The sequence below is a fragment of the Streptomyces melanogenes genome, assembly GCF_014649795.1.
Lineage (GTDB): Bacteria > Actinomycetota > Actinomycetes > Streptomycetales > Streptomycetaceae > Streptomyces > Streptomyces noboritoensis.
Map to the genome: position 1 here is coordinate 229,252 of NZ_BMTS01000005.1, position 226,656 is coordinate 455,907.

Genomic DNA, 226,656 nt, shown 5'->3' on the forward strand with positions numbered 1-226,656 from the left:
GCCGCCACGTTGATCCAGCCGAGCGCGGCGGGGCCGTCGAGGCCGAAGCGGAACAGGTCGACGTAGAGCACGACGGCCAGCGGCCACAGCGGGTGCACCCGGGCGAGGAGCGGCGTCGCCGCCGTCAGCGCGGTGAAGACCAGCAGGAACCAGAGCGGCGACAGGACCAGCTTGAGCAGCGCGTGCACGGTGTCGTAGCCGGCCCCGGCGGCGAACAGCGCGACCGCGGCCGCCGTCCACGCCACGAGGACGGCCGCGACCGGCCGGAAGAGGCGGGCCAGGCGGGTGCGCAGCCACTGCCCGTACGTGGTGCCCCGGGCGCGGGCCGAGGCGTAGCCGCTCGCCGCCACCTGCCCGCCGACGAAGAAGAACACGGCCAGGGTCTGGAACGTCCAGGAGACCGGCGCCAGTTCGGGCATCTGCTGCAACGGGCTGACGGCGCGCAGGGTGCCGCTGTCGGCGACCAGTGCGGTGACCAGCCAGTGGCCGAGCACCACACCGAGGATGGCGAAGGCCCGCAGGGCGTCCACGGCCCGGTCGCGGTCGGGCGGGGTGGCGGCGTCGACGCGCCGGACGAGCTCACGCATGGCGGCGCTCCTCGGTCGGGGTGTGTCCGGAGGCGATCAGGGCGATGGCGCGCAGGGAGCGCGAGCCGGGTGTGAGGTAGTCGCTGTGGCCGCCGGTACCCGCGTCGAAGACCCGCGCCCCGAACGCCGTCGACACCGGGTCCGTGCCGAACCCGACGGTGGTGACCAGGAGCGGAAGCCGCAGATGGGGGACGTCGGCGATCCAGTCGCCCGAGGCCCGGCCCGCCCAGACGGCGGCCCGGGTGTGCAGTTGCCCCACGTCGTGGACGCCGGTGCCGGGGCTGCCGTACAGGACCAGGGTGTCGGCGCGCAGCTCGGGAGCGGCCCGGGCGCAGACGACGGAACCGTAGGAGTGGCAGAGCACGGCTATGCGGGCGCCAGGCTTGGCGGAGCTCAACTCTCGTACAAACGTGTCGAGTTGAGGTGCCGCACGGTCGGCCCGGCCCGTCGTCAGGGACCCGGTGCTGCCGGTGGCCGGGGTCGGGTAGCCGAGCCAGGCGACCACGGCGGACCGGGGGCCCATCTCCCGCTGGAGGGCCTCGGCACCGGCGCGGAAGCGCCCGTACTTGTCGAGGCTGGTGTCCGAGCCCGGCACCAGGACCGCGATCCGGTCGGCGTGCGCGAGGTCGCCGACGACCTCGGCGGTGCGCCCGCCGTCGCGGCCGTCGAAGGAGAGGAAGTGCCGCCCGGCCCCGGCCATCGTGCGCAGCGCGGCGGCCCGTCGGCGGTCGCCGTGCCCGTCGGCCATCCGCTCGGCGGCTCTGATGCCGTCGCGGGCGGCGCGGTAGCGCGCGTCGAGCGCGGCCGGGGTCGCGGACCTCAGCGGCGCGAGGGCGGCCGGGGCGGGGGCCGGTACGGCCGCGGGGCGCACCGCGCCCGCCAGCGGCAGCGCCACCGAGGTGACGACGAGCGCGGCGAGCAGGGTGCGCAGCGCGCGGGGGCGAGGGGCCATGGGTGGGGTCCTTCCGTACCGGCCGGTGCGCGTCGACTCGGCTCACTGCCTGCGCGCTTGCGGTACCGAAGTTATGGATCAAGGCCCGTCGCCCGCGTCCGACCGGGGAGTGCACCTTGCGCGTAGCTCCGAAGTACTACGAGTACGGGCCGGGTCGCCGAACTGCCCGCCCCCGGCGGTGAGATCCTTCACCACGAGGACGAGGAGGAGCTCCCGTGGGTGAGAACAAGCGGCTCATGCTGGCCGGTGAGTGGTACCTGCCCGACGACCCCGAGCTGGGCGCCGACACCGAGCGCCGGATCGCTCGGTGCGCCGCCTACAACGCGGCGGGCGGCGCCCCGCCCGCCGAACGGCACAAGCTGCTGGCTCAGTTGCTGGGCGAGGTCGACGAGAGCGTCCGGGTGCGGCCGCCGTTCCACTGCGACTTCGGCTACAACATCAGCATCGGCGCCGGTACGTTCGTGAACTTCGGCGCGGTGTTCCTGGACACCGGCCGGATCACCGTCGGCAGGGACGTCCAGATCGGGCCGAACGTCCAACTCCTCACACCCACCCATGAGTTGGATGCCGAGCGGCGGCGCCAGGGGTGGGAGAAAGCCGAGCCGGTGACGATCGGGGACAACGTGTGGCTCGGCGGCGGGGTGATCGTCTGCCCCGGGGTGAGCATCGGCGCCGACACGGTGGTCGGCGCCGGATCGGTGGTCACCAAGGACCTGCCCGCGGGGGTGCTGGCGGTGGGCAACCCGGCGAGGGTGATCCGCGAGCTCGGGTGAGGCCGTCCGCCGCTACCCCGCCAGGCTCATCAGACTCAGGTGCCAGCGATGGGCGCCGCCGGTCAGCGTTACCGTCGACAGCGGCCGGACGTCGACGTTCCAGTACGCCGACGGCGGCGCCTTCAGGGCGTACACCAGCGCCGCCCGGACGACCGCGGGTTCGGCCACCGCGACCATCGCGCCGTCCTCGGCGGGGCGGGTGTCCAGCCAGCCCCCTATCCGGGCGATGAAGCCGAGCAGCGGCTCGCCGCCGTGCGGGGCCGCGCGCGGGTCCGCGAGCCAGGCGTCGACGGCCTCGGGCTCGCGGGCCGCGACCTCGGCCAGCGTGTACCCGCGCCAGCGGCCCATGTCGCAGTCGCGCAGCGCGGGCTGGGCCATCGGCGCGTACCCGAGGGCCTCGCCGGTGGCGCGGCTGCGCGCGGTCGGCGAGCAGTAGCGCAGCTCGGCCGCGCCCAGCGGCGCCAGGGCGTGCGCGGCGAGCGCGACCTCGTGCCAGCCCGCCCCGTCGAGCGGGCGGTCGTCGTCGAAACGTTCCGCCAGCAGCGCCGAGCAGCGCGCCGCCGCGACCAGCGTCAGCCGGACAGTCATGGCCGAGATCGTGCGACCGAACGCCCGGCTGGTCAAGGGCCCGGGGCCGCGAGCGGTCCCCGTCAGGCCGCTCCCCGGGCTCCCACCTCGTCATATGCCGTACGCAACCGTCGTACGCCCTCCTCGATCTCGGCCCGGCCCGCCACTCCCGCGAAGCACAGCCGGAGGTGGGCGGCGGGGGGCTCGGCGCTGAAGTAGGGGCGGCCGGGGGCGACGGCGACGCCGAAGCGCAGGGCCGCGGCGGCGACCGCGTCCTCGGGCGTGCCGTCCGGCAGCCGCAGCCAGAGGTGGTAGCCGCCCAGGGGCAGGTGCGGCACCTCCAGGTCGGGGAGGTGGCGGGCCAGGGCGGTCGCCATGGCCTGCCGGCGGTCCCCCAGCTCCTGGGACACCGACCGCAGATGGCGGGGCCAGGCCGGGGAGCCGACCAGCTCCAGGGCCGCCTCCTGGAGCGGGCGGGGTACGAAGAAGCTGTCGACGACCTGGATCGCGCGCAGCCGCTCCAGGACCGGACCGCGGGCGGCGAGCGCGCCGACGCGCAGGCTGGGCGAGGTCACCTTGGTGAGCGAGCGGACGTGCACGACCACGCCGTCCGGGTCGTCGGCGGCGAGCGGCGCGGGCAGCGGACCCGCGTCCGCGTGGCCGAGCAGGCGCGCGAAGTCGTCCTCGATGACGAACGCCCCGAACTCCCTCGCCACCGCGCGCACTTCGGCCCGCCGGGCCGGGGAGAGCACCGCGCCCGTCGGGTTCTGGAAGAGCGGCTGGCTGACCAGGACCCGGGCGCCGGTGGCCCGGAAGGCGGCCGCGAGCAGGTCGGGGCGCACCCCGTCGGTGTCGGCCGGGACCGGCACCGGCCGCAGCCCCGAGGAGCGGGCCACCGCGAGCATGCCGGGGTAGGTGGGCGACTCCACCAGGACCGGCGCGCCCGGCGCCGCGAGCGCCCGCAGCGCCGTGGTGAGCGCGGACTGGCCACCGGCGCAGATCAGCACCTCGGCGGCGGTGACCGTGCCGCCGATCTCACGGGCGAACCAGTCGCGCAGCTCAGCGAGACCGTCGGTGGGCGGCCGCCCCCAGGCGCCGGGGCGGCGGCCGGCCCGGGCGAGGGCGGCGGCCATCGCGCGCTCGGGCTGGAGGGCGGGGGCGAGGTAGCCGCCGTTGAACTCGATCACCCCGGGCGGGGGCGCGGCGAGGGTGGCCAGGACCCCGGAGGCGTCGACCGCGCGCGGTATCGCGTCGGTGGCGCCGTCGGCGCTGAGCGACACCTCCTGCCAGGAGGTGTCACCGGGGCGGGAGGCGGGGGTGCGGGGCTCGGCGCGGAAGACCCCGGCGCCGGGCCGGGTGACGACCAGGCCCTCGGCGGCGAGCTTGGCCAGCGCCCGCGAGACGGTCACCGGCGAGACCCGGTAGCGCTCGACCAGCGCCCTGCTCGACGGCAGCTTTCCACCTACGGAATAGCGGTCGAGGTCTCCTTTAAGGATGTTCGCCAGTTCGGCCACACTGCTACGCTCTTGCATGACAGCACAGGATAGCGCTACCGCCCGGACCTCGATAGCGGTCGACGAGCCCCGGACCACCTCCGCGGCCCCGGACCCGGCCACCGCCTCGCGCCAGGGCGCGCTCCTCGCCGGGCTCGGCGTCATCGCCTTCTCCCTGACCTTCCCGGCCACCGCCTGGGGCCTGGAGAGCTTCGGCCCGTGGTCGCTCGTCGCTGTCCGCAGCCTGCTCGCCGGGCTGATCGCGGGTGCGTTCCTGCTCGTGGGCCGGGTACCGCTGCCCGAGCGGCGGCACTGGGCCGGGCTCGCGGTGGTCGCGGCCGGGACCGTGGTCGGCTTCCCCCTCCTGACCACGCTCGCCCTCCAGACGTCGACGACCTCGCACGCGGCGGTCGTCGTGGGCCTGCTGCCGCTGACCACGGCCGCGCTCTCGGCGCTGCGGACCGGCCGCCGCCCCTCCCGCGCCTTCTGGGCCGCCGCGCTGGCCGGGGCCGGGGTAGTGGTCGCCTTCACCGTCCAGCAGAGCGGCGGCGCCCTCTCCACCGGCGACCTCTACCTCTTCGGAGCACTGCTGATCTGCGCCGCCGGATACACCGAGGGCGGACGCCTCGCCCGGGTGATGCCGGGCTGGCAGGTGATCGGCTGGGCGCTGATCCTCACCCTGCCGCTCGCCGTCCTCGGCTCGGCGGTCGCACTCGCCGCCGAACCGGTCCACCTGAACGCGCACGGCGTCCTCGGGGTGCTGTGGGTGGCCGCCGGGTCGCAGTTCTTCGGGCTGTACGTCTGGTACCGGGGCATGGCCGCCATCGGCGTGCCCCGGGCCAGTCAGCTCCAGCTGGCGCAGCCGCTGCTCACGCTGGTGTGGGCGGTCCTGCTGCTCGGCGAGCACCTCTCCCCGGCCGCTCCGCTGGCCGCGGCGGGGGTGCTGGTCTGCATCGCCGTGACCCAGCGCGCGGCGGCCTGAAACCGCCCGGGCGGCGCCACTCGTGGCCCGTCCGCACGGGCTCAACTCGGCGGTGGCGCCCTAGAATGAGCACATGCGAGCGAGCGTGGGCGACCGGCTGCTGGTCCACGGCAGAACCGTCGGACAGCACGACCGGAACGCGGAAGTCATCGAGGTACTGGGCCCCGACGGGTCCCCGCCCTACCGGGTGCGTTTCGACGACGGGCACGAGACCCTGATGTCCCCGGGGCCCGACACCGTCGTCCAGCACCCGGCCGAGGAGTAGGCGGCCCGGTCACGGCCGCACCCGTCCCGGGTAGTGGTCCGCGACCACCCGCGCCATGGCGCCGATCGGGTCCAGGGCCACGTCCTTCGCCGAGAAGAAGCAGTGGCCCCGCACGGAGGCGTACTTCCGCGTGAACGTGAGGTGCCGGGACAGCTCCGCCGGGTCCTGCCAGGCGGGCGGCTGGGCCGGGTTCCCCGCCTTGTACAGCGCCTCCCCGATGATCAGCTGGGTGCCGCTGCCCCGCGCCACCGCGTCCCACCAGGGCACGAGCTTGGCGTAGTCGGCGGCCTGGAAGCCGATGTTCCAGTACACCTGCGGGCAGATGTAGTCGATCCAGTGCTCGCGCACCCACTTGCGGGTGTCGGCGTACAGGTCGTCGTAGGTCTGCACCCCGGCCGTGGTCGGTGAGCCCAGCGGGTCGGTCGCCGCGTTGCGCCAGACCGCGAACGGGCTGATCCCGAACTTCACGCGCCGGCGGATCTGCTTGATCCGGGCGGCCGTCTCCCCTACCAGCCGGTCGATGTTGTCGCGCCGCCAGGCGGCCCGGTCCGGGAAGCCGCCGCCGTACCGGGCATAGGCCTCGTCGTCGTCGAACGTCTGCCCGGCCACCGGGTACGGATAGAAGTAGTCGTCCCAGTGGACCGCGTCCACGTCGTAGCGCGCGACCGCGTCCAGCATCGCGTCCTGCACGAACCGGCGGACCTCGGGCAGCCCCGGGTTGTAGTAGAGCTTTCCGCCGTACGCCACGACCCAGTCGGGGTGCACGCGCGCGGGGTGGGTGGGCACGAGCCTGGACGGGTCGGTGTGGTTGGCCACCCGGTACGGGTTGAACCAGGCGTGCAGCTCCAGGCGGCGCCGGTGGGCCTCGCGGACGGCCGTGCCCAGCGGGTCCCAGCCGGGGTCCTGGCCCTGCGTGCCGCTGAGGTACTGGCTCCACGGCTCGTACGGCGAGGGCCACAGGGCGTCGGCGGTGGGGCGGACCTGGAGCGCCACCACGTTGAGTCTTCGGGCCTCGGCCCGGTCGAGGTGGGCGAGGAGCTCGGCCTCCTGCTGGGCCGGCGGCAGACCCGGTTGTGAGGGCCAGTCGAGGTTGGACACCGTGGCCAGCCACATGCCGCGGAACTCCAGGGGCCGCGGCGGGTGCCAGGGGCGGGCCGGGCCGGGGGTCGCCAGGACCCCGGGCGCACCCTCCGCGGCACTGGCCGCACCCGCTGTGACCAGGCCGTTCATCGCGCCCGCCGTTCCGGCCGCGAGGGTCCCCGCCAGGAGTCCCCGCCGAGTGATCCGTCCCACTTCACGACCCCCTCGTCGCTACGAATGTCCGGTGTTGCGCACAGCATGCCCGCCCCACCCCGTGATCCACACGCAGGCGCGGAGTAACGTCGTGGGGTCGGGACGGGCGCCGGAATCACACGGGGGACCCGCCGGGACTTTTTCTGTCAGAAGCGAAAGGCACGATGTGACCGACATCGAACGCGTCGGAGTGGTGGGCTGCGGCCAGATGGGGGCCGGCATCGCGGAGGTCTGCGCCCGCAGCGGCCTGGACGTGAAGGTCGCCGAGACCACCGGCGAAGCCCTGGAGATCGGCCGTACCCGGCTGCACAACTCCCTTTCGAAGGCCGCCGAGCGCGGCAAGATCACCGTGGAGGAGCGCGACGCGACGCTCGCCCGGCTGAGCTTCACCACCGACCTCGGCGAGTTCGCCGACCGGGATCTCGTCATCGAGGCCGTGGTCGAGAACGAGCAGGTCAAGACCGAGATCTTCCAGGTCCTCGACCAGGTGGTGACCCGCCCGGACGCGATCCTGGCCTCCAACACCTCCTCCATCCCGCTGGTGAAACTCGCGGTCGCGACCTCGCGGCCCGACCAGGTCATCGGCATCCACTTCTTCAACCCGGCCCCGGTGCAGAAGCTCGTCGAGCTGATCCCGGCGCTCACCACCTCCGAGGGCACCCTCAGCCGGGCCCAGGCCATGGTGGAGAAGGTCCTCGGCAAGCACGCGATCCGCGCCCAGGACCGCTCGGGCTTCGTGGTCAACGCCCTCCTCATCCCGTATCTGCTCTCCGCGATCCGGATGTTCGAGTCGGGCATCGCCAGCCGCGAGGACATCGACAACGGCATGGAGCTCGGATGCGCCCACCCGATGGGCCCGCTCAAGCTGTCCGACCTCATCGGTCTGGACACCGTGGCCTCCGTGGCGGACTCGATGTACGACGAGTTCAAGGAGCCGCTGTACGCGGCGCCGCCGCTGCTGCAGCGCATGGTGGACGCGGGACGCCTGGGCCGCAAGACCGGGTCCGGGTTCTACACGTACGCCTGAGCACGTCCGAGGCATCTGTCGCCGGGCCCGGCTCCTCTGTGTGAGGGCCGGGTCCCGCCGCGTTCACACCCGGTGTGCGGCGCGAGCCCGCATATGCTCTTCGCACACTCTCCCGCCCCTGGAACAGGGCGAGTTGACTCCTTGGCGAAAAGTCAATGGCGATCCGCCACAACGACGAAGGAGCCTCGCCGTGCCGAGCGACCCCGGCCTACCGATGGCCGTCGATGAACTGTTCGAGTTACGCCGTTCCCTGGAAGTGGGCCTGGCCCGCATCGACGGACAGCTGACGCTGCTCACCCACCGCGACGACCAGAGCGAACGCGAACTGACCGAGCTGGGCGTGCGGGTGGCGTCCCTGGAACACACGAGGTGGCCGCTGCCCGCGCTCACGGTGCTCACCGCCCTCGGCGCGCTGACCGTGGCGGTGTGGCAGGCGCTGGGGCGGTGAGCGGATGACGGCCGATCAGCCGTCGCCGAGCCGCATGTGGTGCAGGAGCAGGAGTCCGGCCGCCATGTTGGCGGCCGGGACCTCGCCGCGGGCGATCATGTCGGGTACCAGCTTGAGCGGTATCCACTCGCGCCGCGACGACTCGAAGTCGTCCTCGGGGTGGCCGATGTACTCGGCCGACTCCGACCAGTAGAGGTGGTGCCGGGCGTCGATGAGCCCGTTGGCGGGCTCGACGGTGAGGAGATGGCGCAGCGGGCCCGGCCGCCACCCGGTCTCCTCCTCCATCTCGCGGGCGGCCGCGGCCGCGATGTCCTCGCCGTCCTCGACGACGCCGGCGGCCAGCTCCCAGCCCCAGCTGTCGGTGATGAACCGGTGCCGCCACAGCAGCAGCACCTCGTTGGCCTCGTTGACGGCGGTCGCCACGGCGACCGGGCGGAGCCGGATCAGGAAGTGGTCCAGGTGCCGCCCGTCCGGGAGGGCGACGTCGGCGAGATTGACCCGGAACCAGCGGTTCTCATACACAGTTTGTTCACTCAGGTTCGTCCACTGCACGTTTTTGCCACCTTCCGACAAGTAGATGGCAATATCGCAGCAGGCACGCGCTCACAGGGGAACGCGCAATGCCCCGTCGATCAGCTCGGCGGCTTCGTCGGCGCCGGCGCAACCGCTCTCGACCAGGTGCTCGCGTACGACGCGCAACCGGTCGCGCAACCGCTGCGACTCCATCCCCCGGGCCCGCTCGGCCATCTCGACCGCCGTCGCGACGGCCCGGTCCACCTCGCCCTGCCGGAGCTCGATCTGCGCCAGCATCGCCAGGCGGTGCACCCTGCCCCGGTCGTGCGAGGGGGCGTGCGCCGCCAGTCCCGCCTGCTCGCGCGCGGCCGGCAGATCGCCGAGCCGCAGCAGGGCCTCCGCCACCTGGACGTTGACCAGGCCCGGCTGGACGTAGCCGGTCTCGGCGGGTTCGTTCTTCGGCCGGATCCGCTCGGCCGCCCGCTCGGCGCCCCGGATCGCCCCGAGCGCGCTGCTCCCGTCGCCGAGGTGCGCGTACGCCTTCGCCTGCATCGCGTGCAGATCGGCGGCCAGCGCCGGGGTGAGCTGGTGGCCCGCGGCCCGCAGCGCCGCCTCCGCGAAGGCGACCGCCTGGCGGTAGTCGCGCATGAACAGCGACTGGTTGACGAGCAGGGCGATCACATACGCGCCGAGACCCCGGTCCCCGCTCGCCTTCGCGAGGCGCAGCGCCTGGTGGAAGTAACGCTGCGCCAGGCCCTGGGCGTTGGAGTCGTACGCGCAGATCCCGGCGATCGCGACAAGCCCGCCGGTCGCCCGGTGCAGCTGGCGGCCGGTCGCGTCGGTGTAGCAGCCGCGCAGCAGCGGCGCGGTCTCGGAGTTGAGGAAGCCCACGATGCGCGAACGGGTGGCGATGCCCCCGGCCTTGCGGTACATCAGCTCGTAGTGCGCGCGGGCCGCCCGCAGCATCTCGATGTCACCCTCGCTCACCGCGGTCTGGCCGTGCCGCGACACATCGGTGTCCTCCGGCGGGTTCTCCCACTCCCACACCGGCATCACGGCCGGGGTGCCGGTGACCGCGGGCGCGCCCAGTATGTGCGGGCGCTGCTGCTCGTCGGAGCGCCACAGGGCGGTGGCGCGCTCCACGAACCCGGCCAGCGGCGAGCCCACTTGCGCGGCCGGCTCGCCCGGCACGCCGAGCCCGATGTCGTCGAGGGTGACCGGCCGGTGCAGCCGGGCCGCGAGCACCTCGCAGATCAGGTCGGGCACCTGGCCGCGCGGCCGCTGGCCCTTCAACCACCGGGCCACCGCGGTGTGTTCGTACTTCAGTGCCAGGCCTCTGGCACGGCCGGCCTGGTTCACATGGGCCGCGAGCCCGGCGTTCGAGATGCCGGCCTCGTCGACCAGCGCGTCGAGCAGGGTATTGGGCTGCATCAGGCCCTCCGTTGGCTCGGTGGACCCAGCGTAAACGAGGCGCGTTCACACGGGGTGTGAAGGGAGTACTCGCATTTATGCGCCGCGCACTCTGCCGCGGCGGGGCGGCGGCCGATTGACTGAACTGCCTCTCCACAGAGGCGTGCCGGGCCGCCGGCTCCCCCTCGTACAGTGCGGCGGCCCGCTCCCGGCGCCGCCGGTCCTGCCGAACTGCCCGTCACTCCGCGGCAGGGCCGACGGCGCACGCCAGAGCCTGACCGGGGCCGCCTCAGCGCTGCGCCTGCGCGGTCCGCACGGCTCCGGGCTGCGCGGGCACGCGCACCCGGTCGTTGCGCAGCACCATCAGCGCCACGTCGTCGGCCAGCCGTCCGCCGGTGTGCCGCAGCAGCTCCCGCTGTACGCAGTGGACCACCGCGGCGGGTGACAGCGGGGTGTCCAGGGCCGCCCGGGCGAGTACTTCCTGCAGCCGGAAGAACCGCCCGGCGCGGTCCCGGGCGTCCTCGGCGCCGTCCGTGTGCAGACACAGGGCCTCCCCGGGCAGCAGCCGGGTGCAGCGGTGCAGCGGCAGTTCGGCGGGGAGCGGGAAGGAGCCGAGCGGGGGCAGCGGGTCGCCGGGCAGCAGCGGCTCGGCGCCGCCGCACAGCCGATAGGGCCACGGATGGCCGCAGTTGAGGGCGAGCACCAGGCCGTCGGAGCGGATCTCCAGGAGCAGTACGGTCACGAACTCCTCGGCGAGCGGGCTGTCCGGCGCGCCCGCGCAGCTCGCCGGGTGCTCGGCGCGGGCCCGCTCGCGCAAATGCCGTTGCAGCGCCCGCTCCAGGCGCCGCAGCACGCCCGCCAGGTCCGGCTCGTCGTGCGCGGCCTCCCGGAAGCTGCCGAGCACCGCCGCGACCGCCGCCAGCGAGCCGAGCCCGTGGCCGCGCACGTCGCCCATGACGACCCGCACCCCGTACGGCGTGGCCATCGCCTCATACAGATCGCCGCCGACGACCGCGCCCCGGCCCGCGCAGAGCTGTCCGGCGGCGACCGTGAGCCCGTCGAGGCGGGGCGGCGGGGGCCGCAGTAGCACGCGCTGGGCGGCGTCGGCGACCTCTTGGACGAGCCGCAACTCCCGTGCCGCGCCCAGCCGTACGCCGTGCACCAGGCAGACCACCGCGATCAGGAAGGCCGCGCAGGTGGCGATCCGCAGGCCCATGGACTCGTCGGTGGCCAGCGGGCAGGTCAGCTGCCAGACGACGACCAGGACCAGCCACAGGACGGGCAGCGACAGGGCGAGCCCCCGGCCCGTACCGAGGGCGCTCGCGCAGGCCGCCGTCCAACTCCTGGTACGGATCATGCCGTCGGCCCCCCTGGCCTCTGCACCGTTCATCCCTGTACCGGCCATCACCGGTCGCCCCGGCCTTCACGACCGGATTGATTCTGTCGACGGTGCGCCCCCTTTTGCGTACATCGCTCCCTCTTCTCACCCGAACGAGTGAGAAGGCATGAGGGCATGCGCGAAGGGCGCATCCGGTGGTCCGGATGCGCCCTTCGAGGGTCCTGCCTGGGGTGTTACGCCCCGCGGAGCACCGCGCCCGTGCGCTCGGCGGCCAGGGCCACCGCAGCGTCGCGGGCGGCCGAGGCCTCCTCGACGGTCAGCGTGCGGTCGGCGGCGCGGAAGCGCAGCGCGTACGCCAGCGACTTCTTGCCCTCGCCGATCTGCTCACCGGTGTAGACGTCGAACAGCCGGATGGACTCCAGGAGTTCACCGGCGCCGCCGCGCAGGAAGTACTCGACGACGGCGGAGGGGACCTCCGTGTCGACGACCAGCGCCACGTCCTGGGTGGCCACCGGGAAGGTGGAGATGCGCGGCGCCTGGAGGGCGCCCTCTCCGGCCTTCGCCAGCAGGTCCAGGTCGAGCTCCATGGCGCAGGTGCGCTCGGGCAGGCTCAGCGCCTTGACCACACGCGGGTGCAGCTCGCCCGCGTGGCCGATCACCACGATCTCGCTGTCGACGACGACGGCGAGCTCGGCGCACCGGCCCGGGTGCCACGGCCCGTACTGGCCCTGCTGGACGATGAGTTCGGCACCGGCCTCGGCGGCCAGGGTCCGGGCGGCCTCGACCGCGTCGGCCCAGTCCGCCGGGCGGCCCTTGCCCCACCAGCCGGCCTGCTCGCGCGCACCGGCGAGGACGACGGCCGCGTGCCGGGGCTGCGCGGGCAGCACGGCGTCGAGCGCGGCGATCTCCTCGTCGGTGGGGCGGCGGTCGACGGGCAGCTGGACGGCGACGCCCTGCTGCTTGCCCGGCTGGAAGACCAGGCCGGTCTCGAAGAGCGCCAGGTCGTGGCTGCCGCGGCCGTCGTTGCGGCGCAGCGCGGTGAGCAGCCCCGGCAGCAGCGTGGTGCGCAGCGCCGGCTCCTCGTCGTTGAGCGGGTTGACCAGCTTCACGACGCGGCGGGCCGGGTCGCCGGCCTCCAGGCCCAGCTGGTCGAAGACCTGCTCGGAGACGAACGGGTAGTTCAGCGCCTCGACGTAACCGGCGCCCGCGAGCGCGCGGCCCGCGCGGCGGTGCAGCCGCTGCCGCTCGGTCAGCCCGCGCCCGGCCGGGGGCCTGGGCAGCGTGGAGGGCAGGTTCTCGTACCCCTCGAGCCGGATGACCTCTTCGGCGAGGTCGTTCTGCTCGGTGAGGTCGGGGCGCCACGAGGGCACGGTGACGACGAGCTCGTCCTGCCCGTAGACGTCGCAGCCGATCTCCTGGAGGCGGCGCACGACGGTCTCGCGGCCGTAGTCGACGCCCGCCACCTTGTCCGGGTGGTCGGCGGCGACGGAGATGGTGCGCGGCGCAGAGGGCGCGATGACCTCGGTGACACCGGCCTCGGCGGTGCCGCCCGCGAGCAGCACCAGCAGGTCGACGGTCCGCTGGGCGGCCGCGGAGGCGGCCTGCGGGTCGACGCCGCGCTCGAAGCGCTTGGACGCCTCGGAGGACAGCTTGTGGCGGCGCGCGGTGCGGGCGATGGCGACCGGGTCGAAGTGCGCGGCTTCGATGACCACCTCGGTGGTGCCGGTGACCTGTCCGGTCTCCGGGTCGGTGACCGAGTCGGCGATCTCCGTGTTGGCGCCGCCCATCACACCGGCCAGGCCGATCGGGCCCCGGTTGTCGGTGATGACCAGGTCGGCGGCGTCCAGCTTGCGCTTGGCGCCGTCGAGGGTGGTGAGCACCTCGCCGGGCTCGGCGCGGCGGACCCCGATGGGGCCGTCGACGCGCGTGCGGTCGTAGGCGTGCAGCGGCTGGCCGAGCTCGATCATCACGTAGTTGGTGACGTCGACGGCGAGCGAGATCGGCCGCATGCCGGCCTTCTGGAGGCGGCGCTGGAGCCAGATCGGCGAGCGGGCCTCGGGGTCGAGGCCGCCCACGGTGCGCGCGGTGAAGCGGTCGCAGCCGATCGGGTCGGCGATCTTCACCGGGTAGCCGTACGAGTTGGGCGCGGGCACGTCGAGCAGCGCCGGGTCGCGCAGCGGCAGGCCGTACGCGATGGCGGTCTCGCGGGCCACGCCGCGCATGGAGAGGCAGTCGCCGCGGTTGGCGGTGACGGCGATGTCCAGGACCTCGTCGACGAGCTCCAGGAGCTCGATGGCGTCGGTGCCGGCCTCGTGCTCGGGCGGCAGGACGATGATGCCGCCGCTGCCGTCGTCGCCCATGCCCAGCTCGTCGCCGGAGCAGATCATGCCGTGCGAGGTCTTGCCGTACGTCTGGCGGGCCGCGATGGCGAAGTCGCCGGGCAGCACGGCGCCGGGGAGCACCACGACGACCTTGTCGCCGACCTGGAAGTTGCGCGCGCCGCAGACGATCTCCTGCGGCTCGCCGGTGCCGTTGGCCGTGCCGACGTCGACCGTGCAGAAGCGGATGGGCTTCTTGAAGCCCTCCAGCTCCTCGATGGTCAGCACCTGGCCGACGACGAGGGGGCCCTTGAGGCCGGCGCCGAGCTGCTCGACGGTCTCGACCTCGAGGCCGGCGGAAACGAGCTTGGCCTGGACGTCACGGCCGGTCTCCGTCGCCGGCAGGTCGACGTACTCCCGCAGCCAAGAAAGCGGGACCCGCATCAGATCTCCATCCCGAACGGCCGGGTGAACCGGACGTCACCCTCGACCATGTCTCGCATGTCTTCGACGTTGTGGCGGAACATCAGCAGGCGTTCGATGCCGAAGCCGAAGGCGAATCCGCTGTACTTCTCGGGGTCGACGCCGCAGGCGACGAGCACCTTGGGGTTGACCATGCCGCAGCCGCCGAGCTCGATCCAGCCCTCGCTGGAGCAGGTGCGGCAGGGGCGGTCGGGGTTGCCGACGGACTCGCCGCGGCACACGTAGCAGACCATGTCCATCTCGGCGGACGGCTCGGTGAACGGGAAGAAGTTCGGCCGCAGCCGGGTCTTCATGTCCTGGCCGAAGAGCGACTGGACCATGTGGTCCAGGGTGCCCTTGAGGTCCGCCATGGTCAGGCCCTCGTCCACGGCGAGCAGCTCGACCTGGTTGAAGACCGGGGTGTGCGTGGCGTCCAGCTCGTCCGTGCGGTAGACCCGGCCGGGGCAGATCACGTAGACCGGCGGCTCGCGGTCGAGCAGCGAGCGGATCTGCACCGGGGAGGTGTGCGTGCGCAGCACCGTGCCCGAGTTCGCGCTGCCGTCGGCGGCCTGGACGAAGAAGGTGTCCGCCTCGCCGCGGGCCGGGTGGTCCGGGCCGATGTTGAGCGCGTCGAAGTTGAACCACTCGGCCTCGACCTGCGGGCCCTCGGCGACCTCGTAGCCCATGGCCACGAAGATGTCCTCGATGCGCTCGGAGAGCGTGGTCAGCGGGTGGCGGGCGCCGGCCGGTACGCGGTCGTACGGCAGCGAGACGTCCACCGCCTCCTCGACCAGGACGCGCGCGTCGCGCTCGGCCTCCAGCTCGGCCTGGCGGGCGGCCAGTCCCTTGTTCACGGCGCCGCGGGCCATGCCCACGAGCTTGCCCGCCGCGGCCTTGGCCTGCGGCGGCAGGGCGCCGATCTCGCGGTTGGCGAGCGACAGGGGCGAGGTGCCGCCGGCGTGCGCTGTCTTCGCGTGTGCGAGCGCTTCGAGGTCACCGGCCGCGGCGAAGGCGGCGAGCGCCTCGTCCCGCATGCGCTCGATCTCTTCCGGTTTCAGTGCCTCGACCTCAACAGGGTCGTACGACTTATTGGGTGCCGACATCTCTTCCCGTACTTCCGATTGGCTTGGCTGGGGGTCCCGCCACCGCGACAGCGACTCGACCGCGCGAGCGCGACGACACGGACACAAACGCGCCAAAGGTCGAGTCTAACGGGGTGCGGGTACGCACATGCGCCCGTGGGCTGCCCGGCGGTCCTTACTGGAGGTAGGCCGGGGCGCCGACGGGCAGGATAAATCGGAACTCGGCGCCGCCGCCGGAGCCGCGGCCCACGGTGATGGTGCCGCCGTGCGCCTCGACGATGCCCTTGACGATGTAGAGGCCGAGGCCGGTGCCGCCGCGTTTGCTGCCCCGCCAGAAGCGGGTGAAGACACGGCCCATCGACTCCTCGGGGATGCCGGGGCCTTCGTCGCTCACGGTGACGGCCGTTCCCTTCTCGTCGTGCTCGTCGATGCGGACGGGCGCGGGTGCCACCTCGATGGTGACGGTTCCCGCGCCGTGGCGCACCGCGTTTTCCAGCAGGTTGCCCAGGACCTGGTCGATCTTGTCCGGATCCGCCCACAGATCGGGCAGCGGGCGCTGGATGCGGACGAGGAAGCGGTCGGGGGCCTGCCCGGAGGCGACATGGGCCTGGATGTGGCGGCCGACGGCGGCCGCTATGTCCACCGGCTGGCGGCGCACCTCCAGACGGCCGGAGTCGATCCGGGAGATGTCGAGCAGCTCGGCGATGAGCCGGGTGACGCGGTTGGCGTCGGCGTCGACGGTCTCCAGCATCAGCCGCTTCTGGTCGTCCGTGAACCGCTCCCACTTGGCGAGCAGCGTGGCGGTGAACCCCTTGACCGAGGTCAGCGGCGAGCGCAGTTCGTGGGCGACGGTGGCGATCAGCTCGGCGTGGCTGCGCTCGGTGCGCCGCCGGGCCTCGGTCGAGCGCAGGCTCACCACGACCCGGCGCACCGGGCCCGTGGGGTGCTCGCGCACGTACCGCGCGGAGACCAGCACCTCGCGCCCGCCCGGCAGCAGCAGATTGCGCTCGGGCTGGCCGACGCGGATGGCGAGGCCGCCGTACGGGTCGGTCAGCTGCCACCAGCGGCGGCCCTTGAGGTCTTCGAGGGGCAGGGCGCGCTCCAGCTCCACGCCGAGCGCGTCGTGCTGGGAGACGGCGGTGATGCGGGCGGCGGCCGCGTTGAAGCAGATGACCCGGCCCTTCTCGTCGGCGACGACGAGACCGTCGGGCAGGTCCTCGGGGTCTATCCCCAGGGCGTCCGGTCCACCGGCAGGGCGCACCAGGGCATTGTCACCGATGGTCCTCACGCCGACAGCCATCCCCGTATCCCACCTCTCCGAAGCACACAGTGGGCCCCCGAGCCCGTCACACTACTAGCTGGAGGTGACGGTGCGGACCCCCTCAGCGAGGAGTACGGGTGCGCTGGGCCCGCGCCGAGGCGTACAGGCACACCGCGGCGGCGGTCGCCAGGTTGAGGCTCTCGGCCTTGCCGTGGATCGGGACGCGCACCACGGCGTCCGCGAGCGCCCGGGTCTCCTCCGGCAGGCCCCAGGCCTCGTTGCCGAAGATCCAGGCGGTGGGGCCGCCCATGGTGCCCGCGTCGAGCTCGTCGTCGAGGTCGTCCTCGCCCGCGCCGTCGGCGGCGAGGATGCGCACCCCGGCGTCCCGCAGCCCTTGCACAGCCTGCTCGACGGGTACGCCGACGGCCACCGGCAGATGGAAGAGCGAACCGACCGAGGCGCGCACGGACTTGGGGTTGTACAGGTCGACGGAGGCGTCGGTCAGGACGACCGCGTCGGCGCCGGCGGCGTCCGCGCAGCGCAGTACGGTACCGGCGTTGCCGGGGTCGCGGACGTGCGCGAGCACGGCGACGAGTTTGGGTCGCGCCTTGAGGATCTCCTCGAACGGCGAGTCCAGGAAGCGGCAGACCCCGACGAGCCCCTGGGGGGTCACGGTCTGCGAGACCTCGGCGAGCACCTCGTCGTTCGCGTAGTGCACCCGGGCCCCGGCGTCGCGGGCGGCGGCCACGATGTCCGCGTACCGCTCCGCGGCCTCGACGGTGGTGAACAGCTCGACGAGCGTCGCCTCCCCGCCGACCCGGTGCTCCACGGCCTCCCGCACGGCCTGCGGCCCCTCGGCGATGAACCGCCGCTCCTTCCCCCGGAAGTTACGCCGCGCGAGCCGCCTGGCGGCGGCGACGCGGGGGGAGCGGGGGGAGATCAGCTCGGGCGTGGGCATGGGGTTCTCTCTACGAGGGGGCGGGGGCCCTGAAGAAGCGGATGCCGCGCAGCGGCATTTGAGGGGCGCGGGGAACTGCGCGAGCAACCCACCACAGCCCGCGGACGAACGGGGCCGGGGCCACCGGAACGCACGGACCCGCAGGCCGATGGCCTGCGGGTCCGGTCCGGCTCAACAAGCCGTCAGGCGCTTACGCGGCCTTCGGGGCGTTGACGTCGCTCGGCAGCGCCTTCTGGGCCACCTCGACGAGCGCGGCGAACGCGTTGGCGTCGTTGACCGCGAGCTCGGCCAGGATCTTGCGGTCCACCTCGATGTTGGCGGCCTTCAGACCCTGGATGAGGCGGTTGTACGTCATGCCGTTCTGGCGGGCAGCGGCGTTGATGCGCTGGATCCACAGCTGACGGAAGTCGCCCTTGCGCTTCTTGCGGTCGTTGTAGTTGTAGACCAGCGAGTGGGTGACCTGCTCCTTGGCCTTGCGGTACAGGCGCGAACGCTGACCGCGGTAGCCGGAGGCCGCCTCGAGGATCGCCCGGCGCTTCTTGTGGGCGTTGACTGCCCGCTTGACGCGTGCCACTTGTTAACTCCTTGTAGCGGGGCCGTGGTGCGTATTCACACGGCCCGAATTCGAATAGGTCCCGGTCTCGACGTCCCGCCTCCGGTCACCGGAGGCGGAGGAACGTCACTTGCCGAGAAGCTTCTTGATCTTCTTGGCGTCGCCCGGGGCCATCTCGGCGTTGCCGGTGAGGCGACGCGTCAGCTTGGACGACTTGTGCTCGAGCAGGTGGCGCTTGCCGGCACGCTCACGGAGCACCTTGCCGGAGCCGGTGATCTTGAAGCGCTTGCTGGCACCGCTGTGCGACTTGTTCTTCGGCATAGCGCCGTTATCTCCTCGTCAGTGGCGCCCCCAGCCGGTCCGGGGACCGGCGCGCGGGAGCGTCATATGTATCGGTTGTCCTGGGCTGGCTGCCCGGGAATCAGGCCTCGGCAGGTTCCTCGGCCGACGCCTCGACGACGGGCTCCTCGACGGAGCCGTCCTCGGCGGCGGGCTGACCCTGACGCTCCGCCTTGCGGGCGGCCTGCGCCTCGCGGGCTTCGGCCATCGCCTCGGTCTTCTTCTTGTGCGGACCGAGGACCATGATCATGTTCCGGCCGTCCTGCTTCGGGTTCGACTCGACGAAACCGAGGTCCTGGACGTCCTCCGCGAGACGCTGCAGCAGTCGGTAGCCGAGCTCCGGCCGGGACTGCTCGCGACCACGGAACATGATCGTGATCTTGACCTTGTCGCCCTGCTTGAGGAACCGGACGACGTGACCCTTCTTGGTGTCATAGTCGTGCGGGTCGATCTTCGGCCGGAGCTTCATCTCCTTGATGACCGTGTGCGCCTGGTTCTTGCGCGCCTCACGGGCCTTCATGGCCGACTCGTACTTGAACTTCCCGTAGTCCATGAGCTTGCACACGGGCGGACGGGCGTTCGCCGCGACCTCGACCAGGTCCAGGTCGTACTCCTGTGCGAGCTCCAGGGCCTTGGCAAGCGGAACAATCCCGACCTGCTCGCCGCTGGGACCGACAAGTCGCACTTCGGGAACGCGAATCCGGTCGTTGATGCGGGGCTCGGCGCTGATGGATCCTCCTCGGTAGCACCACACGCCTGTCCGGCAGACAGCCGCGTATGTCTTCACTCGGACCAACCGCCGTGGCACATGAAAAATGCCCCGTCGGGACACAGGCGGGGCTCCATGGACAACCGGAGCACCGCCGCGGTCAACCGCGGGGCGCACATCGGACGGCTCCATCGTCCGTACGGAACGATGGCGGCCGTCTGACCGGATGACCCGCCGCCCCGGAGGGCAGTCAGGTGGGAGATCGGAGCCTCCACTTGTGGGCCGGGCACATGGGAGTGCCTGGCCGGTCGTTACACAAGGTTAGCAGCACCCGGGCACGGGGGCCAATCGTGTGCACAACACCGCAGCGCCTATCGTGTGGGGCATGAGTGAGACCTCCCCCCAGTCCTCCGGGACCACCGACTTCGACACCATGACCCGCGACATCGCGGAGGTCCCGGCCGTCGAGGTGATCGTCACGGTCGCCGTGAACCTGATGAGCGCCGCCGCGGTCAAGCTCGGACTGACGGAGGAGGGCGACGAGCACAAGGACCTGGACGAGGCCCGCAAGCTCGTGCACGCGCTGGCCGGTCTGCTCGACGCCAGCACCACCGAGATCAGCTCGTTCCACGCCGCCCCGCTGCGCGACGGCCTCAAGTCCCTCCAGCTCGCCTTCCGCGAGGCGTCGGTCGTCCCGGACGAGCCGGGCCAGGGCCCGGGCGAGAAGTACACGGGCCCGGTGTACGGCTAGTCGCCGCTCCTCCACCCGTACGAAGCGAAGCGCCTCCGGACGAACCGGGGGCGCTTCTTCATGCCTGGCCCGTACACGCTCAGCGCGTGAACAGGGGCTCGTTGGGCTGCGGGGCCGCGGCCGGGAGCAGGGCCAGGTCGAGGCCCTGGACGAGCCGGGCGCGCAGCACCTCGTCGGCGGCGAGCAGCTCGACGACCCGGCGGGCGGCGTCGGCCGGCACCGCGCCCTCGGCGAGGACCAGGGCGAGCGTGCCGTCGGCGCTGCCGGGGCCGAGGTGGGCGCGCAGGACGGCCGGTTCGGCGGCGACCGCCGTGCGCACGGCCTCGATGACCGCCGGGTCGTCGAGCGGGTCCGCGCTGGTGCGCCCCTCGGCGAGGGCGAGCAGCGCGCCGCCCTTCAGTTCGTACGCGACGGGCCCCGCCAGATCGAGGACGACCGTGTCGGCCCGCTCGTGCGCGGCGGCCTGGAGCGCCTGGTGCAGCGGTACGGCGACGGGCCGGGCCTCCGGGTCCCACAGCGCGAGCGAGGCGAGCGAGGTGAAGGCGGGCAGCGCCTTGCGGTCGCCCGCGGTGAGGGTGGGGACGGCCATGTCGCTGGTCTTCTCGCGGCGAAGCCCGTTCTCGTCGGTCTCCACCTCGCCGAGCACGGCGACGACGGGGACGAGCAGGCGGGCGCCCTTGAGCGCGGCGAGGACGCGCGACTGGGCCGCGCCGCTGCCCCGGTCCTCGGCCCAGGCGGCGAGCGCCGCCGTGAGTTCGGGGTCGGCGGTGCCGTCGTCGTCGGAGAAACCGGGGTCCGGGATGTTCTTGAGCGCCACGCCCCGAGCCTATCCGGGGTCGGCCCCGGCCCCCGCACCAGGGGAATCACGTAGTGGGCGTGGCTTCGTCTGCGGACCGTAGGTGGCTGGTCGCGCAGTTCCCCGCGCCCCTTAAATGCCGCTGCGCGGCATCCCCTGGGGCGCCCCGAAGGGGCGCATTTAGGGGCGCGGGGAACTGCGCGAGCAACCCACCACGGTCCGCAGACGAACGGGGCCCAGCCACTCACGCTCCCGCGTGTTCCGTGCGGCTGCCGCGCCACAGGGTCAGGGACGCGGTGAGGAGGAGGGCGCCCGCGGCCGCGGCGAGGGCGGCGAGCCAGTCGCCGCGGTGGTCGTCGCCCTTCTCCTTGTCGGGGCCCGCGCCGAAGTACGTGCGGGCGCGACCGGTCGCCGTGTTCGTCCGGACCTCGGGCTTGAGGCGGGCGCCCTCGGCGAGGGCGGCGGCCGGGTCGACGCTGCCGTAGCCGCGGGCGTCGTCGCGGCCGCCCTTGGGCGCGTTGCGGGCGGTGTCCGCGAGCAGGGTCTTGATCTGGGCCGGGGAGAGGCCGGGGTGGGCCGCGCGGACCAGGGCGACGGCGCCGGAGACGAAGGCGGAGGCCGCGCTGGTGCCCCAGCCCTCGTAGTACTTGCGGTCCGGGTCCGCTATCACCACGTCCACGCCGGGCGCGGAGACGGTGGCGTACCACCGGCGGGTGGAGAAGGCGGCGTGCGTGCCGTAGCGGTCGACGGCGGCGACGGCGATGACGCCCGGGTAGGCGGCGGGGTAGGAGACGTGGTCGCCCTGTTCGCCGCCGTTGCCCGCGGAGGCGACGACGACGGCGCCCCGGGAGAGGGCGTACTGGATGGCGGCGTCCTCGGAGGGCTCGGGGTGCGCGGAGGCGCTGTCGTCGCCGAGCGAGAGGTTGATGACGTCGGCGCCGTGGTCGGCGGCCCAGCGGATGCCCTCGGCGAGTGCGCCGCCGCGTGACTCGCGGGCCTTCTTGCGCGCCGGGTCGGTGGATTCGAGGATCACCCGGACCGGCAGGATCCTGGCCTCGGGGGCGATGCCGAGGACGCCATCTCCTCTGCCCGGCCCGTGTCCGTGGCCCGCGATGATCCCGGCCATGGCGGTACCGTGCCGGGCCCAGTCGCGGCTGCCGCGACCGGCCCCGAAGCCGACGAGGTCCTTGCCGGTGAGGACCTGTCCGGCGAGGTCGGGGTGGGTGGCGTCGACCCCGGTGTCGAGTACGGCGACGGTGATGCCCTTGCCCTTGGTCGTCCGCCACGCCTGCTCGGTGTGCATGGCGGCGAGCTCCCACTGGCGGTCCCGGATGGCGTCCGCGTGCGCGGGCGCGGCGGGCAGGAGCAGCGCGAGCGAGGCCGCGGCGGCGAGGGCGGCGGCACGCCGGGGCGTACGGCGGGGCGTGGTCATGACGGCTTCTTCGTTCCGGTGGCGGCGGTCTTGCGCAGGGCCCGTTCCACCCGGTCCGCGATGCCCTTGGCGTCGTAGGTGAGCCCCGCCTCGACGGGTGCCTCCGTCGCGCCCTCGTCGAGGGCGCGGTCGGCGGGCTGGGGGGCGGTGACGGTACGGGCGTCGGCGAAGCCGGTGACGGAGTAGACGACGACGGGGGCGTCGGTGAGGACGCGTACGGTCCAGCTCGCCCGCTGCTTGTCGCCGAACCGGGCGGCGGGGGTGCCCGCGACGGCGTACGGGCGCGGCATCAGGTCGTCGCGGTCGCCGAGCGACTCGTCGCTGAACCGGGTGCGCAGCGCGCCCATCGCGTCGGCGTCGGCCTCGGTGAAGACCAGCCCGACGGTGGTGACGGCGGAGGAGCTGGCGTCGGTGTACGTGGCGCGCAACAGCCGTACGCAGCCGACGGGTTGGAGCGCCTTGAGCAGCAGCGGGTCGAGCGCCCCGGCGCACCCGGCGTCGGGCGCGACCCCGATGCGGGTCCACACGCGGTCGGCGCCGCCCGGCCCGGCGCCGCTGCCGTTGAGGGTCGGCGGGAAGAGGGTGTCCACGGGGGTGTTGTGCCACATCTCGCGGGCGGCGGTGTACCCCCCGTGCGCGTCCGCTCCCCCGGACCCCCCGCTCAGCCAGCTCCCGGCGGCGGCGCCCCCGAGCAGCCCGATCCCCAGCACGAGGCAGACGGCGGCCGCGACGACCCGGCCCCGGCGCCGGACCGAGGGCGCGGCGACGGGTATGGGCGGCACGGGGTGCGGGACCGTTCCGGGGAACGGCGGGGCGGCGGGCGGGGCCATGACGGGCGTGGGCCCGGCGGGCGGGGGTGGCGTCGGCGGGGCCGGGGGCCGGGTCGGGGCGGGGTGCGGCGGGAGGGGCGGGCGCGCGGGCTGCGGGGAGGTGCGCGTCGGCGCGGCCGGGCGCACGGCCGCCGGAGCCGTCGGGGGCTTCGCGGGTATGCGCGGCCGGGGCGCCAGGGCCGCGTCCAGGAGGTCGATGGCCGAACGCGGCGACGCGTCGGCGCGGCGGGGCGCGGAGGTGGTCGGTGGTCGGCCGGGTGCTTCGTCTGCGGGCCGGTGCGGGCTGGGCGCGCAGTTCCCCGCGCCCCTTGGGAGGACCGGGCGCGCGGGGGCGGAGGGCTCGTCCGAGGCCGGGAACGGCGCGGTGTCGCGGGCCGGGTCGGTCTCCTCGGGGTGGCGCGTCGCGGCCGGGGGGCGTTGTGCGTCCGTGGTCAATGGCCCCCCTCGTGCCCCTCGTGCGTGCGCTGCGGATCGGCTTGGCCGGCAGGGCCGTTCGTCGCCGCGTGGGCGCTACTTTACGGGCTGGGGCGGGGTGGCAGGGCGGTGGTCCGTGGTCGGGGCATCTGCACCGACTCGTCCCCCTACCCCCGGGTAAGCCGTTCTGGCAGGCTCTGCGCATGACTCCCCGCGCCGCAGACCGGGCCCGGTACGACCGGGCCACCGCCCTACTCGACGCCCCGCTCGCGCTCGTGGATCTGGAGGCGTTCGACGCCAACGCCGACGGCCTGGTCCGGCGCGCCCAGGGCAAGCCGATCCGGGTCGCCAGCAAGTCCGTGCGCTGCCGGGCGCTGCTCGAACGGGTGCTGGCCAGGGACGGGTTCGCCGGGATCATGTCGTTCACGCTGGCGGAGTCGATCTGGCTGGCCCGGGCCGGGTTCGAGGACGTTCTCCTCGCGTATCCGTCCGCCGACCGGGACCGCTTCGCGGAGCTCGCCGCCGACCCCAAGCTGGCGGCCGCGATCACCGTCATGGTCGACGACCCCGCCCAGCTCGACCTCATCGACCGGGCCCGGGACCGCGCCGACCTGCCCGTACGGATCTGTCTGGAACTGGACACCTCGCTCCAACTGCTCGGCGGGCGCGTACGGGTCGGCGCCCGCCGGTCCCCGCTGCGCGAGCCCGCGCAGCTCGCCGAGCTCGCCCGTGCGGTCGTCCGCCGTCCGGGCTTCCGGCTGGTCGGGCTGATGGCGTACGAGGGGCATGTCGCCGGGGTCGGGGACGACATCGCGGGGCGGCCGGTGCGGTCGCGGGCGATCCGGCTGATGCAGACCGCCGCGCGCAAGGAGCTCGCGGCCCGCCGGGCCGAGGTGGTGCGGGCGGTCCGGGCAGTCGCACCCGACCTGGAGTTCGTCAACGGCGGCGGGACGGGGAGCGTGCAGCACACCGCCGCCGAGGACGCCGTCACGGAGATCGCCGCCGGGTCGGGGCTGTACGTGCCGCGGCTCTTCGACAACTACACGTCGTTCACCGGGCGCCCCGCCGCGCTCTTCGCCCTGCCCGTGGTGCGCCGCCCGGGCGTGGGCGTCGTCACCGTGCTCGGCGGCGGCTACCCCGCGTCCGGGGCGGCGGGCGTGGACCGGCTGCCCGTCCCGTACCTCCCCGAGGGGCTGCGCTACGACCCGCAGGAGGGTGCCGGGGAGGTGCAGACGCCGCTGCTCGGCACCGCCGCCGACGATCTGCTGATCGGGGACAAGGTGTGGTTCCGGCACGCCAAGGCCGGTGAACTGTGCGAGCGGTTCGACGAGTTGCACCTGGTGGAGGGCGACCGCGTCACCGCGACCGTGCCCACGTACCGGGGCGAGGGGCGCACCTTCCTCTGAGGCCCCGGGGCCGGGTCACAGACCCGGTGGCGCCACGCTGCTGCCGACCCCGCCGTTCTCCTGGCCGCCGAGGACCCGGATCCCCGAGGTGATCTTGTCGAGGACGGCGAGCGGCGGGGCGCCCTTCCCCGCGTCGAAGGCGAACCGGATGACGATCATCGATTCGCTGCCGACGCTCGACGGGAAGGCCAGCGACTGCACATGGCCGCCGGGCCCCGCGCCCGTCTTCACGCTCCAGCGCACCAGGTACCCGGTGCGCCCGGCGACGACGACGGACCCGGACCTCACCTCGCGGTGCGAGACGATCCCGCCGTATCGCTGACGGCCGACGGCGTCCTCCTTGAAGGCTGCGTCGGCCGCGTCAGCGATGTCGTGCTTGGCGAGCGCCTCGGCGGTCCTGAGGTCGGTACGGGTCGGCGTACGGGTGTTGACCCAGGCGTGGTGGCAGAACGCGCCCGCGTCGCCCGGGCAGTCGAAGGTGTCCTTGGTCTGCATCGTGGGCAGGCCGTCGATCCTGGACTCGGCCTTCTCCCAGCCCGGCAGGACCGGCAGGGTGATGCCGTTGAGCTGGTCGACCAGGAGGTTCGGGTCGTCGCTGGGCGAGGGCTGCGGCGCGGGGGCCGTGCTCTGCGTCGGTGCGACTGTCGACTTGGTCGTCGCGCCGCCGGGTGCGGCGTCGGCCTTCGGCTCCCCGTCGTCCCCGTTCAGGACGATCACCCCGGCCACCAGCGCCGTGACGAGCACCGCGGCGGCCACGGCCGCGGCGACCACCGGGCCCCGGCCGCGCGGCCGGGGCTGCGGCGCGACGGGCCCCAGCGGAACGGTCGGCGGCGCGGGCGGCACCGCCTGACCTGCGGCCCTGGTGTGCCCGGTCCAGGCGGTCCCGTCCCACCAGCGCTCCAGCACGGGGGTGCCCGGATCCGGGTACCAACCAGGCGGTGTCGTCATGCTCATCGGGCCACCCTAGAACGGCGGTTCAGCCGCCGTACACCGTGTCCTTCTGGTCCGGTACGACCGTGCCGTCGGCCCGGCGGACCGGGGCGGGGGTGCCGTCGTGGTCGGTGTACGCGGTGGTCGCGCACGGGTAGGCGGCGCTCTTGCGGCCCTTGGGCTGGATGAACATCGGGTTCACGAGCCAGCGGCCGTCGCCGTTGTCGTACGCCCGGCACATCAGCTCGTTCTTGTTGCGGTTCAGGACGAGCCGCAGGCCGGTCGCGTCGCGCAGGAAGGAGACGTCCGTGTCGGAGTCGCCCGCCGCGAAGACCTGGCGCCGCGCGGCGGGCTGCACCCGCTCGGCGGCGGGCCCGCGCACCCCGAACACCTCCTGGTTGATCCAGCACCGCTTTCCGTCGATGTACGTGATCATCGCGTCCTCGCCGTCCGCGACCGAGCCGCAGCCCTTGAGGTGCGGGGTGATCCGCCCGTGCGAGGTGACCGGGCGGATGCCGATGGCGTGGTCCGGCGCGATACCGACGCCGCCCGCCCACACGTCGACCACCGGCTCGGGCGACGCCGAGGTGATCCAGACGTCGAACCCGGCCTTCTGGAGGGTGCGGACCAGATCGCGCTGCTGGTCGTAGTAGCGCACCCAGCCCGTCACCTTCGCCGTGCCGACCTGCTGCTCGGCGCCGATCGGCGCGGCCAGGTTCTCGGCGCGGGCGGCCCGGGCGAAGGAGCGGACGTCGGCGGTGTGCCAGCCGCTCATCAGCTGGGCGAGCCAGGCGTACTGCGGCTCGATCGTGCGCCGGTCCCAGCCCGCGAAGGCGGTGGCACCCCCGGTCGTCTTCCCGTCCCCGTAGACCGTGCGTATCTCGTCGGCGCAGCGGGTGTCGGTGGCGGTGGGCAGGGTGGTGGCGCCCGACGGGCAGGCGGCGGCGAGTGCGGTGGCCGCCGGATCGGTGAGGTAGCGGCTGGTGGTGTGCCAGTCGCCGTGCAGCGGGCGGCGGATCTTGGAGTGGCGCAGCATCCAGTACATCGTGGCGTCACCGACGTCGTTCTTGACGACGGTGTTGTCCCAGTCGAAGACCGCGACGGACTTGTGGCCCTTGGCCCGGGCCGCGCCGCCGCCGCACCTGCCGTAGGTGTCGACGAGCTCCTGGAGGCGGGCCTTGTTCTGCCCGTACCAGCCCTGCGTCACGGTGAGTTCGGGGCACGCGCCGGTCCGCGCCTGGGCGGTGGGGGCGGCGGCGAAGGCGCTGCCCGCGATCGCCAGGGCGGCGGCCGCGGCCTGCCAACGACGTGCACTCTGCATGAACGCTCCTGTGACGAAGGGAAGATCAACGGGGACGGTAGACAGAACAGCCGGGCGTCGTGCGACGCCCGGCTGTCGGGGTGGTGGAGTACAGGTGAACGCCTAGAGCGGGGTCACGTAAGCGCCGGAGATTCCGCCGTCCACCAGGAAGTCGGTCGCGTTGACGAACGAGGAGTCGTCGCTGGCCAGGAAGGCCACGGCGGCGGCGATCTCGTCGGCCTCGGCGAACCGGCCCAGCGGGATGTGCACCAGCCGCCGCGCGGCCCGCTCCGGGTCCTTGGCGAACAGTTCCTGGAGCAGCGGGGTGTTGACCGGCCCCGGGCAGAGCGCGTTGACGCGGATGCCCTCGCGGGCGAACTGCACGCCCAGCTCGCGCGACATGGCGAGGACGCCGCCCTTGGACGCGGTGTAGGAGATCTGCGAGGTCGCCGCGCCCATCCGGGCCACGAAGGAGGCGGTGTTGATGATCGAGCCCCGGCGCTGCTCGCGCATGTACGGGATGGCCGCCTTGCAGCACAGGTACACCGAGGTCAGATTGACCTCCTGGACCCGCTTCCAGGCCTCCAGGCCCGTCTCCAGGATGGAGTCGTCGTCGGGGGGCGAGATGCCCGCGTTGTTGAAGGCGATGTCGACGCTGCCGTAGGTGTCGTACGCGGCCTTGAAGAGCGCGTCGACCTGCTCGGCGTCGGTGACGTCGACGCGCACGGCGAGCCCGCCGACCTCGTCCGCGGCCTTCTTGGCGGCCGCCTCGTCGATGTCGCCGCAGACCACGTGGGCGCCCTCGGAGGCGAGCCGGCGCGCGGCCGCCAGACCGATGCCGCTGCCGGCTCCGGTGATGACGGCGGTACGGCCGACCAGGCGGCGGCAGACGTTGTTCGCTTTGGTCATGGGTGCTCAGGCCTCCGTGCTGATGAAGACGTTCTTGGTCTCGGTGAAGGCGGCCAGCGCGTCCGGGCCGAGCTCACGGCCGAGTCCGGACTGCTTGTAGCCGCCGAAGGGGGTCCAGTAGCGCACGCTGGAGTGCGAGTTGACGGAGAGGTTGCCCGCCGCGACGGCGCCGGACACGCGCAGCGCGCGCCCCACGTCACGGGTCCAGATCGAACCGGACAGGCCGTACTCGGTCGCGTTGGCCAGCCGTACGGCGTCGGCCTCGTCGTCGAAGGGCAGGACGACCGCGACCGGCCCGAAGACCTCCTCGACCGCCACGGGGGCGTCGGGCGCGGCGCCGGTGACGACGGTGGGCGCGAACCAGAAGCCGGGGCCCTCGGGGGCGGTGCCCCGGATGCCCGGCAGGTCGCCGGGGACGTACGCGCGCACCCGCTCCAGCTGGGTCCGCGAGATCAGCGGGCCCATCTGGGTCTTCTCGTCGGCCGGGTCGCCGACCACCACGGACTCGATGCCGGGGGCGAGGAGCTCCAGGAAGCGGTCGTAGACCGGGCGCTGGACGAGGATGCGGGTGCGGGCGCAGCAGTCCTGGCCGCTGTTGTCGAGGAAGGACATCGGGGCGGCCGCGGCGGCGGCCTCGACGTCGGCGTCCGCGAAGACGAGGTTGGCGCTCTTGCCGCCGAGTTCGAGGGTGACCCGCTTCACCCGCTGGGCGCACTTGGCCATGATCTGCTTGCCGACGCGGGTGGAGCCGGTGAACACGATCTTGGCGACGCCGGGGTGCTCGACCAGCGCGTCGCCCGCGACGGCGCCGGCGCCCGGCAGCACCTGGAAGAGGTGCTCGGGCAGGCCCGCCGCCAGGGCGAGTTCGGCGAGGCGCAGGGCGGTGAGCGGGGTGGTCTCGGCGGGCTTGAGGATCACCGCGTTGCCGGCCGCGAGCGCGGGGGCGGTGCCCCAGGCGGCGATCGGCATCGGGAAGTTCCAGGGCGCGATGACGCCGACGACGCCGAGCGGCTCCAGGATCGTGATGTCCAGACCGCCCGCGACCGGGATCTGACGCCCGGTCAGGCGCTCCACTCCCCCGGCCGCGTAGTCGAGCAGGTCGCGGACGTTGCCCGCCTCCCAGCGGGCGTTGCCGACGGTGTGCCCGGCCTCGCGGACCTCCAACTGGGCCAGCTCTTCGAGGTGGTCGTCGACGGCGGCGGCGAAGCGGCGCAGCAGCCGGGCGCGGTCGGCGGGGGCGAGCGCCGCCCACTTCGCCTGCGCCCGCGCGGCCCGCGCGACCGCCGCGTCCACGTCGGCGGCGGTGGCGGCGGGGACGGTCGCGATGACCTCCTCCGTCGCCGGGTTGAGCACCTGGTGCTCGGTCAGGTCGTACGCATCGGACAACGGGGGCCTCACAGGCGTTCGAAGGAGCGGCGGAGCTCCCAGTCGGTCACCGCGGCGTCGAAGGCGTCCAGCTCGACGCGCGCCATGTTGCGGTAGTGCGCGACCACCTCGTCCCCGAAGGCGGCCTTGGCGATGGGGCTGTTCTCCCACAGCTCGGCGGCCTCGCGCAGGGTGGTCGGGACGTGCTCGTAGTCGCCGGCATAGGCGTTGCCGGTACAGGCGTCCGGCAGCTCAAGCCGTTGCTCGACGCCGTACAGGCCCGCCGCGACGAGTCCGGCGACCGCGAGGTGCGGGTTGACGTCGCCGCCGGGCAGCCGGTTCTCGAACCGCAGCGAGCGGCCGTGGCCGACGACCCGCAGCGCGCAGGTGCGGTTGTCGTAGCCCCAGGCGACGGCGGTGGGCGCGAAGGAGCCGGGCTGGAAGCGCTTGTAGGAGTTGATGTTCGGCGCGTACAGCAGCGAGAAGTCCCGCAGCGCGGCCAGCTGGCCCGCGAGGAAGTGGCGCATCAGGTCCGACATGCCCTCGGGCCCGTCGCCCTGCATGACGTTGCGGCCCTCCTCGTCGGTGAGCGAGAGGTGGATGTGGCAGGAGTTGCCCTCGCGCTCGTTGTACTTCGCCATGAAGGTGAGCGAGACGCCCTCCTGGGAGGCGATCTCCTTGGCGCCGGTCTTGTAGACGGCGTGCTGGTCGCAGGTGACCAGGGCCTCGTCGTAGCGGAACACGATCTCGTGCTGGCCCGGGTTGCACTCGCCCTTGGCGGACTCGACGGTCAGGCCCGCGGCCGCCATCTCGTTGCGGATGCGGCGCAGCAGCGGCTCGATCCGGCCGGTGCCGAGCACCGAGTAGTCGATGTTGTACTGGTTGGCCGGGGTCAGGCCCCGGTAGTCCGCGTCCCAGGCCTGCTCGTAGCTGTCCCGGAAGACGATGAACTCCAGCTCGGTGCCGACCTGGGCGGTCAGGCCGAGCTCGGCGAGCCGGTCGAGCTGGCGGCGCAGGATCTGGCGCGGGGCGGCGACGACGGGCGAGCCGTCGTTCCAGCCGAGGTCCGCGATCAGCAGCGCGGTGCCCTCGTTCCAGGGGACGCGGCGCAGGGTCGCGAGGTCGGGGTGCATGGCGAAGTCGCCGTACCCCCGCTCCCAGGACGACATGGCGTACCCGTCGACGGTGTTCATCTCGGTGTCCACGGCGAGCAGGTAGTTGCAGCCCTCGGTGCCGTGGGCCGCGACCTCGTCGAGGAAGAATCGTGCGGCGAACCGCTTGCCCTGGAGCCGCCCTTGCATATCGGGGAACGCCAGGACCACAGTGTCGATCTCGCCGCTCTCTACGAGGGCGCGCAGCGCCTCGATGTCGAGCGGGGGTGTGCGGTCTGCCACGGGAAAAGCCTCCTTCGGTCAGCCGAGAGCCCATAAGGTATTGCCGAGAACCATTGCTTGGGAAGGGGGTGCGGCCAGATGTCGCAACCGGATTCCTCGGACCGGCTCGCGCCGGTACTGCGGACCGTACGGGCCGGCAACGGCTTCGAGGAGGCGCTGGAGCAGATCCTCCAGGTCGTACGCCTGGGCCTGGTGCCCGGTGGCGAACGGCTGCCGTCGGAGCGGGAGTTGGCCGAGCGGCTCGGCATCAGCCGGGTGACGCTGCGCGAGGTCCTCAAGGTGCTGACCGACCAGGGCCTGGTGGAGGCGCGGCGCGGCCGCTACGGCGGTACGTTCGTGCTGCCCAGGGCCGAATCGCCCGGGGAGGACGAGCTGCGGCGCCGGGTGGCCGGGGTCGACGTGGAGGACGTGCTGCGCTTCCGCGAGGTCCTGGAGGTGGGCGCGGCCGGGCTGTGCGCGGCGCACGGCCTCACCGACGAGCAGGCCGACCGGCTGCGGGACGCGCTGGCCCGCACGCACGACGCGCCGCTGACCGACTACCGACGCCTGGACACCCTGCTGCACCTGACCCTCGCCGAGCTCTCCGGCTCACCGACGCTGACCGCGCAGTACGCCGCCGTGCGGGCGACCGTGAACGATCTGCTGGACGGCATCCCGCTGCTGGTCAGGAACTTGGAGCACTCCCAGCGGCAGCACACCGCGTTGGTCGAGGCGGTGCTCGACGGGGACGCGGACGGGGCGCGGGAGATGATGCGGGAGCATTGCGCCGGTACGGCGGCGCTGTTGCGGGGGTTCTTGACGTAGCCGTGCGGCTGCGGACCGTGCGTGGTTGCTCGCGCCCACGCGGCGGAGCCGCAAAGTGTCACAGCCCCGCTCCCCTGATGGGGCGCCCCCGTTTACCTCGACGTAACGCAAGGGGCTTGATTTCCGGTCGACTTCCCCGCAAAGGTATGCCCCCAGTCCATTGACCCCCGCTGCCGGGAGCCGCGTCATGACCATCGAGTCCACGGAATCCGCCAAGCCCCCCGCCGCCGAACCGGCGGACGACTACCTGGAGCGCCGTACGCTCCGCCGCGGCAGCGCCGGCTGGCTGCTGCTGACCGGGCTCGGCGTGGCGTACGTCGTCTCCGGCGACTACTCCGGCTGGAACTTCGGCCTCGCCGAGGGCGGCTTCGGCGGCCTCGCGATCGCCATGGCCCTGATGGGCCTGATGTACGTCTGCATGGTCTTCTCGCTCGCCGAGCTCTCCTCCGTCCTGCCCACGGCGGGCGGCGGCTACGGCTTCGCCCGGCGCGCGCTCGGCCCCTGGGGCGGCTTCCTGACCGGTACGGCCATCCTCATCGAGTACGTGCTCGCCCCCGCCGCGATCTCCATCTTCATCGGCGACTACGTGGAGTCCCTGGGCCTGTTCGGCCTCACCTCCGGCTGGCCGGTCTACCTCGCCTGCTTCGTCGTCTTCATCGGCATCCACCTGTGGGGCGTCGGCGAGGCGCTGCGGTTCAGCTTCGTCGTCACGGGTGTCGCGGTGGCGGCCCTGCTGGTCTTCGCGGTCGGCGCGTTCCTCGACTTCGACGCCTCCAAGCTCGACGACATCGCCGTCCACAAGGACGCGTTCGGCGCGAGCTCCTGGCTGCCGATGGGCGTGATGGGCATCTGGGCGGCGTTCCCGTTCGGCATGTGGTTCTTCCTCGGCGTGGAGGGCGTGCCGCTGGCCGCCGAGGAGACCCGCGACCCCGCCCGTACGCTCCCCAAGGCGATCCGCTGGTCCATGGGCATCCTGGTGGTGCTCGCCCTGCTCACCTTCTTCGCCTCGGCGGGCGCGCGCGGCTCGGCCGCGATCCAGGAGGCGGGCAACCCGCTGGTGGAGGCGCTCCAGCCGGACGGCAAGGCCACGGCGCTGAGCCGGATCGTCAACTACGCGGGCCTGGCGGGCCTGGTGGCGTCGTTCTTCTCGCTGATCTACGCGGGCTCGCGCCAGCTCTTCGCCCTGTCCCGGGCGGGCTATCTGCCCCGCTTCCTGTCCCTGACCAGCCGCCGCAAGGCGCCCTACCTGGGCCTGCTCGTGCCCGGCGCGATCGCCTTCTCGCTGGCGGCCGCGACCGGCGACGGGGCGCGGATGCTGAACGCCGCGGTGTTCGGCGCGACCGTGTCGTACGCACTGATGTCGCTCTCCCACATCGTGCTGCGCCGCCGCGAGCCGGACCTGGAGCGGCCGTACCGTACGCCGGGAGGAGCGCTGACCTCCTCGGTCGCGCTGGTCCTCGCGTGCACGGCGCTGGTGGCCACGTTCCTGGTGGACGTGGTGGCGGCGCTGATCGCGCTCGGGGTGTACGCGGTCGCCGTCGGGTACTTCGGCCTCTACAGCCGCAAGCACCTGGTCGCCCGGGCCCCCGAGGAGGAGTTCGCGGCGCTCGCGGCGGCGGAGGCCGAGCTGGAGCGCGAGTGAGGGTCCGACTGCCGAAGGAGAGGGAGAACACGTGGGACGGCCACTGATCGGTGTCAGTACGTATTGGGAGAGCTCGGTGCGCTGGGGGGTGTGGGACTGGCCCGCCGCCCTGCTGCCCGCGTACTACCCGCGCCTGGTCAAGGCCGCGGGCGGGCTCACCGCGATGCTGCCGCCGGACGACCCGGAGACGGCCGCGGAGGTGGTGGCCCGGCTCGACGGCGTGGTCATCGCGGGCGGCCCGGATGTGGAGCCGGTACGGTACGGGGCCGACCGCGACGCCAGGACCGGGCCGCCCGCACCGGAGCGGGACGCCTGGGAAACCGCCCTGATCGAGGCCGCGTTGGCGTCCGGGACGCCGCTGCTCGGCATCTGCCGGGGGATGCAGCTCCTGAACGTGGCGCTCGGCGGCACGCTGGTGCAGCACCTGGACGGGCACACCGGCGGCCACGGCGTCGTCGGCCGTCACACCGTGCGCCCGGTGCCCGGCACGCGCTACGCGGGCATCGAGCCGTACGAGGCGTCCGTGCCGACCTACCACCACCAGGCGGTGGACCGCCTCGCGGAGGGCCTGGTGGTGTCGGCCCGCGCCGAGGACGGGACCGTCGAGGCGGTCGAACTGCCGGGCGAGGCCTGGGTGCTGGGCGTCCAGTGGCACCCGGAGATGGGTGAGGACACCAAGGTGATGCGGGCGCTGGTGGAGGCGGCGCGGGCCCGGACTCCGGTGTCGGTGTCCTGAGCCGCGCGGCCGCCACCGATGGCGGCCTCAGCCCGTCCCCGGCCCCGACCGCGTCAGCGACAGCAGGTCGCGGGCCGGGCCCGTGGGGCGATGGGCCGTGCGCCACACCGCGCGCAGGTCGCGGCGCAGCCGCAGGCCCTCCTCCAGCGGGATGCGGACCAGGCGGCGGCCCGCCAGCTCCTCCCCCAGGGCGAGTTCGCTCAGGACCGAGGGGCCCGCGCCGCTCACCACCGCCGCCTTCACGGCCGTGGTGGAGGCGAGCTCCAGGAGCGGCCGGGCCACCCCGCCCTCGGCCGCCAGCGCCGCGTCCAGGACCTGCCGGGTGCCCGAGCCCTCCTCTCGCAGGATCAGCGGGGTCGCGGCCAGTTCGGCCGCGCCGATCGGGGCGCGGCGCCGGGCCCACGGGTGGGAGGGCGCGGTGACCACCACGAGCCGGTCGTGGCCGATCACGGCCCCGTCGAGCCCGGACGGTACGGCCAGGCCCTCCACGAACCCGAGGTCCGCCTCGTCGGAGAGCAGCCGCTCGGCCACGAACGCCGAGTTCCCGGCGAGCAACGAGACGGCGGTGCCCGGGCGTTCGCCGCGCAGCGCGATCAGCCAGCCGGGCAGCAGGTACTCGGCGATGGTCATGCTCGCCGCCACCCGCAGCCGCGAGTCCCGCTGCCCGCGCAGCGCCTGCACGCCCACGTCGAACGCCTCGGCCGCCTCCACCACCCGCCGCGCCCAGTCCGTCACCAGCGCACCCTCGGCGGTCAGCTTGGAGCCGCGCGGCGAGCGGTCGACGAGGGCGACGCCGAGGTGGCGCTCCATCGAGCGGATGCGGCTGCTCGCGGCAGGCTGGGTGATGCCCAGGTCGCGCGCGGCGCGCCCGAGGCTGCCGTGCCGGGCGACCCCGATCAGCAGCTCCATCGCGCTCAGATCGGGCACCCGCCTCGACAGCGGACCGGTGTCCTCCGCACTGCTCATGCTCATAAGCCCAGCTTATGTCCTCATAGGAAGGTTCGGTCTGGCGACCCCCTCGTACCGGCGCGAAGGTGGATACATGGTCACCGTCACCCACCCCCGCGCCCACGCGCTCGCCGCGCGCTTCGAACCCCTGCGGCACCTCGGTCCCAACTGGTACGCCACGGTCATGGGCACCGCGATCGTCGCCAACGCGGGCGCCGGACTGCCGTTCCGGGTGCCGGGACTGCAGGCGGTGTGGGCCCTGTCGCTGGCCATGCTCACCGTCCTCGTCGCCGCCCGCGCCGCCCACTGGCGCCACCACCGCGACCAGGCCCGCGCCCACCTCATGGACCCGGGCGTGGCCCCCTTCTACGGCTGTATGTCGATGGCGTTCCTGGCCGTCGGCATCGGCACCCTCACCGTCGGCAAGGACGTCATCGGCGAGGGCGCGGCGGTCCCGCTGGCCTGGGTGCTGTACGGCATAGGCACCGCGACCGGCCTGGTCGTCGCCGTGGGCATCCCCTACCTGATGGTGGTCCGCCACCAGGTCGCCCCCGGCACCGCCTCCCCCGTCTGGCTGCTGCCCGTGGTGGCCCCCATGGTCTCCGCGACCCTCGGCGCGCTCCTGGTCCCCCACCTCCCCGCCGGCCAGCCCCGTGAGGCGATGCTGCTCGCCTCGTACGCGATGTTCGGCATGAGCCTGCTCGCCGTCATGGTGCTGCTGCCCCTGGTCTTCGCCCGGCTCGTCCACCAGGGCCCCCTGCCCCTGGCCCTGACCCCCGCCCTGTTCCTGGTGCTCGGCCCCCTCGGCCAGTCCACCACCGCCGTGAACAAGCTCGCCGACGTGGCCCCCGGCTCGATCGACACCACCTACGCGGGCGGGCTGAGCGCCTTCGCCGTCATCTACGGCGTGCCCGTGATGGGCTTCGCCCTGATGTGGCTGGCCCTGGCCACCGCCATGGTGGTGCGCGCGGTCCGCTCCGGGATGCCCTTCGCGATGACCTGGTGGGCGTTCACCTTCCCTGTCGGCACCTGTGTCACCGGCGCCGAGGGCCTGGCCCACCACACCGGCCTGGACGCCTTCACCTGGCTCGCCTACGGCCTGTACGCGCTGCTCGCCGCCGCCTGGCTGGTGGCGGGCGCCCACACCGTACGCGGCCTGGTCAGCGGCAAGCTGCTCGCAGCGCCCCGCTGAGCGCGGCCGGGGCCGCCGCCAGCGACGGCCCGTACCAGGTGAGCATGCGCCCATCGACGAGCGCGGCCCGGAGGTGCGGAAACGCCTCCGGGCCGTCGTCGGCGGTGAAGCGGTAGGGCTCGTCGGGGAGGACCACCAGGTCCGCCCCGGCGGCCCTCAGCTCGTCCAGGGGGACGCGCGGATAGCGCTCGGCGTGCTCCGCGTACACATTGCGCACCCCGAGCCGGGCCAGCAGGTCGCCCGCGAAGGTGTCGCGGCCGAGCACCATCCAGGGGCGGCGCCACACGGGCACCACGGCGGCGACCGGCTCGGGCGGTGCCACCACGTTCTCCCAGGCCTCGCGCGCCTCGTCGAGCCATCGGGGCCGGAGCAGTCCGCAGGCGTCCACCAGGACCCGGTCCAGCTCGGCGAACGCCTGGTCCAGGTCGCGGACCTCGGTGACCAGGACCTCCAGACCCGCCGCGCGCAGGGCGGCCAGGTCCGGCTCCCGGTTCTCCTCCTCGTTGGCGATCACCAGATCGGGGCGCAGCGCGGCGATCGCGTCCGTGTCGGGGTTCTTGGTGCCCCCGATCCGTACCGCCGCGAGGTCCGGCGGGTGGGTGCACCAGTCGGTGGCGCCGACGACCAGCCCGGGGGCCGTGGCCGCCACCGCCTCGGTGAGCGAGGGCACCAGCGAGACCACCCGGGGACCGGTCGCGGGCGACACCATCAGTGGCGGGTCTCCTCGATCGCCTCGATGTGGTCGGCGACCGCGACGAGCAGGATCCGGGTGCCGGGCACGGCCGCGCGCCAGCGGTGGCGCACCCCGCCGGACAGGCACAGCGTGTCGCCGCGTTCGAGCCGGTAGGCCCGGCCCTCCGCCTCGACCTCGGCGGCGCCGTCGGCCACGTACATCAACTCGTCGTTGCGGTGCTGGAACTCGCGCGCGGTGTCGTGCTCGCCGGTGAACTCCATCGCGTGCAGCTGGTGGTGGCCGCGCAGCAGCTGGCGCACCCCGCCGCCGTCGCTGTCGTCGGCGCGGGCGACCTCGACCGTACGCGCGGTGTCGGCGGCGTCGTACAGCTCGGGGACGGTGGTGCCCAGGGCGTCGGCCACGCGCGCGAGGGAGCGGGCGCTGGGGCGGGCCCGTTCGTTCTCGATCTGGCTCAGGAACGGCACCGAGAGGCCGCTGCGCTGCGCGACCGCGGCGAGCGTCAGCCCCAGCTCGCGGCGGAGCCGCCGCACCGCGACTCCCACCCGAAGAGTTTCCTTGTCGTCCATCTCTCCGGCTCCCTCCCCGTCACCTGGACCCCTGCGGCCGCCGCACTGCCTGCACCCTACGCAGCTTCGGCGCCCCGGGGCACCATCGCGTGGAAGAAGAGTGCCCGCACGGCCCCCTGGGCATACCTGCACGGATGGGGCCCCGCCGGTGTCCGGCGGGGCCCCATCCGTGTGCGGGCGGCTGAAATCAATCGCCCGTTGTGCCTAGGCGGCTACTTGCCGACGGGCGTCCACTTGTCCGCGAGGCCCGGGTTGTCGTCCAGCCAGGCGCGGACCGCCTGCTGCTCCTTGCCCTTGCCGGTCGACTGGATCTTCGCTTCGAGACCGGTGAGCTGCTGCTCGGTCATCTTGAAGTTCTTCAGCCACTCGCCCACCTTGGGGTTGTCGCCGGAGAAGCCCTTCCGGGCAAGCGTGTGCACGCCGTCGCCCTTGCCCCAGGTGCCCTTGGGGTCCTTGAGCTTCTTCAGGTCGTACGTGCTGTACGCCCAGTGCGGCGACCAGAGCGTGACCGCGATCGGCTCCTTCTTGGCGTACGCGCGCTTGAGCTCGGCCAGCATGGACGGCGTCGAGCCGTCGACGACCTTGTACTCGCCGTCCAGGCCGTACTCCTTCAAGACCTTGTCCTTGAGCAGGCCCATCATTCCGGCGCTCGGCTCGATGCCGATGATCCGGCCCTTGAACTGGCCGGACTTGCCCTTGAGGTCCTCCAGCGAGTCGATGCCCTTCATGTACGAGGGCACGCTCAGCTCCAGCGAGGTCGGGCCGTACCAGGAGCCCAGGTCCTCCAGCTTGTCGTGGTACTTCTGCCAGTACGTGGCGTGGGTGACCGGGAGCCAGGAGTCCGTCTCGAAGTCGATCTGGCCGCCCGCCATACCGGTGTAGAGCGCGCCCGCCTCGTACTGCTTGGTGTCGACCTTGTAGCCGCGCCGCTCCAGCAGTTCCTTCCAGAGGAAGGTGGAGGCGATGCCCTCGTCCCAGGGGATGTAGCCCACGGAGACCTTCTTGCCCTTGCCGACGTTGTCGGCGCCGGAGGCGGTGGCCGTCGACGAGGAGCCGAACATACCCATGCCGCCGGCCACGAGCGCGAGGACGACCACGCCGACGACCGCGACGGCGGGCTGCGGGCGGTGGTTCCAGAGCTTGGCGCCGGAGGTCCTGGCGCGGGCCAGCGCCCGTCGGCCGACCGGCGAGACCTGGCGGCCCAGCGCGCCGGTCATCCGGTCGAGGTACATGGCGAGGATGACGATGGAGACGCCGGCCTCGAAGCCCAGGCCGATGTCGACGTTGCCGATGGCCCGGTAGACCGCGCCACCGAGGCCGCCGCCGCCGACCATGCCCGCGATGACGACCATGGACAGGCCCAGCATGATGACCTGGTTGACGCCCGCCATGATGGTGGGCAGCGCCAGCGGGAGCTGGACCCGGAGCAGCGTGTTGCGCGGGGTGGTGCCGAACGCCTCGGCCGCCTCGACCAGTTCGGGGTCGACCTGGCGGATGCCGAGCTCCGTCATGCGCACGCCCGGGGGCAGCGAGAAGACGATGGTGGCGATGATGCCGGGGACCACGCCGACGCCGAAGAAGATGATGCCGGGGATCAGATAGACCATGGCGGGCATGGTCTGCATGAAGTCCAGGACCGGGCGGCTGATCGCGCTCACGGTCTTGGACCGGGACGACCAGATGCCCAGCGGCACCGCGAGGACCAGCGTGACGACGGTCGCCACGAGGACCAGCGACAGCGTCGACATCGCCTCGTCCCACAGCTCGATCGAGTCGATCAGCGCGAACCCGCCGAAGGCGAGCACCCCGGCGACCAGGCCGCGCAGCCACCAGGCGACGACGGCGAGGATGCCCGCGAAGAGCAGCGGGTGGGGTGCGGAAAGGACGGCGTCGATGCCGTCGTACATGCCGTTGACGACCTTGGTGATGGCGTCGAACAGCCAGGAGAGGTGGTTCTGGAGGAAGGTGACGGCGCTGTCCACCCACTCGCCGAGGGGGAGCCTAGGCACGGGCCACCTCCTGCATCGAGCAGGCGACCGGCCCGCGCTGGTCGTCCCCGAGGAAGGCGATCAGCCGCTCCTGCGGGACGACGCCGAGCAGCGAGCCGTCGCTGTCCTTGACGGCCACGGGGTGCGGCACGCGCGCGGCGACGGCACACAGGTCCGCGACGCTGGTGTCGGCGCTCACGCTCTCGCAGTCGCAGCTCCCGGCGTCGGGGCGGTGCGGCTCGGTCATTACGGACAGGGCGGTGAGCACGCGGGAGCGGTCGACGTCCTGGATGAACGAGGCGACGTAGTCGTTGGCGGGCGTCAGGAGGATGTCCTCGGCGCTGCCGAGCTGGACGATCCGCCCGTCGCGCATCACGGCGATGGAGTCGCCGAGCCGCATGGCCTCGTTGAGGTCGTGGGTGATGAACACGATGGTCTTCTTCAGGCGCTTCTGGAGTTCGAGGAGCTGGTCCTGCATGTCGCGCCGGATCAGCGGGTCGAGCGCGCTGAACGACTCGTCCATGAGGAGCAGGTCGGCGTCGGTGGCGAGCGCCCGGGCCAGGCCCACGCGCTGCTGCATGCCGCCGGAGAGCTCGTCCGGCCAGGAGTCGCCCCAGCCCGCGAGCCCGGTGAGCTCCAGGGCCTCGGCGGCGCGCTTCTCGCGCTCGGCGCGCGGCACGCCCTGGACCTCCAGGCCGTACGCGGCGTTCTCCAGGACGCTGCGGTGCGGGAAGAGCGCGAAGTGCTGGAACACCATGCTGATCTTGGTGGAGCGGACGGCACGCAGCTCGCGCGGGCTCAGGCCGGTCAGGTCCTGGCCGTCGTAGAGCACCCGTCCGGAGGTGGGCTCCAGGAGCCCGTTGAGCATCCGCAGCAGCGTGGACTTTCCGGACCCGGACAGACCCATGACGACGAAGATCTCGCCGGGCTCGACCGTGAACGACGCGTCGATCACCGCCGCGGTCGTCCCGTCGGCCCGCAGCTCGTCGCGGTCGGCGCCGCCTTCGAGCCTGCGCACCGCGTCGTCGGGTCGTCTGCCGAACACCTTGTAGAGCTGCTCGGCTTGCAGCGTGGACACATAAACCTCACGGATAGAGCTGAGAACGGCCCGCATCCCCCGCGGGCGGGCCGTGGAGCGGCGCGGATTCGGTCCGTCGCCCTGTGTATGCGGTGCCGTAGTCGTTGAAACCGATACGAGGGTCCGCTCCGGCGCCGCGCCTGCCCGGCTTTACCAGGAGCAAACGCGAAGGTGACCCAGTTCACTGCCACGCACAGTGACCGGGGCGGCCGACGGCTGTCGCCGCGCGGTGGCTGTCAGTGGGGTGCGGCATCATCGGGGTGTGACGCGACGCCTGATGCTCCTCGACACCGCTTCCCTGTACTTCCGGGCCTATTTCGGGGTCCCCGACACGGTCCGGGCCCCGGACGGCACCCCGGTCAACGCCGTGCGCGGCCTGCTGGACTTCATCACCCGCCTGGTCCAGGACCACCACCCGGACGACCTGGTGGCCTGCATGGACGCGGACTGGCGCCCGCACTGGCGCGTCGAGCTGATCCCGTCGTACAAGGCGCACCGGGTCGCGGTGGAGACGGCCGACGGCGTCCCGGACGAGGAGGAGGTCCCGGACACGCTGGCCCCGCAGGTCCCGGTGATCGAGGCGGTCCTGGACGCGCTGGGCATCGCCCGGGTGGGGGTGGCGGGGTACGAGGCGGACGACGTGATCGGCACCCTGGCCGCCGCGGCCCCGGGCCCGGTGGACATCGTCACGGGCGACCGCGACCTGTTCCAGCTGGTCGACGACGGGCGCGGCGTGCGGGTCCTCTACCCGCGCAAGGGCGTCGGCGACTGCGACGCGATCGACGAGGACCTGATCCGTACGAAGTACGGGGTCCGGGCCGATCAGTACGCGGACTTCGCGGCCCTGCGCGGCGACGCCAGCGACGGCCTGCCGGGCGTGAAGGGCATCGGCGAGAAGACGGCCGCGCAGCTGATCACGGAGTACGGCGATCTGGCCGGGGTGCGCACGGCGGCCGGGGACCGCACCTCCCGCCTCACCCCGGCCAAGCGCCGGGGCATCATCGAGGCCGCCGAGTATCTCGACGTGGCCCCGAAGGTGGTCCGGGTGGCGCTCGACGTGCCGCTGCCCGCGTTCGACCCGGCGCTCCCGGCCGAGGCGCTGCACCCGGAGACGGTGGACGAACTGGCGCAGCGGTGGGGCCTGGGAAGCTCGCTGACCCGGCTCCTTGGCACCCTGGGGCGCTAGGGCCCCAGGGCCGGTGAAGGGGTGAGCCCAAAGGGCCGGGATGCTAACTTAGGCAAACCTAAGAAGAGCAGACGGTTCAGCGCGCCGGGCGGACGGTCCGGCACACATCAGGGGAGAAACGCTGTGGCAGAACGACCGGCCCGCAAGGGCCCCCGGGCCCACGAGACACGCGTGGTGCGTACGGAGTGGATCACTGAGCACATGGTCCGGCTGGTCCTGGGGGGCGCGGCGGCGAGCGGCTTCGCCGTCGGCGAGTACACCGACCACTATGTGAAGCTGCTCTTCCCGGCGCCCGGGGTGACCTACCCCGAGCCGTTCGACCTGGAGCGGGTGCGCACCGAGTTCCCGCGCGACCAGTGGCCGAGCAACCGGACGTACACGGTCCGGGCCTGGGACGCCGAGCGGGACGAGCTGACCATCGACTTCGTGGTCCACGGCGACGAGGGCCTGGCCGGACCGTGGGCCGCCCGCGCCCAGGTCGGCGACGTCATCCGGCTCTCCGGCCCCGGCGGCGGGTACGCTCCGGACCCGGCCGCCGACTGGCACCTCCTGGTGGGCGACGAGAGCGCCCTCCCGGCGATCGCGGCCGCCCTTGAGCAGCTGCCCGAGGGCGCGGTGGTCCACGCGTTCGTGGAGGTCCCCGGCCCGGAGGAGGAGCAGAAGATCCTCGCTCCCGACGGCGTCGAGGTGACCTGGCTGCACCGCGGCGACGCCCCGGTCGGCGACCAACTGATCGCGGCGGTGCGGGAGCTCACGTTCCCCGAGGGCGACGTCCACGCCTTCGTCCACGGCGAGGCGGCCTTCGTCAAGGACCTCCGCCGCCATCTGCGCCTGGACCGCGAGATCCCCCGCGACCGCCTCTCCATCTCCGGCTACTGGCGCCTGGGCCAGACCGACGAGGCCTGGCGCGCGGTCAAGCGCGAGTGGAACGAGCAGGTGGAACGGGAGCAGGAGGCGGCGTAGCGGGACGCCGCGGCAGAGTGCGAGGCCCCCGCCGGTAGCAACCGGCGGGGGCCTCCCGCATCCGTACGCGCCCGTCGCGTCAGCCCACCGAGCTGTAAGCCACGACACCCCGCAGCAGCGCGTCCACCGCCTTGCGGGCGTTCTTGGCGACCGTGCTGCCCGCCGAGGAGCCGGGGGCCGCCGCGGCGATCTGGCCGAGGACGTCGATGACCTGCTTGCACCAGCGGACGAAGTCGCCCGCGGGCATGTCCGCCTCGCGCAGCACCTCGTCCAGGCCCTGGCCCGAGGCCCACTGGAAGGCCGCCCAGGCGAAGCCGAGGTCGGGCTCGCGCTGGCCGACGCCCTCCGCCTGGTTGATCTTGTGGTCCTCCTCCAGCGCGTCGAGCCGGCCCCAGATGCGGACCATCTCGCCGAGCGCCGCCTTGGCCGCGCCCGAGGGCGTCTTCGACGCCACGGCGTCGTCGGACTGGCGCGCCTCGTACACCAACGCCGAGACGCACGCGGCCAGTTCGGCCGGGCTCAGGCCCTCCCAGACGCCCGCGCGCAGGCACTCGCTGGCCAGCAGGTCCAGCTCGCCGTAGAGCCGGGCCAGGCGGCGGCCGTGCTCGGTGACCTCGTCGTCGCGCAGATAGTCCAGCTCGGTCAGGAGCGCCACGATCCGGTCGAAGGTGCGGGCGATCGTGTTGGTCCGCCCCTCGATGCGGCGCTCCAGCTGCTGGGTGTCGCGCTTGAGCCGGTAGTACCGCTCGGCCCAGCGCGCGTGGTCCTCGCGCTCGTCGCAGCCGTGGCACGGGTGGGCGCGCAGCTCGGCGCGGAGCCGGGCGATCTCGCGGTCGTCGGCGGCCTCGGCGCGGCCCCTGCGGTGCCGGTCGGGCACGATGTGGCCCGCCTTGGTGCGCAACGCGGAGGCGAGGTCGCGACGGGACTGGGGCGAGCGCGCGTTGAAGGACTTGGGGATCCTCATCCGCTCGATCGCCTCCACCGGCACCGGGAAGTCGATCGAGGCGAGCCGCTTGACCTGCCGCTCGGCGGTCAGCACCAGCGGGCGCGGCCCGTCGTGCTGGTCGAAGCCGCGGTGGCCGTTGGAGCGCCCGGCCGGGATGCCCGGGTCCAGCACGAGCGCGAGCCCGGCGAACTTCCCGGTCGGCACGTGGATCACGTCGCCCGGCTTGAGCCTCTCCAGGGACGCGGCCGCGGCGGCCCGCCGCTGGCTGGCGCCCTGCTTGGCGAGCTCCGTCTCGCGGTCCTTGAGGTCGCGGCGCAGTCGCGCGTACTCCTCGAAGTCCCCCAAGTGGCAGCTCATGCCCTCCTGGTAGCCCTCCAGGCCCTCCTCGTTACGCTGCACCTGGCGGGAGATGCCGACGACGGACTTGTCCGCCTGGAACTGCGCGAAGGAGGTTTCCAGGAGCTCGCGCGAGCGGTGCCGGCCGAACTGCTCGACCAGGTTCACCGCCATGTTGTACGACGGCTTGAAGCTGGAGCGCAGCGGATACGTACGCGTGCCGGCGAGGCCCGCCAGCGCGCCCGGGTCCATGCCGCGCTGCCAGAGCACCACGGCGTGGCCCTCGACGTCGATGCCGCGGCGCCCGGCGCGGCCGGTCAGCTGGGTGTACTCACCGGGGGTGATGTCGGCGTGCTGTTCGCCGTTCCACTTCACCAGCTTCTCCAGGATCACCGTCCTGGCGGGCATGTTGATGCCCAGGGCGAGCGTCTCGGTGGCGAAGACCGCCTTCACCAGGCCGCGGACGAACAGCTCCTCCACGACCTCCTTGAAGGTCGGCAGCATGCCCGCGTGGTGGGCCGCGATGCCCCGCTCCAGGCCCTCCAGCCACTCGTAGTACCCGAGGACGTGCAGGTCCTCGCCGGGGATGGAGGCGGTGCGCTCCTCGACGATCTCGCGCACCTTGTGGCGCGCCTCCTCGTCGTTGAGGCGCAGGCCCGCGTACATGCACTGCTGGACGGCGGCCTCGCAGGCGGCCCGGCTGAAGATGAACGTGATGGCGGGCAACAGGCCCTCGGCGTCCAGCCGTTCGATGACCTCGGGGCGGCCCGGCGTCCAGATCCGGGAGCGCTGGCGGCGCTCGCGCTCGCGGTCGGCCTCGCGCACCATCTTGCCGCGCCTGCGGTCGCGCGGGTTGTACGTCTTCTGGTTCTCCATCCGGGCCATGCGCAGCAGGTCCGGGTTGACCTCGCGGCGCGCGCCGCCGCGGCCGCCGTGGTCGGTGGACTCCTCGAAGAGGTCGTACATCCGCCGGCCGGCCAGCACGTGCTGCCAGAGCGGGACCGGGCGGTCCTCGGAGACGATCACTTCGGTGTCGCCGCGCACGGTGTCCAGCCAGTCGCCGAACTCCTCCGCGTTGGAGACGGTCGCCGACAGCGACACCAGCGTCACCGACTCGGGCAGGTGGATGATCACCTCTTCCCAGACGGCGCCCCGGAAGCGGTCGGAGAGGTAGTGCACCTCGTCCATGACCACGTAGCCGAGGCCGAGGAGCGACTGGGAGCCCGCGTAGAGCATGTTGCGGAGCACCTCGGTGGTCATCACGACCACCGGCGCCTCGGAGTTGACGCTGTTGTCCCCGGTGAGCAGGCCGACCTTGTCCGCGCCGTAGCGTCTGACCAGGTCGGCGTACTTCTGGTTGGAGAGCGCCTTGATCGGCGTGGTGTAGAAGCACTTGCGGCCCTGCTCCAGGGCCAGGTGCACGGCGAACTCGCCGACGATCGTCTTGCCGGAGCCGGTCGGGGCGGCCACGAGCACACCCTTGCCGGCTTCGAGTGCCTGGCACGCCTCGATCTGGAAGGGGTCCAGAGCGAAGTCGTACAGGTCGCGGAAGGGTGCGAGCGCGGTGGCCTGCTCGGCGGCGCGGAGCCGGGCAGCTGCGTACGCTTCGGCTGGTGAGAGGTCCTCTGTCATCTTGTCTTCGAGCCTACCCGCCGCCTCTGACAGAGGTCGCGATCTTTATCGGGACGGGGGCCTGGACGGAGTGCGGGGCGGCCGGGAACGCGGAAGCGGCCGGGTGCGCGCCGTGCGCGCCCCGGCCGCTTCAACGGCGTGGGATCAGGTGACGTCGTCGTAGCCGTTGACCCGGCTGCCGGAGCGGCCGCCGTCGGCCTGCTCGGGCAGGGACGGCGCGGTGACCGGCTCGATCTCGCCGATGTCCGCGGGCGTCAGGTCGAGGTCGGAGGCCTCGTCGTCGGCGGGGCCCGCCTCGCGGGCCGCGCGGCGCCGCTTGTCGTTGAGCATCGCGATACCGACGGCGATGAAGTAGAGCACCACGATCGGGGCGGCGAGCAGCAGCATCGACATGGGGTCGACGGTCGGCGTCGCGAAGGCCGCGAAGACCGTGACGCCCATGATCATGCCGCGCCACCAGCCCAGCATCCGGCGGCCGGTGATCACTCCGCCGAAGTTGAGCATGATCAGGAAGAGCGGCAGCTCGAAGGAGAGGCCGAAGACCACGATCATCCGCAGCACGAGGTCGATGAGCTCGTTCAGCGGGAGCAGGTTGAGCGCGCCGTCGGGGGTGAACTCCAGGAGCACCTTCGCCGCAGCGGGCAGGACGTGGTACGAGAACCAGCCGCCGGCCACGAAGAGCGGGACGCCCGCCGCGACGAAGCCCAGCGAGTACTTCTTCTCGTTGCGGTGCAGGCCCGGGGCGACGAACGCCCAGAGCTGGTAGAGCCAGATCGGGCTGGCCCCGACGACGCCCGCCACCAGGGACGTCTTGATCATCAACGTGAACGGCGACATGAGGCCGGACATGGTGACGTTGCCGCAGTGGTCCTTGCTGTCCTTCTGGGACAGCGTGTCGAAGGCTTCCTTGCAGCCGACGGACTCCCTGACCGGCTTGATGATCAGGTCGACGATGTCCTTGTAGTAGAACGCCGCCACCACGGCGCAGACAAGGATCGCGAGGACCGCCTTCGCGAGCCGGTTGCGCAGCTCACGGAGGTGGTCCGAGAGGGGCATCCGCCCCTCCGGGTCCCTCTGCTGTTTGCGGGCAGACTTCAGCAACCCACGTCCTCATCTCGTGCGGCAGGGCACCTTGGTGATCAGCGCCTGCTTCGGCCCAGGTGTCAGCGGGTGGAGTCGGTCGGCTCGGTGACGGGACGCGAGCTGCTGACGTCGCCGGGGGCCGACTGGATGGTGCGCTGCGCCGGGGGCTGCTCGCCCGGGTGCGGCGGGTCGGCGGGGGCGGTCTGCTGCCCCTCGGCCTTCATCGCCTTCGCCTCGCTCTTCAGGATGCGCGCGGACTTGCCGAGCGAGCGCGCCATGTCCGGAAGCTTCTTCGCGCCGAACAGCAGGACGATGACGACGAGGATGAGAATGATCTCGGGGGCGCCGAGCCTTCCGAACATAAGCTTTTACCTTCTCACCGAGGCGACGTGGGTGGGGCTGCGTGGTCCCGGTTGGACTGGTGTCCGACCGGTTGCGTGCAGCGATCGTAACGCGCAGGGGTGAACACCGGGCAATCCCCGTGCGTACTCCCCGGCACGGCCCACCGCCTCGCTTCGTGGTCCGCGCATTGAAGCGTACCTAAAGGGACGGACACACAGGAGTCCCCACCGTCACCGCAAGGTCTCGCCGGTGGCCGAGAGTTCGACGGCGGCCCGTTCGAGCTCCTCGGCAGCGCTGTTGATCTTCCTTGTGGTGTCGGCCACTTGGCGGCCGAGCCGCTGCGCCTCGACGAACACCTTGATCGCGAGGACACCGAGGACGGAGATCGAGAGGAACCCGAGGGCGATGGCGGTCATCGGCCAGAACATGAGCGGACCCTAGACGCTGGAGTGGAGGCGGAGGGTGCGGACCCCTCCGCCGGTGAGGAGTTCGACGATGCGCTCACCGGCCGGCTTGCGCACGGCGGAGCCGCACTCGGGGCAGGTGAAGGAGTAGAAGGTGGTACGGCGGCTGGCGCCGATGGCCAGGCGCAGCGCCCCCGCGGCCAGTTCGAAGCGGGCCCGGCAGTCCGGGCAGGCGGCCTTGAAGAGCACCGACTGGACCGCGGCCACCTGACGGGAAATACCGGGCATCACCGACATGTTCCGCATATCTCCTCAGCTCTGTCCGTCCTGCGCGCTCGGCTCTTCGTACGCCGCCAGCGCCGCCAGGGCCGCGCTGCGGGCACTTTCGGCCAGTTCGTCGGGGGCCACGATCCGGCCGTCGCGGCCGAGACGCAGCGCGAGACGGCGCAGCGAGGCGGGCTCCGGGGTGCGCAGGGTGATCCGCAGGCCCCCGTCCGCCAGCTCCTCGGCGCTGTCGTGGGGGTAGTACTCAGCGACCCAGCGCCCGCCGGGCCCCACCTCGACGACCACTTCCGGGTCCTCGGCGGCGGGCTGCACCAGCCCCTCGGAGAGATCCCGCAGCTCCAGCTCCGGCGGCGCGGCCGGCTCGTCGAGCAGTCGGATCTCGGCCACCCGGTCGAGCCGGAAGGTGCGCCGCGCCTCCGAGAGCCGGCACCACGCCTCCATATAGGTGTGGCCGACGGCGAAGAGCCGGATCGGGTCGACCTCGCGCTCGGTGAGCTCGTCTCGCGCGGGCGAGTAGTAGCGCACCCACAGCCGGCGCCGCTCCGAGATCGCCCGGTCGACGTCCGCGAAGACCCCGCCCTCCGACTCGAAGGTCACCGAGAGCCGGGAGCTGGCGCCCGCGGCCTCCCCGGCCGCCGCCTCCAGCTTGGCGGTGGCGCGCAGCAGCGCCTGGCGGTCGCCCTCGCGCAGGCCCGGCAGCGTCGCCACCGCGCGGGCCGCGACGAGCAGCGCGGTCGCCTCGTCGGCGGCGATCCGCAGCGGCTCGGCCGCCTCGGCGCCCAGGGCGCCGGGATTGCGCCACCAGATGCGGTCACCGTCGGTGTCGATGTCGAGCAGGTCGCCGCCGCGGAAGCTGGTCCCGCACATGGGCAGCACGTCGAGGTCCGAGATCAGCTCGTCCTCGGTGATCCCGAAGGCGCGGGCCACGTCGGCGACGTGCGCCCCGGGCCGCTCGCGCAGATAGGTGACGAGGGAGAGCATCCGCCGCGTCTGGTCGATGGCGTTGGCAGCCATGTCGTCCGGTCCCCCTCAGCCCTTGGCCACGGCGCGCAGCCGGTCCACCACGTCGGCCCGCAGGTCCGCGGGCTCCAGCACGACCACGTCGGGGCCGAACTCCACGAGCCAGGCGTCCAGCCCGTGCCCGTACGGAATCTCCAACTCGTCCCACCCGTCGCCGAGTTCCCGCGTCGAGGTGGCCCGCGAGCGCAGCGGATAGCCGGACCCGGCGCGCAGCCTGATCCGCGCGGAGCGGGTGGCGGTCTCCCCCGCCCAGCTCTCCACGGTCTCGCGCACGGTGACCACGTCGGGCACCGGCGCGGTGAACGCCCCGGCCCGCGAGCGCACCTTGCCGGTGATCCGGGAGAGCCGGAAGACCCGCTCGGCGCCCCGGTCGCGGTCCCAGCCCGCCAGGTACCAGTGGCCGCGCCAGCACTCCAGGGTCCACGGCTCGACGTGGCGGGTGCCGGGGCGGGCGGCGGTGGCCTTGCGGTACTCGAAGACGACCGGGCGGCGGTCGCGGCACGCCAGCATCAATGGCTCGAAAGCGGCCTCGTGGACCGGGATGCGTGGCTCGATCGCGCTGTGCTCGTACGGGTTGTCGGCTTCCGGCATTCCGGCGGCGCGCAGCTTCTGCAGTGCGCCGCTGGCCGCGCCCGCGAGCCGGGCCTGCTGCCAGACCCGGGCGGCGAGCCCGAGGGCCGCGGCCTCCTCGGCATCCAGCTGGACCGGCGGCAGCCGGTTGGAGTCGCGGCGGGCCAGATAGCCCGTCTCGCCGTCCAGGTTCTCCACCGTCTCGATGACCAGGCCGAGTTCGCGCAGATCGTCCTTGTCGCGCTCGAACATCCGGTTGAAGGCGTCGTCGGACCCCGCCTCCAGATAGGCCTCGATGGAACCCCGCAGCTCGCGCTTGCTGAGCGGACGGCGCGTCCCCAGCAGACACAGCGCCAGGTTCATCAACCGCTCGGCCTTGGCAATCGCCATCGACGCCCTTCGCCTCTCCTCGTCCGGGGGGGAGCGGCTCCGCTGCTCCCGACCGTTGACCGTACCGTCCCCGGGTCGCGCGGCAAAAGCCGAGGGCCCGTGCCGGACGGCACGGGCCCTCGGTGTGATCGGGTGTGATCAGACAGCGACCAGGTCGCAGACGAAGATAAGCGTCTCACCCGGCGCGATCCGGCCACCGGCGCCGCGGTCGCCGTAGGCGAGGTGCGCGGGGATGACCAGCTGGCGGCGGCCGCCGACCTTCATGCCCTGGATGCCCTTGTCCCAGCCCTGGATGACCTGACCGGCACCGAGCTGGAACTCCAGCGGGTTGCCGCGGTTCCAGGACGCGTCGAACTCCTCGCCGGTGGAGAAGGCCACGCCCACGTAGTGGACCTTGACGTAGTCGCCGGCCTTGGCGACGGCGCCGTCGCCCTCCCAGATCTCCTTGATCTCAAGGTCCGCCGGCGGCTCGCCACCGGGGAAGTCGATCTCGGGCTTGTCGATGCTCACTGAACTGCTCCTCTTGAATACGTGCAGGGCAACCCGGACAGTCTTACATCTCCACCGTCACATCTTGGCCAGGATGTCGATCGAGAAGACCATGGTCGAGTTGGCCGGGATGCCCGACTGCTCCTTGTCGCCCAGGCCCTGGTCCGGCGGGATGACGACGAGGATGCGGCTGCCGACCTTCTTGCCGACCAGACCGGCCTTGAGGCCCTTGAGGGTCAGGTTCGGCAGCGCGAAGGTCTGCGTCTTGCCCTGGTCGTAGGTGCTGTCGAACTTCTTGCTGTCCTTCCACAGGAAGCCCTCGTACGCCAGGACCACGCTGTCGGTGTCCTTCACCACGTCGCCGTCGCCCTCCAGCACGTAGTCGGAGACCAGCTTCTTGGGCGCGTCGGTCTTGGGGATCGTCAGCGTCGGCGCCTTGCCGTCGGTGTTGGTGCCCACCTTCGGCAGGTCCTTGTCGTCCTGCGCGACCTCCTTGCCCTTGGCGGAGGCCGGGATGGTGGTCGCCTTCACGATGTCCACGACGAAGACCAGCGTGGCGTTGGGCTTGATGCTGTCGCCCTGGCCCTGCGCCCCGTAACCCAGCTCCGGCGGGATGCCCAGCTCGACGCGGCTGCCGACCTTCTGGCCCTCCAGGCCCTGGTCCCAGCCCTTGATGACCTGGCCGGCGCCGAGGGTCAGCGTGAACGGCTCCTTGCGGTCGAAGCTGTTGTCGAACGGCTTGTCCGAGTCCCAGGCCTGGCCGAGGTAGTTCACGGACACGGCGTCGTTCTTCTTGAGCGCCGCGCCCTTGCCCTCACTGATGACGTTCACCTTGAGGGCCTTGGGCGGATTGCCATCGCCCTTGGCGAGGGTCGGCTTCTCCCCGAACTTGGCGCCCGCGGTGATGGCGGGCAGGCCGTTCTTCATCGAGGCGGAGTCGGAGGTGGAGTCGGAGCCCTTGTCGTCGCTTCCGCAGGCGGCTGTGGCAATCAGCAGCAGCGGGACGGCGAGCAGGCCGGCAAGTCGGCGCACGTGTTCCTCAGATCTCAGACGGCACGGTAGTTTGCCCGCCACTCTAAGGCGTACTACGGGCCCCGTACGAGGAACGTACGGGGCCCGTGTTCGAGTCGCCGGTCGGCGCTCACATACCGGCGATCAGTTTCTCCACCCGGTCGTCCACCGAACGGAACGGGTCCTTGCACAGCACGGTGCGCTGCGCCTGGTCGTTGAGCTTGAGGTGGACCCAGTCGACGGTGAAGTCCCGCCGCTGCTCCTGCGCCCGGCGGATGAAGTCGCCGCGCAACCGCGCCCGAGTGGTCTGCGGGGGCACCGACTTGCCCTCGAAGATCTTCAGGTCGTTGCAGATCCGGGCCGCCTGGCCCTTGCGCTCCAGCAGGTAGTACAGCCCCCGCTGGCGGTGGATGTCGTGGTACGCCAGGTCTATCTGGGCGACCCGCGGGTGCGACATGGTCATGTTGTTCTTCGCCCGGTACCGCTCGATCAGCTGGTACTTCATGACCCAGTCGATCTCGGTGCCGATCCGGTCCAGGTCCTCGGCCTCGATCGCGTCGAGCGTGCGGCCCCACAGCTCCAGGACCTGGTCGACGGTGCCGGTGCGGATGCCCCGGCGCTCCACGAAGTCGACGGCCTTCTCGTAGTACTCGCGCTGGACCTCCAGGGCGGAGGCCTCGCGCCCGCTGGCCAGGCGCACCTTGCGCTGGCCCGTGATGTCGTGCGAGACCTCGCGGATGGCCCGGATCGGGTTCTCCAGGGTCAGGTCGCGCATCACCGTGCCCGCCTCGATCATGCGCAGCACCAGGTCGGTGGCGCCGACCTTGAGCAGCATGGTCGTCTCGGACATGTTGGAGTCGCCCACGATCACGTGCAGGCGCCGGTAGCGCTCGGCGTCCGCGTGCGGCTCGTCCCTGGTGTTGATGATCGGGCGCGAGCGGGTCGTCGCGGAGCTGACGCCCTCCCAGATGTGCTCGGCGCGCTGGCTGACGCAGTAGACCGCGCCGCGCGGGGTCTGGAGGACCTTGCCCGCCCCGCACAGGAGCTGACGGGTGACCAGGAACGGGATGAGGATGTCCGCGAGGCGGGAGAACTCGCCGTGCCGGGCGACGAGATAGTTCTCGTGGCACCCGTAGGAGTTTCCCGCGGAATCGGTGTTGTTCTTGAAGAGATAGACGTCGCCCGCGATTCCCTCCTCGTGCAGGCGGCGCTCGGCGTCGACGAGCAGGCCTTCGAGAATGCGCTCGCCCGCCTTGTCGTGGGTGACCAGTTCGGTCACGTTGTCGCATTCGGGAGTTGCGTATTCCGGATGCGAACCCACGTCGAGGTAGAGGCGGGCGCCGTTCCGCAGGAAGACATTGCTGCTGCGGCCCCATGACACAACACGGCGGAAGAGGTAGCGCGCCACTTCGTCAGGTGACAGTCGGCGCTGTCCCCTGAACGTGCACGTGACGCCGTACTCGTTCTCCAGCCCGAAAATGCGGCGGTCCATGACTGAACATTACGCCCGATGCCCTCAGCTGAAACCGGGTTCGGCAGCACGGGTTGGATCATTTTGGTCAACTCCCATGACACTTTCCGTACGCCCGGGAGCTGCGAGGACCCGTCGGGTGGCGAGCAGCACCAGGAGCGCGGCCGCCCCGCCGCCGCCCGCGACGGCGAAGCTCGCCGCGCTGCCGCCGAGTTCGACGGCGGGCCCGGCGACGGCCGTGCCGAGCGCGGTGCCGACCCCGAACGCGGTCACCAGCCAGGAGAAGGCCTCGGTCACGGTGCCGCGCGGGGCGTGCCGGTCGACCACGATGAACGCGCAGGCGATGCACGGCGCGAGGAAGAGCCCGGAGACCACGGCGAGGCCCACCATGGGGACGACACCGGGGACGAGCATCAGCGGCAGGTAGCCGACGGCGAGCAGCGCGACGAGCGAAATCAGCCGTTTTTCGGGAGCTCCGGCCCACTGGCGCGCCCCGTACACCAGACCGCCGAGCAGCGCCCCGAGGCCGTTGGCGGCCATCAGCCAGCCGTAGATCGCGTCCCGCCCGTGGTCGTCGGCGTAGGCCGACGCGGCCACGATGATCGCGCCCAGCGCGAGGCCGACGAAGAAGAAGGCGCTCAGCAGCGCGAGCAGGCCCGTGGAGCGCAGTGCGCCCAGCCAGTGCGCCTCGCGCGGGGCGGAGCGCCAGGCGCGCGAGGGCTCCGAGAGGACCACCGAGAGCGCGCCGAGCACCCCGAGCGCGTTGATCACGACCAGGGCGGTGGCGGGCGACCACAGGGCGATGCCGAGGGTGACCAGGAGCGGGCCGACCGTGAACATCACCTCCTGGGCTATCGCGTCCATCGCGTACGCGGTGTGCACCTGGTCCTGGCGGGTCAGAACGCTGGGCCACAGCGCCCGCAGGCCGCCCTCCAGCGGCGGTGTGCAGAACCCGGCGACGACCATCGCCGCGTACGCCACCGCGACCGGCTCGATGCCGCTGTACGCGAGGACGGCCATGCCCAGGGCGCTGGCCACCGACGCCGGGAGCATCACCCGGGGCTGCCCGTACAGGTCCACGGCCCGGCCGAGCAGCGGCTGACCGGCCGCGGTCGCCAGGCCGTACACCGCGGTGAGCGCGCCCGCCAGCGAGTAGCTGCCGCCCTCCGCGCGGACGAACAGGACCACCGCGATGGCCGCCGTGGCGTTGGGCAGCCGCCCGGTCAGCGTGCCCGCCAGCAGTCGTGCGGCGTGCCGCGTCCGGAGGATCTCCAGATATCCCGCCGCCATGTCGCCCCTCGGTCGCACTAGTTTTACGTATAACGTTCGACGTCATACGTACCATGTCGACAACCCCCGGGTCCACCCCGGAGCAAGGACAGCCAGCCCCCCACACCCCGCCGGAGGACCCCGTGAAGACCCAGCCGACCAGCCGGGACGTCGCCCGCGCGGCCGGGGTCTCCCAGGCCACCGTCTCCCTCGTCCTCGGCGACAAGTGGCGCGGCCGCGTCTCCGAGAAAACGGCCGCCCTGGTCCGCGACACCGCCCGCGAGCTCGGCTACCGGCCCAACCTCGCCGCCCGCAGCCTGCGCCTGGGCCGCACCCGCACCGCGCTGCTCGTCGTCCCCGCCCTCACCAACGAGTTCTTCGCCCGCGTCTACACCGGCGCCGCCCGCGTCGCCGCCGAGCACGGCTTCGGCGTCGTGCTCTACCCCTCCCCCGAGGGCGTCGGCCCCGCCCGCGACCCCTTCGACTCGGCCAGCGCCGCCCTCGACGGCGTCATCGCCTCCTCCATGGCCGCCGACGCCCTCGCCGGGATCCGGGGCACCGACCTGCCGCTGGTGATGCTCGACAGCGACCCCGCCGAGACCGGCCCCGCCGCCCGCGTCAACCTCGACATCGCCGACGGCATACGGCAGGTGACGGAGCATCTGCTCGGCCTCGGCCACCGCAGGTTCGCCCACCTCGCCTCGGCCGTGGACTCCTGGACCTTCCAGGTGCGCGGCCGGGCCGTGGCAGAAGCCCTGCGCCGGGTGCCCGACGCCGAGGTCCTGACCGTGCCCGCCGCGCTCACCGTCGACGCCGCCCGCCGGGCCGCCGAGCACGCCCTCACCCGCCCCGGCCCCCGGCCCACCGCCCTCATCTGCGACGACGACATCCTGGCGGCGGGAGCGTGCAAGGCCGCCCGGCGGCTCGGCCTGCGCATCCCCGACGACGTCTCGGTGGCCGGGTTCGACGACCTCGCCCTCGCCACCGCCCTCGAACCCGAACTCACCACCGTCCAACTGCCCGCCGAGCAGGTGGGCGAGCGCGGTATGGCCGCGCTGCTCGCCGTCCTGGACGGCCGCGAGCCCGAGGCGGGCGACCTGCCCGTCGCCCTGGTCGTGCGCGGCTCCACGGCCCCGCCCGCGGCCTGACCCGGCCCGGAACACGGTCCGTACGCGGAAAGGCCCGTGCCCCGCCGTGAGGAACGGCGGGGCACGGGCCTGTCGCGTGGACTGGGCCGACGTCTACTCGTCGTCGTTGTCCGACGGCACCTCGGTCGGCTCGGCGCTCGCCTCTTCCGTCTGCAGGAGACGGGAGAGCTGACGGCCGACGATCCGCTTGAACTTGCGCTGCTGCGGCCGCGTCCGGTCGAGCACCGCGACCTCCAGACGCTCCGCGGGAATCTCCCGCTCGGCGCCGTTGGTCTGGTTCGACAGGGCCTGCACGGCCAGCTTCAGCGCCTCCGCCAGGGACATGCCGTCCTGGTGGCGCTGGTCGAGGAAGGTGCTGATCTGCTCCGCGTTGCCGCCGACCGCGACCGAGCCGTGCTCGTCCACGATCGAGCCGTCGTGCGGCAGCCGGTAGATCTGGTCCTCCTCCGGCGTCGCCCCGACCTCGGCGACCACCAGCTCCACCTCGTACGGCTTCTCGCCGACGCTGGAGAAGATGGTGCCCAGCGTCTGCGCGTACACGTTCGCCAGGCCGCGGGCCGTGACGTCGTCACGGTCGTAGGTGTATCCCCGCAGGTCCGCATAGCGCACACCGCCGATGCGGAGGTTCTCGTACTCGTTGTACTTGCCGGCGGCCGCGAAGCCGATCCGGTCGTAGATCTCGCTGAACTTGTGCAGCGCGCGGGACGGGTTCTCGCCGACGAAGACGATGCCGTCGGCGTACTGCAGCACGACGAGGCTGCGGCCGCGCGCGATGCCCTTGCGGGCGTACTCGGCGCGGTCGGCCATGGCCTGCTGGGGTGAGACATAGAACGGCGTCGACACCGGCTATCCGTCCCTTTCTGTCAGTGGCGGGGTCATCTCTGCGGCCTCTCCCCGGCCTCAGAGCAGCGCGGCACGCGGGCCGTCGGGCTGTTCCAGACGCCGCTCCAGGATCGAGCGGGCGATCTCGGAGGACTCCGCCTCGGTCAGCCGCCGGAAGCCCTCGTCGCTGATGACGGTGACGATCGGATAGATGCGGCGGGCGACGTCGGGACCGCCGGTCGCCGAGTCGTCGTCCGCCGCGTCGTAGAGCGCCTGGACGACCAGGGTGGTGGCCTGCTGCTCGGTCAGGTCCTCGCGGTACAGCTTCTTCATCGAGCCGCGGGCGAAGATCGAACCGGAGCCGGTGGCCGCGTAGCCGTGCTCCTCGGAGCGGCCGCCGGTGACGTCGTACGAGAAGATGCGGCCCTTCTCGCGGTCCACGTCGTACCCCGCGAAGAGCGGGACCACGGCCAGGCCCTGCATGGCCATGCCGAGGTTGCCGCGGATCATGGTGGAGAGCCGGTTGGCCTTGCCCTCCAGGGAGAGGGTGGCGCCCTCGACCTTCTCGAAGTGCTCCAGCTCCAGTTGGAAGAGCTTGACCATCTCCACGGCGAGGCCCGCGGTACCGGCGATGCCCACCGCCGAGTACTCGTCCGCCGGGAAGACCTTCTCGATGTCGCGCTGGGCGATCATGTTGCCCATCGTCGCCCGCCGGTCACCGGCGAGCACCACGCCGCCGGGGAAGGTGGCCGCCACGATGGTCGTGCCGTGCGGCGCCTCCACGTGCCCCTGCACGGGCGGCAGGACCCGCTTGCCCGGCAGCATCTCGGGCGAGTGCTCGGACAGGAAGTCCATGAACGAGGACGAGCCCGGCGTCAGGAAGGCAGCTGGTAGACGCCCTGTGCCACGAGTGTTGGCTTCCACGAGGTTCCCTCCAGGTAGGCGGCAGCCCGACGAACTGTGTCGGGATCGTCTCCCAACTTGCCGATGGCCGAATCGCAGTTGAAGCACCGTACGCCACGGACCTTACCCGTCTCGTGGCGGTGATCCACATGAACGGCGAGGGCGGAAGGGCGGGTTGGGCACGCCGCGCGCCGCCCCGCCGCAGGGAGCCGTCGCTCCCTCACAGACACCCCCCGCCGTTCACATCCGTGAACTACTGTCCACCCTTCTGAACGAAGGAGCGCACGAAGTCCTCCGCGTTCTCTTCGAGGACATCGTCGATCTCGTCCAGCACCGAGTCGACGTCGTCCGAGAGCTTCTCGTGGCGCTCCTTGAGGTCCTCCGAAGCCTGCGCGTCCTGGGCCTGCTCCTCGACCTCCTCGGTGGAACGCGTGGCCTTCTGCTGTCCGCCGCCGGTGTCCTTGGTCGCCATCTACCTCACCCCGCTCGGTTCGATGTCCTTGATCAGACCCTACAAGCAGGGCCTGACATCGGCCCCGCACTTGGTGGAACGTGCGGGGCCTACCTCTGTGTTTCCCACGCCGCCGACTTTTCAGCCCCGGGTCAGCCGCCCGAGAGCACCCGGACCAGATCCTCGGCCGTCCGGCAGCGGTCGAGCAGCTCCTTCACGTGATTACGCGTTCCGCGAAGCGGTTCCAGGGTTGGCACCCGCTGGAGCGAGTCGCGGCCCGGCAGATCGAAGATCACCGAGTCCCAGGAGGCCGCGGCGACGTCGTCCGCGTACTGCTCGAGGCAGCGGCCGCGGAAGTACGCCCTGGTGTCCTCCGGGGGCTTCGTGCGGGCCTGGGCGACCGCCGGCTCATCCAGCAGCCGCTTCATCTTGCCGCGGGCCGCCAGACGGTTGTAGAGGCCCTTCTCGGCCCGTACGTCGGCGTACTGGAGGTCCACCAGGTGCAGCCGGGCCGCGTCCCAGCCGAGGCCGTCGCGCCGCCGGTAGCCCTCCATGAGCTCCCGCTTGGCGATCCAGTCGAGCTCCCCGGACAGGCTCATCGGGTCGTTCTCCAGCCGGTTGAGCACGTCCTCCCAGCGCCCGAGGACGTCCTTGGTCTGGTCGTCCGCGTCGACGCCGAACCGCTCCTCCACGTACTTGCGCGCGAGCTCGAAGTACTCCATCTGGAGTTGTACGGCGGTGAGGGTGCGGCCGCTGCGCAGGGTGACCAGGTGGCGCAGGTCCGGGTCGTGGGAGACCTGGTGGAGGGTGCGGACGGGCTGGTCGACGGCGAGGTCGACGTTGATGAAACCGTCCTCGATCATGGAGAGGACGAGGGCCGTCATACCGAGCTTGAGGTACGTGGAGATCTCGGAGAGGTTGGCGTCGCCGATGATGACGTGCAGCCGCCGGTACTTCTCCGCGTCCGCGTGCGGCTCGTCGCGCGTGTTGATGATGGGGCGCTTGAGGGTGGTCTCCAGACCGACCTCGACCTCGAAGTAGTCGGCGCGCTGGCTGATCTGGAAGCCGTGCTCGTGGCCGTCCTGGCCGATGCCGACGCGGCCCGCTCCCGTGATGACCTGGCGGGAGACGAAGAACGGGGTGAGGTGGCGCACGATGTCGCTGAACGAGGTCTCCCGCTTCATCAGGTAGTTCTCGTGCGTGCCGTAGGAGGCGCCCTTGTTGTCGGTGTTGTTCTTGTAGAGGTGGATGGGCTGGGCGCCGGGGAGCTGCGCCGCGCGCTCGGCCGCCTCGGCCATGATGCGCTCGCCCGCCTTGTCCCAGAGCACCGCGTCGCGCGGGTTGGTGACCTCGGGCGAGCTGTACTCGGGGTGGGCGTGGTCGACGTAGAGCCGCGCCCCGTTGGTGAGGATGACGTTGGCGAGGCCGATGTCCTCGTCGGTGAGCTGGCTGGAGTCGGCGGCCTCGCGGGCGAGGTCGAAGCCGCGGGCGTCCCGCAGCGGGTTCTCCTCCTCGAAGTCCCAGCGGGCGCGGCGCGCCCGGTGCATCGCCGCGGCGTACGCGTTGACGATCTGGGACGAGGTGAGCATGGCATTGGCATTGGGGTGGCCGGGGACGGAGATGCCGTACTCCGTCTCGATGCCCATTACTCGCCGTACGGTCATGCGGCCCTCCTTGCCCGGCGGCGCTCCCCTCCGGGAGCGGCGCTCAAGTACCGCTGTTTCTCCGGTGCGTGTGCGGTGCCCGTCCCCGCACTGCGCGACTCGGCGGTACGGAAGAGCCTAGAACGCCTTTGCGCTGGTGGGGAGATCAATTCCGTCATTGCTCTTGGTCTGTCTGTGGCCTGTTTTTGGCCGGAAAAGCAGTCGGCTGCGGATGCCCCGGCCGGGCACCCGCAGCCGCCCTGTGTGCTACAGGTACTGACCGGTGTTGGCCACGGTGTCGATGGAGCGTCCGGTGTCCGCGCCCTGCTTTCCGGTGACGAGGGTACGGATGAACACGATCCGTTCGCCCTTCTTTCCGGAGATGCGGGCCCAGTCGTCGGGGTTGGTGGTGTTGGGCAGGTCCTCGTTCTCCTTGAACTCGTCCACGCAGGCCTGGAGGAGGTGGGAGACGCGGATGCCCTTCTGGTTGTGGTCGAGGAAGGCCTTGATGGCCATCTTCTTGGCCCGGTCCACGATGTTCTGGATCATGGCGCCGGAGTTGAAGTCCTTGAAGTACAGGACTTCCTTGTCGCCGTTGGCGTACGTGACTTCCAGGAAGCGGTTCTCCTCGGATTCCGCGTACATCTGCTCGACGACGGACTGGATCATCGCGTGTGCCGCGGCGTCCTTGGAACCGCTGTGTTCGGACAGGTCGTCCGCGTGCAGCGGCAGGGACGCCGTGAGGTACTTGGCGAAGATGTCCTTGGCCGCCTCGGCGTCGGGCCGCTCGATCTTGATCTTCACGTCCAGGCGCCCGGGGCGCAGGATGGCCGGGTCGATCATGTCCTCGCGGTTGGAGGCGCCGATGACGATGACGTTCTCCAGGCCTTCCACGCCGTCGATCTCGGCGAGCAGCTGGGGGACGATGGTGTTCTCCACGTCCGAGCTGACGCCGGATCCGCGGGTGCGGAAGAGGGACTCCATCTCGTCGAAGAAGACGATGACGGGAGTGCCCTCGCTGGCCTTCTCACGGGCTCGCTGGAAGACGAGGCGGATGTGCCGCTCGGTCTCTCCCACGTACTTGTTGAGGAGTTCGGGGCCCTTGATGTTGAGGAAGTAGCTCTTCCCCGCGGGCTGACCGGTGACCTCGGCGACCTTCTTGGCGAGCGAGTTGGCGACGGCCTTGGCGATGAGCGTCTTGCCGCAGCCGGGCGGGCCGTAGAGCAGGATGCCCTTGGGCGGCCGCAGTTCGTGCTCCTTGAAGAGGTCCGGGTAGAGGTACGGGAGCTCGACCGCGTCGCGGATCATCTCGATCTGGCCGCCGAGTCCGCCGATCTTGTCGTAGTCGACGTCCGGGACCTCTTCGAGGACCAGTTCCTCGACCTCGCTCTTGGGGACCACTTCGTACACGTAGCCGGAGCGGGGCTCGAGCAGCAGGGCGTCGCCGGGGCGGATGGTGATGTCCAGGAGCGGCTCGGCGAGCCTCACCACCCTTTCCTCGTCGGTGTGCCCGACCACCAGGGCGCGCTCGCCGTCCTCCAGGATCTCCTTGAGGGTGACGATGTCCCCGGCGCGCTCGAACTCCATGGCCTCGACCACGTTGAGCGCTTCGTTGAGCATGACTTCCTGGCCGCGCCGGAGCTCGTCGAGCTCGACGCTGGGGCTGACGTTCACCCGGAGCTTGCGGCCCCCGGTGAAGATGTCGGCGGTGCCGTCCTCGTTGGACTGCAGGAAGACACCGAAGCCGGCCGGCGGCTGTGCGAGCCGGTCGACCTCCTCCTTGAGGGCCACGATCTGGTCCCGGGCCTCGCGGAGCGTATTGGCGAGCCGCTCGTTCTGCGCGGACACGCCCGCCAGGTTGGTCTGCAGCTCGACGATCCGCTCTTCGAGAATCCTCGTATGACGCGGAGAGTCGGCGAGCTTGCGTCGCAGGACGGCGATTTCCTGCTCTAGATAGGCAACCTGGCCGGCTGGGTCCTCAGACCCCCGCCCGGGCCGGATGCCGCGGTTGATGTCGTCGTCGTGGGCTGCCACGGTCCTCACCTCCTCCAAGGGGAGCTGGACGCTTCCTGACCCTACCTGGGCGGGTGGTGATTGAAACCCCTAGATCACAAAGACTCCGGGGTGTGTCCGATCTTCACCCTTGCGCTCTCCCTCACGCCAGGGGAATACCCACCCATCAACATCGGAAAGCGGGCGGTTGTATCGTCGAGTCGGTCAACACCCGTCAGGACTGGTACCGATTGCTCGGCCACCCTGGCTGGTAGGGCACCCCGTACGAACACAGCACCGCGCACGAACGGCAGGCGACATGAACGACGCTCTTGAAGTCTGGATCGACCAGGAGCTCTGCACCGGCGACGGCATCTGTGTCCAGTACGCGCCCGAGGTCTTCGAGCTGGACATCGACGGTCTGGCCTATGTGAAGAGCGCCGAGGACGAGCTGCTGCAGTCGCCGGGCGCCGTGACGCCCGTCCCGCTGCCGCTGCTCCAGGACGTCGTCGACTCGGTGAAGGACTGCCCGGGCGACTGCATTCACGTACGACGGGTTTCGGACAGCGTCGAGGTCTACGGACCGGACGCCGACTGAGACGGTAAGTGACGAAGTCCGTACGCTGGGTGACGGATCACATACCCAGCGCCTGGGCCCGGGTGCTCCGGACGAACTTCCCGCCCTGCCAGCGCCACTTGGTGTCGCGCTCCTCGTCGGGGCAGCAGCGCGGCACGTCCGGTGAGGAGTAGCCGAGCAGGGTGGCCGTGACGGCTCCCTCGCGGACCGCGAGGTTCGAGACGCCGAGCCTCTCCCTCGGGTCGGCCAGCGTCGCCACCAGGCGCGGCGGGGCGCCCTTCACGGCGGGCCGGGTCAGCACGTAGATCCCGCTCGGCGGGGTGCCCGAGCCGGCCCGGCAGTGGACGACGGCCACGGTCTCGGGGCTGCCGTCGCCGTCGAGGTCGCCCTCGGCGCGGGCCGCGACCTCGGTGCCCACCGTGCCGCACTGGAGCGGGTACGTGACGGCCGCCGCGTCGGGGGCCGGGGCCGCCGCCACGACCGCCCCCGGGGCGCCTTGGGAGGCCTTGGCGGTGTCGGGCTGCAGCCAGCCGGCCAGCGCCACGACACCGGCCATCGCGGCGGCCGTGGCCAGCCAGTGCACCGGGCGGGCGTGGGTGTGCGCGAGCTCGGGGACGGCGGCGGTCTGCACGCGGGAGGTCTCCTGTGAGGGGCGGTGCGGGTGGTGGGAGTGGCCAGCATCGTGCCACACGTCACAGTCGGGCGGAACAGCGGGGTCCGGACGTTGTGCGCCCCCTTGGCGCCCCCGTGCCCCAAGACGTCCGCCGGTATCCGCCCGTACCTCCAACGGAAAAGCGCCGCCGCCGAGTTCCCGGGGATGTCCGGGAACTCGGCGGCGGCGCCGGTGCGTTGAGCTGACGGGCTCGTCAGTCCTTGTTGGGGCCCTCGTAGTCGTCGCCGTACGCGCCCTTGGCGGGGCGGCGGCGGCGCAGCGGGGGCTCGACGCCGTCCGCGAGGCGGCGGGCGGTGACGAGAAAGCCGGTGTGGCCGATCATCCGGTGGTCGGGGCGGACGGCGAGGCCCTCCACGTGCCAGTTGCGGATCATCGACTCCCACGGCTGCGGCTCGGCGAAGCAGCCGATCTCGCGGATCGCCTCGACGGTGCGCGAGAGCTGGGTGGTGGTGGCCACGTAGCAGCAGAGGATGCCGCCGGGCACCAGCGCCTTGGAGACGGCGTCCAGGCACTCCCAGGGGGCGAGCATGTCGAGGATGACGCGGTCGACGTCGGTGTCCGACAGGTTGTCCTGGAGGTCGCCGACGGTGAGCTGCCAGGCGGGGTGCGGCTCGCCGAAGTAGCGCTCCACGTTCTGCTGGGCGATCTCGGCGAAGTCCGCGCGGCGCTCGTAGGAGTGCAGCATGCCGTGGTCGCCGATGGCGCGCAGCAGGAAGGCGCTGAGCGAGCCGGAGCCCACGCCCGCCTCGACGACGCGCGCGCCGGCGAAGATGTCGGCGAAGGCCAGGATCTGCCCCGCGTCCTTGGGGTAGACCACGGCGGCGCCGCGGGGCATGGACAGGACGTAGTCGGGGAGCAGCGGGCGCAGCGCGAGGTACGCGACGTTCCCGGTGGTACGGACAACACTGCCCTCGGGAGCGCCGATCAGCTCGTCGTGCGGGAAGGAACCCTTGTGGGTGTGGAAGTTCTTCCCGGCTTCGAGCGTGAACGTGTAGTGGCGTCCCTTGGGGTCGGTGAGCTGGACCTGGTCCCCGACCTTGAAGGGCCCGCGACGGCGGGCGGCACCGGTCGGTTCGGACATACGAACAGGGTACCGGCCCTGTTGACCCCGGAACGCCACGGCCTGCGCGCTTGGGGCCCCGGACGGGGCTACGCGGTGGGCCGGGCCATCGCCGCCACGAAGGCCTTCTCGACGTCGGCCGCCGAGAGCACTCCGTAGATCTCGCCGGTCTCCTCGACCACCAGGTACTCGGTGGCGGGGGTGGCCCGGAGCTTGTCCAGGAGCGGCTCGCCGGCCAGCTCGGCCGGGACGCGCATGCCGTCGGTGAGGTCCTGGGCGAGCCCGCTGACCGCGACCCACGGGCGGCGGTGCTCCGGCACGCCGACGATGGCGGCCTCCCGGACCAGGCCGGTCGGGTCGCCGTGGCCGTCGACGACGACCAGGGCGCGCGCCCCGGCCTCGTTGGCCCGGCGCAGCGCCTCGGAGAGCGGGGTGGCCGACTCGACGGGGACGGCCCGGCGGGTGAGGTTGCGGGCGCGCAGCTCCGGCAGGTGCTCGCGCAGCCGGGCCATCCGCAGGCTGTTGCCCGCGCCGGTCCAGATGATCGCGGCGAGGATCGCGGCGAGCAGCGCGTCGGTGACGGTGTCCATGCCGTCGACCTCTTCGGGCGCGTTGCCGAGCGCCCCGGTCTGCGTGAGCAGCGGGAGGCCGATGAGGACGGTGACGGCGAGGGCGCGGCCGACCCAGGCGGCGGCGACGGTGCCGCTCATGGGCCTGCCGGTGATCTTCCACACCACGGCGCGGAGCATCCGGCCGCCGTCCAGCGGCAGCCCGGGCAGCAGGTTGAAGCCCGCCACGATCAGGTTGGAGATCATCAGCCCGGCGAGCAGGACGCCGGGGACGGTGCCGGGCTCGACGGCCTGCATCCCGACGTAGAACAGCCCGGACAGGACCAGCGAGAGCAGCGGGCCGACGAAGGCGAGCACGAACTCGCGGCCCGGGGTCTCGGTCTCCTTCTCGATCTCGGAGACCCCGCCGAAGAACTGGAGCTGGATGCGGCGCACGGGGAGCTTGAAGCGCAGCGCGGCGACCGTGTGGGCCAGCTCGTGGACCAGCACCGAGGCGTAGAAGGCGACCGCGAAGAAGAGCGAGACGAGGTAGCGGGCGGCCCCGAGCTCGGGCAGCACGCGGTCGAGCTGGCCGCCGAAGACCCAGGTGATCAGGGCGGCGACCAGGAACCAGCTGGGTGCGACGTAGACCGGCACGCCGAACGGGCGCCCCATGAGGATTCCGCCGCCCGGCTCACGTCCACGGGGCGACTTTCCGTTGTCGGGCGCGGCGCCGGGATCTTCGTCCCCCGCGCCGGACTGCGGCCTTTTGCTGTCGCCGCTCTCGTCCACGGTGTCCCTTCGTCGGTGCTTCTGTCTCGATCATGCAGTGTGAGGGGGCTCGTCGTCGATGGTATTCCGCTCGCTGTCAGTGGCGGGTCGTAGGGTCTGTGTCATGGATACGAGCACCGGAGGGGCCGCGGCGGCCCAGCGCCCCGTGTCGTTGTCGCCGTCGCGGGCGAACGACTTCATGCAGTGCCCCTTGCTGTACCGGTTCCGGGTGATCGACAAGCTCCCCGAGAAGCCGAGCGAGGCGGCGACGCGCGGCACGCTGGTGCACGCGGTCCTGGAGCGCCTCTTCGACGACCCGGCGGCGGAGCGGACCGCGCCGCGCGCGAAGGCGATGATTCCCGGCCAGTGGGACCGGCTGTTCGCATCGAAGCCGGAGCTCACCGAGCTGTTCGCCGAGGACGCCGACGGGGAGCGGCTGGCCAAGTGGCTGGGCGAGGCCGAGCGGCTGGTGGAGCGGTGGTTCTCGCTGGAGGACCCGACGCGTCTTGAGCCGGTGGAGCGGGAGTTCTTCGTCGAGACGGAGCTGGAGTCGGGGCTGCGGCTGCGCGGAGTGATCGACCGGGTCGACGTGGCACCGACCGGCGAGGTCCGGATCGTCGACTACAAGACGGGCAAGGCCCCGCGTCCGGAGTACGCGGAGGGCGCCCTGTTCCAGATGAAGTTCTACGCGCTGGTGGTGTGGCGGCTGAAGAACGTGCTGCCCCGCCGCCTCCAGCTGGTGTACCTGGGCAGCGGCGACGTGCTGACGTACGACCCGGTGGAGGCGGACCTGCACCAGGTGGAGCGGAAGCTGCACGCCCTGTGGGAGGCGATCCGGCTGGCCACCGAGACGGGCGACTGGCGGCCGCGGCCGACCAAGCTGTGCGGCTGGTGCGACCACCAGGCGGTCTGTCCGGAATTCGGTGGGACTCCCCCGGTCTATCCGTTGCAGGTGCTCCCAGCCGGGGTGACGCAGGATGAGCAGGGCAGAATGGACCCGGTCCAGCAATCCTGATGAGGAGTTCCCGTGGCTATCCGCGTCCTACTGGTCGACGACCAGCCGCTGCTGCGCACCGGTTTCCGGATGATCCTGGAGGCCGAGCAGGACATCGCGGTGGTGGGCGAGGCCGGCGACGGTCTCCAGGCCCTCGACCAGGTGCGGGCGCTCCAGCCCGATGTGGTGCTCATGGACATCCGGATGCCCCGGATGGACGGTGTGGAGGCGACCCGGCAGATCAGCGGCCCGGGCAAGGACGGCCCGGCGAAGGTCCTGGTGCTGACCACGTTCGACCTCGACGAGTACGTGGTGGAGGCGCTCAAGGCGGGGGCCAGCGGCTTCCTGCTGAAGGACGCGCCCGCCAATGAGCTGGTCCAGGCGATCCGGGTGGTCGCGGCGGGCGAGGCGATGCTCGCCCCGTCCATCACCCGCCGTCTGCTCGACAAGTACGCAGACCATCTGCCCTCGGGCGAGGAGCCGGTCCCGGACACCCTGCACACGCTCACCGACCGCGAGGTCGAGGTCCTGAAGCTGGTGGCGCGCGGCCTCTCCAACGCGGAGATCGCCGCGGACCTGTTCGTCAGCGAGACGACGGTGAAGACGCACGTCGGCCATGTGCTGACGAAGCTGGGGCTGCGCGACCGCGTCCAGGCGGCGGTGTACGCGTACGAGAGCGGACTCGTCCGGCCGGGAGCGCAGTAAGCGCGGAAAAGGGTGGTGCCGGGGCCGAGCCCCGGCACCACCCTTTTCCGCAAGGGCCGCGCCCCCGCTAGTTCTTGCTGATCTCCCAGAACCGGAAGACCGTCGACGGGTCGAGGGTCCACTCGAGGCCCACCACGCCCTCGCGGGCGACCGCGTACTGCTTGCCCTGCCACAGCGGCAGGATCGGCAGGTCGTTGGCGACGATGTCCTGGAGGCGGGAGAACTCGGCCTCGGTGGCCGCGCGGTCCTCCGTGGCGGCCGTCGACGGGATGATCTCGCCCGTGATCGTCTTGTTGTCGTAGTGGTTGGACAGCACGTTGTCCTTGCCGAAGAACGGCGAGGTGAAGTTGTCGGGATCCGGGTAGTCGGGGATCCAGCCCTTCACGTACACGCCGTACTTGCCGGCCTCGACGTCCTTCTCGTACTGCTTGAACTCGACGGACTTCACCTCGGCCTCGAACAGCCCGCTCGCGTTGAGCTGCTTGGCGATGGCCTTCATCTCGTCGTCGGTGCCCGGCCCGTAGCGGATCGGCGTGGACCACAGGGTGAGCTTCACCTTGCCGGTGAGGCCGGCCTTGTGCAAGACCTGCTTGGCCTTCGCGGGCTGCGGGCTGCCGCCGTACATGTCGAACAGCGAGGTGCTGTGCGCGGTGATGCCGGACGGGACGATCGAGTACAGCGGCGTCGCGGTCGACTTGTAGACGTCGCGCACCAGCGCCTCGCGGTCCACGAGGTAGGCGATGGCCTTGCGGACGGCGGGCTTGCCGGCGACCGGGTCGTTCATGTTGAAGACCAGGTGCTGGACCTCCGCGCCGGTGCCCTCGACGACCTTGATGCCCTTCTTGTCCGCCACGCTGGCGGCCTGCAGGTCGGCGATGTCCTTGGCGGTGAGACCGCGGTAGGCGAGGTCGACGTCGCCGTTCTTCAGCGCGTCCGCCAGGTCCTTCTGGCGGCCGTGGAACAGCTTCATGGTCATGCCGGAGTTCTTGACCTTGGCCGTGCCCTTGTAGCTGGAGTTGACCGAGAAGCTCGCCTGCTTGTCGCCGAACGAGTCGAGCTTGTAGACGCCCGAGCCGACCGCCTTGTCGTCGGTGCGCAGCTTGTCGGCCGGGTACACCTCATGGTCGACGATCGAGCCGGCACCGGAGGCGATCTTGTTGGGGAAGGTGGCGTCCGGCACCTTGAGGTGGAAGACGACCGTCTGCGCGTCCGGGGTGTCGATCTTGCCCAGGGTGGAGAGCAGCGGCGCGGGCCCGTTGGCGTCGTTGATCTTCAGCACCCGCTGGAACGAGAACTTGACGTCCTCGGAGGTCAGCGCGTGGCCGTTGCTGAACTTCAGACCGGAGCGCAGGGTGCAGCGGAAGACCTGGGAGCCGCCCTTGTCGAACGAGCAGCGCTCGGCCGCCTCGGGCTGCGGGGTGGTGCTTCCCTTGGGGAAGCTGAGCAGCGACTGGAAGACGTTGTTGAACAGCAGCCAGGAGCCCGGGTCGTAGCCGGAGGCCGGGTCGGTGGCCAGGATGTCGTCCGACATCCCCATGACCACGGACTCGCCGTTACCGGACGAGGATCCGTCCTCCGAGCCGCAGCCGCTGAGGAGACCGGCCGCCAGTCCCGCGGCGAGCGGGGCCGTCAGCCATCGGTTCCGTATCTTCACGTGCAAGTGCCTCACAGTCGTTGCTCGGCCGCGGGCCCGGGGGGTGTCCCGGGCCGCGCCGCCTCACTGAAATTGCTTGCCGGCACGTGGTGAACGCGGCCGGGTCCTGCGTTACTTCACGCCGCGGCCCAGCTCCCAGAGCTGGAGGTCGGCCGAGGAGTTGAGCGCCCACTCGGTGCCCGTGATCTCGCTGCGAGCGGCGACGTACTGCTTGCCCTGCCACAGCGGGAGTACGGGGACGTCGTTGGCGACGATGTCCTGGATCTTCTCGAACGGCTTGGAGGCCTGGTTGCGGTCGGCCGCCACCCGCGATTCGGGGATCAGGGTGTTGCGCACCTCGACGTTGGAGTACGGCGAGTTGAGGAAGTTGTCGCGGCCGAGGAAGGGCGCGACGTAGTTGTCCGGGTCCGGGAAGTCGGGGAACCAGCCGAGACCGTAGACGGCGTACTCGCCGGCCTTCTGGGCCGGGCGGTACTTGGGCCAGTCGGTCGCCTTGAGCGTGGTGGCGAACAGACCGGTGGAGTTCAGCTGGTCCCGCAGGATCGAGAACTCCTTGGCGGTACCCGGGCCGTAGTGGTCGCCCGTGTAGTTCAGCGTCAGCTTGACCGGGGTGGAGACACCGGCGGCGCGCAGGATGCCCGCGGCCTTCTGCTTGCTCGGCTCGCCGTACTTGTTGAAGAACGAGTTGGTGTGCCCGGCGATCGAGGTCGGGATGAGCGAGTAGAGCGGCTCGGCGGTCGCCCCGTACACCTTGGAGGCCAGTGCGCCGCGGTCGACGACGGCGGCCATCGCCTGGCGGACGGCCTTGTTCTTCACCGACGGGTCGTTGGTGTTGAAGCCCAGGTAGCGGATTTCCAGGCCGGGCATCTCGACCAGGTTCACGTTCTTGGGCGGGGTGACCGAGTACTTCTGGATCTGCTCCGGCGACATGGAGCGGGTCATCATGTCGATCTTGCCGGACTCCAGCTCGGCGCCCATCGAGTCGGCGTCGGCGAACGAGCGCAGCTCGACCTTGCTGTTGTTGACCTTCAAGTCCCCCTTGTAGTTGGGGTTCTTGCTGAAGACGGCCTTGACGACCTTGTCGCCGCTGTACTCGGCCTTGAGGGTGTACGGGCCGGAGCCGTCCACCTCGAAGCCGCCGCGCAGCTTCTTCGCCGGGTACTTGTCCTTCTGCACGATCGCGGCGGCGGGCGTCGCGAGCTTGTACGGGAAGGTGGCGTCCGGGGTCTTCAGATGGAAGACGATCTCGTCGTCGCCCTTGGTCTCCATCGTGTCGATGTTCTCCAGGAGGGCGATCGGGCCGTTGCCGTCCTTGATGTTCAGGACGCGCTGGATCGAGTAGTGGACGTCGGCGGCGGTCAGCTTGGAGCCGTCGGCGAACTTCAGGCCGCTGCGCAGCTTGCAGCGGTAGCTCTCGTTCTCCTTGTCGGTGAACGAGCAACTGGAGGCCGCGTCCGGGACGGGCACGCCGCCGCCGCGCGGGACGTGGACCAGCATCTGCACGGTCTGGCGCAGCACGTTCCAGGCGCCGGTGTCGTACGCGTAGGCCGGGTCGAAGGGAGCGGGTGCGTCCTTGGTGACCACGAACTGGTCCGTGGTGCCCACGACGATGGCCTTGCCGCCGTCACCCCCACTTCCTGCCCCGCCACACGCGGCGAGTACGGGGGCGAGCAGGCCCACTACGGCCGGCAGCACCAAAGTCTTGCGGTTCATCCTGGACGTTCTCCCTATGTGTCCGGCACTGGGGTACAGCGATGTACGCGTCACTCCGCCGCGGCCGCCCGGTCGGGGCGGGGAGGCGATCGGGCCGGTACGTACGATCGGACCTGCGCGCCCGGCGGCTTGGTGGGTGCCGGGGCAGTTGAGGGTGCGGCGAAGTTCTCGCGACGAGATTAGTGGGCGGGCCGGGAAAGCCCGTACTGGGCCTGCTCCATTCACACGCCACGCAGTGGCCGGAAATAGCGGCCCGCCGATATCGAGGCGACGGAATCTTTCGTACAGGAGATCACCAAACAGGACACAAGGGCACCTCCGGAGTGCCCGAAGGTGCCCTGGACGCGGTTCCCTGATGGCAGATCAGGTGACGAACGTCACCCACTTGACACGCATTGACCCGTCGTGAATTCAACCGTTGTGATGTTGTCGTGACGCCCTTGCAAGGTCACGGAAAATGCACGGCCGGATGCGATGAGTTTGCGCCGCATTCAGGGGGCACGCTGTGTGAACGGATCAGTTCATCCGCGTGATCAGGGTGCGCAGAAAAGCCAGGTCGACCTGTTCGAGCGAATCGACGACGACCCGGCCCGAGGCGGGCTCGATGGGCGCGACGGACGGCACCGCCACCACCCGGCAGCCGGCCGCCTCGGCGGCCGCCACACCGGTCGCGGTGTCCTCGACGACCGCGCATCTGGTGGGGTCCGCGCCGAGCCCGGCGGCGGCGAACAGATACGGCTCGGGGTGCGGCTTGGTGCGCCCGACCTCGTCCCCGGCGACGGTGAGCGCGAAGTGGCGCGGGCCGAGCGAGTGCAGGATCCGGTCGATGATGCGCCGGTGCGAGGCCGAGACCAGGGCGGTCGGCACCGAGTGCTCGGCGAGCTCGCCGAGCAGCCGGGCGGCTCCCGGCATCAGCGGGACCCCGCGGCTGATGCGCGCCTCGAAGCGGTCGTTGAGCAGCACGGTCAGCTCGGGGACGGTGATGTCGGCGCCGGTGGCCTCGATGAGGAACCCGGCGCTGCGGGTCATGGGCCCGCCCACCACGACGTCACGCCAGCTCTCCTGGAGCGGATGGCCGAGCGCGGCGAAGACCTCCACCTCGGCGTCCCACCAGAAGCCCTCGGTGTCGACGAGCGTGCCGTCCATGTCCAGGAAGACGGCCTGGAGCGCCGAGCCGTCGGCCGTACGCGTTTCGGGCGCGGGAACCGTGGTGGTCATCCGGGCACACCTCCTGGAGGGACGAGAAGGCCGGTTCCCAGGGTGGGAACCGGCCTGCACTGGACCGACAAGTGTACGTCCCGGCGGTCGGAAACGCTCGGGATAATCCTGGCGGCGACCAGCGCCTGCCCGTGGCGCCTACCGTGCGTTGAAGTACTTCGCCTCGGGGTGGTGGATCACGATCGCGTCCGTGGACTGCTCCGGGTGGAGCTGGAACTCCTCGGAGAGGTGCACGCCGATCCGCTCGGGCTGCAACAGCTCGGCGATCTTGGCGCGGTCCTCCAGGTCGGGGCAGGCCCCGTAACCCAGCGAGAAGCGCGCGCCGCGGTACTTGAGCGCGAACATGTCCTCCACCTCGGACGGGTCCTCGCCCGCGAAGCCGAGCTCACTGCGCACGCGCGCGTGCCAGTACTCGGCCAGCGCCTCCGCCAACTGGACGGACAGGCCGTGCAGTTCGAGGTAGTCGCGGTAGGAGTTCGCCTCGAACAGCTCGGCCGTGGCCTCGCCGATCTTCGAGCCGACCGTGACCACCTGGAGCCCGACCACGTCGGTCTCGCCGGACTCCTCCGGGCGGAAGAAGTCCGCCAGGCACAGCCGGCGGCCGCGGCGCTGGCGCGGGAAGGTGAAGCGGGTGCGCTCCGAGCCGTCCTCGTTCAGGATGATCAGGTCGTCGCCCTTGGAGACGCACGGGAAGTAGCCGTGGACGACGGCCGCCTCCAGCAGGTTCCTGGTGTGCAGCTGCTCCAGCCAGCCGCGCAGCCGCGGCCGGCCCTCGGTCTCCACCAGCTCCTCGTAGCTCGGCCCGTCGCCTGCCCGGTTCTGCTTGAGGCCCCACTGGCCCTTGAAGAGCGCGCCCTCGTCGAGCCAGGACGCGTACTCCTTGAGGCCGATGCCCTTGATCACCCGGGTGCCCCAGAACGGCGGCTCGGGGATGCGGTTGTCGACGGCCACGTCCGAGCGGACCGAGCCCTCGGGCTCCTCCGCCTCGGCCACGGCCGTCGCGCGCTTGGGCACCCGGCGCTGCTTGAGCTCGGGCAGGGTCGCGCCGGGCACGCCGCGCTTCACCGCGACCAGGGCGTCCATCAGGCGCAGGCCCTCGAACGCGTCGCGGGCGTAGCGGACTTCGCCCTCGTAGATCTCGTGCAGGTCCTGCTCGACGTACGCGCGCGTGAGGGCCGCGCCGCCGAGGATCACCGGGTAGTCGGCGGCCATCTTGCGCTGGTTGAGCTCCTCCAGGTTCTCCTTCATGATCACGGTCGACTTGACCAGGAGGCCGGACATGCCGATGACGTCCGCCCGGTGCTCCTCGGCGGCCTCCAGGATCGCGGAGACGGGCTGCTTGATGCCGAGGTTGACGACGTTGTAGCCGTTGTTGGAGAGGATGATGTCGACGAGGTTCTTGCCGATGTCGTGGACGTCGCCGCGCACGGTGGCCAGCACGATGGTGCCCTTGCCCTCCGCGTCGGACTTCTCCATGTGCGGCTCCAGATGGGCCACGGCCGTCTTCATGACCTCGGCGGACTGGAGGACGAACGGCAGCTGCATCTGGCCGGAGCCGAAGAGCTCGCCGACGACCTTCATGCCCTCCAGGAGGGTGTCGTTGACGATGTCGAGGGCGGGACGGGTGAGCAGCGCCTCGTCGAGGTCGGCGTCCAGGCCGTTCTTCTCGCCGTCGATGATCCGGCGCTGGAGGCGCTCGTCCAGCGGCAGCGCGAGGAGCTCCTCGGCCTTGCCCGCCTTCATGGACTTGGTGCTGACGCCCTCGAAGAGCTCCATGAGCCGCTGGAGCGGGTCGTACGCCGGTTCGTCCCCCTGCTGGGGGCGTCGGCGGTCGTAGATCAGGTCGAGCGCGACCTTGACCTGCTCCTCCTCCAGGCGCGCGATCGGCAGGATCTTGGAGGCGTGCACGATGGCGGAGTCGAGACCCGCCTTGACGCACTCGTCCAGGAACACGGAGTTCAGCACGACACGGGCGGCCGGGTTGAGGCCGAAGGAGATGTTGGACAGGCCCAGCGTGGTCTGCACGTCCGGGCGGCGGCGCTTGAGCTCGCGGATCGCCTCGATGGTGGCGATGCCGTCCTTGCGGGACTCCTCCTGGCCGGTGCAGATGGTGAAGGTCAGCGCGTCGATGAGGATGTCGGACTCGCGCACGCCCCAGTTGCCGGTGAGGTCGTCGATGAGCCGCTCGGCGATGGCGACCTTGTTCTCGACGGTACGGGCCTGGCCCTCCTCGTCGATGGTCAGCGCGATCAGCGCCGCGCCGTGCTCCACGGCCAGCTCGGTGACCTTGGCGAACCGCGACTCGGGCCCGTCGCCGTCCTCGTAGTTGACGGAGTTGATGACCGCGCGCCCGCCGAGCTTCTCCAGACCGGCCTGGAGGACGTTGACCTCGGTGGAGTCGAGGACGATCGGCAGGGTGGAGGCGGTGGCGAAGCGGCCGGCCAGCTCCTCCATGTCGGCGACGCCGTCGCGGCCCACGTAGTCGACGCAGAGGTCGAGCATGTGGGCGCCCTCGCGGATCTGGTCCCGGGCCATCTCCACGCAGTCGTCCCAGCGGCCCTCCAGCATGGCCTCGCGGAACTTCTTGGACCCGTTGGCGTTGGTGCGCTCGCCGATCGCCATGTACGAGGTGTCCTGGCGGAACGGCACGCTCTGGTAGAGCGAGGCGGCGCCGGGCTCGGGGCGCGGGTGGCGCTCGGTGGGGGCCAGGCCCCGGACCCGCTCGACGACCTGGCGCAGGTGCTCGGGCGTGGTGCCGCAGCAGCCGCCGACCAGCGAGAGGCCGTACTCACGGACGAACGTCTCCTGGGCGTCGGCGAGTTCCGGCGCGGAGAGCGGGTAGTGCGCGCCGTCCTTGCCGAGGACGGGCAGTCCGGCGTTGGGCATGCAGGACAGCGGCACCCGGGAGTTGCGGGCGAGGTAGCGCAGGTGCTCGCTCATCTCGGCCGGGCCCGTCGCGCAGTTGAGGCCGATCATGTCGATGCCCAGCGGCTCCAGGGCGGTGAGCGCGGCGCCGATCTCGGAGCCCAGCAGCATGGTGCCGGTGGTCTCGACGGTGACCGAGCAGATGATCGGGACCCGGTAGCCCGCCGCGTCGAGGGCGCGCTGGGCGCCGAGGATGGCGGCCTTGGTCTGGAGCAGGTCCTGGGTGGTCTCCACCAGGAGCGCGTCGGCGCCGCCCGCGAGCATGCCCTCGGCGTTGCGCTGATAGGCGTCGCGCAGCGTGGTGTACGGGGCGTGGCCGAGGGTGGGCAGCTTGGTGCCGGGGCCCATGGAGCCGAGCACCCAGCGCTGCTGCCCGGTCGAGGCGGTGAACTCGTCGGCCACCTCGCGGGCGATCCGGGCGCCCGCCTCGGACAGCTCGTAGACGCGCTCGGGGATGTCGTACTCACCGAGGGCGGAGAAGTTCGCGCCGAAGGTGTTGGTCTCGACGCAGTCGACGCCGACCGCGAAGTACTCCTGGTGCACCGAGCGCACGATGTCGGGCCGGGTGATGTTGAGGATCTCGTTGCAGCCCTCGAGGTCCTGGAAGTCCTCCAGGGTGGGGTCCTGGGCCTGGAGCATGGTGCCCATGGCTCCGTCGGCCACCACCACACGGGTGGCGAGTGCTTCGCGGAGCGCGTCGGCGCGGGTCCGGCTGTCAGCGGAAGGGGTAGGCAACGAGGCCATGGATGTGCTCCCTGGAGTGCGACGGCTGTCGGCTTTGCGGCGCCCTCGGGGAGGCCGCACCCGGTCAGGGTAACCGGGTGCGGGCCGGGTGGGCACAGGTGTCCCACGGGGCGGACTGCGCGGGGGGCCGCCCGGGTGACCGCCGGATGGCCGCGGTGCGGCTTTCATCTGAACTGGCCGGATGGCGGCGGGGGCCGTCCATCACGGTGACATGAGGTCGACAACGGCCGATACTGTTCAGCATTGTCGAACTCAACGTTCCGAAGTGGGAGGAAGCGCGATGGCGCGGAACATCCAGTCGCTCGAACGGGCGGCCGCCATGCTGCGGCTACTCGCGGGCGGCGAGCGGCGGCTCGGCCTGTCCGAGGTGGCCTCCGCGCTCGGCCTGGCCAAGGGCACCGCGCACGGCATCCTGCGCACCCTCCAGGCGGAGGGGTTCGTCGAGCAGGACCCGGCGTCCGGCCGCTACCAGCTCGGCGCGGAGCTGCTGCGCCTGGGCAACAGCTATCTGGACGTCCACGAGCTGCGGGCCCGCGCCCTCGTATGGACGGACGACCTGGCGCGCTCCAGCGGCGAGAGCGTGTACGTGGGCGTCCTGCACCAGCAGGGCGTGCTGATCATGCACCACGTCTTCCGGCCCGACGACAGCCGCCAAGTGCTGGAGGTCGGGGCGATGCAGCCGCTGCACTCCACCGCGCTCGGCAAGGTGCTGTCCGCGTTCGACCCGGTGGCGCACACCGAGGCGGTGGATGGCGAGCGCACCGCGTTCACGCCCCGCACGGTGACCACCGCCGCGGGCTTCGAGGAGCTGCTCGACCTCGCGCGGGCGCGCGGCTGGGCCAGCGACATGGAGGAGACCTGGGACGGGGTGGCCTCGGTGGCCGCGCCCATCTTCGACCGGCGCCGGATGCCGGTGGGCGCGGTGGGGGTGACCGGGGCCGTGGAGCGCGTGTGCAAGGACGGCGAGGTCCGCTCCGAGCTGGTGGCGGCGGTGCGCGACTGCGCCCGCTCGGTCTCGCGCGATCTGGGCGCCGGCCGCTTCTGACCGGTCGCGGGCCCGTTCGCGGCCCGCCCGTCGTCCCGTCACACAGCCCCTGCACGGGCCTGACCAGCCACTTCCGCGCCCGCTCTGATCGTTTCTGATCCTGGCCGGAAGTTTTCGATCAATGTGGCCGGAACATACCTGCTGGTAACGATCGGGATACCGGCCACAGAACCCTTGACGTCGACTTAACCCCGGAGCAACACTGCCGTTCATCGGTCGGCATTGTCGAACACCTAACGGCAATACGAGTTAGAGTGTGACAACGCCAAGGGCCGCCAAGCCCTCGATGTGAGGGCGCGGACCACCGGAGGGACCCGGGGTTCGCCTTCCCCTGGACGAAGGACAAAGGAGTCGCGGGTGTCCAGCTCCGACATCTTCACCGGCGAGATCATCGGTACCGCCGTTCTCATCCTGCTCGGCGGTGGCGTGTGCGCCGCCGTCACGCTGAAGAGCTCCAAGGCACGCAACGCGGGCTGGCTCGCCATCACCTTCGGGTGGGGCTTCGCGGTGCTCACCGGCGCTTACATCTCCGCCCCGCTCTCGGGTGCGCACCTCAATCCGGCGGTGACGCTCGGCCTCGCCATCGAGGGCGGCACCGAGTGGAGCGACGTGCCCACCTACCTGGCGGGGCAGCTGCTCGGCGCGATGATCGGCGCCACGCTGGTCTGGCTGGCCTACTACGGGCAGTTCCAGGCGCACCTGACCGATCCGGAGATCGTCGGCGATCCTGCCGACAAGCCGGTCGAGGGTCCGCACAACGGCGCGGCCAACGCGGGCCCGGTGCTCGGGATCTTCTCGACCGGCCCCGAGATCCGCAACGCCATACAGAACCTCACCACCGAGATCATCGGTACGGCCGTGCTGGTCCTCGCGATCCTGACGCAGGGCCTGAACGGCGACGGCAAGGGCCTCGGCGTCATCGGCGTGCTGATCACCTCCCTGGTCGTGGTCGGCCTCGGCCTCTCGCTCGGCGGCCCCACGGGCTACGCCATCAACCCGTTCCGCGACCTGGGTCCGCGCATCGTGCACTCGCTGCTGCCGCTGCCCAACAAGGGCGGTTCGGACTGGGCCTACGCCTGGGTGCCGGTCGTCGGCCCGCTGGCCGGGGCCGCCCTCGCGGGCGGCCTGTACAACCTCGCCTTCGCCTGAGCCGTTGAGCCGTAGAGACCTTCAGACCTCCAGGAGAAACCCGTGAGCGACACCCACACCACCGCCTCGCACGGCCACGGCCCGTTCATCGCGGCCATCGACCAGGGCACCACTTCCAGCCGCTGCATCGTCTTCGACAAGGACGGCCGGATCGTCTCGGTCGACCAGAAGGAGCACGAGCAGATCTTCCCGAAGCCGGGCTGGGTCGAGCACGACGCCGCCGAGATCTGGACCAACGTCCAGGAAGTCGTGGCGGGCGCCATCGACAAGGCGGGCATCACCGCCGCCGATGTCAAGGCGATCGGCATCACCAACCAGCGCGAGACCACGCTGCTGTGGGACAAGAACACCGGCGAGCCCGTGCACAACGCGCTCGTCTGGCAGGACACCCGCACCGACGCGCTCTGCAAGGAGCTCGGCCGCAACGTGGGCCAGGACCGCTTCCGCCGCGAGACGGGCCTGCCGCTCGCCTCGTACTTCGCCGGCCCCAAGGTCCGCTGGCTGCTCGACAACGTCGAGGGCCTGCGCGAGCGCGCCGAGCGCGGCGAGATCCTCTTCGGCACCATGGACTCCTGGGTCATCTGGAACCTGACCGGCGGTGTCGACGGCGGTGTGCACGTCACGGACGTCACCAACGCCTCGCGCACGCTGCTCATGAACCTCCACGAGATGGCGTGGGACGAGAAGATCCTCGCCTCCATGGAGATCCCGGCGGCCGTGCTGCCCGAGATCCGCTCCTCCGCCGAGGTGTACGGCCACGCCAAGGGCGGCGTCCTGGACGGCATCCCGGTCGCCTCCGCGCTCGGCGACCAGCAGGCGGCCCTGTTCGGCCAGACCTGCTTCTCGGAGGGCGAGGCCAAGTCCACGTACGGCACCGGCACCTTCATGCTGATGAACACCGGTGACAAGCCCGTCAACTCGTACAACGGCCTGCTGACCACCGTCGGCTACCAGATCGGCGAGCAGAAGCCGGTCTACGCCCTCGAGGGCTCGATCGCCGTCACCGGCTCGCTCGTCCAGTGGATGCGCGACCAGATGGGCATGATCAAGACCGCGGCCGAGATCGAGACCCTGGCCTCCTCCGTCGAGGACAACGGCGGCGCCTACTTCGTGCCGGCCTTCTCCGGTCTGTTCGCCCCGTACTGGCGCTCCGACGCCCGCGGTGTGATCGCCGGTCTGACCCGGTACGTCACCAAGGCGCACATCGCCCGTGCCGTCCTGGAGGCCACCGCCTGGCAGACCCGCGAGATCACCGACGCCATGACGAAGGACTCCGGCGTCGAGCTGACCGCGCTCAAGGTCGACGGCGGCATGACCTCCAACAACCTGCTGATGCAGACCCTCTCGGACTTCCTGGACGCGCCCGTGGTGCGTCCGATGGTCGCCGAGACCACCTGCCTCGGCGCCGCCTACGCCGCCGGTCTGGCCGTCGGCTTCTGGCCGGACACCGACGCGCTGCGCGCCAACTGGCGCCGGGCGGCGGAATGGACCCCTCGCATGGACGCCGACAAGCGTGACAGCGAGTACAAGAACTGGCTCAAGGCCGTCGAGCGGACCATGGGCTGGATCGAGGACGAGGAGTAATCGAAATGACCACCCTGCAGAGCGTCCCTGCCCTTGGGACGCACCCGGCCTCCGGCTCCCTTCCGAGCCGCGCCGAAACTCGGGAGCAGCTTTCCAAGGCGACGTACGACCTCCTGGTGATCGGCGGCGGCATCCTGGGCATCTCCACCGCCTGGCACGCCGCGCAGTCCGGGCTGCGGGTGGCCCTGGTGGACGCCGGCGACTTCGCCGGCGCCACCTCCTCGGCCTCCTCCAAGCTCCTCCACGGCGGGCTGCGCTACCTGCAGACCGGCGCGGTGAAGCTGGTGGCCGAGAACCACTTCGAGCGGCGTGCGGTGTCGCGTCAGGTGGCACCGCACCTCGCCAACCCGCTCACCTTCTACCTGCCTGTCTACAAGGGCGGCCCGCACGGCGCGGCCAAGCTCGGCGCGGGCGTCTTCGCCTACTCCGCGCTCTCCGCGTTCGGTGACGGCGTCGGCCACCTGCTGTCGCCCTCCAAGGCCGCGCAGGACGTGCCGGAGCTGCGCACGGACAACCTGAAGGCCGTGGCCGTGTACGGCGACGACCAGATGAACGACGCGCGCATGGCCCTGATGACGGTCCGCGCCGCCGTGGACGCGGGCGCGGCCGTGCTCAACCACGCCGAGGTCACCGGCCTTCGCTTCACCAAGGGCCGGGTCACCGGTGCCGATCTGCGCGACCGCCTCTCCGGCGACGAGTTCGGCGTCAACGCCCGTCTGGTGCTCAACGCGACCGGCCCCTGGGTCGACCACCTGCGCAAGATGGAGGACCCGGACGCGGCCCCCTCCATCCGCCTGTCCAAGGGCGCGCACCTGGTCCTCAAGCGCACCTCCCCCTGGAAGGCCGCGCTCGCGACCCCCATCGACAAGTACCGCATCACCTTCGCCCTGCCGTGGGAGGACATGCTCCTGCTCGGCACCACGGACGAGGAGTTCGAGGGCGACCCGGCGGACGTCGCGGTCACCGAGAAGGACACCGCCCAGATCCTGGACGAGGCCGCGTTCTCGATCCGCGACCAGCAGCTGTCGCGCGATCTGATCACGTACTCCTTCGCCGGTCTGCGCGTGCTGCCCGGTGGTCCGGGCGACACCTCCAAGGCCAAGCGCGAGACGGTCGTCACCGAGGGCCGCGGCGGCATGCTGTCGGTCGCCGGCGGCAAGTGGACGACCTTCCGCCACATCGGCCGTACGGTGATGCAGAAGCTGGAGCAGCTGCCGGGCCGTCCGCTCGGCGACGACTTCGAGCCGATCTCCTCGCTGCCCGGCAAGCTGCCGCTGCCCGGCATAGCCAACCCGCGCGCCGTCGCCCACCGCCTGATGGTGGACGGCCCGGCGCCCGGCCCGCGCATGGCGGCCGACACCGCCAAGCACCTCGCCACGCACTACGGCTCGCTCTCGTTCGACATCGCGCGCCTGGCCAACGAGGACGCGGCACTGGCCGAGCGGATCCACCCGGACGCGCCGGAGATCTGGGCGCAGGTCGTCTACGCGCGCGACCACGAGTGGGCCGAGACCGCCGACGACGTGCTGCGCCGCCGCACCACGCTGACGATCCGGGGCCTGGCCACGGACGAGATCCGCGGCAAGGTCGACGACCTGCTCGGCAAGAAGAACTGACGTATAGTTAGTCCGGCCAGTCAGCCGGAAGGGGCGGTTCCCACGGGGGGAGCCGCCCCTTCCGCATGCCCGGGCCCGTCCCGGCGGGGCTGCCACACCGCGTACACGCGCGTGCAACAACCCGCGCGGACAGTGGATACATGAGATTCCAGGTGCTCTCCATAGTCGGTCACGCCCCGCACCCGCTGACCGGTGAACTCTCCTCCGCAGCCGACCGGTTGGAGGAGGTGCTGAGCGTCGGCGAGGCCGCCGAGCGGCTCGGTTTCGACGCGTACGCGGTCGGCGAGCGGCACGCCGGCGCCTTCCTCTCGTCCAGCCCGACCGTCCTGCTCGCCGCGCTCGCGGCCCGTACCACCCGGATCAGGCTGCTCACCGGTGTCACGGTCGTCGCGATCCTGGACCCGGTCCGGGTCGCGGAGGACTTCGCCACCCTCGACCAGATCTCCCGGGGCCGTATCGAGCTGGTCGTCGGCAAGGGCGCCGAGGCCGGCCACTTCGACCTCTTCGGCCTCGACGAGGCCCGCCAGTGGGACCTCCAGAAGGAGAAGTACGAGCTGCTGCGGCGGCTGTGGAGCGAGGAGGGCGTGGACTGGGAGGGCGAGTTCCGCCCGCCGCTGCGCGGGGTGACGACCGTGCCGCGGCCGTACGCCGGGGTGCCGCGCATCTGGCACGGCTCGGCGACCAGCCTCAACTCCCCCGAGCTCGCCGCCAAGCACGGCGACCCGCTGTTCACCGCCAACGCCATCCAGCCGCGCGAGGCGTACGCGAAGCTGATCGCGCACTACCGGGAGAAGTTCGAGGAGTACGGGCACGACCCGGCGCAGGCGTATGTGGCGGCGGGCTCGGGCGGGCTGCTGATCGCGGACACCGACGCGGAGGCGGTCGCGCGGTACCGGGACGTGTACGAGGCGCGGGTGCGGCAGACCTTCAAGCCGCATCTGGAGGGCAAGCCGGGCTACAACACGCCGTTCAAGACGATCGAGGACGCGATCGAGAACGGACCGCAGCTCATCGGCTCGCCCCAGCGGATCATCGACAAGATCCTCGGCTACCACGAGGTGTACCGCCACGATCTGCAGTCGGTGAGCGTGGACGGCTTCGGTCTGTCGACGGCCGAACAGGTCGACACGCTCCAGCGGTTCGCGGAGGAGATCGCCCCCGTCGTACGGAAGGAGGCGCCGACGCGGCTCTGGGACGCATAATGGGGGCCGATTCATCGGATGTATGCCCCTGTATGGAGGTCGCCCCATGGCAGTCACCGACGAGGCCATCGAGAAGATCAAGGAAATGATCGTCTCCGGTGCGCTGCGCCCGGGCGACCGGCTGCCCAAGGAGAGCGAACTCGCCGCCGAGCTCGGCCTGTCCCGGAACTCGCTGCGCGAGGCGGTCCGCGCGCTCTCCCTGATCCGCATCCTCGATGTCCGCCAGGGCGACGGTACGTACGTCACCAGCCTCGATCCCCAGCTCCTCCTGGAGGCGATGAGCTTCGTCGTGGACTTCCACCGGGACGACACGGTCCTGGAGTTCCTGGCGGTGCGGCGGATCCTGGAGCCCGCGGCGACCGCGATGGCGGCGGGCCTGATCGAGGACGCGCAACTGGACGCGCTGGCGGCCCAGTTGGACGCGCTGGGCCCGGACCCGTCGGTGGAGGAGCTGGTCGCCTGCGACCTGGAGTTCCACCGGGGGATCGTGCAGAGCGCCGGGAACTCGGTGCTCTGCTCCCTCCTGGACGGCCTCTCGGGCCCCACCACCCGGGCCCGGGTGTGGCGGGGCCTGACCCAGGAGGACGCGGTGGCCCGCACGCTCCACGAACACCGAGCGATCCTGGCGGCCCTGCGGGACCGCGACGCGGAGGCGGCGCGTTCTTGGGCGACGGTGCATATCGCGAGCGTGGAGCAGTGGCTCAGGTCCACCCTGTAGGCAACGTTCTGGACGCGCCGGACCACGGCGCGGGGAACTGCGCGACCAGCCACGGACGGCCCGCAGACGAACCTCAGTCCTGTTTCTCCCCGCTCGCGAACCGCGAGATCACCAGCGCGACGATGATGATCGCCCCGTTCAGGAACTGGTTCCACAGGGCCGGGACCCCGCCCAGGGTCATGACGTTGACCACCAGCTGCAGCGTCAGCACACCCGTGAGCGCCCCGAACAGCGTGCCCCGGCCCCCCTTCAGGCTGATCCCGCCGATCACCGCCGCCGCGAACACCTGGAAGATCCAGCCGTTGCCCTGCGTCGCCGCGACCGAGCCGTAGTGGCCGGTGTAGAGGATCCCCGCGAACGCGGCGAGCAGGCCGCCGATCGCCAGGACCGCCCAGGTGATCCGGTCCACCCGGATCCCGGCCGCCCGCGCCGCCTCCGGGTTGCCCCCGATCGCGTACAGCGCCCGCCCGTGGCGCAGCCAGGCGAGCGCGGCGCCGCCGACGGCGAAGAGGGTGAGGCAGATCCACACGGCGGCCGGGGCGCCCAGCCAGTCGGTCTTGCCGAGGTAGCGGAACGACTCCGGCACCTCGGTGATCGACTTGCCCTCGGTGATGCCGACGTGGAGGCCCCGCAGCATCGTCAGCATCCCGAGCGTGGCGATGAACCCGTTGACGTTCAGCTTCAGCATCAGGAAGCCGTTGACCGCACCGATCGCCACGCCCACCAGCAGGCAGAGCGGGATCGCCGTCCAGGTCGGCAGCAGGCCGAGCCCCGCGAACCGGCCGCCCTCCGACGGCAGCACCAGCCACATCGCGATCACCGGCGCGATGCCGATCGTGGACTCCAGGGAGAGGTCCATCCGGCCGCAGATGAGGATCAGCGCCTGGCCGAGCACCAGCAGGCTCAGCTCGGAGGACTGCTGGATCACGCTGATCAGGTTGTCCGAGGTGAGGAAGACCGGCGACACGATGAAGCCGATCACCATCAGCACCAGGATCACCGGGACCAGCGAGAAGTCGCTCCAGCGCACATGCGCGAGCCGCCGCCGCGCGCCCGCGTCCGCCACCCCGGCGGGCGCCGTGGTCACCGTCTCGGTCATGGCCGCTCCCCCACACCTTCCATGGCGGCGACCAGTTCCCGGTCGCTCCACCCGCTGTCGTATGCGGCGACGACCCGCCCGTGGAACAGCGCGAGCACCCGGTCGCACACGCGCAGGTCGTCCAGCTCGTCGGAGACGATCACGGCGGCGTTCCCCTCGTCGGCGACCCGCCGCACCACCGCGAGCAGCGCCTCCTTGGACTTCACGTCGACCCCGGCCGTGGGGCGCACCGCGACCAGCGCCACCGGCCTCCTGGCCAGCGCCCGCGCCACCACGACCTTCTGCTGGTTGCCGCCGGAGAGCCCGGACACGAGCTGCCCCGGCCCCCGGGTCTTGATGTCCAGCGAGGCGATCATCGACCGCGCGAACTCCCTGGTACGGGAGGGCAGTACGGTCCCCCACGGCCCGAGCTGGTCGGTGACGGTGAGCGTGGCGTTCTCCGCGACCGAGCGCTGGGGCACCAGGCCCTGGCGGTGCCGGTCCTCGGGGATGTAGCCGATGCCCGCGTCGAGCGCGTGCGGCACGCTGCCCGGCCGCACCGTCCGCCCGCGCACCGCGATCCGGCCCGCGCTCGCCCGGCGCATCCCGGCCAGGGTCTCGCCGAGCGCGGTGTTGCCGCTGGCGGCGGCCCCCGCGAGGCCCAGCACCTCGCCGGGGCGCACGGCGAGGTCGACCGGCTCGAACTCACCGTCCAGAGCGAGCCCTTCGACCGTCAGGACCGGGGCCGCGTCCTCGCGCACCGCACGGGCGCCCGCGTGCCAGGAGGCTCCCGCGCCCGCCTCACCCGTCATCGCCGCCACCAGGTCGTCCTTGGCCAGCTCGGCCACCGGCGCGGTCACCACATGGCGGGCGTCGCGGTAGACGGTGACGGCGGTGCACAGCTCGTACACCTCCTGGAGGTGGTGCGAGATGAACAGGAACGCCACCCCCTGGGCCTGGAGCTCGCGCAGCTTGGTGAACAGGCGCTCGATGCCGCGCGCGTCCAGCTGGGCGGTCGGCTCGTCCAGGACGATCAGCCGGGCGCCGAACGAGAGGGCGCGGGCGATCTCCACGAACTGCCGCTGCTCCACGGTCAGTTCGCGGGCCCGTACGTCCGGGTCGACGTTCACCCCGTACTCCGCGAGCAGGTCCGCCGCGCGCCGCCGCAGCCGTCCCCAGCGGATCGGGCCGCCCTCGAAGCGGTTCAGGAAGAGGTTCTCGGCGACGGTGAGGTCCGGGACGACCATGGACTGCTGGTAGACGCACGCCACCTTGGCCTGCCAGGCCGCCCGGTCGCCGAAGGCGGGCGCGGGCGCCCCGCCGAAGGCCACCGTGCCGGCGTCCTGCCGGTGCAGTCCGGTGACCACGCCGACCAGCGTGGACTTGCCCGCGCCGTTGCGGCCGACGAGCGCGTGGGACTCGCCGGGCCGCACGGTCAGCGCGACCGAGTCGAGCGCCAGGGTCGGCCCGAAGCGCTTGACGATCCCCCGGGCGTCCAGGGCGGGCGCGGCGCTCACGGTCAGCCCTTCTTCTGGAGCTGGTTGGCCCACAGCGCCGGGTCGTCGGCATTGGCCTTGGTCACCAGCGGCGCCGGGAGCTGGTCCTCGTACCCGCCGGGGATCTTGACGATGGTGGAGCCGTGGTCGGTCGGGCCCTCCTTGAAGGTCTTCCCGTCCAGGGCCGCCTTGGCGTAGTACAGCGCGTACTTGGCGTACAGGTCGGCCGGTTGCGACACCGTGGCGTCGATCTTCCCGGCCTTGAGGGCGTCGAGCTCCTCGGGGATGCCGTCGTTGGAGACGATGGTGATGTGGCCGGACGCGCCCGGCGGCTTCAGGAGGTGCTTCTGCTCCAGGAGGGCGAGGGTGGGCTGCAGGAAGACGCCGCCCGCCTGCATGTAGATGCCGTTCAGGTCGGGGTGGGCGGCGAGCGTCGACTGGAGCTTGGCGGAGGCGACGTCGCCCTTCCAGTCGGTGGCCAGCTCGAAGACCTGGATGCCGGGGAAGTCCTTGGCCATGCACGCCTTGAACGCCTGGGAGCGGTCGCGGCCGTTGATGGAGGACAGATCGCCCTGGAACTCGGCGACCTTGCCCTTCCCCTTCAGCTGCTCGCCCAGGAACTTGCAGGCCTTCTCGCCGTACGCCTTGTTGTCGGCCCGTACGACCATGTAGACGTCGCCTTTGTCGGGGCGCGTGTCGACGCTGACGACCGGGATCTTCCTGCTGTGCAGGGTCTCCAGGGTCGAGGCGACCGCGCCGGTGTCCTGCGGGGCCATGATCACGGCCTTGGCGCCCCGGTCCATGAAGGCGGTGACGTTGGCGACGAGCTTGCCGATGTCGTTCTGCGAGTTGGTGAGCGGCAGCGCGGAGACCTCGCCCGCCCTCGTGCCCTGCTGGATGTACTGCTGGTAGGAGTTCCAGAAGTCGCTGTCGCTGCGCGGCAGGTCGATGCCGACCTTCTTGTCCCCGGTGCCGCCGCCGGAGTCGCGGTTGCAGCCCGCCAGTGCCCCGACGGCCAGCAGTACGCAGCAGGCGGCGGCAGTTGTCGTACGCACTCTCATGGTGGTTGTCCTTCGCGGCTCAGGGGGTGGGGCGCGGGCGCAGGCCCTGCATGCCGCCGTCGACGGCCAGGGCGGTACCGGTGACGCTGGAGGCGGCCGGGCTGGCCAGATACGCGATGGCGGCGGCCACCTCGTCGGCGGTGACCAGACGGCCCATCGGCTGGCGGGCCCGCAGCGCCGCCCGCTCGGCCTCCGGGTCCTCGGCCCCGTCGAGCAGCCGGGCGACCCACGGGGTGTCCGCCGTGCCCGGGTTGACGCAGTTCACCCGGATCCCCTCGGCCACGTGGTCGGCGGCCATGGCGAGGGTGAGGGAGAGCACGGCGCCCTTGGCGGCGCTGTACAGGGCGCGCTGCGGCAGGCCCGCGGTGGCGGCGATCGAGCAGGTGTGGGTGACGGAGACGTGGCCGGGCCGCTCCCGGGCCGCGCGGCGCAGGTGCGGCAGCGCGTGGCGGGCGGTCCGGACCATGCCGAGGACGTTGACGTCCAGGACGCGGTGCCACTCGGCGTCGTCGTTGTCCTCGACGGTGCCGGTGGCGCCGATCCCGGCGTTGGAGACGAGCGTGTGCAGCGCGCCGAACTCCCGCGCGGCCCGGTCCACCGCCTCCCGTACGGCCGCGTCGTCGGTGACGTCCGCCGCCAAGGCGAGGGTGCCGTGCGGGGCGCCCTCGACGTCCCGGTCGAGTACGGCGACCCGGGCGCCCCGGGCCACAAGGAGCCCGGCGGTGGCCGCGCCGATCCCGGAGGCCCCACCCGTGACCAGTGCGGCCAGACCGGTGAAGTCGCGGGGTGCGCCGTCGGACGGGGTGAACTCCCGCAGGGTGCTCATGAGATGACCTCCTGGGCCGGGCGGCGGGCCAGCCACGCCGGTCCGTCCGGGTAGCGGTAGGCGGCGATCGACTCGGGGCGCATCCGGGCCGAGAAGCCCGGGGCGCGCGGTGCGCGGTAGCGGCCGCCCTCGATGACGGCCGGGTCGGTGAAGTGCTCGTGGAGGTGGTCGACGTACTCGATGACCCGGTCCTCGCGGGTGCCGGAGACGGCCACGTAGTCGAACATCGCCAGGTGCTGGACGAGTTCGCACAGGCCCACGCCGCCCGCGTGCGGACAGACGGGGACGCCGTACTTGGCGGCGAGCAGCAGGATCGCCAGGTTCTCGTTGACGCCGGAGACCCGGGCCGCGTCGATCTGCACGAAGTCGACCGCGCCGGCCTGGAGGAGCTGCTTGAACACGACCCGGTTGGCGACGTGTTCGCCGGTGGCCACCTTCACGGGCTGCCCGGCCCGTACGGCCGCGTGGCCCAGGATGTCGTCGGGGCTGGTGGGCTCCTCGATCCAGTGCGGGGCGTACGGGGCGAGCGCGGCCATCCAGCGCAGCGCGTCCGGCACGTCCCAGCGCTGGTTGGCGTCGACGGCGATGCGGATGCCGGGCCCGACGGCCGCGCGGGCCAGCCGCAGCCGCCGTACGTCGTCGTCGAGGTCGGCGCCGACCTTCAGCTTGATCTGCGCGAAGCCGTCCGCGACCGCCTCCTTGGCGAGCCGGACCAGCTTGGCGTCGTCGTAGCCGAGCCAGCCCGGCGAGGTGGTGTAGGCGGGATAGCCCTCGGCGCGCAGCAGCCGGGCCCGTTCGGCGCGGCCCGGTTCGGCGGCGCGCAGCAGGTCCAGCGCCTCCTGCCGGGTCAGTACGTCCGTGAGGTAGCGGAAGTCCACGAGGGAGACCAGCTCCTCGGGGGTCATCGCGGCCAGGAACTCCCAGACGGGCAGCCCGGCGGTCTTCGCGGCCAGGTCCCAGGCGGCGTTGACGACCGCGCCGGCCGCCATGTGCGTCACCCCCTTCTCCGGGCCGAGCCAGCGCAACTGCGAGTCATGGGTGAGGTCGTGGTGGAGCGCCGCGAGATCGGCGGCGCTCCTCGGCGCCGGGCGGCCCACCACGTACGGCCGCAGCGCCTCGATGGCGGCGGCGGTGACGTCGTTGCCCCGGCCGATGGTGAAGACGAAGCCGTGGCCCTCGGGGCGGGCCGGGCCGTCGGTGCGCAGCACCACATAGGCGGCCGAGTAGTCCGGGTCGGGGTTCATCGCGTCCGAGCCGTCGAGCTGCTCCGAGGTGGGGAAGCGGATGTCGTATACGTCGAACCCGGTGACACTCGGCCTCATGCACGCCCCCTGTGGCTGAGTCCTGTCTGAAGAACTCTTGCGACGAACTCCTGCTCGAACATCCGACCTCTCACGGTCATCCGATGTATTCCGGATGTATAGCGCCGGTCGAGCGCCACAGTCCAGGGTCGGGACAGAAACAGGTGAGAAATTTCTGGGCACAGCTCGGATGAATCATCGGGGAGATCGCGCTCTGCCCCGGCTGCTGCCCGTTCATGCGGGGATCACTCCGGCGGGGAGCGTGCCGTGCACGGGGGCTGCGGCGGGGTAGTGCTGAAGCCGTAAGGTTGGGGCGTACGCATGAGGACTTCGGAGGGAGGCACTGGGTGATCGAGCTGGAGGGAGTTCCCGAGCTGGTCGACCCGGTCATGATCGCCGCGTTCGAGGGCTGGAACGACGCGGGCGACTCCGCCTCCTCAGCCGTCGCTCACCTGGAGCGCGAGTGGAAGGGCGAGGTGTTCGCCGCCCTCGACGCGGAGGACTACTACGACTTCCAGGTCAACCGGCCCACGGTGTTCCTGGAGGGCGGCGTCCGCCGGATCACCTGGCCCACCACCCGGCTCTCGGTCGTCCGGGTCGGCGGCGACAAGCCGCGCGACCTGGTCCTGGTGCGCGGGATCGAACCGTCGATGCGCTGGCGCTCGTTCTGCAACGAGATCCTCGGCTTCGCGCACGAGCTGGGCGTGGAGATGGTGGTGATCCTGGGCGCGCTGCTCGGGGACACCCCGCACACCCGCCCGGTGCCGGTCAGCGGGGTCACCTCCGACCCGGACCTGGCCCGCACGATGGACCTGGAGGAGACCCGGTACGAGGGCCCGACCGGCATCGTCGGCATCCTCCAGGAGGCGTGCACCCACGCGGGCGTCCCGGCGGTCAGCCTCTGGGCGGCGGTGCCGCACTACGTGTCGCAGCCGCCGAACCCCAAGGCCACGCTGGCCCTGCTCAACCGCCTCGAAGACCTCATCGACCTGCGCATCCCGCTGGGCGAACTGGCCGAGGACGCCCGGGCCTGGCAGCTCGGCGTGGACCAGCTGGCGGCCGAGGACAGCGAAGTGGCGGAGTACGTCCAGACGCTGGAGGAGGCGCGGGACACGGCGGACCTGCCGGAGGCGTCGGGCGAGGCGATCGCCCGCGAGTTCGAGCGGTATCTGCGGCGGCGCGATGGGGGGCCGGGGCCCGGCCATGCGACGGACGGGGGCGAGTCCACGTCGTATCTGCGGGATACGAGTAGTGGGCGGACTCGGCCTCCGAAGCCGGCGCGCGACGAGCGCGATGAGCCGGAGGAGCCTGGCGACGGCTCGGAGTCGTCGGACGACTAGCGCTCCGCGCCGGATGTGGTGAGTTCGGCTGCGGACCGTGGGTGGCTGGTCGCGCCCACGCGGCGGAGCCGCATATGTCACAGCCCCGCACCCCTGGTGGTGCGGGCGAATTGCACACGTTTCCCAACCCGCCATTATTTAAAACCCAACTGCCCTTACGGGGTGGACGCATCGGCCTCCTGGTAGCAGGGTGTGCCGGGTAGGGACGTGCGCGAACCCGATCCGTAAGCCATCAGATGGGAGCGGGAGCGGCCATGACCGATCAGGCACTCCCGGGCCAGGGCCCCGGAACGGCGGGCCCCGGACCCGATGGAGCTGGATTCACCTACCAAGGCGCCGAGCCGGAGCTGATCGTCGTCGCCCGTCCGGATTCCGCGGCGGACACCACGGCGCTCACCCTGTTCCTCGGCGACCAACAGCTCGCCCTGGAGCCGCTCTTCGGCCGGGGCGCGCAGCCCGAACTGGCGCTCTTCCACCGCGTACGCGGCGCGGCGGACCGGGCCGAGGAGATCGCCGCCCGGCTGGCCGCGCTGCCCGGGATCGAGACCGCCTATGTGAAGCCGGGCGCGGTTCCGGCGGAGTACACGGGCTTCGACGACGAGGTGGTGCGGCGGCTCAAGGAGGGCGCGCCGGTCACCCCCGACTTCACCGGCCGCCAGGGCTACTTGCGGGCCGCGCCCGAGGGGGTCGACGCGTACTGGGCCTGGCAGCGGCCCGGTGGCTCCGGCCGGGGCGTCACCGTCGTCGACGTCGAGGGCGCCTGGCAGTTGGGCCACGAGGACCTGGCGGAGAGGCTCGCCGGGATCGTCGTCGGCACCCCGGTCCAGGACCTGGCGTGGCGCAACCACGGCACCGCGGTCCTCGGCGTGCTCGGCGGCGACCGCGACGACAAGGGCATCACCGGGATCGCCCCGGAGTCGGTCACGGCGGCGGCCTCGTGCGCCTCCCTCGGCACGGCCGCGGCGATCCACGCCGCCGCCGAACGGCTGGCGCCCGGCGACGTCGTGCTGGTCGCACTGCACCGGCCGGGACCCCGGTTCGCATACGAACACCGCGACGACCAGGCCGGATTCCTGCCCCTTGAGTGGTGGCCGGACGACTTCGCGGCGATCCGGCGGGCGACCTCCAGGGGCGTCCTGGTGGTGGCGGCCGCCGGGAACGGCGGGGAGAGCCTGGACGACGCGCTGTACGAGCGGCGGCCCGAGCGGTTCCCCCGGACCTGGCGCAACCCCCTCAACCCCGCCAACCCGTCCTCCGGCGCGGTCCTGGTCGGCGCGGGCGCCCCGCCGCCCGGCACCCACGGCCGCGACCACGGCCCGGACCGCTCGCGGCTCGCGTTCTCCAACTACGGGTCACGCGTCGACGCCCAGGGCTGGGGCCGGGAGACCACGACGACCGGCGGGTTCTGGGACCGGGCGGGCGAACTCCAGGGCGGCGCCGAGGAGATCGCCTGGTACACCGACGCGTTCTCCGGCACCTCCGCCGCCGCGCCCGTGGTGACCGGCGCCCTCGTCTGCCTCCAGGGCATCCTGAAGGCGGCGGACCTGGCGCCGATGACCCCCGAGCGGGCCCGCGAGATCCTGCGGACCACCGGCTCGCCGCAGCAGGACGCGCCGGGGCGGCCCGCCTCCCAGCGCATCGGCAGCCGCCCCGACATCAAAGCGGCGGTGACCCGGCTGATGCCCTCCACGGTCGGCACCGGCCAGGCCGAGCGGTACTGGGACGAGCTCCTCCCGTACCCCCCTGAACTCCCCCCGAGGCTCCGGCTGTTCGTCGCCGGGGCGTGGCGCAACCTCAACGAACCGGCGCCGGAGCTGCGCAGGGCGGTGCACGCCGCCTTCGCCCAGGGACGGCCGGACGTACGCGTCTGGTTCTCGGACGACGAGGTCGTCGGTCTCGTCGTCGCGGGCTGACCGCCCCACGCGTCGGCCCCCGAATCCTCCCCTCCGCACATCGACGCACGACCACCTCACGGCCGATCCATGACCGAACCCACGCATCGACACAGGGAAGGTGACACCCGTATGAGCACCACCCCGCAGATGAGTCAGCAGCAGTACGGTCAGCCGCAGTACGGCCAGCAACAGGGCTTCCCGCAGCAGCAGGGCGGCTTCCCGCAGGGCCAGCAGGGCTTCCCGCAGGGCCAGTCCGGCCAGCAGCAGGGGCCGAACACCTCGCCGCCGCAGATCCAGCAGCAGCTCCAGCAGCTCGGCCAGCAGCAGCCCTTCCAGCAGCTGCTCCAGCAGATGGGGCAGCACATGGGGGGCATGCAGCAGACCGAGCAGCCGCTCGTGCTGCCGAGCGCGATCGAGGCGGCCTCGGTGACCAGCGGCATCGCCACCAAATTCTGGGACGTGGTGACCCCGCTGCCCGGCCAGCCGTCGATCCTGTACCTCTTCATCGCCAACAACTGGCACCCGCTGGCGAACCCGAGCCAGACCACGCATGACGCGGTCCGGCAGGCGTTCGCCTTCGGCCAGCAGGTCATCGGGTTCTTCGACACCAAGACGGGCGCGATCCAGGCCGTCGTGGTGAACCGGCAGTAGCACCGGCACGTACGCGAAAAGGCGCCGGGTGGGCAGTGCCCACCCGGCGCCGTGCTCTGAAGAACTCTCTTAGAGGGCCACGCCGAGCAGCGCGTCGACGGCGCGCGAGACCACGCCGGGCGCGCCCTCGTCCGTACCGCCCTCGGACTCCTGGAGGGCGGCCCAGCGGTCCACGGCCAGGAGCGCCGTCGGGGCGTCCAGGTCGTGGGAGAGGGCGTCGCGGATCTCCTCGACCAGGGCGTCCGCGGACGGCCCGTCGGGGCGGGAGACGGCCGCGCGCCAGCGGGCGAGCCGCTCCACGGCGTCCTGGAGGACCTGGTCGGTCCACTCCCAGTCGGCCCGGTAGTGGTGCGAGAGCAGCGCGAGGCGGATCGCCGCCGGGTCGACGCCGTCGCGGCGCAGCTTGGAGACGAAGACCAGGTTGCCCCGGGACTTCGACATCTTCTCGCCGTGCAGCGCGACCATCCCGGCGTGGACGTACGCCTTGGCCATCGGGAACTCGCCGGTGAGCACCTGGGCGTGCGAGGCGCCCATCTCGTGGTGCGGGAAGGCGAGGTCGGAGCCGCCGCCCTGCACGTCGAAGCCCATGCCGAGGTGGTCGAGGGCGATGGCGACGCACTCGATGTGCCAGCCCGGCCGGCCGCGGCCCAGGCTGGCGCCGTCCCAGCTCGGCTCGCCCTCGCGGGCGGCCATCCAGAGCATCGGGTCGAGCGGGTTCTTCTTGCCGGGGCGCTCGGGGTCGCCGCCGCGCTCGGCGGAGAGCCGCCGCATGGCCTCGGCGTCGAGGTGGGAGACCTGTCCGAAGTGGGCGTCGCTCTCCACGGAGAAGTAGACGTCCCCGTCGAGTTCGTAGGCGGCGCCCGCGTCCCGCAGCCGCTCGACGAGCGGCACGATGCCGGGTATCGCCTCGACGGCTCCGATGTAGTGCTTCGGGGGAAGCATCCGCAGGGCGGTCATGTCCTCGCGGAAGAGCGCGGTCTCGCGCTCGGCGAGCGCGGTCCAGTCGTGTCCGTCGCGGATGGCGCGCTCCAGGAGCGGGTCGTCGACGTCGGTGACGTTCTGGACGTAGTGGACCTGCCGCTTGGTGTCGAGCCACACGCGCTGAACGAGGTCGAACGCGTTGTAGGTCGCCGCGTGACCCATGTGGGTCGCGTCGTACGGAGTGATGCCGCAGACGTAGATACGGGCGACGGGACCGGGGTCGAGGGTGACAAGACCACCGGTCGCGGTGTCGTGGATCCGGAGGTCGCGGCCCTTGCCGGGCAGGGCGGGGACCTCAGAAGCGGGCCAGGCATGCATGTCATGAGCGTAACCGGATGCACGCTCCATATTCGAACCGGATGTGCGCTCTTGGCCGAATACGCGGTCTTGCGCACACCCGGCCCGCCGTGCATGGACCCCGCTTGTCCCGTTACGTCACCGGGGCCGCCGCTACACCGGTGGCCAGGGAATCGGCGGCCACTCGCCCGACGGGCTGCGGTGCACCCCGTCCGACAGGAGGCCCGCCACCCGGCCCCGGAGCGCGTCGAGCTCGGCCGCGGTGATCAGCTCCGCCAGTCGGGTGGCCAGCGGCTCGCCCGGGGCCAGCGCGGCCGCGAGACGGGTCAGCGCGGCCACCGCCTCCTCGGTCAGCGGCTCGCCCGCCCAGCCCCACAGGAGCGTGCGCAGCTTGTCGTCGACGTTGAAGGTGACCCCGTGGTCGATGCCGTAGAGGCGGCCGTCCTCGGTGGACAGCAGATGGCCGCCCTTGCGGTCGCCGTTGTTGATCACGGCGTCGAGCACCGCGAGCCGCCGCAGCCGCTCGTCGTCGGCGTGCACCAGGAGCGCCGTGCGGCCCTCCCCCACGTCCGCGAGCCCGACCGCCTTCCAGCCCTCGCCCGGCTCCTCGCCGTCGACGAGCGCGAGCAGCCCGCCCTCTTCGGGGTCGCCCTCCGGCTGTTCGATCCACAGCTGGACCATGCCCTCGCCGTACGGCCCGTCGCGCAGCACGGTCGGTGGCACCAGGTCCCAGCCGAGAGCCGCGCCGACCTCGTACGCGGCGACCTCGCGCTGGGCGAGCGTGCCGTCCGGGAAGTCCCACAGCGGGCGCTCCCCGGCCACCGGCTTGTAGACGCAGTGGGCGCTGGCGCCCTCGTACGCGACGGTGCAGTACAGCACCGCGTTGGACGCCTCGCGGATCCGGCCGCGCACGGTGAGCTCACCCTTGGTGAGCAGTTCCACCGCCGTCAGGCTCCCCGTCGGTATCCGTTCTGGCGCGGGCATACGTGTCCTTCCGGGTCGAGCGGCAGGCTGCACAGCGGGCACGGCGGGCGGCCCGCGTTGACCACGTCCAGGGCGCGCTTGGCGAAGGCGCGGGCCTGGGCGCCGGTGAGGCGCACCCGCAGCATCGGCGGGCCGTTCTCGTCGTCCTGGAGCAGCCGCTCCTCGGCCTCCGCGAGGTCCTCCTCGGAGTCGGCGTCGAGCTCGACCAGGGCCTGCGCCTCGATGACCATGCGCTGCTCCTCGCCGTCCCAGGCGAGCGCCATGGTGCCGACGCGGAACTCCTCCTCCACGGGGGAGTCGAGCGGCGCGGTGTCGGTGACGTCGGCGGGGGCGACGGCCGGGACGGGCGCGTTGCCGCCGGTGCGCCGCACGACCTCGTCCAGGAGCTCGTCGATCCGCTCGGCGAGGGCCGCGACCTGGGTCTTCTCCAGGGCGACGCTGGTGGTACGGCTGCCCGCGGACGCCTGGAGGAAGAACGTACGGCGTCCGGGCAGCCCGACCGTACCGGCCACGAAGCGGTCCGGTGGGTCGTAGAAGAACACCTGACGGGACACGTCCTGGTCTCCCTATGTCGGATTGAGCGGTGGGTGCGGGCCCGCCGGGGCGGAGCGCGGTGTTTTCGGCCCGTCCACCCTACTGCGCCCGGCGATCACGGTGCTCCCGCGCCACCCCCGACGACGGCCCGGCCGCCGTCGGCCCCGCTCTCCTTGGCCGGCCGCGGCGCCAGCGAGCCGAAGTCACCGGTCTCGCCCAGGCGCATCAGGAACGGGCGCAGCCGGGTGTAGCGGATCGCGGTCAGGGAACACGGTTCCACCGAGATCCGCTGAAAGAGGTCCAGATGCATTCCGAGGGCGTCGGCGACGACCGACTTGATGATGTCCCCGTGCGAGCACATGACGAACACGGCGTCCGGGCCGTGTTCGGCCTCCACGCGCGCGTTCCACTCGCGCACCGCCTCGACCGCGCGCCGCTGCATGGCCGGCATCGACTCGCCGCCCGGGAAGGCCGCGGCCGACGGGTGCTGCTGCACCACCTCCATCAGCGGGTCCTCGGTGAGCTCGGCGAGCTTGCGGCCCGACCAGTCGCCGTAGTCGCACTCGCTGATGCGCTCGTCGGTGTGGAGCGCGAGTCCGGGCCGCGCGTCGAGCAGCGGCCGCAGGGTCTCCCGGCAGCGCTCCAGCGGGCTGGAGACGGCGGCGGCGATCGGCAGCCCGGCGAGCCGGGCGGGCAGCTCGGCGGCCTGGGCGGCGCCCCGCTCGTCGAGCAGCACACCGGGCGTGCGCCCGGCCAGCACGCCCGAGGTGTTGGCGGTGGAGCGTCCGTGACGTACGAGGATCAGCGTGGCCATGTCCGCCAGCGTAGGCCGACCGGCCCGAGCGGGTGCGGCCGGTACGGGTTCGCGGAAGAATGCGCGCCGTGATCGTCGACTGCGCCATCTACCGGGACGGCCGCCGCACCGAGGGCCCGCCGGACTACTCGGACGCCCTCGAGGAGGCCCGGGCGGCCGGGGACGCGTTCGTGTGGCTGGGCATGTACGAGCCCACCGAGGACGAGTTCGACCTGGTCAGCAGCGAGTTCGGGCTGCACGCGCTGGCGGTCGAGGACGCCCTGACAGCCCATCAGCGACCCAAGCTGGAGGTGTACGACGACTCGCTGTTCGTGGTGCTCAAGCCCGTGGCGTACGAGCCGGAGAGCGACACCGTGAGCACCGGCGAGCTGATGCTGTTCATCGGCGACTCGTTCGTGGTGACGGTCCGGCACGGCGAGGGCTCGCCGCTGCACGACGTGCGCATGCGACTGGAGGCCGAGCCGGAGCTGCTGCGGCACGGCCCGACGACCGTGCTGTACGCGGTGAGCGACGCCGTCGTCGACCACTACACGGAGGTGGCCGCGGAGCTCCAGACGGACCTGGAGGAGCTGGAGGCGGAGGTCTTCGCGCCGGTCGGCCGCGAGGGCAAGGGCCGCGCCCCGGGCAACGGGGGCACGGTCGCGTCCCGGATCTACACCTTCAAGCGGCAGGTGCTCGAGTTCCGCCGGGCGAGCGGCCCGCTGGCGGAGCCGATGCAGCGGCTCTCCGGGGCCGGGGTGCCGTTCGTGCACGACAAGGCGCAGCCGTTCTTCCGCGACGTGAGCGACCACCTGATCCGTGCCAACGAGGGCGTGGAGGGCCTGGACCGGCTGCTCTCCGACATCCTCTCCGCCCATCTCGCGCAGATGGGCGTGCGGCAGAACGACGACATGCGCAAGATCTCCGCGTGGGCGGCGATGGCCGCGGTGCCGACGATGGTGGCGGGGATCTACGGCATGAACTTCGCGCACATGCCGGAGCTGAAGTACGTCTGGGCGTATCCGGCGGTGCTGGCGCTGATGGCGGCGCTCGAAGTGGTGCTGTACCGCACGTTCAAGCGCCGCGGCTGGCTCTAGGGAGCCTGCGGGTTACGCGAACTCGGGTGCGGGGGCCGTCGGTCCGCCCAGGGCGTCTCGGTGCTCGGGCATCGCGAGGCTGACCATCCGCCGCCAGCCGCCGGCCCGCTCGTAGGCGTACATGCCGTGGATCCCGGCCGTCAGCGCCGCCGACTTGGCCTTCGGCCAGCCGAGGATGCGGCCCATGTGCGCCATCACGGCCAGGCTGACGTCCCGGTAGACGCGGATCTCGGCGAGCGCGCACTCGCGCAGCACGCGCTGGATGGTGCGGCCGTGCCCGGCGTACGCCAGGCGCAGCAGCTCCTCGTGGCAGTAGGCGAGGTGGTTGTCCTCGTCGTTGCTGATCATCCGGATCGCCCGGCCGACCTCGGGGTGGTCGCCGAAGTACCGGACCAGCATCACCATCTGGTCGGCGGCCCGCTGCTCGGTGACCCGGCTGTGCGAGAGGTAGGTGACGATGTCCTGCTCGGTGAGCGGGCGCTCCGCGCGCAGCCGTTCGTGGGCGAGGCCGATGCCGTGCCGCTCCAGGAGCATCGTGTAGTCGGTCCCGGCCGGCACCGGGACCGGGGTGAGGCCGCGCTTCTTGAGCAGCGCGTTGAAGATCCGCCCGTGCTTGTCCTCGTCGGCGCCGTGCCGGGCGATCTTGGGGGCGAGCTCGTGCTGCTCGGGCGGGACGAGTGCGGAGATACGGCCGTTCTCCCAGCCGCCCTGGGTCTCGCCGCTGGCCGCGATCGAGCAGAAGAGCCGGAACGACTCGTCGTTGTCGAGGATCTCCTGGAACAGGCTCTTGGCCGAAAGCATCGCCGTACCTCCGCATGACTCCCGTACAGACATCTGCAAAGAGCAAGTCAAGTGCGAAGGACAGAACGGGGCAACAGGGGTGCCTCTCCACTGGGCCGAACGAAGGAACGCACGGGGGTGTGTCCGCCCGTAACCCACCCGGCGCACAGCGCGTTGTTCGGGGTGACGGCCGTGGCGGGGAAGACCCCCCGAGCCCCCACCACGGCCGCAGACCTCCCGTCGCGTTTACGCCAGACCGGCGTGCTCCAGCGCCTCGGTGCCCGCCCGCAGCGCCGCCACCCGCTCGTCGAGCGTGAAGCCGGCCGGGGCGAGGGTGAGGGTGGTGACCCCGGCGGCGGCGTAGGCCCGCATCCGGTCGGCGATGCGCTCCACCGAGCCGAGCAGCGTGGTGGAGTCGATGAGCTGGTGCGGGATGGCGGCGGCCGCGCCCGCCTTGTCGCCGGAGAGGTACTTCTGCTGGATCTCGGCGGCCTCCTTCTCGTACCCCATGCGCTGGGCGAGCTGGTTGTAGAAGTTCTGCTTGAAGCTGCCCATGCCGCCGACGTAGAGCGCGGTGTACGGGCGGAACATGTCGGCCAGCGCGTTGACGTCCTTGTCCGCACCGAGCGCCAGCGGCAGCGTCGGGCAGACGTCGAAGCCCTCAAGGGTCTTGCCCGCCTTCTCGCGGCCCGCCCGGAGGTGGCGGATCGCGGTGTCCTCCAGGTGGTCGGCGGAGGGGAAGATCAGCAGGGCGCCGTCGGCGATCTCGCCGGTCTGCTCCAGGTTCTTGGGGCCGATCGCGGCGATGTAGAGCGGGATGTGCTCGCGCTCGGGGTGGACGGTGAGCTTGAGCGCCTTGCCGGGGCCGTCGGGCAGCGGCAGCGTCCAGTGCTCGCCCTCGTAACTGAGGCGCTCGCGGGTCATCGCCCGGCGGACGATCTCGACGTACTCGCGGGTGCGGGCCAGCGGCTTGTCGAACTTGACGCCGTACCAGCCCTCGGAGACCTGTGGGCCCGAGACGCCGAGACCGAGGCGGAAGCGGCCGCCGGAGAGCGAGTCGAGGGTGGCGGCGGTCATCGCCGTCATCGCGGGCTGGCGGGCCGGGATCTGGAGGATCGCGGAGCCGACGTCGATGCGCTCGGTCTGGGCGGCGACCCAGGCCAGGACGGTGGGCGCGTCCGAGCCGTAGGCCTCGGCGGCCCAGCAGACGTCGTAGCCGAGCCGGTCGGCCTCCTGGGCGACGGCGAGGTTGTCGCCGTCCATTCCGGCGCCCCAGTAGCCGAGGTTGATCCCGAGCCGCATGACGGTCCCCTTACTGATCAGTAACGTCCCTGTTCCGGGGGACTCTAGCGCGCGGGCGGGCGGGGCGGCAGGGCTCCCTGAGCCGAGTTGTCCACAGGCCCTCACCGCGTCGCGCCCTGGCCAGTAATCTCAGCGCCCATGGAGCAGAGGCACCTGGGCCGTACGGGCCTGCGCGTATCCCGGATCGGGCTCGGCACCCTCACCTGGGGCCGGGACACCGACGAGCACGACGCCGCCGATCTGTTGAAGGCGTTCTGGGAGGCCGGCGGCACGCTGGTCGACACGGCGGACGTGTACGGGGGCGGCGACGCCGAATACCTGCTCGGACAGCTGGTGGAGCGGCTGGTGCCGCGCCGCGACCTGGTCATCGCGACCAAGGCGGGCAGCGTGCCCGACCCGGACCGGCGCTTCGACGGCTCGCGCGGCCATCTGCTCGCCGCGCTCGACGAGTCGCTGGAACGTCTCGGCACGGACTACGTGGACATCTGGCAGGTCCACGCCTTCGATCCGCAGACGCCGCTGGACGAGACGCTCCAGGCCCTGGACATCGCGGTGAGCAGCGGCCGCGTGCGGTACGCGGGCGTGTCCAACTTCTGCGGCTGGCAGCTCGCCAAGGCGGCGACCTGGCAGCTGGGCGCGCCGGGCGTGCGGACCCGCCTGGCGAGCACGCAGATGGAGTACTCGCTGCTCCAGCGCGGGGTGGAGCGGGAGGTGCTGCCGGCCGCGCTCGACCTCGGGATCGGGCTGCTGCCGTCCTCGCCGCTGGGGCGCGGGGTGCTGACGGGGAAGTACCGCAACGGCACCCCGGCGGACTCGCGCGGGGCGTCCGAGTCGCTGGCGCCGTTCGTCGCGCCGTATCTGGACGAGGCGGCGAGCCGGATCGTCGACGCGGTGGCGATAGCCGCGGACGGCCTCGCGGCGACGCCGCTGCAGGTCGCGCTCGCGTGGGTGCGGGACCGGCCCGGAGTGGCCGCGCCGATCGTCGGCGCGCGCAACGCGCAGCAGCTCGCGGCGGCATTGTCAGTGGAGGCGCTTAGTCTTCCCCAGGAGATCTGCCGGGCGCTGGACGATGTGTCGGCGCCCGTGCACCGCTATCCCGACCAGGACTGGAGCACCTTGTGACCGCGCTTCCCCCGGGGACGGCCCCCGGAACCCCGGCCGAAGGCGTCGCCGACGCCGAAGAGGCCGGTGTGCCCGAAGTGGCCGCGTCAGCTGACACGCCCGAGGGCGCGGGGGGCGCCGAAGGCGCCGAGGACGGGGACGGTGACTTGGCCGAGGTCGAAGGCTCAGCCGAGGGCGGCGGGGCTCGCGGGGGCGCGGACGAGGCGAGGCCCTCGGCCGAGGGCGCAGGCAGCCCTGCTCCCGGCACCGAAGGCGCCGAGGGTGAGGCCGGGGACGACGGCGCCGCCGCGACCGGTGACGGCTCCGCCGACTTGTCCGAGGCGCAGGCCGAGCTCGCCGCCCAGCGGGAGCTGCGGGCCCGGATCGAGGCGCGCAAGGCCGAGAAGGAGGGGCCGGTCGCGGCCGGGACCAAGCTCAGCGGGCAGGCCGCCGACCTGCTCGCGGCCGTCCGGGCGGTCGAGAGCGGCGAGAAGCCGGGGGCGTCGTTCTTCGCCTCCGCCCCGGCCCCCCGCCGCCCCGCCCCGCTCCCGGCCGCCCCCGCGCCGGTACGGACGCAGGCGCCGCAGCCCGCGCGCGTGGCCGCCGGGCCGGAGGCGCTGGCCGCGGTGCGGGCCGTGCTGGGTGAGGGCGGTGCGCCGGACTCGCTGGCCCCGCAGGTCGCCGACGCCCTGGGCGAGCAGGCGGCCGACGTGCTGCGCACCGACCCCTGGCAGCTGCTCGCGGTGCCCGGGGTCCGCCCCGAGCAGGCCGACGGCTTCGCCCGGGCGCTGCTCGGCGCGGAGTGCGGCCCGGACGACCCGCGCCGGACGGCCGCGCTGGTCGCCTGGACCCTGGAGCGCGCGTCGGTCCAGGGCCACACCGCGCTGCCGATCGCGGCGGTGAAGGCGGCTCTCGCCGAGCGCTCGGTGCCCGACGTGGACGAGGCCGTGCGGCACGCGGTCGACGAGGGCGTGGTGCTGGTCTTCGAGAACGGGGTGGCCGCGCTGGACACCGAGCCGGACGACGGCGAGGAGGACACCCCGGAGGAGGAGGCCGCCCCCGTCGAGGTGCTGCTCGGCCTCGACCGGTACGCGCTGGCGGAGGAGAGCCTCGCCGACGGCCTGGCCCGGCTCGCCAACGCCCCGGTGAAGGACGACGGTTCGGACTGGGAACAGGCCGCCGCGGCCGCCCCCTCGCCGTCCGCCGCCGAGCTGATCAGGGCGGTGGCGGGCCACGGCCTGGTCACCCACTCCGGCGGCGAGGCTGCCCGCGCCGAGTCCGCCGCGGTGGTGACCGCCGCCCACGGCCTCGGCCTGCGCGCGGCCGCCGCCGCGCACACCCGGGACGGCCGCCGCCGACTCGCCGGGGCGGTGGGAACCGAGCGCGCCTTCACCGTGGCCGCGCTGCTCTCCGGGGCCGAGGGCCCCGGCCGGGACGAGGACGGGGCACTCGCCCTGGACGTGCTGGTCGTGCCGGACGCCCCGCAGCTCGACGTGGAGGGCGCGGCGATGCTCGTCGAGTCCCTGCCGGACGGCTGCCGGCTGGTGCTCGGCGGGGACCCGGAGGTGCTGGGTTCGGCGGGCGCGGGCCGGGTGTTCGCCGATGTGCTGGCGGCCCGGGCGGTCCCGCACGTGGCATCGCGCACCCCGGACCCCGGCCCGCTCGGCGAGCTGGTCTCGGGGATCGGCGCCGGTGAGCTCGGCCAGGTCGAGGCGCCCGGCAAGGAGGTCGTGATCGTCCCGGTGCGGGACGCGGGCGAGGCGGTGCACCGCTGCGTCCAGCTGGTCGCGGACTCGGTGCCGCGCGCGATCGGGGTGCCGGCCGAGCAGACCCAGGTGATCACGGTCGGCCACGGCGGCTCGGCGGGGACCCGGGCGCTCAACGCGGCCCTGAAGCAGCGACTCAACCCGGGACCCGGTCGGTTCGCGGGCTTCGACCCGGGCGACCGCGTGGCGTACGCGGAGGCGCCCGGGCGCACCTCGGTGGGCGTGGTCGGCTCGGCGGGCCCGGACGGGCTGCACCTCGACTGCGGCGGTGAGCCGCTCGTCGTACCGAAGGAGCGGGTCGAGTCGGCGCTGCGGCACGGCTGGGCGCTGACCGCCCACCAGGCGGCCGGGATGCGCTGGCCCGCGGTCGTGGCGGTGCTGCCGGGGGACGCGGCGCAGGGGCTCAGCCGGTCGTGGGTCTACACGGCGTTCGGCCGCGCCGAGCGCCATCTGTCCGTGGTCCACGGGGTGGACCAGGCGCTCCCGCGCGCGGTGGCCGAGGTGCCCGCCCCGGCGCGTACGACACGGCTCACGCCCCTTCTGGCGTCCCTGCTGCGGACGCCCGAGGCGGAGTAGCCCCGGGCCCGCCCGCCGCGACACACGACAGCCTCCGTGCCCTGTACGGGGCACGGAGGCTGTCGGCCGGGCGCGGAGCACCGCGGGGGTCAGCGCCCCGGAGGGGTCACGACGCTCCCGGCAGGTCGTCCTCGTCCTCCAGCTCGTCCTCGTCGAAGACCGCGCTGACGTCGAACCGGCACACCACCCGCTGCGGATCCGCGTGGTCGAACGGCGTGCTCAGCCACTCCCCCGGCTCCGGCAGCTCGTCCGCCGCCGACACCCACAGCGTGGAGTCGCCCTCCTCCAGGCCGAACTCCTTGTGCCGGGAGGCGATCTCGTCCGGTTCGTACTCCCCGAAGAGCACCCCGAGCGCCGCGTGCACGCTCGTGCCGACCACGGCGGCGGCCCGGTCGTCCTCGGCCGAGTCGTCGGCCTCCGGGTCCAGGTCCGCGATCCGCTGGGCCTGGGCGAGCAGCCGCTGGGGTTCCACCACCGCGTAGTCGCGGCGGATCAGCACGCTCAGCGCGTTCGGCTCCTCCGGGCCCGTGTAGGGCGGCAGGGAGTCGTCGGCGCCCGGGATCTCGAAGGGGGTGACCTCGTCGTACCGGTCGTAGAGCCGCTCGTCGTACGCCTCGGCAGCGGCCGCCAGGGCGTTGAACGCGTCGTACACGGCCGGATCGTCGTCCCCGGTGCGGCGTTCCACCGCCTCCAGGTGGCGGTCCAGCGCGGCTTTGACCGCGTCGGCGGCGGCACGTACCTCGGCAGCGGAGGGCTGCGCAGCATCAGACATAGTGCAGACGCTATCCGTACCGGGGCTCTGCCCGCACAATAGATGCGATGCCGGAATACGAATTTGTCGACGTGTACGTGCCGCGCGGGGTTTCCCGCAAGGACACCACACGCCTGCTGACCGACCACGCCGAGTACGGACACTGGGAGTTGGAGCGACTGAGCCTGCTGCGTGACGGCAGCCGCAGGGTGCGGCTGCGCAGACGGATCATCCGCCAGCTGCGCGCCACGTGGTGACGGACATCGGGTGACGAAAACGGATCGGGCCCCGCGACCGCGGGGCCCGATCCGTTCTGTCTGGTTACCGCCGCCGTGGTGCGCGGCTCCGCGTCACGCGCCGGAGCGGGCGCGGCGGTAGAGCGTGGCTCCGGCGAGCAGCAGACCCGCGCCGGCCGGGAGGGCGATGCCCACCGCGTCCGACCCGGTGTGCGCCAGCGTGCCGGCGGCCTGCGGGCCCGTCACGCCCGAGGTGCCCGAGGTGCCCGGGCCGTGCGGGGCGGCCGGGGTGCCCGGGGTGTGCGGGTGCTGGCCGGGCTTGGTCCGGTGGATCGGCTTGACCGAGTCACCGGGCTTGCCCGGGTGGTGCGGGGTGCCGGGGTGGTGGGTGCCCGGGTGCTCGCCCTCGCACGGCTCACCGGGCTTGCCGGGGTGGCCCGGCTTCCCCGGGTGGCCAGGGTGCCCGGGCTTGCCGGGGTGGTGCGGGGTGCCGGGGTGGTGGTCGTCGCCGGACACGTTGGCGCAGTCGTTGCCGAAGACCGGGTTGAGGGCTCCGATCACGGTGACGCCGTTGCCGCAGGCGTTGACCGGGACGTCGACGGGCGCCTGGACGCTGTTGCCGGAGCCGACGCCGGGCGAGTCGCTCGCGTGGCCGCGGGCCGTGGCCCCGCCGCCGCCGTGGTGCGAACCGCCCTTGTTGACACAGGTGTTGCCGATCGCCGGGTTGAGCAGCCCGACGATGTTGACGGTGTTGCCGCACGCGTTGACCGGCACGTGGATCGGCGCCTGGACCGCGTTGCCGGACAGGACGCCCGGGGAGTCCGTCGCGGCGCCGTTCGCCTTCGAGTCGGCGTGTGCGTAGCCGCTGCCCATGGCGATGACGCCGGTGGCGGCGGCCATGGTGATCAGGCCTTTTCTGGTGACCTGTCGCATAGGTTGTTCCCTGCCTTCTACCTACCGGATGCTCCCGGAACCGGTGCGCCCGGGAGTGGGTGCCTGGCGGCCCCGGAGTGCGTGGCGCGCACTCCGGGGCCGCCAGGCTCAGACCCTCACGGGTTCAGGCTCGACGTCACTTGTTGACGCAGACGTTGCCGAAGGCGGGGTTCAGCAGCCCGATCACCGAGATCGTGTTGCCGCAGACGTTCACGGGGATGTGAATGGGCGCCTGGATGACGTTGCCCGACGCGACACCCGGGGAGTGCACGGCGGCACCCTGGGCACCGGCGTCGGCGACGGCGAGGCCCGCACCCGCGAGAACCAGGCCACCAGTGGCAGCCGCAGCGGCGACGACCTTCTTGATCATTACTTCCTCCTTGTTGGCAAAGGTGCGATCCCAGCCGCGGACCGCACACCCTGTAACGAGGCGGAAGTTATGGGGCTACGAGCTTATGAACGCATTCACTCTTTTCAGTCAACTACGCACGCCTGGGCGATTGTTGGGTTTGTCGTTTCGGCAAAACGGGCGCCCTGCGGTCCACGGGGGCCGGGCGAGCCCGGCCCCCGTGAAGTCCCAGGTCAGGACGCGTCGATGAACCGGTCGAGGACCCGCACGCCGAACTTCAGACCGTCGACCGGCACCCGCTCGTCCACGCCGTGGAACATCCCGGCGAAGTCCAGCTCCGGCGGCAGCTTCAGCGGCGCGAAGCCGAAGCAGCGGATCCCGAGGTCCGCGAACGACTTGGCGTCGGTGCCCGCCGAGAGCATGTACGGCACGGCGCGCGCGATCGGGTCCTCGGCCACCAGGGCCGTCTGCATGGCGTCGACGAGCGCCCCGTCGAAGGTGGTCTCCAGCGCCTTGTCCGCGTGCACGTCCTCGCGCCTGACCCGGGGCCCCAGGATCCGGTCGAGGTCGGCGAGGAACTCCTCCTCGTACCCCGGCAGGAAGCGGCCGTCGACGTGCGCGGTCGCCTGTCCGGGAATCACGTTGACCTTGTAGCCGGCGCCCAGCTGGGTCGGGTTGGCGGTGTTCTGGAGGGAGGCGCCGATGAGCTTGGCGATGCCGCCGAGCTTGGCCAGCGTCTCGTCCATGTTCTCCGGGTCGAGCTCGGTGCCCAGCGCGTCGCCGAGCTCGTCGAGGAAGTGCCGCAGCGTCTTGGTGACGCGCACCGGGAACTTGTGCCGCCCGAGCCGTCCGACCGCCTCGGAGAGCTCGGTGATGGCGTTGTCCTTGTGGATCATCGAACCGTGCCCGGCGCTGCCGTCCACGGTCAGCTTCATCCAGTGCATGCCCTTCTGGGCGGTCTCCACGAGGTAGAGCCGCAGGTTCTCGTTGACGGTGAACGAGAAGCCGCCGACCTCGCTGATCGCCTCCGTGACGCCGTCGAACAGGTCGGGGTGCTTGTCGACGAGGTAGCGGGCCCCGTAGGTGCCGCCCGCCTCCTCGTCGGCGAGGAAGGCCAGCACGATGTCGCGCGGGGGCTTGCGGCCGCTGCGCAGCCGGTCCCGTACGACCGCGAGGGTCATCGCGTCCATGTCCTTCATGTCGACCGCGCCGCGCCCCCACACGCAGCCGTCCGCGATCTCGCCGGAGAACGGGTGGTGCGTCCAGTCGTCGGCGTTGGCCGGGACCACGTCGGTGTGGCCGTGGATGAGCAGCGCGGGCCGCGACGGGTCCTCGCCCTGGATCCGGGCCACGGTGGAGGCCCGTCCGGTGTGCGACTCGAAGATCTTCGGTTCGAGCCCCACCTCCGCGAGCTTCTCGGCCACGTACTCGGCCGCCGCCCGTTCGCCCGGACCGGAGTGGTCCCCGTAGTTGCTGGTGTCCATCCGGATCAGATCGCGACAGAGGTCGACGACCTCGTCCTCGCCGGTCACGCCCCGCGCCGCCTTCGACTCGCTCACGCTGCTTCCTCCCGCTGCCGCTGCCGCATCTTCAGAGTCCCCCTCATCCTCCCCCCGCGCCCCCCGCCCGCCCAAGGGCGGCTTCCCGTCGACATACGACGTTCACGCAGGCCACGGGGGTGATCGAGCACCCCCAGATGTTTGCTATTGTTTTCCACGTCGGAACGGGCACGGCCCGCGAGACAGACACCTTGTCCGGGTGGCGGAATGGCAGACGCGCTAGCTTGAGGTGCTAGTGCCCTTTATCGGGCGTGGGGGTTCAAGTCCCCCCTCGGACACCACTTGAAAACCCCAGCTGAGCTGGGGTTTTCTTGTTTTGTGAGACGTAGATCCAAGCTCCCGGCCGCCCCGCTCCCCCAGCGCGACGGCATCGACCCGGTGCGGGTGCGGCTGCCCGCCGACCCGGACGGGGTCTGGGGGACGGTCCGGGAGCACCTGGTCGAGCGGTTCGGCGGGGCGATCGGGGCCGGGCGCGTCGAGGCGATGGTGCGCGGCGGGCGGTTCGTGACCGCCGACGGGCCCGTGGACGAGCACCTGGCGTACCGGCCGGGGATGTACGTGTGGTTCCACCGGGACTTCGCCCCCGAGGTGCCCGTGCCGTTCGAGGTCGGGATCGTCCACCGCGACGAGCGGATCGTGATCGCGGACAAGCCGCACTTCCTGGCCACCACGCCCCGGGGGCGGCACATCACCGAGACCGCCGTCGCCCGGCTGCGGCGCGACCTGGACCTGCCCGGGCTCCAGCCCGCGCACCGCCTCGACCGGCTGACCGCGGGGCTCGCCCTGTTCGTCGTGCGCCCCGAGGACCGGGGCGCGTACCAGAACCTGTTCGCCGAGCGGCGGGTGCGCAAGGAGTACGAGGCGGTCGCTCCGTACGACGCGGGTGTGGCGCTGCCAATGACCGTGCGCAGCCGGATCGTGAAGGAGCGCGGGGTGATCGCCGCGCGCGAGGAGGCGGGCGAGCCGAACGCCGAGAGCCGGATCGAGCTGGTCGGGCACCGGGCCGGGCTCGGTCGCTACCGGCTGCTTCCGGCGACAGGGCGCACCCATCAGCTGCGGGTCCACATGAACGGCCTGGGGCTGCCGATCCTGAACGACCCGGTGTACCCGGTGGTGACCGAGGAGCCCGACCCGGACGACTTCACGCACCCGCTGCAACTGCTCGCGAAGGTGCTGGAGTTCACGGATCCGGTGGACGGGCGGGAGCGGCGGTTCGAGAGCGGGCTGCGGCTGGCCGCCTGGCCGCGAGCCGGTGCCGAAGGCGATTCATCGGACCAATAGCGGCTTCCGCAGCGGAAATTGGGGTCCCAGGGGTGCCTGGAGCCCCTATACATCTGATAAATATGCGGCATGCGCCTCACCGAGTTGGGCGGCAGCGGCTGCCTCGTCAGCGCGCTGTCCTTCGGGGCGGCGGGGCTCGGCAACCTCCTGGGCGAGGTCGACGACGCCACCGCGCGGGACGCCGTGGACGCCGCCTGGGACGCGGGCGTCCGCTACTTCGACACCGCGCCGCACTACGGCCTCGGCCTCTCCGAGCGCCGCATCGGCGCGGCGCTGCGCGGCCGCCCCCGGGACGCGTACACCGTGTCCACCAAGGTCGGCCGCGTCCTGGAGCCGCTGGCCGAGCCGGCCGGTGACGACCGCGCCGAGGGGTTCGCGGTGCCCGCCACCCACCGCCGCCGCTGGGACTTCAGCGCGGACGGGGTGCGGCGGAGCATCGAGGACAGCCTCGGGCGGCTCGGCCTGGACCGGATCGACGTCGTCCTCCTGCACGACCCCGACGACCACGCCGAACAGGCCCTGGACGAGGCCTATCCGGCCCTGGAGCGGCTGCGCGCGGAAGGTGTCGTACGGGCCATAGGGGCCGGGATGAACCACGCGGGGCCGCTGGCCCGGTTCGTGCGGGAGACGGACGTGGACGCGGTGCTGTGCGCCGGGCGGTACTCGCTGCTCGACCAGCGGGCGGCCGACGAGCTGCTGCCGGAGGCGGCCGCGCGCGGCAAGAGCGTGGTCGTCGGCGGGGTCTTCAACTCGGGGCTGCTCGCCGACCCCCGGCCGGGCGCCCCCTACGACTACGCGGCCGCGCCCCCGGCCCTCCTGGAGCGGGCGCTGCGGATCAAGGCGGTCTGCGAGCGCCACGGCGTGCCCCTGCGGGCCGCCGCGCTGGCCTTCCCGCTGCGGCACCCGGCGGTGGCCAGCGTGCTGGTGGGGGCGCGTTCGGCGGCCGAGGTCCGGGACGCGGCCGAGCAGTTCGGGCGGCCGGTGCCGCAGGCGCTGTGGGAGGAGCTGGGCGTATGAGGGTCGCACTGCACACCAGGGTCCGGGGCGACCGGATCGAGGCGTACGAGGCCGCGCACCGGGAGGTCCCGGCGGAGCTGACGGCGGCGATCCGGGCCGCCGGGGTCACCGGGTGGACGATCTGGCGCAGCGGCGCCGAGCTGTTCCATGTGATCGAGTGCGCCGACTACCGGCGGCTGCTCGCCGAGTTGGAGCGGCTGCCGGTCAACATCGCCTGGCAGGCGCGTATGGCCGAGCTGCTCGACGTCGTCCACGACTACTCAGGGGCGGGCGCGGACGCCGGGCTGCCGGTGGTGTGGGAGCTGTGAGGGTCGTCGACTCCCACCACCACGTGTGGGACCTCTCCGTCCGCGACCAGGAGTGGCTCGCCGGGCCCGGACTCGCCCCGCTGCGGCGCACCTTCGCCCTCGACGAGCTGCGGGCGCAGGCCTCCGGGGTCGCCGCCACCGTGCTCGTGCAGACCGTGACCGTGGCCGAGGAGACCCCGGAGTTCCTGGCGCTCGCCGAGGACGACCCTCTCGTACGCGGTGTCGTCGGCTGGACCGATCTGACCGCGCCCGGGGTCGCCGACGAGCTGGCCCGGCTGCGGGAACTGCCGGGCGGGGAGCGGCTGGTGGGGATCCGCCACCAGGTGCAGGGCGAGCGCGACCCCGAGTGGCTGCTGCGGCCGGACGTGGCCCGGGGGCTCGCGGCGGTCGCGGACGCGGGGCTGGCGTACGACCTGGTGGTCCTCCCCCACCAGCTGCCCGCCTGTGTGCGGGCCGCCGAGCTGCACCCCGGCCTGGTTCTCGTCCTCGACCACCTGGGCAAGCCGCCGATCGCCTCGGGCGGGACCGAGCCCTGGGGTTCGGCGGTCCGCGCGCTCGCCGCGCTGCCGAACACCGTCTGCAAGCTCTCCGGCCTGGTCACCGAGGCGGGCCCGGGTTGGAGCACGGCGACTCTGCGGCCGTACGCGGACACGGTTCTGGAGGCGTTCGGGCCCGGGCGGCTGATGTACGGCTCGGACTGGCCGGTGTGTCTGCTCGCCGCCTCGTACGGCGAAGTCCTGGACGTGGCACGGGCGCTCACCGAGGACCTGGGCCCGCGGGAACGGGCCCAGGTCCTCGGCGGCACGGCGGACCGCGTCTACGGGCTCAGTGGCCGCGCTTGACCCACTCGTCCAGCTGGGATGCCTCGGCGCCGATCGTGGTGGAGTCGCCGTGGCCGGTGCGTACCACCGTCTCGGGCGGCAGGGTCAGCAGCCGCTCACGGATCGAGTCGAGGATCGTCGGGAAGTGCGAGAACGACCTGCCGGTGGCGCCCGGGCCGCCGGCGAACAGGGTGTCGCCGGTGAAGACCGTGCCCAGCTCGGGGGCGTACAGGCACACCGCGCCCGGGGCGTGGCCCGGGGTGTGCAGGACGGTCAGCTCGGTGCCCGCGACCGTGAGGGTCTGCCCGTCGGCCAGTTCGCCGTCGGGGGTGCGGTCGGGGTGGGTGAGCTTCCACAGCGGCAGGTCGTCGGGGTGCAGGAGCACCGGCGCCCCGGTGGCCTCGGCGAGCTCCGGGGCCGCGTCGATGTGGTCGTTGTGGGCGTGGGTGCAGACGATCGCGCGCAGGGTGCGGCCGCCGAGCGCGGCCAGGATCGCCTGGGCGTCGTGGGCGGCGTCGACGACCACCGCCTCCTCGTCGTCGCCGACGATCCACACGTTGTTGTCGACGTCCCAGACGCCGCCGTCCAGCGCGAAGGTGCCGGAGGTGACGAGGTGCTCGATGCGGGCGGCCATCAGAACGCCACCACCGAGCGCAGCACGTCGCCCTCGTGCATGCGCGCGAAGGCCTTCTCGACCTCGTCGAGCGCGATGGTCTCGGTGACGAACGCGGCCAGGTCGATCCGGCCCTGCTGGTGCAGGTCGATCAGTACGGGGAAGTCCCGGGAGGGCAGGCAGTCGCCGTACCAGGACGACTTGAGCGCGCCACCGCGGCCGAAGACGTCGATCAGCGGCAGCTCCAGCTTCATGTCCGGAGTGGGCACGCCGACCAGGACGACGGTTCCGGCCAGGTCGCGGGCGTAGAACGCCTGCTTGTAGGTCTCGGGGCGGCCGACCGCCTCGATGACCACGTCGGCGCCGAAGCCGCCGGTAAGCGCGCGGACGGCCTCGACGGCGTCCTCGGTGCGGGAGTTGACGGTGTGGGTGGCGCCCATGGTCTTGGCGGTGGCCAGCTTGCGGTCGTCGATGTCCACGGCGACGATCTTCGCCGCGCCCGCGAGCCGGGCGCCCACGATCGCCGCGTCGCCGACCCCGCCGCAGCCGATGACGGCGACCGCGTCGCCCCGGCCGACGTTGCCGGTGTTGAGGGCGGCGCCGATGCCCGCCATGACACCGCAGCCCAGCAGCCCCGCGACGGCCGGGGAGACCGACGGGTCGACCTTGGTGCACTGCCCGGCGGCGACCAGCGTCTTCTCGGCGAAGGCGCCGATGCCGAGCGCCGGAGAGAGCTCGGTGCCGTCCAGCAGCGTCATCTTCTGCTTGGCGTTGTGGGTGTTGAAGCAGTACTGGGGGCGGCCGCGCAGACAGGAGCGGCACTGGCCGCACACCGCGCGCCAGTTGAGGATCACGAAGTCGCCGGGCGCCACGTCGGTGACCCCGGCGCCGACCGACTCGACCACACCGGCGGCCTCGTGGCCGAGCAGGAAGGGGAAGTCGTCGTTGATCCCGCCCTGCTTGTAGTGCAGATCGGTGTGGCAGACGCCGCACGCCTGGACCTTCACCACGGCCTCGCCGGGCCCCGGGTCCGGCACCACGATCGTCTCCACCCGTACGGGCTCGTCCTTCCCCGGCGCGATGACCCCTCGGACCTGCTGCGGCATGCGTGAACTTCCTTTCTGGCACCACCGGCACGCGCGGACGCGTACGGGCGGAAATGTGTACGGGCCCGACCTCCGCACGTTACCTGCCGCACGCGGAAGGGCGGCACCCCGCCGCCGGGATGCCGCCCTTCTCGTACGTACGCGGTGCTACTTGGCCGCGATCTCCGCGACGCGCTTGCGGACCAGGTACCAGCCGCCGACCAGCATGCCCAGGATCACGGGCAGGCAGTAGACGGTGGTGCGGCCGACGCCGCCGCCGTACCACATCAGGTACAGCACGGTGGCGAGGAAGACCAGCGTCACGATCTGGGTGTAGGGGGCCCAGGGCAGCTGGTAGGAGGGGCGGGTGAGCTTGCCCTCCTGGGCGCGGCGCCAGAACAGCAGCGAGCAGATCATGATCATCGCCCAGGTGCCGAGGATGCCGATGGAGGCGAAGTTCAGCACGATCTCGAAGGCGTCGTCGGGCATCAGCTTGTTCAGGGCGACACCGGCGGCGCCGAACGCGGCGGTCAGCAGCACACCGCCGTAGGGCACCTGGCCCTTGTTCATCCGGGCGGTGAACTTGGGCGCGGAGCCCGCGACGGCCATCGAGCGCAGGATGCGGCCGGTGGAGTACAGACCCGAGTTGAGGCTGGAGAGCGCGGCGGTCAGGACCACCAGGTTCATCACGCCGGCCGCGCCCGGCACGCCGAGCTTGTCGAGGACGGTGACGAAGGGGCTCTCGTCGCCCGAGTACGCGGTGTACGGGAGGATCAGCGCGAGGAGGACGACCGAGCCGACGTAGAAGATGCCGACGCGCCACATGATCGAGTTGATCGCCTTGGGCAGGATCTTCTGCGGGTTCTCGGTCTCGCCGGCCGCGACACCGCAGAGCTCGACCGAGGCGTACGCGAAGACGACGCCCTGGACGACCAGGAGCATCGGCAGCATGCCCATCGGGAAGATGCCGCCGTGGTCGGTGATGTTGGCCAGGCCCGGGGTGTTGCCGTCCACGCTGTGCTGGGTGGCGACGAGGTAGATGCCCACCGCCATGAAGGCGACCAGGGCGGCGACCTTGACGATCGCGAACCAGAACTCCATCTCGCCGAAGTACTTCACCGAGATCAGGTTGGCGGTGAGGACCACGGCCAGGGCGATCAGGGCGAGCACCCACTGCGGGATGTCGCTGAACATGGCCCAGAAATGGGCGTAGGTGGCGGCGGCCGTGATGTCGGCCACGGCGGTGGTCGACCAGTTCAGGAAGTACAGCCAGCCCGCCGTGTAGGCGCCCTTCTCGCCCATGAACTCACGGGCGTAGGAGACGAAGGCGCCGGAGGAGGGCCGGTAGAGCACGAGCTCGCCGAGGGCCCGGACGACGAAGAACGCGAAGACGCCGCAGACCGCGTAGGCGATCGCGAGCGAGGGGCCCGCGCCCGCCATGCGGCCGCCGGCGCCGAGGAACAGGCCGGTGCCTATCGCGCCGCCGATGGCGATCATGTTGATGTGGCGGGACTTGAGGTCCTTGCTGTAACCGGCGTCACCGGCGTCGATGTGGGGGGTGCCCTGCGCCGGCGCGGACGCCGACGTCTCGGCCGCAGGCATGGTGCGGTCACTCATGTAGCTGTATCGCCTTCGTGAGGGGTCATGCGGTCGTGCGATACCGGGCTGTGCCGGTGCCGTCCCGGTGGTGGCCGGTGATGCGGGTGAGCTCGTGGCGTCACCGCGGCGTGGCTGATTCGGGACATGGTCGCGGCTCGACGGGGCATTTGGCAGTGGCCAATGTCACGTACGGGCAGATCTGTGATGAATCTGAGGTAAATCTGAGCTTACGGAGCGAGTACGTCCAATTCCTTCAGGGCGCCGAGGGCGATCTCGCGGGTGAGTCTCTCCGCCCGTTCCGCGTCCCGCTCCCGGACCGCCTCGGCCACCTGCACGTGCAGGGTGACGGCCGCGGGGTCGGGGTCCTCGAACATCACCTGGTGGTGGGTTCTGCCGGTCAGGACCTCCGCGACGACATCGCCGAGTCTGGCGAACATCTCGTTGCCGGAGGCGTTCAGGACGATCCGGTGGAAGGCGACGTCGTGGACGAGGTAGCCCTCCAGCTGGCGGCCGCGCGAGGTGGCCACCATGCCGAGCGCCTGCTCGGTGAGGGCGGCGCACTGCTCGGGGGTGGCGTGGTGGGCGGCGAGCCCGGCGGCGACCGGCTCCACGGCCGAGCGCAGCACGGTCAGGGAGCGCAGCTGGCGCGGCCGGTCGGATCCGGCCAGCCGCCAGCGGATGACCTGCGGGTCGTACACGTTCCACTGCTCGGTGGCCCGGACCGTCACCCCGACCCGGCGCCGGGACTCGACCAGCTGCATGGACTCCAGGACCCGGATCGCCTCGCGGATCACGGTGCGCGAGACGTCGAAGCGCTGGGCGAGCTCGTCGCCGCGCAGCACGCTGCCGGGCGGATATGCGCCTGCGGTGATCGCGCGGCCGAGGGTGTCGAGCACCTGCGCGTGCAGTCCCTGGGCCTGTGTGGTCATGGGCAAAGCGTACGGGGCGGTGCGCACCGGGCCGGACGGGCGCGCGGGGCCGCCACTCGGAAAAGTATTACTTATTCATCACAGGGTCTTGAATACGTCGCACCTTTTGGGTTTCAGTAGCGCGACGGACGGATGGCCGGAAACGACCGCCGCCCGGAACACATCGATGTCGACGAAGACAGCGAGGCACCGCTATGAGCACCCCCCACGTCGTCGTGGTGATGGGCGTGGCCGGCACCGGCAAGACCACGATCGGCCCCCTGGTCGCGGCGGCGCTCGGCGTTCCGTATGCCGAGGGCGACGACTTCCACCCGGCGGCCAACGTCGCCAAGATGTCGGCCGGCGTCCCGCTGGACGACGCCGACCGCTGGCCCTGGCTCGACGCGATCGGGCGGTGGGCGCACGGCCGGGCGGGCCTCGGCGGGGTGGTGAGCAGCTCCGCGCTCAAGCGGGTCTACCGCGACCGGCTTCGGGCGGCCGCCCCCGGCCTCGTCTTCCTGCACCTCACCGGCGACCGGGAGCTCATCGAGCACCGGATGGCCGAGCGCAAGGGCCACTTCATGCCCACCGCGCTGCTCGACTCGCAGTTCGCCACGCTCCAGCCGCTGGAGGCGGACGAGGCCGGCGTGGCCGTCGACGTCGCCGGCACCCCCGAGGACATCACCGACCGGGCCGTCGCCGCGCTGCGCCGACTCGCCCCCTGATCCGCCAACCGAGGACCACCACCGTGACCAGTCTCAGCGTCGAGATCCTGGCAGCGGGCGCGGCCGAGCCGATCACCTCGGCGGGCAACGCCCGACTGGGGATCGCCGTACTCGCCGGCATCGCCGTCATCGTCCTGCTCATCACCAAGTTCAAACTGCACGCGTTCCTCGCCCTGACCATCGGCTCGCTGGCGCTCGGCGCCTTCGCGGGAGCGCCGCTGGACAAGGCCATCACCAGCTTCACCACGGGCCTGGGCAACACCGTCGCCGGTGTCGGGGTGCTCATCGCGCTCGGCGCGATCCTCGGCAAGCTGCTCGCCGACTCGGGCGGCGCGGACCAGATCGTCGACACGATCCTGGAGAAAGCCGGGAAGTCCGGCGGGCGCGCGATGCCGTGGGCGATGGTGGTCATCGCCTCGATCATCGGCCTGCCGCTGTTCTTCGAGGTCGGGATCGTGCTGCTGATCCCGGTGGTGCTGCTGGTCGCCAAGCGCGGCAACTACTCGCTGATGCGGATCGGCATCCCGGCGCTCGCCGGTCTCTCGGTGATGCACGGGCTGATCCCGCCGCACCCGGGCCCGCTGGTCGCCATCGACGCGGTCGGCGCCAACCTGGGCGTCACGCTCGCCCTGGGCGTCCTGGTGGCCATCCCGACAGTGATCATCGCCGGGCCGGTCTTCTCCAAGTACGCGGCGCGCTGGGTGGACATCCCGGCGCCGGACCGCATGATCCCCACACGCCCTTCCGAGGACCTGGAGAAGCGCCCGAACTTCGTCGCGACCGTGTCGACCGTGCTGCTTCCGGTCGTGCTGATGCTGGTGAAGGCCCTGGTCGACATCGTGGTCGACGACCCGAAGAACCACCTCCAGCGGGTCACCGACGTGATCGGCTCGCCGCTGATCGCGCTGCTCGCGGCCGTGCTCGTGGCGATCTTCACGCTGGGCCGGGCCGCCGGGTTCAGCAAGGAGCGGATCTCCACGACGGTCGAGAAGTCGCTCGCCCCGATCGCGGGCATCCTGCTGATCGTCGGCGCGGGCGGCGGCTTCAAGCAGACGCTCATCGACGTGGGCGTCGGCCAGATGATCCTGGACGTCTCCAAGGACTGGTCCATCCCCGCGCTGCTGCTGGCCTGGCTGATCGCGGTCGCGATCCGGCTGGCGACCGGCTCGGCCACGGTGGCGACGATCTCCGCCGCCGGTCTGGTGGCCCCGCTGGCCGCCGACATGTCGACCGGGCACACGGCCCTGCTGGTCCTCGCCGTCGGCGCGGGCTCGCTCTTCTTCAGCCATGTCAACGACGCCGGGTTCTGGCTGGTGAAGGAGTACTTCGGGATGGACGTCGGCCAGACGGTCAAGACGTGGTCGGTGATGGAGACGATCATCTCGGTGGTGGCGCTGGGGTTCGTGCTGCTGCTGTCACTGGTGATCTAGGGGACCACCGCGCCCCTTCTCCCCCTCCACCTCCTCCAGCCACAGCCCGTGCTCCCGCCGGGCCCACGAGCGCCCCACCGACCCGGTGCGCATGCCACGGCGTGCCTCCGGGTCGAGGAGCGCCATGGTCACATGGCCGCAGAGCACGATCCCGACGGCCAGCGCCAGCCAGTCGTGCACGAAGGTCGACCCGATCCGTACCGCCAGCGGCGCCAGGTGGGTGAACCACATGAACAGACCGGTGCCGAGCAGGACGAGCGCGGCTCCGGTGATCCAGCCCGCGTAGACCTTCTGCCCCGCGTTGAACTTGCCCGCCGTACGCGGGTGTTCGTCCCGGGTGAGCGCCGAGCGCAGCCAGCGCCGGTCGTGCGGCCCGAACCGGTTGAGGCGGCGCAGATCGGCGCGGAACGCCCGGGAGGCGAGCCCCACGAGGACCGGTACGGGCAGCAGCACGCCGGAGATCTCGTGCACCCGCACCACCAGCTCCCGGCGGCCCACGGCCTCGGCGAGCTGCGGCAGGTAGAGCACGGCGGCCGACAGCACGCACACGCCGAACACCAGCGCGTTGGTCCGGTGCACCCAGCGCTCGGCCCGGGTGAACCGCCGTACGCGCGCGGCGGGTTCAGCCGGTGGGGTGGTCGTCGCGCCCGTTGGACCGGCCGACCCAGGCATCCGTGTCATAGCCCCGCTCCTCCCAGAACCCCCGCCGCACCTTGCTCGTCACGGTGATCCCGGAGAGCCACTTCGCCGACTTGTAGAAGTACATGGGCGCCACATAGAGGCGGACCGGGCCGCCGTGCGCGTGCGACACGGGCTTGTCCCGCATGCTCAGGGCGACCAGCACGTCGTCGCGGCGGGCCTGTTCGAGCGTGAGGCTCTCGGTGTACGTGCCGTCGAAGCAGGTGAAGCGGACCGCCCCGGCTCCTGGGCGCACCCCTGCGGCGTCGAGGAGCCGGGACAGCCGCACCCCCGCGAACGGGGTGCCCGGCACCCGCCAGCCCGTCACGCACTGCACGTCCCGGACCAGCCGGGTCTGCGGCAGCGCCCGCAGCGCGTCCAGGGTGTAGGTGGCGGGGCGGTCGACGAGGCCGTCGACGGTGAGCCGGTAGTCGGCGGCGCCCTTGTGCGGTACGGAGGCGGCGACCGAGTAGTAGCGGAAGCCGCCGCCGTTGGGCAGCAGGCCGGTCAGACCGGTGGGGTCCTTCCCGGCGGCGGCGCCGAGGAACGACTCCAGGCCGCGCTGGAGGACCGGGGCGGCGGCGACCCCGGCGGCGCCGAGGCCGAGCATGCCGAGCACGATCCGACGGCCGACCGGGGCGCTCTCGGCGGGCGGTGGTTCAGGGTTCACCCCCTGATTCGAGCACCGGCGGCCCCCGGACACCAGGGGCCCCGGCACACCGTCACCGTTTGGTCAGATCCTGGCCTACGCCCTGGCGGCGCCCGCCGCCCGCTCCAGCTTCTCCAGCTGGAAGGCCTCGTTGCCCTGGCCGATCCGGGCGTGCGCCTCGGGCCGTACCGCCCGTACGACCAGGCCGTACGCCACACCCGCCGCCAGGGCGAGCGCGATGATCGAGGGGAGGACCCAGCTGAGCGAGGAGTCCGGTCCGGCGCCGACGAGGACGTCGAAGTCCTTGACCGTGTAGACCGCGATGACGAGGAGCGCGACCCCGGCGATGCCGGAGGCGAGCAGCCGCCACAGCTGGGCCGCGGCCGCTCCCCGGCGGACGAAGAAGGCGATGACCGCGAAGGAGGCGGCGGCCATCAGCACGATCACGCCGAGCGCGCCCACGTTGCCCATCCAGGTGAACAGGTGCAGCACGGCGGCGGTCGGGTCGCCGGTGGGCTTGTCGTCGGCGACGGCGAAGGCGACGACCACGACGGCCGAGATCGCGGTCTGAAGCAGCGAGCCGCTGCCGGGGGCGCCGCTGGCGTGGTTGGTACGGCCGAAGGCGGCGGGCAGCAGGCCTTCGCGGCCCATGGCGAAGACGTACCGGGCGACGACGTTGTGGAAGCTGAGCAGCGCGGCGAACATGCCGGTGACGAAGAGGACGTGCAGGACGTCGGTGAAGGTGGTTCCGAGCCGGTCCTCGGTGAGCCCGAAGAGCAGCCCGGGCCCGTTCTTGCGCGAGGCGTCGACGATTGCGGCGGGGCCGGTGGCGACCGTGAGCGCCCAGGAGCTGAGCGCGAAGAACACGGCGGTGAAGCCGACGGCCAGGAACATCACGCGCGAGACGACCAGATGCGGGCGGCTGGTCTCCTCCGCGTACACCGGCGCCTGCTCGAAGCCGGTGAACGCGGCGATGCAGAAGCACAGGGCGGTGCCGATGCCCGCGCCGGAGAGCGTGGACGGGTCGAAGGCGTGCAGCGACAGGCCCTCCTTGGCGGGGTCGGCGACGGCGGCGAAGTCGAAGACGACGACCAGGGCGACCTCGATGACCAGCAGCACGCCCAGCACCTTGGCGTTGAGGTCGATCTTCAGCCAGGCGAGTACGCCGACCAGCGCGACGGCCGCCAGCGCCGGGATCCACCAGGCGATCTCGGTGTCGAGGTAGGTGGCGCAGAGGCTGGAGACCTCGAAGCCGAACATGCCGTAGATGCCGACCTGGAGGGCGCTGTAGGCGACGAGCGCCACGAAGGCGGCGCCCGATCCGGCGGTGGGGCCGAGGCCCCTGGCTATGTACGCGTAGAACGCCCCGGCGTTGTGGACGTGGCGGCTCATCTCGGCGTACCCGAAGCTGAACAGGACCAGGACGGCGCCGAGGATGAGGAAGAGCAGCGGCTGGCCGACGATGCCCATCACGCCGTACGTGGTGGGCATGACACCCGCGACCACCATCAGCGGGGCGCTCGCGGCGAGCACCGACAGGAGCAGGCCCGGAGTGCCGAGCCGGTCGGCGCGCAGGGCTCTCTCCTGGCCCTTGTACGTACGGATCTCATCGGTGTCGCTCGACATGGCGGGGGTGCCCTTTCGGTGGGACGCGGGGGTGGTGCCGAGGGGTGGAGCCGTGCGGGTGGTGCCGTGCTGGGGCTAGGCGGTGCCGAGTGCGGCGCTGCGGGCGGCCTGGAAGGCGCGGTACGGGTCCCGGTCCGGGTACGACCAGGGCGCGGGCGTGAAGTGCTTGCCGATGCGGTGGAAGAGGGCGGCGGCCTCGGCGGGGCGGCCCTCGCAGTGCTTGGCGTGGGCCAGGAAGTTGAGGTCTACGCCGGCCCGGGGGTGGTCCTCGCGCTCCCACTCCAGCCACCAGTCGAACGCGGACTTGATCACCTGGCGGGCGCGGCGGCCGGTCCAGTGCTCCGAGTCGACCGGGTCGCCGGGTGCGGCGCCCCGGGCCGCGAGGACCCGGTACCGCTCGGCGTGGGCGACCAGCGGGAGCAGGGCGAGCGGGGAGTCGGCGGGGGCGCGGGCGACGGAGGCGGCGGCGAAGGCGTACACCTCGTGCAGCGGGTCGGCGCCGTCGCCCGGGCGGCGCTCGGCGAGCCGGGCGGCCATCAGGTGGTGGGCGTGGTGGTGGTCCGGGTGCCGGGAGCACACCTCGGCGAATATCTGCTCGGTCTCGTTGTCCGAGCCGAGGCTGCGGGAGAGGGCGAGCAGGGCGAGCCAGGGGGTGGGGTCGGCGGGGGCGAGCCGGGCGGCCTCCAGGCAGGCGTCGCGGGCCGCGTCCTTGTCCCCCTTGCCGCCCAGGCAGCGGGAGACCAGGGCGCAGGCGTGGAGCGCGGCGGCGTCGGCGCTGTCCGGCTCGGCGAGCAGCCACTCGCGGGCCCAGGCGGCGGAGGTGGCGGGCTCGCCCAGGACGGTGAGGCGGTGGCCTCGCCGGTCCCAGTCGTCGCCGGTCGCGACCAGCAGCGAGCGGACCCTGGTCCACCGACCCTGCGCCAACTGGGCGCGGACGGCGACGAGTTCGGCGTCGTCGAGCGCCGGGTCGAAGGCGCGGCCACCGCGTTTGCGGGGGCGGCCTAGCGGGGGCGGGGGCATCCGCGTACTTCCCGGGGGGTGGGTGTGGTGTGTGGGTGGTGTGGTGGGTGGGGCGGTTGGTCCGGGTGACAGGGTGATCGCGGACAGCAAAGCGGTACCCAATGCTCCACGTCAAGGTTCGGCGGGTGTGCGACGGGATTCAACTGGGTGGTGCCTCGGGTTGGTTGACCCCCACCCCGGGCGGCCGGGTTCTTCGTCTGCGGGCCGTTCCCAACTGGTCGCGCAGTTCCCCGCGCCCCTAGAGATGCCGCTCCGCGGCAATCCCCTGGGCGCCCCGCAGGGGCGCATTTAGGGGCTGGGCCAAAAAGGGGGCTGGGTCGCGTCCAGTGGGTGCTCGGGAGGCGTCGGGGCCCCCGGGGCGCTATCGTCGAGCAAGTTCACAACCCCCGGCCGCACTTGAAGGATCCCACGTGTCGGTTCTCGTCCTCGCTCTCGCCGTGGGCGCGGCCTGCTGTCTGGGCTTCGGGTTCGTGCTCCAGCAGAACGCCGCCCAGCACGCCCCGCTGAGCGACTTCCTGTCGCCGCGGCTGCTGCTCGACCTCGTCCGGGTGCCCCGCTGGCTCGCCGGGATGGGGCTGATGGTCGCGGGCATGGTGCTCGGCGCGCTGGCGCTGGGCCAGGGCGAGGTCTCCCAGGTGGAGCCGCTGCTCGCCACCAACCTCTTCTTCGCCATGGCCCTGTCCCGCTGGCAGACCAAGCAGTCCCTGGGCCGCCAGGGCTGGGCGGGGCTCACCCTCCTCGCGGGCGGGGTGACCGCCTTCATGGTGGCGGGCCAGCCGCGCGGCGGCAACGACGTCGCCGGACCCCTGCGGCACTGGCTGATCGTCGGGATCGTCGTCGGGATCGCGCTCGTCCTCACCGTGTACGCCAAGCGGTCCCGCCTCAGCGCAGGACCCACCCTCCTCGCCGTCGCCGCCGGTTTCCTCTACGGCCTCCAGGACGCCCTCACCCGCGTCAGCGGCGAACGGTTCCGGGCCGACGGCTTCGCCCACCTCATGACGGGCTGGCAGCCGTACGGCGTGCTGGCGCTCGGCGTGACCGGCCTGATCCTCGTCCAGAGCGCCTTCGAGACCGCCCCGCTGCGGATGTCGCTGCCCGCGCTCACCGCCGCCCAGCCGCTCGCCGGGATCGCCTGCGGCGTCGGCTTCCTGGGCGATCAGCTCCGTACCGACGCGGCGGCGCTCGCCTGGGAGGTCTGCGGACTCGCCGCCATCGTCACCGGCATCGTCCTGCTCGGACTCCATCCGGCGATGCCGTCGGGGACGGGACCGAAGGAACGGGTCCACGACCTCCAGCCGCACTAGAACAGTGCGGTGATTGGATGAGTCCCATGAGCTCATCCGCACCCTCCCCCTCCGACGAGATCCTCGACATCGTCGACGAGCACGACCGTGTCGTCGGCCAGGCCCCGCGCGGCGAGGCGTACGCCCGGGGGCTGCGCCACCGCTGCGTCTTCGTCCTCGCCCGGGACGCCGAGGACCGGATCTTCGTCCACCGGCGCACCCCCACCAAGCTGGTCTTCCCGTCGCTGTACGACATGTTCGTCGGCGGTGTCGTCGGCGCGGGCGAGAGCTACTACGACGCCGCGCTGCGCGAGGCCGAGGAGGAGCTCGGGGTGTCCGGGCTGCCCCGGCCCGTACCGGTGTTCAAGTTCCTCTACGAGGGCGGCGCGGACGGGCGGCAGACGTGGTGGTCGGCCGTGTACGAGGTGCGCTGCACACTGCCGGTGCGGCCGCAGGTCGAGGAGGTCGCCTGGCACGACTTCCTGCCCGAGGCCGAGGTGGAGCGGCGGCTCGGCACCTGGGAGTGGGTGCCGGACGGGCTCGACGCCTACCGCAGGCTGCGCGCGCACCGGGCCGGGTGATCGCCTGCGGGTAGTGTGCAAATGTGATCAGCATCGCGCAGACCCTGCGGCTGTGGTTCGCACCCGAGCGCATCGGCGAGGAGGGCGAGACGCCGGACTACCGGTTCTCGCTGGCCAACGAGCGGACGTTCCTGGCCTGGATCCGGACGTCGCTCGCCCTGGTCGGCGGCGGTTTCGCGGTCGACCAGTTCCTGCCGGACCTGCGCTGGGGCGTACGGGTCGGGCTCGCCCTCGCGCTGCTGGCGGCCGGGGTGCTGTGCGCGCTGCGGGCCGTGAACCACTGGGTGCGGTGCGAGCGGGCGATGCGGCGCGGCGAGGACCTGCCCGTGTCGCGCTTCCCCACCCTGCTGAGCGTGGTGGTGGCGGGGGTCGCCGTCGTCATGGTGGTGGTCGTCGTCTTCGGCTGGGCCGGGTGACGGGCGCGCCCGACCGGGACCCCGGCCTCCAGCCCGAGCGGACCCGGCTCGCCTGGCGCCGTACGACGCTGTCCTGCACGGTGGCCGCGGTCCTCGCGGCCAAGCAGGCCCTGCACGGCGGCCGGACGCCCGTCGCCCTGGTCGCCGTGGCCCTGAGCGGTCTGGTCTGGCTGGGCTTCCTGGCCGTGGCTCACCGCCGCATCCAGTCCCTGACCCGCTCGGCCCGCCCCGGCGTGCTGCGGCCCCGCGAGGCGGTCGCGGCGCTGGCCTGCGTGGCGGCGCTGGCGCTGTTCGCGGTGGCGATGCTGCTCTGAAGGGCCCGGCGCCGGCAGCGGAAGCGGAGCCGCGCCCGGCGCACTAGCCTGAGACGTGGGGGCGCGATCTCGAGGGGTGAACGCCATGACCGTACGCCACGAGGAACACCCCACCACGCACGAGCACGTGCACGGCCCCACCTGCGGGCACCGGGCCGTGCCGCACGGCGACCACACGGACTACGCCCACGACGGGCACATGCACCGCGAGCACTCCGGCCACTGGGACGAGTGCGAGCCCGCCGGGCACGTCGCCCACGACGGGCACGCGCACGAGCACGGCGTCGGCTGCGGCCACCAGTCCGTGGAGCACGGCGACCACCTCGACTATGTCCACGACGGGCACCGGCACGCCGAGCACGAGGGCCACTGGGACGACCACTGACGGCTTGATCCGCACGGCGGCCCGCATCCGGGCGGGGCAGCGTCTGGACGACATACCGACTGGTCGGTAGCGTGTCTGTGACACGATCGCCGTTCCCGGAGGTAGCCCGTCATGAGCACAGTCCCGCCAGGTCTCGATCCGGAGCGGCTGCGCGCCCATCTCGACCGCGAGCGGCCGGGGCTCGTGGGCGGTCCGCTCACCGCCCGGATCGTCGAGGGCGGCCGGTCCAACCTCACGTACATCGTGACCGACGGGACGGGCCAGTGGGTGGTCCGACGGCCGCCGCTGGGTCATGTCCTGGCCACCGCGCACGACATGAAGCGCGAGCACCGGGTGATCAGCGCCCTGCACCCGACGTCGGTCCCGGTGCCGGAGCCGCTGCTGCTGTGCGAGGACGAGTCGGTCATCGGCGCGCCGTTCTACGTGATGGAGTACGTGGCCGGAACCCCGTACCGCACGGCGGAGCAGCTGGCTCCGCTGGGCCCGGAGCGCACCCGGGCCGCGCTGCTCGGCCTGGTGGACACGCTGGTCGAGCTGCACGCGGTGGACCCCGAGGCGGTCGGCCTCGGGGACTTCGGGCGCCCGGAGGGCTTCCTCGACCGCCAGCTGCGGCGCTGGGGCAAGCAGCTCGACGCCTCCCGCAACCGTGAGCTGCCCGGGATCGACGAACTGCACGCGGCGCTCGGCCGCGAGCTGCCCGTCTCCCCCGCCGCCACGGTCATCCACGGCGACTACCGGCTCGACAACGTCCTCGTCGGGGACGACGACGAGATCAAGGCCGTCCTCGACTGGGAGATGTCGACCCTCGGCGACCCGCTGACCGACCTCGGGCTGCTCGTGATGTACAGCGCCGAGCTGAAGGTGAAGGACTCCCCGGTCTCCACCACCGCCGGGGCCGCCGGGCACCCCACCCCCGCCGAGCTGATCGAGCGGTACGCCACCCGCTCGGGCCGGGACACCTCGGCCATCTCCTGGTACACGGCGTTCGCCTGGTTCAAGCTCGCCGTGATCCTGGAGGGCATCCACTACCGCTACACCCTGGGCCAGACCGTCGGCGCGGGCTTCGACCGCATCGGGGACCTGGTGCCCGTCTTCATCGACCACGGCCTCACCACCCTCCAGTCCACGCAGTCACCGCAGGAAGGCTGAACTCCCGCCATGGACTTCGCATTCGACGCACGGACCCAAGAGCTGCGCGCCAAGCTGCTCACCTTCATGGAGCAGTACGTCTACCCGGCCGAGACCACCGCGCACGAGCAGCGGCTGCGGCTGAAGTCGCCGTGGGACACGCCCGCCGTGGTGGAGGAGCTGAAGGCCGAGGCCCGCAGCCAGGGCCTGTGGAACCTCTTCCTGCCGGACGCCGAGCACGGCGCCGGGCTCAGCAACCTCCAGTACGCGCCGCTCGCCGAGATCACCGGCCGCTCCCCGCACCTGGCGCCCACCGCCCTCAACTGCGCGGCGCCGGACACCGGGAACATGGAGGTGCTCGCCCAGTTCGGCTCGGACGAGCAGCAGAAGCGGTGGCTGGAGCCGCTGCTGGCCGGGGAGATCCGCTCCGCCTTCGCGATGACCGAGCCGGAGGTGGCCTCCTCGGACGCCACCAACATCGAGACCCGGATCGCCAAGGAGGGTGACGAGTACGTCATCACCGGGCGCAAGTGGTACATCTCCGGCGCGATGAACCCGGACTGCAAGATCTTCATCGTGATGGGCAAGACCGACCCGGACAACGCGGACGTCCGCCGCCAGCAGTCGATGGTGCTGGTGCCGCGCGACACCCCGGGCGTCGAGGTCCGCCGCGCGATGCAGGTGTACGGATACGAGGACCACTCCCACGGCGGCCACGCCGAGGTCGTCTTCCACGGGGCGCGGGTGCCCGTGGAGAACCTGGTGGGCGAGGAGGGCGGCGGCTTCGCCATCGCCCAGGCCCGCCTCGGGCCCGGCCGGATCCACCACTGCATGCGGCTGATCGGCATGGCCGAGCGGGCCATCGAGCTGATGTGCCGGCGGGCGGTGGCGCGTACCGCGTTCGGCAAGCCGATCGCCCAGCAGGGCGTGGTGCAGGAGTGGATCGCGGACGCGCGCGTGGCGGTGGAGCAGTTGCGGCTGCTCGTCCTGAAGACCGCCTGGCTGATGGACACCGTGGGCAACCGCGGCGCCCACACCGAGATCCAGGCCATCAAGATCGCCACGCCCCGCACGGTCCTCGACATCATCGACAAGGCCGTCCAGGTCCACGGCGCGGGCGGGGTGAGCCAGGACTTCCCGCTCGCCGAACTGTGGGCGGCGGCCCGCACCCTGCGCATCGCCGACGGCCCGGACGAGGTGCACCAGCGCTCGCTGGCCCGCCGGGAGCTGAAGAAGTACCTGTAGCCCTACGGACGCAGTGCCCGCAGCAGCAGGTCGGCGAGGTGGTCGGCGACCTGCTGCGGGGTGAGCGGGCCGTCCGGCCGGTACCAGGTGGACAGGTGGTGGACCGACCCGAAGTGGTAGTCCACCACCAGGTCCGCCGGGGTGGCCGTGGAGAACACCCCGGCCGCCTGGCCCTCCTCGATCAGGGCCCGGAACCGCTCGTGGTAGCGCCGCCGCTCGACCCGCACCTGCTTGTTCTTCTCGGGGCTGAGGTGGTGCATCGAGCGGAAGAAGATCGACGCGTCGTCGAGGTTCTCGATGGTGGTGACCACCACGTCGGCCGCCGCGTCGCGCAGCCGCCGCTCGACCGGCGCGTCCGCGTCCGCGAAGGCGTCGAGCCGCTCCTGCTGGAGGCGCAGCACGCGCGCGTACACCTCCTGGAGCAGGTCCTCCTTGGAGCCGAAGTAGTGGTAGAGCGCCCCCTTGGTGACGCCCGCCGCCTCGACGATCTCCTGGACGGAGGTCCTGTCGTACCCGTTCTCGGCGAAGAGGCGGGTGGCGGCGGCCAGCAGCCTCTGGGGGACGGGGGTGCCGCTCCCGTCCGTCGTCCTGGCCATGCCGTCGCCGCCTCTCCTGGTCCACCCGTTGTTTTTGCGCCGTTCTAGTGGCGAGAACGCAGTTCCCGCCTGAGGATCTTCCCACTCGCCGTCTTGGGAAGCTCCGCGAGTACCTCGACCTGCCGGGGATATTTGTACGCCGCCAGCCGCTCCTCGCAGTACGCGGAGAGCTCGCCGGGGGTGGCCTCGGCGCCGGGGCGCAGGCTCACGTACGCCTTCACGTTCTCGCCCCGGTACGGGTCGGGGACGCCGACGACGGCCGCCTCGCGCACCGCCGGGTGGCCGTAGAGCACGTCCTCGACCTCGCGCGGCCATACCTTGAAGCCGGACGCGTTGATCATGTCCTTCTTGCGGTCGACGACGTAGAGCCAGCCGTCCCGGTCCATGAACCCGATGTCGCCGGTGCGCAGTTCGCCGTCCGGGAAGGTCTCGGCGGTGGCCTCGGGGCGGCGCCAGTAGCCGGGCACGACCTGCGGGCCGCGCACCACGATCTCGCCCTGCTCGCCCAGCGCCACCTCCTCGCCCTCCTCGTCGACGATCCGTACGACCGTCTCGGGGCCGGGCAGGCCGACCGAGAGGGTGCCCGAGACCGGGTCGACCGGGGCCTCCCGCTCCGGCGGCACCGAGGCGCAGGGGGCGGTGCACTCGGTGAGCCCGTAGCCGTTGCGCAGATACGGGCCGAACGCCGCCCGGAACTTCTCCACCAGCGCGGGCGGCACCGGTGCGCCGCCCGAGGAGATCACCCGGAAGGAGTCGAAGTGGTCGCGGGTGACGCCGGGCGCGGCCGCCAGCGCCATGAAGGCGGTGGAGGGGCCCACGGTGTAGGCGGGCCGGTGCTCGGCGAAGGCGTCGAGGACCACGCCGGGGTGGAAGCGGTAGGCGAGGATCAGCGTGCCCGCGTTGGCGACGCACGCGGCGAGCTGGCAGACCATGCCGGTGATGTGGAAGAGCGGGGCCAGCGCGAAGTAGCCCGCGCCCTCGGCTATCGGGTGGCCGGTGCGCTGGCGCTCGGCGTTGTAGGTGATGCCCGCGTGGGTGTTCATGGCGCCCTTGGGGGTGCCGCTGGTCCCCGAGGTGTAGCTGATCAGCGCCGTGGCGTCGGGGGCCGGTTCGCGTCCGCCCGGGGCGGGCAGGCCGTGGCGGGCGACGGCCAGCAGGTCGTCGGTGTCGGCGGGGCGGGGCAGCCGCTCGAAGGCGAGCACCCGCGCGTCGTCGCGGCTCTGCAGGTCGAGCTCGCACGCGGTGAGCGCGATCCGGACGGGCGAGGCGGCCGCGGTGTCCCGCAGATACGCCTCCCACGCCCGGTCGGAGCAGATCAGCGCGGCGGCCTCGGAGTCGCCGAGCACATGCCCGACCTCGGCCGACTTGTACATCGGGTTGAGCGGGACGACGGTGGCGCCCGCCTTCCAGGCGCCGAGCAGCGCGATCACGAAGTGCGGGGTGTTCTGGAGCATGACGGCGACCCGGTCGCCGGGCTGGATGCCCCGGGCGGCGAGGTGCCCGGCCACCGAGTCGGAGAGCGCGTCGGTCTCGCGGTAGCTGAGCCGCCCGTCGAAGTAGGCGAGCGCGGTGCGGTCGGGGGCGCGCAGGACGGCGGCCCGGAAGGCGTGCACCACGCTGGCGGGCGGGCTGACGGGTGCCCGCTGGGCCTCGGTGAGCTGCCCGAGCCAGGGTTTTGACGCGTACGGAGAGGTCATGCGCCGCCCGCCTCCCACTTCTGCTGGAGGTGGTTCATGGAGGTGAGCCAGCGGTCCGGATCCCCGGCCCGCGCCCCGTAGTAGCCCGCCACCTCCGGGTGTGGCAGCACCAGGAACCGCTCCTCGGCGATCGCCGCGAACAGCGCGTCGGCGACGGCCGCCGGCTCGATCGCGGTCGGCGCGAGCACCAGGTCCCCGGCCGAGCCGGTGGCGGCCAGCATGTCGGTGCGCACGCCCTGCGGGCAGATCGCGTGGACCTTGACGCCCCGGTGGCGGTAGGTGAGCGAGAGCCACTCCGCGAAGGCGAGGGCGCCGTGCTTGGTGACGCTGTACGGGGCCGCGCCGATCATGGTGAGCAGCCCGGCCGCCGACACGGTCGACACGAACCGGCCGCCGCCGCGCTCCAGCCACTCGGGCAGCAGCTCGCGGGCGGCGCGGACGTGGGCCATCACGTTGACGTCCCAGGCGGCCTCCCAGACGTCCTCGGGCGCGGCCTCCGAACCGCCCGATCCCAGGCCCGCGTTGGCGCAGTACACGTCAATCGCCCCGCCCAGCGCCTCGCGGGCGAGCGGGACGACGCCGGAGGCGTCCCCGGGGACGGCGATCGCGCCGATCTCCTCGGCGGTCTTACGGGCCTTGGCCTCGTCGAGGTCGTTGACGACCACCCGGGCGCCCTCCGCCGCGAATCTGCGCGCGAGCGCGGCGCCGATGCCGCCGCCCGCCCCGGTGACCACCACTGCCGCGCCCTGGACGCCCTGGACCGAACCCATCGAGAATCCGCCTCTCCACATGCCGACTGGTGTGCAGACTAACCAGTCGGTATGTACGGACGGAAGGGGCCGTCGCGAACCGTCCCGTGCGGCTCGTTCCCCGTCGCGCGCCCGCGCGCTAGCGTGCGTGGCCATGACACCGCGAGCGGCCGTGGAGGTACGCCGATGAGCCTGTCCAGACGGGGCCTGCTGGCCGGAACGGGCACAGCGGCAGCGGGCGCGGTGGTCGCGGGGGCGGCCCCCGCCCACGCCCACCACCGCCCCGGGCCCGTGCGGACCGGCTTCGACCGGCTGGCCGCCGACGGCTACCGGGCGCTGGCGGGCCGCAAGGTGGGCGTGGTCACCAACCCGACCGGGGTGACCGCGGACGTCCGGCACATCGTGGACGTCATGCACGCCGACCCGCGCGTGGACCTGGTCGCGGTGTTCGGGCCCGAGCACGGCTTCCGGGGCACCGCGCAGGCGGGCGGCTCCGAGGGGCGCTACGACGACCCGGCGACCGGGCTTCCGGTCTACGACACGTACGGCGTGAGCGGGCAGGCGCTCGCCGCCGTGTTCACCGCGTCCGGTGTGGACACGGTCGTCTTCGACATCCAGGACGTGGGCGCACGCTTCTACACGTACATCTGGACGCTCTACGACTGCATGGAGGCCGCCGCGCTCGCCGGGAAGCGGTTCGTGGTCCTGGACCGGCCGAACCCGGTGACCGGGCGGACGGCGAGCGGGCCCGTGCTCGACAAGGCGTTCGCGACCTTCGTCGGGCGCGAGCCGATCGCGCAGGCGCACGGGATGACGGTGGGCGAGCTGGCGGGGCTCTTCGACGCCGAGTTCCTGGGCGGGCGCGTACGGGTGGAGACCGTACGGATGACCGGCTGGCGGCGGGACGGCTTCTTCGACTCCGCGGGGCTGCCCTGGGTCCCGCCGAGCCCCAACATGCCGACCCCCGACACCGCGCTCGTCTACGCGGGCACCTGCATGTTCGAGGGCACCAACCTCTCCGAGGGGCGCGGCACCACCCGGCCCTTCGAACTGCTCGGCGCCGAGGGGATCGACGGGCGCTGGGCAGCCGCCGTGAACGCCCTGGGGCTGCCGGGGGTCCGCTTCCGCGAGGCGTACTTCACGCCCACCTTCTCCAAGTTCCAGGGCAGGACGGTCGGCGGCGTCCAACTCCACGTCCACGACCGCGAGGCGTACGACCCGGTGCGCACCGGCGTCGCGCTCCTGGTGACGGCGAAGAAGGCGTGGAGCGGCTTCGCCTGGCGGCCGGACCACTGGATCGACAAGCTCACCGGGTCGGCGGCGGTCCGCACCCTGATCGACGCGGGCGCGGGCACCGACGAGGTGGTGGGCGCCTGGCAGACCGGGCTCACCGCGTTCCGCGCGACCCGGGCGCGGCATCTGCTGTACCGGTGAGGGGCCGGGGGAAAACCCCCGGGGCGGACGGTGGCTGGCGGGATGGGCCCGGCGCCCACCCGGCCGACAGGCTGGGGCCATGCATCTGTTCCACGACACCCACCATCGTCTGCGCCAGGCCTTACTCCTGCTGCTCGGCCTGACGCTCGGCGTGTTCACGGCGGCCGCCCCGGCGGCCCGGGCAGCCGAACCTCCCACTCCAGAACGCCAGTTGGCGCGGTCGGCCCAGCCCCTGGACGACCTGCGGCCGCTCGGCCGCATGGTCGGCTCGGCGGACATCGTGGGCCTGGGCGAGGCGACGCACAACTCGCACGAGTTCTTCGCGACCAAGCAGCGCGTGTTCCAGTACCTCGTCGAGAAGAAGGGCTTCACCACCTTCGCCCTGGAGACGGCCTGGTCCTCCGGAATGCGCGTCAACGCCTATGTGCTGCGCGGCGAGGGCGACCCCGAGCGGATCGTGCGCGAGGAGTTCCAGAGCTCGTACGCGATGTGGCAGACCCGGGAGTACCTGGACCTGATCCGCTGGATGCGCGCCTACAACCTGCACCACGACCGCAAGGTCCAGTTCATGGGCGACGACGTGGGCTACGCGGGCCCGCAGCTCTTCGACCGGGTGAGCGCGTACACCGCGAAGCGCTACCCCGCGCTGCTGCCCCGGCTGACCGCCCTCTACAAGGACTCGCGGCCCACGGCGGGCGTCGGCGACACCATGAACGACAGGCTCAAGCGCCCGCTCGCCGAGCGCAAGCGGCAGGCCGACGAGGTGCGCCGGGCCTACGAGCTGCTCGCGGCCCAGCGGCCCGGCCCCGACCGGGCCGAGCACGCCTGGATGCTCCAGTACGCGCGCACCGTCGCGCAGACCGGCGCCATGTGGGCGTTCGACTTCTTCGACGACGGCCAGCTGCGCGAGTCACGGCTCTACCGGGACCGGATCATGGCCGAGAACACCGTGTGGTGGCAGCGCCAGACCGGGCACAGGATGCTGCTCTCCGCGCACAACGGCCATGTCGGGTACGCCCCGACGCTCAGCGGCGAGTACCCGAAGGTGCAGGGCGCCTTCATCCGGGAGGCGGTCGGCTCCGCGTACATGAACATCGGGTTCACCTTCGGGCAGGGCTCGTTCAACGCCCTGGACCTGAACGACCCGGCCGAGCCGATCCGCGAGTTCACCGTCGGGCCGCCCGAGTCGGGCAGCAACGAGGAGGTCCTCGAACGGGTCTCGCCGCGCGACTACTACCTCGATCTGCGCAAGGTGGCGAACCCGGCCAAGGACTGGCTGGGCGCTTTCCGGCCGACGCGGTCCATCGGCAACTCCTGGCCGCAGGACGCCGAGCAGATGCAACTCGGTCCCTCGTTCGACGTACTGGTGCACCTCCACCGGGTGACGGCCGCGCACCGGCTCTGACCTCCTCGATCTCACCCCTTTCTCCCCTGTCCAGCGTATGGTCAGCCCTCCGGTCCGGCGGGACGATGTGAGGCCTCAGCCTCGCCCCATCGTCAGCGAACGGACCGGAGGGCCACCCCATGCCGGACATCGGAGTCGAGCCATATCGGGAGATCACCTTCGACGCGGACGGCGACGCCTCTCCGGCGGAGCGCGCGGCCCTCGCGGATCCGGACGTCACCGATCTGGTGATGTTCTCGCACGGCTGGAACAACACCCCGTCGGTCGCGACGGGCCTGTACCGCCACTTCTTCGCGCCCTTCCCCGGCCTGCTGGCCGAGGCGGGCCCGGCCGGGGCCGGGGTGCGCCTCGGGTACGCGGGCATCGTCTGGCCCTCCATCCGCTTCGCCGACGAGCAGATCCCGAACTTCCCGCACACCGCCCTGGCCGTGGAGCCGGGCGCGGGCCTGGACACGGCGACCGTGGACGCGCTCAAGCGGGCGTTCCCCGAGCACGGGGTGACCGTCGACGCACTGGCCCGGCTGCTCGACGAGCAGCCGGACTCGGAGGAGGCATTCCGCCAATTCGGGCTCCTCACACGCGAGTTGGTGTCGGATGACGAGGAATCGTCTGGCTTCGCCGACGACACCGTGGGCGACGGCGCGGGCGCGGCGGCGCTCCTCACGGACGAGATGCTCGGGCTGTGCCGGGAGTTCACGCTCGCCCTGTCCGACACCGGCATGCGGGTCGAACCGGGCCCGCCCGGCCCCTCGTTCTCGCTCGGCAACTCGCTCAAGCACCTGTGGAACGGCGCCAAGGAGGTGCTGCGGCAGACCACGTACTACGAGATGAAGCGCAGATCGGGCAAGGTCGGCCAGCTCGGGCTCGGGCCGCTGCTCGGCGAGCTCGCCCGGACCAGACCCGCGATGCGGATCCATCTGGTCGGGCACAGCCAGGGCGGGCGGCTGGTCGCGTTCGCGCTGAAGGGGCTGCCGGAGGGGGCCCGCAACGTCAAGTCGGTGACCCTGCTCGAAGGGGCCTTCTCGCACTACGCGTTCGCCGAGCGGCTGCCGTCGGGGCTCTCCGGGTCGGGCGCGCTGGCGGCCCTGCACCGGCGGGTCGACGGCCCGGTGGTCTCCTGCTACTCGCGCTTCGACACCGCGCTCGGGGTGATCTACCCGCTGGCGTCGAAGCTCGCCGGGGACTACCAGGGCCTGCTGCAGCTCGACCGCCGCTGGTGGGCGATCGGCCACGACGGCATCCAGTCGGTGGCCCCCTGCACCGAACTCACCCTGGCGGAGGTCCTACGGGACGGCGTCCCCGACTCCGGCTGCGTGAGCGTGAACGCGGAATCGGTGGTCCGCTCGGGCGGGCCCCCGTCGGGGGCCCACAGCGACATCTGCCATCCGGAGCTGGCGAGGGTGGTGCTGGCCGCGGGCCGGATTGGCTGCACCTGACAGCCCCCACCGGCCTGCGGCCAACGAACTCACCTGTGCGAGGCGAACTCCACCACCTGCTGATACGTCGGCCGGTTCTGCCAGTTGATCGAGTTCTGGCTGATCCCGCCCAACGGCCGCTGCACGACGGAATCGGCACACCACTGGTTGCCCGCCGCGCACCCACCGTCACCGGGATACACCTGCGCGGGCGTCTTCGCGGCAGCCTGCCCGAGCGTGTTGAGCAGCACGTCACGGCAGGCGGACAGCTGTCCCCCGCCGCAGTACGCCCGCCCCAGCGGACCCGCGACCGGCTCCCCCAGCACCGTCCGCAGATCCTTGTCCGCGTAACTCCACCACCCGTACTGGAAGGCGGATCCGGCGTGCGCCCCGGTCGGACCGTGCCCGGCTGACGGGGCCTCGTCGGTGGACAGGTTCGACGTGAGCGCCGAGTACAGCCCGTCCCCGAGCCCCGGCCGGAACTCGGCCTCGATCAGCAGCGGCCACCACGCGTCCATCAGCCGCACGGCGTCCGGGTGGGTGTAGGTGTGCGAGCCCTGCGCGGTCTCCCGGCGCTGGGACCCGTCGGCCTTCCACGACTCCAACTGCCCGACTGCCGTGGCCAGTTGCGGATCCGTGACGGGCGCGCTGCGGATGACCTTCAGGAGCTCGGGCAGCACGTCCTCGCCCCGCAGATCGGTGACGGCGGCCTGCGCCATCGCCCGGGTGAGCGCGGCCCGGGTCACCCCGCCCTGCGCGACCAGCGCCTTGACCCGGTCGTCGAGGAGGTTGCCCCGGTGCACCGAGCCGTTGCCGAACCCGGCGGACGTGTAGTCCTTGGCCTGCTTGTTGTTCCAGGAGATGTAGTAGTCCTGCCCCACGGACTGCGGGTGCTGGGCGGGCGGGGTGTAGTCGGCGGTGTTGTACGCCGGGTCGAAGCCCTGCCACTCGTAGGCGCGGTCGGCCGCGATCGGCAGCGACGGGTCGACGTCGGGGTTGCGGACCGGGTTCTTGCCGCTGTTGTAGTACGCGGCGGTGCGGGAGTCCGCGTAGAACCAGTTGAAGGCGTAGTCGACGTGCTGGGCGGCCTGCTGGAAGGTGGCCGCGTCCTTGACGTACGTCGGGTCGTTGAACATCTGGAAGCCGATGATCGAGTCGGCCTCGTGGCGGTAGGTCGAGCGCAGCGAGGTGTACGCGACCTGCTTGCCGCCGACCGTCGCGCGGGCGGAGACGATGCCGTAGTTGGTGCGCCAGACCTGCATCCGGTAGGAACCGGCGGCCGTGTTGTCGGCGGTGGTCGGCTTCCAGGCGTTGGTCTTCTCCAGCTTCTCCATCGGGGTGCACACGCCCCGGTAGAGGTAGTGGGCCTGGTCCTGGCAGAGTTCGACGGTGTAGGTGTCGGTGATGTCCTGCCCGGCGGAGGTGGCCGACCAGGCGTAGTCCTGGCCCCGGCCGAGCTGCACGTACATGCCGACGCCTGCGAAGGAGGCGCCCCGGGCGCTGATGCCCGGGCCCTGGATCTCCTGGAGCATCAGCAGCTGCGGCGCGAAGTAGCCGGTCTGCGGCCCGAAGACGGCGACCGGGTTGCCGCTGGCGGTGCGGCTGCCGGAGACGAGCAGCGCGTTGGACATCCCGCGCGGCTTGCCGATGTCGAAGCCGGGCAGCGCGCCGTTGTTGAAGATGCCCTTCAGGGGCTTGAGCCGCTCGGGGACGCGTACATCGGCTTTGGCCTTGGTGACCGCCGAGCCGGTGCGGTCGTAGACGAGCTGCTCGGGCACGACCGTGCCGGGGTCGGGCAGCGCGGTGCCGCGCGCGTTGGCGGGCTTGGTGGCGTACGGGAAGCTGGTGCCGTCGTGGATCGTGAGCGCGGCCTCGGGGTCGTTGCGCTCGCGGAAGGACTCCCAGACCTTGGTGCCCTCGGCGACGCCGTACTTGGCCTGCGCGGCCTGGAGCGAGAGCGCGGCCTGCACCTCGCCGCCACCGCCCCCGCCGAACAACCCGCCGACGACGGAGGCGAGCGCGATCAGGTCGGTGACCTTGAACGGCTGGATCTCCCCCACGTTGGTGATGGCGTCGATCTTGCCGGTGAGGACGTACTCGCCGGGGAAGTACCGGCCGTCCTTGGACTGCTTGGCGTAGGCGTTGATGCCGTCCACGTACGCCTGCGCGTCGGCCATCGCCTGCTCGCCGCGCGGGCCGTTGGTGGTACGGATCCGGTCGACCTGGGCCTGGAGGTCGGCCTCGGTGTACGGGGCCTGCGGCCAGAACTCCTGCTCCAGGCCCTGGTTGGCGAGCGCGCCGCCCGCGAACGAGGTGAGCTCGCCGCGCCCGATGTGCCGGAACAGGTCCATCAGCCACAGCCGGTCCTGGCCGGCCGCGTACCCGGCGCCGTACTCGGTTCCGTACCGGGTGGTGCCCTTGATGTGCGGGACGCCGGTGGCCTTGTCGCGGGTGATGGTGACGTCGGGGCGCGGGGAGCTGGTGGAGGCCACCTGGCCGCCGGGCACCCCGAAGGAGGCGTCGTTGAAGAAGGAGTTGAGCTTGTCGTCGGTGAGCGTGGACTGGCCGGCGACGAGCGCGTCGTACTTGCCGAGCTGGTCGTCGCTGTGCGCGGGATGGGTGCCGAAGGCCTTGTTGCCGAGGATCTCGACGAGGGTGGCGTTGCCGTTCTCGCCGGGCGGCAGGATGTCGCCGCAGCGCCCCAGGCAGTAGTCGCTGTTGGGCGGTTCGGCGGCGCCGGCCTGGCCGAGGGGGGCGAGCAGGGCGGCCGCGAGGGCGATCACGGTGGCGGCGGTGGCGGTTCTGAGCCGTGCGGTGGGTCGTCGCATGCGTGCTCCTAGTGAGGACCGATGCGGCGGAGGTTACTGAGGGGTACCGCAGGAGGGAAGATGAACACGCGTCACCTTTCCCGAACGTGCGTGACCTTCCCGGAATCACCACAGGGCGACCGGGTGGGGCGCCCGGAGCATACGGGGGGCGTGCGACGGATTCCGGTCAGCGCCGCCTGATGGGGCCCATCGGATTTTCGATGGAGCCGGATCGGGTAGCCGTACGTCCATTCCTCGACGCCGAGCATTCGCCGAAGTGATGAGCGACGGAGGTGGCAGGGCCATGGCTGGTTTCCGCAGCCTTGCGAGACAGGTGCGCGACCCAGGGAACGATCTCGCACTGCGCCGGTATTCGCTGCGCAAGTGCCTTGAGCGCTTCGCCCCTTATGGACACCGGGCGACCTGGGACCACCTGTGTGTGCGGCACGGCATCGGGCCCGAGGACCGGGCGCCCGATCCGGCGCGGCTGGTGGCCGCGCTCGACGAGCTGGAGGCGGCGCGGGCCGTCTGGCTCGGATACGAAGCGGAGTTCGCGGCCCGCAGGAAGCGTGAGAAGCACGCCGGCCTGCGGATCCCCGGCTCCTTCGACGACTGGCACCGGCGCACCTGGGGCGGTTTCGGGGTGGCCTGGTGCGACGACCCGTCGGTGCATCCGGAGCAGGCGCTGGCCGAGGTGCTCGGCCGGATCATCGCGGCGCTGCGGACGGTGCCGGGCGCGGGCTGCCCGGTGTGCGGCGGGCGGGCGCTGGTGTGGCAGCGGGACCTGGCCCACGACCCGTGGTGCGGCCCGGTCTGCACGGGCTGCGGAATCCTGGTGCCGCAGCCGGTGCTCACCGCCGAGGCGCTGGTGCGCGCCAAGTCGGTACGGCGCGGGGCGCTGGCATCGGTGGCATGAGACACGTGGGGGCGGATGCGGCCTAGGGCCTGTCGTCGAATTCCCGTCGTCGCCCGAAGGGCGGCCCGGCGGTGTCTGGTGCGTGCTCTCGGCGTGCCGGGTGGGAGCCCTCGTACTGGACGTACGAGGGCTTTCGCCCGGTGCGGCGAGTGGGGGTCCCCCCTGCTCGAAGAGCTTGGGGGAGCGTGCCAGGCGTCGCCGGGCAGACGGGAATTCGACGACAGGCCCTAGGGCCGTGGGGGCCGCCCCCGCGATGTTGGGGCGAGCGCTTCCCGTACGCCTAACAGGTCTCGCAGGACGGGGCCTCGGCCGCGACGGCCCGCTTCTTCTTGCGCTCGGGCAGCAGCCGCGAGCCGGTGAGGTGGTCGCCGGAGATGTCGTCCGGGTTGGACAGGACACAGGTCTCCAGGGACAGGCACCCGCAGCCGATGCAGTCGGTGAGGTGGTTGCGCAGCCGGTTCAACTGCTTGATGCGCTCGTCGAGTTCGGAGCGCCAGGTCTCGGAGAGCCGCGCCCAGTCCTCGCGGGTCGGGGTGCGCTCCTCGGGGAGTTCGGCGAGGGCGTCCCGGATCGTGGCGAGCGGGATGCCCACGCGCTGGGCGGCCCGCACGAAGGCGACGCGGCGCAGCACGTCACGGCTGTAGCGGCGCTGGTTGCCCGAGGTGCGGCGGCTGCTGATCAGACCCTTGGACTCGTAGAAGTGCAGGGCGGACACGGCGGCCCCGCTGCGGGCGGACAGCTGACCGACCGTGAGCTCATGGACCTTCTCTGGAATCTGCGGCACTCCTCGAACCCTACTGCGCGGGTGCGATCACCGTTGACAGCGGGCACCGCCCCCAGCATGCTGAGCAAGCGCTTGGACAGTGGAGGCGCAAAGGCAGTCGAAGCATGCGAGAGAGGCAGGAACCGGGCATGGCAGAGCCGAGGATCTTCACCTCCGCCGACGAGCTGAAGGCCGGAGTGGGCGAGCCGCTCGGGTACAGCGACTGGTTGGAGATCGACCAGCACCGCATCGACCTCTTCGCCGACGCCACCGGCGACCACCAGTGGATCCACGTCGACCCGGCGCGCGCCGCGGCGGGCCCGTTCGGGACGACGATCGCGCACGGCTATCTGACGCTCTCGCTCCTGCCCGCCCTGGTGCCGCAGGTGCTGCGCGTCGAGGGCATGAAGATGGGCATCAACTACGGCACGGAGAAGGTCCGCTTCCCCGCCCCGGTCCCGGTCGGCTCCCGGCTGCGCGCCACGGCCGTCCTGACGAACGTCGAGGAGGCGGGCGGCGGCGTCCAGGTGACCGCGAAGGTCACGGTGGAGCGGGAGGGCGGCGAGAAGCCGGTGTGCGTGGCGGAGTCGGTGTCGCGGTACTTCTTCTGAGCGGCCCCGCCAGCCGTTACTTGGGCTGCGCCCCCACCATCCGCAGCACCAGGTCCGCGTAGAGCGCGCCGACCTCGTCCGGGGTGCGGCGGCCCTGGGTGTTGAACCAGCGGGCCACGTCGATGCAGAGCGACAGGACCGCGAGCGTGGTGCCGGGGACGTCCGGGACGTCGAACTCGCCCGCCGCCACGCCGTCGTTGAGGATGCGCCGCACGGCGGCGTCGCTGCGGCGGCGCAGGCCCACGATCTCGGTGCGATGCTCGGCGCCGAGCGCGTCGAGCTCGTACTGGACCACGCGGGCGGTCATGTGGTGCCCGGCGTGCCACCGCACGAAGGAGCGGACGGCGCCGTCGAGCCGCTCGGCGGCGGTGCCGGGGGCGGACGCCGCCGTCTCCAGGATCTCCAGGGCCTTGTCGTGGCCGATCCGGCTGATCCGGTGGAGCAGCTCTTCCTTGGTCTTGTAGTGGATGTAGAGCGCGGCCGGGCTCATCCCGGCGCGGCCCGCGATGTCACGGGTCGTCGTGGCGTGGTAGCCGCGCTCCGCGAAGGCCTCCACGGCGGCGACCAGCAGCCTCCGGGCGGCCTCGGGCGTGACCTCGCCCCACGGCTTGTCCTCGCCGCCCACCGTCTGCTCCGCCGCGTCCATCGCTGCCCCTTCCTTCGGACGAACACCATACCCCGACGGTGAGCAAGCGCTTAGATCGTGCGGCTACAGCTTCTGGAAGGGGTCGTGCTCGGCCAGCAGCTTCTCCAGGCGGGCCTGGTCGACCCGGCTGACGATCTGCCCGGCCTCCTGGCGGTCGCGGACCACCTTGGCGAGCGTGAAGGCGGAGGTGACGAGGTAGAGGACGGCGATCCCGAGGAACGCGCGCACCCAGGCGTCGGCCTGGAGCCGGGCGATGCCGATGGCGGTGGCGCTGATGGCGACGGCGAAGGACGCGACGGCCTGTCCGTAGTACGCGGCCGTGTTCTGCTGCTTGACCGGTGTCTCACTCATGGGCACAGGATGCGGCGGATGTGGCCGGGGCCACATCCGCTCGCGTACTCAGGACGTACTCAGAACACCGGGGCTCAGAACGCCGAGACGCCCGTCTCCGCCCGGCCGATGATCAGCTTCTGGATCTGGCTGGTGCCCTCGTACAGCGTCATCACGCGCGCGTCGCGCGCCAGCTTGCCGACCGGGTACTCGTCGATGTAGCCGTAACCGCCGTACACCTGAAGGGCGTTGTTGGCCGCGCGCACCGCCGCCTCGGAGGCGAACAGCTTCGCCTTGGAGGCGGCCGTGGCGAACTCCTCGCCCCGGTCGATGAGATCGGCGACCCGCCAGGTCAGCAGCCGGGCCGCGTCCACGTCCACGGAGATGTCGCTGATCAGCTCCTGGACCAGCTGGTAGTGCGCGATGGACCGGCCGAACTGCTCGCGCTGCCCCGCGTAGCCGACCGCCGCGTCCAGGGCCGCCCGGGCGATGCCGACGCAGCCCGCCGCCACCGACATCCGCCCCTTGGCCAGCGCCGACATGGCGATCGAGAAGCCCTTGCCCTCGGGCCCGAGCAGCGCGCTCGCGGGGACGCGCACGTCCTGGAGGACCACCTCCGCGGTCGCCTGGCCGCGCAGGCCGAGCTTGCCGTGGATGGGGCGGCGGCTGAGGCCGGGGGCGTCGGCCGGCACCAGGAAGGCGGAGACGCCCCGGTGGCCGGGGGTGTCGTTGGTGCGGGCGAACAGCAGCACCAGATCGGCCCAGGTGCCGTTGGTGATGAACATCTTGGAGCCGTTGATGACGTAGTCCCCGCCGTCGCGGACCGCGCGGGTGGCCAGGTTCCCGGCGTCCGAGCCGGTGCCGGGCTCGGTCAGGCCGAAGCAGCCGAGCGCCTCGCCCGAGGTCAGCCGCGGCAGCCAGGCCCGCTTCTGCTCCTCGCTGCCCCAGTGCGCGACCGTCTTGGCGACCAGGCCGAGCGATACGGAGACGATGCCGCGCACCGACGAGTCGCCGCGCCCCAGCTCCTCGGTCACCAGGCAGTACGCGAGGTGGTCGCCGCCGCTGCCGCCGTACTCCTCGGGGACGGTGAGCCCGAGGAACCCGAGCGCGCCCAGCTTCTTCACGATCGACCGGTCGACACTCTCGGCCCGGTCCCAGGCGGCGGCGTACGGAGTGACCTCGCGGGCGACGAAGTCCTCGGCGAGCCGCCGCACCGCGGCCTGCTCCTCGCTCAGCTCCAGGTTCATGTCGCTCGCACCCCAGGTGGTCCGGTCGTTCGGCGGTCCGGCGCATCGGCTCGGCCGCCGTTTAATTAGCGCTGCTAGTTTTCCGTGCGCAGGCCTACTATGTGCCGCATGGCCCGACCGCGCAAGCCCCTCCTCAGCCACGACCGCATCGTCGCGGCGGCGAGCGCGCTCGTGGACGCCGAAGGGCTCGCGGCCGTCTCGACCCGCCGCCTCGCCGCCGAGCTGGGCGTGAGCGGGCCCTCCCTCTACAACCACTTCCGGACGAAGGACGAGATCCTGGAGGCGGTCGCGGACGCGACCTCCGCTCAGGTCGACCTGTCGATGTTCGAGGCGGGCGATCCCCGGGGCTGGCGCACCGCGCTGCACGACTGGGCCGTCGCCTACCGCGCGGTCCTCACCCGCCACCCCAACATCGTCCCGGTGCTCGCCCAGGGTCCCGGCCGCCGCCCGGCGGGCCTGCGGCTGGCCGACGCGGTGTTCGGCGCGATGGTCGCGGCGGGCTGGCCGCCCGCGCAGGCCACCCGGATCGGCGCGCTGATGCGCTACTTCGTCATGGGCTCGGCCCTCGGCTCCTTCGCCCGGGGCTTCGTGGACGACGAGACGGCGTACGACCCGGCCGACTACCCCCACCTCGGCCAGGCGCATCTGCTGGCCGAGCGGCAGGAGGAGATCGACGAGGGCGCGTTCGACACCGGCCTGCGGGCGCTCCTGGACGGGCTCCAGACGCAGTACGACGCGCTGCCCCGGCGGACCGCCGCCCACGGTTCGGCCCCCGCCAAAGGGTGACGGCGGCATCCTGGAGGTATGACAACCACAGCGGGATCGGGACTCGCCGCGTTCGCCTCGCTGCTCGCCGACGAGACCCGGGCGGCCTTCTGCCTGGCGCTGCTCGACGGGCGGGCCTGGACGGCCGGGGAGCTGGCGCGGTACGCGAAGGTCGCCCCCTCCACGGCCAGTGAGCACCTGGGCAAACTGGTGGCGGGCGGGCTGCTCTCCGAGGAGCGGCAGGGGCGCCACCGGTACGTCCGCCTGGCCGACGCCGGGGTCGCCCACCTCGTCGAGGAGCTGGCGGCCCGTACGGCGCCCGCGCCGCCGCGGAACCTGCGGGCCGCGTCGGCGGGCAGCGCGATGGCCCGCGGGCGCACCTGCTACGACCACCTCGCCGGCCGCCTCGGCATCGCCGTCACGGACGCGATGACGGTACGGGGGCTGCTCACCCAGGACGCCGGGTTCTCGCTGACGCGCGAAGGGGTGCGCTGGTACGGGGAGTTGGGGCTCCCCCTCGACCGCAAGGGCAAGCGCCCGCTGGTGCGCTCGTGCCTGGACTGGACCGAGCGCCGCCCCCATCTGGCCGGGGTGGCCGGGGCCGTGCTGTGCGCGCACGCGCTGGACGCCGGCTGGTGCGTACGGATCGGCTCGGAGCGGGCGGTTTGGGTGACGCCGGAGGGCGAGGAGGCCCTGGGCGAGCTGCTCGGGATCGAGAAGGCGAGCCTGCGGTGACGGTCGGCCGGGCGGCCGGGGGCGGCGGCGAATAATTCGGTGAGCGCCGAACGGTTCCGGCCGTACCGTTCGACGCATGACGAACTCCTCGCACACCGGGCGCCGCTCGGAGCGGCTCGCCCTCGCCGCCGCCGGGGTCTCCGTGGTGCTGTGGGCCTCGGCCTTCGTGTCGATCCGCAGCGCCGGTGACGCCTACTCCCCCGGGGCGCTCGCCCTGGGCCGACTGCTCGCGGGCACCGCCGTGCTCGGCGTGCTCCTCGCCGTCCGGCGCGAAGGGCTTCCGCCCCGGGCCGCCTGGCGCGGCATAGCCATATCCGGCTGTCTGTGGTTCGGCCTCTACATGGTGGTGCTCAACTGGGGCGAGCAGCAGGTCGACGCGGGGACGGCCGCGATGGTCGTCAACATCGGGCCGATCCTGATCGCGCTGCTCGGCGCCCGGTTCCTCGGGGAGCGGCTGCCGCCCCGGCTGGTGGCGGGCATGGGTGTCTCGTTCGCGGGCGCGGTGGCCGTCGGCCTGTCGATGTCCGGCGACGGCGGCGCCAATGTGCTCGGGGTGGCGCTGTGCCTGCTCGCGGCGGTGACGTACGCGGCCGGTGTGGTGGCGCAGAAGCCCGCGCTCGCCCACGGCAGCGCGCTCCAAGTCACCTTCTTCGGCTGTCTGGTGGGGGCCGTGGTCTGTCTGCCGTTCAGCGGGCAGCTGGTGTCGGACGCCGCCGACGCGCCGCTCCCGGCGACGCTGAACATGGTCTATCTGGGGGTCTTCCCGACCGCGCTCGCCTTCACGACCTGGGCGTACGCCCTGGCCCGTACGACGGCGGGCAAGCTGGGCGCGACCACCTATGTGGTGCCCGCGCTGGTGGTGCTGATGTCCTGGCTGCTCCTCGACGAGGTCCCGGCGTGGCTCACCCTGGTCGGCGGCGCGCTCTGCCTCGCGGGGGTGGCGGTGTCGCGCTCCCGTCCCCGGCGCGGTGTCGACCGTACGGAACACACCGAACCGGAGAGCGGGAGCGCCGCCGTGGCCGCCGTGGCGGACGCGGGCTAGAACACCACCAGCGCCCGGCCGCCCTTGCCCGCCAGCATGTTGTCGAACGCGGCCGGGATCCCGTCCAGGCCGATCCGCTCCGAGACCATCGCGCCCAGGTCCAGGCGCCCGGCCCGGACGTGCTCGGCGAGGACCGGCAGGTCGCGTGCCGGGTCGCTGTTGCCGTAGACGCAGCCCGAGAGCGTACGGCCCCAGTGGAAGATCTCCAGGGCGTTGAAGGAGACCTGCTGGTCCTTGCCGCCGATGCCGACGACCGTGGTGCGCCCGCCGCGCCGGGTGGACTCCCAGGCGGTACGGATGGTCACCGCGCGGCCGACGCACTCCACGGCCACGTCCACCCCGTGGCCGCCGGTCAGCTTGCGGATGTCCTTGGCGGTCGTCTCCGAGGCGAGGACGAAGTCGGTGGCGCCCGCCCGCCGCGCCAGCTCCTCCTTGGCCGGGGAGACGTCCACCGCCACGATCTGCGCGGCGCCCGCGATCCGGGCCGACTGGAGGGTGGCCAGGCCCACGCCACCGGCGCCGAACACCGCGACCGTCTCGCCCTCGCGCACCTTCGCCGAGTGGTGGATGGCGCCGTAGCCGGTGAGGACCGCGCAGCCGAGCAGGGCGGCCTCGGTGAGCGGGATGCCCTCGGGCAGCGGCAGCAGGCAGTTCTCCGCCACCACCGTCTCCTCGGCGAACGCGGCGACGTTGAGGCCGGGGTGCAGCTCGGTCCCGGCGGCGGTGCGCGCGTACACCGCGCCCGCGCCCGTCAGCGCGTTCACGCAGAGCCAGACCTCGCCGAGCGAGCAGGGGTGGCAACTTCCGCACGAGGGCGCCCAGTTGAGGACCACGCGGTCGCCCGGCGCCACCGAGGTGACCCCCTCGCCGACGGAGACGACCGTGCCCGCGCCCTCGTGGCCGAGGACGGCGGGGACCGGCACGCGCATCGTGCCGTTGGAGAGCGACAGGTCGGAGTGGCAGACCCCGGCGGCGGCGAGGCGGACCCGCACCTGGCCGGGGCCGGGCTCGGGGAGTTCTATCTCGGTGACCTCCAGCGGGGAGCCGACGGAGGGTAGGACTGCGGCGCGGACCACGATGCTGCTCCCGGGAATGAGTGGTGCGGAACGACGGGGTGTCAGAACTGGAGGGACTTGGTCTGGAGGTACTCGCTCAGGCCGTGCGGGCCGAGCTCGCGGCCGACGCCCGACTGCTTGTACCCGCCGAACGGGGCCAGCGGGTTGAACCGGCCGCCGTTGATGTCGACCTGCCCGGTGTCCATCCGCCGGGCGAAGGCGACCGCCTCGGCCTCGTCACCGGCCCAGACCGCGCCCGCGAGCCCGTACACCGTCCCGTTGGCGATCCGCAGCGCGTCGTCCTCGTCCTCGTACCGGATGAGCGAGACGACCGGGCCGAAGATCTCCTCCTGGGCGATGGTCATACCGGGTTCGACGTCGGCGAAGACGGTCGGCGCCACGTAGTACCCCTGCTCCAGCGGGGCCTCGGCGCCGCCCGCGACGAGCCGGGCGCCCTCCTCGACGCCCTTGGCGATGTAGCCGCGCACCCGCTCCCGCTGCTTGGCGCTGACCAGCGGGCCGACCCGGTCGCCCGCCGGGTACTTGGCGACGGCGGCCCTGGCGAGCTCGACCGCCTCCTCGTACCGGTCGGCGTGGACCAGCATCCGGGTCCAGGCGCTGCACGTCTGGCCGGAGTTGTTCATGACGTTGGCGATGCCGACGGCGACCGCCTTGGCGAGGTCGGCGGAGGGCAGGATGACGTTGGCGGACTTGCCGCCGAGCTCCAGGGCGACACGCTTGACGGCCGCGCCCGCCGTGGCGCCGATCTGCCGCCCGACGGCCGTCGAGCCGGTGAAGGAGACGAGGTCGACCCCCTCGTGCGCGGCGAGCGCCTGGCCCGCGACCGGGCCGAGGCCGGTGACCAGGTTGAACACCCCGGCGGGCAGCCCGGCTTCGTGCACCGCCTCGGCGAAGAGCCGTGCGGTGAGCGGGGTGTCCTCGGCGGGCTTGAGCACGACCGTGCAGCCCGCCGCGAGGGCGGGGGCCACCTTGGCGACGATCTGGTGCAGCGGGTAGTTCCACGGCGTGATCGCGCCGACCACGCCGACCGGCTCGTGGAAGACCGTGGAGTTGCCGATCCGCTCCTCGAAGCCGTACGCGGCGGCGAGTTCGGCGTACGAACCGGCGACCGCGATCGGCAGGCCCACGTGCACCTGCTGGGCGAACTGCTCGGGCGCGCCGAGCTCGGCGGTGACGGTCGCCGCGATCTCGTCCTTGCGGGCGGCGAGCCGGTCCCGCAGGGCGGCGATCAGGGCGGCGCGCCCGGCGGGCGGGGTCGCGGCCCAGCCGGGCAGCGCCGCGCGGGCCGCGCGCACCGCCGCGTCGACGTCCTCGGCGGTGCCCGCCGGGACGTGCGCGATGACCTGCTCGTCCGCCGGGTTCACCACGGCGATGGTGTCGCCGCCCGAGGCGGGCGTCCACCGGCCGTCTATGTACATCCCGTCGTGGGCGTTCATCGCACTCCTCCTGAGCCTGGGGGGCCTGGGCCTGAGGGCCCGGGCCCGGGTCCGGGGACCCAAACTAGCGCCGGTAGTTTTCCGGCACCAGGGGCCGCCCGGCCAGTGCCCGGGCGTCAGGAGGAGGCTATGCGGTCCCGCCCGGGCCCCGGACGGCGGTCACCGGACGGCGGTCAGGTGGGCGAAGACGACGACGTTGCTCTCGTAGCCCTTCTTGCGGTCGAACTTGCCGCCGCAGGTGATCAGCCGCAGCTCCGGCCGGTTCCGCGGGCCGTACACCTCCTCGTTGGGAAAGTGCGCCTTGTCGTACTTGCGCACCGCGTCCACCGTGTACACGGCGACGCGGCCGTCGGCGCGCCGGGCCTCGACGATCCTGCCGGGCCGCAGCATGGCGATGTTGGCGAAGACGGCGGCCCCGGTGCGGGTGTCGCGGTGGCCGACGGCAAGGGCGGTGCCGGCCTCGCCCGGGGTGGGCCCGCCCTGGTACCAGCCGACCAGTTTGGGGTCGTCGACCGGCGGGGTGGCCAGGTGGCGCCCCGGGTCGAGCCCGAGACCGACGACCGGCGCCTTCAGGCTCAGATACGGGATGGCGAGGCCGGTCGCCCTGGACGGCGGCAGCGGCCGGGGCGGACGGGCGGGCGCCCCGGGCCCGGTGAACCTGCCGCGCCCGGCCGGCGCGGGCGGTTTGGCGCCCGGCACGGCCGGGGCCTGGGGCGCCCCCGGGGCCTGCTCGTCCCCGTCAGCCCTCGCGGGGGCCGAGGGCGTCGCCGCGCCCCCGGCCCCCGCGGCGCCCATGGCGACCGGTGCGACCGACCCGTCGTCCTGGGCCCACCAGACGCCGCCGACGACCAGGGTCGCGGCCAGCGCCGCCGTCCGCGTCAGCCGGTAGGCGCGGGTGCGGTGGAAGGGCCTGGGGGAACCGCTACGCGGCGCCATGGGGGCGGCGGCGCAGCCGTCGGACGAAGAGCACCCCGGAGGCCCCGACCAGGCCGAGGGCCGCGATGCCCGCGGCCGGCGAGACGCCGTCGGTGAACCCGTCGGTCCCGGCCAGACCGCCGCCGCCCGCGTTCGGGCCGCCGTTGGGGCCGCCGTTGCCGCCGCCGGTCGAGCCGCCGGTGCTCCCGCCGGGCGGGTTGGCGATGGGGAGGCAGTCGACCTTGAAGACCTTGTGCTTGCCCGCGCCCTTGCCGCCGGTGATGTTCCAGGTGAGCTTGTACTGCCCGTCCGGGAGGGAGAGCGGCAGGGTGCGGCCGACGCCGGTGGCGAGGGTGATGGCACCGCTGAGGGTGGCGCCGCCCGCCCTGAGCGGCTGCGTCTGGATGGACCAGGTGATGCCCTGCGCGACGTCGAAGTTGAACGCGTCGAGGTAGAACCCGCAGACCTTGGGCTCGTTGCGCTGGTCGGTGAACGGGGTGCCCAGGTTGTGGATCTTCACGTCGCCGTTGTCGCCGGGGGCGGCGTGTGCGGCGGGCGCCCCGGCCAGGGCGGCTCCCGCTAGCCCCAGGGCGAGGGCGGTGGCGGCCGGGCGGCGGACGGTGGGGCGCGGGGGTGAGAAGGCAGGCATGCGCTTTCCTTTGAGTCAGATTGTCATATAAATCGACCTTTCGTCTGACTCTCTTTCACACCCGTACGGCGAAACGGCGGAGCAGCGCCGGACGGGCCGCCCGATATCGCCCGTCCGGCGCAGCGCGCCGCCGTTCGCACGGTCCCGGCTCAGAGAGGCCCCACTCGGGCGATCCCGACGGCGACACGGAACGTGTGTGCCCATATTCGCTGGTGGGGGTGATTGCGGCAGAAGTTGGGTGCGGGTGTGTGAATCTCGCTCGTATGGTCGCTTGAGGCCAGGGGTAGGAGACGGGAGCGGAGGTATCGGTGTGGCGGGAGCAGCGGGGACTGGTGGCGTGGGTCATGCCCGGTACACCTACCGACTGCGCGTGTCGCCCGCCGCCCGCAGTGCCCTGTCGACGGAGTGGGACCGGTGCCGGTGGGTGTGGAACGAGTGCGTCGCCAAGTCCAAGGCCGTACACCGGCACAACAAGGCCACCGGACAGCAGGCCACGTGCGGCCCGGCGCAGCTCGACAAGATGCTGACCGAGGCCCGTGCTCGTACACCGTGGTTGCGTGAAGGCTCGTCGGTTCCCCAGCAGCAGATCATCCGCGACTTCGGCCGCTCCCGCGCCAAGGCGCACAAGGACATCCGCGAGCGATTACCGATGGCACGCCGGGCCGGGATGCCCAGGCACAAGAAGAAGCGTGAGGCGTCGGCGAGCCTCAACTACACCCGGTGCGGCTTCCGGCTGAAGCACGGCAGGCTGCACCTGGCGGGCGGCATCGTCCTGACGGTGGTGTGGTCGCGGGAACTGCCCGCCGCACCGCCGAGCGTGCGCGTATACCGGGACAGCCTCGGCCACTGGTACTGCTCGTTCGTCGTCCCGGCTCAGGCGCAGCCGCTGGCGGAGACCGGGCGTGTGGTCGGCGTGGACTGGGGCGTGAAGGAAACCGCCACCACCACCTCCGACGACCACGACCTGCCGCACGCCGGGCATGGCAGAAAAGCCCAGGCCAAGCTGACCCGGTACGACCGGATGATGGCCCGCCGCAGACCGAAGAGGGGTCGACCGGCCTCGAAGGGCTACCGCGAGGCGAGGCAACTGCGGGCGGTGGCGTACAAGAAGGCCGCCCGGCAGCGACAGGACACCGGCCGTAAGTGGGCCAAGAAGGTTGTCCGCGACCACGACGCTGTCGCCGTCGAGGACTTCAAGCCGAAGTTCCTCGCCAGGACCACCATGGCCCGTAAGGCCGCTGACGCCGCCATCGGCGCCACCAAGCAGGCCCTGATCGAGATGGGCCGCAAGCACGGGCGGGACATCCGCCTCGTACACCCCGCGTACACCACGATGGACTGCGCGCAGTGCGGAACGAGAGCCAAGCACGCCCTGCCGCTCAGTGAACGCACCTACACCTGCACGGCCTGCGGAGCCGTGTCCCCCAGGGACAAGAACTCCGCACGCGTGATGCTCGTCCGGGCTGGTCTCGACCCGGCTGGTGCCGAGGGCACAAGACCTTCTGGGGCACCGCCCCAGAAGGCGGCCTGAGCCAGGAATCCCCTCCCTTCCCAGGGAGAGGAGGTTTCAAAAGATGTTGACGTGTGAGCAATACGAGCAAAACCCCAGGTCAACGAAGCGCGACCAGCTCGACGGGGAAACCGTTGAGCACCGCCGTCCCCGACAGCGGGTCCAGGCGCGAGCCGTCGAGCAGCTGGTTGACGTTGACGCCGGGCAGCCCTTCGGCGACCCCGAGCCGGGTCCCGGGGCGGTGGTGCCCCCACCCGTGCGGGAGGCTGACCACGCCCGTACGGACCGAGTCGGTGATCTCCACGGGCGCCGCCACCTCGCCGCCGTCCGCCTTGACGCGTACGGGATCGCCGTCGCGCAGCCCGAGCCGCGCCGCGTCCTCGGGGTGGACGTGGAGGGTGCAGCGGTTGGAACCGCCGTTCAGGGACGGGATGTTGTGCAGCCAGCTGTTGTTGGAGCGCAGATGGCGCCGGCCGACCAGGACGAGCCCGTCCGGGCGGGCGCCGAGGGCCGCGCGCAGCCGGGGCAGATCGTCGGCGATCGGCGCGGGCAGCAGCTCGATCCGCCCGCTGCGGGTCCGCAGCACCTGCGGGAGGCGGGGTTCGAGGGGGCCGAGGTCGATGCCGTGCGGGTGGGCGAGGACCCGCTCCAGGGTGAGGCCGTCGGGGGCGGCGCCGAAGCCGTCGCCGTAGGGGCCGAGCCGCAGCATCAGATCGAGCCGCCGCTCGGGGCCACTCTCGCCAGTCAGCGATGCGGCGAGCTCCTTGGGATCGCGTCCGTATACGGCCGAGTGCGGGTCGGCCACGGCCTTGCCCAGCGTACGGTCGACGACCATCGCGTCCACGGCGTCCGCCGGGGCACCGTGCATGCCGATCGCCGCGAGGACGAGCCGGGCGTGGATCTCGCACTCGTCGAGCCTGCCCTCGGCGAGCGGCACGGCGGGCCGGGTGTAGCGGACCTGGTTGCGCACGGCGAGCGCGTTGAAGGCGAAGTCGAAGTGGGCGCTCTGCGAGGGCGGCGGCGGGGGCAGCACGACGTCGGCGTGGCGCGAGGTCTCGTTGAGGTACGGGTCGATACTGACCATGAAGTCGAGCCCGGCCAGCGCGCGGTCGAGCCGGTCGCCGTCGGGGGCGGAGAGCACCGGGTTGGCGGCGCAGACGATCAGCGCCCGGACCTGCCCCTCGCCGGGCGTCTCGATCTCCTCGGCGAGCGCGGCCGCAGGGAGCTCCGACTTGGCCTCCGGGTGGCCGCCGACCCTGCTGCGCCAGCGGCCGATCTCGAACCCCTTGCCGGGCCCGGCCGGACGCGGGGCGCGGTCGGTGGCGGAGAGCGGGAAGAGCGCGCCGCCGGGCCGGTCCAGGTTGCCGGTGAGGATGTTGAGGACGTCGACGAGCCAGCTGGCGAGGGTGCCGTGCTCCACCGTGCAGCTGCCGATGCGGCCGTAGACGGCGGCGGTGGGCGCGGCCGCGAGCTCCCGGGCGAGGATGCGGATCCCGTCCGGGTCGAGGTCGCAGGCCGCCCCGGCCGCCTCGGGGGTGAACTCCCGTACGGCCTCGCGGACTTCGGCCAGCCCCTCGACCGCGTCCGCGAGCTCCCCGAGAGAGGTCAGCTGCTCCTCGAAGAGGACGTGGGCGAGGGCGGCGAGCAGCAGGGCGTCGGTGCCGGGCCTTATGGCCAGGTGCCGGTCGGCGAGTTTGGCGGTACGGGTGCGGCGCGGGTCGACGACGGTGAGGGTGCCGCCGCGCCGGCGCAGCGCCTTGAGCTTGCCGGGGAAGTCGGGCGCGGTGCACAGGCTCCCGTTGGACTCCAGCGGGTTGGCGCCGAGCAGCAGCAGGTGGTCGGTTCGGTCGAGGTCCGGCACCGGGATGGCGAACGGGTCGCCGAAGAGCAGCCCGCTGGAGACGTGCTTGGGCATCTGGTCGAGGGTGCTGGCGGTGAAGAGGCTGCGGGTGTGCAGCCCTCCGAGCAGGACGGGCGGGTAGAGCGCCCCGGCCATGGTGTGGACGTTGGGGTTGCCGAGCACGACCCCGACGGCGTCGGCGCCGTACGTCTCGACCACCGGCCGCAGCCGCGCCGCGACCAGGTCGAACGCCTCGTCCCAGGTCGCCGGCTCCAGCTTGCCGTCACGGCGGACCAGGGGTGCGGTGAGCCGGTCGGGGTCGCCGTCGACCTCGCCGAAGGAGGCGCCCTTGGGGCAGATGAACCCCTGGCTGAACACGTCGTCCCGGTCGCCCCGGGCGCCGGTGACCCGGGTCCCCTCAATGGTCAGGGTCAGCCCGCAAGTGGCTTCGCAGAGGGGGCAGATGCGCAGTGCGGACATGGGGGTCCTCCCCGGGGCGGCGGTGGTGACGCGCGGGCGGTTTGAGCATACCGACCGGTAGGCATGGTGGCGAGGGTTGCGAAGGACCGTTACGGCGACCGCCCGCGCGGGCTCAGCCCAGGGTCCTGGCCAGATACGCGTGCAGCAGTTCGCGGGTCTCGGAGACGATGCCCGGGTCCCCGTCCGGGTCGGTGCGGAAGGCGAGCCGCAGCAGCGCGTCCGCCGCCTCCACCGCGACCAGGATGGTCAGGCGCAGCTCGGCGTCGGGGGCGCGGCCGAACTGGGCCGGGAGCAGCTCGGCGAGCCGGTCGGCCAGGAGGTGGTTGGCGTCGGCGGCGGGGTCGACGACCGGCTGCGGGCCGCCGAAGTCCACCAGGTTGAACCCGGGCACGGTCTTCTTCAGGACCAGGTACTCGTCCAGCACCGCGTCGATCGCCCCGCGCCAGTCCTCGGCCTCGATGGTGGCGAGCCGGGCGCCGACGATCTCCGCGAACCGGTCGAGGTTGCGGGCGGCGAGCGCCTCCGCGAGCGCCCGCTTGTTGCTGAAGAACCGGTAGACCGAGCCGATGGGCACCCCGGCCCGCTGGGCGACGGCCCGGGTCGAGAGCTCTTCGTAACCGGTCTCGTCCAGGAGCTCGGCGCAGGCGTCCAGGATCCGGCTGAGGCGCTCGGCGCTGCGCTGCTGCACCGGTGCGCGGCGGAGGTTCGCATGGGGCACGGCCCCATCATGCCGCGCTCGGCCGGTTTTGCCGTTGACGCGGTCGAATCCGAATCCTACGGTGACCCATAGGATTGCAGGATTCTTCGGCAGCGGGAGCGGCAGATGACGACCAGCAGCGAGCAGGCCAGGAAGACGGCGGAGGCGTTGACGTACTCCCCGGGGTTCGGCAACGAGCACAGCTCGGAGGCGGTTCCCGGCGCCCTGCCGCATGGCCGGAACTCGCCGCAGCGCGCCCCCCTGGGGCTCTACGCGGAGCAGCTGAGCGGTTCCGCGTTCACCGAGCCGAGGGCGCACAACCGCCGCTCCTGGCTGTACCGGATCACGCCGTCGGCCGCGCACCCCGCCTTCGTCCGCACCGACAACGGCCGGCTGCGCAGCGCGCCCTTCACCGAGACCGTGCCCGACCCCAACCGGCTGCGCTGGAACCCGCTGCCCGAGCCCGCCCCGGGCACGGACTGGCTGGCGGGCCTGTGGACGCTGGGCGGCAACGGCGACGCCACCCAGCGCACCGGCATGGCGGTGCACCTCTACCACGCCAACGCCTCCATGGACCGGGTCTTCAGCGACGCGGACGGCGAGCTGCTGATCGTCCCCGAGCACGGCGGGCTGCTGCTGCGCACCGAGTTCGGCCTGCTCGCGGCCCGTCCCGGCGAGGTCGCGCTGATCCCGCGCGGCGTGCGCTTCCGGGTCGAGCTGCTCGACGAGACGGCCCGGGGTTACGTGTGCGAGAACTACGGCCAGCCGTTCCAGCTCCCCGACCTCGGCCCGATCGGCGCCAACGGCCTCGCCAACGCCCGCGACTTCCTGGCGCCGGTCGCGGCGTACGAGGAGGCCGAGGGCCCGGTGGAGGTGCTGAACAAGTTCTGCGGCAACCTGTGGACGGCCCAGTACGACCACTCCCCGCTCGACGTGGTCGCGTGGCACGGCAACCACGTCCCGTACGTGTACGACCTGCGCCGCTTCAACGTCATCGGCACGATCTCGTACGACCACCCGGACCCGTCGATCTTCACGGTCCTCACGTCCCCGTCGGACACCCCCGGCCTCGCGGGCGTCGACTTCGTCGTCTTCGCCCCGCGCTGGCTGGTGGGCGAGGACACGTTCCGCCCGCCGTACTTCCACCGGAACGTGATGAGCGAGTACATGGGCCTCATCGAGGGCGCGTACGACGCGAAGGCGGAGGGCTTCGTGCCCGGCGGCGGCTCGTTGCACAACATGATGTCGGCCCACGGCCCCGACCGGGAGACCTTCGACAAGGCGAGCGCGGCGGAGCTGAAGCCCCAGAAGATCGACGACGGCCTCGCGTTCATGTTCGAAACGCGCTGGCCGGTGACGGCGACGGAGCAGGCGGCGTCGGCGGATCATCTGCAGCGGGGGTACGACGAGGTGTGGCGGGGGTTGGAGCGGCACTTCCGGGCGGAGAGGTAGGGACCCGGAATCCGCCTGCCGGGGGCCGGGCTGCGCCCGCCCCCGGCCTCCCGGATCCTGATCAGTACCTTCCGCTTCGTCCCAGAGCCTGATACGGAATCTCCGTGACCTCCTCGACCCCCGCCCCCACTCCCCCGGCCTCCGCCTTCGCCCCGGACTCGCTGGTCCTGAACCGCAAGCTGCCGCTCTGGTACCAGGTCTCGCAGTCCCTGCGGGCGTCGATACTGGGCCGCACCCCGGACGCGTCGCTGCGGCTGCCGACCGAGGAGCGGCTGGCCGCGCACTACGGCGTGAGCGTGCTGACCATGCGGCAGGCGCTGAAGGAGCTGGAGGAGGAGGGGCTGATCACCCGGCACCGGCGGCGCGGCACGTTCATCGAACCGGCCGCGCGGCGCGGGGCGCCGGTGCGGCTGCTCGGCTCGATCGACGCGATCGTGGCGCAGCAGTCGGGCGAGCCGACGACGGTCCTCGGGCACGGGCCGGAGCCGGTGCCGGGGGAGCTCGCGGAGTACTTCCCCGACTGCGAGTCGATCGTCACCTACCGACGCCTGCGGCGCGACAAGGAGAGCGGGGAGCCCACCAACTGGGCGGAGAACGCGGTACGTCCGGAGCTGGCGGCCGGGATCGACGTGTCCGACCTCGAACGCTGGCCCATGACGAAGGTGCTGCGGGACGCGGTAGGGGTACGGATCCTCCGGATCACGGACACGGTGGAGGCGCGGTTGGCGGACCCGGAGACGGCGGAACTCCTGGAGGTGCCACTGCTGTCGCCGATCCTGCACTACACGGGGGTGACGTACGACGTGGCGGGACGGGTGGTGGACGTGGCCCGGATCCGCTACCGGGGGGACCGCTTCTCGTTCTCGGTAACGGTGGAGGCCCGCTGACCTAGCCGTTCGTCTACAGACCGTGGTGGGCTGGGCGCGCAGTTCCCCGCGCCCCTAAAAATGCCGCTACGCGGCAATCCCCTGGGCGCCCCGAAGGGGCGCTCTTAGGGGCGCGGGGAACTGCGCGCCCAGCCCACCACGGTCCGCAGACGAGGCACCCGGCCGCCCGCCCAGGGCTTAAGGGAACGGGCGGGGTGGGGGCCAAAACCTCGCGCCGGGCGCCTAGCATTGGCCCCCGTGAGTGACGACCTGCAGCCGCTCGACGACCTGATGCCCTGGTCCGTGGCCCAACTCCGCCCCGGCCGCCCCTGGGTCACCGCCCCGGACGCCCGCACACTCCGCACCCGCTGGGACAGACTCGTCCAGGCGGACAGGGAAACCCGCGAACACCTCTTCCACCCCACCCGCACCCGCACGATCCACACCCGCGTCCCCGCCCTCCCCACCACCCCCGCCGGCACCACCCCCCTCGCCCTGGAGTCCGGCCCCTGCCCCACCCCCCGCCGCTTCACCCACGGCCCCTTCGACCAGCACTGGCTGATACCCGATCACCGCCTCCTGGACGCCGCCCGCCCGGAGCTGTGGCGCGTCGCCGACGAGCGGCAGGTGTTCCTCGTCGAGCAGGGGTACGTGCCGAAGACGACCGGGCCCGCCCTCACCGTCTCCGCCCTGCTCCCCGACGGCCGCTCCCCCGCCGGCCGCCCGGGCCGCATCCGGCCCCTCTACCGCCGCCCGGGCGCCGCCGAACCCAACGTCACGCCCGGCCTGCTCCCCTTCCTGGGCAAGACGTACGGGCACGACGTCACCCCCGAGGACCTGCTCGCCTGGACCGTGGCCGCCGCCCAGCCCTCGCCCTCCGGATGCGTGCTGCCGCTCACCCCTGACCCCCTGCTCTGGGAGCGCGGCGTCGAGCTCGGGCACCGGATCGTCGAGCTGACCGTGCGCGGGGCGCGCGGCGGCGACAAGCCCCGGCTGCCCGGCGGCCGACGGCCGTACGTGCGGGCCGCGATCCCGGCCCGGCCGGACACCCTGCGGTACGACCCGGAGGACGAGAGCCTGTACCTCGGCGACGGCCGGATCTCCCCCGTCCCGCCGGGCGCCTGGGAGTTCGGGGTGAGCGGGGTACGCGTACTGGAGCTGTGGTTCGAGGCGCGGACCGGGACCGGTGAGCCGGGGACCCTGGATGCCCTGCGGCCCGCCTCCTGGCCGCAGGAGTGGACCTCCGAGCTCCTTGAGCTCATCACCGTGCTGGCCCTGCTCGACGAACTGCGGCCCCGCCAGCGGGAGCTGGCCGACGGGCCCCGCCTCGCCCGGGACCGGCTCGTCGAGGCGCGCGTCCTACCCGTACCGTCGGCGGCCCGCCGCCCCGCCTCCGTACTCGACCATCACGAAGAGGGCCCGGACGGCCAGCTGGCCCTCCTCTGAACCGGAAGTCGACTGATCGGCAAGGTGACCCGTGACAAAAGTGGTCCGTACACGATAAGCACGGCTCCATGAGCACTCCGCAGCCCCTCCCCCTCGACGGGATCACGGTCGTCGCCGTGGAACAGGCCGTCTCCGCCCCGTTCGCCACCCGCCAGCTCGCCGACCTCGGCGCCCGGGTGATCAAGGTCGAGCGGCCCGACGGCGGTGACTTCGCCCGTCACTACGACACCGCCGCCCGCGGCCTCGCCTCGCACTTCGTCTGGTGCAACCGGGGCAAGGAGTCGGTCGCCCTCGATCTCAAGGACCCGCGCGGGCTCGACGTGCTGCGGCGGCTGATCGCCGGGGCCGACGTGTTCGTGCAGAACCTGGCGCACGGGGCCGCCGCGAGGATGGGCCTGGACGCGGCCACGCTCTGCGCCGAACACCCCCGCCTGGTCGCGGTCGACATATCGGGGTACGGCGCCGACGGCCCGTACGCGCACAAGCGGGCGTACGACATGCTCGTCCAGTGCGAGGCCGGTCTGGTGTCCGTGACCGGGACGCCGGAGCAGCCCGTGAAGGCGGGGATCCCGGCCGCCGACATCGCCGCCGCGATGTACGCGTACTCGGGCGTCCTCGCGGCCCTGCTGCGCCGGGGCACGACCGGCCGGGGCGGTCCGGTGGAGGTGTCGATGCTGGACGCGCTGGCGGAGTGGCTGGGGCATCCCCTGCACCATGTGATGCACGGGGGAACGGAACCGGCGCGCACCGGGGTCGCGCACGCCGTCATCGCCCCGTACAACGCCTACGCGACGGCGGACGGCCAGGTGCTGCTCTCCGTACAGAACGACCGCGAGTGGCGGAGGCTGACCGAACAGGTGCTGGAACGAACGGAGTTGGCCGAAGACCCGGCGTACGCGACCAACACCGCGCGGACCGCGCACCGGGCGGAGACGGACAAGGCCGTCGGTGAGGCGCTGGCCGGGATGACCGCCGACGAGGCGATCGCCCGGCTTGAAGCCGCGGGCATCGCGTGCGCGCGGCTCAACACGGTCGCTCAGGTCGCGGCCCATCCGCAGCTCGCCGCGCGCGACCGCTGGCGGAAGGTGGACTCGCCGGTGGGGCCGCTGCGCGCGCTGCTGCCGCCCGTCGTCCTGCCGGGCGGCGCCGAGCCGAGGATGGGTGCGGTGCCGGCGCTGGGCGAGCACACCGAAGCGCTGCTGCGAGCCCTGGGGATGACAGAGGAGCTGACAGCAGCGCTGCGCCGGGACGGCGTGATCGCCTGAGCGTGGGTCAGGAAGTCGAAGTTCTCTGCGTCAGCCGCGGCTGCCGAAGAGCGAGCGGCGAAGGCGCCGCAGCGGGGCGAAGAGCGAGACGCGGGCGCTCTTGCTCCTGTGGCTGTGCGCGGCGTCACGCGAGGTCAGCTCACGCATCAGCAAGGTCGCCTCGGCCGACTCCCGCAGCGGGACGGCGGGACCGCCCAGCACCGAGAGATGGCGGTCGAGCCGCGAGCTGGTCGCACTGCTCCCGCAGGTGATGGCAGGCACTCGCGCCCTGCTGCGCACTGTTATCTGTTCCATGTCACTCCCCACCCATACGAGGGCACCCGGCCCCGGGCAGGGTAACCCTATCGCCCTCGCATCACACTCGTGTATCCCGGTGGTGGGATTCACCTCTCCCGGGGAGGGGTTGACACGAGGCACCGATTACTCTCCGAATATGCCTGATTCCAGGGCGAGTTGGACAACGTGTCAGAGGGGGCCACTACCGCGCTGACCTGAGCTAACGTGGAGAGGATCCGCCGTTGTGGTCGCGCCCTCTCCTAGGAGGCACGCCAGTGAGCGAAGTGCCGGGCAACGAAGAGCGCGTGATCGGGGGCCGCTACCGACTGCTGTCCCCGCTCGGCCGCGGCGGCATGGGCGAGGTGTGGCGGGCGCGCGACGAGGTGCTGGGGCGCGAGGTCGCGGTCAAGGAGGTGCGGGCGCCGGCCGGGCTCGACTCCACCGACGAACAAAGGCTGTACGCGCGCCTGGAGCGCGAGGCGTGGGCCGCGGCCCGGATCTCGCACCGCAATGTGGTGACGGTCTACGACGTGGCGACGCAGGACGGCCGCCCCTGGATCGTGATGGAACTGGTGCGCGGGCTCTCGCTCGCCGAGGTCCTGGAGGCGGACGGGCCGCTGTCGCCGCAGCGCGCCGGGCACATCGGCGCCGAGATCGTCGCGGCCCTGCGCGCCGCGCACGAGGCCGGGGTGCTGCACCGCGACGTGAAGCCCGCCAACGTCCTGCTCGCCAACGACGGCCGGGTGGTCCTCACCGACTTCGGGATCGCCATGGTCGCGGGCACGTCCACGCTCACCATGACGGGCGAGGTGATCGGATCGCCCGAATTCCTCTCCCCCGAACAGGCGTTGGGGCGCACACCGGGGCCCGCTTCGGACCTGTGGTCGCTCGGTGTGCTGCTGTACGCGGCGGTCGAGGGCAGCACCCCGTTCCGCCAGGCGACCCCGCTCTCCACCCTGCGGGCCGTGGTCGACGAGGAGCTGCCGCCGCCGCGCCGGGCGGGCGCGCTCGCCCCGGTGATCGCGGGGCTGCTGCGCAAGGACCCGGCCGAGCGGCTGTCGACGGAGGAGGCCGAGCACCAACTGCGGGTGGTGGGCGCGGGTGGCGAGGTGCGGGACATCCCGCCGCCGTACCCCGGGGCGTACGGACCGACGGTCACCTCGCCCGCGCCGGGCCTCGGCCCGACGCCGCCGCTGCCGACCTCCCCGGTGACACCGGGAGCGTACGGCCGGGGGGCCTCGGATCCGTCGACGGGCCGTCAGAGCAAGGCGGGCGTGGTCCTCGTGATCGGGGCCCTGGTCCTGCTGCTCGCGCTCGGCGGGCTCGTATGGGCTCTCACACACAACGGAGGCGGTGGAGGAGACGACAGCGCGGGCACACCCTCCGCACCGGGCCCGGTCTCGCATTCCACGCCGCGCAGCAGCAACACCGCCACCAAAAGTCACAGCCCCACGACCGCCACCACGAGCCCCACCGGCACCCCCAGTTCCAGCCCGAGCAGCTCCGCGCCGCCCGCGCAGTCCGTAAAGGTCTCGCTCCAGACCGTTCGCGGAAGTTACGAGGGAGCGTGTCCGCCGCCGGACGGCTCGGCTCCGGCCGTGGTCGCCACCTTCACGGTGGGCCGTACGCCGGTGGACGTGCAGTACCGCTGGGTGACGGCCACCGGGGAGTCGTCCGACCCGGGCTGGAAGACGCTGAGCTTCGGGTCCGGCGATCCCCGGAGCAAGGAGGTGCGGCACAGCGAGACGGGGTACGAGGCGGGGAAGACCGTCCGCAACGCGGTGCAGCTGGAGGTGCGCTCGCCGGTCGCGGCGAACTCCAACTCGGTGTCCTATTCCGTGACGTGCAAGGAGGAGACCCCGACGGGCGGGGCCTCCTCCCCTGGTGCGGAGCCGGCGGGCGGCGGCTCTGGTTCGCCCGCCGGGTGAAGCGGGATCAGGTCAGGCGGCGTTGGTGAAGGTGGGCAGGTAGGCGCCGGACTGTCCGGCTGCGGTCGGGTGGTAGGACTCGCCGATGTTGGTCCAGACGAGGCTGTTCAGCCAGGAGTTGCTGGAGCAGATCTCGTGGTTGGTGAAGGGCGGGACGACCGAGGCGAAGGTGTAGCCGTGGTCGGCCGCGCGCTTGGCGGTGACCGTGTTCAGCTCGTCCGCCGCGCCGTTGATCGCCGCGCGCGAGGTGTCGCTCAGCCCGCCGAAGCAGCTGCCGCCGATCTTGTAGAAGTGCGGGTAGCCGATCACGACGACATGGGCGTTGGGGGCCTTGGCTCTGATGGCGTCGTAGACGGAGTCGAGCTTTCCGGGCAGGACGGTGTCGGCGTAGGTGCGCGCCTGGTTGATGCGGTTGATGCAGGTGGACTGGGAGTACAGGACACAGGTGGTCATGACGTCGGAGAAGCCCGCGTCATTGCCGCCGATGGTGATGGAGACGAGGTCGGTGGAGGAGTTGAGCGGGGCGAGCTGACTGGCCTTCACATCGTCGGTGGTCGCACCCGAACAGGCGGTGAAGGCGAACGAGGCGGGGGCGTGGGACGCCGCCCAGAGGGACGGGTAGGCCTTGGGCGAGCGCTTGCAGGAGCCGCTGGAGCTGTCGTACGTACCGGTTCCCACTCCCGAGGAGTAGGAGTCGCCGAGCGCCACGTAGTCGGTGCCCGCGGCCTGGGCGTGGGTCGCGGCACTGGCCACGCCCGCCCCGGTGAGGGCGAAGGCTGCGGTCAGGAAGATCGACGACACATAGGCCGTCATACGGGAGAGCTTCATGTGGGGGCCTCCTAGTGCGGGATATCCGCCACAGATGTGGTACCAGCGAGTAGGGATCACCGGAAGTGGACATGCCAAGAACTTTCAGAAATCCGCTCCAACGGGGGAACCCTTGACCCTGAGTTCCCGTCAATTGACCTTCGGCGTACGGAAGTTCACCTGCACGCCCCTTGCCTTGACGGCCCTCCTGGGGTGCGCCACATTGAAGCCCCGCTCACCACGCGGAGGATTCAGAGTGGCCCGGACGCCATCGGCCCCACGGGGTCCGCGACATGACAGGTCATCGGCTCGCGCGGACCTGACGGCGGTCGCGGCCGGCGCCGTACTCGCCGTGTCCGGAGCCGGCGCCGTGCTCGCGTACATTCCGCTGGATTCACCGCTGCGCGCGCCATTGGCGCTGTTCTTCTTGATCGCCGCTCCCGCCGAAGCGCTGTTTTTCGCCTTGCGCCGAAGGGAACCGCTCACTCGCGCGGTGGCGTCGTTGTCAGGGGCGGTACTCATCGATCTGGTGATCGCCGAAATCCTGGCACGTGCTCATGTCCGGTCAGTACGTGGCGAGATCATGGCAATCACCGTGATCAGCTTTCTTCTTTTCCTGTCGGGAACAGGAGTAAATAACTCCACAAGCGACCGGTCGAGAAAGGTCAAAAACCCAAAAACGTGAGACCCCGTTCCAAGGTCTTGCCATACAGTCCCAATCATCAATACCGTCTTACATCCACCCGCATCGGTCCATCACGCACGGCGGCTCTAGGGGAGGGCTCGAGCGCCGCCGATGGATGCCGGGGCGGGGCGCGCTAGGGGGGTACCGTGCTCGGTCTTCGTGCGTCGTCGACCGGTCACGGGCCGCGCGGCCAGCAAAGCCAGCTCACCCACACAGCACGGAATGCGAGACCTTCATGACGGAATGCCAGCCCGTCATGACCGGGGTGAGGACCCCCCTTTCGTAACCGGACCATCATCCGGACCGCCCGGGGGCGGGCGGTCCACCGGACGAGAGGGACAGAGACTCGTGAGCTCTTTTGTGCGCCCGGCGAGCCGGGAACAAGATCCATCGGCCCCATCGCCGGGCCGAGAAGCGGACGGCCCCGCACTGATCGCGATGGCCGACGACTCCGCCGCCCGAATACCGGCTTTTTCCGCGCACTACCGCGCGGTATCGCCGAATCTCGCGATCGCGCCGCCGGTGAGCGTCGTGATCCCCGCCATGAACGAAGCGGAAAACCTTCCGTACGTCTTCAAGACCCTTCCGGACTGGATCCACGAAGTCGTCCTGGTCGACGGGAATTCCACCGACGACACCGTGCGGGTCGCCCGTGAACTGTGGCCCGACGTCAAGGTCGTCAAGCAGGTCGGCCAGGGCAAGGGAGACGCCCTCATCAGCGGCTTCGCCGCCTGCACCGGCGACATCATCGTCATGGTCGACGCGGACGGCTCGGCCGACGGCGAGGAGATCGTCAGCTATGTGTCCGCCCTGGTCGGCGGCGCCGACTTCGCCAAGGGCTCCCGCTTCGCCAACGGCGGCGGCACGGACGACATGACGCCCGTCCGCAAGCTCGGCAACCGGGTCCTGTGCGGCATCGTCAACCGCAAGTTCGGCGCCCGCTACACCGACCTCTGCTACGGCTACAACGCCTTCTGGAAGCACTGCCTCGACAAGATCGTCCTCGACTGCAGCGGCTTCGAGATAGAGACCCTGATCAACATCCGGATCGTCAAGGCCGGACTGCGGGTCCAGGAAGTCCCGAGCCACGAGTACAACCGGATCCACGGCGTCTCCAACCTCAGCGCCGTGCGCGACGGCATCCGGGTGCTCAAGGTGATCCTCAGAGAGAAGTCCGTGCCGCGCAGCCACCGTCGGCCGCAGGCCGTCGGCCTCAACGCCGGGCGGGGAGAAGTGTCTTGACCGAGGGTGAGACCCGCGACTTCTCCGTGGTGATCTGCGTGTACACCGAGGAGCGCTGGGAGGACATCCTCGCGGCGGTCGCCTCGGTGCGCCACCAGTCGCGGCCGGCCCTGGAGACCCTGCTGGTCGTGGACCACAACCCGGCGCTGCTCGAACGGCTGCGCGGGGAGTACGAGCAGTGCGCGGCGGACGGGGAGGTGCGGGTGCTCGCCAACGCGGGCCCCCGCGGCCTCTCGGCCGGCCGCAACACCGGGATCGCGGCGGCGCGGGGCGCGTTCGTGGCCTTCCTGGACGACGACGCCGTGGCCGAGCGCGACTGGCTGCGGCACTTCCACGCGGGGTACGCCGACCCCCGGGTGATGGCGGTCGGCGGGCGCACCGAGCCCGCCTGGGCCTCCGGACGCCGCCCGGCGTGGTTCCCCGAGGAGTTCGACTGGGTGGTGGGCTGTACGTACCGGGGCCTGCCGCCCGGCCGGGTGCGGGTCCGCAACGTCCTGGGCGGCAACGCCTCCTTCCGGCGCACGGCGTTCGACGCGGCCGGGGGCTTCGCCACCGGCATCGGCCGCGACGGCGACAAGCGGCCGCTGGGCTGCGAGGAGACGGAGCTGTGCATCCGGCTCTCGCGGGCCCTGCCCGACGCGGTGCTCCTGATCGACGACCGCGCGATCATCCACCACCGCGTCCCGCCCACCCGCGAGCAATTCGGCTACTTCCGCACGCGGACGTACGCCGAGGGCCTCTCCAAGGCGCTGGTCGCCCGAAGCGTGGGAGCCGACAAGGGCCTTGAGTCGGAGCGCCGCTATACGACGAGGGTGCTTCCGGCCGGTGTCGTACGGGGGCTGCGCGACGCGGCGCTCGGACGGGCGGGCGGGGTGGGGCGCGCAGGCGCGATCGTGACGGGCGTCGCGGTGGCCGCGGCCGGGTACGCGCTGGGCTCCTGGAGGGCTCGGCGGGGTGGGGCGGTGTTCGAGGTGGCGCCGATTGCGGCCGGGGGCGAGCGCGGGAGCGGGCTCGGCAACGGGTCCGGGACTGACAAGGAGGCCGCGTGAGTGCGCCCGTGCCGATCCTGATGTACCACGCGGTGGGTCACCGCCCGGCCGAGGCGGCCTACGGGCTCTCCGTCTCCCCGGGCGCGTTCGCCGAGCAGATGGACGTGCTGGCCGACCGGGGCTTCACCCCGCTGACGACGGCCGCGCTGGGGCACGCGTGGCGTTCGGCGGGCGCGCTGCCACGGCGCCCGGTGCTGATCACCTTCGACGACGGGTACGAGGGCGTGCACCGGCACGCCCTGCCGGTGCTCGCCAAACACGGCTTCGCCGCCACCCTCTTCGTCTCGACCGGCTGGCTGCGCGGCGCGTACGAGGAGGGCGGCGCCCCCGACACCATGCTCGACTGGGACCAGGTGCGCGAACTGGCCGCCGCCGGCACGGAGATCGGCGGCCACAGCCACACCCACCCGCAGCTCGACCAGCTCGGCGACGACCGGCTGTGGTTCGAGACCCTGCGCTGCAAGGAGATCGTCACCGAGGAGCTGGGCGCCCGGCCCGTCTCCTTCGCCTACCCCTACGGCTACTCCAGCCGCCGGGTGCGCCGGACCGTCCGCGCCGCCGGGTTCGCCCAGGCGCTGGCGGTCGGCAACGCCCTCGCCGCGCGCCGCCAGGGTCCGTACGCCCTGGAGCGGGTCACCGTGCGGCGCGGCACCGGCATCGAGGAGTTCGAGCGGCTGGTCGAAGGGCGCGCCATCGGCCGCGCCTTCGCCCGCGACCGCGTCCTCACCAAGGGGTACGCGATGGTCCGCCGGGGACGGTGGGCCGGGCGCACACTGGCCGGAGGGTGAGCGGCGAAGGTGGGCGGCGACGGTGACTGAGGCGACCACCGCCGGGCGGCCCGGGGCGTGCTCCCGGGAGAAACGTGACGGCACCCCGCTCTTCCGGAACGCCTATGCCCTGATGGTCAACACCGGGATCAGCGCGGTCCTGGGCCTCGGCTTCTGGCTGGTGGCCGCGCGGTACTACACGGAGGACGCGGTCGGCCAGGGGTCGGCGGCCATCGCGGCGATGAAGTTCCTCGCCGGGATCACCGCGCTCACCCTGACCGGCGCCCTGGCCCGGTTCATCCCGGTGTCGGGCGCGGCCACCGGCAAGCTGGTGTTCCGCACCTACGCGGGCAGCGCCGCCGTCGTCGCCGCGGCCGCCGTGGTCTTCCTCCTCACCCTGAACGTCTGGGGTCCCTCCTACCGTTTTCTGCACGGTCCGCTGCACGGCCTCGGCTTCATCGCCGCCGTCGTCGCCTGGGCGGTCCTCACCCTCCAGGACGGGGTGCTGACCGGGCTGCGCAGCGCTTTCTGGGTGCCGGTCGGCAACACCGCCTTCTCCACGGTGAAGCTCCTGCTCCTGGTGGCGATCGCCACGGCGCTGCCCACCACGGGCGTCTTCGTCTCCTGGGTGGCGGCGATCGCGGTCTCCGTACTGCCGCTGGGCTGGCTGGTCTTCCGACGGCTCGTGCCTCGCCATGTGGCACTGACCGCCGCGACCGCGCGACCGCCCGGCTACCGCGAGCTCGGCCGCTTCCTCGCGGGCGACTGCACGGGCTCGCTCTTCGCCCTCGCCGTCGTCTATCTGGTGCCGGTGATCGTCGCCTCCCAGGTGAGCTCGTCCGACAACGCGTACTTCTACATCACCGCCACCATCGGCGGCACGGTGGAACTCCTCGCCATCAACATGGGCGCCTCGCTGACCGTCGAGGGCGCCCACGACCCCGACCGCCTCGGACGCAACGCGCGCGCCGCGCTGGTCCGGATGGCCAAGATCGTGGTGCCGATCTGCGCCGCGCTCTTCGCCTTCGCACCGCTGGTCCTACGGGTCTTCGGCCAGGGGTACGCGGACCACGCGACGCCCCTGCTGCGCCTGCTGGTGACCGGGGCCCTCCTTCGGGTCGTGATCGAGCTGTACTTCGCGGTGCTGCGCGCGCGGAGCCGCACCGCACCGCTCGCCTTCCTCCAGGGCGCGCTGTGCGTCCTGGTGCTCGGCTCGACCCTGGCCCTGCTCCCGTCGATGGGGCTGACGGGCGTGGGCCTCGCCGAGGTGTCCAGCCTCGCCGTGATCGCGGTGATCGCGGCGGCGAAGCTGTACGGGGTGCTGCGGGCGGGGTCGGGAGCGGGCGCGGACACGGGGGCCGGGGCGGGGGCAGCCGGGGCGGGGCCTGCTCCGGACGCCCCCGATCAGCGGTCGAGCCAGCGCACCTCGTAGGCGGCCAGCGGGACCGCCCGGCCGTCGACGCGGGCCTGGACCGCGCGGTCCAGGGTGTTGACGACGAGGACGGACTTGGCGCTCGCCAGCACCCGGATGCCACTGCCGGGTATGTCGTCGGCGGTGCTCTCGACCGTCTCGTACCGCGTGTCCGGCGGGAACTCCTTCGCGAACCGGGAGACCAGCCCGTACATCGGCAACGCCGCTCCCCCGTCGGCCAGTTGGGTCGGCTTCCACAGGCAGCCGGGGCACGGCCCGGAGGTCTGCTGCGGGCTCCAGTAGAACGCGGTGGTCGCCCCGCCCCGCGCGATGGCGATCATCGCGGCGGCCTGGGCGGCGACGCGGCGCTGCTCGCTCCAGCCGGAGCCCTCCGGCTCCACGTAGTACTCCGTCCACCACAGCGGCAGTCCGTCCGTGTGCTCGCGCAGCCAGCGGCCGACGTCGGTGAACTTGTCGAGCGCGGTGAACGGGTCGGGCAGTGCCTGGTTGTCGCGGGTGAACCCGGCGCCGTCGACGGCCACGAAGTCGGCGCCCTTCTTGTGCTTGTTCCAGTAGGTGAAGGCGTCCAGCACCCGTCGGTCGACCGAGCCCCAGGGGCCCTTGAGCTCGGAGGCGAACTGGGTGTCCGCCGGGGCGTAGCTGTCCATGACCAGATAGGGGCCGCCGACCCGGTTGTCCTTGTTGACCTTCTTCAGCTCGTCGTGGACCAGGTTGTACAGCTGGGTGTACCCCTCGTAGTTCCAGCGCTGGCTGGTGTCGTCGAAGAAGCCCTTGAACTCGTTCCACACCACGAAGTGGCGCACGTCCGGGTAGCGCCTGGCGACGGTCGCGGAGAGGTCCGCGAAGTCCTGGTAGTGCGTCGGGAGCGGCGCGGACTCGAAGGACTTGAGGCTCCAGTCCGTGTGGTCCGCGCCCGGCTTGCCGCCCTTCATCCAGTCGGGCGCGCAGCAGAGCGTGATCACGGGGGTGGATCCCGTGGAGCGGATGAAGGCGATGCGCCGGTCGAGGTCCGCGAAGTCGTACACCCCCGGTGACGGCTCCGGGTTGCCCGCGCCCCAGCCCATGATCGCCTGGTCCTGCGGCACGGACTGCCCGGCCAGCAGCTTGCGGGCGCGCGCGACGGCGTCGGGGGTGCCGCTGTCCGCGCTGAACTGGGTGTGGGTGAAGCCCCAGCCGAGCGCGGGGTCGTCCCGGGCCGGGCCGGTGGGGCCGCCGGAGGACTTGTCCTCCGATGAGCCGCCCGTGGAGCCGGTCATGGCGAGGACCAGCGCGAGCACGGCCGCGATCAGGCCGAGCAGTGCGGCCGGAGCCCATACATGACGACGCATCACGATTCAGCCTATCGACGGAGGTTGGCCTTTCGGACGTTTTTCAACCGAACACTCATGGAACGTCCCGCCCCCCGCCTCCGGTTCCCGCCCCGGCCCAACGGGACAAAACACCGTGCGCGGCGGGGCGTGTTGCCGGATCATGGAAGCCATGTCCGCGAACCCTGAAGCCACGCTGCCGATCCGGCTGAACGTGGACGACAGCGACTCCCCGTCCGATGTCGTCGACGCGCTGTTCCTCGGCCGGTTCGCCACGGGCGAGCAGCCGTTCTCGCACAGCTCCTCCATCGACCGGGTCAAGAAGGGCGCCAGCCTGCTGCCGCCGGGCGCGACCGTGCTGCGCGCGGCCCGCGACGACGACCGCAGCGCCACGCTCGCCGAGGGCGACGGCTGGACGCTGCTGGTCTCCCGCTGGAACCGGGGCGCGGACGTCACGGTGACCGCGACCAGCGAGGACCTCGCCGAGCGCGTGCTCAAGCAGGCCACCGAGGGCGCGGAGGACGAGCCGGAGCCGGTGCCGGAGAACGTCACGATGGGCTTCTGGTACGTCTCGCCGCGCCGCGGCCCGCACCGCACCACCCGCCAGATCGCGGCCGGCACGTGGGACGAGGTCCGCCCCAACTACACGGCGCCGGTGGCCGAGGCGATGGACCGCCTGATGAAGGTGACCCCCGACGACATCGCGGGCCGCCTCCTGCTGCTCCACGGCCCGCCCGGCACCGGCAAGACGTCGGCGCTGCGCACGCTCGCCCGGTCCTGGCGCGACTGGTGCCAGGTGGACTGCGTCCTGGACCCGGAGCGGCTCTTCAACGACGTCGGCTATCTGATGGACATCGCGATCGGCGAGGACGACGGCTCGGCGAAGGGCCGCTGGCGGCTGCTGTTGCTGGAGGACTGCGACGAGCTGATCCGTGGGGAGGCCAAGCACACGGCGGGGCAGGCCCTGTCGCGCCTGCTGAACCTCACGGACGGCCTGCTGGGCCAGGGGCGCAACGTCCTGGTCGGCGTCACCACCAACGAGGACCTGGAGCGCCTGCACCCCGCGGTCGTCCGCCCCGGCCGCTGTCTGGCCCGTATCGAAGTGGGCCCGATGACCCGCCGCGAGGCGGTGACGTGGCTGGGCACGGAGGAGGGCGTGGGCCGCGAGGGAGCGACCCTGGCCGAGCTGTTCGCCCTGCGCCGCGGCACGACACCGCCGAGCGTCCCGGATCCTCGGGAGAGCGCGGATGCGGGGTTGTATTTGTGAGCGAGGGCCAGCGTCCGCTGACAGTTGTCACCTGACAGATGCCGAGTGACAGGTGACGACTGTCAGTCGCCGTACACCGCCCGCACCGCGTCCGACACCGCCGCCTGTGCCGCGTCGCGGCTGAGGCCCAGGCGGCGCACCTCCTCGGCGTACGTCCGGGCGGCCGCCGCGGCCCGGCGCTCCGCCGCGTCGCCAGCCGCCGCTACGAACGTGCCGTTGCGGCCGCGCGTCTCGATCACCCCGTCCGCCTCCAGGGCGCGGTAGGCCTTGGCCACGGTGTTGGCGGCGAGTCCGAGCTCCTCGGCGAGACCGCGCACCGTGGGCAGCTTGTACCCCACGGGCAGTACCCCCGCCCTGGCCCGCTCGGCGATCTGGGCCCGCAGCTGCTCATACGGAGCGCTCGCGGCTTCCTGGTCAATGACGATCTTCAGGGTCACACGCCGATTCTGCCCCTCCCCCGCGCGGGGCGAAAATGGGAGGCACCCGCCGCGCCCCACGCGTAACGTCCGACTGCATGAGCGCGACCGCCCGAGCACTCTGCGACGCGTTCCCCACGAAACCTGCGCCACGGAGATACGTCATGCCCGCGAACTCGGCTGAGCCCGGCTCCCTCCTCATCGTCACCCTGGTCAAGTCCGGCCGTACGAAGATCGGTTATCCGGCGTCGCTGGTGGCCGACGACGGCGTGCGGCTCACGGTCCGCGCCCCCTGGGCGGCCGAGGGCGTCCGCGACTTCGGCTTCGTCCGCTTCGAGCCGGGCGACGTCTTCACCGAGCACTACTGGCGGGACCGCTGGTACGCGGTGAAGGAGGTACGGGCGGCCGACGAGACGCTCAAGGGCTGGTACTGCGATATCACCCGGCCCGCCGTGGTGCGCGACGGAGCGGTGGTCGTGGAGGACCTGGACCTGGACCTCTGGGTCTCCGCCGACGGCGACACCGTGCTCCGCCTGGACGAGGACGAGTTCGCCGAGAGCGGTCTTGCCGACCGCGACCCGGAAGCGGCCGACCGCGCCGTACAGGCCCTGGACGAGCTGGAACTCCTCGCGAAGCTCGGCAAGTTCACGGCGCTCATCGACTGATCGACCAGCGGGCCGTCGGTTCGGGGGCGCCGGACCGACGGGGAAGCTCCTTGCGGCAGTGGAAGCGGTCGGCTCGTTCTTAACCGCCTCTCAGTCACCCCTTAAGGCGACCATAACGATCGCCATCACCCCCTCCCAGCAGCCGATTTCGCGGTTTTCGGCGGCTAGCGTGCTCCACGCCCACCCCGTGCAGCACCGAAGGAGAACGTCACGATGACCGCTCGTCGCAAGGCCGCCACCGTCGCCGCCCTGGCCATGGCGCCGCTCGCGCTGACCGGGCTCGCGGCCGGTCCGGCCGCTGCCCACGGCTCGATGACGGATCCGGTCAGCCGGGTCTCCGCCTGCTACGCCGAGGGGCCGGAGAGCCCCCGCTCGGCCGCCTGCAAGGCGGCCGTGGCCGCCGGCGGGACCCAGGCGTTCTACGACTGGAACGCCGTCAACATCGCCAACGCGGCGGGCAGGTCGAAGCAGATCATCCCCGACGGCAAGCTCTGCAGCGCGGGCAACGACAAGTACAAGGGACTCGACCTGGCGCGCGCCGACTGGCCGTCCACCAAGCTGACCGCGGGGCGCCACACCTTCCACTACAAGGGCACGGCTCCCCACAAGGGCACGTTCGAGCTGTACGTCACCAAGGACGGCTACGACCCCACCAAGCCGCTGAAGTGGTCGGACCTGGAGTCCGCGCCGTTCGCCAAGGTGACGAACCCGTCGATGCGGAACGGCGACTACGTCTTCGACGCCACCCTGCCCGCCAAGTCGGGCCGCCACCTCGTCTACTCGATATGGCAGCGCTCGGACAGCCCCGAGGCGTTCTACACCTGCTCCGACGTGGTGTTCGGCAAGGACAGCGGCGGCACCGGCTCCACCCCGGCCCCGACGGCCTCGGCGCCCACCCAGCAGCAGGTCGAGGACGGCGCGTCCAAGTCGACGGTGGAGCACCACGGCCACGGCGACGACGACGCGAACACGGGCGCGGGCGCGGGCGCACCGGCAAAGCCGACCGCCGACAAGGGCGCAGGCAAGGAGCAGTCCGGCAACCAGCCCCACACCGACAGCGTGGCCGCCGCGGCTCCGGCCCAGGAGGGTGCCCGTACCGAGAACCTCGCCGAGACGGGCGGGAGCGGCTCCACCCCGTACCTCGCGTTCGGCGGTGCGGCCGCCCTGGCGGCGGGCGCCGCGTTCCTCTTCCTGACGGTCCGCCGCAAGGCCGCACCGGCGGGCGGTCGCCACGGCCGCTGATCCACGCCGCACCGCCACAAGCCGAGGCCCCTTCAACCTACTTCGTAGGTAAAAGGGGCCTCGTGTGCGTCTCAGCCGATGACGGACAGGCAGGTGGTGGGCGTGGCGTGCGCGGGGTCGAGCGCGTTCACCACTTCGTGGTAGGTGATGCGGTCGGTCAGCCCCATCGCCACGTGCTCGGAGAGGTCGAGGGCGCACTTGTCCTGGATGAGGACGTTGTCGACATCGGGGCCGTTCAGGAACTGCGAGCGGTACGGGGTGACCACCTCGTCGTACTTGCTGGCGATGACGGTGTAGTGCACTCCGGGAACGGTGTCGCCGCCCTCGTTGAGCTTGGCCAGGAACGGCGACCCGGCCACCTGGTCGGCGAGGCCGGGGGTGGCGAGGTTGAGCAGGTCACCGGCGCCGGGGAAGTAGGGCAGCAGCGCCGTGAGGCCGAGCAGGGTGGTGCCGTGGTTGTCGGGCGCGATGCCGACCAGGGTGTTCACCTTGGAGGCGCCGCCCAGGAACTTCAGGTACCAGCGCGGCATCATGCCGCCCTGGGAGTGCCCCACCAGATCGGCTTTGGGGGCGCCGGTCGCCGCGAGCACTTTGTCTACGAAACCGGCGAGCTGTTCGGCCGACTTGTCGATGCGGCCCAGGCCGTTGAAGAGCGGTACGCCCGGGAGCTGGCCGTAGTCGAGGGAGAAGACGCAGTAGTCCCGGTGGACGAGGTACGGGGCGAGGGCCAGCCAGTTGTCGACCGAGTTCCCGAAGGTGCCGTGGACCAGGACGACGGGGCGGGGGTGGGCCGCGGAGGGCTTGCAGGAGTAGTCGTTCCAGCCGCTGCTGGGAGCGGCTGACTGGGCGTGCGCGGCGGTCGCGGGAACGACGGTGGCCGCGGCGGCGAGCAGCAGCGCCGCCAGCGGTCTGGCCAGGTGTTTCCAGGCGCGGCGGGGCTTCCAGGGCAGCATCGAGCGATCTCCTTGCGGCTCAAGGGGAGTTGCGGGGACACACACCCTGTGATCCGGACCACAAGTGCTGTTCGCTCGCCAAATTACGCACCAGTAGCCTGAGAGTGAAGTTACGCGTCGGTAAAAACTGCCGTGTCGCCGCCCGCGCCCGGCTACGCCACTCCAGGGTTCCCGCGCTCGCGACCCCTGCTTTCGATCTCGGCGCCGTGGGTCAAGCGGCGTCGGCCAGGGCGCCGGGGGCCGCCACGGGGCCGGTGGGAGCGGCCCCCGGACCGGTCGCCGTCGCCGCGCTGACGATGGCGGCCGGGCCGAAGCGGGCGCGGGCGCGGTCGGCGACCGCCTCGATACGGCGGGCCCGGTCGTCCGCGGGGTCGAACGTCAGCTGCCGGGAGGCCAGTCGGGCGGGCATCAGCCCCTCGGCCCGCAGGGAGACGCCCCGGACACGGGCTCGCTGGAGGCCGAGCGACTCGTGGATCGCGTACGCCAGCGCGGTGAGCGCCGGGGAGTGGGCCGTGGGTTCGCGCAGGGTGCGGCCACGGGTGGTGGTGGACCGGTCGGCGTACCGGACGGTGAGCGTCAGGGAGCGGCACACCTGCTCCGTGCCGCGCAGCCGGGCGCCCAGCTCCTCCGCGAGGGAGAGCAGCGCACGGCGTCGCCGGTCGGGGTCCAACTCGTCGCGGGGGAAGGAGCGTTCGGCACCGAGGGAGCGGGCCGCCGCGTTCGGCACGACGGGGGTGCGGTCGATGCCCAGGGCCCGTTCGTGGAGCTCGCGCCCGGACCGCGCGCCGACGATCCGCTGCAAGGTGGCGAGCGGGGCGGCGGCGACCCTGCCGACCGAGTCGAGCCCGTACGAGCAGAGGGTACGGGCGGTCGCGGAGCCGACCCCGTCCAGCGCGGCGACGGGCTTGTCCGCCAGGAACTCCGTCACCTCGTCCGGGGACAGCACCAGGGTCGTGCCCGGCCGGGCGCCCCGGGCGGCCATCCGGGCCAGCATCGGGTTGGGCCCGGCCCCGATGGTGCAGTCCACCCCGCAGTGGGCGAGCGCCCTGACCCGGATGACGGAGGCGAGCTGGGCCGCGTTCCACCCGAAGTACCGCTCGGCGCCCCGCACATCGACGAGCGCGGCGTCCGGGGGGAGCGCCTGGACGACCGGGGTGAGCCCGCCGAGCACCGCGAGCAGCGCGGGGAGGGCGGCCCCGCACCCACCGCCCGCAGCCTCGGCACCACCCGCACCACCTGCAACAGACCCTTCAGCTACAGGAGGTACATGGAATCGAACGCAGAGGATCATCCCGCGCTCCCCGGGCTCTGGTGCCACAACTTCCGGCCGGTGGCGGCTCGTTCGCCGGGTGGCTGGAGGTCGGCCCAGGGGTTCAGCTGATACCCCGTGGACAGTTCGATGCGGCGTCCGCTGTCGAGGTCCTTCCCGGGAGCCTCCTCACCCTCACCGTCGGGCGTTTGCGGTGCCGGGGTCGACAGACGGGCCGAGACCGCGTCCAGGCCGCCCTCGTGGCGGAGTTCGACCAACTCGGCCAGGTTCCAGGCCGCGGCGCCCACCACGCTGAGGCTGCGCGGGCCGCGGCGCTGCACCACCCCTCGTACCAACAGGAGCCAGGAATGGAAGACCGTGTGCGCACAGGCGGCGTGGCTGTCGCCGAAGAAGGCGAGGTCGACCAGGCCCGTGCCGTCGTCCAGCGTGGTGAAGATGACCCGCCGGCCGGACCGGACGGGCGGGGTCTGGGTGGCCGCCTTGGCGCCCGCGACCAGGACGGTCTCGCCGTGCCCGGCGTCCCGCAGTCGCTTGGCCGAGACCACGCCCAGCTCCTTCAGGAACGTCTCGTGATCCACCATCAGATGGCGGGACGCGTCCATGCCGAGGACGCCCAGCTCGGCGCTGAGCCGTTCCGCCTCGTCGAGGTCGGGCAGTCCGGCGCGGGCCGTCCGCCGCCCGTCGCCGAGCGGGAGCTGGCCGCCGCCGGACCCGGCCGCCCGCTGGGCGCGGTGGAGTTCGGCGAGGTGCAGCAGCAGGTCGCGCCGGTTGCCGCCGAACGCGTCGAGCGCGCCGACCTGGGCGAGCCGTTCGGCGACGGGGCGGCTCGGCCTGGCCCGCCGCCAGAAGTCGAGCAGCGAGGAGTAGGGCTGCCCCTGTTCGATCCAGGCGGTCTCGGCCTCGCTGATCCCCTGGACGTCCGCGAGCGCGAGCCGGAGCCCCCAGATCCGGGAATTGGACACCAGTTCGATTCGATGAGCGGCCGACGACCGGTTCACGTCCACCGGCAGGATGGGCACCCCGCGCCGCCGCGCGTCCGCGAGGAGCAGCCGCTTGGGGTACATCCCGGGGTCGTGGGTGAGCAGCCCGGCGTAGAAGGCGGCCGGGTGGTGGGCCTTGAGCCAGGCCGACTGGTAGGTCGGCACGGCGAACGCGACGGCGTGCGCCTTGCAGAAGCCGTACGAGCCGAAGGCCTTGATGATCTCCCAGGTGCGGTCGATCACTTCGGGCGGGTACGAGCGCTCGGCCGCGCACGCGGCGAACCAGACGCGGATCTCCTCCTGCGACTCGGGGTCGGAGAGGGCGCGCCGGGCCTGGTCGGCCATGGCCCGGCCGCAGCCGGTCATGACGTGCAGCATCTCGATGAGCTGCTCATGGAAGACGACCACGCCGTAGGTCTCCCCCAGGACGTCCGCCAGGTCCTCGTGCGGATGGCGCACCGGGGCCCGCCCGTGGCGGGCCTCGATGAACGGCCGGACCATGTCGGCGGCGACCGGCCCCGGCCGGAAGAGCGAGATGTCCACGACCAGGTCGTGGAAGGTGGCGGGCTGGAGCCGCCCGATCAGATCGCGCTGGCCCGGTGACTCGATCTGGAAGCAGCCGAGCGTCTCGGTGGAGCGGATGAGCCGGTAGGTCGGCAGGTCCCCCTGCGGGACCTGGCGCGGGTCGTCGAGGTCGAGCTTGCGGCCGGTGGTGCGGCCGATCTCGGCGACCGCGTGCGCCATCGCCGACTGCATCCGCACACCGAGGACGTCCAGCTTGAGCAGCCCGAGGTCCTCCACGTCCTCCTTGTCGAACTGGGACATGGGGAACCCTTCGCCGCTGGTCGGCACCACGGGGGTGCGGCGCAGCAGCGTGATGTTCGAGAGGAGCACTCCGCACGGGTGCATGGCGATCCCGCGCGGCAGCCCGTCCAGCGCCTCGACCAGCTCCCACAGCCTCCCGTGCCGCCCCTGCTCCGCCGCGACCTCGCGCAGCTCCGGCAGTTCGGCCATCGCGGCGCGGGCGTCCCGGGCCCGGATGTGCGGGAAGGACTTGGCGATCCGGTCGATCTCGGCCGGGTCCATGGACAGCGCGGCGCCCACGTCGCGTACGGCGTGGCGGACCCGGTAGGTCTCGGGCATGGCGACGGTGGCGACCCGTTCGGTGCCGAAGCGGCCGATGATCGCGCGGTAGACGTCGAGGCGGCGGGCGGACTCGACGTCGATGTCGATGTCCGGCAGCACATAGCGCCGGGTGGACAGGAAGCGTTCCATCAGCAGGCCGTGTTCGACGGGGTCGGCGTGGGCGATGCCGAGGAGGTGGTTGACGAGCGACCCGGCGCTGGAGCCGCGCGCGGCCACCCGGATGCCCATCTCCCGTATGTCGTCGACGACTTGGGCGACGGTGAGGAAGTAGGCGGCGAAGCCGTGGAAGGCGATGACGTCCAGCTCCCGGTGCATCCGCGCCCAGTACGCGGGGTCGTTGTCGTAGCCGCGCAGCACCATGCCCGCGGCGGCGCGGGAGGCGAGGACCCGCTGCGGGGTGCGGTCCGCGGCGCCGACGAGATGGGGTTCGGGGAAGTAGCTGTACGTCTTGATGCCCAGCTCCGCCCGGGGGTCGACCAGGCACGCGGCGGCGGTCTCCTCGGTCGTGGTGAGCAGCCGGTGCGCGGCGTCCCGGCGGAACCCGGCGGCCTCGGCGACGCGTTCGGCGGTGCGGGCCATGGCGGCCGGTTCCTTGAGCCAGCGCTCGCCGCTGTCCAGTCCCCGGCGCGGGTCGACGGGGACGAGCCGGCGGGCCGCGTCCAGGACGTCGGCGACCGGCCCGAGCCCGGCGTCCGCGTACCGCACGGCATTGGTCAGCACGGCCGGTACGCCCTGTTCGGCGGCGAGGCCGAGGGTGCGGGCGGCGAGGCGGAGCGAGCCGGGCCCGGTGCCCGCGCGCCCGTGGTGCACGACCTCCAGGCGCAGGGCGTCGCCGTACAGCTCGCGCCAGGGCGCGAGGAGGTGCGCGGCCCGGTCCGGGCGGCCCGCGGCGAGCGCCCTGCCCACCTCGGACGCGGGCCCCAGCAGCACGGTGAGCCCGTCGGCGGGCAGCGCGGACCAGGAGAGGGCGGGCTGTCCGGTGGCCGTGTGGGCGGCGGTGATCAGCCGGCAGAGCTCCGCCCAGCCGGTGGCGCCGTCCCGGGCGAGGAAGGTGGCGCGCGGCGCCGACTCGTCGACGAAGGCGCCGCCCCGCACCGGGGTGCGCGGACGCCGGGCGGGGGCCGCCCCCTGCCCCTTCCCCTGGTCGAGGAGGTGTTCCGGGACGGCGAGGTCGGTGCCGAAGAGCGGGCGCACCCCCGCCGCGGCGCACGCCTTGGCGAAGCGCACGGCGCCGGCGAGGGTGTCCCGGTCGGTGAGAGCGAGTGCGTCCATCCCCCGTTCGGCGGCGCGCTCGGCCAGCCGTTCCGGGTGGGAAGCCCCGTACCGCAGGGAGTAACCCGAAACGGTGCGCAGATGCGTGAAACCGGGCACCCGCACCTCCTGGACCAATCGTTCTCACTTTCCCCCTCCTTCACCATAGACCAATTTTCGAACGTACGTACGACACATGTATGAGCGACCGGCTCGGCGGGGTCGTCAGCAGGCCGTCAGCCATTCGGCCCAGCCCCGACTGCGCGGCCCTGCCGCGCCCCGGAGCGTGAGGGACATGACGTTCGTCGACGAGGTGAAGAGCGCCGTCACCGTGCGGGCCGCGCTGCTGGTCATCGGGGTGCTCGGGCTGATGGTCGCGTTCATCGCGTCCTATGCCGGTGCCTTCCACCACCCCAAGCCGAAGGACGTTCCGTTCGGGGTGGTCGCGCCCGCGCAGATCAGCGCCCAGGCCGTGCAGCGGCTGAACGCGATCCCTGGCGACGCGCTGGACGCCCGAGCGGTCGAGGACCGGGCGGCGGCCACCCGGCAGCTGCGGAACCGCGACATCGACGGCGCGCTGATCGTCGACCCGGGGTCCACCACGGACACCCTGCTCGTCGCGGGCGGTGGCGGGGCGTCCCTCTCCCAGGCCGTCGAGCTGGTCGTCACCGCGATCGAGAAGGCCGAGCAGCGCACCGTGAAGGTGGTCGACGTCGCCCCGGCCGACCCGGAGGACGCCCGGGGCCTGTCCTCGTTCTACCTGGTGGTCGGCTGGTGCGTGGGCGGCTATCTGTGCGCCGCGATCCTGGCGATCAGCCATGGCGCCCGGCCCGCCAACACCCAGCGGGCGGTGATCCGGCTCGGCGCGCTCTCGGTGTACTCGATCGCCGCCGGGCTGCTCGGCGCATTGATCGTCGGGCCGGTGCTGGGCGCGCTGCCGGGCAGCTACCCGGGCCTGGCGGGCCTGGGCGCGCTGGTGGTGTTCGCGGTCGGCGCCACCACCCTGGCCTTCCAGGGCCTCGCCGGGATCGTCGGCATCGGCCTGGCGATCCTGGTCGTCGTCGTGCTCGGCAACCCGAGCGCGGGCGGCGCCTACCCCTATCCGCTGCTGCCACCGTTCTGGAAGGCGATCGGCCCGGCGCTGCCCCCGGGCGCGGGCACCTGGGCGGCGCGCTCGATCGCGTACTTCCGGGGCAACGCGATCACCGGCCCGCTCCTGGTGCTGTCGGCCTGGGCGGTGGGCGGGGCGGCGGTGACCCTGGTCATGGCGGGGCTGCGCAAGAGGAGCGAGCAGACGGGGGACGACCCGCTGGAGGTGGGCACCCCCTAAGGGGCGCGGGGCTGTGACATGTGCGGCTCCGCCGCGATGGGGGTCCCCCCTGTTCGAGCGAAGCCGACCTGTTCGAGCGAAGCCGAGAACTTGGGGGAGCGCCCAGCCCCCACCGGCCCGCACCCGAAAACGCGCCCCCACCACCCGCCCTAATACGCCGCAGCCAGCAACTCCTTCGTGTACTCACTCGACGGCGCCTCGAACACCTGATCCCGCTCCCCGCTCTCCACCAGCACCCCACCCCGCATCACCGCGACTTCGTCGCACACGTGCCGCACCACCGCCAGGTCGTGCGAGACGAACAGGAGCGAGAGGCCGAGTTCGTCGCGCAGGTCCATCAGCAGGTTCAGCACCTGCGCCTGTACGGAGACGTCGAGCGCCGACACCGGCTCGTCCGCGATGACCAGCCGCGGGCGGACCGCCAGGGCCCGGGCGATGCCGATGCGCTGGCGCTGCCCGCCGCTGAACTCGTGCGGATAGCGGTCGAGCCGGTCCTCCGCCAGCCCCACCTGCTTCAGCAGCCCCGCGGCCCGCTCCCGCCGCTCGTCCCGGTCCATCCGGGTGTGGGCGCGCAGCGGCGTGGTGACGATCTCCTCGACGGTGCGGCGCGGGTTGAGCGAGGCGTACGGGTCCTGGAAGACCAGCTGGACGTCCCGGCTCAGCTCGCGGCGCAGCGCGGTGTCGCGGGCGGCGTCCGAGACGTCCCGCCCGTCGAAGCGCACGGTCCCGGCGGTGGGCCGCTGGAGCCCGGCGAGGACCCGGGCGGTGGTCGACTTGCCGGAGCCGGACTCGCCGACCAGACCGAGGGTGCGGCCGGGCTCGATGCGCAGGCTCACGTCCCGTACGGCCACCACCGGCTCGGGCCGGCGCACCGACAGACCGCGTCTGCCCGGGAACTCGACCCGGATTCCGGCGAGTTCGGCGAGAGGCGGGCCATCCACCACGGGCGCGGCGGGCCGGGGCGGAGTCACCGGCGCCGGCTCGTCGACCGTCGCCAGCCTGCTGCCCGGCAGGGTGGCCAGGGTGGGCGCCGCCCCGGTCAGCGCCCGGGTGTAGGGGTGCGAGGCGTCCGTGAGGAGCCGGGCCGTCGTCCCCTCCTCGACGACCCGGCCGTTCCGCATCACCGCCGTACGGTCGGTGAAGTCGCCCACCACACCCATGTCGTGGCTGACGAACAGCACCGCGGTGCCGTTCTCGCGCCCCAACTCGGCGAGCAGGTCGAGCACTTGGCGCTGGACGCGGGCGTCGAGCGCCGTGGTGGGCTCGTCGGCGACCACCACGTCCGGCGCGTTGACCAGCGCGGCCGCGATCATCACGCGCTGGCGCATCCCGCCCGAGAACTGGTGCGGATAGTCCCCGGCCCGGGCGGCCGCGATCCCCACCCGCTCCAGCATCGCGGCCGCCCGCTCCCGGCCCTCGGCCCGCGAGGCACCCTTGTGGTGGACCCGGTAGGCCTCCGCGAGCTGCGCCCCGACCGTGTGGAAGGGCGAGAGCGCGGCGAGCGCGTCCTGGAACACCATCGCGATCCGGGAGCCGCGCAGCCCCCGCAGCCGGGACTCGGGAGCGCCGACCACCTCGGTCCCGGCCACCTCGACACTGCCCTCGATCCGGGTGCGCGCGGGGTCGTGCAGGCCCAGCGCGGCGAGCCCGACGGTGGACTTGCCGGAGCCCGACTCCCCCACCAGGCCGAGCACTTCACCGGCCGCGACCTCCAGGGAGACCCCCTCCACGGCCCGGACGAGCGCGCCCCGAGCGCCGGTGAAGGAGACGGACAGGTCGCGGATGCGGAGCACGGCACTCATACGAGTCTCACTCTCGGGTCGAGCCGCGCCACCAGGAGGTCGGCGAGCGCGACGAACACCACCACGAAGAAGGCGGCGAGCAGGACGGTCCCGACGACCGTGGGCAGGTCGTTCTGGACGACGGAGTCGACGGCGAGCTTGCCGATGCCGTCGATGCCGAAGACGGTCTCGGTGATGAAGGCCCCGCCGAACAGCGCCCCGGCCTCCAGGCCGAGCAGCTGCACCAGCGGGGCTCCGGCGCCGCGCGCGGTGTACTTCAGATGGGCGCGCAGCGTGGACAGGCCCCGGGCGCGGGCGGTGCGGACGTACCCCTCGTGCATCGACTCCAGCATCTGCACCCGCGAGAGCCGGGCGAACACGGCCGCGTTGACGAAGCCGAGGACCAGCCAGGGCAGCGCGAGCCCGGCCGCCCAGGCCCCGGGCGAGGAGCCGAAGGGGGTGTAGCCGGGCACCGGCAGCGCGCCCGTCGCGTACACCAGGAGGTACTGGAGGGCGTAGCCGAGGAAGTAGATCTGCACGCTCGCGCCGACCAGGGTGAAGCCGGACAGCAGCCGGTCGGTGCGGGTGCCCCGGCGCAGCGCGGCGGTGAAGCCCACGCCGACGCCGAGCACCACGATCACCACCAGGGCGCCCGCCGCGAGCGACAGGGTCGCCGGGAAGCGGTCCGCGATGGCGTCGAGGACCGGCTGGTGCAGGGCGTAGGAGTAGCCCAGGCAGGGCGCCGGGCAGTCGATGGGGCTGCCGTCGACGTCGGTGATGGTGCGGCCCGCCACCAGACCGCCCAGATAGTCGCCGAACTGGGCGGCGACGGGCCGGTCCAGGCCCATGCTGTGGCGTACGGCCTCGACCTGCCCGGTGTCGCACTTGGGGCCGCAGGCGATGAGCGCGGGGTCGGAGGGGGCCGCGAAGAACAGCCCGAAGGCGGTGGCGGTGATCGCGAGGAGCACCGCCACGGCCTGCAGGGCGCGTCGGACGACGTAACCGGTCATGGGAGGGTCAGGACTTCTTCAGGTAGAGGTCGGCGGCGGCGACGGAGCCGTAGATCGGGTGGATGGCGGCGCCGCCGATGTTCTGCCCGCGGAACTGGGTGACCGCGGTGTAGAGGAACGGCACGACCGGCACGTCCGCCATGACGACCTGCTCCAGGTCGATGAGCGCGGCGGCCTTCTGCTGCGCGTCGCCGATGGTCCTGATCCGGTCGAGCTCCTTGTCGACCTTCGGGTTGCTGTAGCGGATGCCGTTGGAGAGGGCGTCGAGACGGCTGTCGTAGCCGTCGGGCAGCAGGGTGGCCGGGGTGGGCCAGTCGACCGAGTTGGTGGACATCCACAGGTCGTAGGGGGCGGGTCCGCGGAAGACCTCGTTGGTGAACGCGGCCTTGTCCAGGGGCTTCACGACCAGCTTGATCCCGGCCTTGCCGAAGGCGTCGACGAGGACCTGGGCGAGCCGGTCCTTCTCGGGCGCGTCGGCCTCGTAGGCGTAGGTGAGCGTGTCCACCTTGGTCTTCGCCTTGGCCAGGTGCTCCTTGGCCTTCTCGATGTCGCCGCTCGGCTTGACCGGGTAGAGGTCGTACTTCTTCCAGCCGACGACGGCGGGCGAGGAGAGCGTGGTGGCGAACTCGCCCAGGCGCGGGCCGCCGAGCACCTGGCGGGCCTGCTCGCGGGGGAAGAGGTAGTGGATGGCCTTGCGGACCTCGGGGTCGGCGACCCGGCTGTTCTTGATGTAGAGGTCGTTGGTGTAGGCGCCCCTGCTCCCCGCCACCAGGAGCGCCTTCTTCTTCGGGTCGCGCTCGGCCTGCGCGTACAGCTCCGGCGGCACCTCGCTCTTGGTGGTGACGGTGTCCGGCCCGGCGCCGCGCCCGTTGAGGACCTCCTGTGCGGTGTTGAGGATCTTCTTGCCGAAGGTGAACTCGAAGCGGTCGGCGTACTGGTGGCGGATCGGGTCGGTCTCCGCCTTCCAGTGCGGGTTGCGCTCCAGGGCGAGCCCCTGGTTCTGCTTGTGCTCGGCGATCCGGTACGGGCCGGTGGCGAACGGGTGGGTGTCGTACGCGGTGCCGGTGTCCTTGTCCGGGCGCACCGGCGAGGAGGAGGACTGGGCGGCCATGTACGGCACGTCGGACTGCGGCTCGGGGAAGTGGAAGACGACGGTCTTCGCGTCGGGCGTCTCGATGGCGTCCAGGCCGCCGCCCTTGGGCCCGGCGTACTTCTTGACGGCGGCGCTGCGGTCCTCGGAGCCGGTGAGCCACTCGGGCCAGTAGCTGGGGCCGAGTTCGAAGCCGGGGGCGAAGGTGCGCTCGATGCCGTACTTGACGTGCTCGGAGGTGATCGGCTGCCCGTCCTCCCAGGCGATCCCGTCCTTGAGCGTGTACGTCCAGGTGCGGCCGCCGTCCGAGGAGCGGCCGGTGTCGGTGGCCAGGTCGCCCACCAGGACCGGCTTGCCGTCCACGACCTGATACTGCGTCAGCTGGCGGCCCCACAGCAGCGAGGTGCTGTAGCCCTCGCCCGCGTAGATCTTCTGCGGGTCGAGGTGGCTGTAGTCGTTGAGGTTGGCGACCTTGACGGTGCCGCCGGACTGCGCGCCCGCGACGGCGGGGGCCGGGCCCCGGCTGTCCTTCGCGGTGCCGAGGGTGGCGGTGAGCCGCTGTCCGCTCCTGACCTCGGTGGGATTGGCCTTGCCGTCCCCGTCACCCTTGCCCGCGCCCGCCGAGCAGGAGCAGAGCAGCAGGGCGGCGGCGGTGGCGAGAGCCGGGACGGCTGCGGTGCGCGGGCTGAATCTGGGCATGACGAACTCCGGTGTGGCAGAAGGTGGTTGTGCGAAAGGTGGTCGTACGAAAGAAAGTGGCGGTCAGTGGGCGGTACGGGGGTCGAGCGCGTCCCGTACCGCGTCACCGAGCAGGTTGAAGGCGAGGACGAAGACGAGGATCGTCACGCCGGGGAAGACCATGTAGGTGGGGTCGTCGTAGAAGACCTCCGCACCCCGGGAGATCATCCGGCCCCAGTCGGGCACCGGCTCGTCGATGCCGACGCCGAGGTAGGAGAGCGCGGCCTCGGCGGTGACGATGCCGGGCAGCGTCAGAGTGACGTTGACCAGGATCGGCGCCCAGATGTTGGGCAGCAGCTCGCGGACCAGGATGTGCCAGCGGCTCGCCCCCGAGGCGCGCGCCGCCTCGATGAACTCCCGCTCCCGCAGCGACTTCACGGTGGTGCGCAGCACCATGGCGAGCGGCACCCACCCGAAGGCGGCGAACACCAGGATCAGCACGGTGAACTGCATCCAGACCGGCTCGTTCTCGCCCGGGTCCACGAACCGGGTCTTGACGACCGGGCTCAGCGCCAGCAGGAGCAGCAGGGTCGGGAAGGCGAGCAGGACGTTGCAGACGAAGGTGAAGGCCCGCTCGGCGAGCCCGCCGAGGTAGCCGACGACGAGGCCGAGCACGGTGCCGAGCAGCGCGATGACGGCGGTGGCGGCGACCGCCACGACGAGCGACGTCCTCATCCCGTACAGGAGCTGGGCGAAGACGTCGCGCCCGAGCCCCGGCTCCAGACCGAACCAGAACTCGCCGGAGATCCCGCCGTTGGGGAGCACCGGGAGCCCTTCGGGGCTGAGCAGTCCGGGGGCGTTCTGTCCGTAGTGCTCGGTGGCGTTCTTGCCGTAGAGCGCGGTGATCAGGGGTGCGGCCAGGGCGAGGACGACGAACAGGAGCACCGCGCAGAGCGCCGCCATGCCGGTACGGTCGGCCCGCAGGGCGCGGATCGTTGACATGGCCGCTATTAGAGCCAGCGCCCGGACGCCCGGCAAATCGGGTTCGGGAGCCGCTGCGGCTTTGCGAAGCGCTTGTGTCGTACGTCCTGTTGGTGTCACATGGCCGCAATATTCCGGCCATGATCATTCGGCTGGAAAGGGGCGAATCGCCCTCTCGGGACGCCCAGAGCGTTCACAGGTGAGACTCCGCTCACAATCATGGGATCGAAGGCGGTTCTGCCGGTTGGCCTTCCATTCCCAGTTCGGAGTGCGCCTGTGCCCCGGGAGCTTCCGGAGCGGGGGCTTCCGCCTCGACCGCTTCCGCTGCGGGTGCCCCAGCCGCCGGCGCAGACCCTTCCCCCGCAGGCAGCGGAGCCGCCCGTTCCAGGAACCGCAGCAGCTCCACCGGGAACGGCAGGACCAGCGTCGAGTTCTTCTCGGCCGCCACCGCCACCACCGTCTGGAGCAGCCGCAGTTGGAGGGCGGCGGGCTGCTGCGACATCACCCCGGCCGCCTCGGCCAGCTTCTTCGACGCCTGGAGCTCCGCGTCCGCGTTGATCACCCGGGCCCGGCGCTCCCGGTCGGCCTCGGCCTGCCGGGCCATCGAGCGCTTCATCGTCTCCGGCAGCGACACGTCCTTGATCTCCACCCGGTCGATCTGCACGCCCCACCCCATCGCCGGGCTGTCGATCATCAGCTCCAGGCCCTGGTTGAGCTTCTCCCGGTTGGAGAGCAGGTCGTCGAGGTCGCTCTTGCCGATGATCGAGCGCAGCGAGGTCTGGGCCATCTGGGAGACCGCGAAGCGGTAGTCCTCGACCTGGATGACCGCGTCGGCCGGGTCGACCACCTTGAAGTAGATCACCGCGTCCACCCGGACCGTGACGTTGTCCCGGGTGATCCCGTCCTGCGCCGGGACCGGCATCGTCACAATCTGCATGTTCACCTTGTGGAGCCGGTCGGCGAACGGAAGGATCAGGGTGAAGCCCGGGCCGCGCACCGATCCCCTGAGTTTGCCCAGCCGGAAGACCACACCGCGTTCGTACTGCTTGACGACCCGGGCCGCCGCCATCACATACACGATGCCGGCGGATCCGACGGCCACAGCCGTCGCCACCAATGCCTCGACCATCACGGCCCCCAAGGGTCCGAATCGGACGTGTACTTCGACGGTAACTCCGCTTCCGTCCCAGGGGGAGTCCCGGTCACACTCCACTGAATGGGTAAATCGCGGGCGGGAGGGGAATGCCGCAACAGTCGATGCCTGTATCCGACAACCGGTATGGGCGGTACGAGGACGGTCCCGGCGATCGGTATCGCGACCCACTAGCGGAGGGGGCACGAGTGCGCGGTCGGGTGCGCGCGGCCGATGGGCGGCATCTGACGGTGGAGCGCTTCGGGGACCCGCGGGGCAGGCCCGTCTTCCTGCTGCACGGCACCCCGGGCAGCCGGCTCGGCCCCGCGCCGCGCGGCATGGTGCTCTACCAGCGCCGGATGCAGCTGATCGCGTACGACAGACCCGGCTACGGCGGCTCCGACCGGCTGGAGGGCCGCAGCGTCGCCGACGTCGTCCAGGACGTGAAGGCGATCGCGGACAGTTACGGCCTGGAACGCTTCGCCGTCGTAGGCCGCTCCGGCGGCGCCCCGCACGCGCTGGCCTGCGCCGCCCTGATGCCCGAGCGGGTCACCCGGACCGCCGCGCTGGTCACGCTCGCGCCCCGGGACGCGGCCGGGCTGGACTGGTTCGACGGGATGACCGCCTACAACGTGGAGGAGTTCACGACCGCGTCGGTCAACCCCGAGGAGTTCGCGGCCCGGCTCATCCCGCGCTCCGACGAGATCCGCAGGAACCCCATCCAACTCCTCGACGAGCTGCGCCGCGACCTCACCCACGCCGACCGCATGGTCGTCAAGGACGCCGGGGTGCGGTCCATGCTGCTGCGCAACTACCAGGAGGCGCTGCGGACTTCGGCGTACGGCTGGATCGACGACGCACTCGCCTTCTGCAGCCCCTGGGGGTTCGACCCCGCGGACATCGCCGGCGAGGTGCTGCTGTGGCACGGCGTGAAGGACGTGTTCTCACCCGTCGGCCACTCCCGCTGGCTCGCCGAACGCATCCCGGGCGCGACGGCCGTGCTGGAACCGGCCGCCGCCCACTTCGACGCGCTGCACGCGCTGCCCGACATCCTCACCTGGCTGATCGAGGAGGACTGACCCCGGCGGCACCCGGCGGGGCGGCACCCGGCGGAGGGAACCGGTGCGATCACTCCGGTCGCACCGGTCGTCCCCTCGTCGCGCCGCCCCGGCTCACACCGCCAGCGGCTCCAGGTCCCGCTGCACCCGGCGCTCGTCCCGGGCGATCCGGACGAAGGCGTGCTCGTCGCCGAGCAGCCGCTGCAGCTCCTCCACGGCCTCCGCCCGCACGTGCGTCGCCTCCTCCTTGCGGCCGAGCCCGTCGAGCGTCACCGACATGTTCGCGGCGCAGGCGAGCGTCTCGGGGTGGTGCGCTCCCAGCACCTCCCGCAGCCGCGCGACCGCGTTGCGCTCGATCTCCAGGGCGCTCTCCAGATCACCCATGTCGGCCTTCACGTTGGCCAGGTTGACGGTGGCGAACAACGCGTGGGGATGGTTCTCCCCGAGTATGTCCCGCATCGTCCGTATGGTGTTCTCCAACAAGGTGTCGGCGGCGTCCAGCGCCCCGCAGCCCCACTGGTAGATGCCCAGGTTGTTGCTGGCCGCCAGCGTGTACGGGTGCCGCTCCCCCGGCACCTTGACGTACTGGTCGACGACCTCCTGGGCCGCGTCCCGCGCCGCCGCCGAGTCCCCGGCCGCGAACAGGTCGGCGGCCATGTTGAGGTCGCAGGCCAGCCAGTCGGGGTTGGCGGAGGTGTACTTGGCGCGGTAGCGGTTGCGGGTCGCGGTGGTCAGCCGCCGCGCGTCGTCGAGCCGGCCCGCCCGGCGCAGCGACACGGCGAGGCTCTTGGCCGCCGCCAGGGTGCCCGGGAAGGCCCGGCCCAGCTGCTCCTTGTAGAGGTCGTACGTCCGGCTGAGCAGCGCCACCGAGTCCTCGTAGCGCCCGATCTCCCGCAGGTCCCGCGCCAGGTTCATGGCGGAGGAGAGGGTGTAGGGGTGCTCCGGGCCGAGCACCTCGGTGCGCCGGTCGTAGACGTCCTGGTCGAGCTCGCGGGCCCGGGCGTACTGACCGAGCATCCGCATGTTCAGGGCGAGGTTGTTGGCGGCGGCGAGCGTGCGCGGGTGCGACTCGTCGAAGATCTGCCGGAACCCCTCGTGCGCCTCGGTCGCCAGCTCCATCGCCTTGCTGTACTGGCCGAGCGCGCCGAGGTCCATCGCCAGGGCGCTGGTGGTCATGTACGTGTGCGGGTGCGAGGCACCGAGCACTTCCGTCTGGCGGGCCAGGGTCTCCTCGTCCAGCTCCATCGCCTCGACGTAACGGCCGCGCGAGCGGAGGATGTTGGAGAGGTGGAAGCGCAGGTACAGGTACTGGAGGTCGTTGGGCCCCAGCTTCTCGCGCCACTCCTCGCGCAGGTCCTCGGCGAGGTTGGCGGCCGCGTTGAAGTCACCGCGCTTCCACAGGTAGCGCACGCGGTCGATGAGGAGCCGGCGGGTCTCCGGCTCGTCGCACAGGCGCGCCCCCGACGGGGTCAGATGCGGCCAGATGGTGTTGAACTGCGCCCAGGTCTCCGGGTTGTCGATCGGCTCGTCGGCGTCCGGCCGGGCGCCCGCCAGGATGCGGTGCACGGCGTGCCGGGCGTCCATCTGCTCCTCGTCGCTCAACTGCGCCCGGATCACGGCCTGGACGAGCCGGTGCACCTGGATGGAGCTGCCGACCTGGTCGACCTTGGCGAGGGCGAACCGGCCGATCTCCCGGATGACCCGGCCGAGCACCAGCTTCTCCTGGAGCGTGGCGTCGTACGGCTTGAGCGCGTCGATCATCTCCTTGCTGTAGAGCAGGTTGGCGGAGATCGGCTCGGGCGCGAAGAAGGCGCAGAGCTGGAGGAGGCGGACCGCCGCGGGCGAGCGCTGCTTCAGCCGCTCGATGGAGACGTTCCAGGTGGCGGCGACCGGCTCGGGGTATCCGGCGGGCTGGTTGAGGGCGAGGACGCTGGGCGCCTGCTGGGCCAGCTGCTCCAGATAGGCGGCGACCGGCGTCGCGGTCTCCGCGATCCACGCCGCCGCCTGCTCGACGGCGAGCGGCAGGTCGCCCACCGCGGTGGCGACCTGGTCGGCGTCGTCCACGGAGAGCCCGGGGGCGCGCCGCTGGAGGTGCTCGATGGACTCCTCGCGCAGGAACACGTCGACGGGCAGCGCGTCGCCGTACTGCGACCAGGTCTGGTTCCTGGAGGTCACCAGGACGTGGCCCGGGCCGCCCGGCGGGAAGAACCGCTTGAGCTGCTCGGGGTCGTCCGCGTTGTCGAAGACCAGCAGCCAGCGCGAGGTGGGCACCCCGCGCCGCAGCAGGTCGATGGCCTCGCGGGAGGCGGAGTTCATGTCGTCGCCGCCCTGCACCCCGAGCCGCACGCCGAGCTCGGCGAGGCCGGCCACCACGTCGTCGGGCTGCTCGGCGGAGATCCACCAGACCAGGTCGTAGTCGGCCATGAACCGGTGGACGTACTCCAGGGCCACCTGGGTCTTGCCGACGCCGCCGAGTCCGTACAGCGTCTGCGGCTGCGGCAGGACGACGGCGAGGCCACCGCCGAGCTGGTCGCGCATCCGCTCCAGGACCAGCGAGCGGCCGGTGAAGCCGGGGTTGCGCGGCGGCGCGTTCCAGATCTTGGGGACGGTGCCGGGGAACCGAGGTCCGGGCGCCACCCCGTCGCTGATCTGCACCGGCCGCTCCAGGGCCCGCAGCAGCGCGGTGGTGGCGTGCACCTCGTCGAGGCGGAACAGGTCCACCGGGTTGCGGTCGATGTAGGGCGCGGTGAGCCGGACGTCGCCGACCCGCAGCGGCAGCAGCTGGCGCCGTGCCCCCGAGGGGTCCTCGGCGGCGGCCCGGGACCAGATCTCCACAGCGCGGGCCGACTTGAGGTAGGCGCTGGAGAGCAGGACCACGGTACGGGCGGCGTTCTCGGCGGCGACCGCCTCCCCGTCGGCGCTGCTGGGTTCGGACGACACGTCCCGGGGCACCACCCGGAACCCGGCCCGGGTCAGCACGGACTCGATCCAGTCGGCCCACATCCGGTTCTCGGCCACGTAGCTGAGGAACAGATCGGCCGGAAGGGCGGGCCTGCGGCGGGTGAAGGCGTCCCGGATCCGCAGCCGGATCTCCTCGTTGACGGTCGGCATCGAGGTGATCCGGCCCTCGGTGACGACGGAGGCGAGCCGCTCGAAGGCGGACAGCAGCGAGTTGGAGAGCCCGGCCTCGTCGCCGAAGGTCGCCAGCGTCTCCTCGTAGGCGTAGTAGGGGCGGTACGGGATCTCCACCGCGCCCCAGTACGCGGTGAGTTCGTCGCCGGAGAGCCCGGCCGGGAAGCGGTCGAACTTGAGCCGGGCGAGCGCCCGGCCGGCGTCCGCCTTCTCCTTCTCGCCCTCGTCGATGCGCATCGGGACGGGCAGGATGCGGATGTTCTGCCCGCTGTAGCGCTCGTCTATCTGGCGGGCCACGGAGGCGGCGCCGTCTATGGACTGGTCGCTGAGGGTGAAGCAGTCCACCAGGACGTCGGGGAGGTGGACGGTGCAGATGTCGGCGATGTCGCTGAGGCCGGTGCGGCTGTCGATCAGGACGTAGTCGTAGTTCTCCTTCATGTCCTCGCGCAGGGCGTCGAAGAAGTGGCCGCCGCCGAGCCGGTCGTAGAAGTTGTCCCAGTCGAACGTGGAGACGGTCGCCGAGTACTCGCGGTTCTGCCGGCCGGCCGAGACGAAGTCCAGGGTGCCGCCGTCGGGGAACTGCCAGCCCAGGGCCTCCGGGGTCAGCGAGACGGCGTGCGGCTGGATGCGCGCGTAGTCGCGGTGCCAGTCGTCCGAGCGCGGCACGGGACTGGTGGCGGCCCAGGCGTATTCGGTGATGAGATCGATGACCCCGGTGGTGGCGCCGAGCGTCGAGGGGTCCAGGAACGGGTGGAAGAAGCGGTGCAGCCCCGGGGCCTCCAGGTCCCAGTCCACCGCGAGGACCCGCTTGCCGTTGGCGGCAAGGATCCAGGCCGTGTTGGCGAGGGCCATGGTGCGGCCCGTACCACCCTTGTACGAGTAGAACGTGACGATGCGTCCGTCACGACTGGCTGTCATCCGTCTCCTCCGCATCGGGCGCGTGATCGAGCCTGTCGGGGATGTACTGCGTGGTGCCGAAATCGGTGCCCATCGGCCCGACCAGGCGCGGCCGTTCGGTGTGCCCGCCCCCCGCGGGCGGATAGACCGTCGCGTGTCTCAGATACTGCTGTGCCGCCGCCTCCACGACCTGGGGCAGTATCTGCCCGAAGGCCTCCATGCTCGGTACGCCCTTGGCTGCGGCCCGGCACGCGGCCCGCCCCTGGCGCATCTTGGACGGCATGGTCTCTTCCAGGCGGTGCGTCAACTCCACCTCCGAAGCCCGGCTCTGGTGGTCGTCGCGGTTCCACGGGACGACCACGCTCACCCAGGGCCGGTGCTCGGCGTCGAAGGCCGCGAGCCGGGCGCGCCGGTCCTCGTCCTCCAGCGCCCACCGGTCCACCAGCAGGACCTCGGGCCGCGACGGCGGCTGTTTGCCGTCGAGGTGCAGCACCTCCTCGTCGAAGGAGGAGACGGTGGTCTGGTAGTTGAGCGAGCGCACCATGTCCTCCGCCACCAGCGCGAGCGGCCGGGCGGAGACGGGGTGGTAGGGGTTCCACTCCAGCGGGCTTTCCCCGTAGTACGCGTCGTCGCGGCCCTCGGGCAGCTCGTGGCGGGTGGGCGCGGCGACGGTGACGTGCATGGGCCGGGGGCCCTCGCTGGGGGCCGCGCCGAAGGCGCTGGGCGCCAGCCGGTAGTCGACGTGGCGGCCGGGCCGTATCGCGGTGGCGTCGGCGACGCTCACGATCCGTTTGGCGAGCTCGTAGACCGCGCGTTCGTACTCCTCGGCGAATATGCGCAGCTTGATCAGCCCGTAGAGCCCGTCGGTGACGTAGCGGTCGCCGAAGGCCCGGTGGTTGAACTGCAACCGCTCGGCGGGCCCGGGCAGTTGCTCGGGCGGGACCGGCACCCACAGGGCCGGCACGATCGCCTCGGCCGGGCGGTTGGTGTACGCCTGGTGCTGGATGGTGCGCTGCTCGAACGCGTACCACTCGCGGCCGCACATCTCGCTCGCGAAGTAGCGCGGCGAGAACAGCGGCACGAACACCCGGCAGGAGGCGAGGACTTCGCCGAGACGCTCCGACCAGCCCTCGCCGGACCGTATCTCCCGGTCCATGAAGCCGGCGGGCGCACCGGCGGGCAGGTCGGTCATGGCCATCACATGGCCGCAGAGATCACGGAAGAGCCGCTCCACCCACATGTCGGGGTCCGGGCCGCCCGCCCCGTACCTCGGCGTGTGCGCGTAACTCAGAAAGAAGTAGGGCCGATGTTGGTCGGCCGGACGCGGCTGCGCTGATGCGTGCACACGACCCCCGTCCTGCAGTATTGAAGAACATCATTCCGGAGCGCACGGCGCTCCATCCCCTCACCGTTCGGTCAAACAAGGCCGCTTTTCGGTCATCCAGTCCACCGCATGGTCCACCGCCCCCTTGATCGAAAACAACCGGGCGGTTCTCCGTCCCAGCTGCCACTCTTTGCGCATTTCCTCCGGAAGGTCGGCCCCGACCGCCCCGAAGTCGCTGTCGTCGAGATCGACGTCGGGATAGTGGAACCATCCACGACGCCCACTCTCGTCCCGCACCACACAGCTGTACAGCTTCTTGGGCGGGTTGTGCAGATACCGGTATTCCGCGAGGTGAAAGGCGCTGCAGACGTCGAATCCCACATTGATCATGAGTACCCGGGCATCGGCCCGGTACAGCGCGCCGAGCGGCGACTTCTCGCCCAGATGACAATCGGGTTCATGCCCCTCCGTCAGCTCCAGGGCACGGCAGCCCCAGGCGGCGAAGGAGGTCTGCGGGTGGGTACTGCGCACCGCCCCTTCCGAGGTGCGCACCCACTCCGCCAACCGGCCCATTCCCTGACTTCGGGTCCGGTCCGGATCGAACGGCTCCATTCTGCGCTTGAAGTCCTTGTACGCGGCCGGATTCCGCAGCACGCTCCTGCTGCGCCGACGGTGGGCGAGCGAGGTGAGCGAGTTCTCCGGCGTGAAGGCCGGGACCACCAGGGTGCCCTTGATCCGTCCGCCGACCGCCTCCCGCAGGGCCTGCCCCAGCACCCCGGGGCCGTGCCCCAGCCCGCTCATCGAGGCGTGCACGAGCAGGGTGTCCCCCTCGTTGACCCCCATGGCGGCCAGGTCGTCGCGTAACGCGCTGGCCGGCACCGCTTGGGCTCGCTCATCCACGGGCTGCCTCTTCCCACTCCGACAGGACGTCGGCGACCAGGCTCTTCCCGCCCACGGTGAGTTCGGCCGCCCCCTGAAGAGCTTCCAGCGCCCGCCGGGTCTCCGCCAGAGTGCGTGCACTCCTGTCGTACGCGGCGACCGCCACCCGCTCATGCGTTTCGGCCAACAGGACCGAAACCGGTACCGGCTCCTCGTGCCAGTCGGCCCGGTGGAGCCAGCCGCCGTCCAGGGCGTACAGGTCCGCCACATCGCGCAGGGCCCGGAACCTGGCCCTGCGGAAGCCGCGCAGCAGCCCCAGCGCCAACGCGTCCCCCGTCAGCCCCACGGGCACCCCCAACGCCCCGTAGCCGTGCCGCCCGGCCACCGTTTCACCGGCGCCCGCGAGCGGGGTGAGCGTGGTCAGGGCGGCGGCCGCGGCGGCCGCGTGGCCCGGAACAGTGGCCGAGAGCAGCCCCCAGGCCGCGCCGAGCCGCCCGCTCCACTCGTCGGCCTCGGCGAGGCCGAGCCGCGGCAGCACCGCCGTGCCGAAGCAGTCGCGGTACGGGTCGAGGTCGTCGAGCGCCGGATCGGGCGCCCCGTCCCGGCCCAGGCCCCGCACCGGCAGCCAGTCGCCGCACGGCTCGCGCGGGCACTCCACCTCCAGCTCGAAGCGCTCGCCCCGGACCCGGAAGCCCTTCTCGGCCGCGACCACCTCCGCGCGGCCGGACTCGCCCTCGGCGCCGACCCGCAGCTCCCCGAGGGTGGGCAGCACCAGCCTGCCGTCCGCGTACCCGACGGTGACGGGCACGTCGAGCCTGCCGCGCACGGCGGCGGCCGCGGTGTAGGCGGCGAGGCGGTGGGCGTGGGCGACGGCGTCGGAACGGCCGGTGCGCAGCGCCTCCAGGGTGGTGAGCAGCCAGCTGCGCGCGTACGGATGCGTCAGTACCTCGTCGAGGCCCGGCCCGTCGACGAGGGCGGTCAGCCGCCAGGCCTCGGCCCACTCGACGCCGCCGCGGCCGGCCAGATCGGCGTGCAGCCGGGCGAGCAGGGTGCGGGTGAGCTCGTTCTCGGCGGCGACGAGTTCACCGGGGTCGGCCAGGGCGCCCGGGACCAGACGGGTAGCCGTGCGGGTCTCGATGCCCCGCACCAGCGCCTCCAGGTCCTCGCAGTAGACCGAGGGGCCGTCGAAGGGGGCCCGGCCCGCCGCCTCGTTCGCCGAGCGGTAGCGGTGGGTGTAGAGCCCGCCGCCGCAGGAGCGCACCACCGGGCACTCGCGGCACTCGGGGCCGACCCCGGCCAGGCCGAGCTGGCGCACCCGGACGCCCGGGTGGGCGGCGACCTCGTCGAAGGAGTGCCGGAAGACGTCGAACCCGGTGGCGGCGGCGCCGTCGTAGGCGCTCTTGAGCGAGTCGACCTGCTCCAGGCTGCCGTCGGTCTCCACCACCACGAGGTCGGTGGGGGCCAGGCCCAGGGACTCGGTGAGGCTGGGGCCGCCGTTCAACGTCGACAGTACGGACTCGAACAGCCGGACCGGAACCGGTCTGCCCTGTTCCTCCCACCGGTCGAAGACCGCCAGGATCCACTCGGCGTATTCGGTCGGGGATCCGGCGGGGCGGGCCGGGGGTGCGTCCCAGGTGGCGTGCGGCAGCAGGTAGTCGATGCGCGGCGGGTCCAGGGCGATGAGCGCGTCGTGCACGGCGACCGGGTCGTTGGCCACGTCGATGGTGCAGAGCAGCCCGAGGAAGAGGTGGCGGTAGCGCTCGCTCTGGAGCAGTTCGACGGCCTTGAGGACCAGCGGATGGCTGGTGCGGCCGTCGGCGAAGCGGCGGTGGCGGTCGTTGGCCGACCGGTCGCCGTCGAGGGAGATGCCGACCTTCACGCCGAACTCGTCGAACAGGTCGAGGTAGCGGCTGCTGAGCTGGAGGCCGTTGGTGTGGATACGGAGATCGAGCTCCGCGACGCCGTCGAGGGCGGCGGTCAGCTCCTCGCACACCCGGCGCAGCCGTGCGGGGCCCGCCAGCAGCGGCTCCCCTCCGTGCAGGATCACTGACACGGAGGGCAGTACGTGTTTCTCGGCGTGCTCGGCCAGTCGCCGGGCCGTCCAGGAAATAGCCTCGTCAGAGATTGCCTTGGGGCGGGTACGCCAACTCTGATCAGGGGCTTCGTAGATATAGCAGTGATCACAAGCAAGATCGCATCTGCTGTGAACCTTGAGCACGATCTCGCGGAATGGGACCACGGGTGCAGTCATTCCGCCAGTCTAGAGCTCTCCGACAGACTAGAGCGCCGAGTTGAAGGTCGACGCCTGCACGGGGCGACCGGTCGACGAGGGCAGCACGCGGCCGAGCTTCCTGGCTGCGTCGGCGCCGCGGACGTCGATCTCGGCCAGGGGTACACGGCTCTTCTTCGCAGGGGCGAAGGAGAGAGAATTCACGGAGGTCTTCACGGCCGTCCTTGATGGGTAATTCCTGCATGTGGACAGTGGTACCGACGACATGCACCGTTGCAGTGTCGGCGGCACGACTTTACTCTCTTGGCCACTGTTGGCAACTGAGCACGACCGCTTGCCGCAAACGCGTGACCCAGCAATGCCGGAAGGTGTACGGAACGGGTCGTTCCATCGAAAGAGTGATGACTAAAACCGCAGACAGGGGTGGATGTGACGGCGATTCCCGGTCCTCTGCAAAGCATGGTCTTCCGCAACGCCGACCTGCCGGGTCTCTTCCACCACGCGGACTCACTCGCGATAGGGCGTCAGCGGGCCGCGGTGAACAGCACCCGCTGGCAGTTGTGCCTGCTGGTGGTGGGGGCGGCGCTGGCGGCACTGCCGTGGAGGATGACGCTCGGTGGTGACTTCCGGCTGACGAGCGCGCTCAGCGCACTGGCGTACGCGGGGGTGCTCGCGGTGAGCTTCCGCGCCGCCCGCGGGCACGCGAAATCGCATTGGCAACTGAACCGTTCGGCGGCCGAGTTCATCAAATCCATGTGCTGGCGCTATGCCGTGCACGGCACTCCCTTCGACTCCCACGCGCGCGATCCCGAAGGTCTGTTCACCCTCCGTTTGGAGGAAGGTCTGCGGGAACTGCGCAAGGTCGGCTGGCAGGACCCGCGCGAGGACCCGGCGTCGGGCCTGGCCGATGTGCCCCTCATCACCGCGCCCATGCGGGAGTTACGGGCGAAGGCGTTCACCGTACGCAAGGAGACGTACGTCCGGGACCGACTCATCGAGCAGCGCAACTGGTACCGGCGCCGCCAGGAGGCCTCCAAACGGGCCACCGCGCTGTGGACCTCCGCGATCACCCTGCTCACCGTTCTCGCGTTGCTCTTCGCGACGCTGCACATGTTCGGCGCGGCCGAGGGCGTCAAGGTCGCCGGGCTGCTCTCGGCGGCGGCCGCCGCGTGTCTGGCGTGGAGCGAGATCCGCCGCCACCAGCCGCTGATCTCGGCGCACTCCCTGGTGGAGCAGGACCTCAAGGAGATGCACGTGGCCATGGAGAACACGGTCAGCGAGCGGGAGTGGCCGGCGGCGGTCTACGAGACCGAGCGGGTCGTGTCGCCCCAGCACACCGACTGGCTGGCCCGGCTCCGCAGTTGATCGCCGGATGCGGCTCCTACGGGCGGCGCACCCCGTCGCACCACACCACCGTGACGGCTTTGCCCAGGCCGCGGGCGTACTGGACGATGTCACCGGTGCCGCCGAGGCCCCGCGCGGGCTGGCCGTCCCAGACGGCGACCAACCGGTCGCAGTTGTCCGCGATATAGGCGCCGGCCGCGTAGTACGCCTCGTCCGTCGCGTGCGGGAAGTCCATCCGGACCTCCTGGGTGGCTCTTCTCTTCAGGCCCCGGTAGCGGGCGAGTTCGGCGGCGTCCGCGAAGCCGTTCTCGTAGTCGCCGCTGGGAATCACCACGGTCAGGGAGGCGCCGCACTCCAGGGCGATGGCCGCGAACAGCTGGTCCGCGCCAGCCGCGAGGCTGGAGAGGGCTTCGAGGGAGCCGTCGTGTCCGCACAGCAGGCTCCGCAGACAGCTGCGGATCTCCCCCAGCGCCTCGGAGGGAATGTCTCGGTGACCGGTCACTCCGATGCGTTTCACTGACTCACCCCGTGTGTCCGGTCGCCTCTCCGCCGTGAACATCCTCCCAAAAAGGCGCATCGCGTCCAGTCGTGACCATCGGACGGGCGCAGGGAATGAGCCCCCGTCCGATGGCCGGACGAGGGCTCGCCGCTGCCGGGGCAGCGAGATGATCAGCCGTCAGAAGAGGCTGACGCCATAGGCGTTCATGGCCTCGACCACGGGCTGGAAGAAGGTCGTGCCGCCGGAGGAGCAGTTGCCGCTGCCGCCGGAGGTGAGGCCGAGGGCGGTCGAGCCGGCGTAGAGCGGGCCGCCGGAGTCGCCGGGCTCGGCGCACACCGTGGTCCTGATCAGGCCGTACACGATGTCACCGCCGCCGTAGTTGACGGTGGCGTTGAGCGCGGTGACCCGGCCGCTGTGGATGCCGGTGGTCGAGCCGCGCCGGGTGACCGTCTGGCCGACCGTGGGGTTGGCCGCGCTGCTGATGGGCTGGCTGCCCACGGCGCTCGGGTGGGCGAGCGAGGTGTTGGTGTACTGCACCAGGCCGTAGTCGTTGCCCGGGAAGCTGGTGCCGACGGTCGGGCCGATGCTGGTGGAGTGCGAGGAGCTGGTGTACCAGGGCGGCTTGCCCTCGGTGCAGTGACCGGCCGTCAGGAAGTAGTAGGTGCTGCCCTTCTTGACGTTGAAGCCGAGGGAGCAGCGCCAGCTCGGCGCGTAGATGGCGTCGCCGCCGGAGAGCAGCTTGCTGAACTTGCCGGGGGTGCGCTCGACGCGTATGGCGGACGCGTTGGCGCCTGCCTGTCGCTTGATCTTGGCTATGTCGGCCTTGCTCACGGTGGAGTCGGCGGTCACGACCAGCGTGTGGGTGGCGGGGTCGACGTTCCAGGCGGTTCCGGCGACATCGGCGCCGAGCACGGCACTGCTCGCGGCCGAGAGCTGGGTGGCGCTGAACGCCTGGGACGGGGTGGCGCTCGCGGTGGGGATCGCGAGGGCGCCGGCGGCGAGGAGCCCGGCGGTGAGGGCGACTGCCTTGGTGCGTCTCGCGAGACCGCGGTGGTGCGTGGGGGTGGTGCGCTTGATCCTCACTTCTTTTCCTCCCGAGGGGAATCGAGGGGCCCGAGTTGGGTGGGGGGACCCCGTGAGGCGCAGCCGGAGCTGATGGCAGCACTGTTGAGCGCAAGCCGTGCTCCTGACAAGCGCTGGGAGGGAGTATTCGGTGGCCCGGCCATCGGGCGCAAGGGCGCCTTTCGGCATGGCCGTTGGGGGTTTCGGAGCCGGCGGGTCAGCGGGTGAGGACGGTCCGCTCGCCCGCCGCGACCGCCGCGTCGAGGGTGTTGCCCGGGGGCGGGAAGGGGCAGATGAAGTGCTCGGCGAAGGCGCACGGCGGCAGCAGCGCGCGATTGAAGTCCACCGTGAGCCGTCCCTGTGCATCGGGTGCGCCGGGGCGCAGGAAGCGGAACCGGAAGGTCGAGTCCCCGCTGGTCGCATCGGCGAACACCGCCCAGAGCGCGCCGTCGTCCTCGACGGCCACCTGGAGGGTGTGCTCCCGGCCGTCGAGCGCGAAGGCGAGCTCCCCGCCGAGGCCGAGCCCGCGCTCGACTCCGTCGGCGTTCGCCACCCGTACGGTCCGCGCCTCGTCGTACGGGCGGAAGGTGGCGGGCACCGCCCAGCGCGCCTCGTACGGCGTCGCCTCGATGCCCGCGAAGGCGCGCCGGCGCTCGGCCTCCGGGTCCCAGACCCGTACCGCCCACAGCCCTTCGCGGCGCAGCACCACGAGCCGCCGCGCGCCCTGGGCCAGCCGGGACTCGCCGACCGGCGTGTGGTCGGCGGTCAGCCGCACCTCGCCGTTGAAGGGCTTTCCGTCGAGGACGATCCCGTCCTGCGCGGCGGCCGTGAGCACCACCGCGTCGTCGTCTTCGCGCCACTGGCCGGGCACGGCCGGAATTCGACCTTCCACCGCGTCGGCGAGCCAGTGGGTGCCGGTCAGCGCCAGCGGGCCGTAGGGAGCCGAGACGCTCTCGACGCGCCGTTCGTGCCAGTTCTTCCACTCCTGTGCCGCGTCCGTGCTCAATGTGTTCAACCCTTCCGTACGGGGGTGGGCAGCCCCAGGTGCGAGCGCAGTGTCGGGCCGGAGTATTCCGTACGGAAGGCGCCGCGCTCCTGCAGCAGCGGCACCACCTGGTCGACGAAGTCGTCGAGTCCGCCCGGGGTGAGATGCGGGACGAGGATGAAGCCGTCGGCGGCGTCGGCCGCGACGAACTCGGTGAGCTGGGCCGCGACCGAAGCCGGTGTCCCGATGAACGACTGGCGGCCGCTCGTCTCGATGACCGTCTGCCGGATGGAGAGGCCCTTGGCCTCGGACAGCGCCCGCCACTTGGCGGCGACCGTGAAGGGGTCGCCCACCTTTACTCGGCCCTTGACCAGTTCGGAGTCCGGGTCCGGGTCGATGTCGGGGAGCGGTCCGTCCGGGTCGTACGCGGAAAGGTCGCGGCCCCAGATCTGCTCCAGGGCGACGATCGCGTTCTGCGGGGAGATCTGGCGGCGCCGGATGTCGGCGGCCTTCTCCTGCGCCTCGGCGTCGGTGTCGCCGAGGACGACGGTCACCCCGGGCATGATCTTCAGGTCCTCGGGGCGCCTGCCGTACGCGGCGAGCCGGGACTTCACATCCGCGTAGAACTCCCGCCCGGCCTCCAGCGTGCCGTGCCGGGTGAAGACGATGTCGGCGGTGGAGGCGGCGAACTCGCGGCCCTCGCCGGAGTCCCCGGCCTGGATGACGACCGGGTAGCCCTGCGGGGAGCGGGGGACGGTGAACTCCCCGGATATGGAGAAGTGCTGCCCTTGGTGGGCGAACGGGCACGGGGTGCCCTCCGGCGTCCAGGAGTCCCACAGCTCGCGGGCGGTCGCGACGAACTCGGCGGCCCTCGTATAGCGGTCGGCGCGGTCCAGGTAGCCGCCGCGCCGGAAGTTCTCTCCGGTGAAGGCGTCGAAGGAGGTGACCACGTTCCAGGCGGCGCGCCCGCCGGAGAGGTGGTCGAGGGAGGCGAAGCGCCGGGCGAGCTCGTAGGGCTCGTTGAAGGTGGCGTTGACGGTGGCGGCCAAGCCCAGGTGCTCGGTGACGGCCGCGAGCGCGCCGAGGACGGTGAGGGATTCGGGGCGGCCGACCACGTCGAGGTCGTGGATGCGCCCCTTGTGCTCGCGCAGCCGCAGCCCCTCGGCGAGGAAGAAGAAGTCGAACCGGCCGCGCTCGGCGGCGCGGGCCAGATGGACGAAGGAGGAGAAGTCGATCTGGCTCCGGGAGCGCGGGTCGGCCCACACCGTGGTGTTGTTGACGCCCGGGAAGTGGGCGGCGAGGTGCATCTGCTTGGTCATGACGGGCTCCCGGCCTGCGCGTACTGGTTGGCGGCCCGGGACAGGCCCAGGTGTTCGCGGAGGGTGGCGCCGGGATAGAACCGGCGCATTAAGCCCCGGTGCTGGAGCACCGGTACGGTCCCGTCGACGAGCAGCGCCAGATCGCGCTCGGGCTCGGCCGGGCGCAGCTGGAAGCCTTCGGCGGCGCCCTGCTCGTACCAGTCGCCGATGAGCCCGGCGAGGGCGACCGCGTCGGCGGTGGTGTGCAGGGCGACCGGGAGCTGGACGAGCACCCGCAGCCGCTCGGGGTCGCGGCCGTGGGCGCGGGCCCGGTCGCGCAGTTCCTCGCGCAGTGCGCGGGCGGCGGCCGGGTCCCCGGCACGCACCAGGGCGACGTCGGCGTGCCGGACGGCGGCCGCGCGCGGCTCGGGGGCGGTCGCGTCGATCACCGTGACGGGGTGGCCCTGCGGCGGCCGGGGCACGATGGCCGGGCCGCGCACCGAGAACGTACTGCCTACGAAGTCGACGTAGTGCAGCTTGTCGCGGTCGATGAAGCGGCCGGTGGGCTCGTCGCGGATCTCGGCGCCGTCCTCCCAGCTGTCCCACAGCCTGGCCGCCACGTCGGCGACTTCGCGGGCCTCGTGCCACAGGTCGGCGGCGGGGGCCGCGGGACGGCGGCCGAAGAGCGCGGCCTCCGCCTCGGTGGTGGACACCTCGAGGCTCCAGCCGGCCCGGCCCCGGCTCACCCAGTCGAGGGTGGCCACGGCCGAGGAGACGTGGAACGGCTCGGTGTGGGTGGTGGTCACGGCGGGCACGAGCCCGATCCGCTCGGTGGCGGGCGCGACCCGGGCGAGCACGGCGAGCGCGTCGAGTCCGGGCCGGGCGAAGGAGTCCCCGAGCGTGACGAAGTCCAGGGTGCCGCGCTCGGCGAGCTGGGCGAGGGCGGTGTAGTGGCGGGCCTCGTAGTGGGGCGGGCCGCCGATGTCGACGGCGAGGTGGAGTGGACGGGTGGCGGGCATGGCGGTGACTTCTTTCTACGGAGGGCCTGGGCCTTGGGAGGGCGTCGGCCTTCAGAGGACCTTGGCGAGGAAGGCGCGGGTGCGTTCGTGGCGGGGGTGGTCGAGCACCTCGGCGGGCGGGCCCTGCTCGACGATCAGGCCGCCGTCCATGAAGACGACCGTGTCGGCGACCTCGCGGGCGAAGCCGATCTCATGGGTGACGACGATCATCGTGGTGCCCTGGAGCGCCAGGTCCTTGATGACGTCGAGGACTTCGCCGACCAGCTCGGGGTCGAGCGCGGAGGTCGGCTCGTCGAAGAGGAGGAGCTTCGGCTCCAGGGCGAGCGCGCGGGCGATGGCGACGCGCTGCTGCTGGCCGCCGGAGAGCTGTCTGGGATAGGCGCCCGCCTTGTCGGCGAGGCCGACGCGGGCGAGCAGCTTCTCCGCCGCGGCCACCGCCTCCTTGCGGGGGCGGCCGAGCGCGGCGACGGGCGCCTCGGTGACGTTCTCCAGGACGGTCAGGTGCGGGAAGAGGTTGAAGTTCTGGAAGACGAAGCCGATCCCGGTGCGCTGCTTCAGGACCTCCCGCTCGCGCAGCTCGTACAGCTTGTCGCCGGAGCGGCGGTAGCCGATCAGCGTGCCGTCGACGCTGACCGAGCCGCGGTCCACCTTCTCCAGGTGGTTGATGGTCCGCAGCAGGGTGGACTTGCCCGAGCCGGAGGGGCCGAGGACGACGGTGACCTCGCCCGCGCGGACGTCGAGGTCGATGCCGCGCAGCACTTCGAGGCTGCCGAAGCTCTTGTGTACGGAACGGACTTCGACCATGGCGGTGGCGGTCATGAGGGGGGTTCCTTCGTCAGGGAGAGGTGTACGGAACGGGGGCGACGGCGCCGGATCAGGCGCTGAGCGGGTGACACGCGAGGTCGCGCAGGAAGCTCAGCGCGGCGCGCGCACAGGCGTCGTTCTGCGCGAACGCGGGCCCGCCGGTGCGGGGCCGGGTGAAGGCCCCGGACGCCCGGGCGGTGGTGTGCGGGCCGAGCGCGAAGCGGCGCGGGTGCGGGCGCCCCTCGCCGTCCAGGACGCGGCCGTCGGCGGGGTCCACGCTCAGCAGCCCGCTGGCGGAGACGTCCGCGCCGTCCCGGTGGAGCGCGCGCAGCAGCGGGCTGCGGGTGCGCTCCAGGGACGGCTCGGGCAGCCGCGCCTCGACCAGGGCGCGCGCCTCGGTCCACTCCCCCGGCACACTGGCGCCGCCCGCCCGGAAGACGCCCTTGTCCTCGTCGCGCTCCACGGTGATGCCCGCGCCGAGGAAGCGGACGACCCCGGCGTCGGAGAGCGCGAGCAGCTGGCGCAGCCGGGGCCCGGGCGGCCCGGAGGCGAGATAGCTGAAGAACCCGTGCCACCAGCCGCCCACGTCGCCGAAACGCAGGAGCTGCCCGTAGACGGAGAGCAGCCCGAGGAACACCGCCAGGTCGGGGCTGTGCGCCCGGTCGTGACGGCGTGTCAGGTCCTGGGTGATGTAGGCGCGCAGCCCGTCCTGGAGGGCATCGGGGGACGCGAAGCGCACGCCGTCCAGGGGGTGGTCGAGCGCCTCCAGGTCGAGCCGGTCGGCCGGGTCGGGCACGGCGGCCGCGACCAGGGCGTGCAGCTCGGGGCTTCCCGCGTCGGCCGCCGCGTACTTCTCCTCGAAGTCGGGCCAGTCGACGGCCGTGCGCCCGGGGTGGGCGGTGAAGAGCCGGTGGTAGTGCGCGAAGCCGAGCTCCTTGTCGATGAGCGGCCACACGTCCCGCCGGAAGTCGGGGCGGCCCGGCCGCTTCAGCAGCTCGTCGACGGCGTCCGGCCCGAAGAAGCGCGGCAGCGGCGGCCGTTCGCCCTGCCAGGTGTAGCCGATCTTGGAGTGGTACGGGACGCCGCGCCGCGAGCCGACGTGCAGGACCGGTTCGCGGCCGGACGGGTGGTAGGTCCCGCTCTCGTCGTAGCGTCCGCCGCGCCCCTCGGTGAGCAGCACCATCAGGTCGACGAAGGCGAGCCCGAAGCCGCGCACGATCACCGGTTCGCCGGGGCGCAGGGCGGACAGGTCCGCGTCGGCGGTGAAGTCGGGCGGCAGGTGGACGAGCCCGTGGCGGTCGGCGAAGTCGGTCAACTCCCGCTGTTCGGCGTCGGGTTCGGCGTCCAGGTGGCCGAGGGTGAGCACCACCAGGTCGGCGCTCAGCGGCTCGGCGCGCCCTTCGAGCCACACCCGCTGGCGGCCCCCGCGCGGGCCGCCGATCCGCAGCACCCGGGTGCGGTGCTCGTGGACGGTGACGGCGGGGCCGAGCGCGGCCACCGCCTCCTCGTACACCCAGCGCAGATACGCGCCCTGCGCCCGGCGGCTGGGGAAGGTCTGCCCGTCGATCCCGGCCCACTCGGCGAGGGTGGGGCCCGGGCGCACCGGGCCCTCCTGGCGGACGGTCTCGTCGGTGAACATGGTGACGTCCTCGGCCACGGAGTTCATCCACAGCAGCGGCGACTGCTCCTCGCGCCAGATCCGGCCGCCGCCCGGCGGATGGGGGTCCACCAGATGGACGTCCAGCGGCTGGTCCCCGTACAGAACAGGGAGGTTGGCGGCGAGCCGTTCCAGGAAACCGGTCCCCCGCGGACCGGCTCCCACGACGACCACGGACGCGGTCACCGGGCGTCCGCCGAGCCGCGCGCGTAGTAGCGCTCCACGTAGTACTGCCCGAGGGAGAGCAGCGAGGTCACCACGACGTACCAGATGGTCGCGACCAGGAGCAGCGGCACCACCTGGTAGGTGCGGTGGTAGACGAGCTGGACCGAGTAGAGCAGGTCCTGCACGGCGATGATGGAGACGATCGAGGTGCCCTTGAGGGTGCCGATCAGCATGTTCCCGGCGGGCGGCACGATGGAGCGCATCGCCTGCGGCAGCACGATCCGGCGCAGTCTGCGCCATCGGCCCAGACCCAGGGACTGGGCGGCCTCGATCTGGCCGCGCTCCACGGAGAGGATGCCGCCGCGCACCACCTCGGCGGCGTACGCGGCCTCGTGCAGGGTGAGGCCGACGACGGCGACGGTGACCGGCCCCATCAGGTCGACCGTGCGCACGCCCAGGATCTCCGGGTAGAGCGCCCCGATGTTGAACCAGAAGAGCAGCTGCACCAGGATCGGCGTCGAGCGGAACAGCCACACGTAGCCCCAACTGACCGCCTTCAGCACGGGGTTGGCGGACAGGCGCATCACCGCGAGCACGGTGCCGAGCGCGAAGCCGAGCGCCATCACGGCGGCGGTCAGCCACAGGGTGAGCCACAGTCCGCGCAGCACGGCGGCCGTGGCGAAGTAGTCGCCGACAACGCCCCACTGGAAGGCGTCGTTGCGGACGACCGAGACGAGCGCCAGGGCGAGCAGGACGAGGAGGGCAACCGCCGCCGCCCACTGGCCCGTTCGGCGGACCGGGACGATGCGGAGCTGGGGGCCGGGGCCGTCGTCGGGCAGGACGGGCGGCTGTTTCGAGAGGGTCAGGGACATGCGAAGGCTCCGTGGATGCCGGGATCGAACACGGTGATGCCTTCACGGACACTGCGCGGACCAGCCCCTCAGCACGGTCCGTTCCCGAGGCTATGCGGTGCGTACGGCCGGTTGTCAAGGTTGTCCGCACTGTGAGCGGTACGTCTCACGGCAGTTGACGCGGATACGGATGCCTGTTCCACTTGGGCCATGCATCCGCAGCAGTGGCTGGTCACGCGCTCCCACATCGACTTCGGTCGAGTGTGGTCCTCCTCCTGTTGAGCCGACCTCCCGCACGGATTTCCCACGGCGCCCGCGCGCGCCGTTCTCCCGCGCCTTCACACAGCTGACACCGCGCACCCCTCCCCTCGTACCACCGCACTCCCTCCGACGCTTCGGCGTGCCCCCGCCCACCCCCGACACGTCCGCGTGCCGCCGCGCAGCCCCGGCACTTCCGCCTGCCCGAAATCCCTGGAGCGCACCGCATCATGAGCAGGTACCGCAGTTTCGCCGCTTTCGCCCTGATCACCGTCGCGGCCCTCGGCCTCACCGCGTGCGGGTCCGGCGACCCGGCCGACGCCGGGCCCGCCGCGCGGGCCGAGCCCGCCGGGGCCAAGGGGAAGATCCCCACCACCGACGTGGTGTCCGCCGTCAAGAAGGACGAGGCCGCGGCCGCGCTGCTGCCCAAGGGCGTACGCGAGTCGGGCACCCTCACCGTCGCCAGCAGCGTGGGCAACCCGCCCGGCGCCGTCTACCTGGCGGACGGCAGGACCGTCGCCGGGCAGGACATCGACTTCGCGGACGCGGTCGCCAAGGTCCTCGGCCTGAAGCTGAAGCGCCAGGTCGCGGCCTTCGAGGTGATCCTGCCGGCGCTCGACAGCGGCAAGTACGACCTCGGCACCGGCAACTTCGGGGTGACCGACGAGCGCCGCAGGACCATCGACTTCGTCACCTACATCAACGACGGCCAGGGCTTCGCCGTCCGCGAGGACAGCAGGCTCGGCAAGGTCACCGACCTGACCCAGCTGTGCGGCCTCAAGGTGGCGACCGGCGCGGGCACCACCTTCGAGGCGACCCTGGAGAAGAACAAGGGCCGCTGCGCCGAGGCGGGCAAGAAGGCGTACTCGATCCAGACCTACAGCGAGCAGGGCGCGCTGTGGATCTCGCTCCAGCAGGGCCGCAGCGATGTGGTGATGTCGACGATCAACGGCCTTCGCTACGCCGTGGCGCAGCAGCCGGGGCTGCGCTTCCTCAACGAGTTCCACCGGCTCGACGTGGGCTTCGCCTTCAAGAAGGGCACCCCGCTCGCCCCGGCCTTCCAGGCCGCGGTGAACGACCTCAAGAAGGACGGGACGTACGACAGGATCCTGGCGAAGTGGGGCACGGGAGAGTCCGCGATCGCGTCGTCACAGATCTCACCCCCCGAACACAAGTGACCCTGTGAATACGGCTGGTGACTGTACGTCAGCAGTCACAACCACAGTCGCAGCAGTCGCACCCGTCACAGCACTGGCAGGCGTCGCAGCAATCGCAGCAGTCACAGTCGCAGTCGCGGCAGAAGCCTTCGCGCTTCTTCCGCGACCAGGGGCCCTCGTACTCCTTTGCGCAGCACATCTGGCAGGTGCAGCAGAGCCCGGCGAAGACCCCGCACCCGGCGAGGAATCCGCGCGGCGCGGGCGGCCTGGGGCCTTCGCCCTGCGGGGGCGAGCCGTACGGGTTGCCGGGCACGGGTGCGTACGGGCCGCCGGGCGGCGGCGAGCCGTAGGGACCGGGCTGGTGGGAGCCGTGCGCCTCCGCATCGGCGTGCCCGTGGGCGCAGCCCGCCGTGCCGAAGGACCGGTTCACGGACTGCTTGAGCTCGTGGGCGAGCAGGACGTGCGCCAGCCTGCCGTCGACGAAGTCGACCTCGCGGAGCGCCAGCCGGATGCCGTGCACCGCGTCGTCGGCCAGCCGCCGGGCCTCGGCCAGGTCGGTGCCGGTCGCGGTGAGCGGGTTCCAGGCGCCCGACGCGGCGTCAGGTGCCTGGTCCTCCACGGCGTCCAGGAGGTGCGCGAGCCGTCCGAAGAGGCGGCCCGCCTCGGCCAGCGGCTCGGCGTTGTGCGGCCGCCCGGCGAGGACAGCGGTGTGCGCGAAGGCGGCCGCGGTGGCCGTCTCGGTCGGTTCGGTGACCGTGAGCAGGGAGGTGCCCGGTCCCGCGAGCGCCTCGATCGCGGTCTGCCGGTCGACCGCGTCGACCAGGACCGCCGTGTCGAACCCGAGGGAGGCGCCGGTGCGGGCGCCCGCACGGTCCCAGCTCGCGGCGACCTTGCGGGCAGCGAGCGCCACCGGCCTGCGCTTCAACAGGCCGTCCCGGTCGGCCACGTGGTCGCGGACCTTCGCCGAGGCCAGGACCAGCGAGACGGCGGCGGCGAGCCGGGCGCCCTCGCCCTGGGCGACCGGGGCCGTCCGCATCGCGCGCAGCGGACAGGGCCCGGCGGTGCGCCTGCGTCCCGTACCGCTCTCGACCTGAGCCTCTGTCAGAACCGAGACGATCAGCCCGTCGTAGTTGGTCACGACCCGGGCGAGCTGCCCGTGGTCGGAGCGAAGTGCCAGGCAGAGGCCGCAGAGATGGGCCATCCACTCAGTGCGCAGGCCCTCGGTGAGCCGATGCGAGCAGGGCCTGACGATTCCGAACACGACGCTCCCCCGGGTGCCGTGGGGCACCCCGCCCCACGCCTCGTTCAACAGTGCGGCAGGCATCGTATCGATCGATCCGTTCACCCGTACGCCCGCTCCATCACCCGCCTGGACGGAAGTTCATATTTTGTATCCGTTACCCGTCATACAGCGGAAGAAAGCTGACGATTCGCCACATCTTCTGCACCAGTCCCGTCACGAATCCCCTGCACGGCGGCTATCCACTTGGCGCGGTATCCGCATCATGGACGACCATAGGGGTGCGGAACGCGAGAAGTAGCTAGAAGAAGTCCGCTGTGAGAGGAGGCGTCCATGGGATCGGTGCGCAAGGCGAGTGCCTGGCTGGGACTTGTCGAGGACAACGACGACCGCTACTACGACGACGAGTACACCGAGGAAGCCGGATCCGGCGAAGCCTGGGTGACGGACCCGCGCGTGCGGGTGGCCTCCGAGGCGGCCCAGGAGCAGGGCCGCCGGATCGCCACGGTCACGCCCGACGGCTTCCGTGACGCGCGCGGCATCGGCGAGCTCTTCCGCGAGGGCGTCCCGGTCATCGTGAACCTCACGTCCATGGAGCCCGGCGACGCCAAGCGCGTCGTGGACTTCGCGGCCGGCCTGACGTTCGGGCTGCGCGGCTCCATCGAGCGCGTGGCGACGAGGGTCTTCCTGCTGACCCCCGCCGACACCCAGATCGTCAGCGGCGAAGCCGCGGGCCGCGCCACCGGCGGCTTCTTCAATCAGAGCTGAGCCAGCGGTGGCGCCCGGCCGGGGGTCCGGGGGTTGCCCCCGGGAGACACAGCAACCAGAGCTGAGCGGGGCGCTCACCGGCACGCCGCCGACCTAGCGGAACGCGTCGAGTCCGGTGAGCGCCTTGCCCAGCACCAGCTGGTGCATCTCCACGGTGCCCTCATAGGTGAGCACCGACTCCAGATTGGTGGCGTGCCGCATCACGGGGTACTCCAGCGAGATCCCGTTGGCCCCGAGGATCGTGCGCGAGGTGCGGCAGATCTCGATGGCCTCCCGTACGTTGTTGAGCTTCCCGAAGCTGACCTGCTCCGGACGGAGCCTGCCCGCGTCCATGCGCAGGCCCAGGTGGTGGGCGAGCAGGACGCCCTTGTGCAGCTCCACCGCCATGTCGGCGAGCTTGGCCTGGGTGAGCTGGAAGCCGCCGATGGGCCTGCCGAACTGCTCGCGGGTCTTCGCGTACTCCACCGCCGCCTCGAAGGAGGCCCGGGCCGCGCCCATCGCGCCCCAGACGATTCCGTACCGCGCGTGCGAGAGGCAGCTCAGCGGGCCCTTGAGCCCGGTGACCCCCGGCAGCACCGCGTCGGCGGGCAGCCGCACCTCGTCCATGACCAGCTCGCTGGTGACCGACGCCCGCAGCGACCACTTGTGCTTGATCTCGGGCGCCGAGAAGCCGGGGGTGTCGGTGGGGACGGCGAAGCCGCGGATCCCCTCGTCGGTCTGCGCCCAGACCACCGCGACCCCGGCGACTGAGCCGTTGGTGATCCACATCTTGCGCCCGTTGAGCACCCAGTCGGTGCCGTCCTTCTTCGCGTACGTACGCATCCCGGCCGGGTCGGAGCCGTGGTCGGGCTCGGTGAGGCCGAAGCAGCCGATGGTCTCGCCGATCGCCATCGACGGCAGCCAGCGCTCCTTCTGCTCCTCGGACCCGTACTTCCAGATCGCGTACATCGCGAGCGAGCCCTGGACCGAGACGAGGGAGCGGATGCCGGAGTCGGCGGCCTCCAGCTCCAGACAGGCCAGGCCGTACTGGACGGCGGTGGCGCCCGCGCAGCCGTAGCCGGTGAGCGACATCCCGAGCGCGCCCATGTCGCCGAGCTCCAGCGCGAGCTCGCGGACGGGCACCTGTCCGTCCTCGTACCACTCGGCGATGTGCGGCAGGACCCGGTCGGCGGCCCAGGAGCGGACGGTGTCGCGGATGGCGAGGTCGTCGGCGCTCAGCAGGTCGTCGATCCCGAGGGGGTCGGCCGGGTCGAAGGGGGGCAGCTTGGCGGGTGCGGACATGAGGATGCCTCCGGCGTCCCTGGGAACCTGTGCGGCTCAGCTAAAACTAGCAGTGGTAGTTATTGCTGACCGCTGACGTTACGGCTCAGTGTGCCGCGCGTCCAGACCCGCCCGGCCGTGCGGGTCCCGCCGGCTCAGTGGCCGCCGGGCCCGGATCCCGCCGCCTCGGCGGCCGGGACGCCCGCCGCCGCGGGGACCCTGAGGTGCGGCTCGGTCCGCTGCTCGGGCAGCCCGGGCGCGGGCTCGCCGTACGGCGCCCCGCACTCCATCACCCGGGGCAGCCGCAGCGCGGCCAGCGCGCCGAGCACCAGCAGGCCCGCGCTGACCAGCAGCGTCACATGCAGGCCGTGGACGAAGGAGTGCCGCGCGGCGCTGCGCAGGGCCGCGCCCGCCGGGCCGCCGAGGCGGTCGGCGAGGTCATAGGCCTCGCCCAGGGAGTTGGCCGCGCCGGCCGAGGCCTCGTCCGGGACGCCGGGGACCGAGGCGACGCCGGGGGCGTAGGCCGCGTTCATCACGCTGCCGAGCAGGGCGATGCCCATGCCGGCGCCGAGCTGGTAGGAGGTCTCGCCGATCGCGGCGGCCCCGCCCGCGCAGTCGGCGGGCGCCTCGCTCAGCATCGATTCGTACGCCCCGAAGAGCGTGGTCTGGAGGCCGAAGCCGAGGACTATGAAGGCGCTGGTGAGCAGCAGCGGCCGGTCGTGCTGGCCCATCAGGACGAGCAGCAGCACGGCGGCGGCGGTCAGCGCGAAGCCGCAGCCGACCATGGTGCGCGGGCCGAGGCGGCGCAGGGTGTACGAGCCGGTGGCGCCCGCGGCCATCGCGGCGAAGGTGAGCGGCAGCAGCCGCAGACCGGTCTCCAGCGGGCTGAGCCCGAGGACCAGCTGGAGGTACTGGACGGCTATGAGCTCCAGGCCGACCAGCGCCAGCATGGCCAGGACGATGCACCCCACCGAGGTGGAGAAGGTGGGCCGGGCGAACATCCGCATGTCGATCAGCGGATGGCGGCGCCGCTTCTGGCGCCGTACGAACAGGACGATCAGGGCGGTGCCGACGCACAGCGGCACCAGGGTGAGCGGGTCGAACAGCCCGTGGCCGGCACCCAGCCGCTTCACGCCGAGGACCAGCGTGATCACTCCGGCGGCGGCGGTCAGCGCGCCGAGCACGTCCCACGGCCCGTCGGCGCCGCCCTTCGACTCGGGCAGCAGCCTGCGGCCCAGCGGGAGTATCAGCGCCATCAGCGGGATGTTGATCAGGAAGACCGAGCCCCACCAGAAGTGCTGGACGAGGAAGCCGCCGAGCACCGGTCCGGTGGCGGCGCCTATCGCCGCGGTGGCGGTCCACACGCCGATGGCGGTGGCGCGTTCCCGACGGTCCGGGAAGACCGCGCGGAGGATGGAGAGCGTGGCGGGCATGATCATCGCGCCGCCGACGCCGAGCAGCGCGCGGGCCACGATCAGCAGCTCGGCCGACCCGGCCAGGGCCGCCACGGCGGACGCCAGGCCGAAGATCCCGTAACCGAGCAGCAGCACCCGGCGGCGGCCGACGCGGTCGCCGAGGGTGCCGAAGAGGATGAGGAGAGCGGCGCAGACCAGCGGGTAGGCATCGACGATCCACAGCAGCGCGGTGGCGCTGGGGCGCAGGTCCTCGGTGACCGAGGGGACGGCGACGTGCAGGACCGTCGCGTCCAGCGCGACGAGCAGCAGACTCACACAGAGGACGACGAGGACGACCCAGCGGTTGGCACCGCCGGCGGTCGCACGCGCGCGTGCGGCGTCCGTCGTCGTTCCTGCCATGTGTGTACCTCCTGTACGGCGGCCCCTGCCGGGGTCCCGGGACGCGCCGGCCTCGCGGTGGCGCGTCGTCCCCCGCTCTCGGCGGACCCTGGACCTGCGGAGGTCTGGGTGGGCCCGGCATCGACGAGCGAGTGATTCGTCAGCGTACGCGAGTTCCAGCCAGCGGCACGTGGTACACCTCTCACCCCTTTGGGCGCACCCTGTGGCGTGCGCCACATCGAACGAAGTGTGCACGCCGTCCCCCCTGGGGATTAATGATCTTGGCACGCCGTGTCGGTGAATCCTGGCACCCGGTGCCAGGCCTGGTGACTGAACGATGAATTCCGACCCGCTTCCCGGAGAATCCGTTCAGTGGATTCAAAGAGCCGTTCCCGAGCGGCCCGCGGCGGAATAGATTCCAAGGTCATCCACGTATTTCCCGGGGCCGGGAATAAACCGTGACGTGAGACATACTCCACATCACATCGTCATCACAAACCCGCCGGATCGGCCTGGGCCCTCACTCACTCGCTGTAACGTCGATTGAGTGCGTACCGACCGAATCTTCGCCCGTCTGGACCGGGAGCCCGAGCCGCCGAAGATAGCGATCCCGCGGATGAGCCGTCATCGCGTGATCCTCTTCAGCGCGACGATGGCGTTCTACGTCGCCATCGTCGTCGCCGTGCTCGCCTCGTCCTGGCTCGTCGAGCTGGACTGGAAGGTCATGCTGTTCCGGCCCTACGAGCAGTGGCCGCAGATGCACGCCTTCCTCGACTACTTCGTGGTCCTGGGCCAGCGCGGCCCGACGGCGGTGATGGTCGCGGCCTGGCTGGGCTGGCGATCCTGGCGGCAGCACACCCTGCGCCCGCTGCTCGCGCTGGGCGCCTCGCTGCTGCTCCTGAACATCACGGTCGGCGCGGTCAAGCTGGGCCTGGGCCGCCTCGGCCCGCACTACGCGACGGAGATCGGCTCGGCCGAACTGTTCGCGGGCGGCGACATATTCCCCTCAGGCCACACCGCCAACGCGGTCGTGACCTGGGGCATCCTCGCCTATCTGGCCACCACTCCGCGGGCCCGGCGCTGGCTGTCGGTCATCTCGGCCGTGGTCGCCCTGGGCGTCGGCGCCACCACCGTCTACCTCGGCACCCACTGGGTGAGCGACGTGCTCCTCGGCTGGGCGGCCGGGCTGCTGATCCTGCTGGCGCTGCCCTGGTGCGAGCCGCTGATCGCGCGCGCCGAGGCGCTGGTCTTCGCGCTGCGGGCCAAGTGGCGCGCACGCGGAACCGCCGCTCCGGCACTGCCCGTTCCGGCCGGTGCGCTGCCCGGCGTGTTCGCCCAGCGCACCGCGAGCGAGGACGACGCCCCCGTGCGCGAGCCGGTGGGCGCGGCCAGTGGCGGGCGCACCGCCGGGGCCCGCGGCGCCGCCCGCCCGCCGGGCGCCGGTCCCCGCCCCGAGCGCCCGCCGGTGCCCCCGGCGGCCAGCAGGCGCCCGCAGCACCCCGAGCGCGCCCCGCGCCCGGCGCCGGCCCGCCCCCTCGGCGGCTGACGCCCTCCAGGCAGCGGGGAACGGTACGCACAACCACCCCCGCAGGGCGAAGGCCCCGGGCGCTCCACTCGGAGCGGCCGGGGCCTTCGTCGTACGGGAACGCGGTTCAGCCGCGCCAGCAGCGGATCACCGTGCCGTCGGCCACCTCGAAGTTCAGCCGCCCTTCCAGGTACTCCATGGTGATGATCGAGCCGGGGGCGAGCGACCTCACGGTGGTCCAGCCACGCGCGCGTGCCAGCCGCTCGGCGGCCTCGCCGGCCAGTCCCACATAGGAGTCGGGGGCGTCGTCGGGCTGTGCGGAGGGGGTCGGTATGGGTGCCATGCCAGCCACCGTAGGCGCCCCGGGGCGGTGACGGAAGCCGGGGCCCCTGCCCTGCCGCTGTCCGCACCACGTCCCCCGCCGGTCACACTTGTGTCACAGGATCATGAGCGGTGTTTACCTCGAACTTGGTCACTCGTACGGGGAGTTCCGGACAGGCCACCCGGAAATCGCTCAGCCGCCGACGGGCCGTTCGGAGCCCTTTAGGAATTCCCCGTGGAGCGCCTCCGAAACGCCCGCCGGAATTTCTCTCGCCGCCCCCCGCGTGGGAAATTGACGGCCCATAGGGAATTCACGGCATCCTTACACGATCCGCACCGACGACGGTTCCGCTTCGTCGTCGGCTGCGTCCGGCGCGTTGGCTCGTATGCGCCTATCCCGGTCGGGTACGCACCCTGTCGGACCGGGTACCAGCGCGAGCATCATGGCTACCGGCCTGATGCCTGACACCTGAGTGGGGGCGGCGATGGGTACGGAGACGGCGACCGCGGAAGCGGGACCACACGAGGCCCGGCAGTCGGGCCGGGTGATCGTGGACTGGCTGACCACCACAGACCACAAGAAAATCGGGCATCTCTATCTGATCACGTCGTTCGTGTTCTTCCTGATCGCCGGGCTGATGGCCATGTTCATGCGGGCCGAGCTGGCCCGCCCGGGCCTGCAGATCATGTCGAACAACGAGTTCAACCAGATGTTCACCATGCACGGCACGATCATGCTGCTGCTCTTCGCCACCCCCACCTTCGCGGGCTTCGCCAACGAGATCATGCCGCTCCAGATCGGCGCCCCCGACGTGGCGTTCCCCCGGCTCAACATGCTGGCGTACTGGCTGTTCCTGTTCGGCGGCCTCATCGTCCTCGGCTCGCTGCTGGTGCCCGGGGGCCCCGCCGCCTTCGGCTGGTTCGCCTACGCGCCGCTCAACTCCGCGACCCGCTCCCCCGGCATCGGCGCCGACCTGTGGATCATGGGGCTCGCGCTCTCCGGGTTCGGGACGATCCTGGGCGCGGTGAACTTCCTGACCACCATCATCGGGATGCGCGCCCCCGGCATGACGATGTTCCGGATGCCGATCTTCACCTGGAACGTGCTGTTCACCTCGATCCTGGTGCTGCTCGCCTTCCCGGTGCTGGCGGCGGCACTGCTGGTCCTGGAGGCGGACCGCAGGTTCGGATCGGTGGTCTTCGAACCCCAGTGGGGAGGCGCGCTGCTGTGGCAGCACCTCTTCTGGTTCTTCGGCCATCCCGAGGTCTACATCATCGCGCTGCCGTTCTTCGGCATCATCACGGAGATCATCCCGGTCTTCGCGCGCAAGCCGATCTTCGGCTATCTCACGCTGGTCGGCGCCACCATGTGCATCACCGGTCTGTCGATCGTGGTGTGGGCGCACCACATGTTCGCCACCGGCGCGGTGCTGCTGCCGTTCTTCTCCTTCATGTCGTTCCTGATCGCGGTGCCGACGGGGGTGAAGTTCTTCAACTGGACGGGCACGATGCTGCGCGGCTCGCTCAGCTTCGAGACACCGATGCTCTGGGCCGTGGGCTTCCTGATCAGCTTCCTCTTCGGCGGCCTCACCGGCGTCATCCTCGCCTCGCCGCCGCTCGACTTCCACGTCACCGACTCGTACTTCGTGGTGGCCCACTTCCACTACGTCGTCTTCGGCACGGTCGTCTTCGCCACCTTCGGCGGCTTCTACTTCTGGTGGCCCAAGTTCACCGGAAAGATGCTCGACGAACGGCTGGGGAAGATCCACTTCTGGACGCTCTTCGTCGGCTTCCACACCACGTTCCTGGTCCAGCACTGGCTGGGCGCCGAGGGCATGCCCCGCCGGTACGCGGACTATCTGGCCGCCGACGGCTTCACCGCCCTCAACACCATCTCCTCCATCGGCGCCTTCCTGCTCGGCATGTCCACGCTCCCGTTCCTCTACAACGTCTGGAAGACGTCGAAGTACGGGACGAAGGTGGAGGTGGACGACCCCTGGGGGTTCGGGCGCTCGCTGGAGTGGGCGACCTCCTGCCCGCCGCCGCGCCACAACTTCACCACGATCCCGCGCATCCGCACCGAGTCGCCCGCCTTCGACCTGCACCACCCGGAGTTCGCGCCGTTCCGCGACGACCTGGCACCGGCAGAGCCGAAGGAGAAGGAGCCGGAGGCCGAGGCTCAGGGCCGGTAGGCGAGCTGGGGCACGGTGAAGCAGTTGGCGTTCATCTCGCCCTGGGTCACCCACCCCTTGCCGTCCTGCCAGCGGGCCACCGACAGACAGGTGCGGCGCTCCTTCGGCGGCCGGTCCAGGTGCTCGTACGAGACGGGGAGCAGCAGCCCGTGCGCGGTGTACGGCTCGGTCCGGTTGACGAAACCCTCCACGCACGCGCGCGTCAGCGCGTTCGCCGGGCAGGACCGGGCGGCGTCGGTGAACCACATCGCCGCCGCCCACCCCTCCAGTTGCCACTGCGAGAGCGGCTTCTCCTTCATCGCCGCCCGGAACGCCCGTACCTCCGGCTGGTCCTTCTCCTCGTAGTTGCGCGAGGAGCCGGTCACCCACAGGGCGTTGCGGCAGCGCGGGGCGTCCCGGTAGTCGTCGGGCACCGCCGCGTTCCAGTTCTGCACATTGGTGACCTTGGCGGTGACCTTCGCCCCCAGCGCGTCCATCGCCTCGCACAGTTGCACGTTGCCGTGCGTGTCCAGCGCGTCGAAGACGAGGTCGGCGCCGCGGGCCTTCAGATCGGCGGCGACCGCGCGGAAGTTCGGCAGCACGAAGTCGACCTGCTCGCCGACCACGTCGTACCCCTCGGCCTTCAGCCCGGCGGTCACCAGACGGGCGTACGCGGCGGAGGCGGCCTGGTTGTAGGAGACGACGGCGGCCGTGCGGGCGCCCTGCTCGTGCTTGAAGTAGCGGTAGACCTCGGTGCCTCCGTAGAGGCTGCCGCCCCAGCCGGGGGTGCCGTCGCGCGGGGCGTCGCTGCCGTAGATCCCGTAGAGGTGCGGATAGGTGTCGTAGGCCGCGCCGATGGGCTGGCCGCCGATGTCGGGGACGCCCTGGGCGGAGACCTCGGGGGCGCCCGCGTAGTCGAGCGCGGTGGTCGCCACCAGCGCGAACACCTTCTTCTCGGTCACCAGCCGGTGCACGCACTCGGTGTTGCCGACCCCGCTGCCCCCGTCGTCGCAGGTGAGCACCTCCACCTTGCGCCCGGCGAGGCCGCCTTGGGCGTTGAGCGCGTCGAAGTAGGCGCGGGCGCCGTCGCGCGGCCCGGTGAACGCGGCGCCGCCGACCGGGCTGGTCTCGCCGGCGATGATGCCGATCCGGACGGGCCCGGCGCCCGACGCGGTCGGTCCGCCCTCGAAGTCCCGCTCGGGCACCCGGCTGCCGCAGCCGGCGCCCAGCAGGAGCAGCGCCGTCAGCAGCAGGCCTTCAGCAGCCCGGCGCGGCCGCATTGCCGCTCAGCTGGACGAGCGCGCAGAGCGTCTTCACCGAGACCTTCCACGTCTGGTCCTGGAACACCGCGGTGCCCTTGGCGCCGGGCAGCGCCGGGTTGCCGCCGACCAGCAGGTCGTACGTCACGGCGGCCTGGGTGGCCGAACTGAAGGTCACGTCGGTGACCTTTGCGGAGGACTGCGCGGCGTTCTTGTCGTTGCCGAACGCGGCGAGCAGCGGCCGCAGCGTGTCGCCGTTCTCCAGCACCTTCACCTTGGCGTCGGTGGACGCCTTGGGGTCGAAGAACGTCGTCCAGTTCTTCTCGATCTGCGCCTTGGCCGCGGCCGGATCGGCGGGCCGGTCGGCCGACGGTGACTCGGCGGGCGCGGTCGCGGTGGGCGAGGGGGACTTCTCGGAGCCGCCGCCGCTGTCCGAGCACGCCGCGGCGGCCGGGAACAGCACGAGCACCGCCGCTGCCGCCCAGGCCGCGGGCCGAACACGTGTGCCGGGACTCATCTGGCTCACCACCAAGACTGGATGCTTCCAGGGTCTGCCGCTTCAGGGCATAGTGCAAGGAATCGCCTCGCACCACCAGACGGGCGGACACCGGACATGGGGACCTGATGCGGACTTCCCGGCTGCTGTGGGCGGGCCTGGCTGCCGCCGCCTGCGGCGCGGTCCTCTGTGTCGCGGGCTGGTACGGCGTCTCCGGCGAGCGCTTCGCCGCCCGCCAGATCCCCTACCTCGCCTCCTGTACGGTCCCGGGCGCGGCCCTGCTCGTGGCGGGCGCGGTGCTGCTCGCGCGGACCGCCGGTGCGGAAGCGGCCGTTCGGGTGAACCGGCCCGGGGAACCACCGCCCGACGAGCCCGGACCGCCCTCCTCCGACGGCCCCTTGCTCCGCGTCCCGGGCGGCACCCTCGCCCACCGCCCCGACTGCCCGCTGGTGGCCGGGCGGCCGGACGCGCGGCCGGTGGGCGAGGCGGTGCTGGACTCCTGCCCCGTGTGCGAGCCCTGACCGTGGCGTCCCTGACGTACGACCTGACCCTCGCGGGACTCACGGTCGGCAGCGCCGCGGCCCTCACCGGCATGGGCCTGGTCGTCACCTACCGGGCCACCGGCGTGCTCAACCTGGCGCACGGCGCGATCGCCATGGTCTGCGCCTATCTGCTGCGCCAGCTCGTGGTCGAGTGGCACTGGCCGCTCGCCCCGGCCGCCGCCCTGACCCTGCTGGTGGCCGCCCCGGGCCTGGGCGTGCTGCTCGACGTGCTGGTCTTCCGCCCGCTGTCCGTCCAGGGCAACGACCCGGCCCGCACCCTGGTCGCCTCGATCGGTGTGTTCGTGCTGCTCGTCGGCGGCGCCGCGCTGCTCTGGGGCCCGGGCGCGCGGGCCGACGCCCCGGCCCTGGTGACCGGCGAGCCCTGGGGCCAGCTGGCGGTGGTGGCCGCCCTCGCCGCGCTGGTGGTCACGGTGACCCGGTGGACGCGGTTCGGCGGCGAGCTGCGGGCGGTCGTCGACAACCGCGAACTGGCCGCGCTGGGCGGCATCGACACCGACCGGGTGGCCTCGGTCGGCTGGGCGTTCGGCGCCTTCACCGCCGGTCTGACCGGTGTGCTGCTCGCGCCCTATGTGCGCCTCGATCCCTATGGCCTGCCGCTGCTCGTCGTCGAGGTGATCGCGGTCGCGGTGATCGCCAGGATGCGCAGTGTGGTGGTCGCGGTCGTCGCCGCGCTGCTGATCGGGGTGGCGCAGGCGCAGCTGACCCGGCTCCATCCGGCCGGGCGCGCCGAACCGCTGGTCCAGGCCGTGGGGGCGAACCTGTTCGTGGTGGCGCTGCTGGTCGCGGCGCTGGTGCTGCCGGGGGTGGGGACGCGGGACGCGCTGTCGCGGACGACGGTCGCCGCGGTCCGGATACCGCCCGCCGCCTGGCTGGTGGCGGGCGTCCTGTTGCTGCTGCCGCTGGGCTTCGCGGGCTCCGATCTGCACACCTCGGTGCAGGTCCCGGCGCTGGCGATCGTGCTGCTCTCGCTGGTCGTGGTGAGCGGCCGGGGCGGCCAGATCTCGCTGGGCCAGACGGCGTTCGCGGGTCTGGGCGCCCTGTTCACCGGCTGGCTCTCGCAGTCGGTGCCGGAGCTGCTCGCGCTGCTCCTCGCGGTGCTCCTGGTCGCCCCGCTGGGCCTGCTCACGGGCCGTCCCGCGATCCGCCGCCACGGCCTGGCGCTCGCCCTGGCCACCCTCGCGGTCTCCGTGGCCACCAGCCGCTTTGTCTTCGCCCAGCCGTACGCCACCTCGGGCCTGACCCTGACCCGCCCGGCGGGCCTGGGCGACGACCGCGCGTACTACGCCGTCGAACTCGCCCTGCTCGCCTGCGCGTTGCTCGCCGTGGCAGCCCTGCGCCGGGGCCGCACCGGACGCGCCCTGGCGGCGATGCGCGACCACGAGGAGGGCGCCCAGGCCGCGGGCGTACCCGTCCCCGCGCTCAAGCTCGTCGCGTTCGTCGTCGGCGCCGCCCTGGCCGCACTCGGCGGCGGGCTGCTCTCGATGGGGCTGCGCACCTTCGACCCGGGCGCGTACGACCCGGTGCGCGGGCTGCTCTGGTTCGCGGCGGTGGTGGTGCTCGGCGCGGACAACCTGCTGGGCGCCCCGGCCGCGGCCGCCCTCCTGGTCGGCCTGGACGCGGGCACCCGGGGCGGGGTCGCGGCCGCCGCCGTCGGTCTGCTGGCCCTGCTCGTCGGCCGCTTCCCGCAGGCCCACGAGGTCCTCTCCCGCTGGCGCAGACCCCCGAAGCCGCCACCGGCCACGGCGCGGAAGGTGTACGCGCTCCCGGCGGGCCCGGCCCCGGCGGCGGCCCCCGAACTCGCCGCGCACGGGGTGCGGCTCTCGTACGGCTCGTACACCGTCCTCGCGGGCGTCGACCTGGCCGTGCCGCCGGGCCGGGTCACCGCGCTGGTCGGCGGCAACGGCGCCGGGAAGACCACACTGTTCCACTGCCTGTGCGGCACCCTGCGCCCGGACGCCGGGCGGGTCGCGTTCGGCGCGGCCGACATCACCCGCCGCCCGGCCCACGCCCGTACCCGGCTCGGCATCGCGCGGACCTTCCAGCGGATCGCGGTGTTCCCCTCGCTGACGGTGGAGGAGAACGTACGGATCGGGGCCGAGCAGGGCCGGGTGCGCGACCCGGCGGCGGTGGAGCAGGCGCTGCGGCTGATGGGACTCGCGGGCGGGGTGCGGCGGCTGCCCGCAGCCGGGCTGCCCACCGGCACGCTGCGCCGCGTCGAGCTCGGCCGGGCGCTGGCGGGCCGCCCGCACACGCTCCTGCTGGACGAGCCCGCCGCCGGACTCGACACCGCCGAGGCCGAGGAACTGGCCCGGGTGCTGCGGGCGCTGGCCGCCGACGGCATGGCCGTACTCGTCGTCGAGCACGACCTCGACCTGGTCGCGGACATCGCGGACACGGTCCATGTGATGCGGGCGGGACGGATCGGATGAGGCCGGAGGGAGGCGGTCGGGGATGGCCGTCGAGATCGAGCTGAGGGGCGCCCGGGTGCGGTACGGCCCGCTGGAGGCGCTGCACGGCGTCGACCTGGCCGTGCCCGCCCGCGCCCTCACCGTCCTGCTCGGCCGCAACGGCTCCGGCCGCACGAGCGTGCTGCGCGCCCTGGCGGGGACGGTGGCGCTGACGGCCGGGCGGGTGGTGTGGCGCGGCGCCGACGTCACCGGGCTGCCCGTGCACCAGCGCGCGCGGCGGGGCCTGTGCCTGGTCCCGGACGCGCGGGCCGTGCACGCCGGGCTGACCGTCGCCGAGAACCTCGAACTCGCGGCGCCCGGCGGGGACTTCGCGGTCGCGCTCGACGGCTATCCGGCGCTGCGCCCGCTCCTGCCCCGGCGGGCGGGCACCATGTCGGGCGGCGAGCAGCGAATGCTGGCGGTCTCGCGCGCGCTCGTCGGCGGCGCCCGGCTCGTCCTGCTCGACGAGCCGACCCAGGGCATGTCCCCCGAAGTGGCCGAGCGCACCTACGACCTGCTGGCCGGGCTCGCGCGGGAGCGGGCCGTGGTGGTCGCGGAACAGCGGCTGCCGCCCGGCCGCCCGGCGATCGTGCACCGGCTGCGGCGCGGGAACGTGGTCTTCAGCGGCGAGAGCGCGGAGCTGCCGGGCCCGGAGTGAGCCGCCGGCGAACGCACCCGAGCCCCGCCCGGTCGGACGACGACCGGGCGGGGCTGTGACCGTGCGTCCTAGAGGGCGAGCCGCTCGCCGGGCAGGATCAGATCCGGATCGCCGCCGACGACGGCCTTGTTGGCCGCGTACAGCGCCTCCCACGTCGTGCCGTGCGCCTCGGCGATGGCGGACAGCGTGTCCCCCTCGCGCACGGTGTAGTCGCCGCCGCGCGAGCCCCGGTCCGCCTGGACCGGCGGCCGCTCGGGCGCCTTCGCCGGTGCGGCCTTCGCCTCGACCCGGCCGGTCCCCGCCTGGCCTGTTCCGGCCTTGTGCGGAGCGGCGTCGCGGGCCTCGCGCCTGGGCTCGGCCTTGGTCTTGGGCTTGGCCTTGTGCGTCGACGGCTTCGGTGCCGACGGCGCCTCCCCGTACGCCCCCGCCCTGGCGGCGCAGACGGGCCACGCGCCCCAGCCCTGCGCCCGCTGGAGCCGGGTGGCGACGGCTATCTGCTGGGCCCGGCTGGCCCGGTCGGCCGTGGACGCGTACGCCCCGCCGCCGTGCGCCCGCCAGGACCCGGCGGAGAACTGGAGTCCGCCGTAATAGCCGTTGCCGGTGTTGATGTGCCAGTTTCCTCCGCTCTCGCACTGCGCGATGCGGTCCCACACCGCACCGTCCGCCGCGCCGGCCGGGCCGGCGGAGACGGCGAGCAGCACCAGCGGTGCCGCGACCACTGCGGCGCCGATCGCCGCCATCGTGCCGCGCCCGCGCTTGGAGCTGGAACGACTGGTACAACCAGACATGAAGTCCCTCTTCCGAAGGACCCGGTACTCCCAGGCGGTACGGCCCGTGGACGCGTCCGGCGTCCCGTTCCGTGCCGCCCCGCCCGCCGGGGTCGTGCGCTTGCCTGTGGTGCGGTCGTACAAGTCGTTGCTTTCGTACGGCCGTACGGGGCGGGCTGCCCGGGCGGTGCTAGGTGCACACGGCGTTGGAATCTAGGGACCGGATCGGCCTGGTATCAACCAATGCCTTGTCATTCCAGGCCAGTTGACTATTACCTCGGGTAACGGCAATTTCAGGACACCCACTTGTTTGATGGATATCAGGATTTGTCGACCTGCCGCTCACCCGATCTGTGACCCACCTCACCGGGTCAACTTCCGTGCAGCCGCCACGTGTTGACATGGAGTGAGGGATTCCGGGGGCGTGTTCACCCTCCGCGCCCGGTGGTTCGATTCCGTTCGTCCTGGGGCGTGACTCCTGCCACAGATCCGCCGTTGTCCTTTCAGGAGCCGGGAACCACCCGGCGCACGCATCCAGTAGGAGCCACCCGTGCCGCGCATGCTCGACGTCAGCGAGGACGTCCGCGCCGAGATCGGCGACGAAGAAGCCGACCGGCTGCTCGCCGGCGAGAACGCCCCGGGCAGCTACGACTGCACCTCCTGCCGCACCCCGGGCGACTCCGAGCACGAGGCCACCAGCACCGTGCTCTTCGTCGGCGAGGAGACCGCGGTCCTCGCCTTCGCCCACGCCTCCTGCATCCCCTCCCAGGTCGTCCAGGTCTCCGAGGAGCAGCTCCAGGGGGCCGTCCGGTCCATCACCGGCGACGAGTTCGGGGGCGCCGCGCCCCAGCAGGCCGTGCTGGGGATCACCAGCGGCCTCATCCTGATCGAGGGCGCGCTGCACCCGGCGCTCGTCGTGGAGCCGACCGCCCCGATCGCCCGCCCCGGCTCGGGCGGCACCACGGACGAGTTCCTGCCGCTCCTGATCGAGCAGGGCTTCGTCCCGGTCACCGACGTGGGCCGGATGCCCTCGGTGCTCTCCGGCTGGTCGGTGCTGCTCGCCATGGGCCAGCTGCACGCGATCCTCCAGCCCGGCACGGGCGGCAGCGGCAACCCGGTCTCCTGGTGGCAGGCGCACCAGCCGCTCCAGGTGACCGAGGGCTGGCGCGCGGCCGCCAACCGCACCCAGCGCGTCCTGGTCTTCGCGGCCCCCGTCGGCTCCATCGGCCAGCAGCCCCGCGAGGACCTGCTGCGCGACGCCCTGGAGAAGGCGGCGTCGGACGGCACGCTGGTGTCGGCGGCGATGCCCCTGGCGGGCACGTGACCTGACGGCCTCCGGCCGGCCAGGCAACCCCCAGCTCCCCGCAGCCCCCACACCCCGGGGCCCGGACCGTGTACTGGCCCGGGCCCTGGAGCCGTTGGGCCCCCGTCGCACGCGACGGCTGCCCGGTGGGCTCACGCCCCCCAGCAGACTCGCCCCCACGTCCGGCCCCGCATGAGCGCCCCGCGTGCGCCCGGATCACCCCGTGCATCCGGTGATGCGCGATATCTGCCGTCAGCCCGCATCCGAGAGCCGTCGGGGTCGTTGGCACATACGTGCACGCATACGAGCCCTCCCGCCAGCCGTACCAGTCGCAGATCCCCTCCATGCGACCCGCGCAGGACTTCTCGGGCGGCCAGTCGGCCACGCCGATCTACGACGCGCTGTACTCGGAGTACCGCAGATCCTTCCGGGCCCTGCCGGGCGACCGGAGCAACGAGGACGACCTCGGCTTCCGGGGCTTCGCGGCCCTGGGCCACGCGGGGTCCCTCGGCTTCCGGGGCACCCACCAGCACCACTCCCCGTCGGCACACCCGCAGCTGCCGCACCCCCAGACCGTGCCGAGCTTCCACCCGTACCCCGCGCACAGCGGCGCGCCCTGGCAGATCGGCGGCGCGTCGAACAGCGGGATGGCCGGCGGCACCGGGCACATGACAGGGCGGCAGCACACCGGGCTCCACCAGCTCCCGGCAGCACTGCCGCCCGCCCCCCGCAGAGGCTTGTGAGGCCCTAGGGCCCCGGCCCCCGAGGGGGTTGCCTCGAAGGGGTTACTTCTTCTTGCTGCGCTTCTCGCGCACCCGCACCGAGATGTGGATCGGGGTGCCCTCGAAGCCGAACTCCTCGCGCAGCCGGCGCTCGACGAAGCGCCGGTAGCCGTGCTCCAGGAAGCCCGAGGCGAACAGCACGAAGCGCGGCGGCTTGGTGCCCGCCTGCGTACCGAACAGGATGCGCGGCTGCTTGCCGCCGCGGATCGGGTGCGGGTGGGCGGCGACGATCTCGCCGAGGAAGGCGTTGAGCCGCCCGGTCGGGACGCGCGTCTCCCAGCCCGCCAGCGCGTTCTCGATGGCCGGGACCAGCTTCTCCATGTGGCGGCCGGTCAGCGCCGAGACGTTGACGCGCGGGGCCCAGGCCACCTGCTGCATCTCGGTCTCGATCTCGCGCTCCAGGTAGTAGCGGCGCTCCTCGTCGAGGTCGTCCCACTTGTTGTACGCGATGACGATGGCACGGCCCGACTCGACGGCCATGGTGATGATGCGCTGGTCCTGGACGCTGATGTTCTCGGTCGCGTCGATCAGGATCACCGCCACCTCGGCCTTCTCGACGGCGGCGGCCGTGCGCAGCGAGGCGTAGTAGTCGGCGCCCTGCTGGAGGTGGACCCGCTTGCGGATGCCCGCGGTGTCGATGAACTTCCAGGTCACCCCGCCGAGCTCGATCAGCTCGTCGACCGGGTCGCGGGTGGTGCCGGCCAGCTCGTTGACGACGACGCGGTCCTCCTTCGCCACCTTGTTCAGGAGCGAGGACTTGCCGACGTTCGGGCGGCCGATGAGCGCGATGCGGCGGGGGCCGCCGGGGGCCGTGCCGCCGAAGGTCTGCGCGGGCGCCTCGGGCAGCGCCTCCAGGACGGCGTCCAGCATGTCGCCGGTGCCGCGGCCGTGCAGCGAGGAGACGGGGTGCGGCATGCCGAGGCCCAGGGACCACAGCGCGGCGGCGTCCGCCTCGCCCGACTGGCCGTCCACCTTGTTGGCGCACAGCACGACGGGCTTGCCGGCCCGGCGCAGCAGCTTGACGACGGCCTCGTCGGTGTCGGTGGCGCCGACCTTGGCGTCCACGACGAAGACACAGGCGTCGGCGGCCTCGATCGCGTACTCCGCCTGGGCGGCGACGGACGCGTCGATGCCGAGCACGTCCTGCTCCCAGCCGCCGGTGTCGACGACCTTGAACCGGCGGCCGGCCCACTCCGCCTCGTAGGTGACGCGGTCGCGGGTGACGCCCGGCTTGTCCTCGACGACCGCCTCGCGGCGGCCGATGATGCGGTTCACCAGGGTCGACTTGCCGACGTTCGGGCGGCCGACGACGGCGAGGACGGGCAGCGGGCCGTGGCCCGCCTCCTCGATCGCGCCTTCGACGTCCTCGATGTCGAAGCCCTCTTCCGCGGCGAGCTCCATGAACTCCGCGTACTCGGCGTCGCCAAGCGCTCCGTGGTCGTGCTGGTCGTTCATGAAGTCCGTTCCTCGTTCTGCGTCATCGATGGACCGGGCGTCCGGTCCACTACTCAAGTCTCAAGTCTCGCTCAGCGCCCGGTGAGGCGCCTGGCGTTCTCCAGGTGGCCGGTGAGCCGCTCCTGGATCCGTACGGTCGCCTCGTCCAGCGCCGTACGGGTCCGCCGTCCGCTGCCGTCCCCGGCCTGGAAGGCGTCGCCGAAGACGACGTCGACCCGGCTGCGCAGGGGCGGCAGCGCCTTTATCAACCGCCCCCGGCGCTCGGTGCTTCCCAGCACCGCCACGGGGACGATCGGCGCCCCCGACCGCAGGGCGAAGTAGGCGAGCCCGGCGCGCAGCGACGCGAAGTCGCCGTGGCCCCGGGTGCCCTCGGGGAAGATCCCCAGCACACCGCCGTCGTCGAGCACCCCGATGGCCTGGTCGATCGCGGTCCGGTCGACGGTCGACCGGTCCACCTTCACCTGGCCGATCCCGCGCAGGAACGGGTCGAGCGGCCCGACGAAGGCCTCCTTCTTGATGAGGAAGTGCACCGGCCTCGGCGCGGTCCCCATCAGCATCGGCCCGTCGATGTTGTGCGCGTGGTTCACGGCCAGGATGGCCGGGCCACCGGCCGGTACCCGCCAGGCCCCGAGCACCCTGGGCTTCCACAGCCCGTACATCAGCCCGACGCCGATCCGGCGCCCTACTTCGGCGCCACGCTCCGTGACAGGCGGGTGCGGCGCGAAGCGCCTCGTTGAGGGGCGGTGGCCGGGTGACGGGAGGGCTGTCACTTGGCGGCCCGCTTCTCCTCGATGAGCGTGACCACGCACTCGATGACCTGGTCGAGGGTGAGCTCGGTGGTGTCCACCTCGACGGCGTCGTCCGCCTTGGCCAGCGGGGACGTCTTGCGGCCGGAGTCGGCCGCGTCCCGCTTCAGCAGGGCCTCCTGCGTGGTGGCCACGTCCACGCCCTTGAGCTCGCCGCTGCGGCGGGCGGCGCGCGCCTCCGGGGAGGCGGTGAGGAACACCTTCAGGTCGGCGTCGGGCAGCACGGTCGTGCCGATGTCCCGGCCCTCGACCACGATCCCGGCCGGGGCGGCGGCCGCTATGTCCCGCTGGAGCTGGGTGATGAGCGCCCGCACCTCCGGGACCGCGCTGACCGCGCTGACCTTGGCGGTGACCTCCTGCGTACGGATCGGGCCGGCCGCGTCGAGGCCGTCCACCGTGATGGTCGGCGCACCCGGGTCGGTCCCCGAGACGATGACCGGCTTGGCGGCCGCGGTGGCGATCGCCGCCGGGTCGTCGGTGTCGATCTCGTTGGTGATCATCCACCAGGTGATCGCCCGGTACTGGGCGCCGGTGTCCAGATAGCTCAGCCCCAGCTTGGCGGCGACCGCCTTGGAGGTGCTGGACTTGCCGGTGCCGGAAGGGCCGTCGATGGCGACGATCACAGCTGCCGGGGCGGTCCGGGCGGCGCTTTCCACGGTGACGGACACCTTCCTGGTACGGGGACGGGGTGGGCGGGCAGGCATCCGCCCCCGTACAAGGTTACTGGCTCATACGTGCGCCCAGATCCCCGCCCGGCGCCCCCGGGCCCGGGCTCACTGCCGGATCGCCCAGCCGCGCTCGCGCAGGGACGCGGTCAGGCCCGGGGCCGCGGCCGGCTCGACCATCAGCTGGACCAGGCCCGCCTGCTGGCCGGTCGCGTGCTCGATGCGCACGTCCTCGACGTTGACCCCGGCGCGGCCCGCGTCCGCGAAGATCCGGGCCAGCTCGCCGGGCTGGTCGCTGATGAGCACCGCGACGACCTCGTACGCCGTGGGGGCGGCGCCGTGCTTGCCGGGGACGCGCTCGCGGCCCGCGTTGCCGCGCCGCAGCACGTCCTCGACGCCGGCCGCGCCGCCGCGCCGCTTCTGCTCGTCCGAGGACTCCAGGGAGCGCAGCGCCCGTACGGTCTCGTCCAGGTCGGCGGCGATCCCGGCCAGCACGTCCGCGACCGGGCCCGGGTTGGCGGAGAGGATCTCGATCCACATCCGGGGGTCGGAGGCGGCGATCCGGGTGACGTCCCGGATGCCCTGCCCGCACAGCCGTACCGCCGTCTCGTCGGCCTCCTCCAGCCGGGCGGCGACCATGGACGACACCAGCTGCGGGGTGTGCGAGACGAGGGCCACCGCGCGGTCGTGGGCGTCGGCGTCCATCACCACGGGCACCGCGCGGCAGAGCGCGACCAGCTCCAGGGCGAGGTTGAGCACCTCGGTGTCGGTGTCCCGGGTCGGTGTGAGCACCCAGGGGCGGCCCTCGAAGAGGTCGGCGGTGGCGGCGAGCGGGCCCGATCGCTCCTTGCCGGACATCGGGTGCGTACCGATGTACGCGGTGAGGTCACAGCCCAGCGCCTCCAGCTCGCGGCGCGGGCCGCCCTTGACGCTCGCCACGTCGATGTACGCGCGGCCCGCGTCCGAGCGGATCGCCTCGGCCAGGGTGGCGGCGACGTGGGCGGGCGGCACGGCGACGATCACCAGGTCCACCCGGCCCTCGGGCGCCTCGTCGGTCCCGGCGCCGAGCGCGGCCGCGGTGCGGGCCTGGCCCGGGTCGTGATCGACGAGGTGGACGGCGACGCCGCGGGCGGCGAGGGCCAGCGCGGCGGACGTACCGATCAAACCGGTACCGATGACGAGTGCGGTCCTCACGGGGTGATCCTTGCGAAGTGCGGCGGCTGCGCCGGGGCGGACGTGCGGGCTTGCCCGTTCAGCCTAGTCAGCCCCGTGCGGGCGCGGGCACGGCGCTACAGGTTCTGCTGCTTGATCAGGTCCTCCAGGGAGGTGCCCGCCTGCGGGAGCTCGCCGGAGGGGGTGAGCTTGTCGACGGCCTGCGGCAGCTGCTGCGCGATCTGGTCGGCGGCCTGCTCGGGGCTGATGCCCGCCTGCTCGGCCACCCGCTGCAGGGTCTCGTCCGGCACGGCCTGCTGGATCTGCGCGCCGCTGACCGGCTGGTTGTCGCCGGAGCCGACCCAGGACTGGGCCTGGTCGCCGAGACCGGACTTGGAGAGCATGTCCATCAGGCCGCCGAGCGGGTTGCCGCCGTTCTGGCCGCTGCCGCCGCCCATCAGGGCTCCGAGCAGCGAGCCGAGGACGTTGCCGCCGCCGGAGGCCCCGGTGCCGCCGGCACCGCCGAGGAGGCCGCCCAGAAGGCCGCCCAGATCGCTTCCCGCCATGGTCCTGCCCTTCGCCGTACTTACCGAGTGGGTGGGGAACACGGTCAATGTCACCCGGGCACGGGGGCTGCGCCACTCGGGCGATCACTCTGCGTACGGGCCGAGGGAAGCGCGTGCGGTAGAACGGGGGGATGATCTTCCACGTGGTGCCAGGACCCGAGTGGGCGGCGGCCGGGTCCGGTCCGTACGCCCCGGCGTCGCTCGCCTCCGAGGGCTTCGTCCACTGCTCGGCCGACCGCGCGTCCGCCCTCGCGGTCGCGAACGCCCACTACGCCGACGCACCGGCCCCGCTCCTCCTGCTGGGCATCGACGAGGCCCACCTGTCCGCCGAGGTCCGCCGGGAGGGGAAAGGGCAGGCGTTCCCGCACGTCTACGGCCCGATCGCGCGGGCGGCCGTGGTGGAGGTGGCGGAGCTGCGCCGGGAGGGCGGGGGCTGGGTTGGGCCATAGGGCGTACGGCACGCGCGCGTCACGGGATTCGCCGCGGGGTTGCACCAAGATGCTGCCCATGACGACGCCAACCTCCCGCCGCGCGGTGCTCGCGGTCGCCGCGGGCACGGCCGCGCTGGCCGGCTGCGGCAGCAGCGACGACAAGAAGAGCAGCGCTGCGAGCAGCGCCGCCGAGACCTCTCCCCCGGTCGCGGCCGCCCCGAACACCCCCACGCCGTCCTCCGAGCCGACGGGGTCCTCCGCGCCCGCGCAGGGCGACGTGCTGGCGAAGACGTCGGACATCCCGGTCGGCGGCGGCAAGGTCTTCGCGGCGAAGAAGGTCGTGGTCACCCAGCCCGAGGAGGGCACCTTCAAGGCGTTCTCGGCGATCTGCACCCACCAGGGCTGCACGGTCAAGGACGTCGCCGGCGGGACGATCAACTGCCCCTGCCACGGCAGCAAGTACCGCGTGGCCGACGCCTCGGTCGCGGCGGGCCCGGCTCCCCGCCCGCTCCCGCCCGAGCGGATCACGGTCGAAAACGGCTCGATCCACCTGGCCTGACCAGGGACAATCGGCGGATGACGCCCGAGCAGCTCATCCGCGACCACACCGTCTACTCCTGTGTGATGGGCTCGCGCGCCTTCGGGCTCGCCACCGACGCCAGCGACACGGACCGCCGGGGCGTCTATGTGACCCCGACCCCCCTCTTCTGGGCCTTCGACAAGCCGCCGACCCATGTGGAGGGCCCGGCCGAGGAGCAGTTCAGCTGGGAGCTGGAACGCTTCTGCGAACTGGCCCTGCGCGCCAACCCCAACATCCTGGAGTGCCTGCACTCCCCGCTGGTCGAGCGGGTCGACGACACCGGCCGGGAACTCCTCGCCCTGCGCGAGGCGTTCCTCTCCCGCCGCGCCCACGCCACCTTCACCGGCTACGCGCTGAGCCAGCGCAAGAAGCTGGAGGCGGACGTACGCCAGCACGGCGCCCCGCGCTGGAAGCACGCGATGCACCTGGTGCGCCTGATGACGAGCTGCCGCGACCTGGTGCTCACCGGCACCCTCACGATCGAGGTCGGCCCCGCCCGCGACCGCCTCCTCGCGGTCAAGCGCGGCGAGGTCCCCTGGCCCGAGGTCGAGTCCTGGATGACCCGCCTGTCCGAGGAGTCCACGAAGGCCCTCCCCCACAGCCCGCTCCCCGAGGAGCCGGACCACGCCCGCGTGGCCGACTTCCTGTTCCGGGTCCGCCGCGCCTCGGCGCTCCCTCCGCACCCGTAGCGGATCAAGCGTCCCAGAGCGCCCCGAGCGTCAGCAGTTCGCTGCGGTACTCGATGCGCTCCGCCCATTCCTTCGGCCAGGCCGCGACCCCGAGGTGGGCGCCCGCGAAGGCGCCGGTGAGGCAGGCGATGGAGTCGGAGTCGCCCTTGGTGCAGGCCGCCCGGCGCAGGGCCGTCAGGGGCTCGTCCGGGAACAGCAGGAAGCAGACCAGGGCCGTGGCCAGGGCCTCCTCGGCCACCCAGCCGTCGCCCGTCTCCAGGCACGGGTCCGTCTCCGGGGACGGGTTGTGCAGGGCCTTGAGGACGCGG

General features: G+C 72.2%; 206 protein-coding genes, 1 tRNA gene and 1 pseudogene (2 of these 208 cut by a window edge). 81 read left to right on the forward strand and 127 right to left on the reverse strand.

All coding sequences use genetic code 11. The annotated features are described in order from the left end of the window. Both IE252_RS13450 and IE252_RS13455 read right to left on the reverse strand, forming a co-directional pair. Positions 1-587, reverse strand: the 5' portion of a protein-coding gene (locus IE252_RS13450; RefSeq protein WP_190089604.1) for an acyltransferase family protein. 583 nt of this gene lie to the left of the window's left edge; 587 of the gene's 1,170 nt are visible here — the first part of the coding sequence; the start codon lies at positions 585-587; the stop codon falls past the left edge of the window. Continuing rightward, complete coding sequence (locus IE252_RS13455) at positions 580-1,539, reverse strand: alpha/beta hydrolase (protein WP_190089605.1); 960 nt, start codon at positions 1,537-1,539, stop codon at positions 580-582. The genes IE252_RS13450 and IE252_RS13455 overlap by 8 nt, the downstream gene beginning before the upstream one ends. Before the next feature lie 215 nt (positions 1,540-1,754). On the opposite strand from IE252_RS13455, the gene IE252_RS13460 reads away from it, so the two are divergent. Then, on the forward strand, positions 1,755-2,312 hold the full coding sequence (locus tag IE252_RS13460) for a sugar O-acetyltransferase (protein WP_190089606.1): 558 nt from the start codon (positions 1,755-1,757) through the stop codon (positions 2,310-2,312). 12 nt (positions 2,313-2,324) lie between these two features. Here IE252_RS13460 and IE252_RS13465 read toward each other — a convergent pair whose 3' ends face one another. Continuing rightward, entirely contained in the window at positions 2,325-2,900 is a 576-nt protein-coding gene (locus tag IE252_RS13465; RefSeq protein ID WP_190089607.1) for a histidine phosphatase family protein, read from the reverse strand. 62 nt (positions 2,901-2,962) lie between these two features. Then, the gene (locus IE252_RS13470) at positions 2,963-4,411 is read right to left on the reverse strand and encodes an aminotransferase-like domain-containing protein (RefSeq protein WP_190089608.1); all 1,449 of its coding nucleotides are present in this window, start codon (positions 4,409-4,411) and stop codon (positions 2,963-2,965) included. Here IE252_RS13470 and IE252_RS13475 point away from each other — a divergent pair. Together IE252_RS13475 and IE252_RS13480 are read left to right on the forward strand one after the other, a co-directional pair. Then, a complete protein-coding gene (locus IE252_RS13475; RefSeq protein ID WP_190089609.1) occupies positions 4,410-5,354 on the forward strand; it encodes a DMT family transporter in 945 nt (314 codons plus the stop codon). The genes IE252_RS13470 and IE252_RS13475 overlap by 2 nt on opposite strands. A gap of 73 nt (positions 5,355-5,427) precedes the next feature. After that, positions 5,428-5,619: a DUF1918 domain-containing protein gene (locus IE252_RS13480; protein ID WP_190089610.1), complete on the forward strand. Its 192-nt coding sequence runs from the start codon at positions 5,428-5,430 to the stop codon at positions 5,617-5,619. Positions 5,620-5,628: 9 nt separating this feature from the next. Here the strand turns inward: IE252_RS13480 and IE252_RS13485 are convergent, their stop codons facing one another. Continuing rightward, entirely contained in the window at positions 5,629-6,912 is a 1,284-nt protein-coding gene (locus IE252_RS13485; protein ID WP_229848312.1) for a glycoside hydrolase family 10-like protein, read from the reverse strand. 166 nt (positions 6,913-7,078) lie between these two features. On the opposite strand from IE252_RS13485, the gene IE252_RS13490 reads away from it, so the two are divergent. Together IE252_RS13490 and IE252_RS13495 are read left to right on the forward strand one after the other, a co-directional pair. Beyond that, positions 7,079-7,939, forward strand: a complete 861-nt coding sequence (locus IE252_RS13490; RefSeq protein ID WP_190089611.1) for a 3-hydroxybutyryl-CoA dehydrogenase — start codon at positions 7,079-7,081, stop codon at positions 7,937-7,939. 190 nt (positions 7,940-8,129) lie between these two features. Then, positions 8,130-8,387 carry a hypothetical protein gene (locus IE252_RS13495; protein ID WP_229848314.1) on the forward strand — a complete coding sequence of 86 codons (258 nt, stop codon included), beginning with the start codon at positions 8,130-8,132 and terminating at the stop codon, positions 8,385-8,387. Between the two features lie 15 nt (positions 8,388-8,402). Here IE252_RS13495 and IE252_RS13500 read toward each other — a convergent pair whose 3' ends face one another. The 10 genes from IE252_RS13500 to infC form a co-directional block, all read right to left on the reverse strand. Beyond that, positions 8,403-8,939 carry an NUDIX domain-containing protein gene (locus IE252_RS13500; protein WP_190089612.1) on the reverse strand — a complete coding sequence of 179 codons (537 nt, stop codon included), beginning with the start codon at positions 8,937-8,939 and terminating at the stop codon, positions 8,403-8,405. A gap of 51 nt (positions 8,940-8,990) precedes the next feature. Beyond that, positions 8,991-10,331, reverse strand: coding sequence for an NsdA family TPR-like regulatory protein (locus IE252_RS13505; protein ID WP_101387465.1), 1,341 nt, complete (start codon positions 10,329-10,331; stop codon positions 8,991-8,993). Positions 10,332-10,599: 268 nt separating this feature from the next. Further along, complete coding sequence (locus tag IE252_RS13510) at positions 10,600-11,667, reverse strand: PP2C family protein-serine/threonine phosphatase (protein WP_190089613.1); 1,068 nt, start codon at positions 11,665-11,667, stop codon at positions 10,600-10,602. Between the two features lie 215 nt (positions 11,668-11,882). Further along, a complete protein-coding gene (gene pheT, locus IE252_RS13515) occupies positions 11,883-14,411 on the reverse strand; it encodes a phenylalanine--tRNA ligase subunit beta (protein ID WP_190089614.1) in 2,529 nt (842 codons plus the stop codon). Further along, on the reverse strand, positions 14,411-15,532 hold the full coding sequence (gene pheS, locus IE252_RS13520) for a phenylalanine--tRNA ligase subunit alpha (RefSeq protein ID WP_190089615.1): 1,122 nt from the start codon (positions 15,530-15,532) through the stop codon (positions 14,411-14,413). Before pheS ends, pheT begins: the two co-directional genes overlap by 1 nt. Positions 15,533-15,686: 154 nt before the next feature. Further along, positions 15,687-16,811 carry a sensor histidine kinase gene (locus tag IE252_RS13525; protein WP_190089616.1) on the reverse strand — a complete coding sequence of 375 codons (1,125 nt, stop codon included), beginning with the start codon at positions 16,809-16,811 and terminating at the stop codon, positions 15,687-15,689. Between the two features lie 82 nt (positions 16,812-16,893). Continuing rightward, positions 16,894-17,730 (reverse strand): TrmH family RNA methyltransferase, encoded by an 837-nt coding sequence (locus IE252_RS13530; RefSeq protein WP_190089617.1) that lies wholly within the window; start codon positions 17,728-17,730, stop codon positions 16,894-16,896. 190 nt (positions 17,731-17,920) lie between these two features. Next, positions 17,921-18,304, reverse strand: a complete 384-nt coding sequence (gene rplT, locus IE252_RS13535; protein ID WP_003970214.1) for a 50S ribosomal protein L20 — start codon at positions 18,302-18,304, stop codon at positions 17,921-17,923. Positions 18,305-18,409: 105 nt separating this feature from the next. Continuing rightward, on the reverse strand, positions 18,410-18,604 hold the full coding sequence (gene rpmI, locus IE252_RS13540) for a 50S ribosomal protein L35 (RefSeq protein ID WP_030754426.1): 195 nt from the start codon (positions 18,602-18,604) through the stop codon (positions 18,410-18,412). A 100-nt stretch (positions 18,605-18,704) separates the two neighbouring features. Next, the gene (gene infC / locus IE252_RS13545; protein WP_190089817.1) at positions 18,705-19,376 is read right to left on the reverse strand and encodes a translation initiation factor IF-3; all 672 of its coding nucleotides are present in this window, start codon (positions 19,374-19,376) and stop codon (positions 18,705-18,707) included. 340 nt (positions 19,377-19,716) lie between these two features. Here infC and IE252_RS13550 point away from each other — a divergent pair, with 340 nt between their 5' ends. Next, positions 19,717-20,082, forward strand: a complete 366-nt coding sequence (locus IE252_RS13550; protein WP_190089618.1) for a DUF1844 domain-containing protein — start codon at positions 19,717-19,719, stop codon at positions 20,080-20,082. 79 nt (positions 20,083-20,161) lie between these two features. On the opposite strand, the gene IE252_RS13555 is transcribed toward IE252_RS13550, so the two are convergent. The 3 genes from IE252_RS13555 to IE252_RS13565 all read right to left on the reverse strand — a co-directional run bounded on the left by IE252_RS13555 (position 20,162) and on the right by IE252_RS13565 (position 23,575). Next, entirely contained in the window at positions 20,162-20,899 is a 738-nt protein-coding gene (locus tag IE252_RS13555) for an SseB family protein (RefSeq protein WP_190089619.1), read from the reverse strand. Between the two features lie 223 nt (positions 20,900-21,122). Next, positions 21,123-22,310 carry a type VII secretion-associated serine protease mycosin gene (mycP, locus tag IE252_RS13560; protein WP_190089620.1) on the reverse strand — a complete coding sequence of 396 codons (1,188 nt, stop codon included), beginning with the start codon at positions 22,308-22,310 and terminating at the stop codon, positions 21,123-21,125. Continuing rightward, a complete protein-coding gene (locus tag IE252_RS13565) occupies positions 22,307-23,575 on the reverse strand; it encodes a hypothetical protein (RefSeq protein ID WP_190089621.1) in 1,269 nt (422 codons plus the stop codon). The genes mycP and IE252_RS13565 overlap by 4 nt, the downstream gene beginning before the upstream one ends. Positions 23,576-23,757: 182 nt before the next feature. On the opposite strand from IE252_RS13565, the gene IE252_RS13570 reads away from it, so the two are divergent. After that, entirely contained in the window at positions 23,758-24,960 is a 1,203-nt protein-coding gene (locus IE252_RS13570; protein ID WP_190089622.1) for an amino acid deaminase/aldolase, read from the forward strand. Between the two features lie 15 nt (positions 24,961-24,975). Here the strand turns inward: IE252_RS13570 and IE252_RS13575 are convergent, their stop codons facing one another. The 5 genes from IE252_RS13575 to IE252_RS13595 form a co-directional block, all read right to left on the reverse strand. Further along, complete coding sequence (locus tag IE252_RS13575) at positions 24,976-25,914, reverse strand: DUF2510 domain-containing protein (RefSeq protein ID WP_190089623.1); 939 nt, start codon at positions 25,912-25,914, stop codon at positions 24,976-24,978. 22 nt (positions 25,915-25,936) lie between these two features. After that, a complete protein-coding gene (locus tag IE252_RS13580) occupies positions 25,937-27,211 on the reverse strand; it encodes a haloacid dehalogenase-like hydrolase (RefSeq protein WP_190089624.1) in 1,275 nt (424 codons plus the stop codon). A 102-nt stretch (positions 27,212-27,313) separates the two neighbouring features. Beyond that, on the reverse strand, positions 27,314-28,099 hold the full coding sequence (locus IE252_RS13585) for a 3-oxoacyl-ACP reductase (protein ID WP_190089625.1): 786 nt from the start codon (positions 28,097-28,099) through the stop codon (positions 27,314-27,316). Between the two features lie 6 nt (positions 28,100-28,105). Beyond that, positions 28,106-29,485 (reverse strand): aldehyde dehydrogenase family protein, encoded by a 1,380-nt coding sequence (locus IE252_RS13590; RefSeq protein WP_229848318.1) that lies wholly within the window; start codon positions 29,483-29,485, stop codon positions 28,106-28,108. 8 nt (positions 29,486-29,493) lie between these two features. Further along, complete coding sequence (locus tag IE252_RS13595; protein WP_190089626.1) at positions 29,494-30,858, reverse strand: glutamine synthetase family protein; 1,365 nt, start codon at positions 30,856-30,858, stop codon at positions 29,494-29,496. Between the two features lie 78 nt (positions 30,859-30,936). Here IE252_RS13595 and IE252_RS13600 point away from each other — a divergent pair, with 78 nt between their 5' ends. The 3 genes from IE252_RS13600 to IE252_RS13610 all read left to right on the forward strand — a co-directional run bounded on the left by IE252_RS13600 (position 30,937) and on the right by IE252_RS13610 (position 34,040). After that, positions 30,937-31,662 (forward strand): FadR/GntR family transcriptional regulator, encoded by a 726-nt coding sequence (locus tag IE252_RS13600; protein WP_190089627.1) that lies wholly within the window; start codon positions 30,937-30,939, stop codon positions 31,660-31,662. A gap of 187 nt (positions 31,663-31,849) precedes the next feature. Then, the gene (gene eat / locus IE252_RS13605; RefSeq protein ID WP_190089628.1) at positions 31,850-33,304 is read left to right on the forward strand and encodes an ethanolamine permease; all 1,455 of its coding nucleotides are present in this window, start codon (positions 31,850-31,852) and stop codon (positions 33,302-33,304) included. A gap of 31 nt (positions 33,305-33,335) precedes the next feature. Continuing rightward, positions 33,336-34,040 (forward strand): gamma-glutamyl-gamma-aminobutyrate hydrolase family protein, encoded by a 705-nt coding sequence (locus IE252_RS13610; protein WP_190089629.1) that lies wholly within the window; start codon positions 33,336-33,338, stop codon positions 34,038-34,040. Positions 34,041-34,067: 27 nt separating this feature from the next. Here the strand turns inward: IE252_RS13610 and IE252_RS13615 are convergent, their stop codons facing one another. Then, positions 34,068-35,012 (reverse strand): LysR family transcriptional regulator, encoded by a 945-nt coding sequence (locus IE252_RS13615; RefSeq protein WP_229848320.1) that lies wholly within the window; start codon positions 35,010-35,012, stop codon positions 34,068-34,070. Between the two features lie 70 nt (positions 35,013-35,082). On the opposite strand from IE252_RS13615, the gene IE252_RS13620 reads away from it, so the two are divergent. After that, positions 35,083-36,180 (forward strand): TDT family transporter, encoded by a 1,098-nt coding sequence (locus IE252_RS13620; protein WP_190089630.1) that lies wholly within the window; start codon positions 35,083-35,085, stop codon positions 36,178-36,180. Here the strand turns inward: IE252_RS13620 and IE252_RS13625 are convergent. The 4 genes from IE252_RS13625 to IE252_RS13640 all read right to left on the reverse strand — a co-directional run bounded on the left by IE252_RS13625 (position 36,149) and on the right by IE252_RS13640 (position 40,506). After that, on the reverse strand, positions 36,149-36,889 hold the full coding sequence (locus IE252_RS13625) for a helical backbone metal receptor (RefSeq protein ID WP_190089631.1): 741 nt from the start codon (positions 36,887-36,889) through the stop codon (positions 36,149-36,151). The two genes, IE252_RS13620 and IE252_RS13625, sit on opposite strands and share 32 nt — an antisense overlap. Then, positions 36,889-37,440, reverse strand: coding sequence for a helix-turn-helix domain-containing protein (locus tag IE252_RS13630; protein ID WP_190089632.1), 552 nt, complete (start codon positions 37,438-37,440; stop codon positions 36,889-36,891). The genes IE252_RS13625 and IE252_RS13630 overlap by 1 nt, the downstream gene beginning before the upstream one ends. Before the next feature lie 212 nt (positions 37,441-37,652). Next, complete coding sequence (locus tag IE252_RS13635; protein WP_190089633.1) at positions 37,653-39,449, reverse strand: ABC transporter permease/substrate binding protein; 1,797 nt, start codon at positions 39,447-39,449, stop codon at positions 37,653-37,655. Next, complete coding sequence (locus IE252_RS13640; protein ID WP_229848322.1) at positions 39,442-40,506, reverse strand: quaternary amine ABC transporter ATP-binding protein; 1,065 nt, start codon at positions 40,504-40,506, stop codon at positions 39,442-39,444. Before IE252_RS13640 ends, IE252_RS13635 begins: the two co-directional genes overlap by 8 nt. Positions 40,507-40,783: 277 nt before the next feature. On the opposite strand from IE252_RS13640, the gene IE252_RS13645 reads away from it, so the two are divergent. Beyond that, on the forward strand, positions 40,784-41,692 hold the full coding sequence (locus IE252_RS13645; RefSeq protein WP_190089820.1) for a 5'-3' exonuclease: 909 nt from the start codon (positions 40,784-40,786) through the stop codon (positions 41,690-41,692). A 123-nt stretch (positions 41,693-41,815) separates the two neighbouring features. After that, entirely contained in the window at positions 41,816-42,655 is an 840-nt protein-coding gene (locus tag IE252_RS13650) for a siderophore-interacting protein (protein WP_190089635.1), read from the forward strand. A 79-nt stretch (positions 42,656-42,734) separates the two neighbouring features. Here the strand turns inward: IE252_RS13650 and IE252_RS13655 are convergent, their stop codons facing one another. From IE252_RS13655 to IE252_RS13705, 11 genes are all read right to left on the reverse strand, one after another. After that, positions 42,735-45,569, reverse strand: coding sequence for a DEAD/DEAH box helicase (locus IE252_RS13655; protein WP_190089636.1), 2,835 nt, complete (start codon positions 45,567-45,569; stop codon positions 42,735-42,737). A gap of 144 nt (positions 45,570-45,713) precedes the next feature. Then, entirely contained in the window at positions 45,714-46,670 is a 957-nt protein-coding gene (gene tatC / locus IE252_RS13660) for a twin-arginine translocase subunit TatC (RefSeq protein WP_190089637.1), read from the reverse strand. A gap of 62 nt (positions 46,671-46,732) precedes the next feature. Continuing rightward, positions 46,733-47,014: a Sec-independent protein translocase subunit TatA gene (tatA, locus tag IE252_RS13665; RefSeq protein ID WP_101387495.1), complete on the reverse strand. Its 282-nt coding sequence runs from the start codon at positions 47,012-47,014 to the stop codon at positions 46,733-46,735. A 210-nt stretch (positions 47,015-47,224) separates the two neighbouring features. Then, entirely contained in the window at positions 47,225-47,422 is a 198-nt protein-coding gene (locus tag IE252_RS13670) for a hypothetical protein (protein WP_190089638.1), read from the reverse strand. A gap of 9 nt (positions 47,423-47,431) precedes the next feature. Further along, positions 47,432-47,704: a CpXC domain-containing protein gene (locus tag IE252_RS13675; RefSeq protein WP_067154877.1), complete on the reverse strand. Its 273-nt coding sequence runs from the start codon at positions 47,702-47,704 to the stop codon at positions 47,432-47,434. A 6-nt stretch (positions 47,705-47,710) separates the two neighbouring features. After that, a complete protein-coding gene (locus tag IE252_RS13680; protein ID WP_190089639.1) occupies positions 47,711-48,697 on the reverse strand; it encodes a helix-turn-helix transcriptional regulator in 987 nt (328 codons plus the stop codon). Between the two features lie 15 nt (positions 48,698-48,712). Then, positions 48,713-49,663, reverse strand: a complete 951-nt coding sequence (locus IE252_RS13685) for a helix-turn-helix transcriptional regulator (protein ID WP_101387498.1) — start codon at positions 49,661-49,663, stop codon at positions 48,713-48,715. A gap of 138 nt (positions 49,664-49,801) precedes the next feature. Further along, positions 49,802-50,173 (reverse strand): FKBP-type peptidyl-prolyl cis-trans isomerase, encoded by a 372-nt coding sequence (locus tag IE252_RS13690; protein ID WP_190089640.1) that lies wholly within the window; start codon positions 50,171-50,173, stop codon positions 49,802-49,804. A 57-nt stretch (positions 50,174-50,230) separates the two neighbouring features. Next, the gene (locus IE252_RS13695) at positions 50,231-51,184 is read right to left on the reverse strand and encodes an FKBP-type peptidyl-prolyl cis-trans isomerase (RefSeq protein ID WP_190089641.1); all 954 of its coding nucleotides are present in this window, start codon (positions 51,182-51,184) and stop codon (positions 50,231-50,233) included. A 109-nt stretch (positions 51,185-51,293) separates the two neighbouring features. Then, positions 51,294-52,655: a Pup--protein ligase gene (pafA, locus tag IE252_RS13700; protein ID WP_101387501.1), complete on the reverse strand. Its 1,362-nt coding sequence runs from the start codon at positions 52,653-52,655 to the stop codon at positions 51,294-51,296. A 24-nt stretch (positions 52,656-52,679) separates the two neighbouring features. Then, a complete protein-coding gene (locus IE252_RS13705) occupies positions 52,680-53,924 on the reverse strand; it encodes an MFS transporter (RefSeq protein ID WP_190089642.1) in 1,245 nt (414 codons plus the stop codon). A 122-nt stretch (positions 53,925-54,046) separates the two neighbouring features. On the opposite strand from IE252_RS13705, the gene IE252_RS13710 reads away from it, so the two are divergent. Then, complete coding sequence (locus IE252_RS13710; protein ID WP_229848323.1) at positions 54,047-55,051, forward strand: LacI family DNA-binding transcriptional regulator; 1,005 nt, start codon at positions 54,047-54,049, stop codon at positions 55,049-55,051. A gap of 93 nt (positions 55,052-55,144) precedes the next feature. Here IE252_RS13710 and prcA read toward each other — a convergent pair whose 3' ends face one another. The 6 genes from prcA to arc form a co-directional block, all read right to left on the reverse strand. Beyond that, a complete protein-coding gene (gene prcA, locus IE252_RS13715; RefSeq protein ID WP_067156020.1) occupies positions 55,145-55,894 on the reverse strand; it encodes a proteasome subunit alpha in 750 nt (249 codons plus the stop codon). A gap of 57 nt (positions 55,895-55,951) precedes the next feature. Then, on the reverse strand, positions 55,952-56,797 hold the full coding sequence (gene prcB / locus IE252_RS13720) for a proteasome subunit beta (RefSeq protein ID WP_190089644.1): 846 nt from the start codon (positions 56,795-56,797) through the stop codon (positions 55,952-55,954). After that, positions 56,749-57,006, reverse strand: coding sequence for an endonuclease domain-containing protein (locus tag IE252_RS13725; protein WP_373298548.1), 258 nt, complete (start codon positions 57,004-57,006; stop codon positions 56,749-56,751). Before IE252_RS13725 ends, prcB begins: the two co-directional genes overlap by 49 nt. A 23-nt stretch (positions 57,007-57,029) precedes the next feature. After that, positions 57,030-57,248: a ubiquitin-like protein Pup gene (locus IE252_RS13730; RefSeq protein WP_030608326.1), complete on the reverse strand. Its 219-nt coding sequence runs from the start codon at positions 57,246-57,248 to the stop codon at positions 57,030-57,032. Between the two features lie 131 nt (positions 57,249-57,379). Beyond that, positions 57,380-58,891 carry a depupylase/deamidase Dop gene (dop, locus tag IE252_RS13735; protein ID WP_373298549.1) on the reverse strand — a complete coding sequence of 504 codons (1,512 nt, stop codon included), beginning with the start codon at positions 58,889-58,891 and terminating at the stop codon, positions 57,380-57,382. 246 nt (positions 58,892-59,137) lie between these two features. Continuing rightward, positions 59,138-60,904, reverse strand: coding sequence for a proteasome ATPase (gene arc, locus IE252_RS13740; protein ID WP_190089645.1), 1,767 nt, complete (start codon positions 60,902-60,904; stop codon positions 59,138-59,140). A gap of 277 nt (positions 60,905-61,181) precedes the next feature. On the opposite strand from arc, the gene IE252_RS13745 reads away from it, so the two are divergent. Then, positions 61,182-61,460, forward strand: a complete 279-nt coding sequence (locus IE252_RS13745; protein ID WP_101387507.1) for a ferredoxin — start codon at positions 61,182-61,184, stop codon at positions 61,458-61,460. A gap of 37 nt (positions 61,461-61,497) precedes the next feature. On the opposite strand, the gene IE252_RS13750 is transcribed toward IE252_RS13745, so the two are convergent. The 3 genes from IE252_RS13750 to IE252_RS13760 all read right to left on the reverse strand — a co-directional run bounded on the left by IE252_RS13750 (position 61,498) and on the right by IE252_RS13760 (position 64,512). Then, entirely contained in the window at positions 61,498-62,070 is a 573-nt protein-coding gene (locus IE252_RS13750; RefSeq protein WP_190089646.1) for a hypothetical protein, read from the reverse strand. 235 nt (positions 62,071-62,305) lie between these two features. Further along, the gene (locus IE252_RS13755; RefSeq protein WP_067156039.1) at positions 62,306-63,193 is read right to left on the reverse strand and encodes a tRNA (adenine-N1)-methyltransferase; all 888 of its coding nucleotides are present in this window, start codon (positions 63,191-63,193) and stop codon (positions 62,306-62,308) included. Between the two features lie 68 nt (positions 63,194-63,261). Further along, entirely contained in the window at positions 63,262-64,512 is a 1,251-nt protein-coding gene (locus IE252_RS13760; protein ID WP_190089647.1) for a site-2 protease family protein, read from the reverse strand. 103 nt (positions 64,513-64,615) lie between these two features. Here IE252_RS13760 and IE252_RS13765 point away from each other — a divergent pair, with 103 nt between their 5' ends. Both IE252_RS13765 and IE252_RS13770 read left to right on the forward strand, forming a co-directional pair. Further along, a complete protein-coding gene (locus tag IE252_RS13765; RefSeq protein WP_229848325.1) occupies positions 64,616-65,506 on the forward strand; it encodes a RecB family exonuclease in 891 nt (296 codons plus the stop codon). Between the two features lie 12 nt (positions 65,507-65,518). Continuing rightward, entirely contained in the window at positions 65,519-66,190 is a 672-nt protein-coding gene (locus IE252_RS13770; protein ID WP_053723497.1) for a response regulator, read from the forward strand. A gap of 67 nt (positions 66,191-66,257) precedes the next feature. On the opposite strand, the gene IE252_RS13775 is transcribed toward IE252_RS13770, so the two are convergent. From IE252_RS13775 to metH, 4 genes are all read right to left on the reverse strand, one after another. Further along, positions 66,258-67,844 (reverse strand): ABC transporter substrate-binding protein, encoded by a 1,587-nt coding sequence (locus IE252_RS13775; protein WP_190089649.1) that lies wholly within the window; start codon positions 67,842-67,844, stop codon positions 66,258-66,260. Positions 67,845-67,955: 111 nt separating this feature from the next. Further along, positions 67,956-69,557 (reverse strand): ABC transporter substrate-binding protein, encoded by a 1,602-nt coding sequence (locus IE252_RS13780; RefSeq protein ID WP_190089650.1) that lies wholly within the window; start codon positions 69,555-69,557, stop codon positions 67,956-67,958. Between the two features lie 516 nt (positions 69,558-70,073). Further along, positions 70,074-70,775 carry an HAD family hydrolase gene (locus IE252_RS13785; RefSeq protein WP_190089651.1) on the reverse strand — a complete coding sequence of 234 codons (702 nt, stop codon included), beginning with the start codon at positions 70,773-70,775 and terminating at the stop codon, positions 70,074-70,076. Positions 70,776-70,913: 138 nt separating this feature from the next. Further along, the gene (metH, locus tag IE252_RS13790; RefSeq protein ID WP_190089652.1) at positions 70,914-74,444 is read right to left on the reverse strand and encodes a methionine synthase; all 3,531 of its coding nucleotides are present in this window, start codon (positions 74,442-74,444) and stop codon (positions 70,914-70,916) included. 280 nt (positions 74,445-74,724) lie between these two features. Here metH and IE252_RS13795 point away from each other — a divergent pair, with 280 nt between their 5' ends. The 6 genes from IE252_RS13795 to IE252_RS13820 all read left to right on the forward strand — a co-directional run bounded on the left by IE252_RS13795 (position 74,725) and on the right by IE252_RS13820 (position 81,758). Further along, a complete protein-coding gene (locus IE252_RS13795; protein WP_101387514.1) occupies positions 74,725-75,489 on the forward strand; it encodes an IclR family transcriptional regulator in 765 nt (254 codons plus the stop codon). A gap of 357 nt (positions 75,490-75,846) precedes the next feature. After that, the gene (locus IE252_RS13800; protein ID WP_190089653.1) at positions 75,847-76,638 is read left to right on the forward strand and encodes an MIP/aquaporin family protein; all 792 of its coding nucleotides are present in this window, start codon (positions 75,847-75,849) and stop codon (positions 76,636-76,638) included. Positions 76,639-76,680: 42 nt separating this feature from the next. Beyond that, on the forward strand, positions 76,681-78,222 hold the full coding sequence (glpK, locus tag IE252_RS13805) for a glycerol kinase GlpK (RefSeq protein WP_190089654.1): 1,542 nt from the start codon (positions 76,681-76,683) through the stop codon (positions 78,220-78,222). A gap of 5 nt (positions 78,223-78,227) precedes the next feature. Next, on the forward strand, positions 78,228-79,838 hold the full coding sequence (locus tag IE252_RS13810; RefSeq protein WP_190089655.1) for a glycerol-3-phosphate dehydrogenase/oxidase: 1,611 nt from the start codon (positions 78,228-78,230) through the stop codon (positions 79,836-79,838). 140 nt (positions 79,839-79,978) lie between these two features. Further along, positions 79,979-81,040, forward strand: coding sequence for an LLM class flavin-dependent oxidoreductase (locus IE252_RS13815; RefSeq protein ID WP_190089656.1), 1,062 nt, complete (start codon positions 79,979-79,981; stop codon positions 81,038-81,040). A gap of 46 nt (positions 81,041-81,086) precedes the next feature. Then, positions 81,087-81,758, forward strand: coding sequence for a FadR/GntR family transcriptional regulator (locus IE252_RS13820; RefSeq protein WP_190089657.1), 672 nt, complete (start codon positions 81,087-81,089; stop codon positions 81,756-81,758). Positions 81,759-81,831: 73 nt separating this feature from the next. Here IE252_RS13820 and IE252_RS13825 read toward each other — a convergent pair whose 3' ends face one another. Genes IE252_RS13825 through IE252_RS13845 form a run of 5 tightly spaced genes read right to left on the reverse strand, consistent with a single transcriptional unit; the run spans position 81,832 to position 87,541 of the window. Further along, positions 81,832-82,857, reverse strand: coding sequence for an ABC transporter permease (locus tag IE252_RS13825; protein WP_190089658.1), 1,026 nt, complete (start codon positions 82,855-82,857; stop codon positions 81,832-81,834). After that, positions 82,854-84,353, reverse strand: a complete 1,500-nt coding sequence (locus tag IE252_RS13830) for a sugar ABC transporter ATP-binding protein (RefSeq protein ID WP_229848327.1) — start codon at positions 84,351-84,353, stop codon at positions 82,854-82,856. Before IE252_RS13830 ends, IE252_RS13825 begins: the two co-directional genes overlap by 4 nt. Positions 84,354-84,355: 2 nt before the next feature. Further along, positions 84,356-85,393, reverse strand: a complete 1,038-nt coding sequence (locus IE252_RS13835; RefSeq protein ID WP_190089659.1) for a sugar ABC transporter substrate-binding protein — start codon at positions 85,391-85,393, stop codon at positions 84,356-84,358. A gap of 19 nt (positions 85,394-85,412) precedes the next feature. Continuing rightward, the gene (locus IE252_RS13840; RefSeq protein WP_190089660.1) at positions 85,413-86,219 is read right to left on the reverse strand and encodes an SDR family NAD(P)-dependent oxidoreductase; all 807 of its coding nucleotides are present in this window, start codon (positions 86,217-86,219) and stop codon (positions 85,413-85,415) included. Next, the gene (locus IE252_RS13845) at positions 86,216-87,541 is read right to left on the reverse strand and encodes an enolase C-terminal domain-like protein (protein WP_190089661.1); all 1,326 of its coding nucleotides are present in this window, start codon (positions 87,539-87,541) and stop codon (positions 86,216-86,218) included. Before IE252_RS13845 ends, IE252_RS13840 begins: the two co-directional genes overlap by 4 nt. 326 nt (positions 87,542-87,867) lie before the next feature. Here IE252_RS13845 and IE252_RS13850 point away from each other — a divergent pair, with 326 nt between their 5' ends. The 3 genes from IE252_RS13850 to IE252_RS13860 all read left to right on the forward strand — a co-directional run bounded on the left by IE252_RS13850 (position 87,868) and on the right by IE252_RS13860 (position 91,406). Further along, positions 87,868-88,860 carry a PAC2 family protein gene (locus IE252_RS13850; protein WP_190089662.1) on the forward strand — a complete coding sequence of 331 codons (993 nt, stop codon included), beginning with the start codon at positions 87,868-87,870 and terminating at the stop codon, positions 88,858-88,860. Between the two features lie 254 nt (positions 88,861-89,114). Continuing rightward, entirely contained in the window at positions 89,115-90,773 is a 1,659-nt protein-coding gene (locus IE252_RS13855; protein ID WP_190089663.1) for a S8 family serine peptidase, read from the forward strand. 111 nt (positions 90,774-90,884) lie between these two features. Beyond that, entirely contained in the window at positions 90,885-91,406 is a 522-nt protein-coding gene (locus IE252_RS13860; protein WP_190089664.1) for a hypothetical protein, read from the forward strand. A gap of 69 nt (positions 91,407-91,475) precedes the next feature. Here the strand turns inward: IE252_RS13860 and mshC are convergent, their stop codons facing one another. The 4 genes from mshC to IE252_RS13880 form a co-directional block, all read right to left on the reverse strand. After that, positions 91,476-92,705: a cysteine--1-D-myo-inosityl 2-amino-2-deoxy-alpha-D-glucopyranoside ligase gene (gene mshC, locus IE252_RS13865; protein WP_190089665.1), complete on the reverse strand. Its 1,230-nt coding sequence runs from the start codon at positions 92,703-92,705 to the stop codon at positions 91,476-91,478. A gap of 132 nt (positions 92,706-92,837) precedes the next feature. After that, positions 92,838-93,668 (reverse strand): SCO1664 family protein, encoded by an 831-nt coding sequence (locus IE252_RS13870; protein WP_190089666.1) that lies wholly within the window; start codon positions 93,666-93,668, stop codon positions 92,838-92,840. Continuing rightward, positions 93,632-94,222: a DUF3090 domain-containing protein gene (locus tag IE252_RS13875; RefSeq protein WP_101387529.1), complete on the reverse strand. Its 591-nt coding sequence runs from the start codon at positions 94,220-94,222 to the stop codon at positions 93,632-93,634. Before IE252_RS13875 ends, IE252_RS13870 begins: the two co-directional genes overlap by 37 nt. 95 nt (positions 94,223-94,317) lie before the next feature. After that, positions 94,318-95,016, reverse strand: coding sequence for a histidine phosphatase family protein (locus IE252_RS13880; RefSeq protein ID WP_190089667.1), 699 nt, complete (start codon positions 95,014-95,016; stop codon positions 94,318-94,320). 59 nt (positions 95,017-95,075) lie between these two features. Between IE252_RS13880 and IE252_RS13885 the strand changes: the two genes are divergently transcribed. Continuing rightward, complete coding sequence (locus IE252_RS13885) at positions 95,076-96,092, forward strand: magnesium and cobalt transport protein CorA (protein ID WP_190089668.1); 1,017 nt, start codon at positions 95,076-95,078, stop codon at positions 96,090-96,092. A gap of 12 nt (positions 96,093-96,104) precedes the next feature. Here the strand turns inward: IE252_RS13885 and IE252_RS13890 are convergent, their stop codons facing one another. Together IE252_RS13890 and IE252_RS13895 are read right to left on the reverse strand one after the other, a co-directional pair. Next, entirely contained in the window at positions 96,105-96,893 is a 789-nt protein-coding gene (locus IE252_RS13890; RefSeq protein WP_190089669.1) for a ferritin-like domain-containing protein, read from the reverse strand. Between the two features lie 225 nt (positions 96,894-97,118). Continuing rightward, complete coding sequence (locus tag IE252_RS13895; protein ID WP_190089670.1) at positions 97,119-98,174, reverse strand: LLM class F420-dependent oxidoreductase; 1,056 nt, start codon at positions 98,172-98,174, stop codon at positions 97,119-97,121. 138 nt (positions 98,175-98,312) lie between these two features. Here IE252_RS13895 and IE252_RS13900 point away from each other — a divergent pair, with 138 nt between their 5' ends. Together IE252_RS13900 and IE252_RS13905 are read left to right on the forward strand one after the other, a co-directional pair. After that, the gene (locus tag IE252_RS13900; protein WP_190089671.1) at positions 98,313-99,296 is read left to right on the forward strand and encodes an aldo/keto reductase; all 984 of its coding nucleotides are present in this window, start codon (positions 98,313-98,315) and stop codon (positions 99,294-99,296) included. Continuing rightward, the gene (locus tag IE252_RS13905; RefSeq protein WP_190089672.1) at positions 99,293-101,617 is read left to right on the forward strand and encodes an ATP-dependent DNA helicase; all 2,325 of its coding nucleotides are present in this window, start codon (positions 99,293-99,295) and stop codon (positions 101,615-101,617) included. Before IE252_RS13900 ends, IE252_RS13905 begins: the two co-directional genes overlap by 4 nt. Before the next feature lie 106 nt (positions 101,618-101,723). Here the strand turns inward: IE252_RS13905 and IE252_RS13910 are convergent, their stop codons facing one another. Further along, a complete protein-coding gene (locus IE252_RS13910; protein ID WP_190089673.1) occupies positions 101,724-102,389 on the reverse strand; it encodes a hypothetical protein in 666 nt (221 codons plus the stop codon). Between the two features lie 47 nt (positions 102,390-102,436). Here IE252_RS13910 and IE252_RS13915 point away from each other — a divergent pair, with 47 nt between their 5' ends. Then, a complete protein-coding gene (locus IE252_RS13915; protein ID WP_101387537.1) occupies positions 102,437-102,625 on the forward strand; it encodes a DUF5703 family protein in 189 nt (62 codons plus the stop codon). 93 nt (positions 102,626-102,718) lie between these two features. On the opposite strand, the gene IE252_RS13920 is transcribed toward IE252_RS13915, so the two are convergent. The 3 genes from IE252_RS13920 to IE252_RS13930 form a co-directional block, all read right to left on the reverse strand. Further along, a complete protein-coding gene (locus tag IE252_RS13920) occupies positions 102,719-103,537 on the reverse strand; it encodes a chaplin (RefSeq protein ID WP_190089674.1) in 819 nt (272 codons plus the stop codon). 136 nt (positions 103,538-103,673) lie between these two features. Continuing rightward, positions 103,674-103,907 (reverse strand): chaplin ChpH, encoded by a 234-nt coding sequence (chpH, locus tag IE252_RS13925; protein WP_190089675.1) that lies wholly within the window; start codon positions 103,905-103,907, stop codon positions 103,674-103,676. A gap of 212 nt (positions 103,908-104,119) precedes the next feature. Further along, complete coding sequence (locus tag IE252_RS13930) at positions 104,120-105,445, reverse strand: M20/M25/M40 family metallo-hydrolase (RefSeq protein ID WP_190089676.1); 1,326 nt, start codon at positions 105,443-105,445, stop codon at positions 104,120-104,122. 193 nt (positions 105,446-105,638) lie between these two features. On the opposite strand from IE252_RS13930, the gene IE252_RS13935 reads away from it, so the two are divergent. The 5 genes from IE252_RS13935 to IE252_RS13955 all read left to right on the forward strand — a co-directional run bounded on the left by IE252_RS13935 (position 105,639) and on the right by IE252_RS13955 (position 108,893). Continuing rightward, positions 105,639-105,726 (forward strand) — tRNA-Leu (locus IE252_RS13935). A 37-nt stretch (positions 105,727-105,763) separates the two neighbouring features. Continuing rightward, entirely contained in the window at positions 105,764-106,726 is a 963-nt protein-coding gene (locus IE252_RS13940) for an RluA family pseudouridine synthase (RefSeq protein ID WP_190089677.1), read from the forward strand. Between the two features lie 69 nt (positions 106,727-106,795). Next, complete coding sequence (locus IE252_RS13945) at positions 106,796-107,743, forward strand: aldo/keto reductase (protein WP_190089678.1); 948 nt, start codon at positions 106,796-106,798, stop codon at positions 107,741-107,743. After that, on the forward strand, positions 107,740-108,051 hold the full coding sequence (locus IE252_RS13950) for an L-rhamnose mutarotase (protein WP_190089679.1): 312 nt from the start codon (positions 107,740-107,742) through the stop codon (positions 108,049-108,051). Before IE252_RS13945 ends, IE252_RS13950 begins: the two co-directional genes overlap by 4 nt. Continuing rightward, positions 108,048-108,893: an amidohydrolase family protein gene (locus IE252_RS13955; RefSeq protein WP_190089680.1), complete on the forward strand. Its 846-nt coding sequence runs from the start codon at positions 108,048-108,050 to the stop codon at positions 108,891-108,893. The genes IE252_RS13950 and IE252_RS13955 overlap by 4 nt, the downstream gene beginning before the upstream one ends. Here IE252_RS13955 and IE252_RS13960 read toward each other — a convergent pair. The 4 genes from IE252_RS13960 to IE252_RS13975 form a co-directional block, all read right to left on the reverse strand. Beyond that, positions 108,877-109,506: an MBL fold metallo-hydrolase gene (locus IE252_RS13960; RefSeq protein ID WP_190089681.1), complete on the reverse strand. Its 630-nt coding sequence runs from the start codon at positions 109,504-109,506 to the stop codon at positions 108,877-108,879. The genes IE252_RS13955 and IE252_RS13960 overlap by 17 nt on opposite strands. Next, complete coding sequence (locus tag IE252_RS13965) at positions 109,506-110,591, reverse strand: S-(hydroxymethyl)mycothiol dehydrogenase (protein WP_190089682.1); 1,086 nt, start codon at positions 110,589-110,591, stop codon at positions 109,506-109,508. The genes IE252_RS13960 and IE252_RS13965 overlap by 1 nt, the downstream gene beginning before the upstream one ends. Positions 110,592-110,738: 147 nt before the next feature. Next, complete coding sequence (locus tag IE252_RS13970) at positions 110,739-112,187, reverse strand: amino acid permease (protein ID WP_190089683.1); 1,449 nt, start codon at positions 112,185-112,187, stop codon at positions 110,739-110,741. Positions 112,188-112,396: 209 nt separating this feature from the next. Further along, complete coding sequence (locus tag IE252_RS13975; protein ID WP_190089684.1) at positions 112,397-113,098, reverse strand: FadR/GntR family transcriptional regulator; 702 nt, start codon at positions 113,096-113,098, stop codon at positions 112,397-112,399. A 194-nt stretch (positions 113,099-113,292) separates the two neighbouring features. Between IE252_RS13975 and IE252_RS13980 the strand changes: the two genes are divergently transcribed. Together IE252_RS13980 and IE252_RS13985 are read left to right on the forward strand one after the other, a co-directional pair. After that, a complete protein-coding gene (locus IE252_RS13980; RefSeq protein ID WP_190089685.1) occupies positions 113,293-113,802 on the forward strand; it encodes a gluconokinase in 510 nt (169 codons plus the stop codon). Between the two features lie 23 nt (positions 113,803-113,825). Beyond that, positions 113,826-115,232: a GntP family permease gene (locus IE252_RS13985; RefSeq protein WP_190089686.1), complete on the forward strand. Its 1,407-nt coding sequence runs from the start codon at positions 113,826-113,828 to the stop codon at positions 115,230-115,232. Here the strand turns inward: IE252_RS13985 and IE252_RS13990 are convergent. The 4 genes from IE252_RS13990 to IE252_RS14005 all read right to left on the reverse strand — a co-directional run bounded on the left by IE252_RS13990 (position 115,218) and on the right by IE252_RS14005 (position 119,205). Next, the gene (locus IE252_RS13990; RefSeq protein ID WP_190089687.1) at positions 115,218-115,913 is read right to left on the reverse strand and encodes a cytochrome b/b6 domain-containing protein; all 696 of its coding nucleotides are present in this window, start codon (positions 115,911-115,913) and stop codon (positions 115,218-115,220) included. The genes IE252_RS13985 and IE252_RS13990 overlap by 15 nt on opposite strands. After that, the gene (locus tag IE252_RS13995) at positions 115,855-116,520 is read right to left on the reverse strand and encodes a molybdopterin-dependent oxidoreductase (RefSeq protein WP_190089823.1); all 666 of its coding nucleotides are present in this window, start codon (positions 116,518-116,520) and stop codon (positions 115,855-115,857) included. The genes IE252_RS13990 and IE252_RS13995 overlap by 59 nt, the downstream gene beginning before the upstream one ends. 135 nt (positions 116,521-116,655) lie before the next feature. Next, positions 116,656-118,185, reverse strand: a complete 1,530-nt coding sequence (locus IE252_RS14000; protein ID WP_190089688.1) for an APC family permease — start codon at positions 118,183-118,185, stop codon at positions 116,656-116,658. Between the two features lie 75 nt (positions 118,186-118,260). Then, complete coding sequence (locus IE252_RS14005) at positions 118,261-119,205, reverse strand: hypothetical protein (RefSeq protein WP_190089689.1); 945 nt, start codon at positions 119,203-119,205, stop codon at positions 118,261-118,263. Between the two features lie 410 nt (positions 119,206-119,615). On the opposite strand from IE252_RS14005, the gene IE252_RS14010 reads away from it, so the two are divergent. The 7 genes from IE252_RS14010 (at position 119,616) to IE252_RS14040 (ending at position 124,557) form a co-directional block, all read left to right on the forward strand. After that, the gene (locus IE252_RS14010) at positions 119,616-120,509 is read left to right on the forward strand and encodes a DMT family transporter (protein ID WP_190089690.1); all 894 of its coding nucleotides are present in this window, start codon (positions 119,616-119,618) and stop codon (positions 120,507-120,509) included. A gap of 26 nt (positions 120,510-120,535) precedes the next feature. Next, positions 120,536-121,069 carry an NUDIX hydrolase gene (locus IE252_RS14015; RefSeq protein WP_229848329.1) on the forward strand — a complete coding sequence of 178 codons (534 nt, stop codon included), beginning with the start codon at positions 120,536-120,538 and terminating at the stop codon, positions 121,067-121,069. A 23-nt stretch (positions 121,070-121,092) separates the two neighbouring features. Next, entirely contained in the window at positions 121,093-121,485 is a 393-nt protein-coding gene (locus IE252_RS14020) for a YidH family protein (protein WP_190089692.1), read from the forward strand. Further along, positions 121,482-121,799 carry a DUF202 domain-containing protein gene (locus IE252_RS14025; RefSeq protein ID WP_190089693.1) on the forward strand — a complete coding sequence of 106 codons (318 nt, stop codon included), beginning with the start codon at positions 121,482-121,484 and terminating at the stop codon, positions 121,797-121,799. Before IE252_RS14020 ends, IE252_RS14025 begins: the two co-directional genes overlap by 4 nt. A gap of 85 nt (positions 121,800-121,884) precedes the next feature. After that, on the forward strand, positions 121,885-122,184 hold the full coding sequence (locus tag IE252_RS14030) for a hypothetical protein (protein WP_190089694.1): 300 nt from the start codon (positions 121,885-121,887) through the stop codon (positions 122,182-122,184). Positions 122,185-122,295: 111 nt separating this feature from the next. Beyond that, complete coding sequence (locus IE252_RS14035) at positions 122,296-123,333, forward strand: phosphotransferase family protein (protein ID WP_190089695.1); 1,038 nt, start codon at positions 122,296-122,298, stop codon at positions 123,331-123,333. Between the two features lie 9 nt (positions 123,334-123,342). Beyond that, the gene (locus tag IE252_RS14040; RefSeq protein WP_190089696.1) at positions 123,343-124,557 is read left to right on the forward strand and encodes an acyl-CoA dehydrogenase family protein; all 1,215 of its coding nucleotides are present in this window, start codon (positions 123,343-123,345) and stop codon (positions 124,555-124,557) included. 2 nt (positions 124,558-124,559) lie between these two features. On the opposite strand, the gene IE252_RS14045 is transcribed toward IE252_RS14040, so the two are convergent. From IE252_RS14045 to IE252_RS14055, 3 genes are read right to left on the reverse strand one after another with little or no spacing between them, the layout of a single operon-like run. Next, a complete protein-coding gene (locus IE252_RS14045) occupies positions 124,560-125,153 on the reverse strand; it encodes a TetR/AcrR family transcriptional regulator (protein ID WP_190089697.1) in 594 nt (197 codons plus the stop codon). A gap of 44 nt (positions 125,154-125,197) precedes the next feature. Then, complete coding sequence (locus IE252_RS14050) at positions 125,198-126,850, reverse strand: class I adenylate-forming enzyme family protein (protein WP_190089698.1); 1,653 nt, start codon at positions 126,848-126,850, stop codon at positions 125,198-125,200. Next, entirely contained in the window at positions 126,847-127,620 is a 774-nt protein-coding gene (locus IE252_RS14055; protein WP_190089699.1) for an SDR family oxidoreductase, read from the reverse strand. Before IE252_RS14055 ends, IE252_RS14050 begins: the two co-directional genes overlap by 4 nt. 165 nt (positions 127,621-127,785) lie before the next feature. On the opposite strand from IE252_RS14055, the gene IE252_RS14060 reads away from it, so the two are divergent. From IE252_RS14060 to IE252_RS14070, 3 genes are all read left to right on the forward strand, one after another. Beyond that, the gene (locus tag IE252_RS14060) at positions 127,786-129,033 is read left to right on the forward strand and encodes an exo-beta-N-acetylmuramidase NamZ family protein (protein ID WP_190089700.1); all 1,248 of its coding nucleotides are present in this window, start codon (positions 127,786-127,788) and stop codon (positions 129,031-129,033) included. Positions 129,034-129,112: 79 nt separating this feature from the next. Next, entirely contained in the window at positions 129,113-130,438 is a 1,326-nt protein-coding gene (locus IE252_RS14065; RefSeq protein WP_190089701.1) for an erythromycin esterase family protein, read from the forward strand. Between the two features lie 119 nt (positions 130,439-130,557). After that, positions 130,558-131,874 (forward strand): lipase family protein, encoded by a 1,317-nt coding sequence (locus IE252_RS14070; protein WP_190089702.1) that lies wholly within the window; start codon positions 130,558-130,560, stop codon positions 131,872-131,874. A gap of 29 nt (positions 131,875-131,903) precedes the next feature. On the opposite strand, the gene IE252_RS14075 is transcribed toward IE252_RS14070, so the two are convergent. Then, the gene (locus IE252_RS14075) at positions 131,904-134,681 is read right to left on the reverse strand and encodes a penicillin acylase family protein (RefSeq protein ID WP_190089703.1); all 2,778 of its coding nucleotides are present in this window, start codon (positions 134,679-134,681) and stop codon (positions 131,904-131,906) included. A 283-nt stretch (positions 134,682-134,964) separates the two neighbouring features. Between IE252_RS14075 and IE252_RS14080 the strand changes: the two genes are divergently transcribed. Further along, complete coding sequence (locus IE252_RS14080; RefSeq protein WP_190089704.1) at positions 134,965-135,576, forward strand: hypothetical protein; 612 nt, start codon at positions 134,965-134,967, stop codon at positions 135,574-135,576. 280 nt (positions 135,577-135,856) lie between these two features. On the opposite strand, the gene soxR is transcribed toward IE252_RS14080, so the two are convergent. Further along, complete coding sequence (gene soxR / locus IE252_RS14085) at positions 135,857-136,360, reverse strand: redox-sensitive transcriptional activator SoxR (RefSeq protein ID WP_190089705.1); 504 nt, start codon at positions 136,358-136,360, stop codon at positions 135,857-135,859. 128 nt (positions 136,361-136,488) lie between these two features. Here soxR and IE252_RS14090 point away from each other — a divergent pair, with 128 nt between their 5' ends. Further along, positions 136,489-136,950, forward strand: a complete 462-nt coding sequence (locus tag IE252_RS14090) for a MaoC family dehydratase (protein WP_101387567.1) — start codon at positions 136,489-136,491, stop codon at positions 136,948-136,950. A 16-nt stretch (positions 136,951-136,966) separates the two neighbouring features. On the opposite strand, the gene IE252_RS14095 is transcribed toward IE252_RS14090, so the two are convergent. The 3 genes from IE252_RS14095 to IE252_RS14105 all read right to left on the reverse strand — a co-directional run bounded on the left by IE252_RS14095 (position 136,967) and on the right by IE252_RS14105 (position 139,173). Then, on the reverse strand, positions 136,967-137,596 hold the full coding sequence (locus tag IE252_RS14095; RefSeq protein WP_190089706.1) for a TetR/AcrR family transcriptional regulator: 630 nt from the start codon (positions 137,594-137,596) through the stop codon (positions 136,967-136,969). A gap of 63 nt (positions 137,597-137,659) precedes the next feature. After that, on the reverse strand, positions 137,660-137,947 hold the full coding sequence (locus tag IE252_RS14100; RefSeq protein WP_101387569.1) for a YiaA/YiaB family inner membrane protein: 288 nt from the start codon (positions 137,945-137,947) through the stop codon (positions 137,660-137,662). 74 nt (positions 137,948-138,021) lie between these two features. Continuing rightward, positions 138,022-139,173 carry an acyl-CoA dehydrogenase family protein gene (locus tag IE252_RS14105; RefSeq protein ID WP_190089707.1) on the reverse strand — a complete coding sequence of 384 codons (1,152 nt, stop codon included), beginning with the start codon at positions 139,171-139,173 and terminating at the stop codon, positions 138,022-138,024. 108 nt (positions 139,174-139,281) lie between these two features. Between IE252_RS14105 and IE252_RS14110 the strand changes: the two genes are divergently transcribed. The 3 genes from IE252_RS14110 (at position 139,282) to IE252_RS14120 (ending at position 141,715) form a co-directional block, all read left to right on the forward strand. After that, on the forward strand, positions 139,282-139,959 hold the full coding sequence (locus tag IE252_RS14110; protein WP_190089708.1) for a TetR/AcrR family transcriptional regulator: 678 nt from the start codon (positions 139,282-139,284) through the stop codon (positions 139,957-139,959). An 18-nt stretch (positions 139,960-139,977) separates the two neighbouring features. Next, positions 139,978-140,673: an ArsR/SmtB family transcription factor gene (locus tag IE252_RS14115; RefSeq protein WP_190089709.1), complete on the forward strand. Its 696-nt coding sequence runs from the start codon at positions 139,978-139,980 to the stop codon at positions 140,671-140,673. Between the two features lie 76 nt (positions 140,674-140,749). Then, on the forward strand, positions 140,750-141,715 hold the full coding sequence (locus IE252_RS14120; protein ID WP_190089710.1) for a DMT family transporter: 966 nt from the start codon (positions 140,750-140,752) through the stop codon (positions 141,713-141,715). Here the strand turns inward: IE252_RS14120 and IE252_RS14125 are convergent. The 4 genes from IE252_RS14125 to IE252_RS14140 form a co-directional block, all read right to left on the reverse strand. Further along, the gene (locus IE252_RS14125; protein WP_190089824.1) at positions 141,712-142,794 is read right to left on the reverse strand and encodes a Zn-dependent alcohol dehydrogenase; all 1,083 of its coding nucleotides are present in this window, start codon (positions 142,792-142,794) and stop codon (positions 141,712-141,714) included. The two genes, IE252_RS14120 and IE252_RS14125, sit on opposite strands and share 4 nt — an antisense overlap. Positions 142,795-142,832: 38 nt before the next feature. Next, positions 142,833-144,227, reverse strand: coding sequence for an aldehyde dehydrogenase family protein (locus tag IE252_RS14130; protein WP_190089711.1), 1,395 nt, complete (start codon positions 144,225-144,227; stop codon positions 142,833-142,835). Positions 144,228-144,386: 159 nt separating this feature from the next. Next, positions 144,387-145,163 (reverse strand): class F sortase, encoded by a 777-nt coding sequence (locus tag IE252_RS14135; RefSeq protein WP_190089712.1) that lies wholly within the window; start codon positions 145,161-145,163, stop codon positions 144,387-144,389. Then, positions 145,150-145,791, reverse strand: a complete 642-nt coding sequence (locus tag IE252_RS14140; RefSeq protein ID WP_190089713.1) for a hypothetical protein — start codon at positions 145,789-145,791, stop codon at positions 145,150-145,152. Before IE252_RS14140 ends, IE252_RS14135 begins: the two co-directional genes overlap by 14 nt. A gap of 337 nt (positions 145,792-146,128) precedes the next feature. Between IE252_RS14140 and IE252_RS14145 the strand changes: the two genes are divergently transcribed. Continuing rightward, positions 146,129-147,322 carry an RNA-guided endonuclease InsQ/TnpB family protein gene (locus IE252_RS14145; protein ID WP_229848331.1) on the forward strand — a complete coding sequence of 398 codons (1,194 nt, stop codon included), beginning with the start codon at positions 146,129-146,131 and terminating at the stop codon, positions 147,320-147,322. A 79-nt stretch (positions 147,323-147,401) separates the two neighbouring features. On the opposite strand, the gene IE252_RS14150 is transcribed toward IE252_RS14145, so the two are convergent. Next, positions 147,402-149,621 (reverse strand): molybdopterin oxidoreductase family protein, encoded by a 2,220-nt coding sequence (locus IE252_RS14150; protein ID WP_190089715.1) that lies wholly within the window; start codon positions 149,619-149,621, stop codon positions 147,402-147,404. Between the two features lie 112 nt (positions 149,622-149,733). Then, positions 149,734-150,339 (reverse strand): TetR/AcrR family transcriptional regulator, encoded by a 606-nt coding sequence (locus IE252_RS14155; RefSeq protein WP_229848333.1) that lies wholly within the window; start codon positions 150,337-150,339, stop codon positions 149,734-149,736. A gap of 105 nt (positions 150,340-150,444) precedes the next feature. Between IE252_RS14155 and hmgA the strand changes: the two genes are divergently transcribed. The 4 genes from hmgA to IE252_RS14175 all read left to right on the forward strand — a co-directional run bounded on the left by hmgA (position 150,445) and on the right by IE252_RS14175 (position 155,347). Continuing rightward, positions 150,445-151,770, forward strand: coding sequence for a homogentisate 1,2-dioxygenase (gene hmgA / locus IE252_RS14160; RefSeq protein ID WP_190089717.1), 1,326 nt, complete (start codon positions 150,445-150,447; stop codon positions 151,768-151,770). 104 nt (positions 151,771-151,874) lie between these two features. Continuing rightward, positions 151,875-152,657: a GntR family transcriptional regulator gene (locus tag IE252_RS14165; protein WP_229848335.1), complete on the forward strand. Its 783-nt coding sequence runs from the start codon at positions 151,875-151,877 to the stop codon at positions 152,655-152,657. 270 nt (positions 152,658-152,927) lie between these two features. Next, positions 152,928-154,082 carry a type ISP restriction/modification enzyme gene (locus tag IE252_RS14170; protein WP_190089826.1) on the forward strand — a complete coding sequence of 385 codons (1,155 nt, stop codon included), beginning with the start codon at positions 152,928-152,930 and terminating at the stop codon, positions 154,080-154,082. Between the two features lie 68 nt (positions 154,083-154,150). After that, on the forward strand, positions 154,151-155,347 hold the full coding sequence (locus tag IE252_RS14175; protein ID WP_190089718.1) for a CaiB/BaiF CoA transferase family protein: 1,197 nt from the start codon (positions 154,151-154,153) through the stop codon (positions 155,345-155,347). A gap of 30 nt (positions 155,348-155,377) precedes the next feature. Here IE252_RS14175 and IE252_RS14180 read toward each other — a convergent pair whose 3' ends face one another. Beyond that, entirely contained in the window at positions 155,378-155,641 is a 264-nt protein-coding gene (locus IE252_RS14180) for a hypothetical protein (protein WP_101387582.1), read from the reverse strand. A gap of 257 nt (positions 155,642-155,898) precedes the next feature. Here IE252_RS14180 and IE252_RS14185 point away from each other — a divergent pair, with 257 nt between their 5' ends. Beyond that, on the forward strand, positions 155,899-157,551 hold the full coding sequence (locus tag IE252_RS14185) for a serine/threonine-protein kinase (RefSeq protein WP_190089719.1): 1,653 nt from the start codon (positions 155,899-155,901) through the stop codon (positions 157,549-157,551). A 12-nt stretch (positions 157,552-157,563) separates the two neighbouring features. Here the strand turns inward: IE252_RS14185 and IE252_RS14190 are convergent, their stop codons facing one another. After that, positions 157,564-158,379 carry an SGNH/GDSL hydrolase family protein gene (locus IE252_RS14190; protein WP_190089720.1) on the reverse strand — a complete coding sequence of 272 codons (816 nt, stop codon included), beginning with the start codon at positions 158,377-158,379 and terminating at the stop codon, positions 157,564-157,566. A 349-nt stretch (positions 158,380-158,728) separates the two neighbouring features. On the opposite strand from IE252_RS14190, the gene IE252_RS14195 reads away from it, so the two are divergent. The 5 genes and pseudogenes from IE252_RS14195 to IE252_RS14215 all read left to right on the forward strand — a co-directional run. Further along, positions 158,729-159,043 carry a hypothetical protein gene (locus tag IE252_RS14195; protein WP_190089721.1) on the forward strand — a complete coding sequence of 105 codons (315 nt, stop codon included), beginning with the start codon at positions 158,729-158,731 and terminating at the stop codon, positions 159,041-159,043. Between the two features lie 438 nt (positions 159,044-159,481). Beyond that, positions 159,482-160,285: a glycosyltransferase family 2 protein gene (locus IE252_RS14200; protein ID WP_190089722.1), complete on the forward strand. Its 804-nt coding sequence runs from the start codon at positions 159,482-159,484 to the stop codon at positions 160,283-160,285. Further along, positions 160,282-161,334 (forward strand): glycosyltransferase family 2 protein, encoded by a 1,053-nt coding sequence (locus tag IE252_RS14205; RefSeq protein WP_190089723.1) that lies wholly within the window; start codon positions 160,282-160,284, stop codon positions 161,332-161,334. The genes IE252_RS14200 and IE252_RS14205 overlap by 4 nt, the downstream gene beginning before the upstream one ends. A 20-nt stretch (positions 161,335-161,354) precedes the next feature. Then, the gene (locus IE252_RS14210) at positions 161,355-162,122 is read left to right on the forward strand and encodes a polysaccharide deacetylase family protein (RefSeq protein ID WP_190089827.1); all 768 of its coding nucleotides are present in this window, start codon (positions 161,355-161,357) and stop codon (positions 162,120-162,122) included. A gap of 112 nt (positions 162,123-162,234) precedes the next feature. Then, a pseudogene (locus tag IE252_RS14215) lies at positions 162,235-163,443 on the forward strand (lipopolysaccharide biosynthesis protein); the annotation flags it as partial. Positions 163,444-163,505: 62 nt separating this feature from the next. Here IE252_RS14215 and IE252_RS14220 read toward each other — a convergent pair. Beyond that, on the reverse strand, positions 163,506-164,861 hold the full coding sequence (locus tag IE252_RS14220) for a GH39 family glycosyl hydrolase (RefSeq protein WP_190089724.1): 1,356 nt from the start codon (positions 164,859-164,861) through the stop codon (positions 163,506-163,508). A gap of 151 nt (positions 164,862-165,012) precedes the next feature. Between IE252_RS14220 and IE252_RS14225 the strand changes: the two genes are divergently transcribed. Continuing rightward, positions 165,013-166,107, forward strand: coding sequence for a DUF5925 domain-containing protein (locus IE252_RS14225; protein WP_373298550.1), 1,095 nt, complete (start codon positions 165,013-165,015; stop codon positions 166,105-166,107). A gap of 62 nt (positions 166,108-166,169) precedes the next feature. On the opposite strand, the gene IE252_RS14230 is transcribed toward IE252_RS14225, so the two are convergent. Then, positions 166,170-166,544 carry a GntR family transcriptional regulator gene (locus IE252_RS14230; protein ID WP_190089726.1) on the reverse strand — a complete coding sequence of 125 codons (375 nt, stop codon included), beginning with the start codon at positions 166,542-166,544 and terminating at the stop codon, positions 166,170-166,172. A gap of 143 nt (positions 166,545-166,687) precedes the next feature. On the opposite strand from IE252_RS14230, the gene IE252_RS14235 reads away from it, so the two are divergent. After that, a complete protein-coding gene (locus IE252_RS14235; protein ID WP_190089727.1) occupies positions 166,688-167,188 on the forward strand; it encodes a ribonuclease FAU-1 family protein in 501 nt (166 codons plus the stop codon). 213 nt (positions 167,189-167,401) lie between these two features. Continuing rightward, positions 167,402-168,430 (forward strand): lytic polysaccharide monooxygenase auxiliary activity family 9 protein, encoded by a 1,029-nt coding sequence (locus IE252_RS14240; protein ID WP_190089728.1) that lies wholly within the window; start codon positions 167,402-167,404, stop codon positions 168,428-168,430. A gap of 71 nt (positions 168,431-168,501) precedes the next feature. On the opposite strand, the gene IE252_RS14245 is transcribed toward IE252_RS14240, so the two are convergent. The 3 genes from IE252_RS14245 to IE252_RS14255 form a co-directional block, all read right to left on the reverse strand. Then, positions 168,502-169,383: an esterase/lipase family protein gene (locus tag IE252_RS14245; protein WP_190089729.1), complete on the reverse strand. Its 882-nt coding sequence runs from the start codon at positions 169,381-169,383 to the stop codon at positions 168,502-168,504. A 211-nt stretch (positions 169,384-169,594) separates the two neighbouring features. Next, positions 169,595-170,674, reverse strand: a complete 1,080-nt coding sequence (locus IE252_RS14250; RefSeq protein ID WP_190089730.1) for a DNA polymerase Y family protein — start codon at positions 170,672-170,674, stop codon at positions 169,595-169,597. Beyond that, positions 170,671-174,150, reverse strand: coding sequence for a DNA polymerase III subunit alpha (locus IE252_RS14255; RefSeq protein WP_229848337.1), 3,480 nt, complete (start codon positions 174,148-174,150; stop codon positions 170,671-170,673). The genes IE252_RS14250 and IE252_RS14255 overlap by 4 nt, the downstream gene beginning before the upstream one ends. A 175-nt stretch (positions 174,151-174,325) precedes the next feature. Between IE252_RS14255 and IE252_RS14260 the strand changes: the two genes are divergently transcribed. Further along, positions 174,326-175,360 (forward strand): ABC transporter permease, encoded by a 1,035-nt coding sequence (locus IE252_RS14260; protein WP_190089732.1) that lies wholly within the window; start codon positions 174,326-174,328, stop codon positions 175,358-175,360. Between the two features lie 149 nt (positions 175,361-175,509). On the opposite strand, the gene IE252_RS14265 is transcribed toward IE252_RS14260, so the two are convergent. From IE252_RS14265 to IE252_RS14285, 5 genes are all read right to left on the reverse strand, one after another. After that, a complete protein-coding gene (locus IE252_RS14265) occupies positions 175,510-177,162 on the reverse strand; it encodes a dipeptide ABC transporter ATP-binding protein (protein WP_190089733.1) in 1,653 nt (550 codons plus the stop codon). After that, positions 177,159-178,151 carry an ABC transporter permease gene (locus tag IE252_RS14270; protein ID WP_190089734.1) on the reverse strand — a complete coding sequence of 331 codons (993 nt, stop codon included), beginning with the start codon at positions 178,149-178,151 and terminating at the stop codon, positions 177,159-177,161. Before IE252_RS14270 ends, IE252_RS14265 begins: the two co-directional genes overlap by 4 nt. A 7-nt stretch (positions 178,152-178,158) precedes the next feature. After that, positions 178,159-179,940, reverse strand: coding sequence for an ABC transporter substrate-binding protein (locus IE252_RS14275; protein ID WP_190089735.1), 1,782 nt, complete (start codon positions 179,938-179,940; stop codon positions 178,159-178,161). Positions 179,941-180,003: 63 nt separating this feature from the next. Further along, complete coding sequence (locus tag IE252_RS14280; RefSeq protein WP_190089736.1) at positions 180,004-180,921, reverse strand: ABC transporter permease; 918 nt, start codon at positions 180,919-180,921, stop codon at positions 180,004-180,006. A gap of 196 nt (positions 180,922-181,117) precedes the next feature. Further along, positions 181,118-182,029 carry a slipin family protein gene (locus tag IE252_RS14285; protein ID WP_229848340.1) on the reverse strand — a complete coding sequence of 304 codons (912 nt, stop codon included), beginning with the start codon at positions 182,027-182,029 and terminating at the stop codon, positions 181,118-181,120. Positions 182,030-182,241: 212 nt separating this feature from the next. Here IE252_RS14285 and IE252_RS14290 point away from each other — a divergent pair, with 212 nt between their 5' ends. Then, the gene (locus IE252_RS14290) at positions 182,242-183,111 is read left to right on the forward strand and encodes an alpha/beta fold hydrolase (protein WP_190089737.1); all 870 of its coding nucleotides are present in this window, start codon (positions 182,242-182,244) and stop codon (positions 183,109-183,111) included. Between the two features lie 93 nt (positions 183,112-183,204). Here IE252_RS14290 and fxsT read toward each other — a convergent pair whose 3' ends face one another. Genes fxsT through fxsA form a run of 5 tightly spaced genes read right to left on the reverse strand, consistent with a single transcriptional unit; the run spans position 183,205 to position 191,768 of the window. After that, the gene (gene fxsT / locus IE252_RS14295; RefSeq protein ID WP_190089738.1) at positions 183,205-187,140 is read right to left on the reverse strand and encodes an FxSxx-COOH system tetratricopeptide repeat protein; all 3,936 of its coding nucleotides are present in this window, start codon (positions 187,138-187,140) and stop codon (positions 183,205-183,207) included. Then, entirely contained in the window at positions 187,124-188,464 is a 1,341-nt protein-coding gene (gene fsxC, locus IE252_RS14300; protein ID WP_190089739.1) for an FxsC protein, read from the reverse strand. Before fsxC ends, fxsT begins: the two co-directional genes overlap by 17 nt. A 60-nt stretch (positions 188,465-188,524) precedes the next feature. Then, a complete protein-coding gene (locus IE252_RS14305) occupies positions 188,525-189,343 on the reverse strand; it encodes an AAC(3) family N-acetyltransferase (RefSeq protein ID WP_229848341.1) in 819 nt (272 codons plus the stop codon). Beyond that, positions 189,336-191,573 (reverse strand): radical SAM/SPASM protein FxsBH, inactivated beta-hydroxylase extension form, encoded by a 2,238-nt coding sequence (fxsBH, locus tag IE252_RS14310; protein ID WP_190089740.1) that lies wholly within the window; start codon positions 191,571-191,573, stop codon positions 189,336-189,338. Before fxsBH ends, IE252_RS14305 begins: the two co-directional genes overlap by 8 nt. A 27-nt stretch (positions 191,574-191,600) precedes the next feature. Beyond that, on the reverse strand, positions 191,601-191,768 hold the full coding sequence (fxsA, locus tag IE252_RS14315; RefSeq protein ID WP_229848343.1) for an FxSxx-COOH cyclophane-containing RiPP peptide: 168 nt from the start codon (positions 191,766-191,768) through the stop codon (positions 191,601-191,603). Positions 191,769-192,011: 243 nt separating this feature from the next. Between fxsA and IE252_RS14320 the strand changes: the two genes are divergently transcribed. After that, positions 192,012-192,917 (forward strand): DUF4231 domain-containing protein, encoded by a 906-nt coding sequence (locus IE252_RS14320; RefSeq protein ID WP_190089741.1) that lies wholly within the window; start codon positions 192,012-192,014, stop codon positions 192,915-192,917. A gap of 16 nt (positions 192,918-192,933) precedes the next feature. On the opposite strand, the gene IE252_RS14325 is transcribed toward IE252_RS14320, so the two are convergent. The 8 genes from IE252_RS14325 to IE252_RS14360 form a co-directional block, all read right to left on the reverse strand. Continuing rightward, a complete protein-coding gene (locus IE252_RS14325; protein WP_190089742.1) occupies positions 192,934-193,413 on the reverse strand; it encodes a hypothetical protein in 480 nt (159 codons plus the stop codon). A gap of 159 nt (positions 193,414-193,572) precedes the next feature. Next, positions 193,573-194,478 carry a S1 family peptidase gene (locus tag IE252_RS14330; protein WP_190089743.1) on the reverse strand — a complete coding sequence of 302 codons (906 nt, stop codon included), beginning with the start codon at positions 194,476-194,478 and terminating at the stop codon, positions 193,573-193,575. Positions 194,479-194,674: 196 nt separating this feature from the next. Beyond that, complete coding sequence (locus IE252_RS14335) at positions 194,675-195,463, reverse strand: DUF1684 domain-containing protein (protein ID WP_190089744.1); 789 nt, start codon at positions 195,461-195,463, stop codon at positions 194,675-194,677. Positions 195,464-195,468: 5 nt separating this feature from the next. Beyond that, entirely contained in the window at positions 195,469-196,761 is a 1,293-nt protein-coding gene (locus IE252_RS14340) for an NtaA/DmoA family FMN-dependent monooxygenase (protein ID WP_190089745.1), read from the reverse strand. Next, positions 196,758-197,759, reverse strand: coding sequence for an LLM class flavin-dependent oxidoreductase (locus IE252_RS14345; protein WP_190089746.1), 1,002 nt, complete (start codon positions 197,757-197,759; stop codon positions 196,758-196,760). Before IE252_RS14345 ends, IE252_RS14340 begins: the two co-directional genes overlap by 4 nt. 51 nt (positions 197,760-197,810) lie before the next feature. After that, positions 197,811-198,563, reverse strand: coding sequence for an amino acid ABC transporter ATP-binding protein (locus IE252_RS14350; RefSeq protein WP_190089830.1), 753 nt, complete (start codon positions 198,561-198,563; stop codon positions 197,811-197,813). A 70-nt stretch (positions 198,564-198,633) separates the two neighbouring features. After that, on the reverse strand, positions 198,634-200,406 hold the full coding sequence (locus IE252_RS14355; protein ID WP_190089747.1) for an FAD/NAD(P)-binding protein: 1,773 nt from the start codon (positions 200,404-200,406) through the stop codon (positions 198,634-198,636). Further along, complete coding sequence (locus IE252_RS14360; RefSeq protein ID WP_190089748.1) at positions 200,403-201,257, reverse strand: amino acid ABC transporter permease; 855 nt, start codon at positions 201,255-201,257, stop codon at positions 200,403-200,405. The genes IE252_RS14355 and IE252_RS14360 overlap by 4 nt, the downstream gene beginning before the upstream one ends. 467 nt (positions 201,258-201,724) lie before the next feature. Between IE252_RS14360 and IE252_RS14365 the strand changes: the two genes are divergently transcribed. Then, complete coding sequence (locus IE252_RS14365) at positions 201,725-202,672, forward strand: ABC transporter substrate-binding protein (protein ID WP_190089749.1); 948 nt, start codon at positions 201,725-201,727, stop codon at positions 202,670-202,672. A 28-nt stretch (positions 202,673-202,700) separates the two neighbouring features. Here the strand turns inward: IE252_RS14365 and IE252_RS14370 are convergent, their stop codons facing one another. Continuing rightward, on the reverse strand, positions 202,701-203,912 hold the full coding sequence (locus tag IE252_RS14370) for a DUF5685 family protein (protein WP_190089831.1): 1,212 nt from the start codon (positions 203,910-203,912) through the stop codon (positions 202,701-202,703). Positions 203,913-204,224: 312 nt separating this feature from the next. On the opposite strand from IE252_RS14370, the gene IE252_RS14375 reads away from it, so the two are divergent. Then, complete coding sequence (locus tag IE252_RS14375) at positions 204,225-204,659, forward strand: cell division protein SepF (protein ID WP_190089750.1); 435 nt, start codon at positions 204,225-204,227, stop codon at positions 204,657-204,659. Between the two features lie 93 nt (positions 204,660-204,752). Here IE252_RS14375 and IE252_RS14380 read toward each other — a convergent pair whose 3' ends face one another. Both IE252_RS14380 and IE252_RS14385 read right to left on the reverse strand, forming a co-directional pair. Beyond that, entirely contained in the window at positions 204,753-205,940 is a 1,188-nt protein-coding gene (locus IE252_RS14380; RefSeq protein WP_190089751.1) for an acyl-CoA dehydrogenase family protein, read from the reverse strand. A 134-nt stretch (positions 205,941-206,074) separates the two neighbouring features. Beyond that, positions 206,075-207,733, reverse strand: a complete 1,659-nt coding sequence (locus tag IE252_RS14385) for an MFS transporter (protein WP_190089752.1) — start codon at positions 207,731-207,733, stop codon at positions 206,075-206,077. Positions 207,734-208,259: 526 nt separating this feature from the next. Between IE252_RS14385 and IE252_RS14390 the strand changes: the two genes are divergently transcribed. Beyond that, on the forward strand, positions 208,260-209,258 hold the full coding sequence (locus IE252_RS14390) for a phosphatase PAP2 family protein (RefSeq protein WP_190089753.1): 999 nt from the start codon (positions 208,260-208,262) through the stop codon (positions 209,256-209,258). 106 nt (positions 209,259-209,364) lie between these two features. Here IE252_RS14390 and IE252_RS14395 read toward each other — a convergent pair whose 3' ends face one another. Further along, positions 209,365-209,580 (reverse strand): I78 family peptidase inhibitor, encoded by a 216-nt coding sequence (locus tag IE252_RS14395; protein ID WP_190089754.1) that lies wholly within the window; start codon positions 209,578-209,580, stop codon positions 209,365-209,367. A 463-nt stretch (positions 209,581-210,043) separates the two neighbouring features. Here IE252_RS14395 and ctaD point away from each other — a divergent pair, with 463 nt between their 5' ends. Beyond that, complete coding sequence (gene ctaD / locus IE252_RS14400) at positions 210,044-211,750, forward strand: aa3-type cytochrome oxidase subunit I (protein WP_229848345.1); 1,707 nt, start codon at positions 210,044-210,046, stop codon at positions 211,748-211,750. Here ctaD and IE252_RS14405 read toward each other — a convergent pair. After that, entirely contained in the window at positions 211,738-213,009 is a 1,272-nt protein-coding gene (locus IE252_RS14405) for an ABC transporter substrate-binding protein (RefSeq protein WP_190089755.1), read from the reverse strand. The genes ctaD and IE252_RS14405 overlap by 13 nt on opposite strands. Further along, positions 212,987-213,505, reverse strand: a complete 519-nt coding sequence (locus IE252_RS14410; RefSeq protein ID WP_190089756.1) for an MTB12 C-terminal domain-containing protein — start codon at positions 213,503-213,505, stop codon at positions 212,987-212,989. The genes IE252_RS14405 and IE252_RS14410 overlap by 23 nt, the downstream gene beginning before the upstream one ends. A 107-nt stretch (positions 213,506-213,612) precedes the next feature. On the opposite strand from IE252_RS14410, the gene IE252_RS14415 reads away from it, so the two are divergent. Genes IE252_RS14415 through IE252_RS14425 form a run of 3 tightly spaced genes read left to right on the forward strand, consistent with a single transcriptional unit; the run spans position 213,613 to position 217,152 of the window. Then, positions 213,613-214,005, forward strand: coding sequence for a hypothetical protein (locus tag IE252_RS14415; RefSeq protein ID WP_190089757.1), 393 nt, complete (start codon positions 213,613-213,615; stop codon positions 214,003-214,005). Positions 214,006-214,007: 2 nt separating this feature from the next. Next, positions 214,008-216,476: an ABC transporter permease subunit gene (locus tag IE252_RS14420; protein ID WP_190089832.1), complete on the forward strand. Its 2,469-nt coding sequence runs from the start codon at positions 214,008-214,010 to the stop codon at positions 216,474-216,476. Between the two features lie 22 nt (positions 216,477-216,498). After that, positions 216,499-217,152 carry an ABC transporter ATP-binding protein gene (locus IE252_RS14425; RefSeq protein WP_190089758.1) on the forward strand — a complete coding sequence of 218 codons (654 nt, stop codon included), beginning with the start codon at positions 216,499-216,501 and terminating at the stop codon, positions 217,150-217,152. Between the two features lie 68 nt (positions 217,153-217,220). Here IE252_RS14425 and IE252_RS14430 read toward each other — a convergent pair whose 3' ends face one another. Then, positions 217,221-217,940: a transglycosylase family protein gene (locus IE252_RS14430; protein WP_190089759.1), complete on the reverse strand. Its 720-nt coding sequence runs from the start codon at positions 217,938-217,940 to the stop codon at positions 217,221-217,223. 529 nt (positions 217,941-218,469) lie between these two features. On the opposite strand from IE252_RS14430, the gene IE252_RS14435 reads away from it, so the two are divergent. Continuing rightward, a complete protein-coding gene (locus IE252_RS14435) occupies positions 218,470-219,243 on the forward strand; it encodes a DUF8842 C-terminal domain-containing protein (RefSeq protein ID WP_190089760.1) in 774 nt (257 codons plus the stop codon). A 323-nt stretch (positions 219,244-219,566) separates the two neighbouring features. Continuing rightward, positions 219,567-219,965 carry a hypothetical protein gene (locus IE252_RS14440; protein WP_308434536.1) on the forward strand — a complete coding sequence of 133 codons (399 nt, stop codon included), beginning with the start codon at positions 219,567-219,569 and terminating at the stop codon, positions 219,963-219,965. A 42-nt stretch (positions 219,966-220,007) separates the two neighbouring features. Here IE252_RS14440 and der read toward each other — a convergent pair whose 3' ends face one another. From der to IE252_RS14465, 5 genes are all read right to left on the reverse strand, one after another. Then, a complete protein-coding gene (gene der / locus IE252_RS14445; RefSeq protein WP_190089762.1) occupies positions 220,008-221,459 on the reverse strand; it encodes a ribosome biogenesis GTPase Der in 1,452 nt (483 codons plus the stop codon). A gap of 71 nt (positions 221,460-221,530) precedes the next feature. Further along, positions 221,531-222,118 carry a lysophospholipid acyltransferase family protein gene (locus IE252_RS14450; RefSeq protein ID WP_190089763.1) on the reverse strand — a complete coding sequence of 196 codons (588 nt, stop codon included), beginning with the start codon at positions 222,116-222,118 and terminating at the stop codon, positions 221,531-221,533. Positions 222,119-222,225: 107 nt separating this feature from the next. Continuing rightward, on the reverse strand, positions 222,226-222,969 hold the full coding sequence (gene cmk, locus IE252_RS14455) for a (d)CMP kinase (protein WP_373298551.1): 744 nt from the start codon (positions 222,967-222,969) through the stop codon (positions 222,226-222,228). 69 nt (positions 222,970-223,038) lie between these two features. Next, positions 223,039-224,124 (reverse strand): prephenate dehydrogenase, encoded by a 1,086-nt coding sequence (locus IE252_RS14460; protein ID WP_190089765.1) that lies wholly within the window; start codon positions 224,122-224,124, stop codon positions 223,039-223,041. 95 nt (positions 224,125-224,219) lie between these two features. Next, a complete protein-coding gene (locus IE252_RS14465; RefSeq protein WP_190089766.1) occupies positions 224,220-224,648 on the reverse strand; it encodes a YidB family protein in 429 nt (142 codons plus the stop codon). A gap of 131 nt (positions 224,649-224,779) precedes the next feature. On the opposite strand from IE252_RS14465, the gene IE252_RS14470 reads away from it, so the two are divergent. From IE252_RS14470 to IE252_RS14480, 3 genes are read left to right on the forward strand one after another with little or no spacing between them, the layout of a single operon-like run. After that, positions 224,780-225,097, forward strand: a complete 318-nt coding sequence (locus IE252_RS14470) for a DUF952 domain-containing protein (protein ID WP_190089767.1) — start codon at positions 224,780-224,782, stop codon at positions 225,095-225,097. A 58-nt stretch (positions 225,098-225,155) separates the two neighbouring features. Continuing rightward, positions 225,156-225,638 carry a Rieske (2Fe-2S) protein gene (locus IE252_RS14475; protein ID WP_190089768.1) on the forward strand — a complete coding sequence of 161 codons (483 nt, stop codon included), beginning with the start codon at positions 225,156-225,158 and terminating at the stop codon, positions 225,636-225,638. A 17-nt stretch (positions 225,639-225,655) separates the two neighbouring features. Further along, a complete protein-coding gene (locus IE252_RS14480; protein WP_190089769.1) occupies positions 225,656-226,348 on the forward strand; it encodes a nucleotidyltransferase domain-containing protein in 693 nt (230 codons plus the stop codon). Between the two features lie 4 nt (positions 226,349-226,352). Here IE252_RS14480 and IE252_RS14485 read toward each other — a convergent pair whose 3' ends face one another. Further along, on the reverse strand, positions 226,353-226,656 hold the 3' portion of the coding sequence (locus IE252_RS14485) for an ADP-ribosylglycohydrolase family protein (protein WP_190089770.1). Its footprint extends 722 nt past the window's final position; the window shows 304 of its 1,026 coding nt (coding positions 723-1,026); its start codon lies beyond the right edge, outside the window; its stop codon occupies positions 226,353-226,355.

Excerpts from the sequence above, each read along its gene's own strand:
- IE252_RS14350 (WP_190089830.1), bottom strand. The coding sequence starts at position 198,563 with ATGGTCGAAGTCCGTTCCGTACACAAGAGCTTCGGCAGCCTCGAAGTG.
- IE252_RS13655 (WP_190089636.1), bottom strand. The coding sequence starts at position 45,569 with ATGACAGAGGACCTCTCACCAGCCGAAGCGTACGCAGCTGCCCGGCTC.
- IE252_RS13465 (WP_190089607.1), bottom strand. The coding sequence starts at position 2,900 with ATGACTGTCCGGCTGACGCTGGTCGCGGCGGCGCGCTGCTCGGCGCTG.
- IE252_RS13880 (WP_190089667.1), bottom strand. The coding sequence starts at position 95,016 with ATGGCCACGCTGATCCTCGTACGTCACGGACGCTCCACCGCCAACACC.
- IE252_RS14260 (WP_190089732.1), top strand. The coding sequence starts at position 174,326 with ATGACGTTCGTCGACGAGGTGAAGAGCGCCGTCACCGTGCGGGCCGCG.
- IE252_RS13855 (WP_190089663.1), top strand. The coding sequence starts at position 89,115 with ATGACCGATCAGGCACTCCCGGGCCAGGGCCCCGGAACGGCGGGCCCC.
- IE252_RS14040 (WP_190089696.1), top strand. The coding sequence starts at position 123,343 with ATGGACTTCGCATTCGACGCACGGACCCAAGAGCTGCGCGCCAAGCTG.
- IE252_RS14095 (WP_190089706.1), bottom strand. The coding sequence starts at position 137,596 with ATGGACGCGGCGGAGCAGACGGTGGGCGGCGAGGACAAGCCGTGGGGC.
- IE252_RS14275 (WP_190089735.1), bottom strand. The coding sequence starts at position 179,940 with ATGCCCAGATTCAGCCCGCGCACCGCAGCCGTCCCGGCTCTCGCCACC.
- IE252_RS14415 (WP_190089757.1), top strand. The coding sequence starts at position 213,613 with ATGCGGACTTCCCGGCTGCTGTGGGCGGGCCTGGCTGCCGCCGCCTGC.
- pheT (WP_190089614.1), bottom strand. The coding sequence starts at position 14,411 with ATGCGGGTCCCGCTTTCTTGGCTGCGGGAGTACGTCGACCTGCCGGCG.
- IE252_RS14180 (WP_101387582.1), bottom strand. The coding sequence starts at position 155,641 with ATGGAACAGATAACAGTGCGCAGCAGGGCGCGAGTGCCTGCCATCACC.
- IE252_RS13505 (WP_101387465.1), bottom strand. The coding sequence starts at position 10,331 with ATGCAGCCCAATACCCTGCTCGACGCGCTGGTCGACGAGGCCGGCATC.
- IE252_RS14450 (WP_190089763.1), bottom strand. The coding sequence starts at position 222,118 with ATGTACGGGCTGTGGAAGCCCAGGGTGCTCGGGGCCTGGCGGGTACCG.
- IE252_RS13815 (WP_190089656.1), top strand. The coding sequence starts at position 79,979 with ATGAGATTCCAGGTGCTCTCCATAGTCGGTCACGCCCCGCACCCGCTG.
- IE252_RS14405 (WP_190089755.1), bottom strand. The coding sequence starts at position 213,009 with ATGCGGCCGCGCCGGGCTGCTGAAGGCCTGCTGCTGACGGCGCTGCTC.
- IE252_RS14440 (WP_308434536.1), top strand. The coding sequence starts at position 219,567 with ATGCGACCCGCGCAGGACTTCTCGGGCGGCCAGTCGGCCACGCCGATC.
- IE252_RS14130 (WP_190089711.1), bottom strand. The coding sequence starts at position 144,227 with ATGAACGCCCACGACGGGATGTACATAGACGGCCGGTGGACGCCCGCC.
- IE252_RS13575 (WP_190089623.1), bottom strand. The coding sequence starts at position 25,914 with ATGAGCATGACGACACCGCCTGGTTGGTACCCGGATCCGGGCACCCCC.
- IE252_RS14265 (WP_190089733.1), bottom strand. The coding sequence starts at position 177,162 with ATGAGTGCCGTGCTCCGCATCCGCGACCTGTCCGTCTCCTTCACCGGC.
- IE252_RS13820 (WP_190089657.1), top strand. The coding sequence starts at position 81,087 with ATGGCAGTCACCGACGAGGCCATCGAGAAGATCAAGGAAATGATCGTC.
- IE252_RS14320 (WP_190089741.1), top strand. The coding sequence starts at position 192,012 with ATGGTCTTCCGCAACGCCGACCTGCCGGGTCTCTTCCACCACGCGGAC.
- IE252_RS13480 (WP_190089610.1), top strand. The coding sequence starts at position 5,428 with ATGCGAGCGAGCGTGGGCGACCGGCTGCTGGTCCACGGCAGAACCGTC.
- IE252_RS13900 (WP_190089671.1), top strand. The coding sequence starts at position 98,313 with ATGGAGCAGAGGCACCTGGGCCGTACGGGCCTGCGCGTATCCCGGATC.
- IE252_RS14360 (WP_190089748.1), bottom strand. The coding sequence starts at position 201,257 with ATGTCCCTGACCCTCTCGAAACAGCCGCCCGTCCTGCCCGACGACGGC.
- IE252_RS14470 (WP_190089767.1), top strand. The coding sequence starts at position 224,780 with ATGATCTTCCACGTGGTGCCAGGACCCGAGTGGGCGGCGGCCGGGTCC.
- IE252_RS14285 (WP_229848340.1), bottom strand. The coding sequence starts at position 182,029 with ATGGTCGAGGCATTGGTGGCGACGGCTGTGGCCGTCGGATCCGCCGGC.
- IE252_RS14245 (WP_190089729.1), bottom strand. The coding sequence starts at position 169,383 with ATGCTGCCCTGGAAGCCCCGCCGCGCCTGGAAACACCTGGCCAGACCG.
- pafA (WP_101387501.1), bottom strand. The coding sequence starts at position 52,655 with ATGGACCGCCGCATTTTCGGGCTGGAGAACGAGTACGGCGTCACGTGC.
- fxsT (WP_190089738.1), bottom strand. The coding sequence starts at position 187,140 with ATGACAGCCAGTCGTGACGGACGCATCGTCACGTTCTACTCGTACAAG.
- IE252_RS13470 (WP_190089608.1), bottom strand. The coding sequence starts at position 4,411 with ATGCAAGAGCGTAGCAGTGTGGCCGAACTGGCGAACATCCTTAAAGGA.
- IE252_RS14240 (WP_190089728.1), top strand. The coding sequence starts at position 167,402 with ATGACCGCTCGTCGCAAGGCCGCCACCGTCGCCGCCCTGGCCATGGCG.
- eat (WP_190089628.1), top strand. The coding sequence starts at position 31,850 with ATGACCATCGAGTCCACGGAATCCGCCAAGCCCCCCGCCGCCGAACCG.
- IE252_RS14425 (WP_190089758.1), top strand. The coding sequence starts at position 216,499 with ATGGCCGTCGAGATCGAGCTGAGGGGCGCCCGGGTGCGGTACGGCCCG.
- IE252_RS13995 (WP_190089823.1), bottom strand. The coding sequence starts at position 116,520 with ATGCTCGGCCTCGGCGCCGCCGGGGTCGCCGCCGCCCCGGTCCTCCAG.
- IE252_RS14080 (WP_190089704.1), top strand. The coding sequence starts at position 134,965 with ATGGCTGGTTTCCGCAGCCTTGCGAGACAGGTGCGCGACCCAGGGAAC.
- mshC (WP_190089665.1), bottom strand. The coding sequence starts at position 92,705 with ATGCATGCCTGGCCCGCTTCTGAGGTCCCCGCCCTGCCCGGCAAGGGC.
- cmk (WP_373298551.1), bottom strand. The coding sequence starts at position 222,969 with ATGCCTGCCCGCCCACCCCGTCCCCGTACCAGGAAGGTGTCCGTCACC.
- IE252_RS14280 (WP_190089736.1), bottom strand. The coding sequence starts at position 180,921 with ATGTCAACGATCCGCGCCCTGCGGGCCGACCGTACCGGCATGGCGGCG.
- IE252_RS14480 (WP_190089769.1), top strand. The coding sequence starts at position 225,656 with ATGACGCCCGAGCAGCTCATCCGCGACCACACCGTCTACTCCTGTGTG.
- IE252_RS14235 (WP_190089727.1), top strand. The coding sequence starts at position 166,688 with ATGCCCGCGAACTCGGCTGAGCCCGGCTCCCTCCTCATCGTCACCCTG.
- IE252_RS13975 (WP_190089684.1), bottom strand. The coding sequence starts at position 113,098 with ATGACCACACAGGCCCAGGGACTGCACGCGCAGGTGCTCGACACCCTC.
- IE252_RS14385 (WP_190089752.1), bottom strand. The coding sequence starts at position 207,733 with ATGGCAGGAACGACGACGGACGCCGCACGCGCGCGTGCGACCGCCGGC.
- IE252_RS13780 (WP_190089650.1), bottom strand. The coding sequence starts at position 69,557 with ATGAACCGCAAGACTTTGGTGCTGCCGGCCGTAGTGGGCCTGCTCGCC.
- IE252_RS14465 (WP_190089766.1), bottom strand. The coding sequence starts at position 224,648 with ATGGCGGGAAGCGATCTGGGCGGCCTTCTGGGCGGCCTCCTCGGCGGT.
- IE252_RS13525 (WP_190089616.1), bottom strand. The coding sequence starts at position 16,811 with ATGGCTGTCGGCGTGAGGACCATCGGTGACAATGCCCTGGTGCGCCCT.
- rpmI (WP_030754426.1), bottom strand. The coding sequence starts at position 18,604 with ATGCCGAAGAACAAGTCGCACAGCGGTGCCAGCAAGCGCTTCAAGATC.
- IE252_RS13910 (WP_190089673.1), bottom strand. The coding sequence starts at position 102,389 with ATGTCTGATGCTGCGCAGCCCTCCGCTGCCGAGGTACGTGCCGCCGCC.
- IE252_RS14005 (WP_190089689.1), bottom strand. The coding sequence starts at position 119,205 with ATGCCCCCGCCCCCGCTAGGCCGCCCCCGCAAACGCGGTGGCCGCGCC.
- IE252_RS13675 (WP_067154877.1), bottom strand. The coding sequence starts at position 47,704 with ATGCGGAACATGTCGGTGATGCCCGGTATTTCCCGTCAGGTGGCCGCG.
- IE252_RS13965 (WP_190089682.1), bottom strand. The coding sequence starts at position 110,591 with ATGCCGCAGCAGGTCCGAGGGGTCATCGCGCCGGGGAAGGACGAGCCC.
- IE252_RS14220 (WP_190089724.1), bottom strand. The coding sequence starts at position 164,861 with ATGCGTCGTCATGTATGGGCTCCGGCCGCACTGCTCGGCCTGATCGCG.
- IE252_RS13730 (WP_030608326.1), bottom strand. The coding sequence starts at position 57,248 with ATGGCGACCAAGGACACCGGCGGCGGACAGCAGAAGGCCACGCGTTCC.
- IE252_RS13585 (WP_190089625.1), bottom strand. The coding sequence starts at position 28,099 with ATGACCAAAGCGAACAACGTCTGCCGCCGCCTGGTCGGCCGTACCGCC.
- IE252_RS14055 (WP_190089699.1), bottom strand. The coding sequence starts at position 127,620 with ATGGGTTCGGTCCAGGGCGTCCAGGGCGCGGCAGTGGTGGTCACCGGG.
- IE252_RS14190 (WP_190089720.1), bottom strand. The coding sequence starts at position 158,379 with ATGAAGCTCTCCCGTATGACGGCCTATGTGTCGTCGATCTTCCTGACC.
- IE252_RS14170 (WP_190089826.1), top strand. The coding sequence starts at position 152,928 with ATGCCCTGGTCCGTGGCCCAACTCCGCCCCGGCCGCCCCTGGGTCACC.
- IE252_RS14120 (WP_190089710.1), top strand. The coding sequence starts at position 140,750 with ATGACGAACTCCTCGCACACCGGGCGCCGCTCGGAGCGGCTCGCCCTC.
- IE252_RS13795 (WP_101387514.1), top strand. The coding sequence starts at position 74,725 with ATGGCGCGGAACATCCAGTCGCTCGAACGGGCGGCCGCCATGCTGCGG.
- IE252_RS14365 (WP_190089749.1), top strand. The coding sequence starts at position 201,725 with ATGAGCAGGTACCGCAGTTTCGCCGCTTTCGCCCTGATCACCGTCGCG.
- mycP (WP_190089620.1), bottom strand. The coding sequence starts at position 22,310 with ATGACCACGCCCCGCCGTACGCCCCGGCGTGCCGCCGCCCTCGCCGCC.
- IE252_RS14075 (WP_190089703.1), bottom strand. The coding sequence starts at position 134,681 with ATGCGACGACCCACCGCACGGCTCAGAACCGCCACCGCCGCCACCGTG.
- IE252_RS13915 (WP_101387537.1), top strand. The coding sequence starts at position 102,437 with ATGCCGGAATACGAATTTGTCGACGTGTACGTGCCGCGCGGGGTTTCC.
- IE252_RS14100 (WP_101387569.1), bottom strand. The coding sequence starts at position 137,947 with ATGAGTGAGACACCGGTCAAGCAGCAGAACACGGCCGCGTACTACGGA.
- IE252_RS14050 (WP_190089698.1), bottom strand. The coding sequence starts at position 126,850 with ATGACCTCTCCGTACGCGTCAAAACCCTGGCTCGGGCAGCTCACCGAG.
- IE252_RS13685 (WP_101387498.1), bottom strand. The coding sequence starts at position 49,663 with ATGGCGATTGCCAAGGCCGAGCGGTTGATGAACCTGGCGCTGTGTCTG.
- IE252_RS14150 (WP_190089715.1), bottom strand. The coding sequence starts at position 149,621 with ATGTCCGCACTGCGCATCTGCCCCCTCTGCGAAGCCACTTGCGGGCTG.
- IE252_RS13825 (WP_190089658.1), bottom strand. The coding sequence starts at position 82,857 with ATGACCGAGACGGTGACCACGGCGCCCGCCGGGGTGGCGGACGCGGGC.
- IE252_RS14375 (WP_190089750.1), top strand. The coding sequence starts at position 204,225 with ATGGGATCGGTGCGCAAGGCGAGTGCCTGGCTGGGACTTGTCGAGGAC.
- IE252_RS14065 (WP_190089701.1), top strand. The coding sequence starts at position 129,113 with ATGCATCTGTTCCACGACACCCACCATCGTCTGCGCCAGGCCTTACTC.
- IE252_RS14105 (WP_190089707.1), bottom strand. The coding sequence starts at position 139,173 with ATGAACCTGGAGCTGAGCGAGGAGCAGGCCGCGGTGCGGCGGCTCGCC.
- IE252_RS14270 (WP_190089734.1), bottom strand. The coding sequence starts at position 178,151 with ATGACCGGTTACGTCGTCCGACGCGCCCTGCAGGCCGTGGCGGTGCTC.
- IE252_RS13670 (WP_190089638.1), bottom strand. The coding sequence starts at position 47,422 with ATGTTCTGGCCGATGACCGCCATCGCCCTCGGGTTCCTCTCGATCTCC.
- IE252_RS13950 (WP_190089679.1), top strand. The coding sequence starts at position 107,740 with ATGAGGGTCGCACTGCACACCAGGGTCCGGGGCGACCGGATCGAGGCG.
- IE252_RS14000 (WP_190089688.1), bottom strand. The coding sequence starts at position 118,185 with ATGTCGAGCGACACCGATGAGATCCGTACGTACAAGGGCCAGGAGAGA.
- IE252_RS14110 (WP_190089708.1), top strand. The coding sequence starts at position 139,282 with ATGGCCCGACCGCGCAAGCCCCTCCTCAGCCACGACCGCATCGTCGCG.
- IE252_RS13785 (WP_190089651.1), bottom strand. The coding sequence starts at position 70,775 with ATGACCACCACGGTTCCCGCGCCCGAAACGCGTACGGCCGACGGCTCG.
- IE252_RS14430 (WP_190089759.1), bottom strand. The coding sequence starts at position 217,940 with ATGTCTGGTTGTACCAGTCGTTCCAGCTCCAAGCGCGGGCGCGGCACG.
- IE252_RS13810 (WP_190089655.1), top strand. The coding sequence starts at position 78,228 with ATGACCACCCTGCAGAGCGTCCCTGCCCTTGGGACGCACCCGGCCTCC.
- IE252_RS13765 (WP_229848325.1), top strand. The coding sequence starts at position 64,616 with ATGGATACGAGCACCGGAGGGGCCGCGGCGGCCCAGCGCCCCGTGTCG.
- IE252_RS14395 (WP_190089754.1), bottom strand. The coding sequence starts at position 209,580 with ATGGCACCCATACCGACCCCCTCCGCACAGCCCGACGACGCCCCCGAC.
- IE252_RS14210 (WP_190089827.1), top strand. The coding sequence starts at position 161,355 with ATGTACCACGCGGTGGGTCACCGCCCGGCCGAGGCGGCCTACGGGCTC.
- IE252_RS14345 (WP_190089746.1), bottom strand. The coding sequence starts at position 197,759 with ATGCCCGCCACCCGTCCACTCCACCTCGCCGTCGACATCGGCGGCCCG.
- IE252_RS13980 (WP_190089685.1), top strand. The coding sequence starts at position 113,293 with ATGAGCACCCCCCACGTCGTCGTGGTGATGGGCGTGGCCGGCACCGGC.
- IE252_RS14030 (WP_190089694.1), top strand. The coding sequence starts at position 121,885 with ATGACCGTACGCCACGAGGAACACCCCACCACGCACGAGCACGTGCAC.
- IE252_RS14115 (WP_190089709.1), top strand. The coding sequence starts at position 139,978 with ATGACAACCACAGCGGGATCGGGACTCGCCGCGTTCGCCTCGCTGCTC.
- ctaD (WP_229848345.1), top strand. The coding sequence starts at position 210,044 with ATGGGTACGGAGACGGCGACCGCGGAAGCGGGACCACACGAGGCCCGG.
- IE252_RS14175 (WP_190089718.1), top strand. The coding sequence starts at position 154,151 with ATGAGCACTCCGCAGCCCCTCCCCCTCGACGGGATCACGGTCGTCGCC.
- IE252_RS13455 (WP_190089605.1), bottom strand. The coding sequence starts at position 1,539 with ATGGCCCCTCGCCCCCGCGCGCTGCGCACCCTGCTCGCCGCGCTCGTC.
- IE252_RS13580 (WP_190089624.1), bottom strand. The coding sequence starts at position 27,211 with ATGCAGAGTGCACGTCGTTGGCAGGCCGCGGCCGCCGCCCTGGCGATC.
- IE252_RS13625 (WP_190089631.1), bottom strand. The coding sequence starts at position 36,889 with ATGGTGTCGCCCGCGACCGGTCCCCGGGTGGTCTCGCTGGTGCCCTCG.
- IE252_RS14015 (WP_229848329.1), top strand. The coding sequence starts at position 120,536 with ATGAGCTCATCCGCACCCTCCCCCTCCGACGAGATCCTCGACATCGTC.
- IE252_RS14140 (WP_190089713.1), bottom strand. The coding sequence starts at position 145,791 with ATGCCTGCCTTCTCACCCCCGCGCCCCACCGTCCGCCGCCCGGCCGCC.
- IE252_RS13945 (WP_190089678.1), top strand. The coding sequence starts at position 106,796 with ATGCGCCTCACCGAGTTGGGCGGCAGCGGCTGCCTCGTCAGCGCGCTG.
- IE252_RS13615 (WP_229848320.1), bottom strand. The coding sequence starts at position 35,012 with ATGAGCATGAGCAGTGCGGAGGACACCGGTCCGCTGTCGAGGCGGGTG.
- IE252_RS13885 (WP_190089668.1), top strand. The coding sequence starts at position 95,076 with ATGCGCGCCGTGATCGTCGACTGCGCCATCTACCGGGACGGCCGCCGC.
- IE252_RS13570 (WP_190089622.1), top strand. The coding sequence starts at position 23,758 with ATGACTCCCCGCGCCGCAGACCGGGCCCGGTACGACCGGGCCACCGCC.
- der (WP_190089762.1), bottom strand. The coding sequence starts at position 221,459 with ATGAACGACCAGCACGACCACGGAGCGCTTGGCGACGCCGAGTACGCG.
- IE252_RS14225 (WP_373298550.1), top strand. The coding sequence starts at position 165,013 with ATGTCCGCGAACCCTGAAGCCACGCTGCCGATCCGGCTGAACGTGGAC.
- IE252_RS13475 (WP_190089609.1), top strand. The coding sequence starts at position 4,410 with ATGACAGCACAGGATAGCGCTACCGCCCGGACCTCGATAGCGGTCGAC.
- IE252_RS13645 (WP_190089820.1), top strand. The coding sequence starts at position 40,784 with ATGCTCCTCGACACCGCTTCCCTGTACTTCCGGGCCTATTTCGGGGTC.
- IE252_RS13530 (WP_190089617.1), bottom strand. The coding sequence starts at position 17,730 with ATGCCCACGCCCGAGCTGATCTCCCCCCGCTCCCCCCGCGTCGCCGCC.
- IE252_RS14060 (WP_190089700.1), top strand. The coding sequence starts at position 127,786 with ATGAGCCTGTCCAGACGGGGCCTGCTGGCCGGAACGGGCACAGCGGCA.
- IE252_RS14090 (WP_101387567.1), top strand. The coding sequence starts at position 136,489 with ATGGCAGAGCCGAGGATCTTCACCTCCGCCGACGAGCTGAAGGCCGGA.
- IE252_RS13620 (WP_190089630.1), top strand. The coding sequence starts at position 35,083 with ATGGTCACCGTCACCCACCCCCGCGCCCACGCGCTCGCCGCGCGCTTC.
- IE252_RS14035 (WP_190089695.1), top strand. The coding sequence starts at position 122,296 with ATGAGCACAGTCCCGCCAGGTCTCGATCCGGAGCGGCTGCGCGCCCAT.
- tatA (WP_101387495.1), bottom strand. The coding sequence starts at position 47,014 with ATGTTCGGAAGGCTCGGCGCCCCCGAGATCATTCTCATCCTCGTCGTC.
- pheS (WP_190089615.1), bottom strand. The coding sequence starts at position 15,532 with ATGTCGGCACCCAATAAGTCGTACGACCCTGTTGAGGTCGAGGCACTG.
- IE252_RS13920 (WP_190089674.1), bottom strand. The coding sequence starts at position 103,537 with ATGCGACAGGTCACCAGAAAAGGCCTGATCACCATGGCCGCCGCCACC.
- IE252_RS13890 (WP_190089669.1), bottom strand. The coding sequence starts at position 96,893 with ATGCTTTCGGCCAAGAGCCTGTTCCAGGAGATCCTCGACAACGACGAG.
- IE252_RS14250 (WP_190089730.1), bottom strand. The coding sequence starts at position 170,674 with ATGATCCTCTGCGTTCGATTCCATGTACCTCCTGTAGCTGAAGGGTCT.
- IE252_RS13680 (WP_190089639.1), bottom strand. The coding sequence starts at position 48,697 with ATGGCTGCCAACGCCATCGACCAGACGCGGCGGATGCTCTCCCTCGTC.
- IE252_RS13755 (WP_067156039.1), bottom strand. The coding sequence starts at position 63,193 with ATGTCCGAACCGACCGGTGCCGCCCGCCGTCGCGGGCCCTTCAAGGTC.
- chpH (WP_190089675.1), bottom strand. The coding sequence starts at position 103,907 with ATGATCAAGAAGGTCGTCGCCGCTGCGGCTGCCACTGGTGGCCTGGTT.
- IE252_RS13550 (WP_190089618.1), top strand. The coding sequence starts at position 19,717 with ATGAGTGAGACCTCCCCCCAGTCCTCCGGGACCACCGACTTCGACACC.
- IE252_RS13630 (WP_190089632.1), bottom strand. The coding sequence starts at position 37,440 with ATGGACGACAAGGAAACTCTTCGGGTGGGAGTCGCGGTGCGGCGGCTC.
- IE252_RS14380 (WP_190089751.1), bottom strand. The coding sequence starts at position 205,940 with ATGTCCGCACCCGCCAAGCTGCCCCCCTTCGACCCGGCCGACCCCCTC.
- IE252_RS13860 (WP_190089664.1), top strand. The coding sequence starts at position 90,885 with ATGAGCACCACCCCGCAGATGAGTCAGCAGCAGTACGGTCAGCCGCAG.
- IE252_RS13970 (WP_190089683.1), bottom strand. The coding sequence starts at position 112,187 with ATGAGTGACCGCACCATGCCTGCGGCCGAGACGTCGGCGTCCGCGCCG.
- IE252_RS13895 (WP_190089670.1), bottom strand. The coding sequence starts at position 98,174 with ATGCGGCTCGGGATCAACCTCGGCTACTGGGGCGCCGGAATGGACGGC.
- IE252_RS13870 (WP_190089666.1), bottom strand. The coding sequence starts at position 93,668 with ATGCCCGCGCCAGAACGGATACCGACGGGGAGCCTGACGGCGGTGGAA.
- IE252_RS14410 (WP_190089756.1), bottom strand. The coding sequence starts at position 213,505 with ATGAGTCCCGGCACACGTGTTCGGCCCGCGGCCTGGGCGGCAGCGGCG.
- metH (WP_190089652.1), bottom strand. The coding sequence starts at position 74,444 with ATGGCCTCGTTGCCTACCCCTTCCGCTGACAGCCGGACCCGCGCCGAC.
- dop (WP_373298549.1), bottom strand. The coding sequence starts at position 58,891 with ATGACCGTACGGCGAGTAATGGGCATCGAGACGGAGTACGGCATCTCC.
- IE252_RS14070 (WP_190089702.1), top strand. The coding sequence starts at position 130,558 with ATGCCGGACATCGGAGTCGAGCCATATCGGGAGATCACCTTCGACGCG.
- IE252_RS14135 (WP_190089712.1), bottom strand. The coding sequence starts at position 145,163 with ATGGCGCCGCGTAGCGGTTCCCCCAGGCCCTTCCACCGCACCCGCGCC.
- IE252_RS13960 (WP_190089681.1), bottom strand. The coding sequence starts at position 109,506 with ATGGCCGCCCGCATCGAGCACCTCGTCACCTCCGGCACCTTCGCGCTG.
- IE252_RS14475 (WP_190089768.1), top strand. The coding sequence starts at position 225,156 with ATGACGACGCCAACCTCCCGCCGCGCGGTGCTCGCGGTCGCCGCGGGC.
- IE252_RS13600 (WP_190089627.1), top strand. The coding sequence starts at position 30,937 with ATGTCGCAACCGGATTCCTCGGACCGGCTCGCGCCGGTACTGCGGACC.
- IE252_RS13510 (WP_190089613.1), bottom strand. The coding sequence starts at position 11,667 with ATGATCCGTACCAGGAGTTGGACGGCGGCCTGCGCGAGCGCCCTCGGT.
- IE252_RS13840 (WP_190089660.1), bottom strand. The coding sequence starts at position 86,219 with ATGAGCACCCTGCGGGAGTTCACCCCGTCCGACGGCGCACCCCGCGAC.
- IE252_RS13835 (WP_190089659.1), bottom strand. The coding sequence starts at position 85,393 with ATGAGAGTGCGTACGACAACTGCCGCCGCCTGCTGCGTACTGCTGGCC.
- hmgA (WP_190089717.1), top strand. The coding sequence starts at position 150,445 with ATGACGACCAGCAGCGAGCAGGCCAGGAAGACGGCGGAGGCGTTGACG.
- IE252_RS13705 (WP_190089642.1), bottom strand. The coding sequence starts at position 53,924 with ATGGCGGCGGGATATCTGGAGATCCTCCGGACGCGGCACGCCGCACGA.
- IE252_RS14340 (WP_190089745.1), bottom strand. The coding sequence starts at position 196,761 with ATGACCAAGCAGATGCACCTCGCCGCCCACTTCCCGGGCGTCAACAAC.
- IE252_RS13745 (WP_101387507.1), top strand. The coding sequence starts at position 61,182 with ATGAACGACGCTCTTGAAGTCTGGATCGACCAGGAGCTCTGCACCGGC.
- IE252_RS13990 (WP_190089687.1), bottom strand. The coding sequence starts at position 115,913 with ATGACACGGATGCCTGGGTCGGCCGGTCCAACGGGCGCGACGACCACC.
- fxsBH (WP_190089740.1), bottom strand. The coding sequence starts at position 191,573 with ATGACTGCACCCGTGGTCCCATTCCGCGAGATCGTGCTCAAGGTTCAC.
- IE252_RS14045 (WP_190089697.1), bottom strand. The coding sequence starts at position 125,153 with ATGGCCAGGACGACGGACGGGAGCGGCACCCCCGTCCCCCAGAGGCTG.
- IE252_RS13845 (WP_190089661.1), bottom strand. The coding sequence starts at position 87,541 with ATGAGGCCGAGTGTCACCGGGTTCGACGTATACGACATCCGCTTCCCC.
- IE252_RS14200 (WP_190089722.1), top strand. The coding sequence starts at position 159,482 with ATGGCCGACGACTCCGCCGCCCGAATACCGGCTTTTTCCGCGCACTAC.